This window comes from Lysinibacillus sp. G4S2 (genome assembly GCF_030348505.1).
In the GTDB taxonomy this organism is placed as follows: Bacteria; Bacillota; Bacilli; order Bacillales_A; family Planococcaceae; genus Lysinibacillus.
Map to the genome: position 1 here is coordinate 3,748,404 of NZ_JAUCFJ010000002.1, position 230,686 is coordinate 3,979,089.

At 37.1% G+C, this 230,686-nt stretch carries 215 protein-coding genes, 1 other RNA gene, 5 pseudogenes, 2 riboswitches and 5 other annotated features (2 of these 228 only partly in view); of the genes and pseudogenes, 50 read left to right on the forward strand and 171 right to left on the reverse strand.

Going from position 1 to position 230,686, the window contains the following annotated elements; genetic code table 11:
• The 9 genes in view from QUF91_RS19130 to QUF91_RS19170 are tightly spaced (at most 36 nt apart) and all read right to left on the reverse strand, a layout consistent with a single transcriptional unit that may run on beyond the window.
• Positions 1-536 carry the 5' portion of a class I SAM-dependent DNA methyltransferase gene (locus QUF91_RS19130; protein WP_289419063.1) on the reverse strand. The gene continues 205 nt to the left of window position 1, outside the view, so 536 of the gene's 741 nt are visible here — the first part of the coding sequence; the start codon lies at positions 534-536; its stop codon lies off the left edge, out of view.
• Entirely contained in the window at positions 537-881 is a 345-nt protein-coding gene (gene rsfS / locus QUF91_RS19135) for a ribosome silencing factor (RefSeq protein WP_285395120.1), read from the reverse strand.
• Positions 878-1,450, reverse strand: coding sequence for a bis(5'-nucleosyl)-tetraphosphatase (symmetrical) YqeK (yqeK, locus tag QUF91_RS19140; RefSeq protein ID WP_289419064.1), 573 nt, complete (start codon positions 1,448-1,450; stop codon positions 878-880). The genes rsfS and yqeK overlap by 4 nt, the downstream gene beginning before the upstream one ends.
• On the reverse strand, positions 1,419-2,009 hold the full coding sequence (locus QUF91_RS19145) for a nicotinate-nucleotide adenylyltransferase (protein ID WP_289419065.1): 591 nt from the start codon (positions 2,007-2,009) through the stop codon (positions 1,419-1,421). Before QUF91_RS19145 ends, yqeK begins: the two co-directional genes overlap by 32 nt.
• Before the next feature lie 9 nt (positions 2,010-2,018).
• A complete protein-coding gene (gene yhbY / locus QUF91_RS19150) occupies positions 2,019-2,321 on the reverse strand; it encodes a ribosome assembly RNA-binding protein YhbY (protein WP_068983686.1) in 303 nt (100 codons plus the stop codon).
• Between the two features lie 5 nt (positions 2,322-2,326).
• A complete protein-coding gene (gene aroE / locus QUF91_RS19155) occupies positions 2,327-3,157 on the reverse strand; it encodes a shikimate dehydrogenase (protein ID WP_289419066.1) in 831 nt (276 codons plus the stop codon).
• A 30-nt stretch (positions 3,158-3,187) separates the two neighbouring features.
• Entirely contained in the window at positions 3,188-4,291 is a 1,104-nt protein-coding gene (gene yqeH / locus QUF91_RS19160) for a ribosome biogenesis GTPase YqeH (protein ID WP_285395126.1), read from the reverse strand.
• Positions 4,288-4,809: a YqeG family HAD IIIA-type phosphatase gene (locus QUF91_RS19165; protein WP_285395127.1), complete on the reverse strand. Its 522-nt coding sequence runs from the start codon at positions 4,807-4,809 to the stop codon at positions 4,288-4,290. Before QUF91_RS19165 ends, yqeH begins: the two co-directional genes overlap by 4 nt.
• A 36-nt stretch (positions 4,810-4,845) precedes the next feature.
• Positions 4,846-5,628: a phosphatidylserine decarboxylase gene (locus QUF91_RS19170; protein WP_285395128.1), complete on the reverse strand. Its 783-nt coding sequence runs from the start codon at positions 5,626-5,628 to the stop codon at positions 4,846-4,848.
• A gap of 136 nt (positions 5,629-5,764) precedes the next feature.
• On the opposite strand from QUF91_RS19170, the gene pssA reads away from it, so the two are divergent.
• Positions 5,765-6,265 carry a CDP-diacylglycerol--serine O-phosphatidyltransferase gene (gene pssA / locus QUF91_RS19175; RefSeq protein ID WP_285395129.1) on the forward strand — a complete coding sequence of 167 codons (501 nt, stop codon included), beginning with the start codon at positions 5,765-5,767 and terminating at the stop codon, positions 6,263-6,265.
• Between the two features lie 87 nt (positions 6,266-6,352).
• Positions 6,353-7,060, forward strand: a complete 708-nt coding sequence (gene sigK, locus QUF91_RS19180) for an RNA polymerase sporulation sigma factor SigK (RefSeq protein WP_285395130.1) — start codon at positions 6,353-6,355, stop codon at positions 7,058-7,060.
• Between the two features lie 494 nt (positions 7,061-7,554).
• Here sigK and mtnN read toward each other — a convergent pair whose 3' ends face one another.
• The 17 genes from mtnN to QUF91_RS19265 form a co-directional block, all read right to left on the reverse strand.
• Positions 7,555-8,247, reverse strand: coding sequence for a 5'-methylthioadenosine/S-adenosylhomocysteine nucleosidase (gene mtnN, locus QUF91_RS19185; RefSeq protein WP_285395131.1), 693 nt, complete (start codon positions 8,245-8,247; stop codon positions 7,555-7,557).
• 321 nt (positions 8,248-8,568) lie between these two features.
• Entirely contained in the window at positions 8,569-9,213 is a 645-nt protein-coding gene (locus QUF91_RS19190; RefSeq protein ID WP_289419067.1) for a YrrS family protein, read from the reverse strand.
• A 191-nt stretch (positions 9,214-9,404) separates the two neighbouring features.
• Positions 9,405-9,893, reverse strand: a complete 489-nt coding sequence (gene greA, locus QUF91_RS19195; RefSeq protein WP_068983694.1) for a transcription elongation factor GreA — start codon at positions 9,891-9,893, stop codon at positions 9,405-9,407.
• A gap of 186 nt (positions 9,894-10,079) precedes the next feature.
• Positions 10,080-10,718, reverse strand: a complete 639-nt coding sequence (udk, locus tag QUF91_RS19200; protein WP_285395134.1) for a uridine kinase — start codon at positions 10,716-10,718, stop codon at positions 10,080-10,082.
• On the reverse strand, positions 10,718-11,998 hold the full coding sequence (locus QUF91_RS19205) for a peptidase U32 family protein (protein ID WP_285395135.1): 1,281 nt from the start codon (positions 11,996-11,998) through the stop codon (positions 10,718-10,720). Before QUF91_RS19205 ends, udk begins: the two co-directional genes overlap by 1 nt.
• Before the next feature lie 14 nt (positions 11,999-12,012).
• Positions 12,013-12,945: a peptidase U32 family protein gene (locus QUF91_RS19210; RefSeq protein ID WP_285395136.1), complete on the reverse strand. Its 933-nt coding sequence runs from the start codon at positions 12,943-12,945 to the stop codon at positions 12,013-12,015.
• 5 nt (positions 12,946-12,950) lie between these two features.
• Positions 12,951-13,583, reverse strand: coding sequence for an O-methyltransferase (locus QUF91_RS19215; RefSeq protein WP_285395137.1), 633 nt, complete (start codon positions 13,581-13,583; stop codon positions 12,951-12,953).
• A 312-nt stretch (positions 13,584-13,895) separates the two neighbouring features.
• A complete protein-coding gene (mltG, locus tag QUF91_RS19220) occupies positions 13,896-15,023 on the reverse strand; it encodes an endolytic transglycosylase MltG (protein ID WP_289419068.1) in 1,128 nt (375 codons plus the stop codon).
• 225 nt (positions 15,024-15,248) lie between these two features.
• Positions 15,249-15,776, reverse strand: a complete 528-nt coding sequence (locus QUF91_RS19225; RefSeq protein WP_289419069.1) for a DUF1292 domain-containing protein — start codon at positions 15,774-15,776, stop codon at positions 15,249-15,251.
• A 98-nt stretch (positions 15,777-15,874) separates the two neighbouring features.
• A complete protein-coding gene (locus QUF91_RS19230) occupies positions 15,875-16,183 on the reverse strand; it encodes a DUF1292 domain-containing protein (RefSeq protein ID WP_049667728.1) in 309 nt (102 codons plus the stop codon).
• 19 nt (positions 16,184-16,202) lie between these two features.
• Positions 16,203-16,619 (reverse strand): Holliday junction resolvase RuvX, encoded by a 417-nt coding sequence (ruvX, locus tag QUF91_RS19235; protein WP_197145001.1) that lies wholly within the window; start codon positions 16,617-16,619, stop codon positions 16,203-16,205.
• A 2-nt stretch (positions 16,620-16,621) separates the two neighbouring features.
• Positions 16,622-16,888 (reverse strand): IreB family regulatory phosphoprotein, encoded by a 267-nt coding sequence (locus QUF91_RS19240; RefSeq protein WP_004226839.1) that lies wholly within the window; start codon positions 16,886-16,888, stop codon positions 16,622-16,624.
• Positions 16,889-17,320: 432 nt separating this feature from the next.
• Positions 17,321-19,981, reverse strand: a complete 2,661-nt coding sequence (gene alaS, locus QUF91_RS19245) for an alanine--tRNA ligase (RefSeq protein WP_285395143.1) — start codon at positions 19,979-19,981, stop codon at positions 17,321-17,323.
• Between the two features lie 79 nt (positions 19,982-20,060).
• Positions 20,061-20,275 (reverse strand) — a binding site (T-box leader).
• A gap of 331 nt (positions 20,276-20,606) precedes the next feature.
• The gene (locus QUF91_RS19250) at positions 20,607-21,560 is read right to left on the reverse strand and encodes a magnesium transporter CorA family protein (RefSeq protein WP_289419070.1); all 954 of its coding nucleotides are present in this window, start codon (positions 21,558-21,560) and stop codon (positions 20,607-20,609) included.
• Between the two features lie 38 nt (positions 21,561-21,598).
• Positions 21,599-22,549: a magnesium transporter CorA family protein gene (locus QUF91_RS19255; protein ID WP_289419071.1), complete on the reverse strand. Its 951-nt coding sequence runs from the start codon at positions 22,547-22,549 to the stop codon at positions 21,599-21,601.
• A 21-nt stretch (positions 22,550-22,570) separates the two neighbouring features.
• Positions 22,571-23,506, reverse strand: coding sequence for a magnesium transporter CorA family protein (locus QUF91_RS19260; protein WP_289419072.1), 936 nt, complete (start codon positions 23,504-23,506; stop codon positions 22,571-22,573).
• 253 nt (positions 23,507-23,759) lie between these two features.
• Positions 23,760-23,934: riboswitch (M-box (ykoK) riboswitch) on the reverse strand.
• A 457-nt stretch (positions 23,935-24,391) separates the two neighbouring features.
• Entirely contained in the window at positions 24,392-24,541 is a 150-nt protein-coding gene (locus QUF91_RS19265; RefSeq protein WP_289419073.1) for a hypothetical protein, read from the reverse strand.
• 448 nt (positions 24,542-24,989) lie between these two features.
• A riboswitch (M-box (ykoK) riboswitch) is annotated at positions 24,990-25,164 on the forward strand.
• A gap of 371 nt (positions 25,165-25,535) precedes the next feature.
• Here QUF91_RS19265 and QUF91_RS19270 point away from each other — a divergent pair.
• Together QUF91_RS19270 and QUF91_RS19275 are read left to right on the forward strand one after the other, a co-directional pair.
• Entirely contained in the window at positions 25,536-26,240 is a 705-nt protein-coding gene (locus QUF91_RS19270) for an MgtC/SapB family protein (protein WP_285395027.1), read from the forward strand.
• Between the two features lie 18 nt (positions 26,241-26,258).
• Positions 26,259-27,032 (forward strand): magnesium transporter, encoded by a 774-nt coding sequence (locus tag QUF91_RS19275; RefSeq protein ID WP_285394982.1) that lies wholly within the window; start codon positions 26,259-26,261, stop codon positions 27,030-27,032.
• 89 nt (positions 27,033-27,121) lie between these two features.
• Here QUF91_RS19275 and hpaB read toward each other — a convergent pair whose 3' ends face one another.
• Complete coding sequence (gene hpaB, locus QUF91_RS19280) at positions 27,122-28,558, reverse strand: 4-hydroxyphenylacetate 3-monooxygenase, oxygenase component (RefSeq protein ID WP_289419074.1); 1,437 nt, start codon at positions 28,556-28,558, stop codon at positions 27,122-27,124.
• Positions 28,559-28,898: 340 nt separating this feature from the next.
• On the opposite strand from hpaB, the gene QUF91_RS19285 reads away from it, so the two are divergent.
• Positions 28,899-29,087 carry a hypothetical protein gene (locus tag QUF91_RS19285; protein ID WP_285394984.1) on the forward strand — a complete coding sequence of 63 codons (189 nt, stop codon included), beginning with the start codon at positions 28,899-28,901 and terminating at the stop codon, positions 29,085-29,087.
• A gap of 82 nt (positions 29,088-29,169) precedes the next feature.
• On the opposite strand, the gene QUF91_RS19290 is transcribed toward QUF91_RS19285, so the two are convergent.
• Together QUF91_RS19290 and recD2 are read right to left on the reverse strand one after the other, a co-directional pair.
• A complete protein-coding gene (locus QUF91_RS19290) occupies positions 29,170-30,906 on the reverse strand; it encodes a polysaccharide deacetylase family protein (protein WP_289419075.1) in 1,737 nt (578 codons plus the stop codon).
• A 93-nt stretch (positions 30,907-30,999) separates the two neighbouring features.
• Entirely contained in the window at positions 31,000-33,432 is a 2,433-nt protein-coding gene (gene recD2, locus QUF91_RS19295) for an SF1B family DNA helicase RecD2 (protein WP_289419076.1), read from the reverse strand.
• Positions 33,433-33,811: 379 nt separating this feature from the next.
• On the opposite strand from recD2, the gene hisA reads away from it, so the two are divergent.
• The 3 genes from hisA to QUF91_RS19310 all read left to right on the forward strand — a co-directional run bounded on the left by hisA (position 33,812) and on the right by QUF91_RS19310 (position 35,766).
• Positions 33,812-34,579, forward strand: a complete 768-nt coding sequence (hisA, locus tag QUF91_RS19300) for a phosphoribosylformimino-5-aminoimidazole carboxamide ribotide isomerase (protein ID WP_289419077.1) — start codon at positions 33,812-33,814, stop codon at positions 34,577-34,579.
• Positions 34,576-34,863 carry a hypothetical protein gene (locus QUF91_RS19305; RefSeq protein ID WP_285394989.1) on the forward strand — a complete coding sequence of 96 codons (288 nt, stop codon included), beginning with the start codon at positions 34,576-34,578 and terminating at the stop codon, positions 34,861-34,863. The genes hisA and QUF91_RS19305 overlap by 4 nt, the downstream gene beginning before the upstream one ends.
• A gap of 165 nt (positions 34,864-35,028) precedes the next feature.
• Positions 35,029-35,766: a GTP pyrophosphokinase gene (locus tag QUF91_RS19310; protein WP_285394990.1), complete on the forward strand. Its 738-nt coding sequence runs from the start codon at positions 35,029-35,031 to the stop codon at positions 35,764-35,766.
• A 60-nt stretch (positions 35,767-35,826) separates the two neighbouring features.
• Here QUF91_RS19310 and QUF91_RS19315 read toward each other — a convergent pair whose 3' ends face one another.
• The 4 genes from QUF91_RS19315 to cymR all read right to left on the reverse strand — a co-directional run bounded on the left by QUF91_RS19315 (position 35,827) and on the right by cymR (position 39,588).
• Complete coding sequence (locus tag QUF91_RS19315; protein WP_285394991.1) at positions 35,827-36,486, reverse strand: tetratricopeptide repeat protein; 660 nt, start codon at positions 36,484-36,486, stop codon at positions 35,827-35,829.
• An 84-nt stretch (positions 36,487-36,570) separates the two neighbouring features.
• A complete protein-coding gene (gene mnmA, locus QUF91_RS19320; protein WP_285394992.1) occupies positions 36,571-37,695 on the reverse strand; it encodes a tRNA 2-thiouridine(34) synthase MnmA in 1,125 nt (374 codons plus the stop codon).
• 228 nt (positions 37,696-37,923) lie between these two features.
• Entirely contained in the window at positions 37,924-39,072 is a 1,149-nt protein-coding gene (locus tag QUF91_RS19325) for a cysteine desulfurase family protein (RefSeq protein ID WP_289419078.1), read from the reverse strand.
• Positions 39,073-39,168: 96 nt separating this feature from the next.
• Positions 39,169-39,588 (reverse strand): cysteine metabolism transcriptional regulator CymR, encoded by a 420-nt coding sequence (gene cymR, locus QUF91_RS19330; protein ID WP_053484768.1) that lies wholly within the window; start codon positions 39,586-39,588, stop codon positions 39,169-39,171.
• A 352-nt stretch (positions 39,589-39,940) separates the two neighbouring features.
• Here cymR and QUF91_RS19335 point away from each other — a divergent pair, with 352 nt between their 5' ends.
• Positions 39,941-41,230: a replication-associated recombination protein A gene (locus tag QUF91_RS19335; RefSeq protein WP_289419079.1), complete on the forward strand. Its 1,290-nt coding sequence runs from the start codon at positions 39,941-39,943 to the stop codon at positions 41,228-41,230.
• Between the two features lie 252 nt (positions 41,231-41,482).
• On the opposite strand, the gene QUF91_RS19340 is transcribed toward QUF91_RS19335, so the two are convergent.
• The 20 genes and pseudogenes from QUF91_RS19340 to hisS all read right to left on the reverse strand — a co-directional run bounded on the left by QUF91_RS19340 (position 41,483) and on the right by hisS (position 59,662).
• On the reverse strand, positions 41,483-42,199 hold the full coding sequence (locus QUF91_RS19340; RefSeq protein WP_285394995.1) for a hypothetical protein: 717 nt from the start codon (positions 42,197-42,199) through the stop codon (positions 41,483-41,485).
• A 311-nt stretch (positions 42,200-42,510) separates the two neighbouring features.
• Positions 42,511-43,029 carry a hypothetical protein gene (locus tag QUF91_RS19345; RefSeq protein WP_289419080.1) on the reverse strand — a complete coding sequence of 173 codons (519 nt, stop codon included), beginning with the start codon at positions 43,027-43,029 and terminating at the stop codon, positions 42,511-42,513.
• 213 nt (positions 43,030-43,242) lie between these two features.
• The gene (locus QUF91_RS19350; protein WP_289419081.1) at positions 43,243-43,629 is read right to left on the reverse strand and encodes a hypothetical protein; all 387 of its coding nucleotides are present in this window, start codon (positions 43,627-43,629) and stop codon (positions 43,243-43,245) included.
• Between the two features lie 422 nt (positions 43,630-44,051).
• Positions 44,052-44,813 (reverse strand): tRNA threonylcarbamoyladenosine dehydratase, encoded by a 762-nt coding sequence (locus tag QUF91_RS19355; RefSeq protein WP_289419082.1) that lies wholly within the window; start codon positions 44,811-44,813, stop codon positions 44,052-44,054.
• Positions 44,814-45,239: 426 nt separating this feature from the next.
• Positions 45,240-46,211: an N-acetylglucosamine kinase gene (locus QUF91_RS19360; RefSeq protein WP_285395000.1), complete on the reverse strand. Its 972-nt coding sequence runs from the start codon at positions 46,209-46,211 to the stop codon at positions 45,240-45,242.
• Between the two features lie 172 nt (positions 46,212-46,383).
• Positions 46,384-47,466, reverse strand: coding sequence for a DUF871 domain-containing protein (locus QUF91_RS19365; RefSeq protein ID WP_289419083.1), 1,083 nt, complete (start codon positions 47,464-47,466; stop codon positions 46,384-46,386).
• Between the two features lie 26 nt (positions 47,467-47,492).
• The gene (locus QUF91_RS19370; RefSeq protein ID WP_289419084.1) at positions 47,493-48,821 is read right to left on the reverse strand and encodes a PTS sugar transporter subunit IIC; all 1,329 of its coding nucleotides are present in this window, start codon (positions 48,819-48,821) and stop codon (positions 47,493-47,495) included.
• A gap of 45 nt (positions 48,822-48,866) precedes the next feature.
• Positions 48,867-49,187, reverse strand: a complete 321-nt coding sequence (locus QUF91_RS19375; protein ID WP_423475356.1) for a PTS lactose/cellobiose transporter subunit IIA — start codon at positions 49,185-49,187, stop codon at positions 48,867-48,869.
• 13 nt (positions 49,188-49,200) lie between these two features.
• Positions 49,201-49,512, reverse strand: coding sequence for a PTS sugar transporter subunit IIB (locus tag QUF91_RS19380; protein WP_285395004.1), 312 nt, complete (start codon positions 49,510-49,512; stop codon positions 49,201-49,203).
• A 502-nt stretch (positions 49,513-50,014) separates the two neighbouring features.
• Positions 50,015-50,137, reverse strand: coding sequence for a hypothetical protein (locus QUF91_RS19385; protein WP_289419085.1), 123 nt, complete (start codon positions 50,135-50,137; stop codon positions 50,015-50,017).
• Between the two features lie 45 nt (positions 50,138-50,182).
• Positions 50,183-50,335: pseudogene (locus QUF91_RS19390) on the reverse strand (GNAT family N-acetyltransferase); the annotation flags it as partial.
• A 68-nt stretch (positions 50,336-50,403) separates the two neighbouring features.
• A pseudogene (locus QUF91_RS19395) lies at positions 50,404-50,766 on the reverse strand (GNAT family N-acetyltransferase); the annotation flags it as partial.
• A gap of 143 nt (positions 50,767-50,909) precedes the next feature.
• Positions 50,910-52,628 (reverse strand): phosphoenolpyruvate--protein phosphotransferase, encoded by a 1,719-nt coding sequence (gene ptsP, locus QUF91_RS19400; protein WP_289419086.1) that lies wholly within the window; start codon positions 52,626-52,628, stop codon positions 50,910-50,912.
• Complete coding sequence (locus QUF91_RS19405; RefSeq protein WP_285395008.1) at positions 52,622-52,891, reverse strand: HPr family phosphocarrier protein; 270 nt, start codon at positions 52,889-52,891, stop codon at positions 52,622-52,624. The genes ptsP and QUF91_RS19405 overlap by 7 nt, the downstream gene beginning before the upstream one ends.
• A gap of 20 nt (positions 52,892-52,911) precedes the next feature.
• The gene (locus QUF91_RS19410) at positions 52,912-53,628 is read right to left on the reverse strand and encodes an SIS domain-containing protein (protein WP_285395028.1); all 717 of its coding nucleotides are present in this window, start codon (positions 53,626-53,628) and stop codon (positions 52,912-52,914) included.
• A 4-nt stretch (positions 53,629-53,632) separates the two neighbouring features.
• Positions 53,633-54,355 (reverse strand): GntR family transcriptional regulator, encoded by a 723-nt coding sequence (locus QUF91_RS19415; RefSeq protein WP_285395010.1) that lies wholly within the window; start codon positions 54,353-54,355, stop codon positions 53,633-53,635.
• Positions 54,356-54,385: 30 nt separating this feature from the next.
• On the reverse strand, positions 54,386-55,543 hold the full coding sequence (nagA, locus tag QUF91_RS19420; protein WP_289419087.1) for an N-acetylglucosamine-6-phosphate deacetylase: 1,158 nt from the start codon (positions 55,541-55,543) through the stop codon (positions 54,386-54,388).
• 527 nt (positions 55,544-56,070) lie between these two features.
• A non-coding RNA gene (gene ssrS / locus QUF91_RS19425) (6S RNA) lies at positions 56,071-56,270 on the reverse strand.
• Between the two features lie 139 nt (positions 56,271-56,409).
• Positions 56,410-58,179: an aspartate--tRNA ligase gene (gene aspS / locus QUF91_RS19430; protein ID WP_289419088.1), complete on the reverse strand. Its 1,770-nt coding sequence runs from the start codon at positions 58,177-58,179 to the stop codon at positions 56,410-56,412.
• Positions 58,180-58,396: 217 nt separating this feature from the next.
• A complete protein-coding gene (gene hisS, locus QUF91_RS19435; RefSeq protein WP_285395016.1) occupies positions 58,397-59,662 on the reverse strand; it encodes a histidine--tRNA ligase in 1,266 nt (421 codons plus the stop codon).
• Between the two features lie 117 nt (positions 59,663-59,779).
• Positions 59,780-60,021, reverse strand: a binding site (T-box leader).
• A gap of 164 nt (positions 60,022-60,185) precedes the next feature.
• Between hisS and QUF91_RS19440 the strand changes: the two genes are divergently transcribed.
• Entirely contained in the window at positions 60,186-61,778 is a 1,593-nt protein-coding gene (locus tag QUF91_RS19440; protein ID WP_289419089.1) for an N-acetylmuramoyl-L-alanine amidase family protein, read from the forward strand.
• Positions 61,779-62,142: 364 nt separating this feature from the next.
• On the opposite strand, the gene QUF91_RS19445 is transcribed toward QUF91_RS19440, so the two are convergent.
• The 5 genes from QUF91_RS19445 to QUF91_RS19465 form a co-directional block, all read right to left on the reverse strand.
• Complete coding sequence (locus tag QUF91_RS19445) at positions 62,143-62,358, reverse strand: DUF2642 domain-containing protein (RefSeq protein ID WP_289419090.1); 216 nt, start codon at positions 62,356-62,358, stop codon at positions 62,143-62,145.
• A 73-nt stretch (positions 62,359-62,431) separates the two neighbouring features.
• A complete protein-coding gene (gene dtd, locus QUF91_RS19450) occupies positions 62,432-62,872 on the reverse strand; it encodes a D-aminoacyl-tRNA deacylase (protein ID WP_289419091.1) in 441 nt (146 codons plus the stop codon).
• A gap of 103 nt (positions 62,873-62,975) precedes the next feature.
• Entirely contained in the window at positions 62,976-65,171 is a 2,196-nt protein-coding gene (locus tag QUF91_RS19455) for a RelA/SpoT family protein (RefSeq protein ID WP_289419092.1), read from the reverse strand.
• Between the two features lie 208 nt (positions 65,172-65,379).
• Positions 65,380-66,294 carry a pseudouridine-5'-phosphate glycosidase gene (locus QUF91_RS19460; RefSeq protein ID WP_285395023.1) on the reverse strand — a complete coding sequence of 305 codons (915 nt, stop codon included), beginning with the start codon at positions 66,292-66,294 and terminating at the stop codon, positions 65,380-65,382.
• 4 nt (positions 66,295-66,298) lie between these two features.
• Positions 66,299-67,390 (reverse strand): carbohydrate kinase, encoded by a 1,092-nt coding sequence (locus QUF91_RS19465; protein ID WP_289419093.1) that lies wholly within the window; start codon positions 67,388-67,390, stop codon positions 66,299-66,301.
• Positions 67,391-67,930: 540 nt separating this feature from the next.
• On the opposite strand from QUF91_RS19465, the gene QUF91_RS19470 reads away from it, so the two are divergent.
• Positions 67,931-68,170 carry a hypothetical protein gene (locus tag QUF91_RS19470; RefSeq protein WP_289419094.1) on the forward strand — a complete coding sequence of 80 codons (240 nt, stop codon included), beginning with the start codon at positions 67,931-67,933 and terminating at the stop codon, positions 68,168-68,170.
• Positions 68,171-68,473: 303 nt separating this feature from the next.
• Here the strand turns inward: QUF91_RS19470 and QUF91_RS19475 are convergent, their stop codons facing one another.
• The 8 genes from QUF91_RS19475 to QUF91_RS19510 form a co-directional block, all read right to left on the reverse strand.
• Positions 68,474-68,986, reverse strand: a complete 513-nt coding sequence (locus QUF91_RS19475; RefSeq protein WP_053596175.1) for an adenine phosphoribosyltransferase — start codon at positions 68,984-68,986, stop codon at positions 68,474-68,476.
• 34 nt (positions 68,987-69,020) lie between these two features.
• Positions 69,021-71,339: a single-stranded-DNA-specific exonuclease RecJ gene (recJ, locus tag QUF91_RS19480; RefSeq protein ID WP_285400444.1), complete on the reverse strand. Its 2,319-nt coding sequence runs from the start codon at positions 71,337-71,339 to the stop codon at positions 69,021-69,023.
• Positions 71,340-71,483: 144 nt separating this feature from the next.
• Positions 71,484-72,275 (reverse strand): tryptophan synthase subunit alpha, encoded by a 792-nt coding sequence (gene trpA / locus QUF91_RS19485; RefSeq protein ID WP_285400445.1) that lies wholly within the window; start codon positions 72,273-72,275, stop codon positions 71,484-71,486.
• Positions 72,275-73,483, reverse strand: coding sequence for a tryptophan synthase subunit beta (gene trpB, locus QUF91_RS19490; protein ID WP_289419095.1), 1,209 nt, complete (start codon positions 73,481-73,483; stop codon positions 72,275-72,277). The genes trpA and trpB overlap by 1 nt, the downstream gene beginning before the upstream one ends.
• Positions 73,483-74,097, reverse strand: coding sequence for a phosphoribosylanthranilate isomerase (locus QUF91_RS19495; RefSeq protein ID WP_285400447.1), 615 nt, complete (start codon positions 74,095-74,097; stop codon positions 73,483-73,485). Before QUF91_RS19495 ends, trpB begins: the two co-directional genes overlap by 1 nt.
• Positions 74,094-74,885: an indole-3-glycerol phosphate synthase TrpC gene (trpC, locus tag QUF91_RS19500; protein ID WP_285400448.1), complete on the reverse strand. Its 792-nt coding sequence runs from the start codon at positions 74,883-74,885 to the stop codon at positions 74,094-74,096. Before trpC ends, QUF91_RS19495 begins: the two co-directional genes overlap by 4 nt.
• Positions 74,882-75,913 carry an anthranilate phosphoribosyltransferase gene (gene trpD, locus QUF91_RS19505; RefSeq protein ID WP_285400450.1) on the reverse strand — a complete coding sequence of 344 codons (1,032 nt, stop codon included), beginning with the start codon at positions 75,911-75,913 and terminating at the stop codon, positions 74,882-74,884. Before trpD ends, trpC begins: the two co-directional genes overlap by 4 nt.
• Entirely contained in the window at positions 75,913-77,262 is a 1,350-nt protein-coding gene (locus QUF91_RS19510; RefSeq protein ID WP_285400451.1) for a chorismate-binding protein, read from the reverse strand. The genes trpD and QUF91_RS19510 overlap by 1 nt, the downstream gene beginning before the upstream one ends.
• Before the next feature lie 275 nt (positions 77,263-77,537).
• Positions 77,538-77,794: a binding site (T-box leader), on the reverse strand.
• Positions 77,795-78,116: 322 nt separating this feature from the next.
• On the opposite strand from QUF91_RS19510, the gene QUF91_RS19515 reads away from it, so the two are divergent.
• The 5 genes from QUF91_RS19515 (at position 78,117) to QUF91_RS19535 (ending at position 81,812) form a co-directional block, all read left to right on the forward strand.
• Complete coding sequence (locus QUF91_RS19515; RefSeq protein WP_289419096.1) at positions 78,117-79,805, forward strand: methyl-accepting chemotaxis protein; 1,689 nt, start codon at positions 78,117-78,119, stop codon at positions 79,803-79,805.
• A gap of 153 nt (positions 79,806-79,958) precedes the next feature.
• Positions 79,959-80,309 (forward strand): hypothetical protein, encoded by a 351-nt coding sequence (locus tag QUF91_RS19520; protein WP_289419097.1) that lies wholly within the window; start codon positions 79,959-79,961, stop codon positions 80,307-80,309.
• The gene (locus QUF91_RS19525; protein ID WP_289419098.1) at positions 80,306-80,494 is read left to right on the forward strand and encodes a hypothetical protein; all 189 of its coding nucleotides are present in this window, start codon (positions 80,306-80,308) and stop codon (positions 80,492-80,494) included. Before QUF91_RS19520 ends, QUF91_RS19525 begins: the two co-directional genes overlap by 4 nt.
• Positions 80,449-80,700, forward strand: a complete 252-nt coding sequence (locus QUF91_RS19530) for a hypothetical protein (protein WP_289419099.1) — start codon at positions 80,449-80,451, stop codon at positions 80,698-80,700. Before QUF91_RS19525 ends, QUF91_RS19530 begins: the two co-directional genes overlap by 46 nt.
• Positions 80,697-81,812 carry a hypothetical protein gene (locus tag QUF91_RS19535; RefSeq protein ID WP_289419100.1) on the forward strand — a complete coding sequence of 372 codons (1,116 nt, stop codon included), beginning with the start codon at positions 80,697-80,699 and terminating at the stop codon, positions 81,810-81,812. Before QUF91_RS19530 ends, QUF91_RS19535 begins: the two co-directional genes overlap by 4 nt.
• On the opposite strand, the gene secDF is transcribed toward QUF91_RS19535, so the two are convergent.
• Together secDF and QUF91_RS19545 are read right to left on the reverse strand one after the other, a co-directional pair.
• A complete protein-coding gene (gene secDF / locus QUF91_RS19540; protein WP_285398171.1) occupies positions 81,802-84,069 on the reverse strand; it encodes a protein translocase subunit SecDF in 2,268 nt (755 codons plus the stop codon). The two genes, QUF91_RS19535 and secDF, sit on opposite strands and share 11 nt — an antisense overlap.
• Positions 84,070-84,415: 346 nt before the next feature.
• Positions 84,416-84,724 (reverse strand): post-transcriptional regulator, encoded by a 309-nt coding sequence (locus QUF91_RS19545; protein WP_285398172.1) that lies wholly within the window; start codon positions 84,722-84,724, stop codon positions 84,416-84,418.
• Between the two features lie 93 nt (positions 84,725-84,817).
• Here QUF91_RS19545 and QUF91_RS19550 point away from each other — a divergent pair, with 93 nt between their 5' ends.
• Complete coding sequence (locus tag QUF91_RS19550; protein ID WP_285398173.1) at positions 84,818-86,335, forward strand: putative polysaccharide biosynthesis protein; 1,518 nt, start codon at positions 84,818-84,820, stop codon at positions 86,333-86,335.
• On the opposite strand, the gene QUF91_RS19555 is transcribed toward QUF91_RS19550, so the two are convergent.
• From QUF91_RS19555 to QUF91_RS19590, 8 genes are all read right to left on the reverse strand, one after another.
• Positions 86,332-86,967, reverse strand: a complete 636-nt coding sequence (locus QUF91_RS19555; protein ID WP_285398174.1) for a DUF421 domain-containing protein — start codon at positions 86,965-86,967, stop codon at positions 86,332-86,334. The two genes, QUF91_RS19550 and QUF91_RS19555, sit on opposite strands and share 4 nt — an antisense overlap.
• Before the next feature lie 148 nt (positions 86,968-87,115).
• Positions 87,116-87,376, reverse strand: coding sequence for a preprotein translocase subunit YajC (yajC, locus tag QUF91_RS19560; RefSeq protein WP_285398175.1), 261 nt, complete (start codon positions 87,374-87,376; stop codon positions 87,116-87,118).
• Between the two features lie 173 nt (positions 87,377-87,549).
• On the reverse strand, positions 87,550-88,695 hold the full coding sequence (tgt, locus tag QUF91_RS19565) for a tRNA guanosine(34) transglycosylase Tgt (protein WP_285398176.1): 1,146 nt from the start codon (positions 88,693-88,695) through the stop codon (positions 87,550-87,552).
• Positions 88,696-88,754: 59 nt separating this feature from the next.
• A complete protein-coding gene (gene queA, locus QUF91_RS19570; RefSeq protein ID WP_289419101.1) occupies positions 88,755-89,795 on the reverse strand; it encodes a tRNA preQ1(34) S-adenosylmethionine ribosyltransferase-isomerase QueA in 1,041 nt (346 codons plus the stop codon).
• Positions 89,796-89,812: 17 nt separating this feature from the next.
• Entirely contained in the window at positions 89,813-90,817 is a 1,005-nt protein-coding gene (ruvB, locus tag QUF91_RS19575) for a Holliday junction branch migration DNA helicase RuvB (protein WP_285398178.1), read from the reverse strand.
• Positions 90,818-90,835: 18 nt separating this feature from the next.
• Complete coding sequence (ruvA, locus tag QUF91_RS19580) at positions 90,836-91,456, reverse strand: Holliday junction branch migration protein RuvA (protein ID WP_285398179.1); 621 nt, start codon at positions 91,454-91,456, stop codon at positions 90,836-90,838.
• A 279-nt stretch (positions 91,457-91,735) separates the two neighbouring features.
• Positions 91,736-92,533 carry a phosphotransferase gene (locus tag QUF91_RS19585; RefSeq protein ID WP_289419102.1) on the reverse strand — a complete coding sequence of 266 codons (798 nt, stop codon included), beginning with the start codon at positions 92,531-92,533 and terminating at the stop codon, positions 91,736-91,738.
• A 70-nt stretch (positions 92,534-92,603) separates the two neighbouring features.
• On the reverse strand, positions 92,604-93,707 hold the full coding sequence (locus QUF91_RS19590) for a LysM peptidoglycan-binding domain-containing protein (protein ID WP_289419103.1): 1,104 nt from the start codon (positions 93,705-93,707) through the stop codon (positions 92,604-92,606).
• Between the two features lie 141 nt (positions 93,708-93,848).
• Here QUF91_RS19590 and QUF91_RS19595 point away from each other — a divergent pair, with 141 nt between their 5' ends.
• Entirely contained in the window at positions 93,849-94,382 is a 534-nt protein-coding gene (locus QUF91_RS19595) for a transcription repressor NadR (RefSeq protein WP_289419104.1), read from the forward strand.
• A gap of 205 nt (positions 94,383-94,587) precedes the next feature.
• Here QUF91_RS19595 and QUF91_RS19600 read toward each other — a convergent pair whose 3' ends face one another.
• From QUF91_RS19600 to QUF91_RS19690, 19 genes and pseudogenes are all read right to left on the reverse strand, one after another.
• Positions 94,588-94,977, reverse strand: a complete 390-nt coding sequence (locus QUF91_RS19600; RefSeq protein WP_285398183.1) for a thiol-disulfide oxidoreductase DCC family protein — start codon at positions 94,975-94,977, stop codon at positions 94,588-94,590.
• A gap of 24 nt (positions 94,978-95,001) precedes the next feature.
• A complete protein-coding gene (gene pheA, locus QUF91_RS19605; protein ID WP_289419105.1) occupies positions 95,002-95,877 on the reverse strand; it encodes a prephenate dehydratase in 876 nt (291 codons plus the stop codon).
• A gap of 458 nt (positions 95,878-96,335) precedes the next feature.
• Positions 96,336-96,791 (reverse strand): ACT domain-containing protein, encoded by a 456-nt coding sequence (locus QUF91_RS19610; RefSeq protein ID WP_053484814.1) that lies wholly within the window; start codon positions 96,789-96,791, stop codon positions 96,336-96,338.
• Between the two features lie 23 nt (positions 96,792-96,814).
• On the reverse strand, positions 96,815-98,104 hold the full coding sequence (gene obgE, locus QUF91_RS19615) for a GTPase ObgE (RefSeq protein WP_285398185.1): 1,290 nt from the start codon (positions 98,102-98,104) through the stop codon (positions 96,815-96,817).
• Between the two features lie 5 nt (positions 98,105-98,109).
• Complete coding sequence (locus tag QUF91_RS19620) at positions 98,110-98,637, reverse strand: Spo0B domain-containing protein (protein ID WP_289419106.1); 528 nt, start codon at positions 98,635-98,637, stop codon at positions 98,110-98,112.
• Positions 98,638-98,914: 277 nt separating this feature from the next.
• On the reverse strand, positions 98,915-99,214 hold the full coding sequence (gene rpmA / locus QUF91_RS19625; RefSeq protein WP_053484817.1) for a 50S ribosomal protein L27: 300 nt from the start codon (positions 99,212-99,214) through the stop codon (positions 98,915-98,917).
• Positions 99,211-99,567: a ribosomal-processing cysteine protease Prp gene (locus QUF91_RS19630; RefSeq protein ID WP_285398187.1), complete on the reverse strand. Its 357-nt coding sequence runs from the start codon at positions 99,565-99,567 to the stop codon at positions 99,211-99,213. Before QUF91_RS19630 ends, rpmA begins: the two co-directional genes overlap by 4 nt.
• Before the next feature lie 16 nt (positions 99,568-99,583).
• Positions 99,584-99,892 (reverse strand): 50S ribosomal protein L21, encoded by a 309-nt coding sequence (gene rplU / locus QUF91_RS19635; protein WP_036124117.1) that lies wholly within the window; start codon positions 99,890-99,892, stop codon positions 99,584-99,586.
• Positions 99,893-99,906: 14 nt separating this feature from the next.
• Positions 99,907-99,982: a sequence feature (ribosomal protein L21 leader region), on the reverse strand.
• 45 nt (positions 99,983-100,027) lie between these two features.
• Positions 100,028-100,639 (reverse strand): site-2 protease family protein, encoded by a 612-nt coding sequence (locus tag QUF91_RS19640; RefSeq protein WP_285398188.1) that lies wholly within the window; start codon positions 100,637-100,639, stop codon positions 100,028-100,030.
• On the reverse strand, positions 100,629-101,183 hold the full coding sequence (locus tag QUF91_RS19645; RefSeq protein ID WP_285398189.1) for a M23 family metallopeptidase: 555 nt from the start codon (positions 101,181-101,183) through the stop codon (positions 100,629-100,631). The genes QUF91_RS19640 and QUF91_RS19645 overlap by 11 nt, the downstream gene beginning before the upstream one ends.
• Positions 101,184-101,280: 97 nt before the next feature.
• On the reverse strand, positions 101,281-102,078 hold the full coding sequence (gene minD, locus QUF91_RS19650; protein ID WP_285398190.1) for a septum site-determining protein MinD: 798 nt from the start codon (positions 102,076-102,078) through the stop codon (positions 101,281-101,283).
• Between the two features lies 1 nt (position 102,079).
• On the reverse strand, positions 102,080-102,748 hold the full coding sequence (minC, locus tag QUF91_RS19655) for a septum site-determining protein MinC (protein WP_285398191.1): 669 nt from the start codon (positions 102,746-102,748) through the stop codon (positions 102,080-102,082).
• 27 nt (positions 102,749-102,775) lie between these two features.
• On the reverse strand, positions 102,776-103,300 hold the full coding sequence (gene mreD / locus QUF91_RS19660) for a rod shape-determining protein MreD (protein WP_285398192.1): 525 nt from the start codon (positions 103,298-103,300) through the stop codon (positions 102,776-102,778).
• Entirely contained in the window at positions 103,300-104,214 is a 915-nt protein-coding gene (gene mreC, locus QUF91_RS19665) for a rod shape-determining protein MreC (RefSeq protein WP_285398193.1), read from the reverse strand. The genes mreD and mreC overlap by 1 nt, the downstream gene beginning before the upstream one ends.
• Positions 104,215-104,226: 12 nt before the next feature.
• On the reverse strand, positions 104,227-105,246 hold the full coding sequence (locus QUF91_RS19670; protein WP_285398194.1) for a rod shape-determining protein: 1,020 nt from the start codon (positions 105,244-105,246) through the stop codon (positions 104,227-104,229).
• Positions 105,247-105,898: 652 nt separating this feature from the next.
• A pseudogene (locus QUF91_RS19675) lies at positions 105,899-106,045 on the reverse strand (JAB domain-containing protein); the annotation flags it as partial.
• A gap of 1,107 nt (positions 106,046-107,152) precedes the next feature.
• Positions 107,153-107,674 (reverse strand): annotated as a pseudogene (radC, locus tag QUF91_RS19680) (RadC family protein); the annotation flags it as partial.
• Between the two features lie 34 nt (positions 107,675-107,708).
• Positions 107,709-108,302 carry a Maf family protein gene (locus QUF91_RS19685; RefSeq protein WP_289419107.1) on the reverse strand — a complete coding sequence of 198 codons (594 nt, stop codon included), beginning with the start codon at positions 108,300-108,302 and terminating at the stop codon, positions 107,709-107,711.
• 99 nt (positions 108,303-108,401) lie between these two features.
• Positions 108,402-109,061: a hypothetical protein gene (locus QUF91_RS19690; RefSeq protein ID WP_289419108.1), complete on the reverse strand. Its 660-nt coding sequence runs from the start codon at positions 109,059-109,061 to the stop codon at positions 108,402-108,404.
• A gap of 506 nt (positions 109,062-109,567) precedes the next feature.
• On the opposite strand from QUF91_RS19690, the gene QUF91_RS19695 reads away from it, so the two are divergent.
• Positions 109,568-109,996, forward strand: a complete 429-nt coding sequence (locus QUF91_RS19695) for an SRPBCC family protein (protein WP_285398198.1) — start codon at positions 109,568-109,570, stop codon at positions 109,994-109,996.
• Between the two features lie 486 nt (positions 109,997-110,482).
• Here QUF91_RS19695 and QUF91_RS19700 read toward each other — a convergent pair whose 3' ends face one another.
• From QUF91_RS19700 to QUF91_RS19715, 4 genes are all read right to left on the reverse strand, one after another.
• Positions 110,483-111,736, reverse strand: coding sequence for a bifunctional folylpolyglutamate synthase/dihydrofolate synthase (locus QUF91_RS19700; RefSeq protein ID WP_289419109.1), 1,254 nt, complete (start codon positions 111,734-111,736; stop codon positions 110,483-110,485).
• Positions 111,733-113,025, reverse strand: coding sequence for a bifunctional folylpolyglutamate synthase/dihydrofolate synthase (locus QUF91_RS19705; RefSeq protein ID WP_289419110.1), 1,293 nt, complete (start codon positions 113,023-113,025; stop codon positions 111,733-111,735). Before QUF91_RS19705 ends, QUF91_RS19700 begins: the two co-directional genes overlap by 4 nt.
• A gap of 165 nt (positions 113,026-113,190) precedes the next feature.
• Positions 113,191-113,592 (reverse strand): hypothetical protein, encoded by a 402-nt coding sequence (locus tag QUF91_RS19710; RefSeq protein WP_289419111.1) that lies wholly within the window; start codon positions 113,590-113,592, stop codon positions 113,191-113,193.
• A gap of 68 nt (positions 113,593-113,660) precedes the next feature.
• Positions 113,661-113,804 (reverse strand): hypothetical protein, encoded by a 144-nt coding sequence (locus tag QUF91_RS19715; RefSeq protein WP_289419112.1) that lies wholly within the window; start codon positions 113,802-113,804, stop codon positions 113,661-113,663.
• A gap of 355 nt (positions 113,805-114,159) precedes the next feature.
• On the opposite strand from QUF91_RS19715, the gene QUF91_RS19720 reads away from it, so the two are divergent.
• Positions 114,160-115,341: an NAD(P)/FAD-dependent oxidoreductase gene (locus QUF91_RS19720; RefSeq protein WP_289419113.1), complete on the forward strand. Its 1,182-nt coding sequence runs from the start codon at positions 114,160-114,162 to the stop codon at positions 115,339-115,341.
• A gap of 36 nt (positions 115,342-115,377) precedes the next feature.
• The gene (locus QUF91_RS19725) at positions 115,378-116,280 is read left to right on the forward strand and encodes an RNA polymerase sigma-70 factor (RefSeq protein WP_289419114.1); all 903 of its coding nucleotides are present in this window, start codon (positions 115,378-115,380) and stop codon (positions 116,278-116,280) included.
• 707 nt (positions 116,281-116,987) lie between these two features.
• On the opposite strand, the gene QUF91_RS19730 is transcribed toward QUF91_RS19725, so the two are convergent.
• The 7 genes from QUF91_RS19730 to QUF91_RS19765 form a co-directional block, all read right to left on the reverse strand.
• The gene (locus QUF91_RS19730; protein WP_289419115.1) at positions 116,988-117,566 is read right to left on the reverse strand and encodes an Rpn family recombination-promoting nuclease/putative transposase; all 579 of its coding nucleotides are present in this window, start codon (positions 117,564-117,566) and stop codon (positions 116,988-116,990) included.
• A 241-nt stretch (positions 117,567-117,807) separates the two neighbouring features.
• Positions 117,808-118,863, reverse strand: coding sequence for an Rpn family recombination-promoting nuclease/putative transposase (locus QUF91_RS19735; protein ID WP_289419116.1), 1,056 nt, complete (start codon positions 118,861-118,863; stop codon positions 117,808-117,810).
• Between the two features lie 201 nt (positions 118,864-119,064).
• Positions 119,065-121,710 (reverse strand): valine--tRNA ligase, encoded by a 2,646-nt coding sequence (locus QUF91_RS19740; protein ID WP_289419117.1) that lies wholly within the window; start codon positions 121,708-121,710, stop codon positions 119,065-119,067.
• A 127-nt stretch (positions 121,711-121,837) separates the two neighbouring features.
• Positions 121,838-122,125: a binding site (T-box leader), on the reverse strand.
• A 50-nt stretch (positions 122,126-122,175) separates the two neighbouring features.
• Complete coding sequence (locus QUF91_RS19745; protein WP_285398470.1) at positions 122,176-122,427, reverse strand: hypothetical protein; 252 nt, start codon at positions 122,425-122,427, stop codon at positions 122,176-122,178.
• 248 nt (positions 122,428-122,675) lie between these two features.
• Complete coding sequence (locus tag QUF91_RS19755) at positions 122,676-123,416, reverse strand: valyl-tRNA synthetase (RefSeq protein ID WP_289419118.1); 741 nt, start codon at positions 123,414-123,416, stop codon at positions 122,676-122,678.
• Between the two features lie 281 nt (positions 123,417-123,697).
• Positions 123,698-124,144 carry an SRPBCC family protein gene (locus QUF91_RS19760; RefSeq protein WP_285398473.1) on the reverse strand — a complete coding sequence of 149 codons (447 nt, stop codon included), beginning with the start codon at positions 124,142-124,144 and terminating at the stop codon, positions 123,698-123,700.
• Positions 124,145-124,605: 461 nt separating this feature from the next.
• The gene (locus QUF91_RS19765; protein WP_289419119.1) at positions 124,606-125,118 is read right to left on the reverse strand and encodes a GNAT family N-acetyltransferase; all 513 of its coding nucleotides are present in this window, start codon (positions 125,116-125,118) and stop codon (positions 124,606-124,608) included.
• Between the two features lie 914 nt (positions 125,119-126,032).
• Between QUF91_RS19765 and QUF91_RS19770 the strand changes: the two genes are divergently transcribed.
• The gene (locus QUF91_RS19770) at positions 126,033-126,980 is read left to right on the forward strand and encodes a phosphotransferase enzyme family protein (RefSeq protein WP_289420106.1); all 948 of its coding nucleotides are present in this window, start codon (positions 126,033-126,035) and stop codon (positions 126,978-126,980) included.
• A 151-nt stretch (positions 126,981-127,131) separates the two neighbouring features.
• Entirely contained in the window at positions 127,132-127,542 is a 411-nt protein-coding gene (locus QUF91_RS19775) for a hypothetical protein (protein ID WP_289419120.1), read from the forward strand.
• Positions 127,543-127,873: 331 nt separating this feature from the next.
• Here the strand turns inward: QUF91_RS19775 and QUF91_RS19780 are convergent, their stop codons facing one another.
• Entirely contained in the window at positions 127,874-128,323 is a 450-nt protein-coding gene (locus QUF91_RS19780; protein WP_285398476.1) for a hypothetical protein, read from the reverse strand.
• A gap of 286 nt (positions 128,324-128,609) precedes the next feature.
• On the opposite strand from QUF91_RS19780, the gene QUF91_RS19785 reads away from it, so the two are divergent.
• Both QUF91_RS19785 and QUF91_RS19790 read left to right on the forward strand, forming a co-directional pair.
• Positions 128,610-129,173, forward strand: coding sequence for a hypothetical protein (locus tag QUF91_RS19785; RefSeq protein WP_285398477.1), 564 nt, complete (start codon positions 128,610-128,612; stop codon positions 129,171-129,173).
• Between the two features lie 97 nt (positions 129,174-129,270).
• A complete protein-coding gene (locus QUF91_RS19790; RefSeq protein ID WP_285398478.1) occupies positions 129,271-129,669 on the forward strand; it encodes a hypothetical protein in 399 nt (132 codons plus the stop codon).
• Positions 129,670-130,024: 355 nt separating this feature from the next.
• On the opposite strand, the gene hemL is transcribed toward QUF91_RS19790, so the two are convergent.
• From hemL to QUF91_RS19865, 15 genes are all read right to left on the reverse strand, one after another.
• Positions 130,025-131,317 carry a glutamate-1-semialdehyde 2,1-aminomutase gene (hemL, locus tag QUF91_RS19795; protein WP_285398479.1) on the reverse strand — a complete coding sequence of 431 codons (1,293 nt, stop codon included), beginning with the start codon at positions 131,315-131,317 and terminating at the stop codon, positions 130,025-130,027.
• Positions 131,318-132,298 (reverse strand): porphobilinogen synthase, encoded by a 981-nt coding sequence (gene hemB, locus QUF91_RS19800; protein WP_285398480.1) that lies wholly within the window; start codon positions 132,296-132,298, stop codon positions 131,318-131,320.
• 1 nt (position 132,299) lies between these two features.
• The gene (locus tag QUF91_RS19805) at positions 132,300-133,055 is read right to left on the reverse strand and encodes a uroporphyrinogen-III synthase (RefSeq protein ID WP_285398481.1); all 756 of its coding nucleotides are present in this window, start codon (positions 133,053-133,055) and stop codon (positions 132,300-132,302) included.
• Complete coding sequence (gene hemC, locus QUF91_RS19810; RefSeq protein ID WP_285398482.1) at positions 133,045-133,977, reverse strand: hydroxymethylbilane synthase; 933 nt, start codon at positions 133,975-133,977, stop codon at positions 133,045-133,047. Before hemC ends, QUF91_RS19805 begins: the two co-directional genes overlap by 11 nt.
• 18 nt (positions 133,978-133,995) lie before the next feature.
• Positions 133,996-134,823 carry a cytochrome C assembly family protein gene (locus QUF91_RS19815; RefSeq protein WP_285398483.1) on the reverse strand — a complete coding sequence of 276 codons (828 nt, stop codon included), beginning with the start codon at positions 134,821-134,823 and terminating at the stop codon, positions 133,996-133,998.
• Between the two features lie 196 nt (positions 134,824-135,019).
• Positions 135,020-136,384, reverse strand: a complete 1,365-nt coding sequence (gene hemA / locus QUF91_RS19820; RefSeq protein WP_285398484.1) for a glutamyl-tRNA reductase — start codon at positions 136,382-136,384, stop codon at positions 135,020-135,022.
• A gap of 589 nt (positions 136,385-136,973) precedes the next feature.
• On the reverse strand, positions 136,974-139,880 hold the full coding sequence (locus tag QUF91_RS19825; protein ID WP_285398485.1) for a VWA domain-containing protein: 2,907 nt from the start codon (positions 139,878-139,880) through the stop codon (positions 136,974-136,976).
• A gap of 17 nt (positions 139,881-139,897) precedes the next feature.
• Positions 139,898-141,349 (reverse strand): S-layer homology domain-containing protein, encoded by a 1,452-nt coding sequence (locus QUF91_RS19830; protein ID WP_285398486.1) that lies wholly within the window; start codon positions 141,347-141,349, stop codon positions 139,898-139,900.
• Positions 141,350-141,521: 172 nt separating this feature from the next.
• Positions 141,522-143,192 carry a hypothetical protein gene (locus QUF91_RS19835; RefSeq protein WP_285398487.1) on the reverse strand — a complete coding sequence of 557 codons (1,671 nt, stop codon included), beginning with the start codon at positions 143,190-143,192 and terminating at the stop codon, positions 141,522-141,524.
• A 170-nt stretch (positions 143,193-143,362) separates the two neighbouring features.
• Positions 143,363-143,536, reverse strand: coding sequence for a YjfB family protein (locus QUF91_RS19840; RefSeq protein ID WP_285398488.1), 174 nt, complete (start codon positions 143,534-143,536; stop codon positions 143,363-143,365).
• A gap of 119 nt (positions 143,537-143,655) precedes the next feature.
• The gene (yihA, locus tag QUF91_RS19845; protein WP_285398489.1) at positions 143,656-144,237 is read right to left on the reverse strand and encodes a ribosome biogenesis GTP-binding protein YihA/YsxC; all 582 of its coding nucleotides are present in this window, start codon (positions 144,235-144,237) and stop codon (positions 143,656-143,658) included.
• A 4-nt stretch (positions 144,238-144,241) separates the two neighbouring features.
• On the reverse strand, positions 144,242-146,566 hold the full coding sequence (gene lon, locus QUF91_RS19850; RefSeq protein WP_289419121.1) for an endopeptidase La: 2,325 nt from the start codon (positions 146,564-146,566) through the stop codon (positions 144,242-144,244).
• Between the two features lie 231 nt (positions 146,567-146,797).
• A complete protein-coding gene (clpX, locus tag QUF91_RS19855; protein WP_285398491.1) occupies positions 146,798-148,069 on the reverse strand; it encodes an ATP-dependent protease ATP-binding subunit ClpX in 1,272 nt (423 codons plus the stop codon).
• A 797-nt stretch (positions 148,070-148,866) separates the two neighbouring features.
• Entirely contained in the window at positions 148,867-150,156 is a 1,290-nt protein-coding gene (gene tig, locus QUF91_RS19860) for a trigger factor (RefSeq protein ID WP_289419122.1), read from the reverse strand.
• Positions 150,157-150,268: 112 nt separating this feature from the next.
• A complete protein-coding gene (locus QUF91_RS19865) occupies positions 150,269-151,258 on the reverse strand; it encodes a hypothetical protein (protein ID WP_285398493.1) in 990 nt (329 codons plus the stop codon).
• Positions 151,259-151,484: 226 nt separating this feature from the next.
• Between QUF91_RS19865 and QUF91_RS19870 the strand changes: the two genes are divergently transcribed.
• From QUF91_RS19870 to QUF91_RS19900, 7 genes are all read left to right on the forward strand, one after another.
• On the forward strand, positions 151,485-151,952 hold the full coding sequence (locus tag QUF91_RS19870) for a hypothetical protein (protein WP_289419123.1): 468 nt from the start codon (positions 151,485-151,487) through the stop codon (positions 151,950-151,952).
• 374 nt (positions 151,953-152,326) lie between these two features.
• A complete protein-coding gene (locus tag QUF91_RS19875) occupies positions 152,327-153,169 on the forward strand; it encodes a DUF2785 domain-containing protein (protein WP_289419124.1) in 843 nt (280 codons plus the stop codon).
• Positions 153,170-154,003: 834 nt separating this feature from the next.
• Positions 154,004-154,978 carry a cytochrome aa3 quinol oxidase subunit II gene (gene qoxA, locus QUF91_RS19880; RefSeq protein WP_285398496.1) on the forward strand — a complete coding sequence of 325 codons (975 nt, stop codon included), beginning with the start codon at positions 154,004-154,006 and terminating at the stop codon, positions 154,976-154,978.
• A gap of 27 nt (positions 154,979-155,005) precedes the next feature.
• A complete protein-coding gene (gene qoxB / locus QUF91_RS19885) occupies positions 155,006-156,949 on the forward strand; it encodes a cytochrome aa3 quinol oxidase subunit I (protein WP_285398497.1) in 1,944 nt (647 codons plus the stop codon).
• Position 156,950: 1 nt separating this feature from the next.
• Positions 156,951-157,550, forward strand: coding sequence for a cytochrome aa3 quinol oxidase subunit III (gene qoxC, locus QUF91_RS19890; RefSeq protein WP_285398498.1), 600 nt, complete (start codon positions 156,951-156,953; stop codon positions 157,548-157,550).
• On the forward strand, positions 157,550-157,834 hold the full coding sequence (qoxD, locus tag QUF91_RS19895) for a cytochrome aa3 quinol oxidase subunit IV (protein WP_285398499.1): 285 nt from the start codon (positions 157,550-157,552) through the stop codon (positions 157,832-157,834). Before qoxC ends, qoxD begins: the two co-directional genes overlap by 1 nt.
• Positions 157,835-158,986: 1,152 nt before the next feature.
• Positions 158,987-159,844 (forward strand): DUF6612 family protein, encoded by an 858-nt coding sequence (locus QUF91_RS19900; protein WP_285398501.1) that lies wholly within the window; start codon positions 158,987-158,989, stop codon positions 159,842-159,844.
• A 109-nt stretch (positions 159,845-159,953) separates the two neighbouring features.
• Here the strand turns inward: QUF91_RS19900 and QUF91_RS19905 are convergent, their stop codons facing one another.
• The 5 genes from QUF91_RS19905 to QUF91_RS19925 form a co-directional block, all read right to left on the reverse strand.
• Positions 159,954-160,379, reverse strand: coding sequence for a universal stress protein (locus tag QUF91_RS19905; RefSeq protein ID WP_289419125.1), 426 nt, complete (start codon positions 160,377-160,379; stop codon positions 159,954-159,956).
• 263 nt (positions 160,380-160,642) lie between these two features.
• Positions 160,643-160,804, reverse strand: a complete 162-nt coding sequence (locus QUF91_RS19910) for a hypothetical protein (RefSeq protein WP_285398504.1) — start codon at positions 160,802-160,804, stop codon at positions 160,643-160,645.
• Positions 160,805-161,200: 396 nt separating this feature from the next.
• Complete coding sequence (locus tag QUF91_RS19915; protein WP_289419126.1) at positions 161,201-162,154, reverse strand: alpha/beta hydrolase; 954 nt, start codon at positions 162,152-162,154, stop codon at positions 161,201-161,203.
• An 18-nt stretch (positions 162,155-162,172) separates the two neighbouring features.
• Complete coding sequence (locus QUF91_RS19920; protein ID WP_289419127.1) at positions 162,173-162,898, reverse strand: SDR family NAD(P)-dependent oxidoreductase; 726 nt, start codon at positions 162,896-162,898, stop codon at positions 162,173-162,175.
• A gap of 28 nt (positions 162,899-162,926) precedes the next feature.
• Positions 162,927-164,552 (reverse strand): flavin-containing monooxygenase, encoded by a 1,626-nt coding sequence (locus tag QUF91_RS19925; RefSeq protein WP_289419128.1) that lies wholly within the window; start codon positions 164,550-164,552, stop codon positions 162,927-162,929.
• A 307-nt stretch (positions 164,553-164,859) separates the two neighbouring features.
• On the opposite strand from QUF91_RS19925, the gene QUF91_RS19930 reads away from it, so the two are divergent.
• Entirely contained in the window at positions 164,860-165,555 is a 696-nt protein-coding gene (locus tag QUF91_RS19930; protein ID WP_289419129.1) for a helix-turn-helix transcriptional regulator, read from the forward strand.
• Positions 165,556-165,633: 78 nt separating this feature from the next.
• Here QUF91_RS19930 and QUF91_RS19935 read toward each other — a convergent pair whose 3' ends face one another.
• From QUF91_RS19935 to QUF91_RS19955, 5 genes are all read right to left on the reverse strand, one after another.
• Positions 165,634-166,782 carry a DUF418 domain-containing protein gene (locus tag QUF91_RS19935; protein ID WP_289419130.1) on the reverse strand — a complete coding sequence of 383 codons (1,149 nt, stop codon included), beginning with the start codon at positions 166,780-166,782 and terminating at the stop codon, positions 165,634-165,636.
• Positions 166,783-166,846: 64 nt separating this feature from the next.
• Positions 166,847-167,023, reverse strand: coding sequence for a hypothetical protein (locus tag QUF91_RS19940; protein WP_289419131.1), 177 nt, complete (start codon positions 167,021-167,023; stop codon positions 166,847-166,849).
• A 509-nt stretch (positions 167,024-167,532) separates the two neighbouring features.
• Positions 167,533-167,994 (reverse strand): SAM-dependent methyltransferase, encoded by a 462-nt coding sequence (locus tag QUF91_RS19945; protein ID WP_289419132.1) that lies wholly within the window; start codon positions 167,992-167,994, stop codon positions 167,533-167,535.
• A gap of 237 nt (positions 167,995-168,231) precedes the next feature.
• The gene (locus QUF91_RS19950; RefSeq protein WP_285397205.1) at positions 168,232-169,437 is read right to left on the reverse strand and encodes an MFS transporter; all 1,206 of its coding nucleotides are present in this window, start codon (positions 169,435-169,437) and stop codon (positions 168,232-168,234) included.
• The gene (locus QUF91_RS19955; protein WP_285397206.1) at positions 169,421-170,476 is read right to left on the reverse strand and encodes a winged helix-turn-helix domain-containing protein; all 1,056 of its coding nucleotides are present in this window, start codon (positions 170,474-170,476) and stop codon (positions 169,421-169,423) included. Before QUF91_RS19955 ends, QUF91_RS19950 begins: the two co-directional genes overlap by 17 nt.
• Before the next feature lie 196 nt (positions 170,477-170,672).
• Between QUF91_RS19955 and QUF91_RS19960 the strand changes: the two genes are divergently transcribed.
• Positions 170,673-171,677, forward strand: a complete 1,005-nt coding sequence (locus QUF91_RS19960; RefSeq protein ID WP_285397207.1) for a nucleoid-associated protein — start codon at positions 170,673-170,675, stop codon at positions 171,675-171,677.
• Between the two features lie 445 nt (positions 171,678-172,122).
• Here QUF91_RS19960 and QUF91_RS19965 read toward each other — a convergent pair whose 3' ends face one another.
• Both QUF91_RS19965 and QUF91_RS19970 read right to left on the reverse strand, forming a co-directional pair.
• On the reverse strand, positions 172,123-172,668 hold the full coding sequence (locus QUF91_RS19965; protein WP_285397209.1) for a TlpA family protein disulfide reductase: 546 nt from the start codon (positions 172,666-172,668) through the stop codon (positions 172,123-172,125).
• Between the two features lie 827 nt (positions 172,669-173,495).
• Positions 173,496-173,996 carry a GrpB family protein gene (locus QUF91_RS19970; RefSeq protein WP_285397211.1) on the reverse strand — a complete coding sequence of 167 codons (501 nt, stop codon included), beginning with the start codon at positions 173,994-173,996 and terminating at the stop codon, positions 173,496-173,498.
• A 270-nt stretch (positions 173,997-174,266) separates the two neighbouring features.
• Here QUF91_RS19970 and QUF91_RS19975 point away from each other — a divergent pair, with 270 nt between their 5' ends.
• Both QUF91_RS19975 and QUF91_RS19980 read left to right on the forward strand, forming a co-directional pair.
• The gene (locus tag QUF91_RS19975; protein WP_285397212.1) at positions 174,267-174,746 is read left to right on the forward strand and encodes a DUF6530 family protein; all 480 of its coding nucleotides are present in this window, start codon (positions 174,267-174,269) and stop codon (positions 174,744-174,746) included.
• Positions 174,747-174,765: 19 nt separating this feature from the next.
• On the forward strand, positions 174,766-176,142 hold the full coding sequence (locus QUF91_RS19980) for an MATE family efflux transporter (RefSeq protein ID WP_289419133.1): 1,377 nt from the start codon (positions 174,766-174,768) through the stop codon (positions 176,140-176,142).
• A gap of 242 nt (positions 176,143-176,384) precedes the next feature.
• On the opposite strand, the pseudogene QUF91_RS19985 reads toward QUF91_RS19980, so the two are convergent.
• From QUF91_RS19985 to QUF91_RS20000, 4 genes and pseudogenes are all read right to left on the reverse strand, one after another.
• Positions 176,385-176,765: pseudogene (locus QUF91_RS19985) on the reverse strand (HTH domain-containing protein); the annotation flags it as partial.
• 228 nt (positions 176,766-176,993) lie between these two features.
• Positions 176,994-178,499 (reverse strand): hypothetical protein, encoded by a 1,506-nt coding sequence (locus QUF91_RS19990; protein WP_289419135.1) that lies wholly within the window; start codon positions 178,497-178,499, stop codon positions 176,994-176,996.
• 649 nt (positions 178,500-179,148) lie between these two features.
• Entirely contained in the window at positions 179,149-179,631 is a 483-nt protein-coding gene (locus QUF91_RS19995; protein WP_289419136.1) for an NUDIX hydrolase, read from the reverse strand.
• Positions 179,632-179,707: 76 nt separating this feature from the next.
• Complete coding sequence (locus tag QUF91_RS20000; protein WP_285395920.1) at positions 179,708-180,631, reverse strand: helix-turn-helix transcriptional regulator; 924 nt, start codon at positions 180,629-180,631, stop codon at positions 179,708-179,710.
• A 163-nt stretch (positions 180,632-180,794) separates the two neighbouring features.
• Here QUF91_RS20000 and modA point away from each other — a divergent pair, with 163 nt between their 5' ends.
• Both modA and modB read left to right on the forward strand, forming a co-directional pair.
• A complete protein-coding gene (modA, locus tag QUF91_RS20005) occupies positions 180,795-181,580 on the forward strand; it encodes a molybdate ABC transporter substrate-binding protein (RefSeq protein ID WP_285395921.1) in 786 nt (261 codons plus the stop codon).
• A gap of 3 nt (positions 181,581-181,583) precedes the next feature.
• Positions 181,584-182,240 (forward strand): molybdate ABC transporter permease subunit, encoded by a 657-nt coding sequence (gene modB / locus QUF91_RS20010; protein WP_285395922.1) that lies wholly within the window; start codon positions 181,584-181,586, stop codon positions 182,238-182,240.
• A gap of 112 nt (positions 182,241-182,352) precedes the next feature.
• Here modB and QUF91_RS20015 read toward each other — a convergent pair whose 3' ends face one another.
• From QUF91_RS20015 to QUF91_RS20040, 6 genes are all read right to left on the reverse strand, one after another.
• Positions 182,353-182,658 (reverse strand): hypothetical protein, encoded by a 306-nt coding sequence (locus QUF91_RS20015; protein ID WP_285395923.1) that lies wholly within the window; start codon positions 182,656-182,658, stop codon positions 182,353-182,355.
• A gap of 205 nt (positions 182,659-182,863) precedes the next feature.
• The gene (gene moaD, locus QUF91_RS20020; protein ID WP_285395924.1) at positions 182,864-183,097 is read right to left on the reverse strand and encodes a molybdopterin converting factor subunit 1; all 234 of its coding nucleotides are present in this window, start codon (positions 183,095-183,097) and stop codon (positions 182,864-182,866) included.
• Positions 183,090-183,569: a molybdenum cofactor biosynthesis protein MoaE gene (locus QUF91_RS20025; protein ID WP_285395925.1), complete on the reverse strand. Its 480-nt coding sequence runs from the start codon at positions 183,567-183,569 to the stop codon at positions 183,090-183,092. The genes moaD and QUF91_RS20025 overlap by 8 nt, the downstream gene beginning before the upstream one ends.
• Before the next feature lie 180 nt (positions 183,570-183,749).
• Positions 183,750-184,274 (reverse strand): molybdopterin-guanine dinucleotide biosynthesis protein B, encoded by a 525-nt coding sequence (gene mobB / locus QUF91_RS20030; RefSeq protein ID WP_285395926.1) that lies wholly within the window; start codon positions 184,272-184,274, stop codon positions 183,750-183,752.
• Positions 184,241-185,533 (reverse strand): molybdopterin molybdotransferase MoeA, encoded by a 1,293-nt coding sequence (locus QUF91_RS20035; RefSeq protein WP_289419137.1) that lies wholly within the window; start codon positions 185,531-185,533, stop codon positions 184,241-184,243. The genes mobB and QUF91_RS20035 overlap by 34 nt, the downstream gene beginning before the upstream one ends.
• Positions 185,534-185,546: 13 nt before the next feature.
• The gene (locus tag QUF91_RS20040) at positions 185,547-186,563 is read right to left on the reverse strand and encodes a thiazole biosynthesis adenylyltransferase ThiF (RefSeq protein WP_289419138.1); all 1,017 of its coding nucleotides are present in this window, start codon (positions 186,561-186,563) and stop codon (positions 185,547-185,549) included.
• A 119-nt stretch (positions 186,564-186,682) separates the two neighbouring features.
• On the opposite strand from QUF91_RS20040, the gene QUF91_RS20045 reads away from it, so the two are divergent.
• The 3 genes from QUF91_RS20045 to moaC are packed head-to-tail and all read left to right on the forward strand — an operon-like array spanning position 186,683 to position 188,239.
• Complete coding sequence (locus tag QUF91_RS20045; RefSeq protein ID WP_289419139.1) at positions 186,683-187,177, forward strand: MogA/MoaB family molybdenum cofactor biosynthesis protein; 495 nt, start codon at positions 186,683-186,685, stop codon at positions 187,175-187,177.
• A complete protein-coding gene (locus QUF91_RS20050; protein WP_289419140.1) occupies positions 187,174-187,764 on the forward strand; it encodes a molybdenum cofactor guanylyltransferase in 591 nt (196 codons plus the stop codon). The genes QUF91_RS20045 and QUF91_RS20050 overlap by 4 nt, the downstream gene beginning before the upstream one ends.
• Entirely contained in the window at positions 187,757-188,239 is a 483-nt protein-coding gene (gene moaC, locus QUF91_RS20055) for a cyclic pyranopterin monophosphate synthase MoaC (protein WP_289419141.1), read from the forward strand. The genes QUF91_RS20050 and moaC overlap by 8 nt, the downstream gene beginning before the upstream one ends.
• A gap of 310 nt (positions 188,240-188,549) precedes the next feature.
• On the opposite strand, the gene moaA is transcribed toward moaC, so the two are convergent.
• The 4 genes from moaA to QUF91_RS20075 all read right to left on the reverse strand — a co-directional run bounded on the left by moaA (position 188,550) and on the right by QUF91_RS20075 (position 190,913).
• A complete protein-coding gene (gene moaA / locus QUF91_RS20060; RefSeq protein WP_289420108.1) occupies positions 188,550-189,566 on the reverse strand; it encodes a GTP 3',8-cyclase MoaA in 1,017 nt (338 codons plus the stop codon).
• On the reverse strand, positions 189,530-189,682 hold the full coding sequence (locus QUF91_RS20065) for a hypothetical protein (RefSeq protein WP_289419142.1): 153 nt from the start codon (positions 189,680-189,682) through the stop codon (positions 189,530-189,532). Before QUF91_RS20065 ends, moaA begins: the two co-directional genes overlap by 37 nt.
• Before the next feature lie 64 nt (positions 189,683-189,746).
• Positions 189,747-190,553 (reverse strand): formate dehydrogenase accessory sulfurtransferase FdhD, encoded by an 807-nt coding sequence (fdhD, locus tag QUF91_RS20070; RefSeq protein ID WP_285395933.1) that lies wholly within the window; start codon positions 190,551-190,553, stop codon positions 189,747-189,749.
• A 12-nt stretch (positions 190,554-190,565) separates the two neighbouring features.
• Positions 190,566-190,913 (reverse strand): Na-translocating system protein MpsC family protein, encoded by a 348-nt coding sequence (locus tag QUF91_RS20075; RefSeq protein ID WP_285395934.1) that lies wholly within the window; start codon positions 190,911-190,913, stop codon positions 190,566-190,568.
• Between the two features lie 604 nt (positions 190,914-191,517).
• On the opposite strand from QUF91_RS20075, the gene fdhF reads away from it, so the two are divergent.
• From fdhF to QUF91_RS20090, 3 genes are read left to right on the forward strand one after another with little or no spacing between them, the layout of a single operon-like run.
• On the forward strand, positions 191,518-194,451 hold the full coding sequence (gene fdhF, locus QUF91_RS20080) for a formate dehydrogenase subunit alpha (RefSeq protein WP_285395935.1): 2,934 nt from the start codon (positions 191,518-191,520) through the stop codon (positions 194,449-194,451).
• Positions 194,452-194,455: 4 nt separating this feature from the next.
• Positions 194,456-194,932: a helical membrane plugin domain-containing protein gene (locus QUF91_RS20085; RefSeq protein ID WP_285395936.1), complete on the forward strand. Its 477-nt coding sequence runs from the start codon at positions 194,456-194,458 to the stop codon at positions 194,930-194,932.
• Positions 194,933-194,947: 15 nt separating this feature from the next.
• A complete protein-coding gene (locus QUF91_RS20090) occupies positions 194,948-195,991 on the forward strand; it encodes an Mrp/NBP35 family ATP-binding protein (RefSeq protein WP_285395937.1) in 1,044 nt (347 codons plus the stop codon).
• A 93-nt stretch (positions 195,992-196,084) separates the two neighbouring features.
• Here QUF91_RS20090 and QUF91_RS20095 read toward each other — a convergent pair whose 3' ends face one another.
• Positions 196,085-196,372, reverse strand: a complete 288-nt coding sequence (locus QUF91_RS20095) for a hypothetical protein (protein ID WP_289419143.1) — start codon at positions 196,370-196,372, stop codon at positions 196,085-196,087.
• Positions 196,373-196,818: 446 nt separating this feature from the next.
• Between QUF91_RS20095 and QUF91_RS20100 the strand changes: the two genes are divergently transcribed.
• Positions 196,819-197,763 (forward strand): tetratricopeptide repeat protein, encoded by a 945-nt coding sequence (locus QUF91_RS20100; RefSeq protein ID WP_285395939.1) that lies wholly within the window; start codon positions 196,819-196,821, stop codon positions 197,761-197,763.
• A gap of 392 nt (positions 197,764-198,155) precedes the next feature.
• Here QUF91_RS20100 and QUF91_RS20105 read toward each other — a convergent pair whose 3' ends face one another.
• Positions 198,156-198,533, reverse strand: a complete 378-nt coding sequence (locus QUF91_RS20105; protein WP_285395941.1) for an SET domain-containing protein — start codon at positions 198,531-198,533, stop codon at positions 198,156-198,158.
• A 301-nt stretch (positions 198,534-198,834) separates the two neighbouring features.
• Entirely contained in the window at positions 198,835-200,070 is a 1,236-nt protein-coding gene (locus QUF91_RS20110) for a chloride channel protein (protein ID WP_289419144.1), read from the reverse strand.
• A 597-nt stretch (positions 200,071-200,667) separates the two neighbouring features.
• Here QUF91_RS20110 and QUF91_RS20115 point away from each other — a divergent pair.
• Positions 200,668-201,234, forward strand: coding sequence for a histidine phosphatase family protein (locus QUF91_RS20115; RefSeq protein WP_285395943.1), 567 nt, complete (start codon positions 200,668-200,670; stop codon positions 201,232-201,234).
• A gap of 221 nt (positions 201,235-201,455) precedes the next feature.
• Here the strand turns inward: QUF91_RS20115 and QUF91_RS20120 are convergent, their stop codons facing one another.
• The 3 genes from QUF91_RS20120 to QUF91_RS20130 all read right to left on the reverse strand — a co-directional run bounded on the left by QUF91_RS20120 (position 201,456) and on the right by QUF91_RS20130 (position 204,543).
• Positions 201,456-201,656 carry a hypothetical protein gene (locus tag QUF91_RS20120; protein WP_285395945.1) on the reverse strand — a complete coding sequence of 67 codons (201 nt, stop codon included), beginning with the start codon at positions 201,654-201,656 and terminating at the stop codon, positions 201,456-201,458.
• A 319-nt stretch (positions 201,657-201,975) separates the two neighbouring features.
• A complete protein-coding gene (locus tag QUF91_RS20125; protein ID WP_285395946.1) occupies positions 201,976-202,683 on the reverse strand; it encodes a DNA alkylation repair protein in 708 nt (235 codons plus the stop codon).
• 327 nt (positions 202,684-203,010) lie between these two features.
• Positions 203,011-204,543 carry a thiol-activated cytolysin family protein gene (locus tag QUF91_RS20130; protein WP_289419145.1) on the reverse strand — a complete coding sequence of 511 codons (1,533 nt, stop codon included), beginning with the start codon at positions 204,541-204,543 and terminating at the stop codon, positions 203,011-203,013.
• A gap of 405 nt (positions 204,544-204,948) precedes the next feature.
• Here QUF91_RS20130 and QUF91_RS20135 point away from each other — a divergent pair, with 405 nt between their 5' ends.
• Together QUF91_RS20135 and QUF91_RS20140 are read left to right on the forward strand one after the other, a co-directional pair.
• On the forward strand, positions 204,949-205,476 hold the full coding sequence (locus QUF91_RS20135; RefSeq protein WP_285395948.1) for an AAA family ATPase: 528 nt from the start codon (positions 204,949-204,951) through the stop codon (positions 205,474-205,476).
• Between the two features lie 543 nt (positions 205,477-206,019).
• Positions 206,020-206,631: a hypothetical protein gene (locus QUF91_RS20140; RefSeq protein WP_289419146.1), complete on the forward strand. Its 612-nt coding sequence runs from the start codon at positions 206,020-206,022 to the stop codon at positions 206,629-206,631.
• A gap of 175 nt (positions 206,632-206,806) precedes the next feature.
• Here QUF91_RS20140 and QUF91_RS20145 read toward each other — a convergent pair whose 3' ends face one another.
• The 6 genes from QUF91_RS20145 to QUF91_RS20170 all read right to left on the reverse strand — a co-directional run bounded on the left by QUF91_RS20145 (position 206,807) and on the right by QUF91_RS20170 (position 213,640).
• Positions 206,807-207,937: a DUF4261 domain-containing protein gene (locus tag QUF91_RS20145; protein ID WP_289419147.1), complete on the reverse strand. Its 1,131-nt coding sequence runs from the start codon at positions 207,935-207,937 to the stop codon at positions 206,807-206,809.
• Positions 207,938-208,249: 312 nt separating this feature from the next.
• On the reverse strand, positions 208,250-208,675 hold the full coding sequence (locus tag QUF91_RS20150) for a YfmQ family protein (protein ID WP_289419148.1): 426 nt from the start codon (positions 208,673-208,675) through the stop codon (positions 208,250-208,252).
• 192 nt (positions 208,676-208,867) lie between these two features.
• A complete protein-coding gene (pdxR, locus tag QUF91_RS20155; RefSeq protein WP_289419149.1) occupies positions 208,868-210,298 on the reverse strand; it encodes a MocR-like pyridoxine biosynthesis transcription factor PdxR in 1,431 nt (476 codons plus the stop codon).
• Between the two features lie 268 nt (positions 210,299-210,566).
• On the reverse strand, positions 210,567-211,358 hold the full coding sequence (locus QUF91_RS20160) for a putative hydro-lyase (protein WP_289419150.1): 792 nt from the start codon (positions 211,356-211,358) through the stop codon (positions 210,567-210,569).
• A gap of 256 nt (positions 211,359-211,614) precedes the next feature.
• Positions 211,615-212,832: an NRAMP family divalent metal transporter gene (locus tag QUF91_RS20165; protein ID WP_285396027.1), complete on the reverse strand. Its 1,218-nt coding sequence runs from the start codon at positions 212,830-212,832 to the stop codon at positions 211,615-211,617.
• A 43-nt stretch (positions 212,833-212,875) separates the two neighbouring features.
• The gene (locus QUF91_RS20170; RefSeq protein ID WP_285395955.1) at positions 212,876-213,640 is read right to left on the reverse strand and encodes a LamB/YcsF family protein; all 765 of its coding nucleotides are present in this window, start codon (positions 213,638-213,640) and stop codon (positions 212,876-212,878) included.
• 278 nt (positions 213,641-213,918) lie between these two features.
• Between QUF91_RS20170 and pxpB the strand changes: the two genes are divergently transcribed.
• On the forward strand, positions 213,919-214,659 hold the full coding sequence (pxpB, locus tag QUF91_RS20175; RefSeq protein ID WP_289419151.1) for a 5-oxoprolinase subunit PxpB: 741 nt from the start codon (positions 213,919-213,921) through the stop codon (positions 214,657-214,659).
• Positions 214,650-215,651, forward strand: a complete 1,002-nt coding sequence (locus QUF91_RS20180) for a 5-oxoprolinase subunit C family protein (protein WP_289419152.1) — start codon at positions 214,650-214,652, stop codon at positions 215,649-215,651. Before pxpB ends, QUF91_RS20180 begins: the two co-directional genes overlap by 10 nt.
• Positions 215,652-215,762: 111 nt before the next feature.
• Here the strand turns inward: QUF91_RS20180 and QUF91_RS20185 are convergent, their stop codons facing one another.
• The 11 genes from QUF91_RS20185 to QUF91_RS20235 form a co-directional block, all read right to left on the reverse strand.
• Positions 215,763-216,521: an IclR family transcriptional regulator gene (locus QUF91_RS20185; protein ID WP_285395958.1), complete on the reverse strand. Its 759-nt coding sequence runs from the start codon at positions 216,519-216,521 to the stop codon at positions 215,763-215,765.
• Between the two features lie 371 nt (positions 216,522-216,892).
• Positions 216,893-218,164 carry an MFS transporter gene (locus tag QUF91_RS20190; protein ID WP_289419153.1) on the reverse strand — a complete coding sequence of 424 codons (1,272 nt, stop codon included), beginning with the start codon at positions 218,162-218,164 and terminating at the stop codon, positions 216,893-216,895.
• 350 nt (positions 218,165-218,514) lie between these two features.
• A complete protein-coding gene (gene ald / locus QUF91_RS20195) occupies positions 218,515-219,660 on the reverse strand; it encodes an alanine dehydrogenase (protein ID WP_289419154.1) in 1,146 nt (381 codons plus the stop codon).
• A 26-nt stretch (positions 219,661-219,686) separates the two neighbouring features.
• Entirely contained in the window at positions 219,687-221,108 is a 1,422-nt protein-coding gene (locus tag QUF91_RS20200; RefSeq protein WP_483308094.1) for an aldehyde dehydrogenase family protein, read from the reverse strand.
• A gap of 22 nt (positions 221,109-221,130) precedes the next feature.
• Complete coding sequence (locus QUF91_RS20205; RefSeq protein ID WP_289419155.1) at positions 221,131-222,441, reverse strand: aminotransferase family protein; 1,311 nt, start codon at positions 222,439-222,441, stop codon at positions 221,131-221,133.
• 574 nt (positions 222,442-223,015) lie between these two features.
• The gene (locus QUF91_RS20210) at positions 223,016-224,269 is read right to left on the reverse strand and encodes an ArgE/DapE family deacylase (protein WP_285395962.1); all 1,254 of its coding nucleotides are present in this window, start codon (positions 224,267-224,269) and stop codon (positions 223,016-223,018) included.
• A gap of 77 nt (positions 224,270-224,346) precedes the next feature.
• Positions 224,347-225,735: an APC family permease gene (locus tag QUF91_RS20215; protein WP_289419156.1), complete on the reverse strand. Its 1,389-nt coding sequence runs from the start codon at positions 225,733-225,735 to the stop codon at positions 224,347-224,349.
• 58 nt (positions 225,736-225,793) lie between these two features.
• The gene (locus QUF91_RS20220) at positions 225,794-227,134 is read right to left on the reverse strand and encodes an APC family permease (RefSeq protein WP_285395965.1); all 1,341 of its coding nucleotides are present in this window, start codon (positions 227,132-227,134) and stop codon (positions 225,794-225,796) included.
• Between the two features lie 300 nt (positions 227,135-227,434).
• Entirely contained in the window at positions 227,435-229,069 is a 1,635-nt protein-coding gene (locus QUF91_RS20225) for an amidohydrolase (protein ID WP_289419157.1), read from the reverse strand.
• A 157-nt stretch (positions 229,070-229,226) separates the two neighbouring features.
• On the reverse strand, positions 229,227-229,883 hold the full coding sequence (locus QUF91_RS20230) for a GNAT family N-acetyltransferase (protein ID WP_285395967.1): 657 nt from the start codon (positions 229,881-229,883) through the stop codon (positions 229,227-229,229).
• Positions 229,884-230,050: 167 nt separating this feature from the next.
• Positions 230,051-230,686, reverse strand: the end of a protein-coding gene (locus tag QUF91_RS20235) for an NAD-dependent succinate-semialdehyde dehydrogenase (protein WP_289419158.1). Its footprint extends 786 nt past the window's final position; the window shows 636 of its 1,422 coding nt (coding positions 787-1,422); its start codon lies beyond the right edge, outside the window — the gene reads right to left on this strand; its stop codon occupies positions 230,051-230,053.

The following is a 230,686-nucleotide window of genomic DNA, read 5'->3' on the forward strand; positions in this document are numbered from 1 at the left end:
TGAACAATGGAATGGTCAAAATCGCCAGGTTCCGTATGCCATACATAGCTAATATCGCCATCGTCATACGTAAACGGTCCGTCTAAAAAAATATCATTCATTTTATACAAAGAATGTACGTCAAAAAACAGCTGGCCTCCATCACGTAAAGCTTCATAAATACGTTCTAATGTTGAGTAAACTGCTTTTTCCTCTACTACATAATTCAGTGAATCAATAGCAATCGTTACAACGTCAAGCGCCTCAAAGCCTTCTAATTCATCCATCGACATACAATAGAGAGGCACATGTAATCCTGCATCAGCAAAGCGCTCTGCGGCAATTGAGAGCATATCTTCAGATAAATCAATTCCACTCACCTTGTAACCAGCCTGTGCAAACAGTAGGCCAAGCACACCTGTACCACAGCCGATGTCTAAAAGATTTGAGAATTGACTGCTTGGTGCATGCTGTAAAACCCATTCCACATAAAGATTATATGGGATATCGGTTTGTAGCTCATCATACACGTGTGCAAATCTTTCGTAACTACTCACTTAAGCCTCTGGCATGTCTAGTTGCGGTGCATCGCCCCATAGACGCTCTAAGTTATAGTAAGCACGTTCATCTTTATGGAATACATGCGCTACAACATCTCCAAGGTCTACTAGAACCCAGCGAGCTCCATCGAAGCCTTCTACACGACGAATTTCAAACCCCTCTTTTACTGCTACCTCTTGTAATTCACGTGCGATTGCTTGCACTTGGCGATCAGAATTACCATGGGCAATAATAAAGTAATCCGCTAAAAGTGAAATGCCTTGCATATTTAAAACGACAATATCCTCACCGTGTTTGTCGTCAATTGCTTTGTAAGCTGCTTGTAATAAAGTTGAAGTCATCCTTCACTGTCCTCTCTTTTCATCATATCGTTATAACATTCTATAGATAATGGATAAACTGGCTGTTTTGTGTCAATTAAAAATGCCAATGTATGACGCACACAAGCGCTCATCGCTTTATCCAAATTTTTCACTGCTTTTTTTCGCAGACGATCAACCCCATCAAATTTACGATTTGGTTCAATCATATCTGCAACAAAAATTATTTTTTCTAAACGACTCATGCCAACGCGCCCTGTTGTATGAAAACGAATAGCATTTAACATATCCTCATCCGTAATGCCAAATTCACTTTCCGCAATATAAGCACCAACTGGCCCATGCAGTAATTCACTGCCCCAGCCAATTAGGCGAGCATCTAATTGTTCATCACGGACGATTTGCTCCATCCACCCAATATCTGCATATTTCGCAATATCATGAAGAATGGCTGCTGTCTCAGCCTTTTTCTCGTCCTCACCATATAATTTTGCTAATTCAATGGCGGTTTCCATTACGCCAATGGTATGAATATAGCGCTTCTCAGGCATACGTGGCTTAATCGCCGTTAAGTACTGTTCGCGTTCCATAAAGACCTTCCTCCCTTATGAACGTCTCTACCGCTTCTGGCAGTAAAAAAGTAACCGTTCCTCCAGTAGCAAGGCGTTCACGAATCAGTGTGGACGATAAATCGATTTGGGGAGCTTCCACCATTACTATAGGGTACTCTGTTATGGCCTCTGTTCCTGGACGCTTTACTCCTACAAAATGTACAAGCTTCACTAATTCATCAATACAGTACCATGTATGAAGCGAATCAATCATATCGCCACCAATGATAAAGTAAAATTTCACATTAGGTTCTCTGCTACACATCGAAGTAAGTGTCTTATATGAATAGGATACGCCACCCTTCTCTACCTCATACGACTCCACAGAAAAATGCGGATATGGACTTATTGCACGCTTTACCATTTCAAGGCGCTCCACGACGCTCGCATCATTACGTGCAAATTTGTGTGGTGGTAACGCATTTGGCATAAAGCGAATTTCATCTAAATCTAATGCATGAAGTACTTCATTAGCCATCATTAAATGTCCATTATGTGGTGGATTAAATGTGCCTCCCAGTAAACCGATCTTTTTCATCGTCTCACCTTATTTCGCTGCTTTTGGTAATACAATCTTTTTATGATTGCGTGATTCTTTATATAAAACAACTGTCAGTCCAATTAATTGCACTAGCTCTGCATGGGCACCCTTTGCAAGTGCTTCTGCCACTTCATGCTTGTCCTCCTCACAGTTATCTAAAATACGTACCTTAATCAGCTCTCGTACTTCTAATGCTTCACGAATTTGCTTTGTCATTTCGTCATTAACGCCGCCTTTTCCTACTTGGAAAATTGGTGTTAAATGATGTGCTTCTGCACGTAAAAAACGTTTTTGTTTACCTGTTAACATAAAAATTAATATCCTCCTAATTGCGCCTTCAATTGCGCAATCATTGAATTTGTATTTGGGTATTCATCAAGCCAGTGCTCAAAAGCAATAGCCCCTTGATGAACGAACATACCAAGACCCGTAACGACGGTTGCTCCTTTTTCTTCAGCCGCTAATAAAAAAGGCGTCATTAATGGATTATACACAATATCGGCAACAATTGCGCCTTTTGTAAGTCGTTCCAGTGAAAATGGCATTGAAAAATTGCCCGTAGCAAGTCCAGCTGAAGTCATTTGCACTAAAATGCCGAAATCAGCTAATGTTTCCTCAGCCTTCGTTAAAGAAATAGCTTTACCTATCCCCATTTCATCGACAATTGCTTGAGCATTTGCCACTGTGCGATTTGCAATCGTTAAATTCGTGTAACCTTGCTGCTGCATGGCAAAGGCAATACCACGAGCAGCACCGCCCGCACCGATAAGAAGGACTGGCTTATTTTTATGTAACTTGCCAACCGCTTCTTCTAGTGAACGAACAAAACCAACACCGTCTGTATTGTAGCCTTTTAATTTTCCTTCTTTTGTTCGGACAACCGTATTGACAGCTCCCATTTTTTCTGCCAACTCATCTAGCTCATCTAAATAAGGAATGATCGCTGTTTTATGTGGGATTGTAATGTTCCAGCCACTTGCACCTAATGTTTTCAAGCCAACAACTGCTGACTCCAAATTTTCAGAAGATACGTGCACCGGAATATACGTCGCATCTATCGACAGTTCCTCGAACCAAGCATTATGCATTGCTGGTGATTTTGAGTGCTCAATCGGATCTCCAATAACTGCAAACCATTTCTTCATTTCCTCGTCCCTCTTCTCTACTAATACATCCTAAATAAGTGATGGGCGAATTGAAACTTGTACACCTTTTGGGGCATAAGCTGCTACGACTACATTTGCATGCTGCACAGTAATCCATCCAAGACCAGAGAATACTACGTCTGTTTTTGCTTCTTTGATGGAGAACTCATGGCGCACTAATGGCGGTAGCTGTTCAATAAACTCGGCAGTTGGAGGTGCAAGTAATTCACCCTTATGCTCTGCATATAATGTATCTGCCTTCTCAAGCTTTGTACGGTGAATTGGTAAGTCATTTGCCACATGTACCGTAAATGCCGATCGCTCTCCTTGAATAAAATCAAAACGTGCAAGTGCGCCAATAAATAGCGTTTGTCCAGCATTTTGCTGATAAACTTTCGGCTTTATTTCTTTTTTAGGCATAATATATTTTAATTCGCTAGCGTCAATATGGTGTGCCATCTGATGATGATTAATAATTCCTGGTGTGTCATATAATGCACTACCATCATCTAATGGAATTTCAATCATATCTAAAGTAGTACCTGGGAAGTGAGAAGTTGTAATAACCTCACCTTCACCTGTAGCCTGCTTGATAATACGATTAATGAACGTGGATTTCCCAACATTTGTACAACCTACAACGTAAACATTTTGTCCATTACGGTACTCATCAATGGCTTCCATTGCTTCAGCCATTCCTTTACCTTTATGGGCACTCACTAAAAGTACATCGACAGGTTGTAGACCAAGAGCCTTTGCTTCACGTTTTAGCCAATTAATCACTTTTTTCGGTTTCACAGATTTCGGTAATAAATCAGCTTTATTCGCGATTAATAACACAGGATTTTTCCCAACGAAACGGTGAAGTCCTGGTAACCAGCTCCCATTGAAGTCAAAAATATCAACAATTTTCACGATTAAGCCTTGCTGTGTTCCAAGACCGTTTAATATGCGTAAAAAGTCGTCATCTGTTAATGACACTGGTTGAATTTCATTATAATTTTTCAAACGGAAGCAACGTTGGCAAATGACCACGTCTTTTTCTAATGATGATGGGGGTGCATACCCAACTGCTGTTTTCTCTTCTGTTTGAATTGTTGTACCACAGCCAATACAATTTGGCATTTCGTTCATTCTTTTTCCTCCCAAGTAATGATTCCTTTTCGTTTTAAATCATTGAATACACGGCGTTCAATGAATCGATTGAATTTTGTTACGAATCCATCTGATTGCGCAACTGGTTTTACTAGTACCGTGTGTAAGCCTAAGCGATTTGCGCCCATTACATCCGTTAATAGTTGGTCTCCTACCATAACTACTTCCTGTGGTCGTAGCCCTAATTGAATAACTGCACTATAAAAGGCGTTACGAAGTGGCTTTCTAGCCTTATGAATATACGGGATACCTAGTGGATCGGCAAAATGCTTTACACGCTCTTCTTTGTTATTCGACGCAATAATAACACGAATACCTGATTCTTTCATAATACGAAGCCAAATAATAAGCTCTTCCGTTGCATCTGCACGGTCCCATTCCACAAGCGTATTATCTAAATCCGTAATGATTCCTTTAATACCTAAGTCTTTAAGCTTTTCAGGTGTAATTTCAAAAATACTCGTTACAAATTCATCTGGTAATAAAAAATTATACAAAATAGCGACCCCTAATCTAAACGTATTATTCGACCATTATAGCATATTTGCGAAGGCTTCACCCATTCGAATTGGGCTTCCTTGCACAACATTATCCGTAAAGTCTACTGCATCCTTTTCAAATAACATGACTACTGTTGAGCCGAATGAAAAATATCCAACTTCTTCACCCTTACGCCATTGTGTTGTGGTATTAGTGAGTATGATTGAGTTAACAAAAGTAGCCCCAACTTTAATAAACGCTACCTGTTGATCATTTGCCACTTTCAGCTCCGTTACTGCACGATAATTGTGTGAAATTGGTTTTTTGCCGTATGAAAGACCGAGCTGATTAACAGGATAGGATTTTTGACCAAGCGTATATTGTCTTAGTACTTGCCCATCAATTGGGCTATGAATACGGTGATAATCTGCAGGACTCAAGTAAAACACGATAAAATGACCATCTGTATATTGCGCAGCACGCTCTGTATTGCCAAGTAAATCTTGTAATGCATAAGGCTTACCCTTTACAAGAAACGTCATATCCCATTCGATACGTCCAAATGATTCCACTTTCGCATCCACTGGACTAACAAAGGTAGTGGGATTTTGTTCAATTGGACGTGCATCTTCTAATAGCTCTCTTGTAAAAAAATCATGTAAACTTGAAAATTGTTGTCGGTTTTTTGAAACCTCTTCAAGCTTAATATCGTATACCTTCATATAACTAGGGATAATACGTTTACTCCACTTTGCTTTTGCAATAGTTTGCAAAAGATGGGAGGACTGCTTGCCATTGGTTAATTCAATCAAGCGTTGATATATTTTTTCTTTCATAAAACAAAACCCCTATCGATTAATTTAGACTGTCAATTTTTTCGCATTCGAAGTATAATGGTACAATATCTTAAGTGCAAAGGAGTGATCCCCCTTGTTTTTTTATCACAAGTTGGTGGATACCACGGTTAAGAAAATGAAATCGCAAGCAGCAAACTTTATTACAATCAGCAATATGTCCTTTGGTGGCGCGGCCATAATGGCTACACTACATGAATATTATAGCTACAGTGTCTTGTTTATCTTTATTGCAGCCCTTCTTGATCGCTATGATGGAAAGGTAGCTAGAGCTCTCGGACAAGTGTCTGATTTAGGTAAACAATTAGACTCTATGAGTGATATTATATCATTTGGTGTGGCACCTGCATTATTAATGTACAAAGTTGTCTTAGTTGACTTTGGTTTTGTCGGCATGACAATGACAGTACTGTATATCGTCTGTGGTGCAATGAGATTAGCTCGCTTCAATATTAGTGAAGCAAACGGCTATTTCACAGGGTTACCAATCACAGCGGCAGGTACGCTCTTAACTTTAACGTATTTTGCATCTAATACGTTCCACCCAGCATTTTATCTTTTCCTATTTCCAATACTAGCATTACTAATGATTAGTACATTTACGTTAAAAAAAGTGTAACAGCGCATTTGCTGTTGCACTTTTTTTCATTTAACGCAGTTTCTTTACATATACTGTCGAAAAATGGGGAAAGGATGAAATCATTCAATGAGCGGAATTTTTACATCTATGTTGCAGTTATGGCTTGAGATCCCGGCATTACTTGGTTATTTAAAGGGGCAAACATTCCATAAACCCTTTTCAAAAGAAGAGGAAGCTGCTTGTATTGAACGATTTTTAGGCGGTGATGAGCAAGCGCGTCTTGATTTAATTGAGCGCAATATGCGACTCGTTGCACATGTTGTAAAAAAATTTCACCCAAAACATGAACAACTAGACGATTATATTTCCATTGGTACTATAGGACTTATGAAAGCCGTAGAAAGTTACACTCCTGACAAAAAAACACGCCTTGCCACTTACGCTGCCCGCTGTATCGAAAATGAAATTTTAATGCATCTGCGTACTCAGAAAAAAGTGCAAAAAGATGTTTCCTTATTCGAGCCAATCGGTACAGATAAAGATGGTAATGCTCTGCAAATCCGGGATCTCTTACAATGCGATGAAGAGAGCGCAACAGAAAAAATTGAACATAAAGAACACGTTGCACAACTATATCATTATTTGCATATGCTTGATGATCGTGAACTCGAAATAGTAACCCTTCGCTATGGTTTAAATCAACATGACGCCCTTACGCAAAAAGAAATTGCTGCACGTTTAAATATTTCTCGTAGTTATGTATCTCGCATTGAAAAGCGAGCGCTTATTAAACTTTATCAATTATATAAACGAGATCAAAAGTCTATTGAGTAATATAGTTTAAATTGATAATTGTAAAATTTCAATAAATCCATTCCATTTATCTGCAATTAATCTTGTATTTTTTGTTACAAAAGTAACCTAATAATGAATTCTTGCCCAAAGAAAACGTAGATCTTTATTAGGTACGGCGCTACGAAGTTATAAAAAAGCTCCCTCGCGACATTTACATGTCACAAGAGAGCTTTTTCCTCAATGAAATTCTACAGATTCTGAAAGTTCTGCTGAAATAAGTGTACCGAGTAACGTCGTTATAATGACTACACCTGCTGTTAAAAATAGCATCATGAATGCCTCCCATCCAAATATGAAGAGATTTAAGTAAGAACAGTTTAGCATTAGTAAGACTTTTAAACTGTGATGTTCCTCACACTACAGACCACTCATTTTGACCATTCTGTGTACTTTAATCCTATATTAATGGGCGATTGGTGAAACTAATAATCAGCGGGGGATAAAAAAACTCCCCCACTGATTAAAGTTTAACTTTATAACGTTTCAATAGCTTTTAGTACAATTTGCGTCGAATGCTTTGCAGCTACTGGTAAAAACTCGTCGAAGCTAATATTCGATTCTTTTCCAGCAATATCTGATAATGCACGAATAACAACAAACGGAGTACCAAATTGATAGCAAACTTGTGCAACAGCTGCTGCTTCCATCTCAACTGCCTTCATTTGTGGGAAATGCTGACGGACAGCTTCTACACGAACAGGATCATTCATAAAAGCATCTCCTGAGCAAATTAAACCAATACCATATTGGTGTTCTCCAACTGCCTTTACTGCCTCTTCAGCCACTTTCATAAGTCTTTCATCTGATTTGTAAGCTGCTGGCATACCAGCCATCTGACCAATTTCATAACCGAAAATCGTTACATCTACATCATGATGACGGACTTCATCTGAAATAACAACTGCTCCTACTTCAAGTGTTTCGTCATAACCTCCGGCAGAGCCCGTATTAATGACTACATCAGGCTTAAATTCATGTAATAGAATGGTAGTTGACATTGCAGCATTCACTTTACCAATACCACTTTTTAATAAAACTACCTCTTTCCCTTCATAAGTTCCAGTTGTATATTCACTGCCTGCGATTGTTGTGCTTTTTGCATTGTCTAATGCTGCTCGTAAAAGCTCTACTTCCTCTTCCATTGCGCCGATTACTGCGATTTTCATGTCTATGTTACTTCCCTTCTTTATTCAACTCTTCTAATCATTTATGCCTCGCCATAACCCGCGTCAGGAGGCTTTAGGCCAACAGATGTCTTTCTGCGCGAAAGCGTAGCGTCAGCGGCAAATGTTTTTTGTGCGAAAGCGTAGCGACAGCGGCAAATGTGCTACCGTAGCGACAGCAACACAATGTTTTTTGCGCAAAAGTGAAGTGCGCTTTCGTACAGAAAAATTGCCACAGGACGTGGCGTTCTTAGATAGAGTTCCTCTATTTCAGAGGATGTTTTGACACCCGCTAGTTAAAAATAATCAAAAGAGTTATTTTCGTCAATAGGCACCGTTTAATGTATTTAGTTGCTCAAGTTTTATTGGTAACCAACCTTCATTGTCGACCCATTCCATGCTAACGCGATACATTTTTGTCTTATCATTCGTTGACACTGTTGCAATAGCCGAACTAGCGCTACCGTTATTCCCCATACGCCAGATAATCATATTGTCCTTTTCGATGCCTGTAACGGCTGTAACTGTTGCTACCTTTTCAGCCCAGTCTATTGATTTATCATCGTAAGAAGACACATGCTGACCTGATTGTGCTGTAGCTGTAGGTTGCCAATTTTTATTTGTTATGACCTTGTCAACAATTGGGTTGTCTGAAGTAGTTTCATTAATAGCATCCTGTTCAGACGTTTGTTTTTCTTCTGTAGGCTTTTCCTTTGCAGGTTTTTCCTCTTTAGCTGTAACATCATTACTTTGCTCTTTAGAAGGCTCTTCCTTCACATCCTCGTTATCTTTCTTCTGCTCTTGTCTTGGCTCGTCTTTCGCGACATCATCCTGCCATTTAAACACATATGTTGCTGTTATAATAATTAATATCACGACAATACCAATTAAAACATTCAAAAGTTTATCTAGCTTTTTATTACGAGATGGCTGCAAATGACGACTGCTTCTAGTTTGTCGTTCACTCATGAAGTTTCCCCCTCTCTAGCAAATATTCTATCAAGTTCAACAGCACTTGCAAAATAATTGTGCCCATGTTTTTAATCATAACAAAAATAAAGCTTTTTCGGCTTATTTTCTAATAGATTTTGTCCGTTGATTGAATCAAGATAAAAGCAGCTAGCTCTCCTTAAAAAGATAAGCTAACTGCTTGTACAAAATTATTTGATTGAAATAATTTTAACTTTCATTTCGCCACCAGGTGTTTGTACGACAACCTCTTCGCCTTCAGCACGACCTAGCAAGCCTTTAGCAATTGGTGATTCATTAGAAATGCGGAATTCCATTGGATCTGCCTCAGCCGAACCAACAATCGTATACGATTCCTCATCCGTTGATGGTTTGCCATTAATAATTTCTACGAATGTAACCGTTTTCCCTAGTGATACAACACTGTTGTCTGTTTCATCCTCAGAAATAATTACTGCGTTACGAATCATTGATTTTAACGTGGAAATACGACCTTCTAAAAAGGCTTGTTCTTCTTTAGCTGAATCATACTCAGCGTTTTCAGAAAGATCTCCGAAGTCGCGAGCGATTTTAATACGTTCCACAATTTCTTTACGTGTTTCTGTTTCTAATTTTACTAATTCTTCTTCTAATTTTCTTTTACCTTCAGCTGTCATTGGGTATTGTTTTTCGTTTGCCAAAGTCCTTCACTCCTTATTTCATCAATACAAAAACATAAAACTCGACCAAATGCCATGTGTGATGCATTTAATCGAATTTTATTGTTTTTAATCGGTTTCAAAATGCTCTTTGACCTAATAGTATGCATGCTTTTCAGAAATATGCAATGATTCGCATGAAAATATTGTCAATACCACTCTATCTTATTACAATACGTTGTCAGTTTCAAGAATAGTTTTAATTTTAGTGACCATCAAATCAATCGCAACTTCATTATCCCCGCCCTCGGGAATAATAATATCAGCATAACGTTTCGTAGGCTCAATAAATAAATTATGCATTGGACGCACTGCCGTTAAATATTGTTCGATTACAGAATCTGTTGTACGCCCACGCTCTTTTATATCGCGCATTATACGACGAATAATACGTAGATCTGAATCTGTATCTACAAATAATTTAATGTCCATTAGATCACGTAAATCCGCATCCTCTAACACTAAAATACCTTCTAATATAATAACATCTACAGGTTCAACATGAACAACTTCTTTTGCTCTTGTATGCTCTACATAATCATATACAGGCTTTTCAATTGGTTGACGAACCAATAATTTTTTTATGTGTTCAATTAACAAATCATTATCAAACGCTAAAGGATGGTCATAGTTTGTACCTAGACGCTCCTCAAACGTTAAATGACTTTGATCTTTATAATAAAAATCTTGTTCAATTACAACTACTGAATGATCGCGGAAAACATCATAAATAGCACGGGTCACACTCGTTTTTCCTGAGCATGAGCCACCAGCGATTCCGATGACGACTGGACGCTTCACTGCCATTAATTATTCTCCTTTCGCATCATGTTATGCGGTTTTAATGGTATATCGCATTTAAATTTTACAATTTGTAGTGGATGACGAGCAGCATCTAAGCTATTTCCATCCTCATCCCAAATTTCACCCATTGTAAAACGGAAGTTTTCGATTTCTGGTCCAAAAAATTCTACCTCATCACCAGGTTTAAAATAGTTACGTTGTTGCATTGTAACCATTTTCGTTTCTGGGTCATGCTCTAAAATTAAACCAGCAAACTCATAAGTCGTTTTACGGCCATGTATACCAAACATTTGCTCTTCGTGACCAGGGGCATCGTGGAAGAATGCTTCCGCAGTATCACGGTTAGCACATTTATCTAATTCCTCAAGCCATTCACGTTTAATCTTGAAATTGTCAGGGTCAGCACAATAAGCATCAATCACTTTGCGGTACACTGAAACAACTGTCGCAACATAGTGAATTGATTTCATACGACCTTCTACCTTCAATGAATCAATTCCAAGTTCAATCATATGTGGAATTGCTTCAATTAGCTTTAAGTCTTTTGGACTCATCGCAAAAGGTGCGTGATTATCATCGAAAAGCGCCTTTTCTTCGCCATCTTCTAGCTCATATAAATCATAGTCCCAGCGACAAGATTGACAGCAACCACCACGGTTAGAGTCACGAGCAGTCATATGATTCGAAAGAACACAGCGACCAGAATAAGCGATACACATTGCTCCATGAACGAATGCTTCGATTTCAATGTCGACTTTTTCCTTCATCAGCTTCATTTCTTCGCCGCCTACTTCACGGGCTAATACTACACGATGTAAGCCTTCTTCTTTCCAATACTGCACTGCCTTCCAGTTTGATAAAGATTGCTGTGTAGAAAGGTGAATTTCAAGCTTCGGTGCAGCTGTACGACATGTTTCGATGATAAGAGGATCCGCTACAATAATGCCTGTAACACCCGCAGATTCAATATCTTTTAAATATTGCTCTAAGCCGTCCATATTTTCATTGTGAGCGAAAATATTTGTCGTAACATAGATTTTAGCACTGTATTTATTGGCGAATTCAACACCTTCGCGCATTTCCTCAATCGAGAAGTTATCTGCGTTTGAACGTAGACCGAACTCTTGTCCACCGATAAATACAGCATCTGCACCATAATGAACTGCAACTTTTAATTTTTCTAAACTACCTGCAGGGGCAAGTAGCTCTGGTTTTTTTGTAATGACACGTTTACCGTCGATAATCTCACGGATTTTGTCATTTTGTTCTAATGCTAATGCCATGTTCTTGCCACCTCCTAGTAAACTGTTTCCTTGAAGATAAAGCCAGTATCAAGAGGTCTGATGGCAGGCTGAATGTCTTCAATTTTTGCTAATAAATCATCTTTAATATCTTCATACGCATCTTCTGATTCGTCAAAATATGTGTCAATTGCTTGACGATAAGCTGCCGTTACTGTGACCACATACTCTGGTGTTTGAAGAACACCCTCAATTTTCAATGCATCAATGCTACCTTCGAATAACTCGCCAAGCTCATCAATAATGCACATATCGTTTGGACTGAAAATATGCGTACCGTTAGCGTCCTCGTAAATTGGATATTTATTATTACGTTCATCATCATGAAGGAACATATGACGATTTTCCTTACGATTTTCAATTTCCATTACTTTATCCCGATATAAGAAATAATGGCCTAGTAATGGACGTTTTGATTGGAACATACATGTCATTCCATGTACTTGAACCTCAATCTCAACTTCTGCATTTTCTTTGATTTCTAGCACTTCATCTAAAGAAAGCTCACGTGAAAGCACTGCGCGAGTTGCTCCGCGTTTCCCCCAATAATTTGCCGTAAACCAGTTCGTTGCAGTCGTTTCTGGATTCCAGTGTAACGGTATTGTTACACCTTGCTCACGACGGATAATTATTACTGCTGGATCACCGTAAATTAAACGATCAACGCCAATACGTTGCATTTCTTTTAAATACTCGGCAAGCGCATCCATTTTTTCATTATGGAATAACGCATTTACCGCAACATAAACTTTTTTACCCGCTGCATGAATCAGCTTTGTTGCTTCTTCCACTTCACAAACAGAAAATTCCCCTGCTAGGCGAAGACCAAATTGTTGTTCACCAATGACAAAAGCATCTGCTCCAGCCTTTAAAAGTGCTTTTACATGGTCCACTGATTGCGGTGTAACAAGCAATTCAGGTTTTTTCATAATAGTCACCTCTTCAAACATAGTAATAAACCATCACCTACCGGTAAAAATGCACTGGTATAATCAGGATGCTGCATAATCCATTCAGTGAAGTTTTTTAAATTGCGAATCATTGTGCGCTTGCGACGCGGTACTTCTTTTAAATCCAAATCTGATAAGCCATGCATATACATATTATCGATATACAGAACTCCGCCAGATTTTACAAGAGGCGCATACTTTTCAAAAAAGCGTTGATATTGTCCCTTTGCAGCATCGATAAACACCGCATCGAATGTTGTATGAATGGCCTCATCGTCCACCTCTAAGGCGTCTCCTTCAATGACTGTAATACGATCTGATACTGCAGAACGTTCAATATAGGCCTTCGCTCTCGTAACACGCTCTAGATCTCGCTCGATTGTAACGATATGCACATTCGGTAAAGCCTCTGCCATTCTTATTGCAGAATAACCAATTGCTGTACCAATCTCTAAAATTTTCGACGGATTTTGAATACGTAGCAGTTGATTTAATGCATCAATACCAGCAAGTTGCATAATTGGTACATGATTCTCCTCCGCAAATGCTTCCATTTCTAAAAGCAAATCATTACGTGGTTGAATAAATGATTGTATATATGCATCTGATAATTCCATTTTTAAGTCCACCCTCATATCAATTATGCCTCGGCATAATTGCGTCCGCCGGAGGCTTCATCATTTAGCAACAAAAAGAAAAAGACCAAACGCGATGTCTTGGTACTTCGTCATACAAAAATGAGCAATTGTTTTTTTCAGCTCAAAACAATTGCTACCACGTATATTATCCCACATTAACAAACTGATTGAATTTATTCCATGCGGATTGATTAAAAATCACATTTTATAATAGCACGAAAATAGAAGGAAAGCTATTTTTCTTTCCTTCTATCCACATTGTTGCTATTTATGTTTTCTATTTAAAGGTAATTACTCTGCCTTACGCAAGTATTTTTCTACTTTTTGTAAATGTTCATCGTATGTTTTCGAGAAGTGGTTGACACCATCTTTATCCGCTAAGAAGTAAAGGTAATCTGTTTTACTTGGATTTAGCGTTGCTTCAATTGAAGATTTCCCAGCGCCCGCAATAGGACCTGGTGGTAAGCCTTTATTTTTATAAGTATTATAGACATTATTTACCTCTAAATCTTCATATAGTACACGATCTTTATGGGAACCAAGTGCATATAAAACAGTTGGATCTGTTTGTAGTGGCATCCCCTGATCGATACGGTTATAGAATACGCTCGCAATCGTTTCTCGATCTGTTTGGGCGGTAGCTTCTTCTTCCAGTAATGAAGCAAATGTTAGTAATTGATGTACTGACATTTTCTTTTCAGTTAAAACATCGCTGTAAGTCTTCACAACTTTGTCCATTGCCCCTACCATTTCATCTACAATTGATTCTAATGAAGGTTTTTCTTCAAAGTAAGAATAAGTTGCAGGGAATAAATAGCCTTCTAAATCATAGCGAATATTATCAGCTAAAACCGCATCTGTCACAAGATCAGGGTATTTAGCCTTCATTTGTTGAACAAATGCATCGCTTGTTACTAAGTCCATAAATTCCTTTTGAGTGTACGGCGTTTTCTTTTCTACAATGTTACCAATTTGTTCGAGTGTTAAACCCTCTGGAATTGTCATTGTAAAGACTGGTTTACGGTAGACCTTTCCGGATTTTAAACTTTCTATTAGCTCATCTAATGTCATGGCCTGCGTTAAATCATATTTCCCGGCTTGGAACTGGGATTCATTTTTAAACTTAGCATAGTATTTAAAAACACGCGCATCTTTAATAATTCCTTTTTCCTCTAGTAAAGTCGAAATAGAGCTTAAGGTTGAGCCAATTGGTACTTCAACTACTATAGTTTTAGTTGCATCCGGATCCACCGGTTTTAAAGCACTCTTCACATACGTATAACCAAATAAACCGACAATCCCTAATAGTAGAACAATAGAAATTGCAACAATAGCCACTATTTTTCTCACAACTTTTACCTCGGATTTTCTTTTTTCCATTTTTGAAAACATTTCTTGTTTTTTTGAACCGTTATCCACGGGTTTCCCCCCTATCACTTCATTATCATACTAGAAATCAACTTTCACGACAAACAGAAATAGATAATTCAGTAAAAATAGCACATATCAACTTCGCCTCGACGTAATTCGTTCGGATTTTAAATTGTGCCCACAAACTGCCGTTGCGATTTCGCTACAGCAAACATTTGGCTGAATGAAAATAAAAAAACTCTGAGTAGCACTTTACACCACTCAGAGTTTTTATTATAAATCATTTAATATATCTTCAACAAATTCCCATTCGGCATCTGTTTCAATTGGTAATAATTCTTCTATCGTCCCGTCATTTCCAGCTATATATTGGGCAGCAAAAATATCTTTTTCCTCGATTGGCTCGTCCGATGCTAGAACATAAAGTACATAGGATTTACCAAACTGTTCGGATGAAAATGTATGAATGACCTCACAAACCTGATCTGTTCCATCCTCATCTGTTACAGTAATTAGCTGCGGCCCCTCTTCAAATTCATTCAGAAGTGTTAGGACTACCTCATTAATCATCTCCCACTCCGCCTCTGTTTCAACAGGCTGTAAATTGGTCATTTCCCCATTATTATCATCATAATCGAATGTCATAGCAGAAATGTCCCCAGGAATTTCATTACCATTTTCGTCAATTAACGAAAATAATACATATGATTTTTCTTCTGCATCAAAGGTGAAGACAACACGGCATTTTTGCTCCTTGCCATCCTCTCCAATTATAAGAAATTCTTGCGTTTCTTCGTTCATTTAATCTCCTCCAAGCTAGCTTTATTCTTTCAAAAGTAAAAAAGGAACAAGGAGTGCTTATTGCCATCCTTGTTCCACACTTTTAAAGATTACGATGATTATTCTTCGTTTTCATCCTCTAAAGCGTTTAATACGTCTTCTACCATATCCCACTCTGCTTCAGTTTCGATTGGTGTTAACTCACCATCTTCACCATTTTCAGATGGTACAAATGAAGATACGAAGATTTCTACAGAGCCATCCTCATCTTCTTCTGCACCTACCATAGAGTAAAATACATATGATTTACCGAATTCAGCTGATTCATGTACGTGAATCACTTCACAAAGTTGTTCATTTCCGTTCTCGTCAATCACTGTAATGTGTTGTACATGTAATTCTTCTTCGTGGTTATGCTCTTGTGCCATGCGCTTGTCACCTCATAAATTAATTTTTGCTATCTAAGTAGCCTTGTAAAATCATCACAGCAGCCATTTTATCTATGACTTGCTTGCGTTTTTTGCGACTTACGTCCGCTTCGATTAGCATACGCTCAGCAGCCATCGTTGTTAGACGTTCATCCCAAAGCTTGACCGGTAGTGAAAATGTTTCTTCTAAAAGCTTTTTATAGTTTTCAGAAGCCTCCCCACGCGGTCCAACCGTATTATTCATGTTTTTCGGGTATCCTACAACAAATTCTGTTATAGCATACTCCTTCACTAGCTCGGCTATACGCTCAATGCCGAACTCGCCGTTAGCTTCATCAATTTTTACGGTTTCAATACCTTGGGCCGTCCACCCTAGAGCATCACTAACAGCAACGCCTACGGTTTTTGACCCAACGTCTAATCCCATAATTCTCATTTCTAATCCTCGTTATTCTTTTTAATATAAAACTTAACAAGCTCTTCTAGAATTTCGTCACGCTCAAGCTTGCGAATTAAATTACGAGCATCCTGATGGCGAGGAATATACGCCGGATCACCAGAAAGTAAATAACCGACAATCTGATTGATAGGGTTATATCCCTTTTCCTCTAATGAAGAATGTACTTTCAACATTACCTGCTTGACTTCCTGTTCCATTGATTCTTCTGGAAAATTAAATTTCATCGTTTGATCAAATGAACTCATGACCAGCACCTCGCTTTCAGAAATAAGGAGATGTGCAAAAAAGCTCATCTCCAATTTCTCTTTATTATAACATGTTTTGGCGTATTATCAATTATACCTCGGCATAATTGCGTCTGGAATCGGCTTTGTGTTTAGGCCTGCACGAGGGCCGACACGATGTCGGTCATTTCGGTAATGCCACAGGACGTGGCGTTTTTACCGACGCAGGTCAGTCAGCCGTTATCGCATGGATGCGATGATCTTAGGCTAACATCCCCTAAGAACTCCTTTCCGATTCCGTGACATCCGCCGGAGGCTTTAGGCCAGCAGATGTTTTTTGTGCGAAAGCGTAGTGCTAACGCAGCGGCAGCAACACGACGCTGGTCACTCAGGCGTTTTCACAGGATGTGAAGTTCTTAGCCTGAGTTCCTCTATTGCAATCGCAAAAAGAAGTTAAATGGATTTAACATAATCATACACAGAAAGTAGTGCTTCATCAAGTTTTGATGCATCTTTTGCACCTGCCATCGCCATATCTGGACGACCGCCACCTTTACCACCACATGCTTCTGCTACCATTTTTACGATATTTCCTGCATGGTAATTACCACCAACTAAATCTTTTGTTACACCAGCACATAGCATAACCTTTTCGCCATCGACAGCACCAAGAACGATAACAGCTTTAGGCATTTTCACTTTCAAGTCATCCATCATTTGACGCAGTTGATTATTGTCCTTCGCCTCAACTTTAGTAGATAGAACAGTTACATCCCCAAAAGTTTGCGCAGCGTCCACAATAGCGCCTGCTTGTGCATTCGCGATTTTTTGTGATAATGCCTCATTTTCACGTTGTAAATCTTTGTAGTCAGCTTGTAACGCATTTACTTTTGTCACAATATCTTTTGGATTAGCTTTTAATATTGCCGCCGCTTCGTTTAATAAAGCTTCTTCCTCTTTCACTGCTTCATAAGCAACTTTACCTGTCACAGCCTCGATACGACGAGTACCTGCACCGATACCACCTTCTGAAACAATTTTGAAGAAGCCAATTTCAGAAGAACGTTTTACGTGTAAACCACCGCAAAGTTCAATAGAGTAGTTACCAATTGACACAACGCGAACGATATCACCGTATTTCTCACCGAATAAAGCCATTGCTCCCATAGCTTTTGCTTCATCGATGCCTTTTTCTTCAATAACGACCTCTATATCATCCCACACTTTTTCATTTACAATACGTTCAATTTGTTGTAATTCCTCTTTTGTCACTTGTCCGAAGTGAGAGAAGTCAAAGCGTAAACGATCAGGCCCTACATAAGATCCAGCTTGGCTAACATGGTCGCCCAGTACATCTTTTAGCGCGCGTTGCATAATATGTGTTGCTGTATGGTTTTTAATAATTAAATTACGTTCATCACGGTTAACTACTGCCTTCACAGCATCTTCAACATGCATTTCGCCAGATTCTACAAGTACAGTATGAAGCGGCTGACCATTTGGAGCTTTTTGTACATCTTTTACAATGGCCGTAAAGCTATCATTAGCAATAACACCGCTATCCGCTATTTGACCACCCATTTCAGCATAGAATGGTGTTTTAGCTAAAATAACTAGTGCTTCTTGCCCTTCAGATGCTACCTTCGATACTTGACCATTGACAATGATCGCTGCCACTTCTGTGTCTGTCGTTAATGTATCATAGCCTACAAATTCACTTGCAACCGTCAAGTTTGCTAGCACTTCGTTTTGTACTTGCATAGAATCTACATCTTGACGAGCTGCACGTGCGCGTTCACGTTGTTCTTCCATTGCCGCTTCAAAGCCTTCATGATCTACCTTCATGCCTACTTCTTCCGCATACTCTTCTGTTAATTCGATTGGGAAACCGTAAGTATCATATAAACGGAATGCATCTGCACCTGGAATATAGTCATGGCCTGCTGCTTTTTGAGCTTCTACTACATCGTTAAAGATAGTAAGACCACCGTCTAATGTTTCATGGAAGCGAAGTTCCTCATTTTTAATAACACGTTGGATAAACTCGCATTTTTCCGTTACCTCTGGGTAGAAATCATTCATAATTTCACCAACAGTTGGTACTAATTCAAACATAAATGGCTTTTCAATGCCGATTTGTTTTGCATAGCGCACAGCACGACGTAGTAAACGACGTAATACATAACCTCGACCTTCATTTGAAGGAAGAGCACCATCACCAATAGCAAACGCCACTGTACGAATGTGGTCAGCGATCACTTTAAATGGTGTATTAATATCTTCTTCTGAACCGAAGATTTCACTTAGTGCTACTTCACCAGGACGTTTGTATTTACGATTTGCTAACTGCTCGATTTTTTCAATTATAGGCATGAATAAATCTGTATCAAAGTTCGTTGGAACATTTTGAACAACTGATACGATACGCTCAAGACCCATACCAGTATCAATATTTTGCTTTGGAAGTGGTGTGTATGTGCCATCAGGATTATGGTTGAATTGAGAGAACACTAAGTTCCAAATTTCAAGATAGCGTTCATTTTCTCCACCTGGATACATTTCTGGATCATTTTCATCTGAACCGTATTCTTCCCCACGGTCATAAAAAATTTCTGAGTTAGGACCCGATGGACCTTCACCGATATCCCAGAAGTTCCCCTCTAGACGGATTAAACGCTCTTCAGGAATACCAATTTCGTTATGCCAAACGTCATACGCTTCTTGATCTTCAGGATGGATCGTAATCGATAAAAGCTCAGGATCAAAGCCCATCCATTTTTTATCCGTTAAGAACTCCCAAGCATAATGAATAGCTTCTTTTTTAAAGTAATCCCCAATTGAGAAGTTACCTAACATTTCAAAGAACGTATGGTGACGAGCTGTTTTACCTACGTTTTCAATATCATTTGTACGGATTGATTTTTGGGCATTTGTAATACGTGGATTTTCAGGAATGATACGACCATCGAAATATGGTTTAAGTGTTGCAACACCTGAGTTAATCCAAAGTAATGATGGGTCATTGATTGGCACAAGCGGTGCTGATGGCTCATGATGATGACCTTTTTCTTTAAAGAATTCTAAATACATGCGGCGAATTTCTGCTGCTTTCATATGAAAATTTCCTCCCTATATGTTTTGTAAAATTACGATATGAATCCACAAATCAACATAAAAAAGCCCCCATCCCCAAAAAAGGGACGAGGACTTGTGATTTGTCTCGCGGTACCACCCTAGTTGTAAGTAAAAGTATACTTACCTCTTAAGCACTTGTAACGTAAGTGAACGGCAGAGATTAACTGCACTCCGGAGTAGCTTTCGGTATTTGCTATTGTGAGGATTTTTTCAGCCAAGAAATCCCTTTCTTTTACACGCACAAATACTTACTTTTTCCATCATCGTTTTTTACAATTTTCTAACAAGAATTATAAAAAAAATATGTTCTTCTGTCAATTGGCACTATAATGGCTAATCATAATACAACGTCCATTCGAAAGTGTTTATAGAATAGTAGATTTTCTACTTCAACTACTGAAAAAATTGGCTCATCACCATAACGTCCGTTCCGACTGGGCGCTTTTTTCGTAGGCGTCAGATGAGTCGCTTGGGCTCCAAGGACTCATCTGTGACGCTTAGAGTCACCCATCTTATACTTCAATCAACTGGCATTTTTACAACTTCTGATGCCGAGTCAAAAAATTTAGTATTATTTGTTCTATTAAAATGGTTTGATTCTATATTACCGCGTAAAATAATTTTTTTTGTAAAAAATGAAAGTAGACAACCCAGTCAGCAAGATTATAAAGACTATTACTCCCCAAAATGCATTGGATTCATTTTGATATGGTAAAGGCACATTCATCCCATAAATCGTAGCGATTAACGTCGGCACCGATAATATGATTGTAAATGAAGCGAGTAATTTAAGTACTTGGCTTACGTTGTTTTGAATGACGTTCCCATATGCATCCATAATATTATTTAAATTAGTTTGATTTATTTCCGTCACTTCATATGCTTGATCTATCTCAATAAGCACGTCTTCTAAAACATTTGCATCGTCTTCGTCTAATTCGATAGAGCTACCATGTAAGATTTTTTGCATAGTAAATTTCATCTGTTTAAGTGATGTTACCATATATATAAGACTTTCATTCAAGTAGAGTAGTGTGTATAACTCACTATTTCGATACGACTTAGCAAGCTCCTTTTCCGCTAAGGTGATTTCCCGTTCAATAGTAGCTAAAAAGTCAATATATGCCCGAGCAGTAATACTTAATATTTTTAAGGTGTTGCGCGTTTTCATGTGTGTCTCAAACAGAGTCATCTCACCATTAAAAAGGTCTTTCATAAAAGGTAGCTCTTCTCTACAGATCGTAATCAGATGATTTTTAGTGTGAATGATACCCATAGGAATTGTTCGATATTTTACGTCGTGAGAGGAACTCTCGACATCTATTTGATCGTAAGGGATATGAATAACAAACAAGACAGCCCCGTCACGTTCTTCAATTCGCGGGCGTTCTTCTATATCAAGTGAATCAGTTAAAAAATCACTTGGAACAGCAAGAGCTGCCGCCACATGTTCAATTTCACTGGATGTCGGTGCTTCGAGATGAAGCCAACTGTTATAACCAATACTTGATGTTTGCTCAAACTTACCTTCAGCATTACTTTTGTATATTAAAAGCAATTTGCTACACATCCTTTCTTATATACGGTGCGAAAAGATTAAAAACGTAAAAATTTTGTTTTGTAAAATACGTAGATAAGCCCTGCAGTGAGCCCTACAATAAGCCCAATAATTCCTACAAACATGAATGGTTCTTCTTCATAAGGCAATGGAACGTTCATGGCGAAAACACTTCCAATAATAGTAGGAATCATTAGTACAATAGTAATGGTAGCCAGTATTTTCAAAACGCTGTTTAGGTTATTATGAATGATTGCCGCATACGCATCCATTAAATTACTTAAACTTAGACTACGCATTTCCGTTACTTCCGCTGCTTGTTCAAGGTCAACTAGCGCATTTTGCAGCATTTTCTCATCTTCTTTATATAGTTTTATATCTTGCCCTTTGGAAAGGTGTAAAAAAACATTATGCATAGCTTTCAAAGAAGTAGAAAAATAAACTACACTTTTATTGATATTAATCAATCCGAAAAGCTCACGGTTGTTATGGGATTCTTTCAATTCTTGTTGTAATCGTCCAACCTGTACTTTTATACGTTTGAGAAAATCGAGATACGACTGGGCAATTGCTTCAAATAGCAGCAATGTTATTCGCGTCTTCATATGTGTTTGAAATGTTCCGTACTTCCCTAAAAACAAGTCTCTACATAACGGATTGTCTTTTTTTGTGACAATCACCAAATGATCTTTCACATGTATGATTCCGATCGGTATCGTCCGATAAGGAATTTCTTCGTACAAATGTTCCTCATTCATAACAACAGGAGAATTGAGAATGATGACCGTTGACGAATCATCTTTTTCAATCCGAGGTCGCTCATTAATGTCTAGGGAATCACGAATGAAATTTTTCGGAATATTAAGTTTATTTGAAATTTGAGAAATTTCCGCATCTGTCGGATCAACAAGATAAAGCAACGTGTTATGAACAATTTCGGATATCGGTTGCAATTGACCTGATGAATCGCTTCGGTATATCGTAAGCATCTTTTTTCCTCACTTTCTCTTCTAAAATAGCTTTGTTTTGTAAAAAATCCACCCTGTCACTAAACTAATACCTGTGGAGATGGACATTATAACGGCTAATGCGTATCCTTCATCCTGCATTGGCAAAGGGAAATTCATTCCGTATACTGTGGCGATCATCGTCGGAAACGTCAAAATAATCGTAAAAGCAGTTAAAACTTTTAGCACGACACTAAGGTTAATTTCAATCGCCCCAGAATATGCGTCCATCAAATTACTTAAATTTTCGTTGTAAATTTGTGATATATCGAATGCTTGCTGCATTTCATTAAAAGTAGCTTGTATCCTTTTTTCAGCTTCTTCGTTCGTCTCCAAGTTCAGCACTCTCGACAATTTTTTCAGCATCACTAGATTGACTTTTAGCGCCTTTGAGAAATAAACAAGAATTTTATTTATATTAAGCAAAGTATACACTTCTCTGTTTTTTATCGATTTTTGTATAATTTTTTCAGCTATAATAATTTGTCGATTAACATCATCAAGGCAATGTAAATAGTAACGGGCAGAAACAAGCAATAGCTGTAAAACATAAGATGCGCTCATATTGGTATAAATATCCTTAACAAGAATATCGCTAAACTCTTGTAAAATCGGATGATTGTCGCGACAAATTATAACAATTACATCACTTGTTTGAATAATACCAATCGGAATTATCCTGTATGGTTCAGCGTCACCATTTGGCATTTTTATTGGTACATTGACAATCAACAAAAAATCATTTCCGTTTTTTTCTACACGTGATCGTTCATCTTTATCGAGGGAGTCATTGATAAAGTCAGTAGGTACGCCAAGGTGGTCAACAACGTACCGAATTTCATCTTCTGACGGTTTAGTGAGATATACACAGCTACCCTGAACGATCTTGGGCTGTTCTTGTAATAGCCCTTCTCCGCTTCTCTTATAAATTTTAAGCATCGAATCGCCCTCCTAATCTGTTGAATTAAAACAGATCTAAGTTTTTTAATCCTACTATCTCCATCGGTCATACTAGGACTCTCCATTTTGACCCCCTCCTTTCTAAATGCGAACTCTTATTCTTCCTGCTAAAAAAGTTTTAACCCATATAGCAATGTGTAATAAGATTCTTTTTTAAGAAATAAAAAAACCTCCAGAAGTCCTAGAGGGTTTAAAAAAGTGCATAAAAAAATAAAGTATAACAAAAAGCACTTTCGACTCCCCCTAGTCGAGTTTTAGCACTATACACCGTAAAGAAATAAATTCATCCCTTAGCCACCTTAAGAAAAGCCTTAATCCGACAGTTCCTGTTCTACCCATGGGCATCTTTCGATATTTCTGGGCAGTGGCCTATGTTTGTATAGGAGCCTCACCTAACGAGGTTTTATTTAATTTCACCGCCATCTTAATCCCTATTTTTCATTTTGTCAATAGTCTAAAAATGTTTTAAAAGCGTTTTTTATTACGAATTTCTGTACAAAACAAGAAATAAACGGAGTGGTCTTCATCTTAAAATTTGCAGTAATTTACGAAATTTCCCAAAACAAAAAAAGAGCATTCTTAATTTCACTCTGGCTCATCACCAAAACGTGTGGTTGATTTCCATTCCGACTGGGAGGGCGTCCGATGTGCCTTCCTCCCCTCCCTTGCTCGCTTCATGGTCTCACCTGTGACACTGATTGATCCCCAGGAGTCGCCCAGTCGGAACGAAGGTCAACTTATATCAATCTCACCTTGGCGTAATTGTAGCTGACGCTTCGCTTTCGCTACAGAAAACATTTGTTGCTGCCGCTACGTTAGCACTTCGCTTTCGCACAGAAAACATTTTTTGTTGCTGCCGCTACGTTAGCACTTCGCTTTCGCACAGAAAACATTTTTTGTTGCTGCCGCTACGTCAGCACTTCGCTTTCGCACAAACAATTCCCTGTTGCTGTCGCTTCGCTTTCGCACAAAAAAACCTGTTGCTGCCGCTACGTTAGCACTTCGCTTTCGCACAAAAAACCTGTTGTATTGATTCTCTTTCGATTTTTTGTTCAGCAATTTAAATACAAAAAAACATTTGTATCATGAAAAGGACTTAACAACTATTACAGAAGCTATTGATTATCATAAAGCACAAATTTATTATTTATTATTCCGAAAAACTTCTACTCAAAAATTTAATTCGAAGTAAAAATACATATCTTTGTAAGCATTAAAATAAGGCTTGTCATCAAAAGTTCGGGAGTAAAAAGTTGATTGAAACGGGTGTTAAAGGCATTAAGTCCTGTGATACTCCTTCGTGCCTAATATCATTTTCCTCCAAGTGCTCTTAGGTCCCCAAGACGGAACCGTTATGATGATGAGCCGTAAATACACTATTCCCTGATACCTTTTAAGATTTTTACTCTTGAAACAAATGTTGACAACCAAAATTATTCAGAGTACAATTCACCTGAAAACAATAAATCCTCATTAGGTGAGGCTCCTATGCAAACATAGGCCACTGCCCAGAAATATCGAAAGATGCCCATGGGTAGAACAGGAATTGCCGAATTAAGGCTTTTCATAAGGTGGCTAAGAAATGATTTCATTTCTTTACGGTGTATAGTGCTAAAACTCGAGTTAGGGGAATCGAAAATGCTTTTTGTTTTTTTCGTGCGCTTCTCCCCTCTAAATCGTTAGAGGGGTTTTTATTTTATTTAACTACAAAGGGGGAACATGTGATGGATAGTTATTCGATATGGAATTTTATATTTTTAAATAATTCGAATATGGCAAAAGGCAGCGTTTTTGCGTTCAGTCCGCATATGTCCCTTTCTTCAAAAATCCAGTTATGAATCTTCTGTAAATTGGAGTTTATCAAGATAGGTTTATTTGATGTGTACGCCGAACAAGATACATTTTAAGCAAGAAGCTCCCTTTTTTACGGGAGCTTTTTTATATTATTTTTAATTTTAGGCATTCTACAAAAAGAAGTGAAGAAATGAAGAGGTGTTTTACGATGACGATGACAATAGAAATGATAATCAAGTTAAGCCTAGCTTTACTATTCGGATTATTGATAGGGATTGACAGACAGATTAAACAAAAACAACTTGGCATGAGACCTAGTATGGTCATTTGTATTGCTAGCTGTTTATTAACAATTGTCTCCATAGAAGCATTCGGAAAATTCGGAGGTGCAAATCATCCGAATATGGATCCGATGCGACTTGCTGCGCAGATTGTAAGTGGAGTTGGTTTCATTGGTGCCGGGGTTATTTTACGAAGAAGCAACGAGGTTATTTCTGGTCTTACTTCCGCTGCGCTAATCTGGTCAGCTTCTGCACTCGGAATTACTATCGGGGCGGGGTTTTATCTAGAAGCAACATGCGCTGTCATCCTCTTGATGGGGGCAGTCAACATTGTGCCATTTCTCATCAAAACATTAGGTCTATCAACACTCAACCGTCAGGAAATCTCATTAAAGATTATCGTGGAATCGAATTATCGTATGACAGACTTAATTAAAATGATTAAGTATAGAGGGCAAAATGGAGCATCCAAAAAATACGAGTATAAAATTCGGCATTTCAAGCTCAAAGATATCGATAACGATCACCAATTAATTGACTTAGTTCTTTCTGTACCAGAAGACCAATATACGACGGAAATTTATTATTATGTCAAAAAGATTGATCACGTTCTGAGTGTCGAAATTGAGGATTTGTAATAGAAAGGAGCATCACTAATGATTAGACTAAATCAATATAAATATAAAGAAGAGTACACATACTATATGTTGCAATCTTTAAAGTCGGGAAAAAAAGATTCTTTTCGAATGGATTTCCTAGATTTGCACCCTATGGATCAAGCAACATTTTTTACCGAACTCAGCGAGGAAAGACGCTTCACCATTTATTCTTTTTTAACACCTTGTGAATTTGGAGAAATTTTTAGTGAGCTAGAACCTGCCTTGCAAAAAAAATGTATTATGGAGCTTGAACGTCCGTTTGCAGTGGAGATGTTAAATGAATTACCTCCAGATGACGCCACAGATTTTTTTGGACTACTATCGTATAAAGAAGCTGATTTTTATTTAGAGCGCATGGAAAAAGATGAAGCTGATGATATTAAGCAATTACTTAAATACGAAAAAGGATCAGTAGGTGCCTTGATGACAACAGAAGTGGTAATAGTTACAAAAGATGACTTAGTAATTGATGTGTTTGAACGCCTAAAGCATAGTGAAGTAGATGCAGAAACTTTTTATTACTTATATGTTACAGATACTAATAAACAATTACTTGGTGTCGTTTCATTACGAGAGCTAATCATTTCCCCTCCAACGTGTCGAATGGATGAAATTATGAACTCTGGAATCATTTCAGTGTCTGCCAACACAAATCAATCTGAGGTAACTCAAATCATACGCAAATATGGTCTTTTAGCAGTCCCTGTTGTAACAGAGAACTACGAACTTCTCGGGATTGTTACTTTTGATGATGTACTGACTTTTCTATAAGGATTCTAACATTTCTTATGGAACTAATATTTTCCCACTCAAAACGAAGTAACTGTTTTAACTAGTTATAAACAGTTACTTCCTCAACATTAATGATTATTTTTTAAAAAGCTGTCTATTCTATTAACTAAATCTTCACTATTATAAGTTTTATAAAGTACAGTTGCTAAACGAACTGGGTCACCAAAGAAAAAGCGCTCATACAGTGTTTGTCTAGTACCAAAGCTACTCATCGTTAAATCCCAAGCTAAGCGGAATTTTTTGACGCGCTCCTCTCCGCCACCCTGAGACGACTGTAAATAATGCTCAAGGTCACCGTCATCTGCTGTGAATGCTTTTTCACTTGGGATAGACATTAATCCACTTGCCCCAAGTAACTGGATAATGTCTGTAAAAGTCGGATATACCTTAGGGAAAATCTGAATAGCTGCAAGTAATGTCGGATGATCAGGCCTGATAAAGCCAAAAGCATCTTTTTTTGCCTCAATCTCAGACTTTAACAGTAAAGCCTTCATCGTTTCTAGTGTCACAATAATATCAACAACTTTTTGCTGCACATGTTGGTAGTCGCCGATACTGATTGTATTAACAATTGACTGTACAACACCTAAGACAAATTCTGTTTTGGCAATTTGACGTGAAAGAACTTGGTGCAAACCATATGTTTGAAATCCACTTACGTTCATAAAGCTATTGGCAACTTCCACATTCCCATAATAAAAAACGCGTTCCCACGGTACAACAACATTATCAAATACAACGATTGCATCCATTTCCTCGAAACGACTACTTAATGGATGGTCAAAAACTGATTCCCCTCCAACAAATGATTGTCTACATAAAAACTTTAAACCTTTCGTATTACTTGGTATCGAGAAACCAAAGCCTTTTCCTTCATCATAGCCATTCGTTGATAACACAAGGAGTTCATCTGTAATTCCTCCCTGCGTCGCTAAAAGTCTTGCACCTTTAATTACTAATCCTTCGCTTGTATTATCTACAATTTTAGCAGCAATTGTCTCTTCTTCATCCTCAAAGTAAAATCGGTTGCGATTTACTTGTGGCTCTATAAATGTATGTGTCATTGTCAAATCATTCTCTCGTGCATACTCATAAAAATTCAATAAATGATTAGGAAAACAATTTGGCTTATCTTTTAAAAAATCAGCCGCTGATGCTAGTGCCATTAGTGTCGTATTCATGTAATCAGGACTTCTACCCATTAAGCCATGAGTGGATAATGCCCATTCCCGTGCTGCATTACGTCTTTTCACAAGATCCTCTACTGTCATCACTTGAAGGTAAGACATACCTACGCGCTTATTGCTTGTCGGTGACACATATGTCATCTTCTCAAGCAATTCGTTTTCATTTTGTAAATCAAAAAGCCTTGCTTGACTCTGCATCACTCCCTTAAACGCTGGATGTTCCGAAACTTTCCCTGTGACAACTTTCCCATCAATATAAATATACGATTGTAAAGCGTCAATACGGTCAATATATTGCTGTCCTGTAATTACTGGCATGAAAGTCCCCCTAACTTTACAAATATCTTTATACTCATTAAGTATATGAAATTTCCTAATATTAGGTTCCGTCACAGAAAACTGTATTATAGCAACACCTCAAATTCAACAAACTGTACTACTTTATAAATACAGTTAAGAAACCTTCTTCATTGCACGATTTTTCAGTTATTTTAGATAAAAACGCTTTCAATTAGCGCTTTATTAACAAGTTCATTTTTGCGTCACATTCATAAAAAAGTCCATTTTGACTAGTACAGAATTGCTGGATTTTATCTATATATAGATGTAAGATAGCTTCGTAACCAAAACAAATACATCTTTTTTTAGGAGAATATATATGAATAATCAAATCATCTCATACGTAGCGAAAATGGAAGCTGCTTTAATGAATAAAATGGAGGATCATAATGAAGAAAATCTTTTATTTTCGATTGCTTCAGATATGATTGCCAAAGAAAAAGATCAATTTAAAAATGTTTGCCAAGCATATGAAGTAGTTAAACACCATATAGTTGGTAACCACTAATGTTAAGGCTCCTCACCAAAAGTTGGTGAGGAGCCTTTTTAACATAGAAAAACCCGATCAATTAATTGATCGGGTAAGTATTTTACTGCGCATATGGTAGAACCATCTTTTGGAATTGTTCAAATGTTGTTTTTTGATTACTGGACAAGCGTTTAATTTGATACACATCATCGTACGGTTTATTATAGCCAAGCGCCGTTGAAAACGCCATTGTGAATCCCACTTCCTTTACCGCATTAATGATGTTAGCATTATATTGCCCAAACGGATAAGCAAAAGCATTTGCCTTTGGAATCATTGTTACACTACGCTTTAAATCCTCAACAACCTCATGATATGGGATTAGAAGCATTTTGCCTTTATTCCCTACCAAGTCGTGTAAATTGTAAGTGTGTGATCCATACGTAAAGACGTCTTGCATATTTGCCATATCTTGACGTGAAAGTGACTGTAAATCATGATAATTAAATAATTGTTCATCTTTCGAATTTTCATTACGGTACGTAATTAAAAACTGCGTAGCTTTAAAGCCATTTTCTTTGAGCACCGGATATGCATATTCACGTGTCGATAATAGACCATCATCAAAAGTCAAAACAATTGAATAAGCAGGCAATGTAATTTCATCGCGCATGAAACGTAATAATTCGTCTGCACTAACCGTTTCGTAGTTCTTACTTTTTAAATACTGCATTTCATTCGTAAATTGAACATCTGTCATCGTAGTACTTACATTTTTAAAACGTCCAAGTTCATCCTCTTTCAGAAAATGATGATACATCATAACTGGAACACCGCGATCGAGCGCTACTTTAGAGCTATGGATATATCCTTCACGGCCACCAAGTACCGTTACGTACCAACTACCTTCTTTCCGTAAAATTGGATAACGATGATTTGTATCTAGCTTAGCAAATGGCTGCAACGTTTTTGATGAATGGTCATAAAGTTCACTGTTTGCAGAAATAGGGATGAAATATTCATTTATCATGGCATTGTCCTTGCCTGTATTTTTATAGGCAGGAGTATTTATAAATTTCACCATTGATTTTTCTGCATAAAGATATGTTTTCCCCCAACGAACTTTTACATATGTTGGATCCAATGCATCTACAATCTCTAGCTGTTGGCCTTTCATTAACGTAGCAATAGCCATTGGTTTTTCGCGACGGAAATCATAAAGAGTTACATTTTCTAATGCCTCGATGTAACCATTTTGCTTATTAGGTGGCGGCGGAGTTGGAGTTGGTTTTTCGATAGGCTTTGTAGTATTTGTTGTACCCTGACTTTTTTCTTCCACAACAAAATTACTATGTACAAATCCTAATCGTCCGTTCACAGCAATTCCGTACCAATTCCCCATTCTATTATAAATAGGAAAACTAACTCCTTCTGACAAAGTTGCAAATTGCACTAGCTCGTTGCCTGTATTATCGTAAATTGGCGCAACATTTGTTGTGACAATATAATCCTTTATCTTTGCAACAGTTGGGACTGTATTTTTATAAGTTGTTACTGGTACAACCGTTGTGTAGCGTTTATCAACATAACCGTAATAACCACCCCAACGAATTTGCCACCAATTCGCTCCGTAATCTTTTGTTACTTCAAAAGTTTGCCCTGCTGATAATGTCCCCACCTGTACTAGTGAGCCTGAACGATTATCAAAGACAGCTGCTTCCTCATTCACTTGGATGACAGTATTTTTTGCATATGCTTTTTCTGCAAAAGGTAATACCATCATGAATAGAAGCAATAATAATAAGCGTTTCACTTTATTCACCTCATAAAAATTTTTATTATCTTTTACTTCAATCATTAGACGATTTTCCAACCTATAAAAGTTTATTGGTTGAATTAATTTCATAAATCATATTGTTTCAGAACCTTTGATTAAATTTATGAAATTAACTCACTTATCTAAATAATCATACGGTGAGACGCCATCCATTCCAATCAATGGATGAATATATGGTTCTGTTTCTACCGTTAGCTTTAAATCAATAGATGATTTTTCATTTTGTAAATCTTCGTTTAATGGAACATCTTCTGCTTCTACAACTTCCTCTGCAACATCCATTGGATTGAGTCTTGCACGTAAGGACGTAAAGCGCTGTAAATCATCCGTACGCTGTAAACCAGCTGCTAGTACATCCGGTTCACCACATAAAATCAAGAAATTTTTTGCACGCGTAATACCTGTATATAATAAATTACGACGCAGCATTTTAGAATATCCTCGGACAACTGGCATAATAACTGTTTGGAACTCAGAGCCCTGGGATTTATGAATAGAGCAACAATAGGCTAGTGTCAATTGATTGAGATCACTACGCTGGTAAGTTACTTCTATACCATCGAATGACACAACAAGCAAATCTTGTTTCTCAATTGTTTCCTTTGCCTTGATAATACTGATTACCTCACCCATATCACCATTAAAAACATTGCTTTCTGGTTGATTGACAAGCTGCAAAACTTTATCCTTTATGCGATAGGTGACATCCCCAAAGATGAGCTCTTTTCTAGTACCAGTATCGTTAGGATTAATAAGCTCCTGAATCATTTTATTTAAATTGTCTATTCCTGCTGGACCTTTGTACATTGGTGCTAACACTTGGATATTACGAATTTCTTGACCTTTCGCAACCGCACTTTTCACAACCTGTGTGACAACGCTTGCTACTTGATCTGAGGAGGCTTTAACAAATGAACGGTCAGACGTTTTTACAGTCAAATCATTCGTGATATGACCACGTTTAATTTGATGAGCAAGTTCAATAATTGTTGAGCCCTCTGCTTGTCGATAAACCTCCGTTAATTCCACAGTAGGAATTTGCTTAGAAGCCAACAAATCCTTTAATACTTGCCCTGGACCTACTGGAGGGAGCTGATCCTGATCGCCAACAAATACAACTTGCACATCCTCATGCAAGGATTTTAATAGTTGATGCGCGAGCCAAGTATCGACCATCGACATTTCATCTACAATAATGAGTTTCCCGGTAACCTCACGCTCAGTCTCTTCTTCTTTTTCCTGACCAGTAAAGCCTAGTAATCGATGAATCGTCATTGCTGGAAGTTCTGTTGATTCTGATAAACGCTTGGCAGCACGTCCTGTAGGGGCACATAAAATAATCGGGAATGGTTCTTCTTTTTGAGCGTATTCCTTCGGGTTTAATGATAGCCCATGTAGCTTTGCATACACCTCTACTACACCCCGAACAACAGTTGTTTTACCTGTACCAGGGCCGCCCGTTAAAATCATAACGGCTGAGTTTAGTGCGTGTTCAATAGCATTCGCTTGTGTTTCAGCATATATGACATTTAGCACTTCTTCTGTTTCACCAATCGCTTTGCGTATTTCGTCCTTACTAAAATGTTCAGCCTTATTGTTACGTTCAATTAAAGCTAATATTTTCGATGCAATTCCTACTTCTGAGAAATATAGGGATGGTAAATATAGTCTCGTTTCTTCCCCACAAATTTTACTTTCCTCACGCAATTCGATGCAAGCTTTAGAAATGGTCTCAAAGGGAATTTCCACTCGTTGACTTTGCTCAAGCATATCTTTTACTAGTGGCAAAACATGTTCTGCATCTAAATACACATGCCCATCCGATAAAGCTGCTGTATTTAGAATATGTAAAATCGCCGCCTTAATACGGTCTGGATGATTGCCAGTAATACCTAATTTAGCACCTAACTCATCAGCACGAAAGAACCCAACACCCTCTACATCTTCAATAAGGCGGTATGGATTTTCATTTAATAGTTCAATCGCCTCTGTTCGATATGTTTGGTAAATTTTCATGCCGAGCTGTGGTCCGAAACCCCATTCATTAAGTTGAATCATCACTCGTTCTAAGCCTAGGTTTTGTTCAATCGTACGATGGATAACCTCTTTTTTTTCAGCTGATAGTCGAGGTACAGCATCAAGCGCATTTGGGTCCTCTAAAATAAGACGTAACGCATTTGCTCCTAGTTTCTCTACAATTGTTTCAGCCGTTTTTTTTCCGATTCCAACAAACAAATCACTCGATAAATAATGAATAATTCCTTGCTCTGTTGCCGGCACTTCTTTTGTAAACGTCTCAATTTGAAATTGCACACCATATTTTGGATGTTGTCTCAATAAACCTGTAAAACGATATTGTTCATCCATCTGTAACGGTGGAAAATATCCAACAACAATTATTTCTTTATCCTCATATTGTAAGTTGGTCTCTTGAATTTTCACACGAACTATTGAATACATATTTTGCGCATTGTGGAAGATAGAGACAATCGGACGTCCGAGTATAAATAATTTATTTAGTTCAAATAAATCAAGATTCTCTGCCATTTTCGATTCGCCCTTTCGTGTCCATTTCAATCATTATATTGTACCACAGCATATCAAGAAATATCGTTTAAAAAGACATTTCACTATATTTTAATCATATGCCTCGGCATAATTGCGTCCAGAATCGGCTTTGTGCTTGCACAAAGAACTCCTTTTGATTCTATGACATCTGCCAGAGGCTTTAACTTCTTTTTAGCAGATGTTTGGTTATCCGACGATGAGGCGAGAGACTTTTGTTAGCTGATATTCAGCTTTAACTATCAGAATATTCACTGAATTAAGTTAAAATTATTTTGACAAATGACATTTCACCGCTATTAACAACCTTTCCATGCTATGATATAGTTGAATTTTGTTGCACGGAAGGATTGTGAAGCTATTGGAATTTAGACCTTGTATCGATTTACACGATGGCAAAGTAAAACAAATTGTTGGCAGTACACTCGGTCATACAGATCAAGAAGTCATCGAAAACTTTATTTCAAATTATGACGCTAGTTATTATGCAAAAATGTTTGCCAAAGATCAATTAACAGGTGGTCACGTCATTATGCTAGGTGATGGAAACGAAGAAGCCGCATTAGCAGCACTATCAGCGTACCCTCAAGGTTTGCAGGTTGGTGGTGGCATTACTACTGAAAATGCAAAAAAGTATATTGATGCTGGTGCTTCCCATGTTATTGTCACATCATTTATCTTCTATGATGGCAAGCTTAATTTAGATCGACTAAAGCAATTAGTACAGATTATCGGTAAACAGCATCTTGTCATCGATTTAAGCTGCCGTATGCGCGATGGAAAATGGTTTGTTGTTACTGATAAATGGACAAAGTTTAGTGATTTTGAAGTAAATGCTGAGTCTATTGCGTATATCGAAAATTTCTGTGATGAACTACTTATTCACGCTGTTGATGTAGAAGGTAAAAAAGGTGGTATGCAAGAAAGCTTAGTGCATGATTTAGCCGCTTGGACAACAATTCCAACAACATATGCTGGTGGCGTCCGTTCTCTAGACGACTTAATGAAATTTAAAAATATAGCAAGTGGTAAGCTTCATGTTACAATCGGTAGCGCTCTTTCAATTTTCGGAGGAGACTTACCATATTCAGATGTGGTAAATTATTGCAAAAAAGGCGGGGTATTGTGAAGTTAGTATATAAGGATTATGTATTTCCTTTTCAAGAAACAAATTTAGAACGTATTATAGATGGTAAATATTTCAAAGTCAATACGAAGGATAATTCTCTTTCGTTGCACGTACAGCTAGATAATGAACAAATGCTACTTGAGTTTTCAAAATCTTTAAAGACAACATGCGGCTTCCTCCGTGATCAAGAAACAGAACCTTATATTTGTACGTATATCGACTTACAAATATTCGTTGATGAATTTAATCAACGATACAATCTAAATGCTGAAATTATCGTTTAATAACGAAGGGGACCCAATCCCCTTTTTTTTTAGTTGAAACAAGAATACTATACTTAATTTAGAGCACATATTTCTATTTAGTAGCTATTTTTGTTAAGCTATTATTTAATGAGATTAAGAGAATTTCATTAATGTTATTTGCTAAAAGAAAGGATTTTATGAAGAATGAAAAATGAACTCGAAGTAAACACTTTAAAAAAACTAAAATCAGACATAACACGTTTCTTTTTAGCCTATAAATTTGCCTTGCAAGAAATTGAAACGAAAATAAATATTTTACAAGAAGAATTTAAGTTAATACATGAATATAACCCGATAGAGCATATATCAACTCGAGTAAAGTCACCAAAAAGTATATTATCGAAAATCCGAAAAAAGAACCTCGAGACATCTGTCGAAGTGATTCGTGAAAACATTCGTGATATTGCGGGCGTGCGAATCACATGCTCCTTTGTAGAGGATATTTATAAAGTAAGTGCAATGCTACAGGCGCAAAATGATATTGAAGTTGTGGATGTAAAGGATTATATTAAATCCCCTAAGGAGAATGGCTATCAAAGCTTGCATCTTATTATAAAAATCCCAATTTTTATGTCCGATCGTGTGGAAAGTGTTTATACAGAAATTCAAATCCGTACAATTGCAATGGACTTCTGGGCTAGCCTTGAGCATAAGATCTATTACAAATACAATCAGGAAGTACCTGAACATATACGTTTGGAATTGAAGGAAGCTGCCATTCAAGCAGCTGAACTGGATCGAAAAATGGAACGACTTAATGAAGAAATAAATATTTTAAAAGCGGAAGAAGAAGAGACGTCATTAGATGCAATGCCTATTGCTTATTTAGCACAATATATCTCTCAATTACCATTTTATTCTTCCGATGATGATCAAGACTAAACTCACGATATAAAAGGATGCCGAAGTAATTCCGGCATCCTTTCTCTACTATGATTTAGTTTAGTTAAATCGCTGTGCAATCATATCGTAAATATAACGTGCTTGGTCGTAGTCTGGCTGTAATGTAAAGGCTTGTTTCAGGTGGTACATAGCATCTTCTGTTTGTTCAGTGGACACCGCATAAAGTACACCTAAATTATAATGTGCATCTGCGTTATTCCAATCCTGTTCGATTAAATAGTCTAATTCTTTCTTACCTTCTTCAAACATTTCTAGCGCACATAGTACAATTGCATATGCTAGACGAATTTGTGTGTCTTCAGGGGCAAGCTCTGAAGCTCGTTGTAAATATGGCAGTGCAAGCTTCGGATTTTCCATTCGCTCAAAGCATTTGCCCATCATATAATATACATCTGCGCCCTCAATGTTATACTTTAGCGCTTGCTCATAAAGCTTTACTGCTTCTGCATATCGTTCCGCATTATAATATAAATTTGCTAAGCCATAATAAGCAGTTGCTGCTGTTTCATCAACAGTAATTGCTTTTTGAAAGAAACGCTCTGCACGTTCAATATCCTCCAACACCGCTAAGAGATTTCCAAAATTCACATACCCAATTGCATTTTCAGGCTCTGCTTCAATTGCTTGTGTAAAAAGTTGTGCGGCATCCTCATAGCGCTTTTCTTGAAATGCTTGAATACCCTGCTCGTTAAAATTCATTGTTTTTGTTCACCTCTATGTAGCGAAAGACTGCCTCAATTCTATACACCTTATGAGAGGCAGTATAAGCAGTCTTTTCGCAAATTATCCTACATATGTTAGTTTTTCATTATTTTTAAAGACTTCATCGATTGTACCGCCACCTAAACATTCTTCACCATCATATAATACAACAGCTTGTCCAGGTGTGATTGCACGTACTGGTTCAGCAAACGTAATATGTGTACGTCCATCTTCTAAAATCTCTACTTCTACAGGTGTATCTGTTTGACGATAACGGAATTTTGCTGTGCATGAAAATTTCCCGGGCAATTTTTTTGTCGAAGTATAGTTCATTTTCACAGCAGTCAATGAAGTAGAATATAATGACTCATGATGGAAGCCTTGTCCAACAAGTAACACATTGCGTTCCAAATCTTTCCCTAGCACGAACCACGGCTCACCGTCACCACCAATTCCAAGGCCATGACGTTGACCAAGTGTATAGTACATTAATCCATCATGCTGGCCCATTACAACACCATCCATCGTCTCCATCTTACCAGGTTGAGCCGGTAAATATTGACTTAGGAATTCTTTGAAATTACGTTCCCCTATAAAACAAATACCTGTTGAATCCTTTTTCTTAGCTGTAGCTAATCCAGCTTCCTCCGCAATTTTACGGACTTCCTTTTTCTCAATATGTCCAATTGGGAACATTACATGAGCTAATTGCTCCTGTGATAATTGGTTTAAGAAATACGTTTGATCTTTATTTTCATCTATTCCACGAAGCATTTTTACTTCGCCTTCACCACTACGATCGATTCGAGCATAGTGACCTGTCGCTAAATAATCAGCGCCAAGATCCATTGCATGTTCTAAAAATGCTTTAAACTTGATTTCCTTATTACACATAACATCAGGATTTGGCGTACGCCCTGCTTTATATTCTTCTAAAAAGTATGTGAAAACCTTATCCCAATATTGCTTTTCAAAATTCACTGCATAGTAAGGAATTCCGATTTGATTACACACTTTAATAACATCATCATAGTCTTCTGTAGCTGTACAAACGCCATTTTCGTCTGTATCATCCCAGTTTTTCATAAATATCCCGATTACTTCATATCCTTGTTGTTTTAGTAAATATGCAGCAACCGAAGAATCTACCCCACCCGACATGCCGACAACAACACGAATTTGTGAGGGATCACGTGTTTCTTTCATTATGGTCACCTTTTCTTTTATTCAATTTCTATTAAATATATAATTTTTAACAGGTGTATGGATTAACCATTTTTATACATTCGAATTAATTCGAAATGGCTGATTTCCGCTACGGGCTACAATCAGTTAAAATGGAAATATATTAGCAAAATAACAACAAATAAATCCTTTTATCGCTCAATAATAAACCTATTTTTTCCTAATCAACACGCCTGAATTTTTAGCAAACTACTTTTTCGCTAATCTTTTCACAATCCCAGCTGTTTTTTCAGCAGCACGTTGTACGTCAGCTTCTGTTAAACCTTGACCGAAGCTAAAGCGGATCGAGTTACGTAATTCCTCTGTCCCTTGTCCAAACATCGCAACTAAAACATGTGATGGATCAATGGAGCCAGCAGTGCACGCCGAACCACTCGATACGCAAATACCCGCCATATCAAGATTCACTAGAAATGACTCTACTTCCATACTAGAAAAACTTACATTTAAAACGTGTGGAAGCGTATTTTCTAAATCACCATTTACATGAAATGCCAGCTTTTCCTGCGTGAAAACATCAAGCATAATTTGCTTAAAGCGATTGTATAGCGCACGCTTCTCATCGCGCAACTCATTTGCAATTCGCACCGCAGTAGCAAAGCCAATCACTGCAGGTACATTTTCAGTACCTGCACGGCGCTTTTTCTCATGCGCTCCACCTAATGCATAACTAGTGAATGGTGTTCCAGCTTTTTGGTAAAGGAAGCCAATCCCCTTAGGACCATTAATTTTATGTGCGGAAACACTTAGTAAATCAACATGTAAATCAGCAACATTAATTGTCTCTAAGCCATATGCCTGAACAGCATCCGTATGAAAAACAGCTGTATGTTCACGTAACAATTCACCTATTTCAGCAATCGGTTGAATCGTACCAACTTCATTATTGCCGTACATAATCGTTACTAAAATTGTATCCTCACGTAATGCATTTCGCACATCTTCTACAGATACATGCCCTTTTTCATCAACTGGCAAATATGTCACATCAAAGCCATCTCGTTCAAGCTTTTCACACGTATGTAATACTGCGTGATGTTCAATTTGTGTGGTAATTATGTGCTTTCCTTCAGCAGCACGTGCATAAACAGTGCCAAAAATAGCCGTATTATCCGCCTCGGTTCCGCCACTTGTTATAATAATTTCCCCAGGTTGAGCACCAATTGATTTAGCTAATTCTTCACGTGCATTATCTAAATATTTGCGCGCCTCTCGACCTGCCCCATGAATACTTGAAGCATTTCCATAAACCTTTTGCATTGCTGTAGTCATAGCTTCTATTACTTGGTCATTCATTGGTGAAGACGCTGCATGATCGAGATAAATATATGAATTCATGTTGAAAACTCCTTTGTACGAAAAGCGCTAAAGATCTGCACCCCCTGCCACACGACTTTGCGACGACTTAGGGAGCGATGCTTTAGCCTAAACATTTTAAATGTAGAACATATAACCTTCCGCTACATTTTCCTCAGTATATTGTGCTAGATCCTCAATTGTCGTTGTATCTAATACATTTTTCACAGCATCGCGAATGCGGAGCCACAACTCTCGCTGAGGTGCTTCTTCATTTTCAATTCCTTCAACTGGTTGAATTGGCCCCTCTAACACACTAATAACATTAGCCGCCGAAATTTCACTTGGTGGATTCGCTAGCATATACCCACCATATGCACCGCGAACACTTTTCACTAAGCCTGAATTACGTAGTGGTGAAACCAATTGCTCTAAGTATGCTTCAGAAAGCTCCTTTTCAGCAGCAATTTTGCGTAGTGGAATAGGTCCTTCTCCATAATGCTTTGCTAGTTCAATCATAATCGTTAGCCCATAACGGCCCTTTGTAGAAATTTTCATTTTATCACCCTCAAATAGTCTAGTCAAAAATACTACAATCAGTATATCATAATCTCCTCTTGAAGAACTCGGAAATACTCTTGGGAGGTTATGATATACTATTAACTGCGCCTTGGTATAGTTAGGCAAAATACTATGATCGCTTCATTTTAGCTCAAAAAAACATTTAGCAAATCAACTCTACCCGGCATAATTGCGTCCGGAGGCTTTAGGCCAACACGATGTTGGTCACTCAGGCGTTTTCGCTGAATGTGAAGGTCTTAGCCTGAGTTCCTCTTTTTCAGCGGATGTTTAGACTCCCACTGAAAAAAAATTAAAAACATTGAAAACTGTTAAAAGGGGGAATTTTAAAATGCATAATGAACCACTTGCTTATCGCATGCGTCCTTTAACCCTTGATGAAATTGTTGGACACCAAGATTTTATCGGTCCTACTACCGCTCTTTATAAAATGATTCAAAATGAACATGTTCCATCTATGCTACTATACGGTGAGCCAGGTATCGGCAAAACGTCAATAGCGAACGCCATAGCAGGAAGCTCGAAGCTCCCATTTTTCGCAATTAATGCTACTCGCGCTGGTAAAAAGGACGTTGAGGATATAGTGCAGGAAGCACGAATCTCAGGAAAAGTCCTACTTTTTTTGGATGAAATTCATCGTTTTAATAAATTACAGCAGGATACTTTGTTGCCACATGTTGAAAATGGCTCGATCGTATTAATTGGGGCAACAACAGAAAATCCGTACCATGATGTAAATCCCGCTATCCGCTCACGGTGCGGAGAAATATATCAACTAAAACGTTTAACGAAAGAAAATTTAATCGAGTTGATTAGAAAAGCACTTTTTGATGAAAAACGTGGACTGGGTAAACATCATTTTGCATTAACAGATGATCAAATTACTCAAATTGCTGGAGCAGCTAATGGTGATGCAAGGAAAGCATTGACTTTGCTTGAATCGATTTATTATGCAAGTGATGAAGTTGATGGTCAAACAATTGCAGCTGATCATATCATTGAACATCTTATCGGCAGAATTGGCGTTTATGGTGATAAAAAAGGGTCTAATTTTTATAATTTGCTATCTGCATTGCAAAAATCTGTTCGTGGAAGTGATACGAATGCAGCATTGTATTATTTAGCACATTTATTAGAAACAGGAGATTTAGTAGCTGTCAGCAGACGCTTACTTGTCATGGCTTATGAGGATATAGGGCTTGCCAATCCTGATGTAGGTCCGCATATGCTTGCAGCAGTACAAGCAGCAGAGCGTTTAGGGTTACCAGAGGCGCGTATTCCGCTCGCAAGTGCTGTTATTGAAATGTGTCTAGCATCTAAATCCAATTCTGCAATAATAGCCATTGATGCCGCAATTGCCAGCATTCATGAAGGAAAAACAGGCGATATTCCACATCATTTACGCGATGCTCATTATGAAGGGGCCAAAGATTTAGGTCATACAGGTTATCAATATCCCCACAACAGCCCGATTGGAACATTTGGTGGCTGGGTCGATCAGCAATATTTACCCAATGAGCTTGTCGGTACAGAATTTTACAAACCTGTCATTGCAGGTGAAGAAAAGCGAATGGCCGGAATCTACGAAAAGCTAAAATCTTTTCATAAAGATAAAAAATAATATCGCTACATGATTAGAATACTGAAAAACATATTATTTTGATTTTCATGAAAATAAGGCACTTCAATTTTAAACAAGAAGGCCTTATTTTTAATTAAATACTATATCGCTTACTTTTCAACGCTTTATATCTCATTGATTTAAATAATTCCGCTTCATCTTCCTATTTTTAATCCCGCATTAACTGACCGTAAAAGCCCGATTTGGTGAAGACTAATCATTAGAAAAATCCCCACTAGTTAAAGCTTCACTTTATGAGTAATTATGGATATTCGTTATATAACGCTTACTGTAAAAGAGGTTCAATGTATCTTCTACATTTCTCAGCGATGGAACCTTAGTCTTTTCTTTCTCATCTTTTTCATTATCTTTTTCATGTAAATAATTAATAAAATTTTGGGTTTGAGTGAGTAAACTAGCGAACTCCTGGGAATTCTCCCGCACTTCAAAGCGAATTGCTTTTACAGCTATTGCTTGACCAATCGATTGCTCTCTTGATGGCGAGGTTTGGTCCTCATCTACATTATCATCCGTTGCTCTGTACAACTCTTTTAATGCCTCAAAAACTTCCTTGTTATCACTAAATCGTTCTCTTATCCACAGCAAAATAAATTGTAATAGGACAACTGCATAAATAAGTGACAGCCATTCATCTCCAAAAGATTTTTTCGACAAACGTTTAAAGTGTTCTGCTTGTGTCACGAGCTCGAATATGATTAGACGAATTGGATATAAGAGCGCATTTCCACTGTTGATATATAATTTTTCTTGATCTTTATACATAGCCAACCAAAAATCCCTTACTAAAGAGATGGATTTTCTTGTCGAAAAAGCTAATTGACATTGGATAAGCCCCTGTTCAAGTGTTGATTGTATAAGTCGTAGAAATAAATGTTCCTCATCCTCACTTACTAATAAGAGTGGGTTTTCTAAGTTCGACAAATCAATTTCGATACCGTTTATGAACATTACACAGCCTCCTTCCTATAAACCATACACATAGTTTTTCAATTTTTAACTATATTTCGACAAAAATCTGTAAATACCTTTTAAGAAAAAAGTCCTTTTTTCATTTCTGTACAATAAAATTTTGACACTACTCCAACGCTCTTCTTAATAATCCATTAACATTACTAAAAAAATCTGCAAAACCTTTAAGAAACGGAAACCCATCCACCCCCTTTCAAGCCCGAGCGCTGTAAGGAATGGAGGGTAAACCGCAAAAAAGTAAGCAGATTCTAAATTATTATTCTATTTTCTGAAAAGTATGGATCAATCAATTATCTCGTAATTTCATTATCAACAAATAGTTTAAATTGTTGCAAGCATTGTTTGACTGCACCTTTTTGTTCAAGTACTGCTCTTCGTAGTGATGTTGTTTTCTCTTCATCCTCTACAACTTCACTATAAAGTGTAAAAATAGCCTCTAATAATTGTTCATTCTCTTCCTGTTCAATACTAGGTAAAGAAAAGGCAGCAATCGTTAATAATTGCTCAATTTTTTCAGGTGTTTTTTGTAGCGCATTAGATGAATAATAAGTTGATGCTGCTAAAAAATAGCAGAGCTTTGCACAACAATCTATAAACAAATGCCAATATGTATTGGCACTCGGTATCTCACCCGCTCTTTCATCAACATAATCTTTATAAAATGTTGTAACTTGCGTATATAAAGGATTTAGTTCCTTCATAGCCTTCGGATAATTATTAGATGTATCCAAATAGTCAAATACAATATCATTCATTTTCTCTTGAAGCTTTACAATATCTAAATGATCACGAATTACTTGAATTTCCATTTTACCACTCTCCGATGTTCTCATTTGTTTTCTAAACGTCACTCCTACTTTCCTAAGCAGTCCTGCACTTTCTAAACAAACGGATCTATTATCTATTGGAATTATTTAAATTATAGCAATAAACCAAATAAAGAAGTGGTCACTTGAACAAAATAAGACAATTTCGTGAATTAATAGCATTTTGAGCACGTAAGGCGAACAATTTTGGTAGAATTATATTCTTTGTACATAATCATCATATAATGATTGCTCTTTCGTTCGATCAACAATTTCTATAATACTTCCTTGCGCATATTTTTTTATTCTTTTTTGTGGTATATAAAAATAAGCACTGTTTGTAATTAACCAATCACTTAGCGTTAGTTCACTACCTGGCTGTTGATTTGTCAATATACGTTTATGCCGAAGTATATCCGCCATTTTGTAAAAACCATCTGATAGTTCATAAGCAGAAACATCAAAATTAAAAATGGGGCTCACAACCTGACCAACATCAAAAATGTGTATTGTTTGCCCCTCTTCATCAATAGCCAACTCTACTGAGCTAATTTCATCGAATAAATTTAAGCCCCTATATTCCATTTGATAGATTTGCTCCATTATTAAATGTCTCCTTTTATAGGTTCTACATCAAATGTTAGAGGAGTCACAAATGTTCTAGACCCCTTCTTCACAACGTTCCTATTGTAACATAGAAAAAGCAGCCGTCTCCAAAGTCAATTGAGACAGCTACTTCTGTAAATTGGCACATCACCACAATGTAGGGCTGGAGCGGCAGCACCACGGGTTTTGTCTGGGCGAAAGCGAAGCGGCAGCAACACGGGTTTTGTCTGTGCGAAAACGTAGTGTAACGAAGCGGCAACAACAACAACACGTGTTTTTTGTGCGATTTCTTTGCTTCTTATTTTTACCGAGAAATTATTTGAATTTATCGATAAATATTATTAATTTATCGACCAACTTTTTGAATTTATCAACCAACTTTTTATATTTATCGACATAACAAATTTTTTAAAGTTGTTTTAACCTTGAACACGTGTAATTTTTACATCTTTTATGATTGTATTCACTACCCAACTTGCAGCAATCAAGCCTGCCACTGAAGGAACAAAAGCGTTGGAAGATGGCGGCATTTTTGCTTTACGGATGGCTGCATCTGGTTTTCCGACATGCTCCACGACATCTGGACGAACTACAATAGGACTCTCATCTGAGAATACAACCGTCACGCCTTTATGAATACCCTCTTTACGTAGTTTCGTACGAATTACTTTTGCCAATGGATCTGTATGTGTTTTGGATATATCTGCAATTTTAAAACGAGTAGGATCCATTTTATTTGCTGCACCCATACTAGATATGATTGGAATATTACGCTGTAGACATTCCTTCACAATATGAATTTTATACATCACTGTGTCACTCGCATCAATGACATAATCTATGCCTTGCGCGAAAAATTCCTCATATGTTTCCTCCGTGTAAAACATATGCATATCAATAACTTCACATTCTGGATTAATATCAGCAATACGTTCTTTCATGACACCTGACTTTGATTTACCGACCGTTGAAAGATAGGCAACTAATTGACGATTCACATTTGTAATATCTACATTATCCTTATCTACCAAAATAATGCGCCCAATACCACTTCTTGCACATGCCTCTGCAGCAAATGAACCTACACCGCCTACACCAAGAATGGCTACCGTTGTATTTTTTAATTTTTCGAGTCCCTCTGTTCCAATTGCGAGCTCGTTACGTGAAAATTGATGTAGCATCATTACACTCTCCGTCTATTGAATTTTTTATCCCGCTTTAACGGGCAGTAAAAGCCCGATTGATGAAGACTAACAATCAGCGGTGGATGAAGAACCCTCCACTAATTAAAGTTTCACTTTATTAGTAAACCTAGTTATATACTAAGATAAATCAAACTTATATTACATTTTATCATGATATTCATCAAGTAAAAATTATAACTAAAATCAATAAGTATTCCTAATCAAAATACTTCTGGGTCTATCAGAGCTATGTATCCGCACTACTAAAGTAAGCAGTAGAAAATTTAAGAGGTTGGGAAAAATAACTGCTCAAAACCTTAAATAACGAGAGAACTCAATTTTAGAAACATTGATTTCTCTCGCTTCTCTGATGTGAATATACTTATATCCCAGCCTCTTTTGCCTCGAACTTCCATCAACTTCCTATCTGTTCATATTTTTTTGAAAAGCTTCTACAAAATTTGAACCGAGCTGAACATTCACTTGCTTGAAAGCCGCAATTACTGCCCCCCCGATTGGTTGTAATACCGGTGTCATAAATTGCATTGGCAGCTCATCAGCTTTTGCGAGTTGTTGTAATTTAGGTATAATAAAAGCTTCATTATGAAAAACGCCACCCACTAATACGACAGGTACATCCCCTTGACCCCAAGCCATACAAGAGTAACATGCTTTAATCGCCATATAATATTTCTTACAAGCATCTTCAATAATGCTAATGGCAACGTCATCTCCCTTTTCAGCCACATCAAATACATATTTGCTTACTGGCGCAATTACTGTCCGAGGATGCACCTCTCCATAAATACGCTCTATTAATTGCGGTACATTTTCCACAGAAAAATAACGCAATATTACATCTGTCAAAGCTGTTGAGTCTGCTCTTCCATCATAGCTTTTAAAAATAGCTTTCATTACTTGAACCCCTAAATCATAGCCACTGCCCTCATCATCAAAAAGATAACCCCAGCCCCCTACCCGATGAAAATGTTGCTTACAATCATACCCCATTGTGATGGCACCCGTTCCTGCAATTTGCACAATGCCTTCCTGCCCAAGTGTGCCCGCATAAAGTGCAATTAGAGCATCATTATCAACAAAAACATGTGCTTTTTTATGAACATATTGACGTACTATCATTTCTACAACTTCCTCTGCCTGTAGCTCCTTGACCCCAGCCATGCCAGCAAAACAACTATCTATAGCTGCAAATACTCGTGGATTTTGTTGTTGTAAATTCTGTAGTATATCGTGAATCGTTGACTTAAAATATTGAACATCCATTGCTGTTGGGTTACTCCGAGTCGTTTCTACTTTGGCATAAATATTGCCAAACTCATCACAAATCACTGCAGACGTTTTCGTTCCACCACCGTCGATCGCCAATACATACATAATTTTGCTCCTTTCACTATCAATTTCGCTTGGGAGTAATTATAGCTGTCGTTTCACTTTCGCTCAGAAAACATTTGGAGCTGTCGTTTCACTTTCGCTCAGAAAACATTTGCTGAATGAAGATAGAAAAGGGATTAAGCACTATCAACTGATGGCTTAATCCCTTCTTCTATCATTTCGTAAAACCAAATGATGCCCATGGCTGAATATGTGCTAATAAGAATTGTTCTTCTTCTACAACTCTTGCAACAACATTTGTTGATCCGGCATTAGGCATTTCCTTTAAAACAATTTGCAATTCACCCTTATATCGTACATCTAAATTATTATCGATTGTCACATCCCCCAATGTTAATGGATGGATATCATGTGTAGGAAAGTCACCATTTTTATATTTAACACGAGATTGAGTACTACGGATCACATACTCTGAAACATCGCCACGATTAAAATGTGGCTCCTTAAAAAGGATCGCTTCTTCTAAAATAGTCGTTTCAACAGACTGTTCAACCTTCAGCTCTAACTTATGGCGATTTAATTGACCTAACGCACGTATTTCTTCCTCAGAAGCATACATATTGCCAATAATACAATCATCTATTAAACCAGTTTGCCATAAATCCTTTGCTTGGACAGTAATTGGCAGATGACGATGCTCTTCTAATGTTGGCAAGCCATGCTCGGTTTCTTCCCAAGGTCCAAACATAGCATGTTGCGATGAAATCATGGCTGCTGTTCGAATATGATTCGCTTTAAATTGCCTAGATGTTTGTAGAAAATGTTGGCGCGAAAGACCTGTAAAACGTCGCGGATAAAAATTATGGCAGCCAATAATATTATCTTTATTCGGTTGATAGGATAATATAGTTTCTACATATTTTGTACCGTTACTAATATTTAACTCTATTTTTAAATTACTTGCATCGAGAGACATAAATGCTTCTTCCTGGCCAGAGAAACCCATGTCTACGCGCAATGTAGCTAAATGATAGTGCTCCTTAAAGTAACCAATATCTTTATAGGTTAAGCCTAAATTTTCAAAAACGGCCGGTGCAATATCAGCAGAAATTTCAAAACCAAGCTGCTGCGCAAATTCATTTATTTGCTGTAATTTATGGCGTTCCTGATCAGTATTTAACGACATAAGACATGTGAATATACGATCAAAACCATTGTCATGAGCGAGCTGAACGTACCGCTTCATATCTTCTAATGTACTATGCTGAGGATATAGTGAAATCCCTAATCTTCTCAATTCAAAAACCTCCGTTTAGTTCGCCATTACACCTCTACTTTTTGGCCTTCTGATTGTACAAGGTGCTGTTCATTTTGAGTTTCTGAGGCAGCAGCTAGCTGTTCATTTCGCTTTGCCATGCGGTTTGCCAGCGAAATGAACGGTAAATAAATACACACAGCGACTATAAGTAAGACAATACTAAGTACAGCTCCTTTCCAAGATTGCGTCGCTAGGAATCCATTAATAATCGGTGGCGTTGTCCATGGTGGTGAAACTGTAGCTGCTGGCACATAGCCCCACTTTGTTGCAAAGAAAGCAATTGTTACGTTAATCATTGGTGTCAAAATAAACGGTACGAATAACACTGGGTTTAACACAATTGGAAGACCGAAAAGTAATGGTTCATTAATATTGAAAAACCCTGGTGCTGCCGACAATTTTCCAACGGTATTGTATTGTTTATTCTTTCTAGCGATAATGAAAATAGCAATAATAAGTGCTATTGTCGTACCGGAACCACCCATATTGATGAAAGCATCAAAGAATGGCTTATTTACGATATATGGCGCTACTTCTCCAGCTGAAATTGCTTTTACATTCTCTTTAATCGCTGGTAAATTTATTGTTTGCATGAACGGTTCGATGATATTAGCACCGTGAACACCTAATGTCCATAAAAACGTAGGGATGAATGCTAAAACTAAAGCCGCAACCCATGTATTCGTTAAGCCCATAAATGGCTCTTGAATTGCAGAGTAGAAAGAACCGACAATATCAGGAATACCGAAGCCTGCCGAAATAATCGTACGAACTAGAGCAAATAAACCAATTGTAATAATAGCAGGTAGTAATGCTGCGAATGATTTTGAAACAGCTGGTGGTACACCATTCGGCATTTTAATTAGCAACTTAGGATTGCCAGACAATCTACAAAATACTTCAGTTGAGAGCAGAGAAATAATAATAGCTATAAATAAACCACCTGTACTTGTTGTTAACCCTGTTAATCCACCGTCACCAAAAGTACCAAACGTCATATAACTTGAAAGACTGATGACACCGGCTGAAAGTCCATCCTTGTGATAGCTTTTTGCAAGATTGTAAGCAATTGAAAAGGCTAATAACAAAGAAATGATTCCAAATGTTGCACCCCAAATGTTCCCGCCCCATTGAGTCCAAGTTTCATGTTTCCAGATGGCATCGAGTGCATTTTGATAATATTTGATAGGTAAATTATTAACAAGAATCGCAAGAGATCCAACAATTGTTAATGGCATAATCGTAATAAAACCATCTCGAATGGCAACTAAATGTCGCTGATTCCCTACTCTAGCAGCAACCGGCACAATTTTTTCTTCTAAAAAACGGAACATTTCACACACTCCCTTTGCTTTTTATCGTGACATCAAGGCTTGATGCTACTCCCCTTTGATTCGCTCATATAATTCAATCATTTCCGTTGCTAAATCGCGAAACGTAATAGCATTCATTAAATGATCTTGCGCGTGAATTAACAGCATCGACACTTCTACTTTCTCTCCCCTTGCCTCTTGTGACAGTAAAGCCGTCTGAGAATGATGTGCTTCAATCAATGCATCATTAGCTAATTGTATTTTTTCCTTTGCTTGCTGAATCTGCCCCTTTTTTGCTAGCTGGATAGCCTCCATACACTCACTTTTCGTATTACCACTATGCACAATCAATCCCATAATGGATTCCATTAAAACTGTTTCCTCCATTGCCATAGCCCCCTTAATCAATCAACTTTAGTGCCTGCTTTAAGACATTTTCGCCATTCATCATGCCGTAATCCACCATATTAATAACATCAATTCGGAAATTCATTTCCTTGTATTTTGTTTCAAATGTCCCTTTTAAGTAACGGACTTGAGGACCCAATAGAAGCACATCCGCCATTTTAGTAGCTAATACTTTGTCAACTTCACTTTCAGCAATCGCATAAATATCTGCCGTAATGTTTTGTTCCTGTGCCGCTTTTTGCATTTTAGTCACTAATAAACTAGTACTCATTCCCGCTACACACACTAACATAATGTTTTTCATCAAAACACTCCTTTTCATGATTAAGTTCATCTTTTCTAGTTAACTTTAATTTTGTAATCCCCCTACTGTGAAACCGCTTTCTTATTTTGAGAATAGCACCTATTGGTATATACCACAATACGTTTTTCACACCATTTCTCTCCTCAGAAAAGGTCTGCAAAAATTAGGCTATATCTTTATCACATACTATCGAAAGGATTCTCTCAACTGGTATAGTCCAGAAAAAAGTTCAAAAAAATTTTAGTTGCTAAACCTATCTATCGACATACAATTATTAACATGCTTAAAAATATTCATAGAAGGTTGGCTTATTGGAAGGTAATGCCAATTGTCATCGATTAATAATCTCTTCAGCCAATTGTTTATTTGCATACAAGACCGCATCCTCTACTGAAAGGTAGCCAACCATCATCGCTGAAAAAAGATTAATCGGCAATGCTAACAGATGCATTTCCGCGATAGTATTTGTCCCAATTACCGAGACATCTTCACTCTTATTTATTTAATATAGGCGATCATTCCAACTACAAAGTGCATCTTCAATTCGAATATACAATGGCTCTTGAATATCCCCCCAAGGATAATGCTGCATAAACCGTGTAGCATCTACTACTCTGATCATCACATCCTGAACGACTTCCTTTTTAAACTGTGGCTCTTTAAAATAGAAGCCAAATTGATGGTCGTTAGAAGTAACTCCTTTAATGCTACTGACACTCGCCGCATGTGACGTTATAAAACGCCAAATCGCTTGTTCTGCTAGTAAATCCTCTGTTATAAAATCATGAATCTCAAAAGTTCCATCCTGAATAATATAACGAATATAGCCTGCAAAATGAGCGCTTGTGCATTATGAAACCTCTTAATCGCCTGGAAAAGAGCGGAATCTGGTCATTCAAAGCTCATTCGTTTGACTACATCCAATTGCTTTCCGAAAGAAGGAAACATCATTTGCGGAATGGTGTAATGTAGCTTCTCAAAGAACAATTCCCATCCAAAGTAACGATAGAAGGATACAGAAAATGGTGCTAACACAGAAACGACTTGTCCATTCTCTAACATTTTCTTAAGTGCCTCTATCATAAGTCTTTTGATAATACCTTGCTGCCGATACTCCGGATAGGATGCAACAAAGCCAATTCCGCCCATATCATATTTTGCACCATGTACGATCATATTAAGTGGCAATATTAAAAGCTGACCAACTACTTTATGTTCATCGAAAGCACCTAATGTTGTGCTGTTCTCAATCCAATAATGAAAATCATCTCGCCTGGCACTATACTTATTAGGAAAACAATAATCTCTTAATTGATGACCTGTATATAATCTTTTGGTGGAATTATCTTAATTTCCATGTATAGATCCCCTATAACAACACTGAATATTCTTAAAATTCAAGATAGACTTAATTGATTTTTTTTGACATACTCCTCAACCTCAGAAGAAGTGGATAGCAATAAAATGCGTTCATTATGTGTCATTAACTGCTGTTTCGAAAGCTTAGCGATGTGTGCACGAGTCTTTAGAATAGATGAAGCACTCATGGAAAACTCGTTTAATCCAAATCCAAGTAAAATCGGTAATGCTATTTCATCTGCGGCCATTTCACCACACATACCTACCCATTTTCCTTGATGATGTGCTGCATCAATGACATTTTTTATAAGTCTTAAGACAGCAGGATGGTATGGCTGATATAAATAAGAAACATTTTCGTTCATGCGATCTGCCGCCAACGTGTACTGGATTAAATCATTTGTACCAATTGAGAAAAAATCCACTTCCTTTGCAAATAAATCTGCAATGATAGCTGCCGACGGAATTTCAATCATCATCCCTACTTCAATCGTTTTAGATACAGTACAACCATTATTTTCTAAATTTTGTTTTTCCTCCAACAAAATTGCCTTCGCCATTTTAAATTCATCCACTGTAGCAATCATTGGAAACATAATCTTTAAATTGCCGTAAGCGCTTGCTCTTAGTAATGCGCGAAGCTGTACACGAAACATTTCTTGTTGCGTTAAACTAATTCGAATCGCTCGATAGCCAAGAAAAGGGTTCATTTCAGCAGCAAGCTTCATATATGGAAGGTGCTTATCGCCACCTATATCTAATGTTCGAACAATCGTCGGCTTGTCCTGCATTTTCTCAAGTACACTTTTATATGCTTGAAACTGCTCCTCTTCTGTAGGTAGCTCCTGACGTTCCATATATAAAAATTCCGTACGAAAAAGGCCGATACCTTCTCCACCAGCATTTATAACAAATTCCACATCTTCAGGCTTCCCTATATTCCCAGCAATTTCTACAGAGCATCCATCCGCACTCAAACTTGGCAATGTACGATAGTGGAAAAGTTCTTCTTGCTCTTCAATTTGTAAACGTTGTTGTTGCATATAATAACTAGATACTTCCGATGTAGCGTTGACAATAATCTTGCCATTTGTTCCATCTATAATAATTGGTGCTCCGTGTTGTATATTTTGCGTGGCATTTTTTGTCCCTACTACTGCTGGAATCTCTAATGTTCGTGCGAGAATAGAAGAGTGAGATGTTTTGCCGCCAATATCCGTTATAAACCCTTTTACATACTTTGTATCTAGCATCGCAGTCATGGACGGTGTTAAATCTTTAGCGACGATAATTACTTCAGAGGCTAAATGATTCATATCCACCATTTCGACCCCCAACAAGTTGGCTAATATTCGTTTAGACACATCTCGAATATCAGCAACTCGCTCCTGTATATAGACATTGTCTAGCTCCTCAAACATAGCTATGAACATATTTGATATTTCATCTAATGCAAATTCTGCATTCACCCCAGCTTGAATTTTAGCTTCAATAGCTGCTAGCATTTCAGGATCCTCTAGTACTAATAGATGTGCCGCAAAAATATCCGCCTTCTCTGCACCAAATTTCTCCTGAGCTATTTCATGGATTTCTCGAAGTTCCGTTTTCGTTTTCACAACTGCTGCCTTGAACCTTACTAGTTCAGCATCTACATCAGCGACCTTTACCTCTTCATAAGATAGATCTGGTTCCTTTAAACAATAAGCATTTGCAAAGGCAATGCCCTGAGACACAGCAATTCCTTGTATTTCTAGCATTCCTCACCAATCCCTTCAGAAACAATTACTTCTGTTATTGTTTGGAAAAGCTTCTCAGCATCAGGTCCCTCTGCTGAAATTTCAACAATACTTCCAGGCGCTACTCCTTGTGCCATAACCCCCATTATTGATTTTAAATTGACTGATTTCTCTTTATAGGTTAACTGAACGTCACACTCAAATGGCGTTACAGCAGTTACAAGTAACGCTACTGGTCTTGCATGTAGTCCTTCTGGCGTTGTTATTTTAAACATTTTCTTCATCGCTATCCCTCCGCATGTCATTAAAACTTAATACGATGTTGGTAATTGGCAATCATAGCCTCATTATGAGACAAATCCGAGTCAACATTATTACTTTTAAAAACAGGTAATGCTTCGATAGATATGGCCATGATCTCAATGATTTCACTGAATAATGCATTTAAAATAATTGAACTAATAACTGTAGAGGCAGGTGCATACTGTATTTTATTGTGATGTAGCAAACCATCTCCAATTGGTATATGGGTATCGATAACTAAATCCACTATATTCTCTAAGCGTTGTCCACTTCGATGGCGTGACGGCTGTTCACGATAAGCGAGAGATTGCAAAGACATAACAAATACCCCTGATTCTTTCGCTAAAAATGCTGCATCTATAGGGGCTTGATTTCTACCAGATGTCGAAATAACAATGCAAACATCATTTTCACGAAAATCAAATTGATCTTTATACTGTTCAATGATTGTCGGGTCCTTCTCGTTTTTAGACGATGTCATTGCTCCTGCCTGTAATGTCAAAGGTTCAATAATTATAGGACGTACAGGTACAAGCCCTCCAGCTCGATAAAATGCATCCTGTGCTAAAAGTTGAGAATGACCACAACCAAATAATTGGACAATCCCTCCTCGTTGAAGCCGTTGTACAATTATTTGAGCGGCTCCTTTTATTTGAGCATTTTCTTGCACCTTCACAACCTGCATTAACTTTTGTATTTCTAGAAAATACGCATCCATAAGATCACCTTTTAATTTCACTAATGAATTTGTATCGATCAGCTCGATAAGTGCTTCGTACAAGCTCAAACGGGACTCCATCTGATAAATAACTAATACGCTTAATAATTAACACCGGTGCAGTATTATTAATTTGCAAAAATTTACTGTCTTCTTTTGAAACAATTGCTGCCTCCATTTGCTGAATAGCATTTCCAATTTTCCGATGAGATTTTGCTTCGATTAAGGCATATAATGATCCCATTATCTTCTTTTCATCTAATTCAGGATATACTTTTACTGGGATATATGTTCTTTCAATTGCCATTGGCTCGGAATCTGCATTACGAATTCGCCCTACAAAGAATACCTCTTCACCCGGCTCTAACATTAAATCTCCTGCAACATCGACGGGTGGTATGATTTTCTCAAAGCGTAGAACTTTACTGCTTGGTTCCATCCCTCTAGCCCGCATATCCTCTGTGAAACTTGTTAACCCTTTTAGTGGTTGCTCTAATTTTGGATTAGCTACATAGGTACCTCTCCCTTTTTCACGATACAGTAAGCCGCTGTTGACTAAATTTGTGATCGATTGACGAACAGTCATTCTACTAACATCAAATTGCGTAGAAAGCTCTCGCTCAGAAGGTATATTTTCACCGATTTTGTATTCTTCTAAAAAAATACGTTGTTTTATGATCTCTTCTATTTGTATATAGATTGGTATATGAGAATTTTTATCTAACAAGTCTTGCACCATCCTTATCCAACTTTACTTTCATTTCTCAAATACAACTTTACCTCGACAAATAGTTTTTTGCACATTCAATTTTTCATCTAGTAATACAAAATCTGCATCGTAGCCTTCTGCAATACGACCTTTAGTTGTAAGCTGTAATTGTTCAGCAGCATTCATAGAGGACATTGCGACAATTTCCTGCAATGAGCAATTAGTGATTGCTTTTATATTTTTTACTGCTTGTTCCATCGTTAACACACTACCAGCTAAAGCCCCATTAGATAAATGAGCTCCATCCTTAGAAACATGAACGGTTTGCCCACCTAAATCATAATCACCGTAATGTAAGCCTTTTGCCCGCATCGCATCGGTAATTAAAACAATGCCCTTTGCGCCTTTAATCCGATACGCCAGATTTACGGCTTGAGGATGGCTATGCACGAAATCTGCGATAATTTCAACCTTCACCTTATCCTCTAAAAACACTGCACCGACGACACCTGGATTTCGATGATGGAAAGGGCTCATTTGGTTATATAAATGTGTAGCTTGTCTTACTCCCAATGCTACTGATCTATCTACCTCCTCAATTGTTGCGTCAGAATGGCCAATGGAAGCAATAACATTTAAATCCTTTAACGTTTCAATAAACGAAAATCCTCCCTCTACCTCAGGTGCAATTGTTACTTGTTTAATGCGATATTTACTTTTTTTCTGCCATGATGCAAATTGCTCAATAGATGGTAAAATAATGTATTCTAAAGGCTGAGCACCTGCCCGTTTTTTCGATACGTATGGCCCCTCTACATGTATACCTAATAAACTTGCCTCATCATCACTATTTTCAAATTGCGCAACATTAGTTAGAGCACTTTCAATTGCTTCTATAGATTGCGTCATGGTAGTAGCGAGGAAGCCTGTGACGCCTTCTTGTACTAAAGAGCGTGCCATTTGATGTAAAGCTAATTGCGTAGCATCCATCACATCATGCCCAGCAGAGCCATGTATGTGCATATCAATATAGCCAGGTAGCAGTAACCAATTTTTATCTTTGCCATCTATATAATGCTCAGCCTTATCAGATAAATCATGACTTATTTTAATAATCCTACCATTGTCAATGAATAAGTCACCCTTAAACGGCTTTTCTCCATGATTGACGATCGTAACATTGGAAATTAAAAGCGTTTTCTTCAATAGATCACCCCTATTCATTTTTGAGGAGCTTTGCTGAAGTTAACAAACTATTAATCAACTTGGTATAGTTGTCTATACCAATTATATGATTCTTCTAAAAAAATAAAAAGTATTTTTTCATATTTTCAAAATTTTTCGATTCATCGCCATGACGTGGGGTTGATTTCCGTTCCGTATTGGCGCTTTCCCGGGGGCGTCCAGCCGGAACGAAGATCAACTTATATTACATGGTATACGTTTTAACAAATGTCATCCCCGACACCCCAACTTGTAAAAGATCATTTTTAGTGATAAGAACATGTTAATTATCATACAATTTCTTCGTTCTATTTTTGCAGTCTATATCCACACCTTATTCATCTCCTGCTAAAGCTATAGAAGTGGGAGCCTTCTGTAACTGCCGTTACACTTTCATTACAAAAAACATTTGTAGCTGACGCTTTGCTTTCGCTACTAAAACCATTGCTGAAATAAGTTAATAAAAAGAGCTATTTCAATGCTCCTTTTGTGCTTATGAATTATGTATGACGAATCCCGATTGTGCCGTAATGCCAAGAAACATTCGTTTTGAACCCGCAATTTGCAGGTGGGTGCCCGCTTTGCAGTTTTAAACGTCCCGCTCCGCATGGGGCATGTTTGCGACTACAAAATGAAGGCTCCCGATTCTATTGTGTTCGGTCAAAACTGTTAAGTAGAACTAGCAGTTAGACAAACACATCAGGATTCGTATTACAGTTATAATAGCATGATATTTCTGATAATTCAAACTATTTTCTTTTAAAATATCTAAATTTTTGTGAAAACGCAAAAAATGCCTAGATTCTCAACCGTTTTCGCTAGAGAATCCAGGTATTTAGAAGTGCTAATTATTTTCTGAATGGTTTGATCGCTAGACTTAACTCGCTCAATTGATCAGCAGATACTCCACTCGGTGCCTCTGTCATTAAGCAGCTAGCACTTGCTGTTTTCGGAAAGGCAATTGTGTCACGTAAGTTAGTGCGGCCAGCAAGTAGCATTACGAAGCGGTCAAGACCAAATGCAAGACCTCCATGTGGCGGCACACCATATTCAAATGCTTCTAATAAGAAACCAAATTGTGCCTTAGCTTCTTCTTCTGTGAAGCCAAGTAATTTAAACATTTTTTCTTGTAAATCGCGCTCATAAATACGTAATGAACCTCCACCAAGCTCATAGCCGTTTAAGACGATATCGTAAGCTTGTGCTCGGACTGCTGAAGGATCAGTATCCATTAAATGAATATCTTCATCGAACGGACGTGTGAATGGGTGATGTGCTGCATAGTAACGGCCATCTTCCTCAGAGTACTCAAATAATGGCCAATCCGTAATCCATAGGAATGCAAATTGTGATTCGTCGATTAAGCCTAGTTCTTGACCTAATTTCGTACGAAGTGCACCTAGAGATGCTGCTACTACAGGCGCTTTATCAGCTACGAATACTAAAATATCGCCCACTTCAGCTTTCATACGTTCGATTAATGCCGCAGCTAATGCGTCGTCAAAGAATTTTGCAATTGGTCCGTTCAAGCCTTCTTCAGTAACTTTTAACCAAGCAAGACCTTTTGCTCCGTAAATACCAACGAATTTTGTTAGTTCGTCCATGTCTTTACGAGAGTATTTATCTGCCGCACCTTTAATATTGATACTTTTTACTTGCTTACCTTGTGCTACTGTATCAGCAAATACTTTGAAATCGCAGCCATCAAAAATATCGTTTAATGCGATTAGCTCTAAACCGAAACGCACGTCTGGTTTATCTGAGCCGTAACGATCCATCGCTTCTTGATATTTCATTCGTTGGAATGGAGCAGGGATATCAATACCTTTTACTTCTTTCATAACAGCTTGAATTAAGCGTTCGTTCATTTCTAAAACTTCTTCTTGTGTTAAGAAGCTTGTTTCAATATCAACTTGTGTAAACTCTGGCTGACGGTCAGCTCGTAAGTCTTCATCACGGAAGCAACGTGCCATTTGGAAGTACTTCTCGAAACCAGCCACCATTAATAATTGTTTAAATAGCTGAGGTGATTGTGGTAATGCATAAAATTCACCTTCATGAACACGTGATGGTACCAAATAGTCACGAGCGCCTTCAGGAGTCGATTTTGTTAAAATTGGCGTCTCTACTTCTAAGAAGCCTTCGTTTTGTAAGAAGTTGCGAATTGTACGAGTAACGTCTGAACGCATTTTGAATGTATCAAACATAACAGGACGACGCAGGTCGAGATAACGATATTTCAAACGTAAATCTTCGGATACGTCAGTGCGATCTTCGATTTGGAACGGTGTTGTTTTTGCCGTATTAATAACGATTAATTTTGTCGCTTCTACTTCAATTTTACCGTTTGGTACATTTGGGTTGATTTGATCTTCTGAACGTAGAATAACTGTCCCTTCTACTTCAATTACGTACTCGCTACGCACTTTGTCGGCTAAAGCATGTGCTTCTGCAACATCAGGGCTAAACACAACCTGTGTGATTCCAGTACGGTCACGTAAATCAATGAAAATTAAACCACCTAGGTCGCGGCGACGTTGTACCCAACCTTTTAATACGACTTTTTCGCCTTGTAATGCTTCTGAAAGCTCGTTACTAGCATGTGTTCTTATTGCCATTTGTTTAATTCCTCCAAAATTTATTTGGCTAATCACCATAACTTTTGGTGATAGTCCATTTATTTCACTTATGTAGCATACAGTTCCCACCAACGTAGTGAATTGATGCCAAGGACAATTAGTAGTTCTTTGTTAACTGAATTATCTGTCCAAAATGAAGTCGATATTTGAATCATTTGGACAGATAATCCTGTAAACGATTAATACTTGTGTTCGTTTATTGTTTTAACAAGTAGTTTACTAATTCTGAGAATGCGACTTTTTGTTGTTCACCTGATTCCATATGTTTAACAGTAGCCGCTTGTTCTTCTAGCTCTGTTTCACCTAAAACAATCGTATATTTTGCACCTAAACGGTCTGCGGATTTCATTTGAGCTTTCATTTTGCGATCTAAATAATCCATCTCTGCAGAAATGCCCTTCGCACGGAAGGTACTTGTTAATTCTACAGTCTTTAGCTTCGCTTCATCGCCCATAGCGATCATATAGACATCGAGTCCTGATGCTGTGTCTAATTCAACACCCTCAGCTTCAAGTGCAAGCAACAAACGTTCAATACTTAATGCAAAACCGATACCTGGTACTTCTGGTCCACCGATTTCTTGAACAAGGCCATGATAGCGACCTCCACCACAAAGTGTAGTAATCGCTCCAAAGCCAGATGCCGTAGACATAATTTCAAAAGTCGTATGATTGTAATAATCAAGACCTCTCACAAGATTTGGATCAACCTCATACGTAATTCCTAATGTATCTAAATACGTTTTAACTTGAGCAAAATATGCTGCTGACTCCTCTGTTAGGAAATCAGTTAACGCAGGTGCGGTATTCATTAATGGATGCTCGCGGTCTACCTTACAGTCTAAAATGCGTAGTGGGTTTTTTTGCAAACGATTTTGGCAATCTGAACAAAATTCATGAATATGTGGTTCAAAGTGTTGTAGCAGTGCCGTACGGTGTGTATCACGTGTTGATTTGTCACCAAGGGAATTAATAACTAATTTTAGATCCTTTAAACCTGCTGATTCATAGACATCCATTGCTAGTGCAATTACTTCAGCATCGATAGCTGGATCTGCTGAACCAATTGCTTCTACACCAAATTGAACAAATTGACGGTAGCGCCCTGCTTGTTGACGTTCATAACGGAACATTGGTCCTAAATATGAAAGCTTCACTGGTTGATCAGGTGCACCAAACATTTTATGTTCAACATAAGCACGAACCACACCAGCTGTATTTTCTGGACGCAATGTTAACGAACGGCCACCGCGATCTTCAAATGTATACATTTCCTTTTGAACAACATCTGTTGTTTCACCGACACCACGTGCAAATAAATCTGTTTGCTCAAAAATTGGTGTGCGAATTTCATTGTAGCGATAGACACGACAGATATCACGGATAATCGCTTCTACCTTTTGCCATTTTTCCGATTGCCCAGGCAAAATATCTTGTGTCCCTCGTGGCACTTTAAAACTCATATAAATACCTCCTCTGTAGATTGCTTATGAACAAGCTTACAACTGGACTACTCTCATTTTGAGCAATAATTCTCTCCAAATTTGTCCAATAAAAAAGCTCTCGCCACCTTGCATATTGCAAGGGACGAGAGCTGTATAAGCTTCCGCGGTTCCACCCTAGTTGACGCATCAAATACATGCGTCCTCCTCCTGATCGGATAACGGCCGATTCCGTTTTTTCCTACTAAGATTTACTTTTCAGAAAAAAGCCTCTCAAGTGTTGTTCACGTTATACATTTTTGTAGGAAAGATTGCAGCCTAAGTCTTTCCCTCTCTTCTCCAATAGAGGTATACGCTACTTGCTTGGTCATAAGCGATTAATCATTTTTTGATTACCCTTTATGTTAGTCACAACGAAAGGTAATGTCAACTGTTTTTGTGTTTTTTACAATACAGTCGTGAAAATTACAAATTCCATTACCTTTTTCCCACGAATTCTATTACTAAAGCATGGTAAAATAGCACAAGGAATAGGAGGAATCTGATGAGGACAAAATTATTACATATTATAATCATCTTCGTACTAGTGTTAACGATTGCGATTCCAAGTATGAACAATGTTCAAAAAGCACTAGCCGACACCAGTGATTTAACAGTAACTGGATCGATTCTTCATTTACGTGAGGGACCTGGACTGTCTTATCCAATCATTACGACATTAGAAGAGGGTGATCCGTTAACCTCTATTGGTCGTGAAGGCGATTGGATTCAAGTAAAAGCAGGCAATTACGAAGGTTGGGTAGCATCCTGGCTAACAGCTCCAACAAACGCTAAACAAACGATTGATCAAACCGTGATTTCACAGGTCGATCGTCTAAATATCCGTACTGAGCCTGATATTTCTTCAGCAGTTCTTGGACAATTATCAACAGGCGAACAAGCAAATCTTATTGAAAAAAATGGCGAATGGGCGAAAATAGATTGGAATGGGCTAGTTGGTTGGGTATCTGCAGACTATGTTACAATCAATGACCTACCTGAAAAAAAAGCTGAAGCTGATGAACCTGAGGCTGACGAACCTAAAGTTGAAGTATCTACAAAAAAGGTCAACAAAGATACAACCTTTACAGTTTTAGTAGATACACTTAATGTCCGTAAAAAACCTGATTTAAATTCTAAAAATATAGGTACTGTTTCAAAAGGACAAGAGTTTAAAGTGCTTGCTCAGGAGCATAACTGGGTACAAATTCAATATAACGATAAAGAAGCAGGCTGGGTTTATAGCTTTTATGGTACTTTTTCAAATGTAGAAAAAAAGACATCTAAATCTTCATCTTCTTCTTCAGAGCTTGAATCTGTCACAATCATTTATAATGGGACAAACCTTCGGACAGATGCTACAACAACTGCTGATGTAGTTGAACGTGTAGATGCTGGTGAAACCTACCCTATTGTAGGCGCTAAAGATGACTTTTATGAAATACAAGTAGATGACAAAACTGCATTTGTGGCGAACTGGGTCGTTACTACTTCGTCGAACAAAGCTGATACTGGTACAAAAAAGGAAAAATCTAAACCACGTAAAAAAGGCACTTTAAATGGGCTAACAATTGTCGTAGATGCTGGACATGGTGGTAATGATCATGGCACAACCGGTCAACGAGGAACCGATGAGAAAGATATTACTCTGAAAACAGCCTCTCTACTTGCCTCAAAGCTTAGTGCAGCCGGTGCAAATGTTGTTATGTCAAGAGAATCAGATGAATATGTAGACCTCCGCAAACGCGTATCAATTGCACACCAATATGAGGCAGATGCTTTTATCAGCATTCATTATGATGCAGCAGAAGATAGCTCCATTAATGGCTTCACCTCATATTATATGAACAGTAATCAACAGGGTCTTGCAGAAGCCATAAATAATGGACTTTCAAGTAAAATAGATTTAAAAGATCGTGGTACTCAACAAGGGAATTATTTAGTACTACGAGAAAATCGTCAAAAAGCTGTTCTCGTTGAGCTAGGTTACTTAAGTAATGCCAGTGAGGAACGTGTAGTTACAACCGCTAAATTCCGAGAACAAGCGACTCTCGGCATCTATCAAGGGATATTAAATTACTTTGATGAAAATCAATAAATTTTCACTAAAATAAGCTGCGAAGGAAAGTAGAGTTGTACTTTCCTCGCAGCTTTTTACTATTATCAGCCAACAATGAGCTTGTATTAAATATTCTTCAGTTATAGAAATTAGGCTTTAATTGTTAATAAGGCTATTTTATTCTCAAACCTGCTATTACTGTCGCTCCGCTTTCGCCATAAAACATCGTGTTGGTATCAGACGCCTCTAGGAAAGCGCTCAGTCAGAACGGAAATCAACCACTCGTTTTGCCGAAGAGCCATACTTTATTTAATCTGACACCTTAATTTCATTGACATAATAGTTTTTCAACAACAAAAACACCTCCACCTCACATTACATGAGTAGGGAGATGCTTATGCACTCATTTTTTTCTTGTTGCCAATGTAACCCATATAATATCCCCCATACGAATGAAGAAAGGCTCATGGCTAATCTCTACAACGATATCATCAGGTAATACAGAGATTAATATTCCTTGATGAATAGTTTTCTCAGTTTGCACTACAATTGACTGACTAATCATCATGTTAAGAGTTTCGTATAAATATGGATTTGATATGCTTCCTATCTGCGTCATCTTTAAGACACTTCCTTCCTACAAAAATTAACCATACTTAATAGTGTATGAAGGAATGATAGGAAATGTACCACTATTTGGACTCAAGAAGAATTGTAATCGGGCCATCATTTGTAAGCGCAACATCCATCATTGCACCAAATATCCCTGTCTCCACGCATAAACCAAATTCACGTAAGGCATTATTAAAAGCCTCCCATAATGGCTCCGCAACTTCTGGTCTTGCTGCACTTGTAAAACTTGGACGATTCCCCTTTTTTGCATCCCCATACAATGTAAATTGTGAGACGGATAAAATAGCTCCTCCATGCTCTAAAATGGAATGATTCATTTTCCCATCAGCATCTTCCCAAAGGCGGAGATTAGCTACTTTTTTTGCTAAATATTCAATATCCTCTTGCGTGTCCCCATGTGTAATACCAACAAGAAGAACATAGCCACTATCAATAGCTCCTGTTACTTTCCCGTCAACAGTAACAGAGGCTGCTTTACTACGTTGTAAAACTACTTTCATTCTTTAAAACCTCAATTCTGTCATTGTATGCACCAGAAGACTCGTTTTCGGTGCATTACAAAGTTGCTACTACCTATCGATATATATTCAGCAAAGAAATCAATTAGTTAATAACACGTTGTACTGAATATATATCTGGTGTTTGTTTAATACGCTCTACCACTTTATGCAAATGCGAAATATTTGAAATCGAAATCGTTAAATGAATCGTTGCCATTTTATCTCGATCTACACGACCACTCACTGCTAAAATATTCGTTTTCGTTTCGCTAACAATTTGCATGATTTCATTTAAAATACCTGGGCGATCGAAGGCAGAAACTTCAATATCGACAGGGTATTCTTTTTTCTCAGGAGTAAGTCCGTGCTCCCATTCAACTTCTATTAAGCGCTCCTGCTCATCATCAACTTGAATATTTGGGCAATCTGCACGGTGCACTGAAACACCTCTACCTTTCGTAATGAAACCGACAATGTCATCTCCTGGAACTGGCGTACAGCAACGTGAAAGTCGAATAAGCATATTGTCGATATCTTTTACGATAACACCCGATTCCGTACGTTTTTGTGGAATAGGGTTTTTCATTTTTTGCTCAATTTTCTCGAGCGCTTCTTCCTGCTCACGCTCTTTGCGACGTTTTTCCGCTAGACGATTAACGACTTGCTGTGCTGTAATACCATTCACACCGACAGCGGCATATAAATCTTCTTCATTTGTATAGTTAAATTTCTCACAAACGCGTTTTAAATTTTCCGTTGACATTGTCTCTTTTAAGTCGAAATCTTGTGCACGGATTTCCTTTTCTATCATCTCTTTACCTTTGACGATATTTTCCTCACGAAGATGACGTTTGAAAAACTGCTTTATTTTATTTTTTGCCTGTGAGGATTGGGCTATTTTTAGCCAATCGCGGCTCGGACCAAACGATTGCTTAGAAGTTAAAATTTCAATAATATCTCCCGTTTTTAACGGTGTATCAAGTGGTACCATTTTACCATTTATTTTCGCGCCGATTGTACGATTTCCAACTTCTGAGTGCACACGGTATGCGAAGTCGATAGGTACAGAGCCTGCTGGTAATTCAATGACATCTCCTTCAGGCGTGAATACATAGACCATGTCAGAGAATAAATCAAATTTTAAAGATTCCATGAACTCCTCAGCATTAGAAGATTCATTTTGGAATTCTAAAATTTCTCGGAACCACGTTAATTTTTGGTCAACATTTTGTTTTTCATTATCAATTTTTTTACCTTCCTTATACGCCCAATGCGCTGCAATCCCGTACTCAGCAATTTTATGCATTTCCTTCGTACGAATTTGTACTTCTAATGGATCGCCATAAGGACCAATGACTGTTGTATGCAATGATTGATATAGGTTTTGTTTAGGCATCGCAATATAATCTTTAAAACGGCCAGGCATCGGCTTCCATAAAGTATGGACGATTCCAAGCACGGCATAGCAATCTTTAATACTATCGACAAGTACACGAATGGCTAATAAATCGTAAATTTCGTTAAATTGTTTTTTTTGTAATACCATTTTACGATAAATACTGTAAATATGTTTAGGACGACCATAAATATCCGCTTCAATTTCAACCTCAGTAAGCTGTGACTTCATCTCAGCCATAACATTGTCTAAATATGCTTCACGCTCGTCACGTTTTTTCTTCATAAGACTGACAATGCGATAATATTGCTGTGGATTTAAATAACGAAGTGCTGTATCCTCAAGCTCCCATTTAACAGTCGAAATCCCTAGACGATGCGCAAGTGGTGCAAAAATTTCAAGCGTCTCTTTAGAAATACGGCGTTGTTTTTCTGCAGGCAAATGCTTTAACGTGCGCATATTATGTAGACGGTCAGCCAGTTTAATCAAAATGACACGAATATCCTGCGCCATTGCTACAAACATTTTCCGATGATTTTCTGCTTGTTGCGCTTCTTTAGATAAATATTTAATTTTTCCAAGCTTCGTTACACCATCTACAAGCATTGCAACCTCTTCGCCAAATTCACGAACCAAATCATCGCGCGTAAAATCCGTATCCTCGACAACATCATGTAAAAAACCAGCCGCAACTGTTTCAGGATCCATTTGTAATTCAGCTAAAATACCAGCTACTTGCACTGGGTGAATAATATACGGTTCACCCGAGCTTCGGAATTGCTCTATATGTGCATCCCTTGCTAATTCATATGCTTTTTTCACGAATGCGACATTTTCATCATTCATGTAGGATTTGACTAACTCAAAAACGTCCTCGGGAGTCAAAATTTGCTCTTTCGCCATAACATGTCCACCTTGCTCGTCAAATTTTTCAGATTAGATATAAATTCAATTGTATAAAATATTATGGGCTATTGTAAAGTAACTGTGTCATTTTGTTTAGTTAATCTCGTGAACAATATGAAAAATGGAAAAATATCCTCCGAAATGAATAAAAAGACCCTTTGCGAGTTTCATCTTTCGCAAAGAGTCTATCTTCTCGTATAATTGTTTAGCCTAATTTATTATACGCAACTGCAATTTTTGCCCCAACTACTGCATTATTTTTTACTAATGCAATATTGGCATCAAGGCTTTTACCTTCTGTTAATTCTTTAACTTTTCCAAGTAAGAATGGTGTCACGTTTTTACCTTGAATTCCGTTTTCTTCTGCTTCTACTAGAGCTTTTTCAATGATTTCTGTAATGAATGAATGTTCAAGTGCTTCAGACTCTGGAATTGGGTTAGCAATGACTGCTCCACCTTTTAAGCCTAATTGCCATTTTGCACGTAGCATTTCTGCTACTTCCTCTGGCGTATCAATCTTGAAGTTTACATCAAAACCGCTTTGACGTGTGTAGAATGCTGGCAGTTCATCTGTACCGTATCCAACGACTGGTACACCTTTTGTTTCAAGATATTCTAAAGTTAAACCAATATCTAAAATGGACTTAGCACCCGCACAAATTACAGCAACATTTGTTTGTGCTAACTCTTCTAAGTCTGCTGAAATATCCATTGTTGTTTCAGCACCACGGTGTACACCACCGATACCGCCAGTTACAAAAATTTCGATATCAGCTAACTCTGCACAAATCATTGTTGCAGCTACAGTTGTCGCTCCTAATTTTTTTGTTGCTAAAAGATAGCCTAAGTCACGACGAGATGCTTTTGCTACACCTTGTGAATTACCGAACATTTCAAGTTCTTCATCTGATAAACCAATTTTGATTTTCCCATCAATTAATGCAATAGTTGCAGGTACTGCACCATTATCACGAATAATTTGTTCTACTTCTCGTGCTGTTTTCACATTTTGTGGATATGGCATTCCGTGAGAAATAATTGTTGATTCTAATGCTACGATTGGTAAACCTTTCGCTTGTCCTGCTTTTACTTCCTCTGATAATACGATGAATTCTTTCATGTTGTTATTCCTCCATTTCACTGTTTAACAAATCAACTGATAGCTCAGGTCTTACCGTATATGGAGATGCAAGCGTATTTTTGGCATTTGTTAAGCCTGCATCAATACATGTTGCAAAGGATTGCCCAGTAAGCCAGCTATGGATCACAGCACTGACAAAGGCATCTCCTGCACCTGTCACATCTTCAATTTTTTCTATAGCTTTAGCTGCAAAATGATTTGGCTTCGTTGTAGTAGAAGCTGCATACACACCCTTACTACCAGCTGTAATAATGACATGCTCAGCACCTAGTGTAAGAAGTTGCTGTAAAGCCTTTTCGTAGTGTGCAGCATTTTCGATTTTATGACCTACAATCGTCTCTGCTTCATCTGTGTTACAAATAAACCATGTTACACCTTGCAACGTATCCGGTAATCGATTCATTTTTGGCGAAGATACCGGTACGATGACAAATGGAATTTCGCGGGCAATCGACACCTGCTGAATGTAAGCTACTGTTTCCTTTGGACAATTTAAGTCCATAATAAAGCAGTCAGCATTCATCAGCATTGCCTCATGTTTTTTTAGCAAACTTGGCAATAAAAGATCATATACTTCCATGTTTGCTACCGCTAATGCTAGCTCGCCCTGCTCATCCATAACCGCAGTATAGGAACCCGTCGAAGCGTCAGGAAGTTGCTCCACATAACGTAAATTCATAAATGGCTCTGAAGCTTCTTGGATTACTTGCCAATCAGCATCTTTGCCGGCAGTAGTCAGCAATGTAACCTGATGATTTAATCTGCCTAAGTTTTCAGCAATGTTTCGACCAACACCACCTACACTAAATGAAGAGCTAGCAGGATTGGATGTACCAAACTGTACGTTCCCCTTTACATGAAATTTTCGATCTAGATTTGCTCCACCGATACAAATAATTTCATTTTCCTCAGGCAAAATATATGCACGACCGACAATTTTCCCCTGCTTCGTTAAGCTCGACACTAAATTAGCAAGGACTGGTCGAGATAGTTTCATCTTATCTGCCATCTCTTGCTGAGACATAAACGGATTCTGGCGAATTAATGCAAGGACAGCCTGTTCTCTTTCATTCATAGCATCACCTTTTATTATATTTGTTTACATTATAAACTTTTGTTTGTTTTATGTCAAAAAGTTTTTTAAACAAAAAAGTTAAAGCCCATATGTTAGTGGCTTCAACTTTTTGTTGTGATAACTATTACTTAGATGAAATTAAGGTGTCGTATATAATATAGATCTCTTCGGCAAAACGAAGGCATGATTTCCGTTCCGACTGGACGGTTTCCTGGGGCGTCTAGCTGGAACGAGGATCAACCATTTCGTATAGTGTGTATCTTCTGGTATGCACGCTAATTCATAGTGATAAAACGAAACTTCAGCAATATGTTTATCTGTACGAAAGCGTAGTGCAACGTAGCGACAGCAACAATATGTTTATCTGTGCGAAAGCGGCGTAGTGCAACGTAGCGACAGCAACAATATGTTTATTCAGCGAAAGCGGCGTAGTGCAACGTAGCGACAGCAACAATATGTTTATCTGTGCGAAAGTATAGTGCAACGTAGCTACAGCAACAATGTTTTTCATGTGCGAAAGCGAAGCGGCAGCAACAACAAATGTTTTCTGTGCGAAAGCGGAGCGGCAAAAACAACAAATGTTTTCTGTGCGAAAGCGGAGCGGCAAAAACAACAGCTGATGAAGTGGCTCGACGATTAAAAATGCCAATCGCTGATAAAATACTGAGAATCGCTGATAAATACATGATTATCGCTGATAAAATGCCGAGAATCGCTGATAACTACACGAAAATTTGGAAATCACCCCCCCGTTACGATGATGGCATCTTCTTTATTTAATAACTCCAAAAATGACTTTATTGCTTAATTGATAAGCATTTCATTTTCTTCATAATTTCTCAATAGTTTGGCTCTTCTCCATAAAGCGTAGTTGATTTCTTTGAGAGAAAGAGCTTGTTTTTCGATAAAAGCCCAAAAAGTTACGATAAAATGAGATTTTGTTTCGATAAAAGCTCAAATAATTTCGATAAATAGCGATTTTGTTTCGATAAATCTTCAAAGTTTTCCTATAAAACAGCAAAAAAAAGCGCCACAAGGAAGTGACGCTTTTTGCTTTCTTTAAAATAAGAAACTCGATCATTATTAATATTGAATAAGTGTTTTTATGTTTAAGTCACCAATTTTTGCACGACCGTTTAGCTCAGTTAACTCGATAAGGAAAGCACAGCCAACAACCTGCCCACCTAATTGTTCAACTAAACGAACTGTCGCTTCAATTGTACCGCCAGTCGCAAGCAAGTCATCACAGATTAATACTTTTTGACCTGGTTTAATCGCATCTTTGTGCATTGTTAATGTATCTTTACCGTACTCAAGTCCATAGTCAGCACTTATCACTTCACGTGGTAATTTCCCTGGCTTACGAACAGGCGCAAAACCAATTTCAAGCGCATAAGCAACGGGGCATCCGATAATGAAGCCACGAGCCTCAGGACCAACCACAATTTCAGCACCTAGTTCTTTTGCGTAATTTACAATTTGATCTGTTGCATATTTGTATGCAGGACCGTTATCCATAATTGTTGTTATATCTTTGAAGCTGATGCCCTCTTTCGGCCAGTTTTCAACCGTTGTTACGTATTGCTTTAAATCCATGTTATTGTTCCTCCTACGAAACTTTTTTCGTATATTAATGTAATCGTTCATCAAACCATTGTTTTAATTCTATATAAGGGGCATATACAAGCTTTTGCTCCATTTCAATCTGTTCTGAACGTTGTTTGTAAGACGACGCCTCTGTAAGTGCTTGTTTTGGTGCATCCACATTGACAGTCGTCAGTCCACTCTCCATTTTAACAAAATCAAGCTCAAAAAACACCTGTGTCATAAATTTTAAGGCATCTAATGGCCAACCTGTATGCTTTGCTAATTCAGCCAAATGCATATTTAATGGGAAAGCAGGACGATTTTTTAAAAACTTATAATACCAAGAGAATTGCTCACGTGTAGGCAATCCATTGAAATACTGAGAATCAGGCATGTAAAAATGTGCATAAATACGAGAAGGTGCTGCTTTTCGTAAAACACTTTCTAACATTTGAACATTTTGTGGCAAATCTAGTAATACGAGATAATTACTTTGAACTACATTCGAAAGCATAGGATCAACTGCTAGAATCGGCACACCAATCAGAGACTGATAATAGGTCACCGTTTCTGAACGGAAGGCAATAAATGTCGCCTCCTCTTTCGGGACCGTATTTAACCAGCGTGATGTTTGGCGAATACCACGAATATCAAACAATTGCCACTCAGTTGTTTGAACATCCTCAATCATAAACTGTGCTTTTTTACGTCCCTGCCACTCGTTAATTTGTAAATCTCCTGTAAATGATACTTTTATTCCATATGTTAATTCATCGTGTAGATGTCCTTTATTAAAGCCGACACTATCTAATTTTTCATAGCCATCCGTCAATTCCATTTTAATATGATTTTCGGCTGCTCCAATTTTTCGCATGGAGGCTATCTCCACATCTTCAAGCACATAAATAGGCTTCGGAAAATCCGTACCATATGGACCAAGCGTAGAAATTTCTTCAATGGCATCTGCTGAAATTTCATCAAGCTTTAAAGGTATATCAATATTAAGTACAGGTGTCAATTGCTCTTCTGATAAACAAGCTCTTGCTTGAGCATTTAAGCGTGATCTTAATTCATCAACATTTTCACTAGATAATGTCATCCCTGCCGCCATAGGATGCCCACCAAAATGAGGCAATATATCTCGGTTTTTCGCTAGTTCATTATACAAATGGAAACCTTCAATACTACGAGCAGAGCCTTTAGCTGTTCCTTTTTCATAGTCTAGTGATAGTACAATTGTTGGACGATAATATAGCTCGACAAGACGAGATGCGACAATCCCTACGACTCCAGCATTCCAGCCTTCCCCAGCAATAACTAAAACGAGTGAATCCCCGATTTTTTTATCCGATTCAATGAGAGCAATCGCCTCATCCGTAATACTCTTTACAATATCTTTGCGTTCACTATTACACGCATTCAGTTGTTTTGCCAATGCTGTTGCCGTAGCATTATCCTCAGCCATTAATAGGTTTACACCTGGTGCCGCTTCTCCGAGTCGACCAACTGCATTTAAGCGCGGTCCAAAGTAAAAACCGATTGTTTCTTCACTGATTTTGGCTTGCTCTGCACTTGCTACTTCACACATTGCCTGTACCCAAGGGCTGAGTGAACGTCGCATTTCTTCTATTCCTCGCTTTACAAGGTAGCGGTTTTCATCAACTAATGGCACTAAATCAGCTACTGTTCCAACAGCTACATATTCAATTAAATGCGTTGGCAGTTCTCCGTATAGAGCATGCGCTAACTTAAACGCTACACCCACACCTGCTAGCTCGCCAAATGGATAATGTCCTTCTGGTATACGAGGATGTAATATAATATCCGCAGGTGGTAATTCATCGCCTGGTTCATGGTGATCTGTAACGATAACATCCATACCTAGTTCCTTCGCTACACGAATTGGTTCAATACCAGAAATACCATTATCAACTGTAATAATTAACTGAACACCCTCGTCATGAGCTTCACGAAATAGCGTTTCGTTTGGTCCATAGCCATGCATAAAACGATTCGGTATTTTAAACGACACATCAGCACCGAGATCAAGCAACACATTAAGCATCACTGTCGTGCTTGTGACCCCATCGGCGTCATAATCGCCATATACAAGGATTTTCTCTCCGTTTTCAAGCGCTTGCTCAATACGTGCCACAGCTTCTGCCATGCCGTGCATTAAAAACGGGTCATGGATACTTGCTTCTGTCATATTTAATAAGCTCTCTGCGTCAGCAGTTGTTTCACAGCCTCGTGCAGCTAAAATTTTCGCTGCAATCGCAGAAAGTTGTAGGTCATTTTGTAATGTTTGGACAAGCATTGCGTCTGGACGCTCTACCTGCCATCTTTTTTTCGATAGAATCATCTTTTCACTTCCTTACGAAGGCTATTATACCGAAAATCTAGCCTGTCCGCACTATCCATCAGATTGATAGTTTTATCCTTCCGATTCTCCATTCAATCCGCCAGCTATACTTTTCTAACCGACTCACAAAAAAAGCCTACTCTTTTAAAGAGTAGACTTCTCATGATCACCTTTTGAAGCAGACACTAATGCCTCGACCTTCTCCAAATTCCCTTCATGCAATGCTGTCACTATCGCACTGCCAACAATCACGCCATCACTAAGTGTACCCATGCTTACCACCTGCTCAGGGGTTGAGATTCCAAAGCCAGCAAGTACTGGTATTTGACTTGCTTCACGTAAGCGTGCAAAATGACCGTCTAAATCATTCGCAAAGCTTGTGCGGGCCCCTGTGATTCCATTGACTGTCACAGCATAGACAAAGCCTTGACTGGCAGCTGCAATACGTGCAATTCGCTCTGGAGGGCTTGTTAATGATACAAGCTGGACAATGTCGATACCATAAGGATTTAATTCATCATGTAAAATAGCACTTTCCTCTAGCGGTACATCAGGAACGATTAACCCTTTAACGCCCCCTGCCACACAAGCCTTAGCAAATGCCTCTAACCCAAAAGCTAACACAGGATTAAAATAAGTCATGACAACTAACGGAACTTGAATTTCTTCTTTAAATGAAGCTAATTCTGCTAGCACTTTACGTAATGTCACACCTTCTGCTAAAGCCCGTTCACCAGCCTGCTCTATCGTCGGTCCATCCGCTACAGGATCCGTGAATGGTATACCAACCTCAATTGCCGTTACACCCATTTGCTGTAGCTTCAGAATCGTTGGCTTCAAAGTTTCCAGACCCCCATCGCCAGCCATAATATATGGTACGAATGCTTTATTACCAGAAACCTTTGTTTGTTCAATTGCCAGCTGTAGTGTTGTCATTATAGATCTCCTCCTAACGCTTTACGGACAGTATGAACATCCTTATCTCCTCGGCCAGATAAACACACAACAATGATGTCATCAGTAGACATTGTCTTCGCAATTTTTGCCGTATAGGCAATGGCATGCGAACTTTCTAGCGCAGGTAGTATACCTTCTGTTCTACTTAGTAGCTGCAAGCCTTCAAGTGCTTCACTATCTGTAATAGAATCAAATTTAGCACGCCCAATATCATGTAAATAACAATGCTCTGGACCTTTCCCAGGATAATCTAGACCAGCTGATATAGAATGTGCCTCCTGCACAAAGCCATTTTCATCTTGTAATAAATACATGTATGCACCATGTAACACGCCTAACTGACCACCTGCAATTGCTGCTGCATGCTTCCCTGTCTCAATACCACTTCCCGCAGCCTCTACTCCGTATAGCGCCACAGTTTCATCATCAACAAAAGGATGAAAAATACCGATTGCATTACTACCACCGCCTATGCAAGCAACGATTGCATCTGGTAAACGTCCTTCCTTTTGTAAGATTTGCTCTCTAGTTTCTACACCAATTATACGCTGGAAATCCCTTACGATTTTCGGAAATGGATGTGGTCCTAAAGCTGAGCCCAAAATATAATGAGTATCCTCAACATTTGTCACCCAGTAGCGTAGTGCTGCATTGACAGCATCCTTCAATGTTTTTGAACCTGTTTCTACAGACTCTACTTTTGTACCGAGTAACTCCATGCGAAACACATTCAACTGTTGGCGTTCTATATCCTCTGCGCCCATAAATACAACACATTCAAGATTCAATAAAGCGCATGCAGTTGCAGTTGCTACCCCGTGCTGCCCTGCACCTGTTTCAGCTACAATTTTCTTTTTACCCATTCGTTTTGCAAGAAGCGCTTGGCCAATCGCATTATTTATCTTATGGGCTCCAGTGTGATTTAAATCTTCACGCTTTAAATAAATCTTCGCTCCATCTAGTGCTTTTGTTAAATTTTCCGCGTAGTACAAAGGCGTCTCACGACCAACATATTGTTGTAAATAATAGGCAAGCTCATCCGTAAATGTTTGATCATTCATCGCCTCATCATAAGCCGTCTCTAATTCCAACAAAGCCGTCATTAATGTTTCCGGAACAAATTGTCCACCAAATTTCCCGTAACGCCCTTCCTTTGTGGGTACACTATTTGCAATTGAATTCGCCATTATGCTCTCCCCTTCTTTACTGACTGTATAAATGCGTTTATTTTTGCTATGTCTTTTATACCTTCTGTCTCCACACCACTCGAAACATCTACCATAAATGGCGACACAAGTGACACGGCTTCTTCAATATTTTTAGCTTGCAAACCACCCGCTAAAATTAACTTTTCTCGCGGAATCCCTACCATTTCAAGAAGAGTCCAATCGAACGTGTGACCACTTCCTCCTTTAAAATCTGTTCCTGGTGCATCAAATAAGTAATAATCTACATCATAGTTAACAGCCGCCTGAACATCTTTAGCCCCCCGTACGGATAATGCTTTAATAGCTGGATAGCCTTGCTCACGAATAAAATCTGGTGTTTCCTCCCCGTGATACTGCACATAATCTAAAGGTACGTTTTCCACTGCAGTTCGTAATTCCTCTGCGCTTGGATTAACAAAAACACCGATTTTTAATATCCCTTCTGGCACATGTTTTGCTAATTGCTGTGCCTGTTCAACCGTCACCTGGCGTTTACTTGGTGCAAAGACAAAACCAATTGCATCCGCTCCTGCCTCTACTGCTGTCTGCACATGCTGTTGTTCCTTCAGTCCACAAATCTTTACCTTTGTCATACAGATGCCTCCAACTTATTGACTTGTAAAGTTTTTAGAGCAGTACCTGCATCTCCACTGCGCATTAATGATTCACCTACAAGAACGCCACTAGCTCCCATGGCTGCCACCGTTTTTGCATCTTTCTGTGTCCAAATACCGCTTTCACTTATTAATACTTTCTCTTTATCGAACGGAAAAGCTTCAGCAATTTCACGTGTACGTTCTAAGCTCACCTCAAACGTACGTAAGTCGCGGTTATTGACGCCAATCAGTTTGGCACCTACTGCAAGAGCACGTTCAAGCTCCACAAGATCATGCACCTCAACTAACACCTCTAGATTTAAGCCTGTTGCATAGCTATACAGGTCACGTAATGCCTCATCTGTTAACGCGGCTACTATTAGCAAAATGATAGATGCACCCGATGCCTTTGCAAATCGAATTTGCACACGATCGATCATAAAATCCTTACAAAGAAGTGGCGTTTGTACAGCATTTGCAACTGCGGCTAAATCATCAAAGGAACCTTGAAAAAACTTTTTATCTGTTAAAACAGAAATAGCCGCTGCCCCTGCTTCGGCATAAATTTTTGCTTGTGCCACTGGATCTGCACCTTCTGCGATTAGACCCTTCGAAGGGGAAGCACGCTTCATTTCAGAAATGACCTGTAATATTTCAGCTTGTCGCAAGGTCTCAAATAATGATGGACGCGTTTTTTCTGTAAAGTTCGCTAATGGGTCAGGCTGTTCAAGTAAAGCACTAACTTCTATCTTTTTTTGTTCGAGAATTTTATTTAAAATATTCATTGTCGGACCTCCACTTCTTTAATGTTCTCACTATAAGCAACGACTGCCTCTAATTTTTGACGTGCACGACCACTAAAAATACTATCCTTCGCCATTTCTACACCTTCTTTAACGGTTTCAGCAATTCCATAGCTGAACAATCCAATACCAACATTCAATAGAACTGTGTCAAAATAAGCACTTTGTTCGCCAGCTAATAATTTACGCATAATAGCAGCATTTTCATCTGCATTGCCTCCACGAATAGCCTCTATTGGTGCATAGCTGAGACCCGCTTCCTCTGCAGTTAGAGAAAATGGAATTAAGTCTCCCTTATCTACTAAGACAAAAGTATTTTGACCAGCTAATGACGCTTCATCTAAACCTAGTGGACCAGAAACGACCATTGCACGTTCACGCCCGAGCATTTGTAAGACGGAAGCATACTCCATGACAAAATTAGGACGATTAATGCCTGTAAATTGCGTTGATAAGGGCACTGGATTCGTAAGTGGACCGACGAGATTAAAAATAGTTGGCTTACCCAGTGCTCGACGAACCTCTCCAATTCGCTTTAATTTCGGATGCACATTTGGAGCATATAAAAAAGCAATTCCTTCTTTCTCTAACAGATCAACAGTTTGTTCAATGGAAATATTCGTATGAATCCCGAGCGCTTCCAAAACATCAGAGCTTCCAGATGCCGAAGAAATTTTACGATTGCCGTGCTTCGCCATTTTGACACCTGCCCCCGCTAATACAAAGGCGCAAGCTGTACTTATATTAAATGTATTAAGACCATCGCCACCAGTACCGCAATTATCCATATAGATCCCTTTTTTTGCTGGTACATCTAGTGCAAACGAACGCATAATTGTTGCTAATGCCGCTACTTCATGTGCAGTTTCACCTTTCACTGATAATACTTGTAAAAAACTTGCGATATCTTCTTTCGGTGTGTCATCTTGAAACATCCATTTTGCTGCTTGTAGCATTTCCTCATACATTAAATGCTCTCGCTGCTGTACTTTTTGACGAATATCCTCCATTAATGTGAACCTCCTTCTTTTTCAAGTAACTGTAAAAATCCCTGTTCGTCCTTTGCTACTTGTTTTAAAACTTCTTTGACATTTGTGTATTTGGTTACCGTTACGGTTGATTGCATATGCATCGTTTCATCCTCAATGACAATGGATTTCCCTGGTAAAGCAAAATCAAGATGACCGTTAAAACCAATAAATCCTAGAGCTCCCCTTAATCTCTCAACAGTTTGACTAGATTTCTTTGGAATTTCAGTAGATATAAAGGGTGGTAACGTCGCAGCTAATACATCCAGTGCATGAAGCATCGGTAACAATCGACCCTCGACTCTCGTTGTCATGTGTAATGCATGCTTTGAACGCTCAATTCTCATCGCCTCAATGATTTGAATCGAATCTCGGAAGCACACAGACTGTAGCTCTTGTTGAACAGCAGAAACGAGTACAGCATGCGACTTTCTAATATCTGTATTGTCATATAGCTTTCGTTCAAGTTCTAGATCTTCACCTTTTGTTGAACCTCTAGGAAATGTCCCTTCTGTTGGTGTCGCAATCACACGCTCACCTTTTACTCGAATAAGGCTTTCAGGAGATGTTCCCAAGACAATATGATCCTCAAACTCTACATAATACATATAAGGAGCAGCATGTTTTTTACGCAATTGACGGTATAGCGCGAAAGCATCCCCTTGTAAATTTGCTAAAAAACGCTTTGACAGCATAACCCTTGTAATATCTTCATCCAAGTTAGCTTTGATAGAGGTAAGGGCTGTTGCAAATTGTTCATTCGTGGTCGTTTCGAGCGGTTGATAGCTACACGTTGTATCCTCGCCCTCTCTGCCCTTTAACAGTTGTTCTGCCAACTCCTCTAAATTTGGCTCTTTCTTTTCTGCATCAATATTCGTATGAATTAACGTAACCTCGTCTGTTATGTGATCAAACACAATGACTGTCTCATACACATGAAAATGCACATCTGGTAGTTGCACTTTATCCTGGGCTGTAGTTATTACCGACGTTATACCATGACCAACATAGCCAACAGCTCCGCCGGAAAACGGGAATTGTGTTGTATTGGAGATACGAGGCATTAGTCTCTTCAGCAAAACGAATAGGTCGCCTTTATGCGTATACGTTTTTCCAGTCTTGTATGAATATTCCTGAATCTCATCTCCAAAGCCTTTATATGTTTTTCTTGGATTAGCACCGATAAAAGAAAAGCGTCCTGCTCCCTCATGCTGTGCTGAACTCTCTAACAAAAATTTGCAATTGCCTTGTAAGCGTCTAAAAATTAAAATCGGCGTTAAAGAATCAGCATTAATGGTTTTCATTGTTGTTCTTGAACTCGTCGATAGCATCGTTACCAAACTCCTTTTCCTAAAAATTCACTACCGTTTACTTACAAATGTTTAGCTGCTGAATCGGCTCTTGTTGAAAAAAGGATTATCATCATAGCGTAGAGTTGATTTCCGTTCCGGCCAGGCGCATTCCTGGGGGCGTCGGGGCGGCAATTGTTTTTTGCGCGAAAGCGAAGCGGCAGCAGCAAATGGTTTTTGCGCGAAAGCGAAGCATTCATCCCCTTACAAATAAAAACAACAAAAAAAGTCCTCTGCAAAAAGGATTTTTCCTAATTGCAGAGGACGATCATGACCGCGTTGCCACCTCATATTAGAGCATATTTGCTCTCCCTTATGTGCTCAGCCTTAGTTCGTCATTAAAACAGACATATGTAAACTAAAGTCAAAGCTCCCCTATAACGTGGGGAATCCGTTCGCTATTAGTAGAAGCGACTCTCATAAGTCCATTCACATAAGCTACAAATCAGTTCGCACCATCCACTGACTCTCTAAATTGCACACTTATGCTACTACTCTTATTCAACAATTTCTCAGCTATTCTCATCTAAACTCAGCTCATCTGTTCTAAGGCTGACCTCGCTCCCGAGACCTTCTACCTTGTATCGAACAAAAAGTTAGCCTTATTCTAAGCCAAACCACGGAAATTGTCAATCAATTCAGATAAAAAAGCGAAAATATTAGAAAAATTTCATAGTTATATATAAAGGAGAATTTACCCTTTCCATTTTACGTAAAACGGGATTAAAACTGCCTACTTTTGAGTAATTTTCAAGTATTGACCTTAAAAAAATATCAAGTTATAGTAATTTCAGAACTTGGATTCTCTAATACAATTAAAGAAAGTAGGAACGAATATGTCCGTTCGTAAAAAACTAAATATCGGCTTTATCTCACTCACTTGTTTACTTTTAGTATCAAGTATTATTTCATTAATACAATTCAAGTCGGTTGAGGGAGATATAATAGAGGTACTTGATCACAGAATCGTGCAAATCCGATTAACAGAGAAAATACAACAGGAGCTTGCCTCACAAGGGCTATTTTTAAACGCTTATATTCTAAGTAATAAGGATGAAGAGACAAAAGAAACTTTAGATCATTATAATAAAGTATTGCCCGAAACGATTAAGGAACTTTCAGGCATTGTTCGTTCCGATTACACAAAAAATATTATGCAGCAAGTAACTGAATTACAGAAAGATTTACTTACAAGCTCTGATAAAGCTGTACAAGCATTCAATAATGGAAATACAGACTTAGCATTGTCATACATAAATAAAGAAGTTTCAAAAAGCAGTGACGAAATTTACTTTCTAACTAGTGATTTATTAGATTATCATGATAAACAGATTGCAAAAGTTAAAACAAGTGTTGTCAAAACAGTTACACGAGCTATTATTATTTCTATTGTCATACTTATTTTAAGTGCGATTGTTGGTTTATATTTTATGTATTTTGTAAAAAGCTACATCACACAACCGCTTCTTAAAGTGATTGACGCAGCCGATACATTAGCAAAAGGCGATTTAACGATTGCTCAACTTGAACATAACTCTAAAGATGAAATTGGTACACTTGCAGTAGCAGTTAATAAATTAAAACAAAACTTATCTGTATTAATAAAAAATGTTCAGGACAACGCTACACATTTATCTGCTGCGTCTGAAGAACTTTCCGCAAGCACAGAAGAAGTGACAGCAACTTCAAATGACATTGCTCATCGTGTACAAGATACGACAAATCATTTATCTTCGGCTGCTAGTGTCTCTCAGCAAAGTGCGATAGCTATGGATGAAACAGCTACTGGTGTACAACGAATTGCTGAAGCTACACAAACTTTGCATCACAGTGCCATGAATATGACACAACTTGCCCATACAGGAGGCAAAACGATTACAACGGCTAAAGAACAGATGGATACCATTTCTGAGACTACTACTCAAATTGCCGATTTAACGCAGAAGCTAAGTAAGCAATCTGAAGAAATTGGACAAATTACAAAAGTGATTACTACGATTACTGAACAAACAAATTTACTAGCACTGAATGCTGCCATCGAAGCAGCACGAGCTGGTGAGCACGGGAAAGGCTTCGCGGTAGTAGCAGATGAGGTACGAAAGCTTGCAGAGGAATCACATCAATCTGCCGGTCAAATTGTCGCCCTCACAAATGAAATTCAAACGGATACACGCAATGTAGCAGCTGCTGTTGACGCAGGATTAGCATCTGTACAGGATGGCGTAGCGAAAATTCACGAAGCAGGGGATGCATTCTATTCCATTACAGAATCTGTTCAAACATTTACCGATCAAATTGAAGATATTTCAGCCACTTCAGAACAGATTTCAGCAAGTGCTGAAGAAGTAGCTGCCTCTGTAACAGAAATTGCAAATGGCGCGAACGTTTCAGCGGGAAATGCAAAAATCATCGCTGAAGCAGTAGATGAGCAAGCAGCAACCATGCAGCAAGTTAATGAAGTAGCAGAAGAATTAAGCAACAACGCCCAGCAACTGCAGTCTTTACTACAACAATTTAAACTTTAACAGACAAAACTAAAAGAATCTGTTGCTTTCCTATGAGAGCAAGCAGATTCTTTTGTTTTTTATTAAAAAGGTTTTGCTTTCTATGATGGGATTGAAGAGGAATCCTTCTGTTCGGCTTTTCTATCCGTCGCTCTTACTCTTTTATCCGTCATTTTGACTCATCTATCCGTCGCTTTGGCTCTTCTATCCGTCACTTTGGCTTTTATCCGTCGCTCTTGCTCTTCTATCCGTCACTTCGCCTTTCCTATCCGTCGCTCTTACTCTTCTATCCGTCACTTTGTCTTTTATCCGTCACTTCGGCTTTTCTATCCATCGCTTCGACTCTTCTATCCGTCACTTCGGCTCTTCTATCCGTCGCTTTGGCTCTTTTATCCGTCACTTTGGCTTTTATCCGTCGCTTTGGCTCTTTTATCCGTCACTTTGACTTTTATCCGTCGCTTCGACTCTTCTATCCGTCGCTTTGGCTCTTTTATCCGTCACTTTGACTTTTATCCGTCACTTTGACTTTTATCCGTCGCTTCGACTCTTCTATCCGTCGCTTTGGCTCTTTTATCCGTCACTTCGGCTCTTCTATCCGTCGCTCTTACTCTTTTATCCGTCACTTTGACTTTTATCCGTCGCTTCGACTCTTCTATCCGTCGCTTTGGCTCTTTTATCCGTCGCTTTGGCTCTTTTATCCGTCACTTTGACTTCTATCCGTCGCTTCGGCTCTTTTATCCGTCGCTCTTGCTCTTCTATCCGTCACTTCGGCTCTTCTATCTGTCGCTCTTACTCTTCTATCCGTCACTTTGACTTTTATCCGTCGCTCTTGCTTTCCTATCCATCGCTCTTACTCTTTTATCCGTCACTTCGCCTTTCCTATCCGTCGCTCTCACTCTTTTATCCGTCACTTTGACTTTTATCCATCACTTCGGCTCTTCTATCCGTCGCTTTAGCTTTTCTATCCGTCACTTCGGCTCTTCTATCCGTCACTTTGACTTTTATCCGTCGCTTCGACTCTTCTATCCGTCGCTTTGGCTCTTTTATCCGTCGCTCTTACTCTTTTATCCGTCACTTTGTCTTTTCTATCCATCGCTTTGGCTTTTCTATCCGTCGCTTTGGCTTTTATCCGTCGCTCTTACTCTTTTATCCGTCACTTTGACTTTTATCCGTCGCTTTGGCTCTTCTATCCGTCACTTTGACTTTTATCCGTCGCTTCGACTCTTCTATCCGTCACTTTGGCTCTTCTATCCGTCACTTCGGCTCTTCTATCCGTCACTTCGGCTCTTCTATCCGTCACTTCGGCTCTTCTATCCGTCACTTCGGCTCTTCTATCCGTCACTTCGGCTCTTCTATCCGTCGTCACTTTGGCTTTTATCCGTCGCTCTTGCTCTTCTATCCGTCACTTCGCCTTTCCTATCCGGCGCTCTTACTCTTCTATCCGTCACTTTGGCTTTTATCCGTCACTTCGGCTTTTCTATCCATCGCTTCGACTCTTCTATCCGTCACTTCGGCTCTTCTATCCGTCACTTCGGCTTTTCTATCCATCGCTTCGACTCTTCTATCCGTCACTTTGGCTCTTCTATCCGTCACTTCGGCTCTTCTATCCGTCGCTTCGACTCTTCTATCCGTCGCTTTGGCTCTTTTATCCGTCACTTTGGCTTTTATCCGTCACTTCGCCTTTCCTATCCGGCGCTCTTACTCTTCTATCCGTCACTTTGGCTTTTATCCGTCGCTCTTGCTCTTTTATCCGTCACTTTGACTCTTCTATCCGTCGCTTCGGGCTCTTCTATCCGTCACTTTGCCTTTTCTATCCGTCACTCTTGCTCTTTTATCCGTCACTTTGACTCTTCTATCCGTCGCTTCGGCTCTTTTATCCGTCGCTCTTGCTCTTCTATCCGTCACTTCGGCTCTTCTATCCATCGCTCTTACTCTTTTATCCGTCACTTTAATTTTCCACATAAAAAAAACAGGGAAAGAAATTTATTCTTTCCCTGCTTCGTATTAAAAGCTGATGTTAAACAGTAGGCTCATCAGTTCCCCATTGTTTTTTCTCTTTTTTGTGAATCTGACCATCTGATTTTTTCATTTCACGAACTTTTAATGAATACCAGATTTGTGCAGCAATACAGATTGATGAATACATACCTGTTATTAAACCGATTAATAAAGCAATTGAGAAGTTTTGAATCGATGGTGCACCTAAAATAAGAAGTGCCACTGTAACGATAATAACCGTTAACACTGTGTTAACAGATCGACCCATCGTTTGACGAAGTGATTTGTTAACAATATCTGCCAATACTTCGCGGTCCTTAATTGTATCATATCGATTTAAGTTCTCACGCATTCGGTCAAATGTAACAATCGTATCATTAATAGAGTAACCGACAATCGTCAGTACAGCAGCAATGAACGTAATATCGACTTCTAAGCGCATAAAACTAAATACAGCAACAATCAAGAATACGTCATGAACTAACGAGGCAATTGCCCCAACACCCATGCGCCACTCGAAACGAACCGCTACGTAAATAATGATACCGATAGCCGCAATAGATAATCCTTTTATCGCATTTTTCACAAGCTCTTTACCGACAGTTGGTGATACAGTACTTACCCCGGGTTCAGTACCAAATTTCTCGCCTGCTTCTTTTTTGTATTTTAAAATTTCAGCTTGTGATAGGTCATCTTTATAACGGATAACCGCAGCGTTACTCTTCTCACCTGTAAGAACGATATCTTCAGATGGGAAGCCAATACTATTTATATATTTAGATACTTCTTCTTTAGTCAACGTATGGTCTGCTTCAATTTGAACACGAGTACCACTTGAGAAATCAATACCAAGGTTTAAGCGGAAAATACCAATGACCACTAAACCAGCCACTAAAATAGCTAATGAGAATGTATAGAATTTCTTACGGTTGTGCACAAAATCAAAACGATCGAATTTCGTTGATAAATCTAATGTACCGATATTTTCATCTAAGCTATGCTGTTTAGATTTTGCAATACCAAACCATGCTGGATTGTTGAAATATCCGCTGTTGACAAGTAAACCTAATAGTACACGAGAACCCCAAACAGCTGTTAGGAAGCTTAGTAAAATACTGATAATTAAAGTTGTTGCAAACCCTTTAACTGAACTTGTCCCGAATTGGAATAGTACAGCCGCTGCTAATAATGTAGTTAGCTGTGCATCGATAATCGCTGATAGAGACTGCTTTGAACCAATCTGGAATGCTTGTTTAACCGAATAACCGACACGTAGTTCTTCACGAATACGTTCTGCGGCTAGAATATTCGCATCTACCGCCATCCCTATACCAAGCACGATAGCTGCAATCCCTGGAAGTGTTAACACTGCATTAATCCAGCCGAACACAACTAATACTAGGAAAGTGAAAATAGTAAGTGTAATGATGGAAATAAAGCCAGGTAAACGGTAATAGAATAGCATAAAGAAGAAGATAATTATTACGCCAACAATACCTGCGAAGACTGTACTCTTCAATGCTTCATCACCGAATTGTGCACCAACTGAAGTAGAATAAATTTCTGTAAGCTTTACAGGAAGTGCTCCAGCATTTAAAATTCCTGATAAATTTTTTGTTTCTTCAACTGAGAAGTTACCGCTAATCATGACATCTGTTGTATTTAATGTTTGGGTAACTTGTGCAGCAGATGCATAACGAGGCTTCGCTTTTTGTGATTCGGCTTTATATGAATCAACACCCTCTTCAAAGTCTAACCATATAACGAGTAAGTTTTCACCTGGTGGTTTCGCCGCAATTTCACTTGTAACATCGGCAAATTTTTTCGCATCCTTTAACGTTAGCGATACAATTGGACGATTTTGCTGATCAAAGGAATCCTTGGCGCCACCTGGCTTTAAGTCATTACCATCTAGCAATACATTGTCATTGACATCACGAATTGTTAAATTCGCAGAAGTAGACAATAGTTTACGTGCGGATTCTTGATCTTCAACACCAGCTAATTGCACACGAATACGGTTGTTGTCTTCAACCACAATGCTCGGTTCACTTACCCCGATCGCATTTACACGTTCACCGAGTGCAGTTGCAGTTGCTGCCATAACATCCTGTGTAATTTTTTGTCCTTCTTTTAATTCTGTAACCTCATAAAGAACCTCAAACCCGCCCTGTAAGTCAAGACCAAGCTTAATGTCCTTTAAGACGCCGCCTACAGTCGTACCAATGGTTGCTGTAAAGATCACCAAAAGCAGTACGAATGCCACTATACGACTTTTTAGTTTCATTTATAAATCCTCCTCGAATAGGTGTAAGGCCATTCCTTACACTACAAACAAGTATAATAGCAATTCCTTTTGAAACGTTATTCCTCCTTTTCCTTAGAATAATGTTGCCTGTGCTTCAAAAAGGTTGCTCTACTTATTTCAATCGTTCATAACGCGCAAATTTATCCCTATGTATATAGGTGTTAAGCCTCCAACTTCAGATAAGAAGAAAAAGGAGGGTTTTCAGTAAAAATATTTTTTACAAATAAAAAAAGCGCAACACACTCATTATGAAACACGTTGCGCTTGCTGTCAATTCAACACTTTTAGTATTCTTTTATTATTTGACAAATTTCACACAGTCTTCTTAAATTTTTACCGGACCAAGTAGCATTTTTAACTCTTCTGTATTCAAGTCTGTAAACCAATCATTGCTTTGTAAAAATTCTACTTGATTAAATGATACGATATCGGACGGTGATATCGCAAAAATAGTGGCGATAATTTCATGTAAACGTAATTGTTCAATATTTTTTTTGCGCCATTTTTTCTCCACACAATAGCGCCATAGTTCTTCTGCTGTAATCGCATCGTATTGATAATGTTTACACTCTTCTATCTTACTATCAATTGCAGGACGAATTTTTTCAAATAGTTGCTCATGTTGGATACTCATTTTGAATCATCTCCAATCAAAGTTGTATCGTAAGACATGTTTGCATACAAATAGTGTAAATGAATTTTTGTGGCTTGAGAAGGGACGGATGGCATGAGTTCTTTTGTACGAGGTACACTATTTTTAATGTTCGTGATTTTTTTATCGAAACTCTTTGGCTTCTTTTATAGAATGCAATTTATGCGTATCGCTGGTGAAGAGGCAGTCGGCATTTATATGACCGTCTATCCAGCGTTCATTTTCTTCATCTCACTCATTCAACTTGGACTACCTATCGCCGTGGCAAAAATTGTAGCAGAATTACTAGCAAAAAACAAACGTGAAAGCATCTTTGGTGTTATGCGTACGGCTATTTTTTGGTCATTTATTGGAATGATCATCTTTATGCCGATTGTTGCACTTACAATACCATATATCTCGTCAACGCTTTTACATAATGAACAAACAACATTCACGCTATGGATTGCACTTTTTGCTGTGCCAGTGTCAGTCGGCTCTGGGTTATTACGTGCTTATTTACAGGGCATTACGAAGATTACACCAACGGCTTGGGCTCAAATGATTGAACAAATTATCCGCATTAGCTTCATCACATTTACGCTTCCACTTGTGGCTGGCTATAATAATGCTGCCGTTACAGCAGCCTTTGCCATGGGCATTACACTTCTTGCTGAAGTTGTTGCTTTCTTGTATTTGTGGATGCATTATATTGTCTCAAAGAAAAAGTTATTGACACGAAAAAACAAAATCGAGGCTTATCCTTCCTCGCCGATGTTACGCATTGCCCTTCCTTCTGCAGGAAGTAAACTGTTCGGATCCTTTACATGGTTTTTAGAGCCAATCATTTTTCTAAAGGCTTTAACTATGGCTGGATTGACAGCTTCAGCAGCAACAATTTTATATGGGATTATTTCGGGTGTATTAGTCCCTCTATTATTATTCCCGGCTTTTGTGTCTGCGGCGCTTTCGATTGTCCTTATACCGGCTGTTAGCGACGCTGTAGCACGTCAGCATATACCACTCCTACAGGAACGTATTTCTGTATCATTGCGACTATCTTCCTTGGTGGGCTGTGTTGCCGCTACGTACTTTTTCGTTCATGGTGACGAATTAGCAGTGAAACTCTTTCACTTACAAGAAAATCGTGGTTATGTGAAAATATTAGCCCCTATTTTTTATTTTTATTATATTCAAAGTCCATTGCATTCGATATTACAAGCAATTGGTGAAGCCCGTGCTGCAATGATGAATTCGATTTACGGTGGACTTGGTAAACTATTTGTCATGTTCGTGCTTGCTTCTCAGCCTGGTATACAGGAAAAAGGTGCTGTTGTAGCAATTGGCTTTGGCGTTTTACTAACTTCGTTTCTGCATATCGCAACAGTAAGACAGCGTAAAAATTTACGTGCCGGCTTTAGAATGTTTGTTGTCCCGTATAGCTGCTTTATTGCTGTTTGTGTTACTCAGTATTTCCTGATGCAAATAATGCCACTGCCATTCATTTTAAGCAGCTGTGTAACCTTGTTTTTACTATTTACTTTCTTACTACTTTCCAATCAGTTACGCATAACAGATTTGCGCTACCTTCGTAAGTTAGCAAAAAAAGTTTAAGTTTCTTTCAGCTGGATATGCATCCGATCGACTTCCCAAATACAAAAAAAGACGGTGTTACTATCCTGAATATTATTTTTAGCCAGCTCTGCCATTAACCAATCAGCATCTTTATGCAATATCTTTAAGTGCCTATCCTGAATATCGCCATCGATAATAAGTGGGTAAACAAATGCCTTTTCATCTTTTTTATAAACAGAAAGATTGCCTGATGGCTCTAAGTAGGCATAAGCAATATCTGTGACGGAAGCAGTACCATTTTCGCGTAATTGTTGACATAGATCATCTAAATTATAGCGTTGCTTGCGCATTTCACTTTCTAAAATGACACCATCTCTTATAAGTAATACTGGATCACCATCAACTAGGTCACGGAATTTTTTACTTTTAAGTGAAATATATGCACTCCCTATTTGAATGAAAAACAACACGATGATTGGTAAAATCACATTAAATAAAGGACTTTCAAAGTCATCAAGCGCAAAGGCTGCAACCTCAGCCATTAAAATGGACACGACTAAATCTATTACAGATAATTCGCCGACTTCACGTTTACCCATTAAACGAAAAATTATTAGGATAAACACATATAAAAAGCATGTTCTAAAAATAATCATAAAATATTCTTCCATGCAGTCACCCCCATATAATCAAAGTGACCGTGTAAGTTACTTTTTATACAAAAAAGCCTTGTCAAAAATGAATTCTTACATTTTGACAAAGCTAAATATAATGAGTAAGGCGTTGTCCACCATATATGATGGACAACGCCTACAAATATTAGTTATTTACAACACGACCGATTGCTTGACGATCAAATTTCACGCGTACATTGTCTGCGATTTTTAATGTCACAGCTGTGTCCTCAATTGCGTCAACCTCGCCGTGTAAGCCACCGATTGTAATAACTTTATCTCCACGTTGCAAACTACTCTGCATATTTTGTGTTTCCTGCTGTCTCTTTTTAGCAGGGCGGATTAAAATAAACCACATTGCAACGAACATGATTAACATCATGATTAAGCTAGTATATTGTCCCATAATTTTTGCCCCCTTTCCAATTCTCACTTTTTTAGTATAGACTATTCCACCATAAAAAAGCGATGGACAAGCCCAAAATTTATCTATATTACTAATATTTTTTCTATAATAGACATTATTTTGCTAGTAATATCCACAACCCACATAAATTTACATGATTTTTTAACTAAATATTAGAAGTTCTTTGCATTTGGTCCATTAAAGCCATATTTCTCGAAAAATTCTTCTCGGAAATCGCCAAGACGATCTTCACGAATTGCCTCACGTACTTGCTCCATTAGCTTCAATAAGAAATGTAAGTTATGGTAAGTCGTTAAACGGATACCGAACGTTTCTTCCGTACGAATTAGATGACGAATATACGCGCGTGAATAGTTTTTACATGTATAGCAATCACAGTTCGGATCAATTGGTCCAAAATCACGTGCATATTTTGCATTTTTAACAACTAAACGGCCTTCAGATGTCATTAATGTACCATTACGGGCAATACGTGTCGGTAATACACAGTCAAACATATCAATACCTCGAATAGCACCATCAATTAATGAGTCAGGCGACCCTACACCCATTAAATAACGTGGTTTATTAGTTGGCATTAAAGGTGTTGTAAACTCTAATACTCGGTTCATGACGTCCTTAGGTTCCCCAACAGAAAGCCCTCCAATTGCATAACCTGGGAAATCTAGCTCTACTAATGCTTCTGCAGAACGACGGCGTAAATCCTCATATTCGCCCCCTTGAATGATACCGAATAGACCTTGTTCTTCTGTACGTTTATGAGCTTCTTTACAACGTTTAGCCCAACGCGTTGTGCGGTCTACTGATTGCAGCATATAGTCATATGTTGCAGGGTATGGTGGACATTCATCAAATGCCATCATAATATCCGAACCTAAATCATTTTGAATTTCCATCGCCTTTTCTGGACTTAAAAACAATTTATCTCCATTTAAGTGATTGCGGAAGTGAACTCCTTCTTCTTCAATTTTACGGAATTGACTGAGGGAGAATACTTGGAAACCACCTGAATCAGTTAAAATCGGGCGATCCCAGTTCATAAATTTATGCAAGCCCCCTGCTTCCTTCACAATATCATTTCCTGGTCGAAGCCATAAATGATACGTATTTGACAGAATTATCCCTGCATTCATTTCTTTTAATTCCTCAGGGGACATTGTTTTAACAGTTGCTTGTGTACCAACAGGCATAAATGCTGGCGTTTCAAAAGAGCCATGCGGCGTATGCACGATGCCAAGGCGTGCTCCTGTTTGCTTACAAGTATGAAGTAGCTCATAACGAATTGCTGGTTGTGTCATAAAATAAATATTCCTCTCTTATCTAAAGTAAAAACAGTACTCCGATTTTTTTCCTTAGTTTATCCTTTTGGACGAATAAACATAGCATCACCAAAACTAAAGAAGCGATATTTTTCTTCTACAGCTTGTTGATATGCATTTAAAATTGTTGCTCTTGTCGCAAGTGTACTAACAAGCATTACAAGAGTTGATTTTGGTAAATGGAAGTTTGTGATTAAACCATCCACAACCGTAAATTCATATCCTGGGTAAATGAAAATAGACGTCCAACCTTGTTCTGCTCGCACTTCGCCTTCATATTTAGAGCCGATCGTTTCTAATGTGCGGGTAGAGGTTGTACCAACTGCAATTACTTTTCCACCATTACTTTTTACACGGTTAATGATAGATGCAGTTTCTTCCGTTACACTATAAAATTCGGCATGCATTTCGTGATTTTCAATTGAATCTACACTTACAGGACGGAAAGTTCCAAGCCCTACATGTAAAGTGATAAATACAACTTCGACCCCTTTTGCTTTAACTTGCTCTAGCAATTCTTCTGTAAAATGAAGACCAGCAGTTGGTGCTGCTGCTGAGCCGCGTTCTTTTGCATAAACGGTTTGGTAACGATCCTTGTCCTCTAATTTTTCACGAATATATGGAGGTAATGGCATCTCACCAAGTTGCTCTAAAATTTCATAAAAAATCCCATTATATTTAAACTCAAATGTACGTCCACCATGATCAAGCTCTCCTGTACAAGTAGCTGTCAGTAAGCCATCTCCAAATGTTACAACTGTGCCAACTTTTACACGCTTAGCTGGTTTAACAAGTGTTTCCCATTCATCCGTACCCGCCATTTGCTTTAATAGCAGTACTTCTATATGAGCACCGGTTTCCTCTTTAATGCCCATTAATCGCGCTGGTAAGACCCTTGTATCATTTAATACAAGACAGTCCCCTGCATGTAGCTCATCTAAAATATGAGCAAAATGATGATGCTCAACATTTTGTGAGCCTGGCGTCACGACCATTAGTCGACTAGCTGTACGATCCACAAGTGGTGTTTGTGCAATGAGCTCCTCTGGCAATTCAAAATCAAAATCTTCTACACGCATGAAAATACTTCCTTCTTCTAGGTTTGTTGGGGATATTCATATCCAAAATGTTCGTAGGCTAAATGTGATGCCACACGTCCACGTGGTGTCCGTTGTATAAAGCCGATTTGCATCAAATACGGCTCATACACATCCTCTATCGTTACACGTTCTTCACCAATAGATGCTGCCAACGTATCTAAGCCTACAGGGCCTCCACGGAAGCGCTCAATCATATTGGTCACAAGTTTATGGTCAATATGGTCAAGCCCTCTAGGATCGACTTGCAATAGCTCGAGCGCTTGCTTAGCAAGTCCCTCTGTTATCATACCATCTCCAAGCACCTGTGCATAATCTCTCACTCGTTTAAGCAGGCGATTGGCAATACGGGGTGTCCCACGCGAGCGTCTCGCCATTTCAAGTGCTGCTACTTGCTCGATATCAACATTAAATAAGTGAGCACTACGCACGACAATTTCTGCAAGTGAAGTAGTATCATAATACTCCAATCTTAATAATACGCCAAAGCGATCTCTTAAAGGTGCTGATAATGCACCAGCCCTTGTTGTTGCACCAACGAGTGTAAATGGCGGTAAATCAAGTCGTACAGAACGCGCTTCAGGGCCTTTACCAACAACAATGTCTAAACAAAAATCCTCCATTGCTGGATAAAGCACCTCTTCTATTGCACGAGGCAGGCGATGTATTTCATCGATAAAGAGCACATCTCCTGGCTCTAGTGAGCTTAAAATAGCTGCTAAATCGCCAGGACGTTCGATTGCAGGGCCGCTAGTCATCCGCACATTAACATTCATTTCATTGGCAATGACAGCAGCTAATGTAGTTTTACCAAGTCCAGGTGGTCCATATAACAGCACATGATCTAAACTTTCCTGACGAAGCTTTGCCGCTTCAATGAAAATTTGTAAATTCTCCTTTACCTTATGCTGGCCAATGTATTGAGCTAGTCTTTGTGGACGTAAAGATAATTCAAACTGTTCATCATAGCTACCTGCCTCACTAGCTATCATACGTTCAGACATGTACTTTCCCCCCTTTCACTATTTTAACTTTAATAGTAATTGTAATGCTTGTTTCATAAATGCATCTGTTGTTTCAAGCTTGTCATTTTCTTCAAGCTGTGGACGTATTTTTTCAAGTTCTTTTTCAGAATAACCAAGTGCCATTAAGGCAAGAATAGCTTCTTCAAGCTCATGTTTAAATGGATTCACACCAAATAATGGAAGCTCATCCTCTGAACTAGGTAGCTCAATAGTCTCCATTAATCCGCCAAGTTTACCTTTTAAATCTAGAATCATTTGACGTGCCGTTTTCTTGCCCACACCCGGGAATTTTACTAAAAACGATTCATCCTCTCGTTCAATAGCACTTATCACCTGTTGTGGGTTCCCAGTAGCTAAAATAGCAAGAGCACCCTTTGGTCCAATTCCTGACACTAGAATAAGTTTACGAAACAGCTCACGTTGGTCTAAATTTGGAAAGCCATATAACATTTGTGCATCCTCACGTACATGCAAGTGTACAAAAATTTGTTGTTCAAGTGCAGATGTCCTGAACGCAAATGGATTAGGTGTATTCAACTGCCAGCCAATCCCTTGCTGTTCAAGGACGATATACTCAGGAGTGATACGCTTTATTTGTCCTTTTAAATAATCATACATTCTATAATCCCTCACAATCATCGTCTTCGATTATAGCATATTGCGAACGAATGCTCGACTATAACAAATGCGCTGAAGAGCCCGAAGCAAAAGTAAGCGATCCACCACTTTTGCCCGAGGGATCGAAGCGACCTCGAGGATGTAGCGCTTTAGCCTAGACGAAAACTATGCTCTAGGTTATCCACAAATCAATTATGCCTCGGCATAGGCTTTAACTTACTTAACATTTAGAAAAGCACAAGTAGTCGTTCACACACAAAAATGACCGCCAATAGACGGTCATTTCTTCATCATTCTATCAATATCGTACCACAGTTTCGGCCAATATGTGAGGGCTCGTTTTGTAAACGGCACTAAATAATCTAAAAACACAAGCTGTTGATCTAATGGTAAATCAACTGCAAAAAGCCATTCACGTAATAGCTCATTTGGATATTTTAAACGATGTAGCTTTCTTTTATCTAAGCGTTCCAACTCTGGTAGCTCTGCAAATATATTACCAATGTCATAATCTACAGCTGGCAGTACACGATGCAACCATAAAATATATTCATCATCCGCTTCTCCAAGATGAGACAAATCAAAATCAATTAAACGCAATTCTCCATCTGAGCACCATAAAAAATTATGATGTACGACATCTCCATGTAAAAGCGTTATTTCTTTTTCGGGTACGTCCTCCAGAGCAATTAACTGTAACGACTTCTCACTATATTGTAAAATATGATTGATTTCTTCTTTCGTTAAAAATGCACGAAATTCATCCCGTCTGCTCTTAAAACGCATATGACGCATTTGCCATTTTAAAAGCTGTGAATAGGTGTGCAAGCCCGGCACTCGCTGCCAAGCAATTTTCTTATGTGTATCATGTAAAGTATTTAATAACTTAAGTGATTCCTTCCGATCTTTTTTATGTGCAAAATTCGCACTATGACTTCCTTCTTGCCAAGCTTGCACGATTAAATACTCATCATCACTTTTCATTAAAGGTAAAATCAGCGAGGGTTCAAGATGTCCAAGCTGTCGATGTATAACCCTTACCTTTTCTGCTATTTCTAACTGCTTTGCACGTTTCACAAAATAATTATTTGATTGACATTTATACTTCCAAATATTCGACTTTACTTCTTCAACGATATACGCTTTTTCACCATCGATAAGGCGTCATCCCGCCTGGGAAAAAGTGCGGTGACATCCATGGACCTGTTGACGAATACGGCATTGGGCACGGTGGTGGACATGATGATTGACATGGCATTGGACATGGCATTGGACATGGTGGTGGGCATGGTGGTGGACATGGCGGTTGACAATTACATGAGTCCATTTTCCAATTTGGCATCATCATTGGTTGTGAATTACAACCACAGGAATGCCCCACTCCCATCTCCGGCATTTGCTCAAATTCAGGCTTCATAGGGAAGAATGGTGATGAACTAGATTCTAAGAAATTTTCCATCCCAGCAACTTTACTGCCTGGCATTTCACATGATGTTGGTTGCTCTGGCATCATATAAGCTTCTACTTGCGGTTCCATTGGCATTGGCATTTGCATTGGCATTTCCATCGGCATTGGCATTGGCATCGGCATATGCATTGGCATATGCCAATACATATGATGGTGTACTGGCTGATGGCAACTTGCACAATGTGGTACTGTCGGCATTTGCGGCATTTGTGGCATGATAAAAATCGGTTGTGGCATTGGGGCTGGTGGTGGCGGTAGTTCCGGTTGTGCTACAGGCTGTGGTGGTGGTTGAATTTGAATTGGTGATACAGTTTGATTTTGCTCTACTTGTGGCATGACAACTTGTTGACTCCAGTTAAGCTCAACAGGCGCTTGCTGTGGCATCGGCATTGGCATTGGATAAGGAATAGGAATCATCTGTGGTTCTGGCATCGGTGGTGGTGGTACAATAATCGGTGGTGGCATCGGTCTCTGTACCTCTTTTTCTTTAACATGTTTTATAGGTGACTCCTTGTGCATATGTTCTTTGTGCATATGTTCCTTGTACCCTTCTTTATGTGATTCCCTATGTCCTTCTCTATGCATTCCCCAATCTGTTTCTCGATGCTGTTCTCTATGAGGTTCTTTGTGTATTTTTTCAGGTAGGATAATTTCCATGCCCGGTACAATATAATCTGGATTAGCAAGATGAGCATTGAGCCGTTTTAAATCTTCAAACGAAACACCATACTCTTTCGCAATCTTCCACAACGTATCTCCCTTTTGAACAATATGAATACGCAATTTTTTCCTCCCTTCCTCTCTACGTATCATATGTTCAATGTTTCATTTGGATACAAAAAATTCACGCATGTTGGAAATGCTTCATGGTACACTAGTTCTAAGGAAAACGGCTTCCTTTATTACAGGCAGAGGTGATCTCTTATGAAAAAAATGTTAGGCGAAGAACGCCGACTGCAACTTCTAGCACAGCTAAAAAAAAGCACAGCACCTATAACAGGGACGGACTTAGCTAAATTCGCAAATGTTTCTAGACAAGTCATTGTTAATGATATGACATTATTAAAGGCTAGAAATGAACCTATTATTGCAACTAGCCAAGGATATATTTATATGCATCAGGAACAATTACATCAAACTGTTGAACGTACAATCCCTTGCTTCCATACCTCAGAGGATGCAGAAGATGAGCTTATTACAATAGTTGATTGCGGTGGTACAGTAAAAAATGTTATTGTAGAACATCCTATTTATGGCGAAATTACTGCATCTATTATGGTCTCTAACCGTCATGAAGTAAAAAAATTTATTCAACGTGTTACCGATACACAGGCAAGTTACTTATCTGAACTAACGGGGGGTACACATCTTCATGTAATTTCTGCGCCTTCAGTTGAAATTTTAGATTTAATTGAGCTCACTTTACAAAAAAAAGGCTATTTAGTAGCGGATCAATAAATTAATAATCTTAACTTAGCTGCTAGCTTTCACAATAACTAGCAGCTTTCTATTTATGCTAAAAAAGAGAGGCTGGGACATAACTGGTCAAAACCTTAAAAAGCGCGAGAAATCAATTTTAGAAACGTTGATTTCTTGCGCTTTTCTGATGTGAAATATTGTAATTTTGCATTGAAAATATACTTATGTCCCAACCTCTTCAAATTTAGAGAAACCTTTTTCGCTGTGAAGGTGTTGGCAATAAGCATTTTTCTTTTCGACCGAAAAAACGATACCGATTTTTTGCAAATATTCGGTACATCCTATTTCGCATAAATGAAGGGATAAGGATGAAAACAAAACAAGCTGGCCAAAAACTATCTAATCTCCGACAGATTTTAAGTGCTGCTGTGGATTCAAAATATGCCTTTCCATGCTCAATTAATATGACACTATCTATATTTTTTGGTACTTCGTATTGAACAAGTAACGCCTGCCCAGCATCGCTCTGGATAGATGCAAATTGAAAATATGCTGCCTCATCATGTTTGATAATAAATTGCACACTACTGTCACAAAAATTGCATACTCCGTCAAACAAAATAATACCACCCACAATGATTCCTCCTAGCCACTTTAATTACTCGTCTGAAGTTAGATAAGTAAAGTATGTACCAAGTGACTTCACCTTGCAACCAAGTGCAGCTAGTTCTTCCATAGCCCCACGCATCATAGGCTCCTTTTCATCTGCCAATACATCAATCATAAAGAAATAATCACCTAAGCCCGTTTTTAATGGTCTTGATTCGATTTTACTTAAATTTAGCTGACGCCATGCAAATACTGATAGTACTTGGTGTAATGCCCCTGAACGGTCTGTCGGCAATGTAATCATGAACGTTGTTTTTGCCTGTCCATTCGATAAATTTTGTGGTAATCGTATATTTTGCTTAGATAATACGAAAAATCGTGTATGGTTAAAATGGAAATCATGAATATTAGATTGAACAATTTCTAAGCCATATTTTTCTGCTGCCGCTGCATTGCCAACCGCCGCCATGCATTCGCTCGGATTTTCGGATACATATTTTGCCGCTGCTGCTGTTGATGTTGTTTGATGTAACGGAACATGGCTGAATCGATAAAATAAATATTTATGACACTGTGCTAGCGCATGTGGATGTGAATAAACTCCTTTAATCGATTCCCAATTGTCCTTCTGCTCTTTATTGACCATTAAATGCTGCTGTATCTTCAATTGAAGTTCTCCAGTAACATAGAGTGTTGCCTCATGGAATAAATAATCAAGCGTTAGTGATACGGAGCCTTCTAAAGCATTTTCCAACGGTACAACTGCTAAATCTACCTTCCCCTTCGCTACTGCCTCGATACATTCTGGAATTGTAGCACAAGGGACAAGCCACTCAGTTGGAAAGGTTGCCTTCGTTGCTAAGTATGTAAATGATGCTTCCGGTCCTAAATATCCAATTCGTTTTTCCCATTGTTGCTCTGTCATTACATTTACCTCCTCCACTACTATTGTAGTTTATAGTTTGATTTTAAATTGTACATCACCAAAACGTAGGGTTGATTTCCGTTCCGACTAGCCGCTTTCCTTTGGGGCGGCCGATGAGCCACTTCGCTCCAGAGTCTCATCGGTGACGCCAATCCCCAAGGAGGCGCCAAGTCTTCACTTCAACATATACGTTTCACTAAATGTTATCCACAATCTTTGGTGATGAACGACTAAAATGCAAAAATTTAGAATTTTTAATCCCCAAAAGATCAAATGATGAGCTGAGGTATAATGTGAAGCCTTCCTAAACATTCAGGCAATTGCCTCATAGAACTTTTTTGCAATAGTTTTTCTTATAGAATAAGGAGCTGTCCCATAAAGCGATAATTACTTCACATGGGACTGCTCCTTTTAAGCTTATTTACATTCTGTCAAAAATTCAAGCTTGCTTTTAGTCATTACAATGCACCAGAACTAATTACTTCCGCTGATTCTACAAAATCTAAACGTTTGAGTTGCTGTATTAAATCATCAAGTTCACATGTCATACTAGTTACATCTAATGACAATGTAACATTGGCACGTCCTTGAATCGGTATTGTTTGATGGATAGTCAGTACATTGCAATGCGTAATTGTCACTGTTTCTAAAAGCTTTGCAAGTGTTCCTTTACGGTCCTGAAGCTGTAAAAAGACTGTTAAAATGCGTTCCTGCACAATTGAGTGAAAAGGAAATACAGCATCACGATATTTGTAAAACGCACTACGCGATAAATCCACCTGCTTTACCGCATCCCATATGGAAGATACCGAACCACTTGAAAGTAGGTGTTTCGCCTCCAAAGTTTTTTGCATAGCATCCGTTAAAACATCTTCACGAACTAAATAATATCGCTGATTCGCAACATTCTTCATACGCTTCCCCCTAAAACCTTGTCTTAATCGACAAATTCAAATTCAAACTCTTGCAGACGAACTGTATCGCCATCTTGTGCTCCACGTTCGCGTAGTGCTTCATCTACGCCCATTGCACGCAATTGACGAGCAAAACGGCGAATACCATCTTCACGGCTAAAGTCAGTCATTTTAAATAGGCGTTCAATTGCGTATCCACTAATGATAAATGCACCATCATCATCACGAGTAATTTCGAAATCTTCACCTTTTCCTTCATGTTTATACATTACCGTTGCTTCTGATTGCTCCTCTACATCATCATATAGAGGGAATTCAGGCGTTACTTCAAGTAAATCAGCAATGGCAAATAGTAACTCTTTTAAACCTTGACGTGAAATTGCTGAAATCGGGAAAATTTGAATATCTTCTCCCACTTTTTTGCGGAATTCCTCTAAGTTTTCTTCTGCTTCTGGCATATCCATTTTATTGGCAACAATAATTTGTGGACGCTCTGTTAAACGAAGATTATATTGCTTTAGCTCTTCATTAATCGTTAAATAATCCTCGTACGGATCGCGACCTTCCATTCCTGACATATCAATAACATGAACAATAACGCGTGTACGTTCAATATGTCGTAAAAATTGATGACCTAAGCCTACCCCTTCATGTGCTCCTTCAATAAGACCAGGTAAATCTGCCATCGCAAAGCTTCGATGATCATCTGTTTCAATCATCCCTAAATTCGGTACAATCGTTGTAAAATGATATGCACCAATTTTTGGCTTTGCAGCAGAAACAACAGATAAAAGCGTTGATTTACCAACACTTGGGAAACCTACTAGCCCCACATCTGCTAAAACTTTTAACTCTAATATAACATTTAATTCTTGTCCTGGCTCACCTTTTTCAGAAAGTTCTGGAGCAGGATTAGCTGGTGTTGCAAAGCGAGAATTCCCTCGGCCACCACGGCCAGCTTTTGCGATAATCGCTTGTTGACCATGCTCGACTAAATCGGCAATAACAACACCTGTTTCTTCGTTCAATACGACTGTGCCTGGTGGAACTTTAACGATCAAATCGTCTGCACGTCTACCATGCATTCCTTTACTCATACCATGCTCACCACGGTCAGCCTTGAAGTGGCGTTTATAGCGGAAATCCATTAATGTTCGTAAACCCTCTTCAACTTCAAATACTACGTTACCACCATGTCCACCGTCGCCACCAGCTGGACCACCATTCGGTACATATTTTTCTCGGCGGAAGGCAACCATTCCGTCACCACCGTCGCCACCTTTTACATAAATCTTAACGTGATCGACAAACATTTAGTTCACTCCCTATTTGCATTCAAGACATATTGCCAGCACGTATTCGTCTGTTCATTTGTTTGAATGTCTAATTGTTTCAAACCTTTTTCGGTGAATGCATCAGCACTCCATAGCCCATTTAGCGTGAATGTCACGGCAAATGTATGATCGTCAACACGTACATCGAGCGCTAAGCTCTGCTCTGTAAATGGATCTAATGTATCATAAACATGCATAACTGTTTTGTTTAAGTAATCTACAATTTCCGTATCAATATTATTTGTGACGGGCTTTTTTATCTCACCGCTAAGCTTCATTGGTAATGAAGGATAGCGCCAGCCTGCTGTTTGCAGCCACTCGATTGTTCGCGGTAATTGTAGACGATTAAGGATAGAAAGCGCTTGTAACTGTTCCGAATAATTTTGAATAAGTTTTTTTGATTCATCAATTCTACCTAAATCTAAATTCATGCGAATAAGCTGAAGCTGATTCACATAATCATGATTTGCAAAACGTAATACTTCACTAATGGTTAGTGATTGATTGTTCATCCCATTCACTCCAATAAAGTTATCCTTACTAGTATAACAAGTTTTGCTGTATTTTTCCCTTAATTCTTCAATCAATTATACCTCGTCATAATTGCGTACGCCGGAGACTTTATCTTCTTTCAGCGGGTGTTTGGACATCCGCTGAGAAGTAGCTTAAATCCGCATTTATCTCACCACCTATAGAGATGGTAGACTTCTGAAAAAAGAAGTTGAAATTTAGCCAAAAAAAGGACTGCAATAAATGCAGTCCTACGCTTTATGTTATCTTTTTTGAAGATTAAGCTTCTTGTGATGCTGGGTATACAGATACTTGTTTGCGATCGCGACCTAAGCGTTCGAATTTAACAACGCCGTCAACTTTAGCAAATAGTGTATCGTCACCACCACGACCTACGTTTGTACCTGGGTAAATTTTTGTACCGCGTTGACGGTAAAGAATTGAACCACCAGTTACGAATTGGCCATCAGCACGTTTAGCACCAAGACGTTTAGACTCAGAGTCACGTCCGTTTTTAGTAGAACCTACCCCTTTTTTAGATGCGAAAAGTTGAAGGTCTAATGCTAATAATAATTTCATCGTGTTCCACCTCCTACTTGGTTGTAGTTGATTTGGATGTATTGTCCGTAATTTTGTACCATTGAATACACTTGGGCAGTCATTACTTGGACAATTAACTGTAGTTTTGCATCAATTTCAGGCTCTATATCTGATGGTAAATCTACCTTAAGATAGCCTCCACCTTCAGCAGCTTGTTCGACTTCTGGCTGTAATTGTAGTAGTGCATAAATAGCATTCACAGTACCTATGGCAATTGTAGATGCTCCTGCGCATACTAAATCCTTACCAGATTCATCGTATTCAGCATGTCCTGAAAATTCAAATGCGGACACATGTCTATTTTCATTGTGATGAATCGTAACTTGTATCATTCGCTACACCTCACAATTAAGCGTTGATAGCTTCAACAACTAATTTTGTGTAAGGTTGACGGTGACCTTGTTTACGACGGTAGTTCTTTTTAGCTTTCAATTTGAAAACAACGATTTTTTTCGCACGGCCTTCTTTCACAACTTTAGCTGTTACAGTAGCGCCTTCTACGAATGGAGCTCCAACTTTAACGTTTTCGCCACCTACGAATAAAACTTTATCGAAAGTTACAACCTCGTCAGCTTCTACACCTAATTTTTCAACATAGATTTCTTGACCAGCTTCTACTTTGATTTGTTTACCACCAGTTTCAATAATTGCGTACATTTTACTGCACCTCCTCATAGACTCAGACTCGCCTGTTTATAAAGGTGATCATATGATACTTAAACCTTTCCAGTGCGGTTGTAGTAGCACAGGTGCTACAAACAATAACATTAAGATATTACCACACGATTTATTTTAAGTCAATCTATTCATTACATATTTCTCAAATGCTAAACGATATTTTCGATAATTCCATTCTTTCAACGCTTGAAGCCAAATAAATAAACATAAAATTGCTAAAAAAATAGCTTGTGGGAGGTAATTTAAAGTTATCATGAGTAGTATAGACGCAATTAAAAATGAAATCCAGTAGTAATATTCAAATATACGAACCCTTGGATAGAATAAATATAAAGACGCTAAAAATATTCTGCCACCATCTAACGGAATAATTGGTAATACATTGATGGCTAATAGCACAAGTTGTACATGGATGAGCTTAGAAGCAAGTAGTTCTGGCATAAAAAAAGCGAGGCCAATCCCTAATATTGTAGCGATTGGTCCTCCAAGGGCAATCCATAGGAGTGACGTTGCTGACACAACCGTTGGATTTTCAAACTCTATTTCCCCTCCGTAAGGTGTAATAACGCATGATTTTACCTTAACACCACAAAGCATTGCAGCTAATAGATGACCTGCTTCATGCCATAATAACGAAAATAAAATAATGGAGTAATAAGCAATTTGGCCACTAAAAATCATTAAAAATACGAAAGGGATACATAGAAGATGCAGTTTAATTTTCATTGGACGCCGCTGCTTCAAGCCACTGTACAATTTGTTCTAAACTATAATATGACTTATCTTTTTCAATCGAGATATAGAGTTGTCCCGTCTCTTTCATGCCGATTAAATCATTTGCCTGCACCGTTGTATATGGCAGTTGTGCTAAACTATCCAACATACCATAAGAAACTGTTGTGCCATCATCATAGCTAATCGTCATTGTTTTACCAGTATATTTTGTATGACCAGTGAAAACGACAAGACCATTTTGTCCAGCATACACTGGAAGACCCGCATCATACTGCAATAAAAAGCCTTCCTGAAAAACTTGCGCATTAGCAAATGTTAATAGTTCAGTTTGCCCAACATCACTCGATACCACTATTGTTGCATCGTCTTTATTTAGCCAACTTTGTCCGAGCTCGCTTAAATAAGTTAAATCTGCTGATGTTGTAACAAGTTTTCGCACAGGTGTTTCCAATACACCTTGATCCTCTAAACGAATTACGAGCATAATTGCAGCCACAAGTAATATTGTGACCAACCATTTCCATTTCTTAAACAAGCCCTCATCCTTTTTTCACACTATATGAGGCTGCATGTCCATTCATGCACAAGAAAAAAACCTTCTCGTACAAATGCACGAAAAGGCTGGCTTATAATCATCTTGAAAATAACGCTTTAAGTTTTGAAAATACACCTCTATGTTCATCTTCAATTGCCATAAGTGGCACAGATTCCCCAAGTATTCGACGGGCAATATTACGATAGCCTAGAGATGCTTTGTTAGTTGGATCCATTACTACTGGTTCACCTTTATTGGAAGATGAAATAACTCCTTCACTATCTACGATTATCCCTAATAGATCGATAGACAAATGTGTTGTAATTTCATTCACATCTAAAGTATCGCCGCTCTTCATCATATGTTGACGAATGCGGTTAATAATTAGCTTAGGTGCAGTAATTTCTTCCTGTTCGAGCAAGCCAATAATTCGATCTGCATCACGCACAGCAGAGATTTCTGGCGTTGTTACTACAATTGCATGATCTGCTCCAGCAACAGCATTTCGATAGCCTTGTTCAATGCCCGCTGGACAGTCTATTAAAACATAATCATAGTCTCTTTTCAGTTCCTCTACTAGGCTCTTCATCTGCTCAGGATTTACAGCATTTTTATCTGTCGTTTGAGCGGCAGGTAATAAAAATAGTTTCTCATCTACACGTTTATCTTTTATTAACGCTTGATGAATCTTACAGCGCCCTTCAACAACATCTACTAAATCGTAAATAATGCGATTCTCAAGGCCTAAAATTACGTCTAAATTACGTAGACCAATATCTGTATCTACTAAACATATTTTTTTACCTTGTAGAGCCAATGCAGTCCCAAGGTTAGCCGCTGTCGTTGTTTTTCCGACACCGCCTTTACCTGAAGTTATGACGATCGCTTCTCCCACACTAGCTTCCTCCCTTAGACACATTTAACAATGGTCGAATATTTTTTAACGCGTGAATTTGATCGTACGTAATGCGTCCATCATAGCCAATAAATGCACAAGTCATCTCTTCCTGATTCATTGCTTTTACATGTTCGTCTGACATAGCCTGAACCTGGTCAGCAATCATGATATGCGTGGCTTCAAGGCGAGATGCTGCAATAATTGCATCTTTATTACCATGAACACCAGCATGTGCAATTCCTTTGAGTTTACCTAGGACATACACATTGCCACCGGCTTCTACACGTCCATTCGGATTGACATTCCCGACGATAATAATATCTCCTGGCGAACGCAGAATTTGACCTGATCTGACCACCCCTAAATATGTATCTTGTTGACTTTCAATCCTTTTCTGGTCGCTTTCATGGACAGTCAGTACTTCACTTTGCACTTTCGAGACGATTAATTGCTCTGTTTCTTGAACAATCTTAATAAGCTCTTTAATTTGTTTATCAGAACAGTATCGATAGCCTAAATATAATTGTACATCTACTTTGCTATCGATACCGCTTTCTGAAACTTTCTTTTTAAGTTCTTCTACTAAATCGACATACGCACATTGATCGTCTAAATGAAGAACAAATCCATCCTTTGTTCCCTTCATATTAACTAACTGTTTTTTCATGAATGCCTCACCCCACGTTGTTCTTTGTTAAGAAACTTCACGTGCTCTCTGTAAGACACGCGCATTAATTAGATATTTGAAGGCCCAACCAAGAATCACTAAAAACAATGCATTAGCAATGATCGTTGGCAGCAGTCGTGAACGTAAGAATTCCGATAATGGAATCGTTGTAAAGTCGATAAGATAGAAGAATTGATAGAGTATAAATTCTAAAATTGCTACTAAAACAACTGAAATTGTTGTTGTCACAACTAAGTGCTGATGAATAATTTTCACGATAGACCCTGCTATAAAACAAATAAGCGGAAACAGTACTGAATATAATCCAATAATATCAATGTAAAACACATCATACAAGACACCAAAAAAAAGTCCATACATTACCGCTCGCTGACGGCTGTAATAGATGGAAATAAATATTAAATATAAGATTAAAAATCTTGGTACTAAATAATAGATATGCCCTTTCACTTCAATGGGTGAAAGCATAGCAAACTGCGGTTCTAGTAAAAATAGTAAAACCGCTACAGAGGGAATGAGAAATCGAACCATTATTTTTCCTCCTCTTCACTCGCCCCTTGCGGATTCGTTAAATCTTTGTTCGTTGCATTACCATCAGATCCATCTATTACTGTAGATGTTCGTTTAGCAATAATAACATGATCTAATATTGAAAAATCAGCAGATGGTTTTACATAAGCCATCTTTGTTAAACCATAATCATCTGTACTTACTTCTGTAATTTCTCCGATTGGCACATTTTTTGGGAAAATACCGCCAAGTCCTGATGAAACTACTTGCTGGCCCTTTTTAACTGTTAAACTTGAATCGATTCGCTTCATAATAAGTTCATTACGATCTTTATCATAGCCCTCGATTAAACCGTATGCTTCTTTATCTCCTAACACCATCGCAGAAACACGATAGTTTGGATTACTTGTATTTAAAAGCTCTACCTCAGAGGTGAAAGGTGTCACTACTGTAATTTTACCGACTAACCCTTTCGCTGTCATAACTGCCATATTTTTTTCTACACCGTGTGAAGATCCTTTATCTAAAATAATTTTTTCTTCCCACTGGTCAGGATTTCTAGCAATAACTGTGGCATTAATTGGATTAAATTCTTTTAAGCTCTCCGATTTGTCGAGAAGCTCACGAAGCTTATTATTATCTGATTTCAATTCCGTTGCCTCAGCTTGTACAGCTGCAAATTCTTCCAAGCGTGCTTTTAAACGTTTATTTTCTTCGTACGTGTTTAAGAGGGAATCAATATTATTAAAAACACCCGCAATATAATTCGCCGGCTTCGCAACAATAGATTGTGCGACGCCGACAGTATCTTTAATAATTTGCTCTGGTAAAGTTGCATTCGTCCGATCACGTAATGAGAAGCTAATCAATGCCACAAGAAAAACCATGCCCACAAGCAGCAAAATTAATTTCTTATTGAAAAAAAAGTGTGGCATTGCCTAAACCTCCTACCCTTTTACTTGTTGTGCACGAATTAAATCAATATGTTCTAGAGCCTTACCTGTACCAATAGCAACACAGTCCAGTGGATCTTCTGCGATAAATACTGGCATATTTGTTTCTTGGCTAATAACTTTGTCTAGATTTGTTAATAGCGCACCACCACCTGTTAAAACAATTCCGCGTTCCATTACGTCTGCAGATAATTCAGGAGGTGTTTGTTCAAGCGTTTTACGAACACCATCAATAATAGATGCTACCGCTTCACGTAAAGATTCAGAGATTTCTTGTGAAGAAATTTCGATCGTTTTAGGTAAACCTGTTAAAAGATCGCGTCCTCTAATTTCCATTCTATTTTCTGGACCCTCAGCCAATGCTGTACCAATTTCCATTTTAACTGCTTCTGCAGTACGTTCACCTATTGTTAAGTTATACGTTTTACGAATATACGAAATGATGGATTGGTCCATTGCATCCCCGCCAACACGCACGGATTCACTTGTTACAATACCACCTAATGAAATAACAGCTACCTCTGTTGTACCACCACCGATATCAACGACCATTGACCCTGTTGGATCCCATACTGGTAAGTTTGAACCGATTGCTGCTGCAAATGGCTCTTCAATTGTAAATGCTTCTTTAGCACCTGCTTGACGAGCAGCATCAATAACCGCACGTTGTTCAACTGATGTAATACCGTAAGGCACACAAATCATAACATTTGGTTTTTTCCAATTTCCACCAGAATTTTTACAAGCTTCTTTTAAATAATAACCTATCATTGCTGTAGTAATATCAAAGTCAGCAATAACGCCATCTTTCATAGGACGGATTGCTACGATTGAACCAGGTGTACGACCAATCATATTTTTTGCATCATTACCAACTGCAACTATATCTCCAGTTTTTGTATTTTTTGCTACGACTGAAGGTTCGCGTAAAACGATTCCCTTCCCTTTAATAAACACTAATGTATTCGCTGTGCCGAGGTCAATCCCGACATCTTTACTTCCTAATCCAAACAATTTGTGTACTCCCTTTCTATTTAAGCCATACTTTCGTTGACATCAACTACACTCCGGTGTGTAATTACACCCAGAAGCTTTATCTTCATTCAATCGATGTTAAACACCCACTGAAAAAACTACACACTCATTCATCTCACACCTGTTGAAGTGAGAGGCTTCTTCTGAATAAAGATAAAATCATACCGTTCATTATAACGGATAAACGCAAGAATTTATAGTGCCACATGCCTCTTCTCGCAGAAAAGATACTATTTTAATTCCCTCCTAAACTAAAAATAGTACGTATAGATTAGCATATAATTTTTATTCTTGTAAGACAACGTGTAATAGGCTACCAATTTTTGTGAATATAATAGACATTTCTACGAGTACAATAACGTTTTATTAAAAAAAAGGTTCGCTTTCATTTTAGTTTTTCGCAAAAAAATACAAAAATATTTATTTTTAAATAGCGAAGAGATTTGAAGCAACACCAAATGTAAGATGAGAACAACGCGAATAGTTTCCAAAACATTCCACACCTTCTCTTTTTGATGTTCTATCCGTGCTTTTGAAAATTCCTGCGACTGCCCCTACCTTTCGTAGACCTAGCTATTTTTATTGATAGATTGACTAGGACCTAAAAAAACTCTGCAAAAAGCCTGCAGAGTTAGAAATAACCTTTTTCTTTCAAACTAATAAATTGATGATCGCCGATGATAAGATGATCGATCAAATCAATGCCAATAATATATCCAGCCTCTAAAATTCTTTTCGTCACTTCAATATCTTCATCACTGGGTGTCGGCACGCCGCTAGATAGCAATAGGTAAGGCTTTGAAATCATCTTCACCTTTTCCCCTGCTCCACACCGTGCATGCAACTTTCATCGCACACGGCGTTCCATCGACCGTTCATTTATTTCATTTTCCTCAATTGAGTCAAACAATCCCTTGTGAACTACTCACCACTTAGCTTGAAGTGGGAGCTTCTCAGTTCCACGACGAAAGCAACCTCTCGTCTCCCTGAGCGTTACTTCGGGGTGTTCTAACCTTAGATGTCCAACGCTTGGACGCTCTTTTGGTACGGTGGATATTTTACGCAGGAACCGAATGACTTGGTTTTCGCACTCTATTTTCTTCCTGCAATCTCATATATCAAGTTATCAAAGACAATTCGTTAAAATTTTGGTTCAAGGTCTATCACGCTCTATTCACGGCTCATGACCTTTTTCGTCATACGAGAATCCTTGAATTTTTGAGTTGAAATAATATGAACAATCGACTTGAGGCTATTGCTCCATCTCCGTTACAGAAACTTCAACGCTCCTGCCTCTACTCTCACTACCATAAAGAAAAGTTATAGACGAATCCTTTCCTCCCCACCACGTCATCAGGTGTGTCCCTTCTTGTGTCAGTAGCTTTCCACGTTCCCTTCACTCTATCAATACTTAACGTAGGTGCTAGCTCTTGCCTGACGTCCTCTCCACCGCCTGTAACGATGCATGAAGCTTTCAAAACCATCATAAGTACTCGCCCACGGAACGCGCTTGACTCTTTTATCAAGCCCACTCATTTCTAAGTGTTCGCCACTCACAGACATTTCCTTCGCTAGTTCGTCAGTGTTTTACCACATTCTCACCATATTAAGCTTTTTACGACTCCCGGCCTATCAGTTGCACCAACTACCTCTAGTTAGCTTTCGGTTACTCATATAAGCACTACGGCAACATTCAGCCGACTTCACCGAGCTTCACACGGCATTCTTCTACACACTCAAATACCGCATGTCGGAGTATTAGAGTAGGCGTTTCAAGGCGTTACCCTCTCATTCCACCTATCAAGTGAAGAGTTCACGACTCTCTTCTAGCCATTTGACTATAAGACAGCGTGCGCAACCTTTTTAGTTACGAACGTGTCGCACGATGATTATGCGCACAAATTATAGAAGCCGCAGACCTCTTTACAGCCTCGCGATAAATCTCCCTAGGATGGACTATTGAAGCATTTAGACTGCCTATAAAAATCGTCTTTCTATGAATAATTTGATTCTTTATATTTAAAAAAAGAACTACAAAATGTTCCTGACTCAGTGAGGTCATATCAGGCATTAAATAGGCAGCGGCATCTTGCGGTGAACGTATCGTATATTTTTCATCGCTTTGTTTCTGAGCAAGGCGTCTACCGAGTTCAATTGCAGCTAATATTTGAATGGCTTTAACCTCACCAATCCCTTTAATAGCAACCATTTCTTCAATAGTTGCATGTTTCAAATGATGTAAACGCTCAAAAACACTTAGTATGCGATTTGCAAGTACAAGAACAGACTCTTCCTTAGTGCCTGTCCTTAGTAAAATGGCCAGCAGCTCCTGATTCGATAAACTCATAGCTCCTTGGCGCAGTAGTCTTTCACGAGGTCGATCCTGTATATTAACGTCTCGTATCATCATTCTTGGTAAAACATCATTTGTCAAAAAAGCCTCACTCCTTCGCAAATTGGATAATATTGAGTGCTACCAATTGCGTAAACAACGCTGCAAGTGGTAAGCCGACAACATTGTTATAATCTCCTTCAATTCGCTTCACTAAAAGGGTTCCAGCAGTTTGAATGCCATAACCACCTGCTTTATCAAATGGGTCTCCCGAATCTACATATGCTTCGATAAGATCCTGCGATAAATGATGAAAGACAACATTTGTCTCTTCGACAAATGTCGTTTCATTACCGTCAGGTTCAATAATGGCAACAGCTGTCATGACCGCATGATGCTTGCCTGATAAACGTATTAAGTGAGAAATTGCCTCCTCACGATTTTTGGGTTTATGGAGTAGCTTATCATCATAAACAACAATAGTATCGGCTCCAATAATCGTCGCATTTAGAGCTTTTTTTGCCACATCACGTGTTTTTAATAGTGCTACACCTTTAACATAATCTTGCATTGTAGTTGCCTGGACACTTGTCTCTTCTACTTCACTAGATATTATGTCAAATGGAAGTGATAGCATAGCAAGCAATTCCTTTCGTCGTGGTGACGCAGAAGCAAGCACTAGCTTTTGATTTGTCTTAAACATTGTCTGACCAATCCTCCTTATTAGCTATCATAACGGAGAATTTGGGATTTGAAAATTTTCAAAAAATCAAGATAATGCATATTTCACTATCTTTGATGTTTAAAATTTCACTTGAAGACAAGCATTTTTTGATTTGTAATGAGCAAAAACATGTAAGCGAATAACGTTGATATCGTTTGAAATTGAAGAGGCTGCCGTACCAATAGCTTGCCAATCAGCAGGTAGCGTAGAATCCTTCAAATTATCCTTAAAATTTAATTTTGTTGCTTTTTTGTCAGCGAGCACAGATGGAAGCTCTGCAATCGTCGCCTCCTTACAGCTGTCACTGCTTACACTAAATGCTTTTTTAAATGTTGCAGGATCTTTTAAAAAAACAAGTTGACTTTCATCTGTCACCATACTTGTCCAAACATAAAATTTTCCATCTATCTCAACAATGGCACTTTCTTTTAATGAAGGGTGTTCAGATACAAACGAGCTTGCACTTTCATAATTTGAATAAACCCCTGCTTGACTTGCAAAAAACATGGATCCGTTCGTTGCTCCCCCTGCTGTTGGAATTGTTTCTGCGTCTTTATTATTACTATTACTATTACTATTACTATTACTAGCTACTTCGTTACTATCATTTTTTAAAGAAAATTGAGTGCTCGCTTGAAGAACACCTAAAAAAATGGCTACACCAAAAAGTCCGACTACTCCTCCAATAAACATCGCACGAAATATTTGTTTTTTCATTACCTGACTGACAATTTTCATTCGTCCATCACCTCTTTCTTCAACGTTCAAAGTAAATATCAATTATGCCTCGGTATCCCTCGGTATAATTGCGTCCGGAATCTGCTTTGTGCTTAGGCCTGCAGATGTTTATTTGTGCGAAAGCGAAGCGTCAGCAACAACAAGATGTTGGTCACTCAGTCGTTGCCACAGGACGTTGCGTTCTTAGACAGAATTCCTCTATTTCAGCAGATGTTTGGACACCCCGCTGAAAGATGTAAAAAGTTGAGATTGCTACATTTTCATATAAGTATATGTATAAAAGTATGTGTAAATGCTAATTTACTATATTTTGATTTAATAGTTTTTTCGAGGTTTAATTGTATCGAAAGGTTTACCATAAACTATAAAAATAAAAGGTGGACTCTTAAATGTATTCTTTCGCTCTCTATCAAAGAACAAAATTATTGAATAAGAAAAGGAGTTAATAGAGAGGAAATAGAAATAATATTTACCGACAAATAATCTTGAAATATCGAGGTGAAAAGATGGATAATCAAAAAATTATTGGTCAAACAAAGACAGCTGGATTTCAAGTAGGTGTTAGAAGGACATTCCCTATTTCCCAAGAAAAAGCCTGGAATCTTATTACTTCACAAGATGGGTTAAACTTATGGTTAGGAGAAAGTACGGGTATTATCCTTGAACAGGGGCAGATTTATATTACGAAATCAGGGTCCGGAGAAATCCGCGTTGTTAAGCCTTTACAGCAACTTCGCTTAACTTGGCAAAAAGTGGGGTGGGAAATGGCATCAACAGTTCAAGTTCGTATTATATCGAGTGCAAATAATAAAACAACTATTAGTTTTCATCAAGAAAAACTTTCTGATCAGAATGTAAGGGAGGAAATGAAAATATATTGGGAAAAAGTGCTCGAGGAAATCAAAGAGAGAATAGCGCAAATTTATTTTATATAGATGTAAACCCAAGAGTAACCAATTGGAAAAAATCTCATAAAAAAATAACCTCTAATTAAAGAGTTTTTGCTTGGGAAGGGAATCTTCTAAACAGGCTTATCGTGCAAATACTAAGGATACAGCACATAATAGAAATGTTTTGGCTCATCACCATAACGTGTGGTTGATTTCCGTTCCGACTGGGGGCGTCCGATGAGCCGCTTGGGCCAAAAGGATGTTGGTCACGAAGGCGTTATCACAGGACGTAATGCTTTTAGCCTTCGTTCCCCTAGTTGCTCGCTCCAGGGTCTCATCTGTGATCCCCAAGGAGTCGCCCAGCCGGAACGAAGGTCAACAATATATAGGGCATATATTTTTAAAAATGTCATCCACAACTTTTGATGATGATCCAATGTTTTGGAATTTTCACACTAAATATAAAAAAATCAGGTACTCATTTTTATGATGAGTACCTGATCTTTACTGTAAATATATCGTGACTATATGTTAAATATTTTTCAATCTACTACGTACTTCCGTTAATAAATACAGCGAACCCGATACAATAGTTCTCGACTTACTTTCTGACTGTCGTTTTAAAAATTGCACATAATCTTCTAAAACTGCTTTATGAGAGGCGTTGGACAGCTCAAACATTTTTTGAGCAGCCATCGCACGAGGATTATTGAAATCAACAAAGTAAAAATAATCACTTACTTGCTCAAATTGATGCAAAATCTCTTTTACAGCCTTATCAGCAAGAATGCCGATGACAAAAGTAATCTGCTCTTCCGGGAACTCATGCTTTATCGTTTCTATTAATTTCTCAGCACTCGCTGGATTATGCGCACCGTCTAAAAAAATATAAGGCAAAATTTCTTCAAAGCGTCCTAAGATAGTTGCGTTTTTTACAGCTTTTTGAATAGCTTCTTTACTTACTTGTAACTCTAATGTGGTCGCTACTTCCAAAAAGGCTGTTATAGCAAGTGCCATATTATTCGCCTGATGCGCTCCCTTCATTGTGCGTGTAAGCTTTGTAATACAGAGCCTCTTGTCTTTATGCTCATAGCTCTCTCCCTCATTCTCTTGCTTCACATAAAATTGGTGATTTAGCTCAAGAACGGATGCATGTTTTTTTGAGGCTTCCTGATAGACTATATTCTTTGCTTCTAAAGGTAGCTCGCCGATAATAACTGATCGATCCTGCTTAATAATTCCTGCTTTATGGTGGGCAATACTTTCAATCGTATCTCCTAAAAAATTCGTATGCTCTAATGCGATACTTGGTATGATTGATACAATTGGTGTAACCACATTCGTACTATCCAGTAAGCCCCCCATACCTGCTTCAATAAGGGCAATATCTACATTACTCGCAACAAAATGTAAAAAAGCTGCAACCGTTAAAAGTTCAAAATCTGTTAGTTTTCCACTAAGTTCGGCAGCATGCATTTGTTGGAATACTTGATTCATTTCCGCTTCTGTCATTGCTTGGCCTTCTACTTGAATTTGGTCATGTACATCTAAAATACAAGGAGACATAAATTTACCAACACGTAAGCCATGTCCTTTGGCAATTGATTCTAGAAATGTAAGAGTTGAGCCTTTACCATTAGTCCCTGCTAAATGCACAACTTGCAATTTATTCTCTGGATTACCTACTCGTGTCAATGCCTCTTCAATCGCAATTAGGCCAGGTTTAATAACATCATCGCTCTGAACATTCCATTTTTCCTTATAGCTATTCAATTTTGGAATCATCGTTGTTCCCCCTGTAGCCATTGTCGTATTTCAGCTATAAAATACAACGAACCTGTAATAACTATAATATCCTCATCATTTCTTTGATGTAGCATTGCTTGAAGCATTTCACGCCAATCCGTACTATACGTTTTGTTCGTATTTGTAGATAATGCAGCTAATTTTTCAGCAGGCATAGCATTCGGCAGTTCAATTTGTGTAAATGTTATTGCTGTTGCAATACTATCCATTAAAGCAATACTTTTCGCATGATCTTTATCTGATAATGCCGCATATATAATTCGATAGTTTTGGTGTGGATATACCGTTTTAAGTGTTTGAATGAGTGCAGCTGTTCCTTCAGAATTATGTGCTCCGTCTAATACTATATTGCGAGGTAATTGCTCAAAACGGCCTGCCCACTGAGCATTCGCCAACGCTTGACGGATTGACTCATCTGGAATGTCAATTGCTCCATTTTCTCTTAACGTTAGAACAGCCGTAATCGCTAGACTTGCATTATTTATCTGATGTGGCCCAGCCATTTTTAATGGGACATCAACCATTTCCACATTTGATTTTTGGTAATTAAAGTGCTGTATATTAGCACCTTGCACTATATTTCCAACCGTAAAATCCTGTCCTAAAACAAAGCATGGCGCATGACGTTCATTCGCTACCTTCTGAATAACAGTAAGTGCCTCTTCACTTTTAACACCCACTACAACCGGTACACCTTCTTTAATAATTCCTGCCTTTTCAAGCGCTACCTTTGCAAATGTATTTCCTAAAAATGCAGTATGCTCTAGTGAAATCGTTGTAATAATTGAAATAAGTGGCGTAATGACATTCGTAGCGTCTAAACGTCCACCTAGTCCGGTTTCAATCAGTGCAATATCCACTTCCTCATCCGACAAGTATTGGAACATAATAAGTGTTACGACTTCAAAAAAGCTTGGAAATTCACCTTCATAATGTGTCTCAATAATATTAACAACTTTGTTCATATAATATAAAAATTGCGCATCAGAAATTTGAGTTCCATTAATAGTCATTCGTTCATTGACACGCTCTAAATGAGGTGAAGTAAAGGCACCTACTTTGTAGCCACCATGTTGTAGCATCTCCCTTAGCGCATTCACTGTTGAACCCTTTCCATTTGAGCCTGCTAAATGAATAGCGCGTAGCTTGTCCTGTGGGTTATCTAGAAGTGCTAGTACCTCTCGCATCAATACAAGTGGTGCGCGTTTATGATCAACTGCCTTTAACGTAAAAATAAAATCTGTACATTCTTTCATCGATTTAAACAAAAGAAACACTCCCTCTTACTACAATATCTCTATTTTAGTACAAGTAGCGCCCAATACACATATATTTCTAAAAAAACTCATGTTTAAATACACTTGGAATGAAAGCTAAAAAAACACACAGAAAAGCACTTTATTAAGTGAGAAACCGCGTGTTTTAAATTCATACTATTGGAGTTGTTGTGCACCTGATAGTGCTCCCATATTATCTAGAATAATTTTTGCATCATTATTTAAAAGCAGAAGAACGTCGGATCTTTGCATTAATTCGAAGGAGTTTTTTAAAGTTCTTTTTAGCATGGCAATATCAAAATTCGAGGAATATTCATTAATTTTATTAATCGTTAATAAATCTGTCCGTGTTAATTTATTTTTAGATTCTACAGGATCCTTTCTATCTACTAATACATGCTTTATGAGTACCCGACCATTTGCATTTAATAAACGATAATGTTTTGCTTCTGATAATTTCATTAGATTGGTTTCAATTAATACTCTTGCGCTAACAAAATCTATATCATCACAGGCTTTGTTTATTTTCATAATAATTGTTGTGATATTCCCTATCATTTCAAACCCCCATTTAACACATTATATCTACTTAAAACATCCAAATAACCCAAATATATAGCTCATCATCAAAACGTGTGATTGATTTCCGTTCCGACTGGGCGCATTGTTGCTGACGCTTCGCTTTCGCACAGATAAAACAATTGTAGCTGCCGCTTTGCTTTCGCTACAGAAAACAATTGTTGATGACGCTTCGCTTTCGCACAGAGCAAAGCTTTCTGGGGCGTCCAGCCGGAACGAAGATCAACTTATATAAATGGATACGTTTTAACAAATGTCATCCACAACTTTTGGTGGTGAGCCAATTTTATGTATATTGCGATTCAATCCCCTATTTCTTCTATTTTCATATCCTCTACATTTTTAAATCCTGGTATATACATGTAAAAATTCATGTGTACAGTTCACCTTTCTATTACTTGTTTCTCGACAATATTTATTAAACGGTGATACTGTGCTTTTTTATGCATGAAATTGTGTGAATACCCCAACAAATAAAATAAAACCTCTCTAAAAATGTCACAAATGATGTGGCTATTTCGTTTTAATGTAAAGGAGGAATAAAAGATGAAACATATTGTCGTATTGGGTGGAGGATTCGCAGGAATCAATTTGGTAAATGGATTAATAAAAGAGTTTGGTCATTCAATTGGAAAAGATGTAAAAATAACGTTAGTAGATAAAAACTCGTTTCATTTTCGAAAAGTGTTATTGTTTAAAATGATTATTGAGGACGCCAATTTAAAAGTTCCTTTAACAAGGTATTGTACAAATGGTGTGGAATATTTAAAGGGTGAAGTTACTTCATTTCATCACTCCAAGAAAACAATTATGCTTAAAATGGAGAATGAACAAAACAACACCCTACAATATGACTATCTTGTGGTAGCACTTGGTAGTGTTGTTCAGGAGGTCTCTAGTAAACTAGGCGGGATCACATTAAGCAGTATAAAGGCTGCTCTAGATATCAGACAAAAATTACAATCACTCATTCTACAAGCTAAAGCTGAAGAAAATAAAGAAGTGAGAAAAGGTTTATTGTGCGTTGCTATTGTCGGTGGAGGCATTACGGGTATTGAAACAGCTGCAGAACTAACTGCTTGGTTTAAAAAAGAAGTGCAAGAATCAGGGCTCCATTCTAATGAGGTAGAGGTCATCTTGTTTGATTCAAAGGAGCATTTATTGCGAGGGGTTCCAGTAAAGGTAAGTGAAAAACTAGTAAAAGAATTGAATAGACTAGGGATTACTATTCGTGCTAAAATGAAAGTGAAGCAGTTTGAAGATGGCCAAATCCTGTGCGCTGATGGCACTACTTATAAAGCAGGAGAGTGTATTTGGACGCCAGGTGTTAAAGTAAATCCATTCATTCAAACACTCCAATTTCCTTTGACTAAAGAGCATCAAATACTAGTGACCGATACTTATAGTATACAAGGCTATCCCGATATATTTGCAATCGGGGATTGTGCAAGAATTATAGATAGAAAGACAAATCAAGTGGACGGCATGACTTGTAAGGAAGCGATTCCTCAGGCAGCAAGGTTAAGCAAAATATTAAAAAATGAGGTCTATGGCAATTCCCATACTATAACGCACAAAGCATTTCCGATAAAATTGTATTGTATTAGTCTCGGTCCTGATAATGGCTTTGTTTGGGCTCAGAAGTGGGGATTAGATTTTACCATATCAGGGAAGATGGGCGCACGTATTCGAGAAAAAACATGGGATCAAGCGAGTTTACTTGTGTAAATATGTAGTGTGCAAAGGAAAGTGAGGGTCTTAACTGTGGAACAAATTGAACTAAGCCGGCTTTACGCCGAATACAAGTCACTTTTATTTTCGCTTGCTTATAAAATGACAGGCAGTGTTGCTGATGCAGAAGATGTGATTCAAGATGTGTTTATCAAACTAAATGGATATGAGGTAAAGCACAATCGAAATATCAAAGCGTTTCTATGTAAAATGGTGACTAACCGATGTTTAGATTTGTTGAAATCATCTAGAAATAAAAGAGAACTCTATGTTGGAACGTGGCTTCCAGAGCCGATAGCTTTTATAGAAAAGGACCCATTACAGGAAATGATGGTAAAAAGTGATGTTTCTTATGCTTTGCTCGTATTATTTGAACAGCTAAATCCAATTGAAAGAGCGATCTTTATCCTTCGTGAAGTCTTGGAATATGATTATGAAACAATTGCTGAAATTGTACAAAAGAAGGAAGACAATTGTCGAAAAATTCTAAGTAGGCTAAAAAAGATGCTTCCTGAGCTCGAGAAACAAATGGCAGTTGAACCAGTGAAAACAGATCGTGAACATGTGATTACTAGTTTTATTCGTGCTATTCAGCAAGGAAACATAACGCAGATGATGGAAGTTCTTCAGGGAGACGTAGTTTATTATGCAGATGGAGGCGGTAAAGTAACTGCTGCAGTAAGACCTATTTACGGTGCTACACGAGTAAAACAACTTCTTATTGCTTTAGCAACTAAATTTCTTACGATTCGAGAAGAGTACTCCATTATGCAGGTAGAGGTCAATGGCAGTACTGGTATTGTAATCATGAATGAGGAAAAAGTTATTGCTGTCATGAGTTTTGAATTTGAAGGAAATAAAATAAAATCCATATTTTCTATTCTAAATCCTGATAAATTGAGTTTTATTCATACACAAACTAGAAAAGGATTGTAAAGAACATGGTACTCAAATCGTTCTTTTGTCATACTTATTGGACTCTAAAATGAAACGAGTGGTATACATGAGAATCTTCATTATACAAGAAAATATTACCATACCCCTTTGGATGGATCAGTCAAAGGGGGTATGTACGTTTAACGATGTCATTACATAGCACATATTTCCAGCACCTTGTTTCTTCAAGGTCTGAATTCGGTTTAGGTATCTCAAACATTAATTCTGTACGAATGAAATTATTTCTTCTTCCAAAGACATCATTGCGTTTTTGTGGTGAAGAAGGTTCTAATAGTACTCTCTTTCCTGAATTCTTTTAACGAAAAATGTTTTAATAATTATTTCTTCAATTTCTTTATTCATTTACCTCCCACAATTTTTATTTAACTATAATTACCCACCCATTGTGAGTACAACCTCTTCATACAGATAGGTAAGCCTTGTGGTAAAAAAGAGGATAGATAGAGCGAATTTATTTAAGCTCTTCTATCCTTTTAATTTTTATACATATAATGTGTGACATTAAATAAGAATGCACTATTTTAAATAGTTTCAGCGTAAAAACTTGACTTTTAATAAAATCAAGCACCAGGTAGCTTTTTTCTGTGAAAAAAAACTTTTCATCGTTGGGTTGGGAGTTCGGAAACTCATGAAAGTTTTATTACGAAAAGTGAATAGACAAAATATTCAGTCATGCTTTATATGTGTTAATCTTGCGGTAAATCTAGATCCTTTATTCTTTCAATTTCTTCTCTCGATAAGCCTAATAAATCCATTATTTCTTCAACCGTTTCATGTCGTTGCAGCAATTTTTTCACTAACTCTATTTGCTCTTTTTTACGCCCTTGCTCTAGTCCTTCTTTTATTCCCTCTGTTTTTCCTTGTTCTCTTCCCTTATTGATTCCATCAATGTAGCGAGCTTCTTCATCTAGGATATACTTTAAACGAGATTGATAAGCAAGAATTGTTTCAGGGGATTGACTGATTTCTTCCCATGTATCAAATGCTGCACGTAAGTTTTCATCCTCCATCGCTAACTCCTCCAATTCACGATATATCTCTGCATATACTTTCTTATTACGACCATCGACCATACCAAGTAATAACAACCATCGAATTAATATATCATCGAGAGCATTCAACTTTTCTTCATACCAAAGCGAAATAAACTTGTTTATCTCTATAAAGTGAATTTCCATCACATCTTCTTCTGGCATTAGTCTTGATAATGTTGTGTCTTCATGTAGATGATAAGTACTATGATACGCTTTTTTATCTTTAAACATCGTAAAATAAAAACCTTTTCCATCTATGCTATATGTTTTAAGCGGTGTAAACCTTTTATAATAATCATACATAAAAATAGTATTGGCGATGGCTACATCTAATCTCGTCCATTTCTTAACATAAAAAACTACCTAACGTCCGAGCATCAGGTAGCATCAATTTTATGAAAAAAACGATAGATAAGAAATTTACTTTCACCATATTTATACTTACTAATTTTCTTTTAATGGTTTTAAATGCTTATTCTAGAGGTAAATTTAGACTTTTTATTCTCTCAATTTCTTCTCTCGATAAGCCTAATAAATCCATTATTTCTTCAACCGTTTCATGTCGTTGCAGCAATTTTTTCACTAACTCTATTTGCTCTTGTTTACGCCCTTGTTCTAGTCCTTGTTCTAGTCCTTGCTCTAATCCTTGTTCTAGTCCTTGCTCTAATCCTTGTTCTAGTCCTTGCTCTAGTCCTTCTTTCATTCCCTCTGCTTTCCCTTGCTCTCTTCCCTTGTTTATTCCATCAATATAACGGGCTTCTTCATCTAGGATATACTTTAAGCGAGATTGATAAGCAAGAATTGTTTCAGGGGATTGACTGATTTCTTCCCATGTATCAAATGCTGCACGTAAGTTTTCATCCTTCATCGCTAACTCCTCCAATTCACGATATATCTCTGCATATACTTTCTTATTACGACCATCGACCATACCAAGTAATAACAACCATCGAATTAATAGGTCCTCAAGAGCATTCAACTTTCCTTCATACCAAAGCGAAATAAACTTGTTTATCTCTATAAAGTGAATTTCCATCACATCTTCTTCTGGCATTAGTCTTGATAATGTTGTGTCTTCATATAGATGAAAAGTATTGTGATAATTTTTGTTGTCTTTAAACATTGTGAAATTGCAAATATTGATTGTGATTGTTGGGCGTAACTCACTATAGCCCATCCCTCTAACTAGTTGCGACTCATACATTTTTGCCCAATAATATAATGTTCTTTTTGTCATATCATGCTGATTAGACAGTTGAATTTCCACATTGATGAAGTCACCATTTTGTGTTTTCACAAGAATATCTAGTCGGGATTGTTTATCGTCCTGATATTCACCGCCCAATTCATGTTTAAGGAATGTTACTTCTTTAATAGTGTCTCGTCCTGTAAGTTTAAGTACCGCATTCAAAAAAACAACTGTAATTTTTTTATTCTTTTCATTTCCGAACATTTGCTTGAAGGCAAAATCAACCTTCAAATCAAAAAACTTTTCTAATGGAATTCTTCGCATTGCTTTTCGATTCATCAGGTATCACCCCTTTTTTATTACTATCATTATAGCATGGGCTTACTATTAGACCACTATAAAACATCAACAACGAATTATGTTATTCACAAAATCTTAAATAGGAATAAATAGCTCCATTACAAAGTCTTCGGAAGGTAATTTATATAGTTTAGAACAAAAAAACAACGGATGACTTTATCGCCATCCGCTGTCTCAAACTTACATATTTTTTAGTTCTTCTAAACGTTTTAATACAACCGCATGTTTACTTTCGTAATCGGCTAATTTTTCACGCTCTGCATTAACTAAGGCTTCTGGAGCTTTGGATACGAATTTCTCATTCGATAACTTACCAGTAACAAGCTTCACTTCTTTTGCCCATTTTTCTAATTCTTTTTCAAGACGAGCAATTTCTTCGTCTAAGTTAATAAGTCCAACAAGTGGTAGGAATAGCTCAGCTCCAGTTACTACTGCTGTCATCGACTGACCAGGAGCCTCTAAGCCTTCGCCAATTGTTAGTGACTCTGGATTACAGAATTTTTCTAAATATGCTTTATTTGCATTAAGTACTGTAACCGTTGCTGCATCCTTCGCTGAAATATATAACGGCACTTTTTTGCTCATTGGTGTATTAACTTCCGCACGAATATTACGTACTGAACGTATAATATCCATTAGGAGCTTCATATTGTCTGCTTCCTCTGCAAAATGAAGATCCGTGCGTACAGTTGGCCATGCTGCCACTGTGATTGATTCACCTTCATGAGGTAAGTGCTGCCAGATTTCTTCCGTAATGAACGGCATGAATGGATGTAATAGACGCATCGTTTGATCTAAAACATAAGCTAATATAGAACGAGTCGTTTTCTTAGCTGCTTCATCATCACCATTTAACGGTAATTTAGCCATTTCAATATACCAAGAACAGAAATCATCCCAAATGAAATTATAAAGTTCGCGGCCAACTTCGCCAAACTCGTAGCGTTCTGCGAGAGATGTTACACGTTCAATTGTTTCATTTAAGCGAGTTAGAATCCATTTATCGGCAACTGATTTTTCACCAGTTAAGTCGATTTCATCATATGTCATACCTTCCATATTCATTAAAGCGAATCGAGACGCATTCCAAATCTTATTTGCAAAGTTCCATACGGATTCTACTTTTTCGGTTGTATAGCGTAAATCTTGACCAGGTGAAGACCCAGTAGCTAAGAAGTAACGTAATGAATCGGCACCATACTGATCAATAACGTCCATAGGGTCTACGCCATTACCAAGTGATTTACTCATCTTGCGTCCTTCACCATCACGTACTAAACCGTGAATTAGTACATCTTTGAATGGGCGCTGACCTGTAAATTCAAGACCTTGGAAAATCATTCGAGATACCCAGAAGAAAATAATATCATAGCCAGTTACAAGTGTACTTGTTGGATAGTAACGTTTATATTCTTCATTTGTCTCATCTGGCCAACCCATTGTTGAAAATGGCCATAGCGCTGACGAGAACCATGTATCTAATACGTCTTCATCTTGCGTCCAATTTTCTGCATCTGCTGGTGCTTCTGTTCCTACGTAAATTTCACCTGTTTCATTGTGATACCAAGCAGGAATTTGATGACCCCACCATAACTGACGAGAGATACACCAGTCACGGATATTTTCCATCCAGCGAGAATATGTGTTTTCAAAACGAGACGGTACGAAGTTTACTTTTCCTTCCTCATCTTGTTGAAGGGTAAGTGAAGCATCAGCAAGTGGTTGCATTTTAACGAACCATTGTGCTGAAAGATATGGCTCTACAACAGCACCAGAACGTTCAGAGTGACCTACTGAATGTGTATGTTCTTCAATACGAATAAGCACACCTGCTTCTTGTAAATCAGCTACGATTTGCTTACGGCATTCAAAGCGATCCAACCCGTTATACTTGCCAGCAAGCTCGTTCATTGTACCATCTTCATTCATAACAAGAATGCGCTCAAGGTTGTGGCGGTTACCAACCTCAAAGTCATTAGGATCGTGTGCTGGTGTCATTTTTACAACCCCAGTACCAAATTCCATATCTACGTAGTCATCTGCTACGATAGGAATTTCACGACCAACAATTGGTAAAATCACTGTTTTACCGATTAGGTGTTGATAGCGCTCATCTTTCGGGTGAACAGCTACCCCAGAGTCACCTAGCATTGTTTCAGGACGTGTAGTCGCTACTTCCACATATCCTGAGCCATCAGCTAATGGGTATTTCATGTGATAGAAAGCACCTTGAACATCTTGATAAATAACTTCAATATCTGATAATGCTGTTTTTGCAGCAGGGTCCCAGTTAATAATACGCTCACCACGATAGATTAAGCCTTTTTCATATAATTGTACGAAAACCGTTTTAACTGCATCAGAAAGACCTTCATCAAGTGTGAAACGCTCGCGAGAATAATCTAATCCAAGACCAAGCTTCGCCCATTGATCACGAATATGCCCAGCATACTCTTCTTTCCATTCCCATGTTTTTTCGAGGAATTTTTCACGACCTAAATCATAACGTGTAATATTATCTTCTCGTAGTTTGGCTTCTACTTTTGCTTGTGTCGCAATACCTGCATGGTCCATTCCTGGTAACCAAAGTGCATCATAACCTTGCATGCGCTTCATACGAATTAAAATATCTTGTAATGTTGTATCCCAAGCATGGCCAAGATGTAGTCTACCTGTTACATTCGGTGGTGGAATAACGATTGAATAAGGTTCCTTTTCACTAGTAGGCTGCGCCTCGAAAAATTTTCCTTGTAACCACCATTCATAACGACCCGCTTCAATGGACTGTGGATCATATTTTGTAGGCATTGAAATGTTTTCTGTCATTTTGACTCCTCCTGTTGACTTATTAATTTTATCGGTATGAGATCGTACCAATCATTCTGTTTTTATGTCTCATACTGAGGCACATTTACCAGAAGATTTAATGAAAATAAAAAAAACTCCTAACGTCAAAAAGGACGAAGGAGTTTAAATTCGCGGTACCACCTTTAATTCCAGCAGAGGCGAGTTAAGCGGTCACTATACACACATTTCATCAAGAAATAGAATACACTACTTGCTTAAGCCTTTTACTACTGGCTCTCAATTCGGTAACGGTGTTTAACCGGCTTTAACTACTGTTAGTTCACTAAAGCTGCTCGAGGGCTACATTCAATTAGGTACATATAGAAACTTCTCAGCTACCGTTTCCTCTCTTAAAATGTACGACTAATTTACTCTTCCCTGTCATAGCATCTATATTTGACTTTTTCACATTGTACCGCAGAATCGTACAGATTTTCAAGTGGTTTAGTCATTTTTTAGAAGTAATTCAAAATCAATTTCTCCTTGGTGTAATTGTAGCTGACGCTTCGCTTTCGCTACAGAAAACATTTGTTGCTGTCGCTTCGCTTTCGCACAGAAAACATTTGTTGTTGCTGACGCTACGTTTGCATTACGCTTTCGATACAGAGAAATTACCACAGGACGTGGCGTTCTTAAACTGAGTTCCTCTATTTCAGTAGGTGTTAGACACCCACTGAAAAGGAACCACACCCGCAATCATCTAACACCTTCAGAGGTAGGAATCTTCTACTGAATGAAGATAAATAGAAAAGGAAGTGAAAATTCAAATGCGACGACGCCGTAAGTATAATCCTTGGCTTTTACCACCATGGCTACGACAAGTTCGTTTTTATTGCAGAGCGATTATTGTGCCAATTTGTGCTTTTCAATTTATACGTGTCATCATCATTCCAACATCCGGCGATTTCATCATCCTATTGCTTCTGCTACTTCTATGCTATTTACTATTGAATGATATTCTTTGAAACACGTACCTTTAGTGGTGTATATTCTTCTGTTAAATCCCAAATCATTGATGGAACTTCATGCCATGAGCTAGATTCACGGACTACAATATGACTTGAGGATTCTCTCAACACTGTTTTTTGCTCAACTGAGTTAGGCTTTTGTGCTGAAGCTACTACAGCTTCAGACTTTTCCTTTTGTACTGAAAATGCTACAGCCTTTGATTTTTCCTCTTGTATAGAAGCAACTACAGCTGCAGGTTGTTTTACTTGTGCGGTTTCTTCTACATGTGTAACCTTCTCTATTCGAGCTAAGGCATTTGCAGTGACAGACTGTTCTTCTAATACATGAGCTTTTTCAAATGTTTGCTCAGGCTCATTAAAAATACTTGTAACCGTCCATTCAAGCTGACACATTTGATTAGTCAGTGTAGGTCTAATGTCCTTTACCATTAAATCTTCAATAGTCGAATCTTTTGGTAAATCTACATTTAAAGGAACTGCATACTCAAAATAACCAGTATCTCCTTGAATATCAAGTGTATCGATTTGTACTAATTCTTCATTACCCGTGAAAACTTGCATGTCTCGAAAATCAAAGCGAACATGTGCGGTGATGTGATAAATACCCATTAATCGTAATGAATCTTCTAGCTGCATTGTCTGCCACCGCGGCTTAATTTGCACAGCTGCTATTTCTATTGGATAGCCATAACCAGGAAAACTAAAAGTTTCGCTCATATTCCACGTTTTGTGTTCGATAATAATCCCTCCCCTTGCATCATATGAAGCTTCGGAGGATAGTATGCTATAGGTTACGTAATAAAATCACCACATGATAACGAAAAAATTTTTTCTACCTTTCTTTATAACTAACATTTTATTACTTACAAAAGCTTAGTTGACGCCCCCAGGAAAGCGCCTGGCAGGAACGAAAATCAACCCACTTTATGGTGAAGAGCCTAAAAAAGGCATACTAGAAAATTCTAGCATGCCTTTTTACTGTTGTCTCAACAGCGTAATTATACATTCACCAATTTGATTTTATTTGCTACACGATCTGTTAACATTTGTGTTGCTTTTGGTACGATTGGCTTAAAGATTGGATTTAAAACAGGACCAGCTAATCCTCCTGCTGTTACTTCTAAGAAGCCTGTCATTTTTGTATTTTCTGCATCAATGCTTTCCGCAAGGAAATAACCGTTTCCAGAAAAGTTATCAGACAGTCCTTTTAATTCGAATGTTACTTTTGAAGGCGCTGCCCATTCTAAAATAGTAATCTCTACTTGTACTGTTTTTTTCAGAACACCAACGTTGCCTTTAAACGTCCATGTTGAATGTTTTTCATCAATCATTTCATGTGCATTATAACCTGGGACAAGCTTCGCCCATTTTTCCATATCACTGACGAAATCCCATACATTTTCAATTCCTACGGGTACTTCGACCATATGTGTGCCTGTTGCCATATCAATTCACTACTTTCTTTTACGAATAGCTATATTATATACGATTTCGCCCACAATTTGGCTATGCTGAAAGTTATAATTTTAATAAATTTTTTCAAGTAGTAACGATTATTTTCATTCATTGATACTCCAATGAACTTTTAACGGGTAAAAATAAAAAAACATTGCAGACGAAGGCATGTTGTATAACTTTATCAACAAAAAACTAACATGCCAGAAAATACTTCTAGCATGCTAGTTTGTAACCATGCTCCTATTGCCCATTACACGCACTTCCGATACGTCCGTAAAATACTTAGAACAATAAAAAAAGGCCCATCACCAAAAGTTGTGATTGACATTCGGTAAATTTTACCATGTATATAAATGGTGAAGATCCTAAAAAAGAGAGCCGTTATAGCTCTCTAAAAACAATTAATATCTATTTATCCAATCCATACAAAATGCGCCGTTATAGTTAGTTATTTTACAAATCTATACATCAAAATGTCGTCTATGTATTCATCATTGTCTAATTTTACTTCTCTAACTTTACGACCTTCTTCAAGAAAGCCCATTTTCTGATATAGTTTAATGGCATTTTCATTTGTTGAAAAAACACCTAAACAAACTTTCTCAATAAATGGATTAACAGTTGCCCAATCAATTAACTTAGTTAACAATAAAGTACCTATTCCTTGACCCCTTATGTTGGAATCGACCATCATCCCAAATGATCCTGTATGGGAAATTCGTTTTCTTGGTGGCGATTGAAACATTAACCACCCCACTATTTCTCCTTCTAATTCAGCAACGAAAATCACATCACGTTCATTCACCTGTTTTTGTTCAATCCATTTCTCTTGCTCTTCAACAGTTTGATTAAATTCTTCTAGTGTGGTTAATAAATATTTCTGTTCTGTTAAAACTTGCAGTTGAATTTTCAACATTTTTTCTGCATCAGAAACTAATGCTTCTCTCACTATTAGACTCATTCTTTTACCTCCCTATACCGCTTCTTAATTACAAAAAATCCCTACTTTTTTAGTTTACATAGCTACTCATTGAAATGCACCACTTAATCACTGAAATTTACGCTCAAGTCAATTGTTCTTAGTGTGCCAAACTTTTGAAACTTTTGTTGATTTCATCATTTGTGATTCCAATAAATTAGTCACAATTTACCATTTATCTACCAACTCAAACTTTACTGTGTTACGATTATCTATAGACGTAATTTTCAGTTAGTAAAGAAAAAGCACTTCTTTTAAGGGAGAATATTTCATGATGAATATATTATTTAAATTATTTACAGTTATATCGTGGATATATTGTTTGGGACTTATTTTATTCCGTTTCCCTAATGATACTTTTGTAATGCGTATGGTTACTGGTATAATGTCGATGGTTTTTTCTTGTAGTCTACTGTTCTTTTTGTTAAAAATTATTGATAACAAGAAACAGAAAAAAATAGAGGTGAATTAATAATCATTTGGAGCTTTTATCAACTTTTCGACAATCAATACAATAGCCAAAGCTACATCAATCAAGGGCTTGTTAGTAAAATTACACATTAAGTCTTTTGTTATGCCTTCACAGACTACCTGAGCGCAATCCACGCAAACAAGTTATAAGTCTATCCGATACTCGAATCCTCTGAGAGCTGTTCTGCGGGATTTAACAATGCACGTCAGCTTACTGATGCGCTACCGCAACTTCATCATACCTTTCTTTATAAGCTTACACACTTCTTTACACCAACATTTGGAAATATGTTACACTATTCCAAACAACTAATTATTCAATTATTCAACAACTAACGGAGCAGGATTATTAAAATTTTTATTCCGAATATAGAATATGTTAGCTTAACGATTTTTGCAGGTTATTAGAATTAAAGAAGGGGTGAATAATTTTGGTACAAAAGATACTTGAACTACTTAACACAATATATTCAGTAGATTTAATTAAAGTAGAATCAGTAACTGATGAGATGTTTCGGTGCATTGCAGAAGATGGTGATTACTTTGCAAGAATTACAAACTATAAAAGTTTTGATGAACAATTAGAAGAAGTTAATTATACGAATTTCTTATTTAAAGAAGGGTTGGGTGTATCACCAACAATAGCTTCTATTAATGGTAAGGCTATAGAAAAGATAACTCTTGAAAACAAAGAAGTCTTAATTGTTCTTTATAAATCGGCTCCTGGTGTACATCTACCAAGAAATGAATGGAATGCAGAAATATTAAAAGAATTAGGTAGGCAAATGGGTAAATTACATCGTATATCCAAGAAGTTTGAAGAAATACATCCAATTAGATATATCAACGATTGGCATGATAACGAAGAATATGCCTTTCTCAAATATATTCCTAAAGAAGAATGTGCTATTAGAGATATTGCAAAAGAGGTTTTATCATCTATAAAAAAAATACCAAAAAATAATTCGAATTATGGATTGTTACACGGCGATTTATGGTTAGAAAACATTTTGGTTGATAATGATTCGAATTTGACGATGGTTGATTTTCAAGATTGTGAGAAGCATTTTTATATTTTTGATTTAGCAGTTCCAATTTACAGTGCGTTGGAGTATTCGTTTGTAGGTGGAGGTAACATAGTTGAATATGGGCGAAGTATTACAAAAGCAATCATCGAAGGATACCAAGAGGAAAATGAACTATCCTCAGAAATGTTAGATAAACTTCCTTTATTTATTAAATTAAAAGAAATATTTGAATACAGTTTGATGCACATGTACTGGGACAAAGAAAAACTAACTGAAGAACAGATAAGAATAATGAACCATTATAGATTGAGACTTGAATTAAATCATTCCATTCCAAATATTTAACCTAAACGGTTCTTTGTTGAATAATCGTCTCGGTAGGCTGTAACAGTTAATCTAATTCATAGCACTTTTACCATTCCACTACCAACGAATAATCTTCCATGTTATAATTTTGAAGATAATTAATGCTAGTTTAAATTTAAAGGAGTACAAAATGATGTTTAAAGACCCTTGGAATCCTACACAAAAAGAAATCAAAAAATGGGCATATAGTGATGAAATGGAACCTGTGCAAGATTGGGAACTCTTCATCTATAAATTTGAAAATATACCGATGATTTGTACATTTGTTGAAGATGAGCAATGTGAACATACTTCTTATTTCCTTAATACCTTATATGTTTTCACAGGAGATACGGTTCGGGTAGGAGACAGTGGAAAAATTCAAAAGCTATCTCAATTACTAGATACGATTGAAAATACAACCACATCAAAAGAACTTAAATTGTGGATTGAGCGTTCTCAACTTCTCATTGAATATCCTGAATATTACGAGTCCTCTTATTGGGGTCTTTGTTCAAAGTTTGTTTATGAAAATAATTCGGGCGCAATTCCAAAGATTTAATTTTCTAAACAATATCGAATTTTCAACTCTAACAATCTAGGGCTTGCGTATGATAAAAATTCATTACATACAAGCCCTTTTGTTATGCTTCCTTTAATCACTCTTGTAGCTCAATACATAGCTCTGTACAATAATTAAACAACCTGTGTAAATGAAATCCTCTGCTCTTGATTCAACGTTCATAAGCTGTAAAATAAGCTCCAAGAACCGAAGTAAAAATGTGTAACAGAAAAAGCACACCACTTCATTGAGATGTTCTACAAAAAAACAATTTCCCAAGAATAACTATGTATGCATCTATATTAAGTAAGAGATTCTTTTAATAAATTGGCTAATATTCACGAGCATATAGTTCAGCATCTAAAATTTTATAATTATGAACCTTGTTTTTATATTCTTTATCAATCTCACCCTTATAAATAAATTCTCCATAAGGGCTTAGTTGACCCGCAGGAATACTTACAAATTCTCTCAAAATCTCTTTGCCATCTTCATCATACATTTTAACATAGAAGAAACCAGATATATTTTGATTTCCCTGATTCGTAACTACAAGTTCCCATTTATCTTCATTTTGCATAATTATAGGTTTGTCAAACTTAATATTCCTCAAAGCAAGTTCCTTTGCTTCTGCCAGTTCTTTTTCCTCTTGTTCTTTTTCTAATTTCTCTATTTCCTTTTCAAGCTTGTACGATTGGTATTCAGTAAAAAGTAAATTACCTGCAAATACAGCTATTATGCCCATAACTGTTATACCAATGTACATTCCTATCTTCTTCATTTACTTATTTCTCCTTTTGTACTATTTATCCCTAATTAATTATAGATTATTACCTATACATTTTCGATAAAAATATTATTCTATCAAAAAGCACAACAACTTATTGTTGATGTGCTACTGCAATCTAATCGTACCTTGCTTTATAAGCTTACACATTCACCCCACATCAATATTTGTAAATGCGTTACATTTTACCACACAACTGATTATTCAGTCTTTTAACTAACGGTGTGCAGGATAGTTAAAAAATATTTAGGGTAAGTTACTTCTTAAAGGAGTAACTTACATGAAAAATCTATTCTTAATTAGTTTGTATACGTTTATATTTTCGTTCAGTCTTTCCATGATATTAGGAAATCCTGTTTATTCACAAACTACACCCTCAGATAAAATTGAATATTTATATCCTGCAAATAAGGAAAAAGTTTTTGATGAAACTGTAGATGAATTTTACCAGGCATTAAGAGACCTAAAGTATCCTGTACATCAGGAGCTTTATCAAAGACATAAGCAACAGCAAAGACATTTGGATACTGTTCTTTTTAAAGAAATGCCTGATGCATCTGTAAATATTAGAAAAAAGCTATTGTTTAAAGAGGTAGAAGGATTAAATTATATAACTTTTGATGGAAATATTCTTCGCCCCTACCCTGATATAGCTATTAACTACCATCAGACCGTTAGCCCTGATAGGCAAGTTTATTTCTTTTATTCCTTTAAAGATACAGAAAAAGAATTTAGAGGTAGATATGCAATTTATGATGTTGAAACAAAAGAAATGGTAGCAGGTGGAGGTACTTATATGCCAAAGCTCAATCTTACAAGGAACACTTACGATAAAGAAGGATAAATTTAGAGTCAGGAAAGGCTTGCTAATTTATATTTTTTAAAATAATAGACATAATATAAAAAAACTTGGACACAATTAGAAAAAAGGAGATTCTATATTGAAGTATGTTTTTAAAGGATTACTTCTTTTCTTTACCTTAGCTCTATTTTTTTCATTAATTGTCCATGCAGAAAAAAATGAACAAGAACAAGGAGAAAGTGACGAAGGAACTGTAGTTTACCATGTCAAATACGATTATGATGCAATATCCAATTTTTTAGGAATGAGTCTCGATGAATATGAAGAATATTGGAAAAAGGGACTTTCTATTATGGATATGGCAGAAAAACAAGGAATTTCGAGACATGATTTAGTGGGTTATTTTTGTGATTTCCACCATAAAGAAATGCAAAAGTGGAGAGATAAAGGTTCGATGACAGAAAGTGATTATTTTGACCTTGTTTTTAGGTTATCAGATGAAATCGATGAGTTTATTGACCGTAATCCCAATCGTTAATTCAATTAACAGGGGCTTAGATTTAATAAGATTAGGGCTTGTTTTTATGATTGATTTTCATATATGCAAGTCCTTTTGTTATGCTTCCTCAACCTCTCTATATCAACAATTAGATAGCCTGCGTAAACGAATCCTATGCTTCAATATCATCTCTCAAAATATCTATAATTTCGAACATTTACCTTAGATGTCTTATGAATCGTCTATCCGCAATAAAGTCCACATATGCAAATTTTAAAAGCATACAAAAAACCACTTCTTATCAAATGTTAGAATTGATAAGAAGTGGTTACTAATTTGTTAATTGATTGAGCATTACACTACTTCATAAAAAGAACGTATTTTCTCACTCTTGTTATTTTGCTAATTGTGCAAATACTTTATGAAAGGCTTCAACCGTTTTTGCGATATGCTCCTCCGTATGTGCAGTAGAAATGAATAAACCTTCAAATTGAGATGGCGGTAAGAAAATACCTTCCTCTGCCATTAGACGGAAGTATTCAGCGAATAATTGTAAATCAGACGTTTTTGCTGAAGCAAAATCAATAACATCTTCATTCGTAAAGAAGAAACCTATCATTGAACCAGCACGATTTACAGTATGCGGAATATTGTATTTCGTGGCTGCTTCTCGGAAACCAGCCTCTAATTGATCACCTAGCTTTTTGAAATATTCATAAGTGCTATTATCAAGGCGAGATAATGTTTCATAGCCAGCTGTCATTGCTAATGGATTCCCTGACAATGTACCAGCTTGATAAATTGGACCAGCTGGTGCTACCTGCTCCATAATTTCCTTTTTCCCTGCAAATGCGCCAACAGGAAGTCCACCGCCAATTACTTTTCCTAACGTTGTCATATCTGGTGTTACATCAAAATACCCTTGTGCACAGCCATAGTCAACACGGAAACCTGTCATAACTTCATCAAAAATCAACAGTGCTCCATGTTCCTTTGTTAATTCACGTAAGCCTTGTAGGAAGCCTGGTTGTGGAGGAACAACGCCCATATTTCCTGCGACTGGCTCAACAATTACTGCCGCAAGTTCTGAACCAAACTTTTCGAAAACTTGTTTCGCCCCTTCTAAGTCATTGTACGCTACTGTCAATGTATTACGTGCAATATCCGCTGGGACACCAGGGCTGTCAGGTAGGCCTAATGTAGCTACCCCAGAGCCAGCCTTGATTAGCAAGGAATCTCCATGACCGTGATATGAGCCCTCAAATTTTAAAATTTTATCGCGCCCTGTCACACCACGAGCCACGCGTAAAGCAGACATTGTAGCCTCTGTCCCAGAAGAAACGAAGCGAATCATTTCCATACCAGGTAGTCGATCTAACACTAATTTGGCTAATCGATTTTCTGTGTAGCTTGGTGCTCCAAACGAAGAGCCTTTCGCTGCTGTTTCTGCAATTGCTTGTACAACTTCTGGATGCGTATGACCTAGAATTAGAGGTCCCCACGATAATACATAGTCAATATATTCATTGCCATCAATGTCTTTAATAATAGCACCGTGACCAGATTCCATGAAGATTGGATCCATATTTACGGATTTGAATGCACGTACTGGGCTACTTACGCCTCCTGGCATTAAGTTAATTGCTTCAGCATATGCTTGTTTTGATTTTTCGTAAGAACGCGCCATTTATTTCTCCTCCAACCAACGTGCAACATCTTTAGCATGATACGTAATGATTAAATCAGAGCCTGCTCGTTTCATACCAAGTAATGTTTCAAGCACTACTTTTTTCTCTTCAATCCAGCCATTAATAGCTGCTGCTTTGATCATTGCATATTCACCAGAAACGTTGTATGCAACAATCGGTAATGTATAGTTATTTTTCACATCACGAATTATATCTAAATAGCTTAGAGCTGGCTTAACAATTAAGAAATCTGCACCCTCTGCAATATCCGACTCTGCTTCACGGAATGCTTCCATACGATTCGATGGATCCATTTGGTATGATTTACGATCACCAAATTGAGGTGCACCATCAGCTGCATCTCGGAATGGGCCATAGTAGCTAGATGCATACTTTACAGCATATGACATAATCGGTACATTTTCAAAGCCTGCTTCGTCTAAGCCTGCACGAATTGCAGCAACAAATCCATCCATCATATTAGATGGAGCAATGATATCTGCACCAGCTTTTGCTTGTGATACTGCTGTACGTGCTAAAACATCTAATGAAGGATCGTTTAAAATTTGATCACCTTCAATTAAGCCACAATGACCATGGTCTGTAAACTCACATAAGCATGTATCTGCAATGATTAAAAGCTCTGGGTAGCGAGCTTTAATAATTCGTGTTGCTTCTTGCACAATACCATGATCATGGAATGCACCAGTTCCGACTGCATCTTTTTCTGCAGGTAAGCCAAACAAAATAACAGCAGGTATACCTAAAGCAACAACTTCATCAATCTCAGCTTCAAGTTTATCTAATGAAAATTGAAAAACGCCTGGCATAGAAGGTACTTCGTTTTTGATATTTTCGCCTTCCATAACGAAAATTGGATAAATTAAATCCTCTTTGTGTAAGTATGTTTCTTTTACCATTGATCGAATTGCAGCATTTGCACGCAAACGACGATGTCTTTGAAATTGTAATTTTGTCATTTTATTCTCCTACTTTCGTTATTTCCTCGAAGACTGCTTGCATTGTATATACGCTCGGCATAACATCCACAGTCGCACCGTGATTTAAAATAGCCGCTTCTGTAATATGACCGATCGCTGCCACACGTGCTGCCTTCCAACCAATTACCGAAGCTACATCCATTGCATAGACATCAACAGCGGAAGGACTAGCAAAAATCACTGTGACGTCGCTATTCGTACGGATACAATCAATAATTACTTGTATTTGATCGTGTCGCTCAATCGTTTCATAAACTGTCCATTCCTTCAAATTAAAGGGTAGCCCTTCCTTCAATGTCTTTTTCGCTTTTTCACCACGAATAAATAGACAAGTAGGATTACTACCTGCTACGTTAGGAAATTCTTTGACAAATACATCTGCACTAAATATAGAAGGCATAAAGCTCACATGAAATCCTAGCTTTTCTAAAGCTGTAGTAGTTTTAGTTCCAATTGAAGCAATCTTTACTTGAAAATTCTCTGTACTCAAATTAAAACGTTTCATTTTACTAGCAAAAGCATCTACGGCATTTTGACTCGTAAAAATGAGCCATTCAAATTGACGAGCAAGCTCTAAATGCACATCATCGTTTTTATCGATAAGCTCGCAAGTTTCAATCAATGGGGTAATTATTGCTTGGCCACCTAAAGCAGTAATGTCATCTATAATTGTTGTCGTCTTAGATGTACCTGTCAAAATAATCGTTTTACCTTCTAAAGGTAAATTATTTTGCATCTTGCTCTGCCTTTACTCGTTGAATTAATTCAAAAGCACCTTGCTTCGTTAAAATCTCAGCAAGCTCTTTCCCAACCACATCCGCATCAGTACCTACTACTGTTTCCTTGTAAACAACTGAGGCATCTGGTGCAGCAACAAGACCAGTTAGTGTAATTTCTTCCCCATTAGACTTTGCGTATCCTGCGATAGGTACTTGACAGCCACCATCCATAGCCGCTAGGAAAGCACGTTCTGCATGCGCTTCTTGCCATGTAATGCTATCTGTTAACTTGCCTAATTCTGCTAATAGCTCCGTATCATCTTCACGGCATTCAATACCTAAAGAGCCCTGTGCTACTGCTGGTAGACAATCTTCTACAGGTAAAAACTCAGTAACAACATCATCGCTCCAGCCAAGGCGTTTTAACCCTGCTGCTGCAAGAATAATTGCATCGTATTCTTCTGTTTCAAGTTTTGCTAAGCGTGTATCTACATTTCCACGAATCCATTTAATTTCTATATCTGGACGGACTGTTAATAGTTGAGCACTGCGACGAAGAGAACTTGTCCCAACAACAGCTCCTGCTGGAAGATCGGCAAATTTCACATGTCCTTTTGAAATAAATGCATCACGCGCATCTTCACGTGGCGGAATACAGCCAATTACTAATCCTTCAGGCAGTATTGCAGGCATGTCCTTCATAGAATGAACAGCAAAGTCAATCTCTTTGTCGTAAAGTGCTTGTTCAATTTCTTTTACGAAAAGTCCTTTACCACCTACTTTAGATAGCTGCACGTCTAAAATTTGGTCGCCTTTCGTGACAATTTCTTTCACTTCAAATTCAAATGGTACACCAGCAGCTTTTAACTCATTGATAAACCAATTTGTTTGTGTTAAAGCTAGCTTACTTCTCCTAGAACCTACAATAATTTTTCTCAACAGTCTCCAACCTCTCTTCTAATACCATAAATGGAATCGCGATAAACTACTTCCTAAAAAGAAGTTAACAACAACTAATATGTAAGCGTATATATGTACCCACGCATAAGTTGTTCCAGTCAGCTTACTTTTACGATTCACATACAATATAAAGCAATACAATATTAAAATAATAAAGGACCCAATAATCTTCGCATCAAAAATCGAAAGACTTTCTAGCGTTAGTAGTGCCCATTCAACCCCTAAAACTAAACTTAAAAATAGCACTGGAATACCAATGAAAAATGACACATTCATCCAGCTACTCGTCTGCTGTAATGAAGGCAACCTTGTCCATAAATGTGACCATTTTTTCTTTTTGAGCAGACGATATAATACTAAATACAATATCGCAAAAACAAAAGTTAGCGTAAATGCTGCATACGATAACATCGCAAATGATATATGAATAAAAAGCATTTCCGAAATTAAAGTATCGCTTACTGCTCCCGATGGTCGTTTCGGCATAAAAGTAAAAATACTAGCGAACAAAAACCCTAGTATATTAATAATAAACACCGGAAGATCAACTCGTGCAATACAGTGCAAAATAATAGATAATGTCACGAGCAGCCAGGAATAAAAGAGAATCCCTTCAGACAAGGATAAAATCGGAAAACGCTTCGTTTCCACAAAAGTTAATAATATAATGGCACCTTGAATTACCCATACAAATGAAACAAGCCAAAAAGCAATTCGCCTTGCGCGTACTTGCTTATAAAAGTAATCAGTAAAGTAAAATACTAGACTGATCGCATACAAGACGATCATCACTTCGTAGAGCCTTGTCATTGTCAAATCAGTCAATAGACATCCCTTCTTTATATCGAAAGTGCTAAAGTGCTGTACTTTAGCCTAGAAAAAAAAACGTTTTCGTATCCTTAGTTTACCATACAGATACGAAAACGCCTCAATTAATATCAGTAGAAAATCTCGTTCGCGGGAAAAAACTCAAAGGAACAACTATTAATTCTAAAGTTGCACCACGAACACTTAGACATCTTTAGAAAGAGTACTTTGGTTCAGTAGAAGATTGTGATGACTGTAAGTGTTCTTTGCGTTCAAGCTCTTGCTTTGTCATTGCATTAATTTCAGCTTCCACAGCATCTTCAATACCGAAAATTTGTTGGAATAAACGTAACTGTTCATTTGCTTTTGATGAATTTGCCATTTCCTTAGCTTGTAAAATTGGTTCTTTTAACAATTGATTAATAATAGACTTTGTATGCTTACTTAAAATTTTACGTTCTCGATCCGTTAAATCTGGCATTTTATTTTCGATACTAATCATTGTTTCTTCTTGAATACGACTCGCTTTTTTACGTAAAGCCGAGATGACAGGGACAACGCCAAGAGTCGCAACCCAATCTTTAAATTGTGTAACCTCTTTGCCAATCATTGAAGTAATATCAGCCGCAGCGCGTTCACGCTCAGCTAAGTTTGCTTCAACGATGCCTTGTAAATCATCTATATCATATAAGAAAACGTTTGGTAAGTCTCCAACACGTGGATCAATATCACGTGGAACTGCAATATCTACGACAAATAATGGTTTACCTTTACGCAAACGTTCAACAAATTCCATCAATTCATAGTCAATAACATAATCTGTTGCACCTGTAGAGGTAATTAAAATATCTGCTTCTAATAACGAACATTGTAGTTCCTTCATTGATTTTGCTTCACCGTGGAATTTAGCTGCTAGACTTTCTGCTTTTTCGAACGTACGGTTAATAACAGTTACTTTACCAACGCCGCTACCGTAAAGGTTCTCAATAGCAAGTTCTCCCATTTTTCCTGCACCTAAAATTGCCACATGTTTACGTTTTAAAGATCCGAATATTTTCTTTGCTAATTCAACTGCTGCATAAGAGACTGATACCGCGTTCTCACCGATAGCCGTTTCATTATGTGCACGCTTCGCAAATGTCACCGCTTGTTTAAATAGCTGATTGTATACCGTTCCTGTTGTTCCAATCTCTTGTCCACTTAAGAAGCTTTTCTTTACTTGTCCTAAAATTTGAGTTTCGCCAAGTACCATCGAATCAATGCCAGCTGTCACTTTAAATAAATGCTCGATTGCCTCATCTTCTTCACGAATTGTTAAATATGAAGAAAATGATTCTACAGGTAGGTCGAACCAATTTGCTAAAAATTGTTTTACAAAATGACGTCCAGTATGCAATTGGTCAACTACTGCATAAATCTCTGTGCGGTTACATGTCGAAACAATCACATTTTCTAAAATACTTTTTTGTTTTTGTAGCGCTTCCATTGCCTGTGGTAGTTCACTCTCTATGAATGATAACTTTTCACGAATTTCAACTGGCGCTGTTTTATAATTCAAGCCTACTACGATGGCATGCATGAATAACACCTCACACATTCTAATTCATAAATCTCATTATAGCACAGTTCGACAAGAGTTCATCTATTATTTGTGAACATGTCATGAAGAACTGCAACCCGACACCTACATTAGAATTATTATAAACTAAGTGTATCAAATTATACGTCTTGTTTCAAATTTAATGTTTGTTCAGAACATTGTCTTTAAAGGACAGAATTGATTAATTTTAATGGTTCATTCCCAAAACGTGTGGTTGATTTCCGTTCCGACCGGTCGCTTTGCCGCTGCCGCTTCGCTTTCGCTACATAAAACATTTGTTACTGTCGCTTTGCTTTTTTTCTGCAGCGAAATTGGAGCGGAGCACAACGGCAACAATAGAACTCTTTAATGAGCTGCAGTTTTGAGATTTGTCGAGAACTTTTGATTGTTTATCGACCAACTTTATCGATTTATCGACCAACTTTTGAACAATATCAACATCTATCTTCATGCAACACTAAATTTTAACATCAAAAAAGCGCGAGAAATCAACGTTTCTTAATTGATTTCTCGCACTTTTTAGGTTTTGGCCAGTTATGTCCCAGCCACTAAAAATAACTTTTATCTATTAATTTGTTATTGTCGCAGTTTTTATAGCAATGATTTTACCGTCTTTATCATATGCTACAAATTCAATTTCATCATTCACTTTGAAGTCCTGCATTGTTTGAACTGGTTTTGTTAGCATATAGACATTATCACTACGCTTCGTCAATTCAAATTGCACATCACCACTTATGGAAGTGAAACGTACATTTACCTTTGCAACATTTGAACAATTTCCATCAATTCTAGCATTCATTGTAATATTGCCTTTGCGTAATGTAACAGTCGCTTCTTCAAATAAATCTTCAGGATTTACGCAACTTGAAGAAGATGTTTTACATAAAATTGAGTCAATAATTTTTTGGAATACTTGATGTAATTGTAAATTATCATTCGCGTGATAATAAGCGCCACCAGTTTCAGCAGCCAACTGCGTTAAAATCGCATCATTGACTTGTGATTTTTTGCCCATACTTACTGTATAAACTTTAACGCCTTGTTTCTTCGCATCGTTCAGTACTTTTGTCATCTTCGATTTACTTGTCTTACCATCTGATACGACAATGATAGATTTCGACGTCTTCGAATCATTTGAGAATTTAGACAGTGCTAGTTCTACACCTGCAAAAATATCTGTAGCACCCTTCTCTTTCGATGCTTTATAAAGATCTTTTTTCAATACATTTTCAGTACTGCCTTCTCCAAGTACAGTAGCTTTTGTATTAGTTTCAATAACAATATTGTTTTTAGCCTTTAGTTGTTCGATTACGTCAATCATTTTCTTACCACGATAATTCGACTGGTCACTAGCTTTCATAGAAGCAGAGTAATCAACTACGTATGCAACCTCTGTTGCTAATGAACACGAATTTTTACTGAAGTAAGGATTAGTGAAAATTTCCTTCGTAACTGTTTTATCTTTTAGATCCTTCAATATTGTTGCATAACGAGGATCAATTTTATTTACTAGCGTTGCTTCAACTTTAGATTTTCCATAAATGATTGAGTCGAAGTAAGCTACAGCTGTTCCAGGTCCACCTGTTTTATCTAGATAATCTGAGGTATTTGTAACAAATGAAGCTGTTTTCTCAACACCGTTAAATTTAATTTTTACTGTTCCTTGATAGTCAGTAATAGGTTCTCCACCTGGTCTCACTAATGTAACCATTACTTTTGTATAACGATCTTTTCCAGACGGTCTTGACGCCGCATCCGCACTTTCCTTTAATGCTTCCACTCGTTTTTTATAGGCTTCTACTTGACCGAGTAATTTACCACCTTGGTATTTTAATAATACTGTTCGATCATAGTTACTCAAGCTTGTATAAATAGCATAAATTTTCATCACACTATCATAATGTTCTAGCGTCAGCTGCTTTTCCTCTGGCATATATTTCATTAGTTGAATAATAGAACCAACTGGGTTAATGTTCTCAACCTGTGAGGCAATCGCATCATCAATTCCTTGAATACGATAAATCGGACGCCCATCATCTGAAATCATATACATAATTTCAATCGTCTTTTTATCATTAACAGAATCTTTTAAGCGTTGTTTAATAATCGTTTCAAATAGCCAAACTGAAATATTGTAGTTTTCAAATTGTAAAATGGCATTTTTATAACTTAGTGCAGGATATTTTTTATCACTGCCACCATATTGTAAATAAGTATTTTCTACTTGACCTAAAGCATTCGTTACATTTGTTTGTTGTCCAATACTAAATAGCTTTTCTTCTGGATCAATCCAATGGACGTTAATGATGTTTTCTGTAAAGAACTCCGGTAATTTTTCAAACGGTACATATGGAGGCGTTACACTTCCATTATCATCAGTATTTGCCGGATCATACACTTGGTAATCAATGCGCATTTCTGGCTGAGGTGAGTAACGTACCTGCGCATTTAGTTTTTCACCTACAAGACATTTCATAGCAGGGTCTGTGTTGTTAATAAGTTCAAACGAAATTGTATCACGTACAGATTTTGTTAGTTTAGGTGCAATAACAATAGCAGATACAGTTGAGCCGTCTGATTGTACATTGCGAACAGCTTCGCCAGATGTGTCAACTATTTTTGCGCCATATGATGAAGTTACACGGAATGTGTAAGACTTATCATCAGGAATTGGATCTCCATTACAAGTCTTTAAAGATACAGTAATTAGCGTTGAATCTTGATCATTTGCGATTAAATCTGGTTTTTCAACTTCGATACTTTGTAGTGCATTATTAACATATTTTGGTCCAGTAAAATCACCGGAGTTATCCTTTGGCACTTCAAAGTCGGCGCTATTTGAGCCCATAAAGCCAGCAGGTAAAGTAATTTTATCGTTATCATGACCTGTTGCAGCACGTTTTAACCCTTGTACAGCAAAATTGCCGCTTTGCACACCGCGGTATAAAAATTCAGCAATATCTCCACGAGTTAGCTTTGTAGAAGGATTAAAATCGGCAAATGTCTTTTTGCCAGTGCTTCCTGTTGAAATATCGTTAGTGTATAAATATTGAACTGCCTGAGGCTCATCTAAATCTAAGCCTTTAAATGCAGCATATATACGTGCAAACTGTCCTCGTGTAACAGCTTTTGAACGATTAGCCGTAGTGTAGGTACCACTAAACGGTAAATAAAAATCACTATAAAAATTATAGGCTACACTGTCGTTATATGTTAGTGCATAGTTTTTATCAAGCTTTGCAAACATTACTACAAGCTCTCGCTCAGTTATCTGTTCATTAGGTAAAAAATTATTAGCGTTATTCAATGAAAGTAAATCATTATCAACTGCCCATGAAATAGCTTTATATTTACTACTATTTGTTGGTACATCATTAATTGTCGTAGCTGCCTGAGTAACAGCTGGAGTTGCTGTCACTAAGACTAATACAAAACAAAGCAGTGATATTAATGCCTTTTTAGCATATGTCATTTGTTTCAGTCCTTTCTTTAGTTAAAGAACAAGATGTCATCGCGATAGTTTTGTTTTAAGTCGTTTTCTAAATAATTTAAGAAACGTTCCAGCACTACAGATGCTTGTGCTCGCGTTAACGGTTGGTTTGGATTAAATCGACCTGTTACAGGGTCACCATTCATTAAACCTAATTCATTCGCAATGTAAATACCATCTTTAGCGTATGATGGAATTTGCGCATCATCCGTAAATTTTGTTACATAACCTGGGTCTGGTGCTTTGTTTTCAAGCCCTAATGCACGAACAAAAATCGTAGCGGCTTGGGCACGTGTAATTGGATTATCTGGTTTAAAATACTCTGGCGTCACACCTTTAATAATTCCTTTATTGACTGCAGATTCAATATAGGCATAATCTTTTGTAGAACGTTTCACATCTTTAAACACACTTGTAGCCGTTGTTTTTTTCGATTTATTATCTTCCATAACGCGCAAGTCAACTGCCTTACCAATTGCCGTAGTAAAATCAATTCTCTTCATTGGTGTATTTGGTGAGAAGAAGTTACTTGCATCAGAGTAAATACCTAAAGAGTATAATTTTTCAATAGCATTCTTAGCGTAATGATTTGTTAAATCACGGAACTTTGGAATGATTAAACGTTCAATTGTTGGCATATATTCTTTGCCTAAGTCAACTTTACCTTTTTGTCCAGAGCCTAAATCATACGTATATTCAGAAATAACATCCTTTTCACTGACAACCGCATAACCACCGTCAAAGCTCCCTAAACTCCCTAGGTTTTCTTCATAGTTTAGTACACGTGATTTGCTTGTAGATAAACGATTTTTCACATGGCTTGTCTTTCCATCACTATAATTATATACAGCTTCTGTAATTTGCGTTTCTGTTGCTCCCCAGAAGTTTTCATAGCCAGCATGACGACTATCAGTATCAATCGTTATAGTATTATTGACTGTATTTTTCCCAGTCCCAGTCTGATAAGCATATGTTTTTCTCGAAATTACATTGCCTGAGTAATAATCAGAGGCTGCGCGATTGTCCGTTACTGTGCCTTGAGAAAATTGGTAATCTACCAATGTGTATGTAGTTTTCCCAACGACAATTTTCTCTGTATATTTTTTCACTACACCATTAGATGTCTTTTGACCAATCGAAGCATGATCCACTACATCTGATTCATATGCAATATTTCTTGTCAGTGTAGCACCGTTACTTGCTGTTAACTTTAAACTATGTGTTTCAGTTAACTTTCCTTTAGATTCTTTTTGTGTGATTTTAATGTCTTTACTAGTGCCTTTAAATATAATAGGTGTTCCTGTAAGAAAAACAGCTTCCTCATATGTATATTCATTTTTTACTGCACCTGTTGTTTCTAATGTGGCAGCTGATGCATTTACTGGTTTAGTAACTCCAATAAGTACAAAAGCAAGAACAACTAACATTAATTTAGATAAATATTTTCGCATTCGTTGTTGTGTCCCCTCTCTTTCATTCAAATGCATAGTTCATATACAAAGTTGTCAAATATGTTATTCAAATCAAGTTTAAAATCTGCTCGTCTTCTGCAAGTACGCTCAAGCATTTTACGTAGCTAAAATTGAGCATACTATTTGCAGAAGATTTGCAGATTCTATTTTTTTAATCAACTAATATAAAATGAGCTTTGACAAAACGATCCGATAATACTACTAAACGATCAGATGGTTTTAAATCAGATGGCTGAATTACTTTACCAGCTTTAATAATCGTAGCTTGGTTAATGTTCATATCCATCATTTCCCCAGCTTCATACCAACGGCCATTTTGCCATTGACTAACGCTCTTTACATTAATCGTAGCTGGATAAGTCGATTTTACTGACTGTAGTTTACCAGTTAACATCAATGGTGCAACAGGCTTAGCTTTATTAAGAATATGAAGAGCCTGTACATGTCCATCTTTCACATAGAAATAACCATATTCACCTTCAGATAAATGAAGCTCAATATCAGGAACTACACTATATATTTTGTTGCCATCATCGACTATTGCCTTCGTTGAATTACTAACTGATAGTACAGTACGATCTGTTTTCTTGAAAACATTTGACTCAATCTTCATTGCGTCATCAATTTCAATTAAATAGCCGTCCGCTTGTGATAAACGTCCATAATATAATTCATGACCTGCTAAGTTTGGTGACATAAAGCTATCACTTGTCACTTGTACAACTTGTGCATAATGATCGCGTGCAGCACCATCTGAAACAACAAATGCCGTACCATAAGCCATCAATCCAGTAGGCTCGATTAAACGACCATTTCGAATTAATATCGTTCCATCGTGGAAGTACAATGTACCTGCCGATTTAAGTTTTAATAATTGATAGTCTGTATCGACAGAAAGCATAGGCTCATAATACGTTCGCTCGTTATTTTTCAAAACAACGATCTTCTCAATGACTTCTTTACCGAATTGTTTAACGGTCGCATAGTATGCTTCACTACCAATGTAATTTTTCAGCTGACCTTTTTCAATCTTTGTATTTCCAACATAAATAGGTACCTTTGATGAAAAATCCATCGTTGATAAAGCTGTTGATGTGCTTGAGCCAAATTGCCAATTTACAAATGCATTTTGATTTTTGACAGTTAACTTATTTGTATTGGCATTAACTGCTTGTATTTCACCTTTATAAAGGTTTTCAACTAATGTACCTGTCTCACTAATTTCTATTTTTGTGACAATAGATGTGTTTTGATTTTTAAGATTAAGCTTTACACGATCCCCTACGTACAGTGCACTAATATCTACAGCCGAAGAGTTCTTTTGATAGCTTGTATCTTTATTTATATAGTAGGTTGTTTCCCCCCCAATATCTGGCTTCATCGTAATGAATAACCCATTTGGATCAATACTTGTCACTACTCCAGCAATTTTTTTAGCATTTTGTCCAACTGGTGTAGTTTCTTTTTCTGTTTCTTTTTCTGTTGTAATATTGGAAGTACCTCGAAGCTCAACAACACTTCGAAGGGAAATATCCGCTTCTACTTTCATCCCCATCTTAAAGCCTTCAATTGTTGTTACTGTATTATTAATATACAAGCGGGCATTATCATTTATATTGTATGTTATTGTCTGACCGCTATCATTTTGCAAAGTAATTTTACTAAGCTTTTTTTCTACTACTCCGTTAGAATTTGCATATTCTGAAAATGTTACATCAACAAAAGTCCCAGTCACCATTTGCGCAGCATTAGCTGTTTGACTTGATGAAAATCCGAGAACCGTTAGAAATAAAATCAGTAGTATGTATGAAACCTTCTTCAACAAATCCCGCCTCCTTTAAAATTTGGTTATTTATAAATAGTATATCGTACTATTGGTAGTTTTTCCTAGTCAAAAAGTTACAATTTAGCGCATTGTACTTTCTTTATAACAGCTACCATTAGACATAAAGATAGAGGTAGCTTCTAAATTCAAGCTACCTTTTCCCCCCATTACACTTGAATGTCAATTGTATGTCCGGATGTCGGATGTGGAGCATCTAACATTTCAACTAACTGTTCTGAATTTTGTTGTTGCATATCCATAGCTTGCTTTGTTACAGCTAGCGATACATTTTGCATTAAAGTCGTTTGGTTCATTGCAATTGATAAAGCCGCGATATCCATATAGTCCACCTCCTATCTGATTTATCGGTCAAATGTTTCAATCATCAAGCGATTTTCTCCATTTTTAAACAAAAAAACATCTACTGTCCTAAATATTAGACGCAATAGATGTTCTTTTATTACATTTTATTTTCGATCGTACGCCAAGCTTCTTCAAAGCCAATCCCTTTTTCTGAAGAAAAAACAATAATTGGATCAGTTTTCGCCATATCCAACGTTTCTTTCACGATTTTTTTATGCTTATCCCATTTACCTTTTGGAATTTTATCTGCCTTTGTTGCAATGACAATACAAGGAATATTGTAATGCTTTAAAAAATCATACATCATGCAATCATCATCTGTAGGGGGATGACGCAAATCAATAATTTGTACGACTGCCTTTAATTCATTACGCCCTGTGAGATAGCGCTCAATCATTTTCCCCCATGCTTCACGCTCAGTCTTTGAAACCTTTGCATAACCATAGCCCGGAACATCTACGAAAAACAATTGCTCCTCGATTTTGTAAAAATTCAGTGTTTGTGTTTTTCCGGGCTTAGAAGAAATACGTGCTAAAGCTTTACGACCGATCATTCGGTTAATGAAGGAAGATTTCCCTACATTTGAACGACCGGCTAGTGCAAATTCTGGCAGTCCATCTTCTGGATATTGGTCCGGTCTTACAGCACTTATGACCATTTCGACATTATGGACTTTCATTTTCTTAAAAACCTCCGTCCAGTGCATGGGCTAATACTTCGTCAGCCGATGACACTAGTTTAAATGTTAGTTGTTCGCGTACACTTTCAGGAATATCCTCAATATCTCGCTCATTATCTTTTGGACAAATAATTGTCGTTAAGCCTGCTCGATGTGCACTGAGTGTTTTTTCCTTTAAGCCACCAATCGGCAACACACGCCCGCGTAATGTAATCTCACCCGTCATGCCAACCTCACGACGTATTGGACGAAGTAAAATTGCGGAAACAATTGCGGTTGCCATTGTAATACCTGCAGAAGGTCCATCTTTTGGTACAGCTCCTTCAGGAACGTGAATATGAATATCATGTGTTTCAAAATATTCTGCATCCACTTTTAGCTCTTCCATCTTTGTACGAACATACGATAAAGCCGTTTGAGCAGATTCCTTCATGACATCGCCTAGTTTCCCAGTTAGCTGCAATTTTCCTTTACCAGGTGTTAATGATACCTCAATTTGTAATGTATCACCACCCACAGTTGTATAAGCAAGCCCAGTAGCTACCCCGACTTGATTTTCCTTCTCTGCTTGTCCATAACGGAAGCGATGTTTGCCAATTAACTCTTCTAATAACTTTGAGTTAACGGTTACTCGTTTTTTCTCACCAGAAACGATAATCTTAGCGATTTTACGACATAGAGTTGCGATTTGACGCTCTAGTCCTCGGACACCTGCTTCACGTGTATAATAACGAATAATATCTACTACCGCTTCATCTTTAATGATAACCTGCGTTTTTTTCAAGCCATGCTCTTTTAATTGTTTTGGTATTAAATGATTTTTCGTAATTTGCACCTTTTCAATTTCTGTATAGCCGGCAATTGAAATTACTTCCATACGATCTAGTAACGGCCCTGGGATTGAACTTAAATCATTGGCAGTTGCAATAAATAATACATTTGATAAATCATAAGGTTCTTCGATGTAATGATCACTAAATGTATTGTTTTGGGCTGGATCTAAAACTTCAAGCATTGCTGCTGCAGGATCACCCCTGAAATCATTAGACATTTTATCAATTTCGTCTAGTAAAAACACAGGATTAATCGTCCCTGCCTTTTTCATACCTTGGATAATACGGCCCGGCATAGCCCCAACATACGTACGACGATGACCTCGAATTTCTGATTCGTCACGTACCCCACCTAATGAAAGACGGTAAAAATTGCGATCCAAGCTTTCTGCAATAGATCGAGCTAATGACGTTTTACCGACACCAGGAGGGCCAGCTAAACATAATATTGGACCACGTAACGATTGTTTCAACTGACGTACAGCTAAATATTCTAATATTCGTTCTTTTACTTTTTCTAATCCGTCATGATCACGATTTAAAATATTCTCTGCATGTTCGATATTCATGCGATCCTCAGTCGCATTTGTCCATGGTAGTGATACAATCCAATCAATGTAATTTCGGATTACGCCACTTTCTGCACTAGCTGCTGGTAACTTTTCATAGCGATCTAACTCTTTAAGCACTGCTTCCTTCGTTGATTCAGGCATTCCTATTTCATCAATACGCTTACGTAATTCAGCTACTTCACCAGTTTTTCCTTCACGATCTCCTAGCTCTGTTTGAATAGCTTTCATTTGTTCACGTAAATAATATTCTTTTTGCGTACGTTCCATAGATTGCTTAACTTTTGAATTAATTTTCTTCTCAAGATCAAGCACTTCTTGCTCATCATGCAAACGAATAATTAAATGATCTAAACGTTTCTTGGCATTGAGCATCTCCAATACTTCTTGTTTATCAGCAATCTTAAATGGCAAATGTGATGCAATGATGTCTGCTAAACGTCCTGGCTCTTCAATATCTGCAACAGTACTAATGGTTTCAGTTGTTATCTTATTGGAGGCTTTCGCGTATTTTTCGAAATACGTTAACAACGTACGCATTAAAGCCTGTGTTTCAACATCCTTATCGATCGTTTCCTCTTTAACATCGATGTCAACAACCGTATATTTTTCCAACGCTTGATAGTTACTCCATGTAGCACGTGCTACACCTTCCACTAAAATACGCAGTGTTCCATTCGGTAATTTTAGCATCTGTTTGACATATGCAATCGTACCAATTGTATATAAATCTTGCTCTTCAGGCTGTTCATCATGCATCTCTTTTTGTGTTACCAATACTATCAATTGGTCCTCTAACATTGCTTGTTCTAGCGCTGCTACAGAACGATTTCTACCCACATCAATATGTAACACCATCGACGGGTATACTAAAAGTCCACGTAAAGGCAATAATGGTACATTTGTTGTTTTTTGTATTGTCACCATGCGGGTATTCACCTCCGTCAAAATTTTCTTGTTCACATCCCGCGTTACTAGTATGTGTCTAAAAAGCCGATTCACACTAGTTTATCAAGCGAGCCAAAAATTTCATCTAATTACAGTCAGCTTTATGTACGAATGAATAAAAAGCTGACTGTCGATATGTGCGAATATTGCACAATCGAAGTCAGCTAAATTACTCTTTATCTCATAACAATAGACAGCAACGCCTGTTCGTTATGCTGAAGTTTTAGTGTCGCTACCTTCATCGAGTTCAGTGCCATCTTCAAGAAGCAATTTCGGTTTTTCTTTATCCGTAATTGTTTTTGCAGTAATGATACATTTTTTCACGTCTTCACGTGAAGGTAATTCGTACATTACATCAAGCATTGTTGACTCAATAATTGAACGAAGACCGCGTGCACCTGTTTTACGTTCAATTGCTTCTTTTGCAATTTCAGCAAGGGCACCTTCATCAAACTCAAGCTCAACACCATCGAGTTCAAGCATTTTTTGATATTGCTTGGCAAGTGCATTTTTAGGCTCCGTTAAAATTTGTATAAGCGCAGCCTCGTTTAATTGCTCTAGACTCGCAAGTACTGGTAATCGACCAATGAATTCTGGTATTAAACCAAATTTCAACAAATCCTCTGGAATCAACTTTGCCATAATTGAGCCTTCATCCGCATCGATTTTGCTTGGATCTGAACCAAAGCCAATTACTTTTTCACCCTGACGGCGTTTAATAATGGATTCTATTCCATCAAACGCGCCACCAACAATGAATAAGATGTTTGTAGTATCGATTTGTAAAAATTCTTGGTGAGGATGCTTACGTCCGCCTTGTGGTGGGACACTCGCAACTGTTCCTTCTAAAATTTTAAGAAGGGCTTGTTGTACACCTTCACCAGAAACATCACGCGTAATAGATGGATTTTCAGATTTACGTGCAACTTTATCGATTTCATCAATATAGATGATTCCTTTTTCAGCACGCTCAATATCGTAATCTGCCGATTGAATTAATTTTAATAAAATATTTTCAACGTCCTCACCTACATAGCCCGCTTCCGTTAGAGAAGTAGCATCCGCAATAGCAAAAGGAACGTTTAGTATACGCGCCAATGTTTGAGCTAATAAAGTTTTACCGCTACCAGTTGGGCCGATTAACACAATGTTCGATTTTGCTAATTCTACATCATCAATTTTACTATTTGTATTAATGCGTTTGTAGTGATTGTAAACCGCAACTGCTAAAGCTTTTTTAGCACGTTCTTGTCCAATTACATACTCATTTAAAATCGCTAAGATTTCTTTCGGTTTTGGAATATCTTGAAATTCAATTTCCTCTTCAACGCCCAGCTCTTCTACAACGATTTCTGAACAAAGCTCGATACATTCATCACAAATATAAACACCAGGACCTGCAACTAATTTACGCACCTGTTCTTGTGGCTTTCCACAGAATGAGCATTTTAAATTTCCTTTTTCATCATTAAATTTGAACAATATGTTTCACCCCTATTCAAGCAACAATCTTACAAGATTATTGAATCTTTATCAAATAAATTGTCTGCACCCATTTACACCACAGCGTTTATGGTTCGAGATTTTAAAATATATTTACGACATGCATAGTGCGGAAACACTAATATTTACCGCAAAGCTACAATTATTTAACTCGACGAATTTACAATTATACCTTTTATTTCTAAGCATGTGTAACTCACTCGTTCTTCAGAAACTCGTAGCAACCAGAGAGCTTACGTCAAGCTCTTAAGTACAAGCGACAGCTACTCTAATGAGCAACTTGCATTTCTTTAAAATCTTTTACATTCGCCAGAGGCTTACTTCATTCAGCAAGAGGATGTATTTGCTATATAGTTTAAAACTTCAGAGCATTGTTTCTCGTTTGGAAGAGATCAGACATTTTTTATCTTCATTCAGTAGATGTTTGGACATCCACTGAATGAAGATAAAAAACTAAGCTCTGCTCTGCTGAATGCTTTCAACTGATGTTTGGACACCCGCTGAAAAAGTTAAATTTAGCATCGTGTGAAAAGTCAAACAATACTATGTATAAGAGAATTGTAAAGGCTCTACTAATTCCTTCTTCAAAAAAGTACTTCCTTTGAGAGAATGCTTTTTGCGGTGAAAGTAGTCGTAACATCAATAATAATTAACTAATGTCGAACTAAACCTAAAGGGGAATCTAGCTTAACCTAAAGAAAAATATATGTGATAAAACAAGGCACGGTTTAATGCCGTACCTTGTTTTCATTTATCTATCCAGTTACAAAAAAATCTTATTCAGTAATTTTAGCGTTTTCTACTAAAAATTCAACTGTTTTTTGAATTTTAATGTCATTTTCAAGAACCGCTGTACCGCCTAAAGCTCCTGTAATTTGCTCTTTAGTCATGTTGAATTGAGCAGTCATTTTTTCTAATTCAGCATCGATATCAGCTTCAGTTGCTTCAATTTTTTCAGCTTCAGCAATTGCTTCAAGTGTTAAAGATACACGTACACGGCTTTCTGCTTCGTCTTTCATTTGTCCGCGTAAATCTTCTTCTGATTGACCTGAGAATTGATAGTAAAGGTCTAAGTTCATACCTTGCATTTGTAAACGTTGACCAAATTCTTGTAACATACGATCAGTTTCAGAGTTAATCATACCAGCTGGTACTTCGAATTCTGCATTTTCAGCAGCTTTTTCTACTAACTCATCACGAAGAGTTGCATCTGATTCTGCTTGTTTTTGTGTAGCAGTTTGCTCTTTAATTTTAGCGCGTAAAGCTTCAACGCCTTCAACTTCTGGGTCTAATTCTTTAGCGAACTCGTCGTTTAATTCTGGAAGAACTTTTGTTTTAACTTCTTTTACAGTTACTTTGAAAGTAGCTTCTTTACCAGCTAATTCTGTTGCATGGTATTCTTCTGGGAAAGTAACAACTACGTCTTTTGATTCGCCAGTTTTAATACCTACAAGTTGCTCTTCAAAGCCAGGAATGAATGAACCTGAACCGATTTCTAGTGGATAGTCTTCACCTTTACCACCTTCAAATGCTTCTTCGCCTACGAAACCTTCAAAGTCGATCACTGCTGTATCGCCTTCTACGATTGCTTCGTCTTCTTTAATTTCAAGCTCAGCTTTACGAGCTAATTGGTCTTGAATTTGTGCTTCTACTTCTTCATCAGTAACTTCTACTGGAAGTTTCGTAACTTCTAAACCTTTATACTCACCAAGTTTTGGCTCTGGTTTCACAGTTACTTGAGCAGTAAATGTGAAATCTTTACCATGTTCGAAGTTTTCAGTACCAGAAATTTCTGGGTAATCAACTGGCATAATTCCAGCTTCATCGATAGCTTTCGCATAAGAATCAGGAACGATGATTTCTAAAGCGTCTTGGTATAAAGATTCGATACCAAAGCGTTGCTCAAACATTTTACGAGGCATTTTACCTTTACGGAAACCTGGTACGTTAATTTGTTTTACAACTTTTTTGAATGCTTGTTCCATTGCTGCGTCTACTTCTGCAGCTGGTACTTCAATTGTAAGAGTACCGATATTACCTTCTTGTTTTTCCCATTTTGCTGACATGTATAAATACCTCCAAATAAATAATCAAGTTTAAATGTTAGACAATTCATTCGTAACTACGATTTTGACAACCATTTTAGTATAACATAGATGCGTATAGTTTCAACTTATTTCATACTTCATGTAGTTCCGTTAATTTTTCTAACATTTGTAAAAAGTCAATGATTTCATAGTCCATTTCCTGCACTTTCCCGAGCATCGATTGTACAAAGTCAATATAACTATAGGCAATATCATCGGCTTCGAACGGGTGCCATTCAAACGGATATGTCACAATGGCATGCTTTGCCATTAAATATTGTACCATTTCCAACGTCGATGGGTCTTGCTCTAATTTATTTTCAATTATTTTTTTCACTTCCCCATACTGAGGCAACTGATTTGGTAGTACTAAATTGATAGGATTAATAATCATTTTTTCGTTAAATTTTGAAACAGTAATCTCAATTGATACTTCTTGTTCCACTAATAGTATTAGCGCTAAGCTCTGGATAAATGGATGGATCGTTGGACTTTCAATAATAGCTTTCAAATCTGTTTTTAATTGTCGTACATTCGTATCCATTAAGCGATGCAATCGAATAGATTGTTCGTTTGGTGTTAATGCACTAAACTTCGACAGTTCGTATTCTTGCTCTTCTAACAATCGCTGTGCATCCTCTTTTTTTTGGAGATTCTTAGCTACTTCTTGATTCAAGCTTCTCAAACGCTCAAATTTCTCAAGCTTTTCTAACGGAAGTGCATTTTCTTCAATCAATGCCGTAATAATCGACTCTACTTGATGAAATTCCTTTAGCTGCATACATACAGTAACATACAGTTCCATTACTTCCACATACAATGTCGTTCCCATGGCAAGCAATTGCTCACAAACATTTTTGACTTTATCGTATGCCTTTAATTCATATAAAGCGAAAGCATAGGCACTTAAAGCTAATTCATCTCCATCTTCATATAAAAATGCTTTTTCAAAGCTTGCCACAGCCTCTTCATATTGATAATTTTCCGCATACATATGTCCTTCACGTATTAATGTCTGAACAGCACCAGGAAAAACAACAATATTGTCATGTTTTATAACATGCCTTTTTCGTTTTGTCATTCCCCTCACCTCTTTACCACTATTTCATTTTATTAGATCAATCAAAATGCTTCCTAATAGGTGTCCAACTCCACTTATATACATGGCATACGTTGTCATCCCCTACTTTTGGTGATGAGCCATTATATCCCACGTTTTGTAATAAATTGTATTATAATTAATAATATCTATCATTTATTACTCATCCCTTATTATAAGAACAATTTCTTCACAAGGAGTGGAATATATGCAATTAATGGATACAGTCAGTGAATTCGATAGTCGCATCTCTCCTACGTTTGAGGCACTATCAATTAAAGTTATTTCATTTTCTACTGCGGACGGTCCCCATCAAAAGGATTATCCAATTGAATTTGAAATACTCACACGCACCAAGATTGATTTGTACACACAAGAAGCGATTACACATATTATAAGTATCCAAGGTTACATCCCTGGTTCCATTTCCATCGGACACCAACATGAGTCACTTATTATTATTCCCCAAAGTGTACACATTGAATGCAACTACAAGCTTCTAAGTATCGACAAAAAAGATATGCAACGCATCTTACAACACTCCCAGCCGAGTCTTCATTATAGTGAATGGCTAATCGATGTCATAAAAAATGCAAATATTATTGTAGAATTAAAAACCAATCAAAATACCTTAACTGAATGGCCGCTCGGTATAAAGTCAGCCGTTATATTATAACTAGGACGAGACATACTTATATAGGTATGTCTTTTTATCTTCATTCAGCTGAAGACTCACACCACATACGGTGTGAAATGAACCCAGAGATGGTTTCCTTAATCAGTCTATCCATTTTTGTTGCTTGTCTATCATATCAACTTTCTCTTGATTCTGGAATTCCCATTCTGAATATACTCCTATATCACTAGAAAACTTTGCAAATCAACACATTTACCGATGAAGCGCTATAATAAAAAGACCTAGCTCAATATAAGCATTTCTACTATGCCAGCTCATTGTTGTTATAAAAGTAATTACAATGACAAGTGATCTATAAGGAACAGAAAAAAATACTCTTATAGAGAATTAACTTAACTTCGGAGGAATTACATATGAATATCAAAAATGCTTTACAATCATTTTCAACTATGACACACTCAGCGCGCCAACAATTTTTGTTACAAGAGGGCGATTGGTTGCTACAAGAAATGTTAACGCACATCGGTTCACCAGATGCAGAATTACGAGACCAATTAATTTATCGCACTTTTATTGATTTACTCAGTGACAATTTACTAAGCAACCAACAGCTTCAATATTTATTTGATACAGCAACAGGTGACGATTTTTTATACGGAAACATAGGTGAAGAAATGACAGATCATGTCTTTAAACGTTCATTTTCAGCTTTACTTGTAGCAAATCTTCTTGCAAAGGATGCCGAACTACTAATCTTAAATGATGAGCGCCTACAAATTTTCTTTCAAAAGATTGGTCGTTATTTATTATTGGAAAAAGATACAAGAGGTCTTGTTCAAGACAAGGGTTGGGCGCATAGTATTGCACATGGTGCCGATTTAGCAGCTATGACGATTAAACACCCTAAGTTTGATTTACAGCATGCACCTTCAATTTTGCATGCATTGAAACTTGTTTCTTGGAAAGGTACTGTCTTTGTCAACGACGAAGAGGAACGCTTAGTTAATATAGTTGAAGCGTTATTGGCTTGTGACTACTCCGAGGAAGCATTAATAGAATTTATCGAGCAAGTATTTGATAAATTTGAAATTCATTTAATGACACAAGGCTATAACGAATCATTTTTTAGTGGACGTACAAGCACACTAAATTTAATGAAAACATTGTATTTCGCCTTAAAAATGAATAACCTAGCCCCAAAACTTCAAAATACCATCTATGGACAAGTAGCAAAATGGCTAAAGCTCGGAGCGTAAAAATTCGTATTCTCTCTTCTTAGAACTTCTATTTTCGTCCTCACAACCTAAATTCAGCAAACTAGGAATATTCTTAGTTTGCTATTTTTACTTCGAGACACTTTTTTACTTTTCAGAAAAAACATAATTAATCCAACTTATGGAATTGCGTAATTATATTAACATAATTAATATCAGTTTCCATAATCATCCTTCCCATTCGTTCCTAACATTGAGAATTCATCCTGATATATCCTTTTTATCACTTTTTATTGCTTTTCATCTACTCTTTTTTTTAAAAAAACGCAACAAAAAAGTATTCAATACCTTAAACTGACGCCGATTTTATTACAAATTGACGTCTAAAATGTGAAATGATATTTTCACAAAAAAAACTGTTTACTTAGTTAAAGATGATAAACTCAGTATTTTCAACGTTTTAACAGTGTTTATTTTATAAAACATAATAATACCAATATTGAAATAACGTTTTTTGTTCAAAAAATGTTCATATTCATCCCCTGTTTGCTATTAATTCAATAACAAAATAATTTTTTTTCTTTCAAACGAGGCGTATAATCACTGTTGCAAACAACGACATTTGTTCTGTCGATTTATGACACATTGTCTACAAATCGATTACACAGATTAATAACTTTGCGAACGCTTGCACTAGACCAATCAAATACTAGATTCAATGTTTCATATTGAACCATACCATTGTAAGCATTTCTTATTATTTGATTGGTACGACACTTAAAAGAGGTGACCTTATTTACCCACTATTTATAAATTCGAATCTATACTCAAACACATGAAATTTATGAATAGCCGTTTTATAGAAAGGAGACAAACATGAAGAAAAAGTTAAGCTTAATGTTTTTAGCATTTGGTGTGTTAGCAATTCTTACTGGCTGTGAGCCGCTAACAGTCTTTGATACAAAGGGTCCGAATGCCAAAACATTATCAGACACAATTATTTTATCCATTATTACAATGGCCTTTATATTACTAGTCGTGTACGTGCTTTTAGTAGTTATGCTAACTAAATACCGTGCTTCAAAAACACCTGCCGATTATGAGCCTCCTCACGAAGAGGGTAGTCATCTACTTGAAATAATATGGACAGTTATTCCAATTATCATCGTAGCATTCTTAGCAGTTGTTACAGTAAAAACAACAAGTACAGTTGAGTCTCAACCTGAAGGTTATGACAATAAAGAACCACTTGTGATTTATGCATCATCCTCTAACTGGAAATGGCACTTTAGCTATCCAGAGCAAGGGATCGAAACTGTGAACTATGTTAATATGCCTACCGACCGTCCAATTGAGTTCAAACTTTACTCATTCGGACCAATCACAAGTTTTTGGATTCCTCAGTTAGCTGGTCAAAAATATGCGATGAGTGACATGGTAAACACTATTCACCTTGCAGCAGATGACGTTGGCTCATTCATGGGTCGTAACTCTAACTTCAGCGGTCGTGGTTTTGCTGAAATGGAATTTGAAGCGCAAACGATGACACAAGAAGACTTCGATAAATGGGTTGCCGATGTAAAGGCAAACGAAAAACCATTAACAGAAGAAAAATTTGATGAGCTATTAGCTGCTGAACATGTTGGTCGTTCAAGCTATTCATCTACACATTTAGAATTTAGACCTGCTCCTATGGAACACGGTGACATGAAAATGGATGACATGGATCATAGTGACATGGACATGTCTAAAGATGAAATGGATCATTCTAAAATGAACCAAGAGGATCACTCTAAAATGAATCATGAGGATCATTCACAAGAAAAGTCTGAAGAAACAAATTCACATTAATTTTTAAACATGAAAGGAGCGCATCCAATGAGCATGGAAGAAATTTTCCATCCACTGAAAGAACCGATGATTATGGGGGCAGCTATTAGTATCATAGTTGGAGCAGTGGTTATCGCAGTTGGCCTTACTTATTTCAAAAAATGGGGCTACTTCTACAAAAACTGGCTATCAACTGTTGACCATAAAAAAATCGGTATTATGTATATCGCCACAGCACTTTTGATGCTATTCCGCGGTGGTATCGATGCATTGTTAATGCGTGCACAAACTGCAGTTCCTGATAATGGACTTCTTGATGCACAACACTATAATGAGATTTTTACAACACATGGTATAATCATGATTTTATTCATGGCAATGCCATTCGTAATTGGTTTAATGAACATTGTTATCCCACTACAAATTGGTGCACGTGACGTTGCCTTCCCACGTCTGAATGCAGTCAGCTTCTGGTTATTTGCTGCTGGTTGCGGTTTACTAAACCTATCATTTATCATTGGTGGTTCACCAGATACTGGTTGGACAGCCTACTTCCCACTAGCAGGGACAGAATTTAGTCCAACTGTTGGGAACAACTACTATTCTTTAGCTTTACAATTATCAGGGATTGGTACGCTACTGACTGGTGTTAACTTCATCACGACAATCATTAAAATGCGTGCACCTGGTATGACATTAATGAAAATGCCAATGTTTAGTTGGTCAATTTTAATTACAAACGTTATTATCGTATTCGCTTTCCCAGTATTAACTGTAGCGCTTGCATTAATGATGTTTGACCGTCAATTCGGTACACAATTCTTTGCAATGCAAAATGGTGGTATGGACATGCTTTGGGCCAACCTATTCTGGGTTTGGGGACATCCTGAGGTTTATATCGTTATCCTACCTGCATTCGGTATTTTCTCAGAAATCATTGCGACATTTGCACGTAAAAACTTATACGGCTATAAATCAATGGTTATGAGTATGGTTGTTATTTCGTTACTATCATTCTTAGTATGGGCCCACCACTTCTATACAATGGGTCACGGCGTTATGGTAAACAGCTTCTTCTCTATTACAACAATGGCGATCGCTGTTCCGACAGGGGTTAAAATATTTAACTGGCTGCTCACAATGAGGCACGGTAAAATACAATTTACAACCCCTATGCTTTATGCACTTGGTTTTATTCCAATCTTCACAATTGGTGGGGTAACAGGGGTAATGCTAGCAATGTCTAGTGCGGACTATCAATATCATAATACGATGTTCTTAGTTGCCCACTTCCACTATGTATTAATTCCAGGTACAGTATTCGGTGTACTTGCAGGTTACCACTACTGGTGGCCAAAAATGTTCGGTTTCCGATTAAACGAAAAACTAGGGAAAATTGCTTTCTGGTTTATCGCAATTAGCTTCAACGTAGCTTTCTTCCCTCTATTTATTTTAGGTTTAGATGGTTACGCTCGTCGTATGTACACTTACTCTGCTTCAACTGGATATGGTCCATTGAGCATGGTATCGTTCATCGGAGCAATTGGTCTTGCTGTCGGCTTCGCGTTAATCGTATACAACATTTACTACAGCTGGAAACATATGCCTCGTAATGAAAAAGCAGATGTTTGGGATGGTCGTACGTTAGAATGGGCTACTCATTCTCCAGTACCTGAATACAACTTTGCAGTAGTTCCGACTGTTTCACGTTTAGACGAATACTGGTTCGCTAAAAAAGAAGGTCGCGATATTACAGCAGGTAAGATCGAAAAAATTCATATGCCTAACAACACTGGCGCACCTTTCTGGATGAGTGGATTCTTCTTCCTTGCAGCATTTTTCGCTGTATTTAGTTTATGGACTCCAGCCATCATTAGTATGCTATGTGTATTTGGCTTTATGATACATCGTTCATTTGAAAAAGATCATGGTCGTTACATTTCAGTTGAAGAAGTTATGGCAACTGAAAAAAGCTTGAGAGGTGATAAATAAAATGAAAATCGATTCTTCACTTCCATTAGAATATAGTACAGAGGAAAATCGCCTGAAAATCTTTGGTTTCTGGATTTTCCTTGGTGCCGAAATCATGTTATTCGCCACACTATTTACAGTGTATTTCACACTTCATACACGTACAGGTAGTGGCCCGAATGGCGCTGAAATTTTTGAATTAACACCAGTATTATGGGAAACATTCTTATTATTAACAAGTAGTTTCACAATTGGCCTTGGTGTTCATGCAATGCGCCTTGGCAATAAAAAAGCGATGATGACATTTTTCATCATCACGCTTATATTAGGTCTTGGCTTCTTAGGTATTGAGATTGATGAGTTTGTCACTTATGTTCAGGAAGGTGCTACAATTCAAACTAGCGCATTCTTATCAGCATTAATGACTTTACTTGGTACGCACGGTGCCCACGTAACATTCGGTTTCTTCTGGGGCGTTGCAATTTTAATCCAAGTAGCAAAACGTGGTTTAAACCCACAAACGGCTAACAAAGCGTTTATCTTCTCACTGTACTGGCACTTCCTAGACGTTGTTTGGATTTTCATCTTCAGCTTCGTCTACTTGAAAGGACTGATTAGCTGATGAAGGAATTATTCCCAAAACAACATGTGATGGGCTTTGCCTTCTCACTATTACTAACAGTTGTAGCTTTAGCTGTTGTTAAGTTTGATATGTCTGCTAACATGGCACTTGGTATTTTACTAGTGACTGCTATTGCACAAGCAACTGTACAATTAGTATTATTCATGCACATCGGTGAATCTGAAGATAAGAAAGCGTTATATATAACGATTTTATATGCAGTATTCGTAGGTGTTGTTACAATCCTAGGTACATTATTCGCAATGATCTGGGGCTATAACTGATAAAAAAAGTCGAGAAAATGATTTCATTTTCTCGGCTTTTTCTTTTTGGAAAAAATTTTTTTCGTCAGTTTATGAACGCCCTTTCGCATAACTCACATTAGGTACAGTTAGTCCTAATTATTTTATGCTCTAATAGCAACGAATAACTCTAATGCCTCGAACACTGAATCAACACTAGATCCTGTGCTCACCTATTTCAAGTCAAACATCAATTTCCAAAAGTTGTAAGGTAATCTATCAACTAGCTCAACTGACACCCCCTGAAGCTCCAGTCGGAACGGAAATCAACCACACATTATAGTGATGATGAGCCTTTTAACTTGAAAATCTCGGCTTTTAGAGAGTATTTACAAAACTTATTTTAGGCTAAGTGCATAAAATCACTGTCAGCAGCAAGGGATAAGATACTAGTTGAAATACTCCTTTACTACAACATCAACATCATTTGAATCTTCTAGCAAAAAAACTGATTACTAGCGTTAGCTTACTGACTTTTATGGCTCATCACCAAAAGTTGTGGATGACATTTTTTAAAATATATGCGCTGTATTTTAGTTGATCTTCGTTACGACTGGGCGACTCCTTGGGGATCAGCGATAGAGGAACGAAGACTAAGAGCATCACATCCTGTGATAACGCCTTCGTGACCAACATCGTGTTGGTCCGAGACCCTGGAGCGAGCAACGCGAGTGAAGCGGCTCATCGGACGCCCCCAGGAAGCTCTGCTCTGAGCGAAAGCAAAGCGGCTGTTTTATCTGCGCGAAAGCGAAGCGTCAGCAATTGTTTTATCTGTGCGAAAGCGTAGCGACAGCAACAACAAATGTTTTCTGTAGCGAAAGCAAAGCGGCAGCTACAAAGCGCCCAGTCGGAACGGAAATCAACCACACGTTTTGGTGAAGAGCCACTTTTATACCACCTTTGCAATATTTTACTATAGCTAATAAAGAATTTTTTTACATCAATCATTATTCATGTACTACTTTTTCTTGTTATTTAACTAAGCACGAAGACTTATAAACATAAGGATAAATTAGGAATTTACTATTATTTCGACATTGAATTAGCATTATTTTATAAATAATGAAACTTTTCCTTTTATAGTAATGTATACTAGTAGATATTGTTTTTTACTAAGAATAGGAGATGAAATTAATGAACAAAGTTTTTAAAGTTTTAAGTGTTGGAGCACTAGCACTAACACTAGCTGCTTGTAACAGTAGCGCTACCCCAACGAAAGACTCAACTAAAAAAAGTGATCTCACTTTAGAGCAAGTTTATGACAAAGCGGTAGAGCGTCAAGCAGACGTTAAAAGCGTGAGTGCAAAAATGGAGATGTCTCAAAAAACAAAAGCTGGATCAGGTGATCAAGCTATGGAGATTGCCATGGATTCAAAAATGGAGATGGATGTAATCTCTGATCCACTTGCTGCGCACATAACAGGATCAATGACAATGCCTGATATGACTACTGAAGGCAAAACTATGGATATGCCGATCGATATGTACATGAAGAAGGATCAAGGCTTTTTCATGAAGGATCCAACAACTGACGGCTGGTTTAAATTACCAAGCGAACAATTTGATGCAGTTTTAGAGCAAACGGCATCATCTGCAAACGCTAAAGAACAATTAGAGCAGCTTAAAAAGTTTATCGGTGATTTCAAATTTGAGCAAACTGATGATGCATATATCTTAACGTTAGAAGCAAAAGGTGATAAATTTAAAGAACTTATCGATTCTGAAATGAAAAAGTCAATGAAAGACCTTGGTCTTGAAGAAAATCCACTTGATAACATGACAATCGATAAATTAAATTACGTTCTGCAAATCGATAAAGAAACTTTCGATACAGAAAAAATGGATATGAATTTTGATATAAAAATGAAAGTTGAAGATCAGGAAATATCAACGTCAACAAAATCAGTTGTGACTTATACTGAATTCAATAACTTAAAAACAATTGACATCCCACAAGACATTATCGATAAGGCAGCAACAACACCACAATAATTAACATAGTATCTTCAAAGTTTATAAAAAAGAAATCTGCGTGCTTCCTATAGGAATTGCACGCAGATTTCTTTTTATTTGGAATACCAATTCAATTTAAAACACCTTTTTAACGAACAATTAGAACATCGCATTTAGCATGTCGAACGATTCTCTCTGCAACTGAACCTAGTACCATCTTCTCAAACGGATTTAACCCTGTTGCGCCACATACAATTAAGCTAACATCAGGTAGTTGAGTTAAAATCCCTTTCGGAGAACCAGTTTCTACTACAGTTTCAATTTCTTTCACCCCTGCTTCTAACCCTGTCTTTTTTAGATTTTCTATTTTACTTATATTCTCTTTTTTTAATTCCTCAGCGTATTTTAAATCATAAGCGGAAATTGACCCAAAGGACTTTGTATCAACGACATTAACTAACATTAAAGTTGCATCATACTGTAATGCTAATTCAGTAGCTTGTTCGAATGCATTTAATGACTGTTCTGAAAAATCAATTGCCACAGCAATTTTTTTATAATTATTTTTTGGCATAGTAGTTCTCCTTGTCCTCAACATAATTGAATGTTTTTTATCATTATATCACAAATGGAATTCGATACAGTTATTGTCATAATTTATTCCCAAAGAGCCCAAGTCTTATCATTGCTCGATGTAAAGAGCTGAAGAACCATCCCTTGCCGTTTTTCGCTACCTTCAGAGCATCCTACGAACAGAAGCATTGTTAGCAATTTCGGAATGATATTTTTCTTTAACTTTTCTTCACCTTTTTCTTTTAACTCCAAAAGAAAAAGACGTCACTTAGACGCCTTTTCCATTATGCTTTCAAACTCTAATATTTCACCTTTAGCCTTTGTTTTTTCCAGCACCTCTAAATACTCTTCTTTTCGATTGATGAGTCGTTCCTGCTGCAATTTTTGGTATGAATTAAGAAAGTCATAACTAGCTGCTTTTTCCATTAACTCACCTCATAAAGTAGATTCTATTATCACTATTATAATGTTGGTATTTTTTTCTGACAATTATATTTATTGTTTTTGATTATAACGTACCAATTGCATGAAGGCTAAAAGATATAAATTATTGGCTTAACATTCGTAGTTGTCTAAACTTCTTAGACATATTCCCTATTTAGAGTAATTTAACTTTAGATTCAATCCCCTCTCCCTAGGTATCTAAACCCAATGGAAAAGATAGACGACATCCACCAGAGATTTTAGGCCAACACGATATTGGTCACTCAGGCGTTTTCAAAGGAGGTGAAGTTCCTCTTTTCAGCGGATGTTTAGAAAACAACTAAAACAACTTAAAAATCCGCCAGACTATTCCTGTCTAGCGGATTTTATATTTTTAGACTATAAATGAACAGAAACATTACGATTTAAAACATATTTAGCGGCCTCAACATATTCTGTTGCTGCTCTTTGGCTAATTGCTGCTGTTGGAACGATGCTTTCAAAGGCATGATAACAGCCCGGATACAAATGAAATTCAACATCAACACCAGCCTGACATAGCCTTGTTACATATTGTAATGTTTCATCACGGAAAGGATCTAATTGACCAACACATGTATAAGTAAATGGTAAACCAGATAAGTCTTCTGCTCTTGCAGCTGCAGCATATTGTGACACATTATCACTACCATTCTCCCCATTTAAATACATTTCCCAACCCTTTTGATTTAAATCATGATTCCATATCATATGTCCTGTAATCTCCAAAGAAGAAGGCGTATTATTGCGATCATCAATCATTGGATAAAGTGGCATTTGAAAGCTAAGCTTAGGATAATTTCTATCACGAGCTAGCAATGCTAAGGCTGCTGTTAACCCACCTCCCGCACTTGCTCCAGCTATGCCAATACGGGCACTATCAATGCCTAGATCAATTGCATGATCAGCTATCCATTTTAGAGCTGCGTAGCAATCCTCAATTGGTGCAGGATATGGATGCTCAGGTGCGAGTCGGTAGTCCACTGACACTACGATACAATTTGCTTCATTCACGAAACGTTGACATAGTAAATCATCGCCCTCTGGAGCACCTATTACATATCCTCCTCCATGAATCCATAAAAGTGCTGGTAAATCCCCTGTTTTTTCCTTCTGCTTATAGATTCTTATACGCAGTGAATCATTATCATCTGGTCCTTGAATAACTTTGTTTTCAACAGAAATATTGTCAGCTATCGCAGCAGGTTGAGCAGTAGCAGCCATCCCCTCTCTAGTAGCCTCTACATTGTCTAAATCTAAAGGCGGGAATAGTGATAACGTTTCTCTTAGTTCTGGGTTAATACGATTTTCCATCCTTTTCATCCTTTCATCTTAAGAAGTTAATCCACCATCAATCGTCATAACTGCACCATTTACATAAGAAGCATTCGTTGAAATTAAGAAACTGATCACATTTGCAATCTCTTTTGGTGTTGCGAGTCTTCGCATAGGTCCGTTTTCCTCTGGACTCGACTCTAATCCCTTCGTCATATTCGTTACAACACCACCAGGGCATATAGCATTTACTCTTATTCCACTAGGACCATATTCGATGGCTGCTGTTTTTGTTAGTCCAATGACACCATGTTTACTCGCTGCATAGCCACCTAAATATGGCTGACCTTGAATGCCTGCTGCAGATGCAGTGTTCACAATAACTCCTGATTTTTGTTGCTCCATTTCTTTTAATACATATTTTAAGCCTAGAAATGCTCCTTTAAGATTAACGGCTATAACTTTATCAAACGTCTCTTCTTCTATATCTCCTAATAAAGATGGAGGGCTTAATATACCAGCATTATTAATAAAAATATCAATCTTCCCAAAGTTCTCCTTTGCTGCTGCTACATACTTCTTGACATCCTGACTTTTGGACACATCTGCATGTACAAAAATAGCATGTTGATTATGTTCTTTTACAGCTTCTAAAGTTTCTTGACCATTGTTGTCATCAAAGTCTACTAAAACAATCGTCATATCCTTTTTCGCTAAAAGTTTAGCAGTTTCTCTTCCTATACCGCTCCCAGCTCCCGTAATAATTGCAACCTGCTGTTTCATCCCTAGTTCTCCCTTCCTCGTACATTGGTTAAGACATTGTTTTTAATTTTTGCAACGTAAAACCTTCAAAATTGTTTTGGGCAATCTCAATGCAACGTTTTGTATAATAATCAAATCCTCCAAGATAAATTAAAAAACTTCGATGCTTTCCAGCAATATTGGCGCCCGTGTACCAAGAGTCGCCTTTAACATATAATGTTGTATTTGCAACTTCACGACAATGCTTGCTCCATTCTTCCTCTGCCTGCACATTGGTATCCATTAAATCTATGTCGTGCTCACGTAAATATTCAATACAATTAGCGATCCATTCAACGTGCTGTTCAATAGCAATTGGCATATTGACAAGCACCGATGGACTTTCGGGACCTGTAATCATAAACAAGTTTGGGAATCCTGCCGTCGTTAAGCCTAAATACGTTCTAACCGACGCCCCGTTCTCCCATTTATCTTTTAATGCAATGCCACCTCTTCCTTTAATATCGATTTTAAACAATGGACCTGTCATACCATCATAACCAGTAGCGAAAATAAGAATATCTAATTCATATTGATCATCCGCTGTTTTAACACCAGTTTCTGTTATTTCATCTATTGGTGATTCCTTTACATCAACTAATAAAACATTGTCTCTGTTGTATGTTTCAAAATAATCGGTATCTAATACTTGTCTTTTCGTTCCATACATATACTTCGGACTTAGCCTCTCTGCTACTTTTGGATCTTTGACAATTTCACGGATTTTCGAGCGGATAAAATCTGCAGCCTTTTCATTCGATTGTTCATTTGTTAATAAATCATTATAAGACATCGCAAAAGCAAATCCGCCTTCTGCCCAAGCATCCTCAAAAACCTGCTGCTGTTTGCTTTCACTATCCTCCATAGCAGATCGATCATTTTGTTGGTGAGGTGAACCAGCTACAGAATTCCTCATAGCTTGCTTTAATGTTTCAAAGTTTTCCTTTGTACTTCGAATAAATTCCTCATCATAAAAATGGTTTCGTGCAGGAATTGTATACTGTGGTGTACGCTGAAATACTGTTAAATGCTTTGCCTCTTTTGCTAATACTGGAATTGCTTGAATTCCACTCGAGCCTGTCCCAATAATCCCTACTCGTTTTCCAGTAAAATCAACTTTTTTATGTGGCCAATGCCCCGTATGATACCACTTACCTTTAAATTGATTTAATCCTTTCATGTTTGGAATATTTGCAGCTGATAAGCAGCCTATTCCTGTAATAAAATACTTTGCATACACTTGACTGCCATTATTTAAATATATTAGCCACTTACTACGCTCCTCATCAAAATGGGCAGCATTTACACGTATATTAAATTGAATATCCTTACGCAACTCAAAACGATCTGCTACATAGTTTAAATAGTTTAATATTTCCTCTTGCTCCGGGAACCTAGATGTCCAATTCCATTCCTCATATAATTCTTTTGAAAACGTGTAATTATAATAAATGCTTTCAACGTCACATCTAGCACCAGGGTAGCGATTCCAATACCATACGCCCCCTACTCCGTCCCCCGCTTCATAAACGACTGTAGAAAATCCCTTACTCCTTAGTTGGTATAACATATAAAGTCCTGCAAACCCTGCTCCAAGTACGACAGCATCTACCTCTTTGATTGAATGATTTTTCACTCACTCTTCCTCCCCCACCTCGTAAATTCGGCTCATCACCATAACGTGTAGTTGATTTCCGTTCCAATTAGACGCACGCTTTCCTAGGGACATCCGATAAATGGTATGCCTTTTAACAAATGTCATCTACAACTTTTGGTGATGAATCGTAAATTTATAAACAGTCATAGAAACTTACTTCCACAGTTCCACAAATCTAATATTCAAAGAAAAGAATGAATATCTTAGCATTAATACTACAGTTTACAGAAAATATTGAAAATTCCTCATTTTATGCGTAGTATATACTTAAAAAAGGGGATACATCATGCCAAGTCTTTATACCATTCAAAAACATTTTGACACTATTGATAATTTTTCAAATCATGAAGAGTTATTGATACATATTTTGCAGGTATATTTGAACTCATTCCCTATTAAAGATGCTTATTTATTGAGATATTCTCCAATAGGATTTGTTGCTGAAGGCATTATTTATTTAAATGAATCTGAAGGAGCTCATATCGGAGAAATTAGAGAGGAGATACGTAGTTTTCCAATAATTTATTCTGCCATTATCGATAAAAAGGCAAAATATTGTACAGGCATGGATTATTTAAAAAACATTAGTATTAAATATGTTGTCGACTCTAAACACAACAAGCTTTTAATCGTGCCTATATTTATCGGACCATATGTTTTTGGCTATATTTGTAGCACTCACTTTAAAGACGATATCGAAATAAACGATACGTTTCTAGATGATTTAACTAGCTTTGGTCATATGGTTGGACATCTATTAATTCAATCCAATAGGAAAAGTAAAGATATTTCCCTTAGTAAACGGGAGTTAGAGGTTATGATGCTGGTTGCTAACGGAGATAGTACGAAGGAAATTGCAAATATTATGGATCTAAGCGAATTAACGATCAATCAATATGTAAAATCCGCCATTAAGAAGCTAAAGGCTAAAAATCGATCCCATGCTATTAGCTTACTTTATCAGCAAGGCATTATTTTATAAATAAAAGAAGGGGATTCTCCCATCCCCTTCGTTGTAAAGTTATTAACTTGAAATCTATTATAGAAAGTTTCTTTTCAATCACTCTATTATATAATTTGTATTCTGTTCTTTTCGCTTTAATCGACCATCAAGGGACCAATTCGTCCACATCCTTAGAGCATGTTCAAATGGACCACGTTTATATCTTTTTAAATACAATACACTGCCTATGCATTGTGCACAATATATTACTAACCCAAATAACATTCCATTCAGGATTCCTAATTTTCCGTACAGCCCAAAACCGTATCCCAAAAATACAGTTGTACAAATAATAGATTGCATTAAATAATTAGTTAGAGAAAGCTTGCCGACACATTCAAGAGCATAAATAAAAGATGACGTACTCCATTTCTTATAGAGTAAAGCAGCCACACATACATAACCTAGTGCTAGAACTTGTGCCCCACTCATCTGAAGCATAGTCGATAAATCTCCTTCTTTTAAGCTCAAATATTTACATAATAATCCAATCGGTACAAGTATCATACCTAACCTATACCACTTTTGCTCCCGCTCCATATTTTCAAATGCTCGTATTTTCGCAAGAGCCATGCCAAGTAAAAACAACGGTACATAGAATAAAGGTGCTACTAGTAATAGAATTGATCCTTCCTGTTCAGGCATCAGCCTACTTAAACGATGATTCACGACATCTAAATAACTACCATGTGCATAAACGTTATTTGCTTTTTCAATATACGCATCTATCTCCTGCTGATTTGCTGTAAAATCCAAGTTAATATTCATCATAAATGCAACTGAGCATACAAAGCAGATACTAGCCCATATGATGATCGTTTTTGCTTTTCGATTAATGAATGGTAACAAAAACAAAATCATAATACCGTAAAATAGGAGTATGTCACCTTCCCATATAAAAGTAGTGTGCAGCCAGCCTAATAAAATAAGCCCCATGCTTCGTCGAAGTATAGCCCACCGACTTTTCAGCCCTTTTTCACGAACAGATTCAATTAACTTTATAAACGAAAATCCAAATAAAAGCGTAAAAATAGGCATAAAAGATCCGCCGATAAACACCCTTACAAAATCCCCTGCACTTTGCGACGATAAATTTTTTAAGGCTCCATGCATACCATATTGAAAAACTACTAAATTAGCGAGCAAAATCCCTAGCAAACTAAATCCACGTAGACTATCAATAAACGAAACCCGTTTCACTCCCACCATGTTTCCCCTTTCCATTCATTTAATCAAAGGATAACGAAATAACCTTATCGCCATTTAATAGTTATCTTAAGGTGGTCTTAAAATTTGGCTCTTCACCAAAACGTGTGGTTGATTTCCGTTCCGACTGGGCGCTTTGTAGCTGACGCTTTGCTTTCGCTACAGAAAACATTTGTTGTTGCTGCCGCTTCGCTTTCGCACAGAGCAAAGCTTCCTGGGGGCGTCCGATGAGCCGCTTCACTCGCGTTGCTCGCTCCAGGGTCTCGGGCCAACACGATGTTGGTCACGAAGGCGTTATCACAGGATGTGATGCTCTTAGTCTTCGTTCCTCTATCGCTAATCCCCAAGGAGTCGCCCAGTCGGAACGAAGGTCAACTAAAATACAGCGCATATATTTTAAAAAATGTCATCCACAACTTTTGATGATGAGCCTAAAATTTGTAAAATAAGTGTTATTTAAGATTTCTACCGTAACGCGTGTTATTTCCGCTCCAGCTTCACTAGCTCCTGTTCTCATCTGAACTAATCCCTAAAGAGGCACCCAATCTCTATCCAATAAAAAAAACTTCTACATAATAATAAAGTAGAAGCTTGTTCGCTTAACATATTTATTTACCTTTTTGAAATGCGCCATAGAATATTGCTGTAATCCTTCAAAATCCTTTAATTCTAGATTTAGATTGTTATACATATATCCATAGTTCATTCCTCTTATCTACAATGGCTAGATTAAGCTATTTGTTGTATATACTAATCCCAATAATTCTTCATTAACTCTGTTGCCCAATATGGCTGTTTTATTTCACCTTTTGGTAAAAATTCTTTCATTACGGGCTTTATATCAATAATTGGTGTTCCATCAATAGCATCTAAGCCTTTAACAATTAATGTTCTACCCTTTAATTCTAGTAATTCTACAACCGTAACACCTATTTTATTAGGTCTATTTTTACCTCTCTGTGCAAAAATACCGACTTCTGGGTATTCCTTATTATTTCGTGGATGTCTCGCTTCATATTGGATTTTCTCATCTGAAACCTTGTTAAAATAAAATATAATTTCTAAATGAGAAAAATCATCAATCCCTTTTAAAGACGATTCATGTATATCTTTTGTCAATTCAATCGTTGAAATAACGCCACCCCAGTTGTCGTCTTTGATCATTTTTCGACTATTGCTTACTGCAGCTATCGGTTTAATGTTATATAGCATATAAAGACCCTCTTCTATTGTGGATTTTCTCTCAATATACCTTCCGTTAAATTCCAGTATACCCTTGCTATTTGCAATGTCAATTTACGCCAATTAGCCTACTACTTAAAACAAAAACAGTACGCTATTATTGTAGAAGGAAAATAATTAACACCTATCAAAATATGAACCAGTGTATATATTGTTTATGAGACACTACAAACTGAACAAAAATTTCATATAACAATCGCCCGCCAATTATTCACTTTCGGGTATGTTATTGATTGTCTTTAAGAAAAACAGATAAAATAATCCTGGGAGAACAATTACTAAACCAACAATTCCATACGCTTGTCTTGTACTTAAATCAAAAAAAGAAGTCGAAGCAAATACTATTCCTACCGGCATTGTCACTCGTAGAAAAAGTAATCGAACAGCACTTAATTGAGCTAATCGTTCCTTGGGAGCGTGCGATTGAAAAATTGCTGCACTCTGAGCGTTAAATAAAGGAAATAAAATCCCTCCTAATAACTCACACATCCACGCAGCTGGAATTGATTTAACAAAAAAGAGAAGAACAAATGAAAGACCCCCACCAATTAAACCTAAATGCATAGTGGCATATGTCTTAGGTATCTTTTTAAGTAATAGCATCCCCATTACATATCCAATCGGAAATGCCCCAGCAAATATCCCATACTCCCATGATTCTCCATTAAGGTCGCTTCGAATAAATGGAATACTCAACACGGTTGTTGCTCCTACAGCAAACTGAACTGTTGAGGAGAGGAATGTTAGTCGTAAAAGAAATTTATATTTAAAAAACGTACGATATCCCTCTTTCATTTCCCCCCACCAAAGCTTCTTGGTCCAAACTGGTACTGTTTGTTTACTTGATGAAGACATTTGGCAGAGTGAAATATAACTAATACCAAACATAATGCAGGAAAACACATAAATAAATTGCATAGGGCTAACTAATAACAGTAAAGAAGTTAATCCAGGAGCAAGAAAACTCATAAGTCGAATAGTTCCATCTAATAGACCATTAGCTTCAGTTAAATCGTTTTTCTCACAAACCTCAGGTAAAAGCGAGAACGAGAGGCTAGCGTAAATTGGCTGCATTAATCCTAAAATAAATTGTAAGGCAATTAACCCTATAATTGTCCCCACGTTTTTATCAATGACAAAGCCTATTAAAGGAAGAAGATAGGCACTTGAACGAATCAACTGTATATTTCGAATCATTTTTCCCTTCTCAACATGATTCAAAAACGGTGCCGCGACACTTTGTAGGATCAATGAAGGGATAAAATAAACTAGCCAAAGTATCCCCATCCATTCTTTCGATCCCGTTATTTCATAAAGTAACAATCCATTAGTAATCCCACCAGCTGCACTACCAAGTTCTGAAACAACTTCACCTATCCAAAGTGCTTTAAATGACTTAGAATACTTCTTCATCTTTAAACCTTAGATATTGCGTGAGACGTGAAAATGTTTTATCTATTTCCATTGGGTTTGCAGAATAAATTCCTTTATCGACTTTAATTAATCTCGCAGCCTTTAACAGTGATAACTGATGATGAAGTGTCGTTTTATTTATATTGAACTGTGCACTCAGCTCTTGCAATGAAGAAGGCCCTCTTAATAGCTGATAAAGTAATTTCAAGCGCAGTTCGTCTCCCAATGCTTTATAGCTACGAACTAAATCCTTTGGAGGGACCCCAGGCTCTTGTAAAAGATCCTCTTTTAAAGGGTAAAAGAAAAGTTTTGTATCACTTGTTCGTTTTTCTAAAATCCACGGTCGATATGATACATGTGGTATAAGTTTGACAGTCCAAATTGAAGGCTCAAGTTGATATTTTACGCCACCTGTAATATGTTCAATCTCTGCCATTGGATTTGTAATATTTAATGACTGATATTGTTTTTCTTCAAAATCAAGTGCTTGCAACCACTTGTCCCATTTTTCGTGTTTGCTTATCCAGCTATGCCATTCATTTAATACATTCGAAAATAATTCACATACCTCTTGATGCGAGTAGTGACAGAGATTTCGTATGTATTCCCCTAAATAGTCATGATCGTCGAAATGAACTGCATACTCTTCAAATAGATCCGGATTATTGTAACTAGCGGCAGTTTCCCTTCTCATAAGTTCTGTTTCACGATTTTTATAAGGTAATAGTATTTCATAGAAGCTTTCAATTGCAATATCGTAAAGCTGGTTTGAAAAATTTTGAATGGTTAAAGATGCAATCTCGTTCTGTAGCATAATCAAACCATACCAAAAATTAGTTTCCTCAATTAATTTTAACGAGTCTACCAATGATATTGGCATTGATTCTCGGGCATTTGTCCATTCTTCATCGAATTCAAACGTATGTCGAAGTTGGATATGTGTGTATCCAGCTATTCCAAGAATGACTTCCCATACAGGTGATGCTTCAACTTGTAAAGAAATTTTTTCAGTAGGCTGTGGTGAATAAAGGTAATTCATGAAAATACCTCCTTAATTTACGTTATCGCCATTCTAAAATATTCGAACTCAAAATTCAATATTTTTAGAATAAATAACAAGCTTCAAAAATTAATTACGTTAGATTACTAATCTTTTGGACTAAAAAAATTATGAAATGTTGTAACGGATGTGATATGGTATAGTATCTACAATGAAATTTTAGAAGGTGAAAAATATGCTAGAAGTAAGTGAAAGCAAATTAGCGCAGTATATTATACATTTTATTGACGATACACTCGTGTTAGGTGAGGAGTCATTTTCGCAGCCAGAGGTCATGCTTGAGGCAGCTTTTACACAGCTAGCGTTTAGCAAAATTGATTTAGAGCAGCAATATGAATTTTTTCATGAAACAGATATTGGATTAAATGAGGTATACACATATGTGAGGACTATTTTTGATGAGGAGCATAATTTCCTTGAACAATCAAAAAACATCGCAACACACTTACATAGTGTATCTCAACATCCTAACATTAAAGGCGGCGAATTGTTTATTGGATTATTTGACAACTGTTTTCTGTCTACAGAAGTTAAAAAAATAATCGCCATTGTTAAAATTGATGAAAAAGAAATGTTTTTAGATGTAAAAAGCGACCAAAACAAAATGGTGGTCAATGGCATTGACGGAATTAATGTAAAGAAAATCAATAATATGGCCATCATCATAGATATGGGGACAGATGAAGCACCTGCTGTCTTTATGAAAACGAAAAGAAAAGAAGATATTGTTTATTGGCAAGAACGATTTTTAAAGATTAAAGCAGCGGATGAACATTATTATAAAACGAATTTAGCGTTAACAGAATGTAAAAAATATATTTTAAAAGAAGAGAGCTTTACGAATACAGAGAAACTGGGGCTCTTGAACAAAACGCTTGATTATTTTAGAAGTGAAGACGAATTTCAAGTAAGTAACTATATAGAAACGGTATTTGAAAATGCAGAGCCAACACAAAAAGATATTATTATAAATTCGGTAAAACCTTATGAAACAGTTATTTCCGAAAGTGCACTTGAAAAGGCCGAAAAAAAATATAAACGTAAAATTAAACTCGATTCCAATATTGAAATTCAGGTAAACGTACAGGATATTGAACAAGTAGAGGAACTAATTGAAGTAGGCTATGATGAAGCAACAAATCGCAAGTTTTATAAAATCTATTTCCAAGAAGAACTATAGTAATATATCAAGAGGCTTTCCTAGTTTTCAAGGAAAGCCTCTTTTTTGTATTGTTAAAATACACACAAAAAAATGGATAGCAACCAAAAGTGACCACCTTAAACTCTTCCACATTTTAAAGCTCTGGCCCAATCAGACCTATTTTGTCTTTCGCTTTGTTTAATAGCATTCGTAGTATCGTAAGGGATACTTAACTGCTCAATAACCCATTCCTCATAGCGTTTTTCTACAAAGGTTTTCTCTACATTTACATAATTTTTTTCTTTTGATATTACCATATTTTTTCAAAATTCAACACTATCTCATTCATTAAATGATATGATGGTTTCTTTTCCTTCTACATTCCATTATATCAATTTTGACTTAAGATTAAATGTTAGATATCTAATTAGGTTTTTCCGATTTTTTGCAATATACTCTCTAACGAATCATTAACTTTCACTGTTTAGGAAGAAAGTTTCGCAATATATTCATTTAATTCTTGTTGATTAATCTGTCCTTTTATTGTGTACTTTAATTTACCTTCAGAATCAAATATAAATGTTGTTGGCAAAGCCAATACTTCAAATGATTTTTGAAGTGTATTATTTAAATCAAGAAATATAGGGAAACTCAAATTGTATGACTCTTGGAACTTTATTGCATTTTCACGACTATCATGTGAAGTAGCATTGATTGCTAACAGCTCAACATTTTCAGGTTTATTGTTGTAAAAATCTCTTAAATCAGGAGCCTCATCTTGACAAGGTTCACACCAAGAGGCCCAAAAGTTTACAATTAAAATTTTCCCCTTGTACTCTTCGAATGTTGTTGATGTTTCATCTAATCGTGTTAACTTCGTATCAAAAACAAGCTGTTTTGATCCATCTTCAGTTTCTACCATCGAATTAATTGTTGCTACTTTTATAAATACATTTTTCAAAACAATTCCAACAAGTAAAACTATCAGCAAAGCTGAGAAATATAAACCTAAACGCTTTTTAGACTTCATAAACGATCACCTTTCTTCATACCCAAGCGGTTTTGGGCGTTACCTAATCACTTTTTTCTCCATATCCGAGCGGTTTGAGGCGTTACCTGATCACTTTTTCGGCTTACCCGAGCAGGTTTGGGCGTTACCCGATCACCTTTTCGGCTTACCCGAGCAGGTTTGGGCGTTACCCGAGCAGGTTTGGGCGTTACCCGATCACTTTTTTCGGCTTACCCGAGCAGGTTTGGGCGTTACCCGATCACTTTTTCGGCTTACCCGAGCAGGTTTGGGCGTTACCCGATCACTTTTTCGGCTTACCCGAACAGGTTTGGGCGTTACCCAAAATTACCCCTTTTCTTTATTTGCACTTTATAGTAAATAACTGGCTCATCACCATTAGTTGTGGATGACATTTTTAAAAATATATGCACTGTATATTGGTTGATTGGAGTGGAGACTGGGCGACTCCTAGGGGATTAGCGTCACAGATGAGACCCTGGAGCGAGCATCGCGAGTGAAGCGGCTCATCGGACGCCCCCTGGAAGCTTTGCTCTGTGCGAAAGCGTAGCGACAGCAACAACAAATGTTTTCTGTAGCGAAAGCAAAGCGTCAGCTCAAAGCGCCCAGTCGGAACGGAAATCAACCACACGTTTTGATGAAGAGCCAAATAACTTCAATTAATAGTAACTGTTGCTGAGATATCAAATTGCATAAGATATACCCCTTCCTTAAAATCACTATCATGACTTCGAGAAAAGACATACATATAAGAATGTCCATCATATTATCTAAGAGTTAACGAAATGCCTAGTGAAAGGGACAATATCATGGCTTGTTCTTTTTATGTTTTATTCGTATTTTTTAAACTCCGGAGTTTCCATCAATACTTCGAAAAATTTATCTTTCGCTTCCCTATATACATCCATTGCTTTGCCTTCGTATTCTTTTTTTAAGTTATCATATTCATCACGATAACTTTTATTTGCCATTAAAACTTCTCTAAATTTCCAAAAAAAATCATATTCAGAATCAATTACAGTTAATTGTATTCCTAATGGAGGGTTGGTGTTGTCATCTTTAAACGCCCTAAACGTATCAGTTTTTATACTTCCCTCATTCACTTCGTATAAATTCGAGAGTAATTCAACAGCTTTAGAAAATTGTTGAGGATCAACACGAACCTGTATGTCTAAGTCTCCCTTAGTAATACTATTAGGAATTGCTGTACTACCAACATGTTGGATATCAACTTCTGGCATAAGCTCTTTTATTTTGTTCTTGTGCAATACAAAGGTTTTCTCAGCCTTTTCATTAAATAATTCACTATCAAAAAAATTTACTTTTTCCAAATAAATTCCCCCCATAATTATTCATTCTTCAATTTTACCATATTTTCACAAAACCAACACTACCTGTATTCCACTGCTGTCTATCAAAAGATAGGAAGACTGAACGGATAAAATCTTCTCTATCCCTCAATGGAGACCTTCGATTCCTCATCGCCTCGTACAATGAAAAATTTTCCACATAAATGTTGACTTAGAATTTTTCTAATGCTAAATTTAGTAAAGTAGTAATTTACTAAATTACTAAATTTAAATTAACAGGAGTTGAAATTAATGAGAATACCTACACATTTAAAGCATAAACCTGTTATTGTAGCTGAAAACTACGCCAATATTGATGGGCGAACTGCTTATCATACAGATGCACAGGGGCTTTCACTTGGCTTAGCTCAATGGAATGACAGAGGCAAGGTTGATATTTCCGCTAAGGTGTGGCGACACACAGGTGGTAAATGGTCACGTCAATCGGAGGAACTACCGCTTCATCGCGTGCTTGATCTCGCTATTTTAGTATGTGAGTCTCAGCTTTATTTTAAGGAAGCTTATCAATACGAAAATTTATATGATGAAGAAAACCCTATTATTAAACGTGTTGGTTTACAGGGCGATGCAATGACAGTGGAAGTATGCACAGAAAATGAACAAATTAAAGAGGATATTCAGCTCTTTAATCAAGCATTAAGTGATAATGGTGAACTAATGGGCGAACGCCTACGCACGCTATCTCGTATTTTAAAGGAAATGGGTTATTAAAACTCATGAGGACATCATAATGAACGAACAAATTTTACATGATGATAAAAAGCTACAAAAAGCTTTTTTTAGCTTTTTGATCCCTGTTATGCTAGCGAATGTGCTGCAATCACTAGGGCAGGTCTTTGCCATGTTTATAGTTGGCCACAACTTAGGTGTCGATGCGCTAGCAGCAATTTCAGCATTTTTTCCGTTCTTCTTCTTTTTAATGGCATTTGCTATTGGGATTGGCTCAGGTAGTTCGATTTTAGTTGGGCAAACCTATGGGGCTGGTAATCATGAGAAGATGAAGGAAGTTGTAGGGGTAACCCTAGCCTTCACGACGATTATTTCTATTGTCGTTGCGCTTTTTGGTGGCTTTTTTATTGAATGGATTTTACGCTTCATGCACACACCCGCAAATATTTTAGATATGAGTATTCGCTATGCGCAAATTTTATTTTTCACACTACCGATTATGTTTTGGTATATGGTGTACACAACCTTTATGCGTGGTGTCGGTGACTCTAAAACACCATTCTTATTTTTAGTCGCAAGTGTTATTTTAAATATCCTATTCCTACCACCATTAGTTTTTGGCTGGTTTGGTCTGCCTGAGTTTGGCTTAAATGGCGCTGCCTATGCCTCTGTTTTATCCAATTTGGTGACGATGCTATTATTATTTGCCTACCTGCATAAAACAAAGCATATTTTGCGCTTGGACAAATCGATTTTGCAGCATTTCAAATTAAAGAAGGATATTTTAGCTTCATTATTAAAGCTAGCTATTCCAGCGAGCATTAGTATGGTCGCGATCTCTGTAGCGGAAATTGCTGTAATTGGCTTCGTTAACATCTATGGCTCTGATGCTACTGCCGCTTACGGTGTTGTCAATCAGGTGGCTAGCTACGCACAGGTTCCAGCGATGAGTATTTCTATCGCGACATCTGTATTTGTTGCTCAGGCTTTAGGGGCTAACTCTACAGATATGATTAAAAAAATTCGTCAATTAAGTGTACGTGTTAACTATATTTTAGGCGGCGCTATTATTTTAATTATGTATTTATTTGCAGAGCCTATTTTATCTTTCTTTATTGATAAAAATGATACGGTACTTATCGCCAAGGATTATTTATATATCGCGTTTTGGAGCTATTTAATTTTTGGCCATACACAAACCGTTTCAGCTACAATGCGCGCTACAGGTGTTGTCTTATGGCCTACAATTTTCCTAGTCATCGCAATTTGGGTAGTCGAGGTGCCATTGGCGTTTATTTTATCGCACTACACTACATTCGAGCTAAAAGGCGTGTGGTTAGCGTATCCTACTGCCTTCTGTGTGCATTTTGTATTACAATACGCATACTTCAAGCTAGGCTGGCAAAAACGAACTTTAAAAGCAATGCTAAACGATTAATCATCATTATAGATACTGTAGACAAAGTCGAATGCAACTTTGTCTACAGGAATTTTTTATATCGATGTTAACGCTTCTAACTTACAGTATTCAAATACATGCTGTACTTCACATTTAAGATCCTCATGAAGTGGTTTTTTTATCATTATCTAAAGATATAAAATCATATTCTGTATTCTTTTCCCCACACACTGCCCTCCACAACTTTTGGTGATGAGCCATATAAAAACTGGTTCTGAAATTTATTTATGTAAAATAAAATTAAGCATTATGATATTCATACATACCTTTATTTCTATACTATTCTCTAATAATCGTTCTTTACTAAAATCTATTAGCTCTTTTTCATCTACTTTAATAATTTGGGATAAGCTTTCTGTCGTTAACTCGTATTCCGTTAACAAACTATTCAATATTACCCTTACTCTTTCTTTAGCATCGAAACCATCAAAACCAAAATTAAACATTACTAATTTATTTTCAATCTCTTTAAATTTTTGGTCTGTAATGTTAATTGAACCCTTCATTAAATTTTCTATTTCAATTATGGATATATCAAACATTTTAGAGAGTTGTTGATGGTTTAAATTAAATATTTTAATTAAATCTTGAAATTGATTCCTAAGATAATCAGATTGAGTTGCTGACTACTCCCACTGCTAAAGCAGCGGGGTTCTTATATACTTAAGAGAAGCGTTACAAAGCTCTCCACAGATGGTGTTGCCATGTCCTGTGTACAACATCTTTGATTTATCTTCTGTTCTATAAGACTTTCTTATTTACACAACCGATGTTGTGTTGGCAATAAGTTTTAACGAAGGCAGGTAGCTCTACCTACGGAGGAATAGCCCTCACTTGATTTGTTTGATTCCCATGCTAAGAGGGAATGTTTTCTTTACTTGTCTCAAGTCTTCTATATGTTGATTGTGTAACTCTAAAAAGGTAGTAAACGTTTTATTGCATAAGTCTTGATTCGTTTGTTGTAAATTTGGTTCACTATTCATCAGTAAAAACGCACTATATAAATCTCGTTGTACAAGATGACTTCCAATTTGACTCCAACGTTGATGGAGTTTTTTCTTTTCATAACGATCCGTCACATGGTTATACTGACTGGCTCTAAAGGTGATCGTATTTACTTTCTGTATCGTTTGCTTTGTGTAACCTAATTTTTGATGGATGATTTCCACTAGCATCGCAGGGGCATGATTCCCAATGCTTTTTCCAAAACGCTTTTTGGATTGGATTTTACCCTGTATATTTGTTTTGGTTTCTTTTGTACGCTTTGCTAATCCTTTAAAATGCATGGTTTCGATGTACACCTCATCGCCAAGAGACAAGATTTTATTGACTAACGCACCATGTTTTTCTTTGATGTAGGAAGCTTTCTTTCTATATAATTCTTTTATTTGTTTTTTTGTTTTTTGATAGTTTTTACTATATGTCCAACGGAGTTTGACGCTATGTTTAATAGTACCATCCTTGTTGAAATTGTTAGGATTGGTACTTCTACGACTTCTATCCAATTTGCGTAATAAACGTCTTTTTTGTTTCTCCAATAAAGGTACTTCTGGCGCAAGTTGTTGGATGAAAACGGTTTTTTCTGAAACAACTGCAATGGTAGAAGGACCAATGTCAATACCTACTCGTTTTTGTTTTTGATAGGCATGGCGAAAGGCTCCTGTAGATGGAATTCTCTTTGCAGGAGGAATCCCATCCATCACGAGTTGTACGTAAAAAGTATGAATTCCACGAATCACTTTTTTGACTAGACGACAATATTTAATGGTATGAAGAGCAAGGGATTCTTCTACAAATAAATCTTGTTTGCGAATACGAACAGGGAGGGTTAATCCATTCCAATAGACAACATTCTCTTTAAATCGAATGCCTGCTTTATTAGATTTCCCTTCTACAGAATGAAGCATTCCGTAACGTTTAAAGTGTGCTTTGCTCCCTTTAAATAGAACATCCTGAACCGCTTTCCAGACAGTAGAGGCGATTTTCTGGGAAGTATTGCTATCTATATGTTTTTTATAGTTATGTTGATGCTTTTTAATATACGCATGCAGTTGATTTTCACTTAATCCAAAAGATTGACGAATGTTATTTAATTCTTTTGCGGTCTGCTTCAATTCTTTTGTATCATTAGATTTTTTCGCTTTTTGGTAGCAACGTAATTGTTTTCGATAGTGTTTTGATTCCTGCATGAAAGTATATTGTTTTACTGCATAAGACAAAGTCGTATTATAGAGTGTACGGGCAATTTCAAAACGTTTTAATAGGATATCCTTTTGCCATGTATCTATAAGTAACTTGAGTTCAATAATAAAACAATCTTTTTTCGATTTCATCATTACCCGTCACTCCTTTATTTTTTGATTATTCACAATATACAACGAAAACATATGTTCTGTAAAGAAAAAAGCACTTCATTCCTCCCACCTCTGAAGAAGTGGGCTTCCTGAAGCTCAATTCTGTGAATTAGAAAGAAAAGACATTTCTACTTTTGTTTGATATCCATCCATTATATCGCACCTCTAAACTTTATTTTTTCTAAAAAATTATCAGTTGTGTTGATTAACCATTTTTATACAATCAGTTAAAATGGAAATATACCGGCAAATTAGTAATAAAAAATCCTTTTATCACTCAATGATAAACCTAATTATTAGGTAATTACAATTATCTTCACATAAAAAATCCAGGCTCGAATTAATAGCGACCCTGGATTTTTTGTTTATGCGTGTTCGTTTGTTAGCCCTGACATCTATAGCTTACCATGTCATTCTAAACAAATTCTAAACAAATCGTATAATTTACCATTTACCTAATACATCTAACCTATCTTTATATAATAAAGTTTTTCAAATCAAGACTTATCCTGATTTAAATGATGCGATATGCCACTGCTCTCTATTTGTATCAAAAGATAGGAAGACTTAACTTACAGTACTCAAATACACACTATCCTTCACATTTAAGATCATCATGGACATGGAGTGGTTATAAGATTAATTTAAAATATTTAAGAGTTGGTACTATATATTTTGAATTATACATATTTTCAAGCTCAGACTTTGTTACCCATTTAATATCAGTCACTTCATCTTCTTGTAGTACTGTTTCTGTAATTTCAAAATTTTGGTCAAAAAGCCATACATCGTAAAAATCATTGTACGTATCCCTACGTTCACTCTTTATCATTTTACCGTTCAACCTAGATAAATTTATCCCGATTTCTTCTTTTACTTCTCTTATAACACCCTCGAGACTGCTTTCACCAGCTAAAATAGAACCTCCTGGACATTCCCATAAATTAGGGTGAGATTTATCCCGATGTCTTTTCGTTAAAAGAATTTCACCCTTATTATTCCTTATCCATACATGTACAACTATATGATAATCACCATCTGCTAACTTAGCTCCACGTACATGACTTTTACCTGTTTTATTTCTATTCTTATCGTAAACATCCCAAACTTCCATGAACGACCTCCTACACTCCATCTTAAAATCATGAAAACATATTCTCTTACACAAAGAGGATTAGTATCATTCTTTATTAAGGTGTTTCATATATGATTTGTCCCATTTGTGTGACGTCATAATCACCTAGTGCAGCTACTGCTGATTGGAAATCTGGTGAATTTAAAATCTCTTTTACTGATTCAATCAGTTGTTGATTTTCAAGTGTTTTTAAAAGGACGATATCGTAACGTTCTCTAATAAGTGGTATAAAATCAACCTCTATGAGTTTAGATATTTTTTCAATGCCTATTCCAATATCCGCATACCCATTTGCCACAGCAGAAGCCACATCGATATGGCTCATTTCTTCTTCGTTATACCCTTCAATCGAGGATGAAGATATATGGTGAATGCGTAATTGTTCATCTAATAAAGTACGAGCACCTGAGCCTTTCTCACGGTTCATCAATTTTAGTGATTTGGTCTTAAAATCTTCAAATGATTGAATTTGCAATGGATTTCCTTTTTGAACATAAAAGCCTGCTCGGCGTGAAATCAGATTGATGAGAATATAAGAATGGCTCACAAAAATCTTTTTCAAATAAGGCGTATTATAGTTCCCCGTATCACCGTCGTACAAATGTAAACTAGCAATATCACATTCTCCGTTATACATCGCCATGACACCATTAAAGCTACCTTCATGTGAGCGCAATACTTTATTTGATTGCTTTTTCTCAATATATTTCCCTAATAAGTCTAATACTAAATCTTGTCCACTAATAATAATTTTTTTATTTTTTGTCGTAATAGTAGTAGATGTAGTAGACGGAGTAGGAGTTGCTCCAGTTTTGCTCTTTTGAATATACAATTGTAAATCTGTTCTATCTACTCGCATTTGTCGACCTACACGAAAAACAGGTAAATCTCCCTTTTTCACCAAGTCATAGATCGTTAATTTCGAAACTTTTAATAGTTGTGCAACCTCTTCAATCGTATAGGAATGTTCATGTGACATGTAAAAAATCTCCTCCTATGCTTCTATTGATTACTATACTAACGTAATTATGTTTTTTTAACATCTTGAAAGTTTTAAACGACTTGGTATTTCTTTTTTAGACATAACTCATTATAATTAGTTATGTCTTGTTATAACGAGTTATAAAAGGAGTAAAATTAAAGTGAAAAAGTTTTACAGTTTATTAGCCTCATTATTACTACTTGTTGGCATTTTAGCAGGTTGTGGTAGCCAAGGAAGCAACACGAAAACAAACGAACAAGTTGAATTAACGATTTCCGCAGCAGCTAGTTTACAAGATTCACTAGAAGAACTTCAAAAAAACTATGAAAAAGAACATGCTAATATCAAAATCACCTATAACTTTGGTGGCTCTGGAGCATTACAACAACAAATTTTACAAGGTGCTCCTGTAGATCTTTTCTTTTCAGCAGCAGAAGATAAGTTTGATGGACTAGTAGAAAAAGGGTTAATTGACAATAAACAAGGAACTGACCTTTTAGCTAATGAATTAGTTTTAATCGTTCCTAAGAAAAATGAAAAACAGATTCAATCTTTTGAGGACTTAACGAAGGCTGATAAGATTGCCGTTGGTACACCCGAAACGGTGCCCGCTGGCAAGTATGGTGTAGAAACATTGAAAAACATGAAACTTTGGGAAGATCTAGAATCAAAAGTTGTGTATACAAAAGACGTACGACAAGTACTTACTTATTCAGAAACTGAAAATGTTGATGCAGGTATCGTTTATAAAACAGATGCCCTTGTTTCAGACAAAGTCGATGTCGTTGCAACAGCTAAAGGAGATACACATACACCTATTATTTATCCTGTAGGTGTTATCAAAGATAGTAAGCATGTAAAAGAAGCGGAAGATTTTTATAACTATTTACAAAGTGATGAAGCGATGAAGGTATTTAAAAAATACGGCTTTCAAGGAGCTCATTAATCAATGAGTACTGATTTCTGGTCACCTCTTAAACTTTCTATTGAGATTGCATTTGTGTCTGGAATCATTGTTATAGTAGCAGGTATTCTACTTGGTAAATGGATGGCGAAACGCAATTTCAAAGGAAAATTATTTCTTGAAACGGTACTACTTTTACCATTGGTATTACCTCCTACTGTAGTAGGTTTCCTTCTAATTATTATTTTTGGCAAAAACAGCGTGTTTGGTAGCTTGATTACATGGCTTTTTAACCAACCCGTTATGTTCACATGGTGGGCGGCAGTTATCGCCTCTACTGTTGTGGCATTTCCTTTAATGTATCAATCAGCAAAAACTGGCTTTGAAGCAGTTGATGCGGACATCGAAAATGCTGCACGTGTTGATGGTGCTAACGAATGGCAAGTATTTTTCTTCGTTTCAATCCCTCTTACATTAAAAGCAATTGTGTCAGGTGGGATTTTAAGTTTCACACGTGCTTTAGGTGAATTCGGTGCAACTTTAATGTTTGCAGGAAACCTTCCAGGCAAAACGCAAACTACGCCACTAGCTATTTATATGGCGATTGAATCGGGGAACATGTCACTCGCTTGGTCTTGGGTGATCTGTATGATAGTTATTTCATTCCTTATGCTTCTGAGCGTTCATCTATTGAAAGCATAAAATATATACGAACTAAACTCTACCAACTGTATATTACCCTTAATATGGGAACAAATCTAAGAGCATGTTTTGAAAAAAGATTGATCAAAACATGCTCTTATTTAATGTGAGTTTAGGAATTATATTTATCTGTGAATATTTTTAGCGCCCCTAATATCACTACTAAAGGGATTAGCACTAGCGCAAATCTAAGAAAGTAAATATCAAAGAGGAAACTAATGACAATGATGGGTAATCCAATCATAAGTACCATTGATGCGAATTTAGTATAACGGATTACTTCATTCGATAACTCTGGTTCCTCTTTATACATCCATCTTTTCCCAAACAATAAGCTTTCTTCAGGATCATAATAAGACCAAATTACCAAACCATATATGGGAATCATTAAAATAAAAAATAAAATCTTTTCAGCCATAAAATCCCACCTTGATCATTTATCACTATTTTACTATCCTTTCATCATATTCTGCTTCGTTACAAAAATTCACAATCTCCATCGTCAGATAAACATGAATATCCGACAAAAAAATTATTTTACCCCTAAGAAATAGAAGAAAGATAATTTTCATTAAGCTTTATTTAATCTTTTTTACAAAACTATACCAACGACACTTTTCTTTTTACCCTCCACTAATTGGTGGAATAAAGGCGATTGTGTCCCCTTTTTTTATAATCGTTGAATCTGTTGCAAATTCCTCATTGACCGCTGTCATAACATGTTGTAAAGAAACTTGTGGATATTGAGTTTCCATCCATTCTTTAATTTGTCCAACTGTACAGTCTTCCAGCTCTACACATAATTTTGACTCACCGATGATTTCTTGTAAGTGAGCAAACAATAAAATGTTAATCACACAATTCCTCCTCATTGATTGATGGATTTCCTTTTGGATAAGGGACATTTTCTAATTGATCACCAATCCATTCGGTGCCATCTTCCCAATGCTCTTTTTTCCAAATAGGCACAATTTGTTTAATACGGTCAATAGCAAATTCATTTGCTGCATAGGCCATTTTACGATGTGGTGATGAAACCGCAATGACTACGGCAATATCCGAAATTTCTAAATGACCCACACGATGTGTAATGGCTACTTGCGCTTCTGGCCATTGCTCTTGTATTTCTTTGGAAATTTGTTCAAACATTTTAATGGCCATAGGTGGATAGGCTTGATATTCCAAATGTAATGTTTTCTTTCCTTTCGTCATTTCACGTACTGTTCCGATGAAAACAGTGATCGCTCCAGCGTTTCGATCTGTTACTTTTTGTCTAACTTCCTCAACATCAATTGGTTTATCGATGATTTCAAACAACGACGTAGTCATGATTTTCTCCTCATTTCATGTATTCAATTATGCCTCGGCATAATTGCGTCCGGAATCGGCTTTGTGCTTGAACAAAGAACTCCTTTCCGATTCTGTGACATCCGCCGGAGGCTTTAACTTCTTTCAGCAGGTGTATGGATCCCCGTTGAAAAATAACTTAAATCCACATTTATCTCATCACTATAAAGGTGGGAGACTTCTGATGAAAGAAGTTAAAAATTTCATGTATTGTGCTTTTTCATGAATTGAAAAAGTTGGATAGTCTAATGGTTTATCTAGTGGGTAGGTTGGCCAATAAAGAACACAGACGATATTGGTTACTTTTTGTAGCAAAGATTGATCTTCTGCTTGTCGTAAAAGAACAACCTTCGAATAGTGTTCGTTTTTATATCCCTCGATTAAAATGATATCCATTTTAATTGATTCATAAATAGCTAGTATATCAGCAAGTTGCCAGTTACTTTGGTGAATACTCATGCGCAAAGTACCTTCTCCTTCAACTGCTGTCACACTTGCGCCAGCCTTCTCATGACGAACACTGTCTTTCGAACTTTCTATCATAGGAATACCACCATGTCCATGGTGCTTGATCGTCCCTACACGAAAACCTTCAGTGGTGGCTTGTGTAATGAGTTGTTCCATTAATGTCGTCTTCCCACTATTTTGATAGCCTACGATTTGTAAGATTTTTCGATGTTGCCCCATGGCCACTCACTTCCCTGCAAATCTTCTAACAATAAGACAGCTACTTGCATGCCTTTTTCGTAGCCGCGTGACCCGCCCGGTAATACAATAAAGGCATTGGCTTCTGCTAAAGAAGAAACTGCACTAGATTTATCAAAACCAGAAGGAACAGCAACTAATTGACCGTTTTCGTAAGAAGCACTAGCACGTACAAAACGGGTAAACGGATTCGGTTTTTTAAAGTCTGCACCTAAAACAGCCTGCTCTCTGCGTATATGTGGTTGTTTATTACCAAATGCTGTTCGAATAATAGGTCGTGTAAATAGTTCAAAGCCAACATAGCAAGCTGATGGATTACCTGAAAGGCCAAATAATAACTGACCGTTTCGAGCAGCAACAGTTGTTACACTACCTGGTCGCATCGCTACTTTATTAAAAAGTACTTTGGCATCAATGGCTTCATAAATGGCAGGTAAGTAATCATAATCACCTACTGAAACCCCTCCTGTTGTAATCAATATGTCTACTTCCTGTAGAGCTTTCTCAACTACATCAATACACAAATTTAGATCATCGGTAAGTTTACCAAAATATTTGAAGGTTGCCCCAGCACGTTCAATTTGTGCCATGATCATGTATGCATTACTATTACGAATTTTCCCTGGCTGTAAAGATTCACTTGGTTCTAATAATTCACTTCCTGTTGCAATAACGCCTACGATTGGTTTTCGAAAAACAGGTACTTGATCATAACCAAAAGTAGCAAGTAATGCGACAACACCCGGATTGATAGCTTGTCCTTTTTCAATAAGGATGGCACCTTTTTGAACGTCCTCTCCTTGGTATGAAATATTTGTTCCTGTTGCATAAGAGCGTTTAATCGACATATACATTTGATTATCTTCTTCAAATGTATGCGCTAATTCTAGCATAACGACTGCATCGCATCCTTTTGGGATAGGAGCTCCTGTCATAATGCGCACCGCTTCTTGATGACCTACTATGTCCTCAAATACATAGCCCGCGCCAATCTCTCCGACTACTTTAAAGGTTACTGGATTTTCAGAATTTGCTTCTTGACTATCAACCGAGCGAATAGCATAACCATCATAAGGTGAACGATCAAATGCTGGTACATCTTGGTCAGCAGCAATATCTTCTGCTAAAAATCGTCCATGTGCTTGCAATAGTGAAACAATCTCTATTTTTTCTTGGAATGCAAACTCCATTACACGTTGAACAGCTTCACCCACAGCAATTGGTTTTCTTTTCTCTAACATTTGGAACACTCCTTTATCCGAGTAAACGATAATAAATGGTTTTAGCTTTTTGTAAATCTTGTATACCATGAATAACAACACGACCATCCTGGAAAATCACCAGTCGATAATCTTCCGCTTGGCAAGATAGTAAGTAGTGATTTTTTTGAATATCTCCATAAGGACGAAGTTGGACAGCAAGCTGCTCAAAATTATAGTGAATCGGTTTTGGTGGACGGATTTGAATGGCATCACGACCACATAAAATATCTAATTTTGTTTGATTTTCATAGGACAAATACGGATATGTCGGGTTTTTTCCACAAGATGGACAATCACTTTTACGTATTTTGTCCACGTTTATTTCATAGTGTTGATTTTGCCAAACATCAAAAGTTAAATAACTTTTTCGTAAGGATTCTTCATCGCCTACTAAAAGTTTGAAAACCTCCGCTACTTGATACGCCGCTACGATTTGAACTGTTGGACTGATAATACCAACTGTATCGCATGTCATCCCTGTGTTGGGCATTGCAGCTAGCAAACAATGTAAACAAGGTGTTTTACCTGGCACAATCGTATAAGTAGCACCGTAACTACCAACACAAGAACCATAAACCCATGGAATTTGATATTTTTGTGCAAGGTCGTTCATCATAAAGCGAATATCAAAGTTATCCGTTGCATCCACCATAACATCTACATCTACAAGCAGTGATATTATTTGCTCTGTACTTGCATCGAGTATATATTCGTTGATTTCCACCTCTGAGTTAATACTTTTTAGTCGTTTTTTGGCAGCGATTACTTTAGGGACTTTTTCCTGTGCATCTTGCTCGGTATATAGTTGCTGTCTTTGTAAATTACTCCACTCCACATAATCACGATCAATAATCGTCAACTTCCCGACGCCTGCCCTCACAAGAGCCTCTGCGCTAGCACTACCTAAAGCACCAACCCCTATCATCAGGACATGTTTTTGTTTAAGTAGTTGCTGCCCTTTTTCTCCGATTGGGCTAAATAATTGTTGTCTAGAATATCTATTATGCATAAACGTTTTTGCCTTTCTTTCTAAGAATTTTAGTTTGACCTTTTCATTTATAGCTTTATAATAAAAGCAATGTTTTTCAGCAAAAACAAAATCAACTCTATAAAAGGAGGTCCTTTATCTTGCACCCCACACATAGTCAACTTCCAATACGAGCTGCCATTTTAACTGTGAGTGATACACGCACAAAGGCGGATGATCACGGTGGTCAGCGTATTCAATCGTTACTTCAAGAGGCTTCATTCGATTTAGCAGACTACCAAATGACAAAGGATGAACCACTCGAAATCTCAAAACATGTGGAAAAATGGTGCGTTGATCACACTATCAATACAATTATCGTAACAGGTGGAACAGGATTTACACCAAGAGACCAAACTTATGACACGATTCTTCCTCTTTTTGAAAAAGAAATGATGGGATTTGGTGAATTGTTTCGAACACTAAGCTATGAAGAAATCGGACCAAAAGCCATGTTTAGTCGTGCTACTGCAGGTAGTCGCAATAAAACGGCTATCTATGTGTTGCCAGGCTCCACAAATGCCGTGACACTTGCCATGACAAAACTGATTCTTCCTACTGTTCAACATTTCGTCGGCGAGTTGAATCGCGTATGAAAATGGCTGGTGTTGTCTTAGCAGGTGGTCAATCTTCCCGGTATGGTCAACCGAAAATGTTTGAATTGTTTGCTGGTCTACCTTTGTATAAGCACAGTCTCATAGCCTTACAAAAAAATCAACTACAGCCTTTGATTATTGCTACTAATGCTAGCTTGCAATCGAAGTTTGTAGAAGAAAATGTCCAATGGATCATCGAAAAACAGCCTCATCAAGGACCTCTGTTTGCCTTGCATAATATTATGACTAATTTCCCAGATGTTGAGTGGTTTTTTGTAATAGCTAGTGATATGCCTTTTATCAATGCAGAATTCGTCCAAACGATGCTCACATTTATCGATGATCGTTATGATGCCATCGTTCCTAAACAAGGATCGAGATTACAACCTCTTGCTGCTTTATATCGACGTCGTGCTTTACCAAAAGCAAATCAATTAGTCCAACAAAACAAGAGAAGTATGAAAGCCTTGTTAGAGCAGCTTCAAGTATGTTATGTTCCATTTGATGACGAAAGCTCAACATTTATCAATATCAACTCGCAACAAGATTGGCTACAAACATTTGAAAGGAAATCTAATAATGAGTAATTTTACACACTGGAACGAAGAAGGTCGTCCTAAAATGGTCGACATTTCAGAAAAAACAAGCACAAATCGCACAGCCATCGCTCGTAGTACGATCACTTTATCCGATGAAGTCTATCAAGCTATCCAACAAGGAGTCATTAAAAAAGGCGACCCTACACATGTAGCACAAATTGCTGGGATTATGGGTGCTAAAAAAACTGCCGATATTATCCCAATGTGCCATCCGATTATGTTACAAGGGACAGATCTTCAATTTGACTATATAAAAGCAAAGGTTGGTTACGAGCTACACATTCAAGCTACTGTGAAATGTAGTGGTAAAACAGGTGTCGAAATGGAAGCACTAACTGCTGTATCCATTGCCGCACTGACTTTTTATGATATGTGTAAAGCCGTTGACAAATCTATGGTCATTAAAGAAACATACCTTGTTGAAAAAACAGGCGGAAAAAGTGGCACCTTTGTGCATAAATAAACATCAAATCAATTTCGCCTTGGCGTAATTGCGTCCGGATTTTGAATTGTGCATGCACAATTCATTCCTTTGAAAATCCGTGACACCCGCCGGAGGCTTTATCTTCATTCAGCAGGTGTCTTTTGTACCGAAAGCGTAGCGACAGGTACAGGTACTTGGACACCCACTGAAAAGGAACTCATACGCATCCATATCACCACATTCTAAGGCGGGAGTTTTCTGCTGAATGAAGATAAAATCCGGCATTTTTATGCCGATTTTTTTCTGTTTTTTTACATAGCCAACCCAAAGTAATTCCTCTCTATTGCGTCTAACCACCGATGTGTGACATTTCAATTTTTGAGTTTTTTCTTTTTTTCATTGTCTGTTCATTTCGTTCATCCGAATAGCGATCTTTTCTATTTTCCCAAATAGTTGAAATGCATTGGGTGATGGCTTCATCATCTACTCCTGACCTTAATAATTCTCGTAGGTTCGTACCCTCTGTTGCGAATAAACAAGTATATAGTTTTCCTTCTGCAGAAATACGAGCACGCGAACAGGTTGAGCAAAAAGAATCGGTTACAGATGATATCACACCAATTTCGCCCTGAGCATCTTGATATTGATAACGCGTCGCTACTTCCCCTTTATAATTTGGGTCAACAGGAAGCAAAGGAGAAAATTGATGAACTTGGTCAACGATTTCTTTCTTCGACACAACGTCATCTAGCCGCCAACCATTCGAATTACCGACATCCATATATTCAATATAACGAAGAATATGCTGTTTCTCTTTAAAAAATTGTGCCATCGAAACGATATCTTGTTCATTTTTTCCTTTTTGAACTACCATATTGATCTTTACTTGTAAGCCCGCTTCTGCAGCTTTTTCGATACCTTCTAGTACCGTTGTCACTTTTCCTCGATGGCCATTCATCTCAAAAAAACGTTCCTCATTTAATGAATCAAGGCTAATAGATACTCGTGATAATCCTGCTTTTGCTAAATCAGTTGCATATTTTTTCAATAAAGTGCCATTAGTTGTTAAGGCAATTTCCTCTACTCCAACTATGCGGTGAATACGTTCAATTAGTTGTGGCAAATCACGACGTAGTAAAGGCTCACCACCCGTAATGCGTACTTTTTTCACACCTAATGAAACGAAAATCTTTACTAATCGTTCGATTTCTTCAAAACTCAATACTTTATCGGACGGTAAAAAAGCATAATCTGGACCAAATACTTCTGCAGGCATGCAATATTGACAACGAAAATTACAACGGTCTGTCACTGATATCCTTAAATCTCTTAATGGTCTGTGTAGTTGGTCTTGTAGATTAGTAATTGTACTCTCCTCCTTTCATTTTGATCAATTTCGCCTTGGCGTAATTGTGGCTGTCGCTGCGCTTTCGCACAGATAAACATTTGTTGCTGTCGCTGCGCTTTCGCTACAGAAAACAATCCGTGACATCTGCCGGAAGCTTTAATTTATTTCAGCGGATGTTTGGACCCTCACCGAAATAAATTAAAGTGATTCATTTGTAGGTAATTGAATGCGCTCTTTGTGTGTATAGATGTTAAGTGAATTTTGACGAATAAAACCTACCGTCGTAATACCGAGTTGCTCTGCCAATTGCAATGCTAATTCTGTTGGAGCTGATTTAGACAGTACAATTTCACAGCCAATTTTCGACACTTTCAGTAAAATTTCCGAGGAAATCCGTCCGCTAAATACGATAATTTTATCTTGCATGCTAATGTTGTTTCGTAAGCAATAGCCATAAATTTTATCTAGAGCATTATGGCGTCCAATATCCATTCGACTTAATACAATACCATTCACATCACAAAGCGCAGCATTATGAACACCACCCGTTTGTTTGAATACGTCAGCCGAATCTTGCATATCACGCATTAAACGAAAACAATCATCTGGAGTAATGCGCACATGAATACCTTCCATTTTTTTAGATACTAATGCATCATTAGCAAAAACAAAGCCTTGGCGACTCATGCCACAACAAGATGTAATGTATCGTTTATTTTGAATTTGTTGAAAGTAAGGATTCACATGCTTTGTTTTAACGTGTACAAAACCTTCTTTTTCTTGGTGCCAAATTTCTTCAATATCTTCGTAATTACGTATAATTCGCTCAGAAGCCAAATAGCCAATAACCATCTCTTCTACATACTCAGGTGTGCAAACCATCGTCACAAATTCTTGCTGATTAATCTTCACTGTAACAGCGTATTCTGTGACAACGATATCTTCCATTTCTTTGATTTGATTACCTTCAACGCGTATTATTTCTCTTGCTACTGCTTTTTCCATCTGGCATCCCCTTTATTCACTAATAGTATCTTCAAAAACAAATACAGAAATAGCAAAATCTTCTTCAATTTTGATATCTGAAAATAAATGGAGTAACTTACTGCCCATCAATTCTTCCATGCCTTCCGGAGGTGATTTAGTATACAAATCTTGAATCATCTTTGTACGTGCAGCATGAACCATTGTTAAACCTTCAGGTGTACTCGCAATAAATTTTTCTGTCGGTGTGATATTACCATATAAAGTTGACACAGCCATGTTCTCGACGAAAACAGTATGAATACGCTCTGGTCCTTTCCCAAATATATCTTTGCGTAGTTTTCGAATAATGTCGTTGAATTCATGCACTTTTTTTGACATTTTAATATTTCTCCCAACGTAATTAAACTTTTATATCTTATGTCATAGGGGTCACCCTTACAGTTTGTTAATAATATAGCAACTTGACAAAAAATTAAAGAGAAAATACCTGCTGATAAGTATTCACAATTGATAAAATTTATTATAATTATTGTCCATTTTTACTGAAAGGGCTATAATAAATGATAACGCAAATGGAATTAAAGTATTTCGATTCTTATGTCATGGTTTTTTCAAATGAAGTTGAACTATTCGCATAGTGGGTTTTAATATTTGAATTCTATTGTTATATTGAATAAAAAATAAAAGTAGATTGAGTTTTTAGCAAGGCCTGTTAAGAATTTTATCCACCATGACAAATCAGCATGTAATATACGTGCCGTTTCATGGTGGTTTTTTTTATTTTTTGAGCAATAACAACACTGACACCTCGTAATAAAGGATTCTTCATCTACTATGGTGTAGAAATTTGATAAATCGGGAAATAGAAGTATAACAAGACATCTTTAACTAAAATCATCAACTCAAAATTCTATTCCCGTTTTATCCTAAGTATTAACCTGTTGTCATATAAGTCATCTAAGAACAAAAGGAGGAAATCACCTTGACTAAAATTAACATTAATGGCGTACCGTATGATGTAGCAGAGGGAGCTACAATACTTGATACCATTAATCAAAATGGCATCGCCCATCCACAAATTTGTCATGTACCGTCTGTTGATCCTATCGAAACTTGTGATACATGTATCGTCGAAGTGAATGGACAATTAGTTCGCTCTTGTTCAACAAAAGCAGTAAACGGCATGGATATCCAACTTACTTCTGATAAAGCGAAAGCTGCACAAACAGAAGCGATGGATCGTTTACTAGAAAATCATTTACTGTACTGCACAGTTTGTGATAATAACAACGGAAATTGTACATTACACAACACAGCAGAATTAATGGAAATTGAACATCAAAAATATCCTTATCAACCAAAAGTTGAACCTCACGAAGTAGACATGTCGCACCCATTTTATCGATACGATCCAAACCAATGTATCGCATGTGGACAATGTGTAGAGGTTTGTCAAAACTTACAAGTTAACGAAACATTATCTCTTGACTGGGAAGCTGAAAGACCAAAAGTAATTTGGGATGAAGGCGTTGCCATTAACGATTCTTCATGTGTAGGCTGTGGGCAATGTGTTACCGTTTGTCCATGTAATGCATTAATGGAAAAATCAATGCTTGGTGAAGCTGGTTTTATGACTGGGCTTAAGCAAGAAACATTAGATCCGATGATTAGTTTAATTAAAGAAGTCGAGCCTGGCTATAGCGGTATCTTTGCTGTTTCTGAAGTCGAAGCTGCTATGCGTAGTAAACGTACGAAGAAAACAAAAACAGTTTGTACTTTCTGTGGAGTAGGTTGTTCGTTCGAAGTTTGGACAAAAGACCGCAAAATTTTAAAAGTGCAACCTTCTGAAGGTCCTGTAAATGCTATTTCTACTTGTGTAAAAGGAAAATTCGGTTGGGACTTCATCAACTCTGAAGAACGAATTACAAAACCATTAATTCGTAAAAATGATGCATTTGTTGAATCTTCATGGGATGAAGCTCTTGACTTAATTGTTACTAAACTAGGTGGCATTCAAAAAGAACACGGTTCTGGTTCTGTCGGCTTTATTTCTTCTTCAAAAATTACAAACGAAGAAAACTACTTAATTCAAAAAATGGCACGTCAATTATTCGAAACAAACGACGTTGATAACTGCTCACGCTATTGTCAATCTCCAGCTACAGATGGCCTACTACGCACAGTTGGTATAGGTGGCGACGCTGGAACGATCAAAGATATCGCAAAAGCTGGCCTTGTTATTATTGTTGGGGCAAACCCTGCAGAAGGTCACCCTGTTTTAGCTACTCGTGTAAAACGTGCCCATAAGTTACACGGTCAAAAATTAATTGTTGCCGACGTTCGTAAACATGAAATGGCTGAGCGTTCTGATATTTTCATGCGCCCAAAACAAGGAACAGACCAAGTATGGTTAATGGCCGTTACAAAATATATGATCGATCAAGGTTGGCATGATGAAGCCTTCATTAAAGAGAACGTGCACTTCTTTGATGATTTTAAAGATGTACTTGAAACATACACACTAGAATATGCAGAAAAAGAAACGGGCATTTCAAAAGAAACGTTGATAAATGTTGCTGAAATGATTCGTGATGCTGACGGTACATGTGTACTTTGGGGTATGGGTGTTACACAAAATACAGGTGGCTCCTATACATCAGCTGCAATTTCTAACCTACTTCTAGCTACTGGTAACTATCGTCGTCCAGGTGCAGGTGCCTACCCTCTTCGTGGTCACAACAATGTTCAAGGTGCTTGTGATATGGGGACACTACCAAATCTATTACCAGGTAATCAAAAAGTAATAGACGACGAAGCACGTAAGAAATTTGAAGAAGCATATGGTGTGAAAATTAAACCTGAACCAGGTCGTACGAATATGGCAATGTTAGATGCTATCATGGAAGGTAAAATGAAAGCAATGTATTTAGTTGGCGAAGATATGGCACTTGTAGATTGCGATGCTAACCATGTAGATAAAGTACTTTCACAATTAGACTTCTTTGTTGTACAAGATTGCTTCCTTTCACGTACAGCACAATATGCGGATGTTATTTTACCAGCAGCACCTTCTCTTGAAAAAGAAGGTACTTTCACGAATACAGAGCGTCGTGTACAACGACTATATCAAGTATTACCAACACTAGGTGAATCAAAAGCCGATTGGGAAATCCTTCAATTAGTAGCACGTCGCCTAGGTGCTGACTGGAATTACAGTCACCCAAGTGAAATCTTTGCTGAAATGGCTAGTCTTGCTCCATTCTTCTCGCAAGCGAACTATGATGTATTAGAAAATTGGGGTAGCTTCTGTTGGGGTAGCCATGATGGTAAAGACACACCTTTACTATATGAGGATGGCTTTAACTTCCCTGACAAAAAAGCTCGTTTTGCTTTAAATGATTGGATCAGACCGGTTGAATATGAAGCGCAATATGATTGCCATATTAACAACGGTCGTATGCTTGAACACTTCCATGAAGGTAATATGACAAATAAATCAAAAGGTATTCAATCGAAAGTACCTGAAATTTTTGTTGAAGTATCACCTGAACTTGCAAAAGAACGCGGCATTGAAGATGGAGCTCTTCTTCGTTTAGTGTCTCCTCAGGGTGCATTAAAATTAAATGCCCTAGTGACAGATCGCGTACAAGGAAATGAACTATTCTTACCAATGAACTCTGTTAGCAAAGATTCAGCGATTAATTTCTTAACGGGTCAAGCTGGAGACATCAATACATCGACACCGGCGTATAAACAAACAAAAGTACGCGTTGAAGTATTGAAACAAAAAGGAAAATCGCCACTTCCTAGAACAAACCCGCGTTATAAAAAACGTCATCCACAAAATGGTGTTGAGGTACAACGTAAATGGAATCGTCCTGGCTACGTTCACTTAACAACTAACGAAAGGGAGTGATTTCATGGCTGCACCAATTACGACAATTCAAAAAGCGCAAAAAACAGAAGAACAACTAAAGGAAGAAAAGTTAGAGAATTTAAAGGAACTTCTTTCTGAGAATGAAGAAATGGTTAACCAGGTCTTTACGATCATGGCAGAATTAAATGATATTGGAGCACTAGAAGCAGCTACGAAACTACTTGAAGCAAAAGAAGATGTTGCCCATATTGCACTTGGTCAATTAACTCGCAAGCCTGTTACAAATATCATCAACAACTTAATGGGTGTTGCGGGCGCATTAACCGAACTGAATCCAGAAACAACAACAAAGCTTATTGAAAGCTTAAATGTTGGCTTAGATGAAGCGAACAAAGCCGTTGAATCTGATGAAAAAGTTAGTGCCTTCAAGTTGTTAAAAATGTTAAACGATCCTGATGTTAATCGTGCTGTAAATTTTGGCGTTCACTTCTTAAAAGGGCTTGGCAAAGGCCTAAAATAGGAGGATGGTTTCTTTATGCTAACGAACGAGCACATTTTAAAAACTTTGCAGAAAATTGATGACCCAGAGCTTCATAAAAGCATCGTTGACTTGAATATGGTACGTAATATTCAAGTTAACGGTACGGATATCTCACTTGATATTGTCTTGACTATTCAAGGTTGTCCTTTAAAAGCTAAAATTCAACAAGATGTTGAAGAAGCGTTAAAAGCTATCGGTGCATCAAAAGTCTCCATCACATTTGGTGCTATGACAGATGACGAACGTCGTAGTTTAACAGCTTCTTTAAAATCACAAAATGCTACGGATAAAGGTATGCCTAAAATGCTTCTACCCGATTCTGGTGTCAAATTTATTGCAGTTACTAGTGGTAAAGGGGGCGTCGGTAAGTCTACTGTGACGATTAACTTAGCAGTATCCCTTGCCCGTCTTGGCAAACGTGTAGGTATTTTAGACGCCGACATATATGGATTTAGTATTCCTGCCATGATGAAGATTCATCAAAAACCAACGATGCTTGACCAAACAGCTATTCCTGTTGTTAGTCATGGTGTAAAAATCATGTCGATGGGCTTTTTCACAAACGAAAACCAGCCTGTTATGTGGCGTGGTCCAATGCTGAACAAATGGATTCGCAACTTCCTTGTCAATACACATTGGGATGAACTAGATTATCTCCTTATAGATTTACCACCTGGTACAGGAGATGTAGCCATTGATATGGCGGCAATGATTCCACAAGCACAAGAAATTATTGTCACAACACCGCACCTTGCAGCTTCCCATGTTGCTTCTCGTGCAGGTCTAATGGCTCAACATACGAAACACTCGATTCTTGGTGTTGTTGAAAACATGGCTTACTTTGAAAATGCGAATGGTGAAAAGAACTATCTATTCGGTCAAGGTGGCGCCGAAAAATTGGCAGATGAGCTTCAAACAAGTATCATTGCTCAAGTTCCATTTGCGCAACCTGAGGAAAATACAGGTTCTTCCGTATACGACGAAGACTCTATTATCGGAGAAGTATTTACACACCTTGCAGAAGATATTATTTTTTAATAAAACAATAAAAACCCTTGCCTCGTTCTTACACGAGACAAGGGTTATTTTAGTGTAGTAAGGTTCTGACGAAACACTCCCCTACTATTTAGTTCAATAACCAGCCTTTTTTAAAACCTGCATAAAATAAAAACGATACGTATTTTTAACGAAAGAATCTAAAGGTAGCCCAACATTTAATTGATACTTTGTAAAAATAAAATAAAAACGCTTATCCCATTTTAAACGCAATAATTCTCCAGCATCTTCACCGTATTTCTCTGTAAATTCCTCAATTAAAGGTTCAATCATATAGTAGCAATAGTCCTTTAAGTTTGCGAGGGCTTCTATATCTTTGTCCTTTTGAAAACGCGTAATCCAATCTTCTAATTGTTCGTTCATTGTAAAATCCATCTCTCTTTATATTGAGTTTCTTCCTATTATATTATAACTCTTTTTATAAGCTTTCGTTTCTTAAATATTTTGTTTTGGGTTGATAAAATAATAAGCTTTATACCTATTCAATATGTAAGATGCTCACATAATGAATAATAGTTTGTATCCCCTTTATAATCGATCAAATACGTTCTTATAGTATGACTACGATGAACACTTATGATCATTTATTGGAAGAAACTATTTAAAGAGCGAGTACTTATGTAAAAAACTTTTCATCATTGGGTTAGGAGTCCGAAAACTCATGAAAGTTTTATTGTTATGTCAAAAAGTCAAATAGATTTTTGAATATCAAAATAGCTAATAATATGAAGTGTTAATAAGGATTTTTTTACTACGAAAGTTGAGTTATAATAAAAAGGTTATAGACTTTTAATAGAAGGAGTAATTACATGGCTGGAAAACAAATTAACCCAATGTTAATTCAAGCATTAACAAATCAAGAAATCACTGAAATCCCATCATCCCCTACGTTCAAGAATTTAGGCGGGACATATGTAAAGTCAATCGTCGATAATTTAAAAAAAGTAATGACTCAGCATGAAAAAAATGAAATCATGATGACTTGTAAAAGCTGTAACCAATCAGGCAAATATAATATTGGAACCATGCTCATTAATGTTCCTACAAATAACCAAAATGTACAGAAACCAGAACAACAGTACACTGGGTATTTCCGTTGTAAGCATTGCAATACTGCTGGACAGTGGGAAGAGTCATCAGAGCTATATATGTTTAGCATTGCAGCTCTATTGGCACCCGATAACGAAAATACTCTTGTTCAATTTGGTGAAATGCAACTTTTTGATGGAACTTCACCAAAATATGCTACAGATGGAGAAGAACACCTCTTACATTTAATTTCTTCTTCACCAAGCAACGCGTTATTATGGAATAAACTAGGTAATTTATACATTACTGGTGCGAGACCTGAACTTGCAATGGCAGCCTTCGAAAAATCTATTGCTATCGATCCAAATCAATTTGAGTCACACCTGTCTATTGCCAATATTCTTATAGACATTAAGGATTATCAACATACTATTCATCATTTGCATCAGGTGATGTTATCCGCGGAGCATTATGAGCATCTTGATGCAAATCGTTTAAGAGAATTATTAGCACACGGAATATGCAAAAGTTTCATCGCTTCTACTGAATCAAAACAGAAATATTTACCGCTTCCTACAAAAGAGCAAGTAATGTCAGCTGATAGAGAAATTAATCTAGCTACTCAAGAACTCCTTCAAGGTATTGAACTATATTCTGATGACCTAACTTCATTTTATCCGCTCGCCGAAGCATTTATGGGAAAACGAGCTCAGGAGTTAAATTAGAAGGTTTCACAGGTGAAGTTTTTTAAAATTTTTGGTTATACTCTTAAGCCTGGAATAGAAATCAAAATTTTGATTTAAATTTTCGTCGTTTTGCAAAGTAATGATAAATTTCACCATATCTGATCGTTCAAAAATAGAAGCTTAGATTACTCTATTCATGAAGTTGCCGTACGTATTAAACGCAACCCTTCAACGACTTCAAGCTGCGTCGCCATTAGAATAGTCTAAGTTGTACGTACTATGCTAAAAAACGCTTTAAACCCTACTAAAGGATTTAAAGCGTTTTTTCTCGCGTTTTGCAATTTTAATAATATGAAAGCTTTGCAACAATGCTTACTGGATTCAATATAAAGATAATTATTTATTGAATAGTCGACTCATCACTATAGCATTTATTCCTCATTAAACCATAGTTGATCTTTGTTATCAACGTCGCCATTATAATTGATTAGAATTTCTTCTCCAGCTTTTATATCTTTATAAGCAAAGAAGTCAAATGTGTGATTTTTAAAATTAATCTCATATGTTGCATTTGGTTCATATGAATGATTAAACAACATTCCATAACCAAGAAGGATAGCAGAACGACCTATCCCATACTCAAAAGCGTAATCAGCGAGCAAAGTTTGCTCAATGTATTGATGCTCCTCATTTGGATAAGAAATTACAGGTGCCTCATGTAAAAGCTCTCCTTTTTGGATATCACATGTAGCAAATACCCCTCTATTGAATTCTCCATTACTTAATGGAGATGATTTTACTTCAATCATGTTTGTTCTCCTACTCATTAATAAAATTTTCTTTCTAACTGTAACATTAATTTGAACATTGGGCTCTAAAAAAACAATATTTTTTTAAATTAAATACCTTTATTGTCACAGAATAATGGCTTATCACCATAACGTGTAGTTGATTTCCGTTCCAGCTGGGGGGACGTACGATGAGCCGTTTGTCTTTTCATTTTCTATCCTTGTCAAACGTATTCTCAAAAAAGGTAAAGTCCTCACCCCTTTTATACTAAAGGATTGGAAGCACTTTTCAGTTGGTTTCAACCAGCGTTTCCAACTAAAATCAAGCAGTTATTTTTTGCGGATTTTTTTTACCCATTTTACTTAACCAAATAAATAAAAACACAATGATTAAAATAACCGGGGCTAACTCTTTTGGGAAAAATAGCATTAGAGCAATTCCTACTAGTAAAGGTGTCTTTAAAATAGCGATTGAAGCACTTCCACCTATAACAGCTACGATAAAGAGCATATCTAGTTGTGGAAAAAAAGTCGCGATCGCGTAGCCCTGTAAAATAGAAGCGAATATAACCGGTAAAACATTTCCACCAACCCAACCTGACTTAAAACAAAACTCCATAAAAATCAGTTTTAAAACAGAAGCTAAAATTAAAGTAGCCATCGAAAGTGTCGGTACTAAACTAGGTAAAGCTTGCATAGAAAGTTGGCCGGAAAACAGTAACTTAGGAGCGATTACAGACATCAAACCAATACCAATACCACCGATCACAGCACTTAAAATAATTTTATTGTTAATTTTAGAAAAGAATTTTTTCATTGCTCTTTCCATTAGTTCATAAAGTTTACTAAACAAAATACCAAACAACACAAAAGGAATAAATAAAAACAATTCATCCAATCCCCAATTAGTTTCCCCTAACTTTGTCACAAAAGGAGGTTGATCTGATATTTTAATAAAGAACATAAAGGTCACTATTCCATTAACGATAAATAATATATATAAGAATTTCTTCAATAAAAGCAGTTTTTTCTCTTTAGGAGCCCGCTCAGGATCGTATGGAATAAGGTAGTTATGAGGTAAAGCTAATTTTTTTAGTTTAATTAACCAAGAATCCTGTTTCCATTCGTTGTAAGAAAAATAAAAGTAACGCATTTTATCTCCCTGCCATACCGATAATGCAATAACAGAACTTAATATGGCTGCTGCTGGACCAACACTTGCACCAAAAATTAAAATTAAGAAAGCAATTAAGAAATTAAGACCTACATTGGAATAGTCCATTCTTTGAGTTGTTTTTAATTCAGCAATAGCTTCATTAGCTGTTTTAGGTAGACCGCCCCACTTGTACTTGCTAACACCTACTAAAATACCACCAAAAACACATAAAATTAATGTATAAATAGCGGGTATTTTTAAATCATTGGATACGTCATTCCACAAAAAATCCGCCAAGCCATTAACTAAAATTAAAAAAACAGAAGAAATAAAACCGATTATCCCACTTAAAATTATGCCATAAACAAGTAATCCGCTTATTTTAAAATACTTCTCATTCAAAATAAAATTCACCACTTTTTATACGTATATTAAGATTCTCTTATTGCATTAAGTAACTATATTTATTTGAAATACAAATAATTTTTATAATGCCCATATAACTATACTAGACTTTATGCTGAAAGGGCTAGTATTTTCCTTTCTAAATCCAATCAAACAAACTAATAAATAGATTGCCAGTTCATTTCTTAAATGAGTATCATTCTTCCCGTTTCTTTGCTACTCATATCCCTAACTGAAATAAACCTTTGAGACTATTATCGACTTCTCAACAATAAAATAAAAGCCATCACTTAACGATCTAAGGGCATTTGCGTAAAATCACACGCCAAGTTCTTTTGTTATGTTTCTCAACCGCTCCTATACCTCAACACATTGCTCTGTAGCAAGAATTAGATTGCCTGTGTAAATGATTCATCTGCTCCAACGTCAACCTTCACATGCCCTTTAACTACATCTATCAATCTCATTTGTTATACATTTACTATTTGTCTACCAACTCACAATTTAACATGTTATATTTTCCTTATAAAAGGTTTTTTAGTTAATTACGGTAATAGCGAGTTTTATTGAATAAGAGAAAAGAGGAATCGAATAATGGATACCATCATCTATATGATAAGACATGCAGAATCACCATTTGTTTTCGGTCAAGAACGAACGAGAAAACTATCCAACCAAGGGGAAATAGACGCAAAAAAAGTAACGGCGATAATGAATGTGAAAGAGATCGATTTAGTAGTCTCAAGTCCTTATACAAGAGCAATTCAAACAATCGAAGGAATTGTCGATTCCAAAAATATAGAAGTAAAAGTATTTGAAGAATTAAGGGAAAGGCAATTAAAAGGTGTTTATAAATTACCTGAAGAAGAAATACAACAGGCAATAAAAAAATCCTATGAAGATATTGATTTTAACTTATCGGGCGGGGAATCAGTAAGAGACGTCCAAAATCGAGCTATTCCTATAATAAAAGAACTTCTAAATAATTATGAGACAAAAACAATTATTATAGGAACTCATGGAAATGTTATGACTATTATTATGAATTATTTTAATAAAGAATACGGTTATGATTTTTGGAAAAACACTTCAAAACCAGACATTTACAAGTTGGTATTTTCGGGGGAAAAGCTACAATTAATACAAAGAATATGGGAATGACTAACGAAGAGGCTATTATCACCTTTTCAAAATCCAAAAAAACCTTCAGATATCAAATTAGGGGCTTGTGTGGATATAAAACATACACACAAGTTGTTATGCTTCCTCAATCATTCCTGTAGCTCCAATGTTCCAGATACCTTTTCAATAATGCCTAATTCAACCAATTTTGATACTAAGGGATTTAATTTATGAAATAGCTCAATCAAAAGGACATTCAGTTAATTTATGAGCCTTTGGTTATATTCAATCCACTTTTCCATTTCTCTCTCCACGGCTCGATTTTGCCATTCAAACCAAATTCCAGAACACTCACTACAATGACTGTCTACTCCACTTTTCTCATGCATATCTTTACATGTAAACACAGCCTTTTTACGACAGCTGTAGCAGTAAATTTCTTTATCTTTATCAAATTTCATACCTATCAACTCCAACATTTTACACATATCTCTTTCCATTTTTCACATAAATTATTCTAATTTACAAAGTAATCATTACGGAGGAGGAATAGCATTAAAATGTAGCTTTGACATAAAGTTTAATAAAAATTCGATTTCAAGTATGAAAATAAATCTAAAGAGCATGTTTTGATAAACATTGATCAAAACATGCCCTTATTTAATGTGGCAGATTAAATTCTTTATAAAAAAGTTTGATTATTTTTGAAACCCTTGTTGCACTAAAGAATAACAGGTACATCACCCCTTCTTGGATCAACACACCGATGCAACAACGGTTTTAACATCTAACATACTTGCGTTTGAATCCGATTCTCCCTCTATCCATTTCTTTTTGAATACTTTCGTAAGCATTTAGGAAACTAGTTTTTTTCTTGTCCCGTTTGACTTCTACTATACCTACTTCCTTTGCGGTCTCGACAGCCTTTTCATGTAGTGGCAAATATGAAATCCCCACTGTGTATAGAAAATTATTCATAGCAGATTTCGTTCTTTCTGGCGAATCATGAATAGAATTTTTCACACTATCAAGCATATTTGAAATCTTGTTTTCGGAAAATTCATTGTCTTTGCGATTCCCTAAAAGCCAGCAATAGCAACTCCAACCCGCTGACATTCTCAGCACGTCCCCGCTTGCGATCCATTTATCAGCAACGTCTTGTGCCATATTTGACTCTGATAAAGTTACTGCCACTACATAATCAGACAACATATAAAAATACGCTTCATCGATCCAACGATCAAAATCCGACTCAGTCATAGCTTTTGGATCTGCAATAATGCCTGCAAAATACATTGCATCATAGTTACCTGTAGCATAAAGCTCTTCAGCTAAATGTTGATTTATTTTTATTGTCTTTGCGATTGGTTTCATAGCACCTGTAGCCACGCCAAAAAGAGGCTCGTGCGCACCATTAGATTTGTATATTTTTTTAGTTCGTTCCTTTCCGAGGGATTCAAGCTCCTGCATAACTGTTTCGAAATCCATAGTTTTATACTTCCTTCCTTAAAATTAATACCTTTTTAATTATAACCACTAGTTCCTATTCTTTATTAGGCATTCCATACTTCCTGATTTTACCCATAATCGTTTTCAAGTATTCTGCTTTGTTAGTTTAAGTACATTTCATTACAATCTACAAATCTATTTTTACAATACAAAAATCACCTCTTAGAACTAACGAGGTGATTTTATCAAACTTTATTACAAATTATCAATCTATACAGTGAAGTTAATCTGACACACTTAAATAGATTTGTTCGAGTTTTATACCTTCCCTGTAGCCTTTGAAAAAGTACCTATTATGACTAATACCTAATTAATACTACCTGTTGGGTATAATGTAGTTCCTCCAATTGAAACATTTATTTCATTTGATAATGGAACATTGTATTCATCAATAATTGTTCTCCACCATTCCCATGCAAGACCTGTACATTCTCTTGCATAAATTCTTATATTTTTTGAATTAGGCGGAAGTGGTATTACTGTAGAGAAATGAGCTGTTTTGTCTTTCCAGTTTCCATCCCAAGTTTTATGAGATAATACTTCTTTTCCATTTTCATCATATGAAAATTCATCCCATGCTACTTCAAATTGAGCAACATATGCACCAGAATGATCAAGGTTGATGCGACCTCTAGAGTATTCTGTAGATGTCGTCTCGATATAATCTGTATTGTTATGAACAGCAGCAATTGAATTATCCTTTAAGAAAACACTTGTATATGAAATTGGGTATGCTGGATTTTTAAGACTAAATTCTGCATTATCTTTAATTATTTTTCTAATATCATTAAAGTCTTTTGAGACAACCTGGTTATGCTCTTGTGAATCTCCGCCTAATACTACAGCAGTAAAGGAACTTTCTTCAAAAATATCTTTGTACTGACCACTAGTTTCTACATTCGTATTGACATCATTCAGTAAGGCTTTAAAAGCAGCTTGTACATCCTTGCTCTTTGAGCTTGTTTCTAATTTCACATAAATTGTTCTACCATAGGCTACATTTGACACCATTACTGGAGGGGCATCATTATTTACCCCTTTACGTGTTAACTCATCAAAAGACACACTATCATCAAAAAGGTCTGATGGATTGTTAGGTAATTCCGCACTTACGGTATAAAATATTTGTTTATATGCAGCAACCATCACCTTTTTCTCTCCATTTGCAATCGCATTAAAGTCAATTCCCAGTGAATTGTCAAGAACTTTGGCGTTAACATTCAGAGTGCTTGCTATTTGAGATTTGCTATAAACCATAGATTCTGAATATTGTAGTCTTGCAGGTAAAGTATGCGTTGTTGAATATTTTTCACTCCAAGTAGATACTAAGTCATCTACTGCCCCAGATACATTACCATATGTTGGATTATCCACAGTTATAGTATTTTCTCTTTTCATGCCAGGTAAATCGATGCTAATATTTAGCGGTTTTCTTTTGGCCACTAATAAACTAGGTTGATTGTCTGCAAAAGCTTGGTTTGCAAGTTGTAATGCTCCTGGATAGGAACGATTCGCCATTGAATCAATAATTGAAATATCCACCGGCGACGTTGTAAGTGATTTTTTATTACGTTCAACTACAATAAATTTATCATTTGAGTTTGTACCTTCTTTTGGAACAAAACTATCAATCTTATCACCATTCACTGCTAAAACTTCGTTGTTATTGTAGTTCAAGTTTGCTATACCAGTATCAATGTCATTAGTTTTGCTTGTTTCACTAGCTAAATTAGTATCAATTGTTTCAGCAAAGGAAATAATCGGATAATTTATAATGCATAAACAAACAGATAAACTTACTAGAAATTTTATAACTTTAAAATAATTTCGATTTTCCATAAAAAACCTCTCCTTTTTTAGGAAATTATACCACAGAAATACTTTATTTAAATATAGTAATTTAGTCTTGTGTTATAATCGTTTCATAGCGAACGATTAGTATATATAGCACATTTGAATTATCGGTTTTAATTACTCTAGTCGTATCAGTCGCTGATCATCTAATGAGAGTACGTCAACTATTCCTTCTATATAGAGCTACTGACTAATTAATAGAGACATTTATCTTTAATTTTTCTAATTGAGGTCATCTAATACTTTGGCTTCTGAATGTCCTTATTTTAGGGATATAGTCTCACCCTGAGGTCAGGGGGCAAGCTATAGCGATACGAAATGAACCTTAACCTTCATCAACGCCGTTTGGAGAGCTTTTCAGCGTATACTTTATACGAGGGAGATGGTGTAATGATTATAATGATAAATGGAGCATTTGGTGTGGGTAAAACCACTATTGCAAATATGCTTCAAAACGAAATTAAAAATAGTATGATATATGACCCTGAAGAAATAGGTTATATGTTAAGAAATGTTGTTCCCGAGGATATAAAAAGAGTAGAAGCCTGTACAGGGGATTTTCAAGATTTAGATTTATGGAAAGAATTAACCGTCGATGTAGCAAAACGTTTAATTAGTAAATATAAAATGAATCTAATAGTGCCAATGACTATTCGGAAATTAGAATACTTTCATTTCATTTACAATGGATTCAAAAGTATTGATGAACAAACCTATCATTTTTGTTTGAGTGCAAGTAAACAAACAATTTACGAAAGGTTAAGACTACGTGGAGAGGAAGAAGGTAACTGGTGTTTTCAACAAACCGATAAATGCTTGGAAGCCTACAACAAATATGATTTTGGAGAGTATATAGATACTGAAAAAGGTGGGATTAATGTCATTGTTCACGATATAAAAGAAAAGTTACATCTTTAAGTAGATGAAATACAAGCAAGTAATGAGCTAACAAAAGTAAAATTGCATTATCAGAAGTTGATCTTACATAGAGTTGACCGAAAAGAATGGTTCACAAGAAGCTGATCAGGTAGAATCTTATGCAGAAGTGTTCAAACAGCATTAGAAATAATGGTTGATACTACTGACAGAGAGAAGTTCAACCAATTAGCCGATTTTTGTTTGATCAGATAAAATAAAAGAAGTTAAAGCGCTAAAATGCAGGACTTGTGCATAATATTTCACACAAGTCCTTTTGCTATGCCTTCAAAACTAACCTGAGAACAATCCATGCAACCAAGTATGCGCCCTAACTGATTCTCAAATCTTTTGAGGGCTACTTTGCGGGAATTAACAAAACACTAACTTAATGATGTGCAACTGCAATCTCATCATAACTGGCTTAATAAGCTCACATATCTCTACACCCATGTTTGGAAATATGTTACACTTTACCAAGCAACTAATTATTCAGTTAGTGAAATGTTTTATTGGTTCAAACTAAATACAAATGGAGATTTTTATATGAAAAGGAAGTTAGTCTTCACTTTTGGTTTAACAGGAGTTTTAGCATTAACAATTGGTTTTGCAAAAGACTTGCAAATCACAGAAGTATCAGCAGAAGAACAAACAAACATTACTACGGTAATAACAAAAGAAGAACAAAATATGGTAGAAAATATGTCAGCCAAAGAGGGCTTTGTACCACAAGGAAATGGATCAGGCTTCTTTTTTAGTAAAGAGGAGCCAACTGAAAGAAAGGGTATTACCACTGTAATCACAGCCGAGGAACAAAATACGGTGGAAAAAATGTCCGTTAAAGAAGGTTTTGTACCACAAGGAAATGGATCAGGCTTCTTTTTTAGTAAAGAGGAGCCAACTGAAAGAAAGGGTATTACCACTGTAATCACAGCCGAGGAACAAAATATGGTGGAAAAAATGTCCGTTAAAGAAGGTTTTGTACCACAAGGAAATGGATCAGGCTTCTTTTTTAGTAAAGAGGAGCCAACTGAAAGAAAGGGTATTACCACTGTAATCACAGCCGAGGAACAAAATATGGTGGAAAATATGTCAGCTAAAGAGGGATTTGTACCACAAGAAAATAGATCTGGCTTCTTTTTTATAAAAGAAAAATAATTACGGCGTTACTTTAACAAGAATAGGACTTGCGTTTATGATTGATTTTCACATATGCAAGTCCTTTTGTTATTCTCTCATCGTAACACTTTGGAGCAACTATTATTTTATCTACTTCTGAGGTTTTTCAGTTATTAGAGCGAGACATTGAAAAATGCCTTTTTGGAATGAGATACTAGTATTTGATTTTGAGAGTATCCCCATCGACATAAACTCCCTCGGAACGGGAAATCGGTAGCTTTTGTTCTGCTGAGAAGCCGATCGTTTCTCCATCCCTTAAAGTGACGTTCTCTTCTACAATATATCCGGAAATCGTAATTAAAAAATCACGTAGTTCAGCAGGAGATGCTTCACTGTCAAGAATTTCAATTTCATCCTTACCAAAGGCTTTTAGCCCATAAGTATATCCATTTAACCCGGTTTCCGTTCCGACCAGTCCGAAATAAACCAGATTCAGTAAAGGAAACATGTCGTCATCATTTTTCATGACTTCAGCCATATCTAGATAAAGTCCAGGTTGAAATACGGTGCAGCCTGTATAGATCCCTATTGCATTAGGAAGCTTCAGACAACTTGCCGCCAGCTTAGTGTATAGCTTGCCACTATCTAACGGAGAGCCGGAGCGAGTAAATGCAGCCAGGATGATTTGAGCTACATGCGTTTGAGTAACTTCCACGGCTTCCTTCCACATGTAATTTCCCTGTGCATAATACTCAGCCTCACCATCTGGTACGGGAGCTTCGACAAAACTAACTGCTAACACGCAGTCGTCCACTTCAAAGACCAGAGCTCCTTCCTTTGTTTCTTCGGCGTTTTCCTCATCCTCTGTCAACGAGCAGGAGATGTTCCAATCATTCAAAAGGTTGGCCTTTATCTGATCAATATCACATTCTGCAGAGTTAAGAAGAACAAACCCGTTGAATAAACCAGAACCATTGTCTTGCGTTTCAGTCTCGTCCTCCATGGATTGGTCAGCTTCATATGCTGCAGCCTGCTGCATCCAATATTCTCGGATCATTTCTACCATCTTTACAGCTTCTTGCTCTGCAGTGGCAGGGTCATAAGGTTGCATCTCGCTGAATACATGGCCGCAATGCTCAGTGTCAGACGGATCCTCATAGCCTCCACATACGCCAAGGAGCCATTTTCCGAGCATAGTTTTTTTATATTTGAATATATAGTAGTGCATATCATATAAATCAAATTCTGCTGCAATTTCTATTTTCTTGGGTTCTTGCCCAAGTTCGTGTTCATCTGCTAGCCAGTCGATCATGGATTGCATTGCTGCTTGTTGTTGAGCTGTCATCAATTTCTCCCCTTCACAAATGTATGATTCTACCATTATTATACCAGCTTTTATGGAAAGAAATAGTGAAGCAAGAATTATTCCTCTTATGGTAGATTACTCCTATTTCTATTATAGGAAGTCGTTCATCAAGTATTGAGTGCTGGGATGAGTAATATAATTTCAACTTTTTAGTCATAAAAAAATCCTCCATTCAATTGAATTGGAAGATAATTTCGATACTATTTTCAGGGAAATAAAGAGGGATTCTACTCAGTAACCGAATCCCTAATTTTTCGAAAATCCCTTTTTTCAATGGTTTGCATTTGTAGTTTAAACGGTGAAATTTTGTAAATGTTCAGAACTAATACTATATGAAACAACCTTCTCCTTGTACTTCTTGACTACATCAACGTGATTGTCGTAACTAAAAACAAAGAAATTAACATCTTTTTTGCCTCTTTTTACGTTCATGATAAATGGAGTAACATTAGTCTCTGGCTGTAAAAATAATTTTTCATTACCAGGAAATATATAATGTTTTTTCAAAAATGAACCTTTATTAAAGTAGTCTGTAAATCTATTTTTTTCTTCCTCATCTAAATTCTTCCCATTAAATGTTACCGTAACATCTTTTGAATCAAGTTTTTTATGAAGTTCAAATTTACTTACCCCCCATCCCACAGCTATACTGGGAGGGCTCATTAACAATTTAATAATAGATCCAATCACTAGCGTAATAATCAAACCTGATGTCATACCATACCAACTCTTTCAAAAATATTATCGTTTTAATAGCAATTACTATATTATTACCTTCATTGGACATTGTTTCATAAAAAATAATTAGTAATTAGGCTATATCGATGTTTTATCATCCACCTCTCCATGATAAGGGATTTATATTTTTTATAACCATCCACTTCGATGCTTTTTTGACCATCCAATTGTCTATAAACTATTAAGAGCTTCTGCAAACCTTTTGATTCCTTCATCGATTGAATCTTCATCTTCCTTTGCGAAAGTAAAACGAACAAAACCATCTTTGGATCCCAGTGTAGAACCAGGCACATAAATGACGCCTCTTTTAATGGATTCTTCAAGCAATTGGGTTTCATTATAATTTTTAAGTATTTTACACCATAGATGAATACCACCTTGAGGAATAGAATATTCCACCAGGTTTTTCAAATAAGTATCAAGGCTTTTTACAATTTTATCTCTCCTTTTTTCTAATTCCTTCATTAAATTTTTTATATGAATATGAAAATTTTCTGATTCTAAAAAATCATTCGCTACCCATTGTGTATAGCTAGAATGACCGAAGTCGATTTGTTGTTTCGCATCGGATAATCTTTCAATCACTGATGTTGGGCCAATAATCCACCCTATTCTTAATCCTGAGGCAACAATTTTGGACAAAGAACTAATGTATAATACATTGCCATTCCTATCCATTGATTTAAGAGTAGAGATTTTTTCTCCTGAAAAAGCTGTTAAACTATATGGATCATCTTCTACTACTGGAATTCCAAGCTTTGAGGATATGTCTAAAATCGCTTCTTTTTTCTTTTTATTCAATAAAGAGCCCGTTGGATTTTGAAAACATGGATTTAAAAAAACCATTTTAATTCGATGCTTTTTATATAATAACTGCAAATCTTCTGGGTTCATTCCATCCTTATCGACAGGTAGATAATGTATTTTTATACCTACCGATTTGAAAATTGGAAGATTATAATTGTAGGAAGGATCTTCTATCGCTATTGCATCTCCAGGCTTTAATAAACATTGAACAATTAAATGTAATGCTTGCTGCGCTCCTGATGTTATCAGTATTGAAGAAGGATTAGTTTCGATTCCCCGACTTTTTTTTACGTGTTTTGCAATGGTAGTTCTAAGGATTTCATTCCCCTGTGGATGATCGTATCCTAAGCTTCCAATAAAAGAACGTGTTGACGTTATCTCGCTTAAAAATCTTTTTGGGAAAAGTTCTTCTGACAATTCACCAGAAGCTAAATTTATTAATTTATGTTCAACAGCTTCTTTTCTTATTTTTTGCGTGACAGGTTGACTAGGTAAAAAAGAACCCGCCTCAATATACCTATTCCAGCTAGGAATCCGCTTTTTTGTTATCCCCCATATATCTTTACTAATGGTAGTACCACTTCCTCTATTCCTTTCAATTAGCCCCATCGATTCTAATTCGTCATATGCATGAACGACAGTACTTCTATTTAAATTTAGAGTACTCGCTAAATATCTCTCTGATGGCAATGGTTTATCAGGTGGAAAAGTACCATCTGCAATTCCCTTTTCAATATATTCCGCGAGTTGTTTATAGATAGCTTTTTTCGCTTTTCTATCCGGTTTCCAATCCAACTATACTCACCTCATTATGTCCTTCAAACTTGCGCTTTCTTCTTTTAGCAGTGTTATTCCTGATAAAAGATTATATCTTAATATTATTTCAATTGTAATCAACCATCCACTTCCTTGTTATTTTAGCCATCCGATTAAAAAAATCAAAGCTGGTGGAATTTTACCCGTCGTAAAATTTCACCAGCTTTTTAGATTTCAGAAATTGGTGTTGTCCCAACTTCTTGACGCTTACTTATGAAGAAAATAAATAGATGTCTTCGATTATACCTTAAAGTATGCTCAAGCTTGTTTCCTTTATATCAGTAATTAACATATGACCTGGTGCATGGGTAATGATAATAGAAGGTTTACTTTCCATTGCCACTGCCTGAGGGGTTACGCCACAAGCCCAAAATACTGGTATTTCCCCTGGCTTAATGGACACGGCATCACCGAAATCTGGCTTTGAAATATCTGTAATCCCTATTTGTTCTGGACTACCCATATGAATTGGAGCACCGTGTACATTTGGAAAACGCGAAGTAATTTGGATTGCACGAATCGCATCCTCTGGTGTCATAGGGCGCATACTGACAACAGTTGGTCCTTTAAACACCCCTGCTTTTTCACAGGCGATATTTGTTTTATACATTGGCACATTACAGTTTTCTTGAATATGTCTTATTGGAATACCTGCTTCAAGAAGAGGTGTTTCAAATGTAAAGCTACACCCGATTAAAAAACCTACCATATCCTCTTCCCAATAATCTGTAATATCTAACACTTCTTCAGTTAAAATACCATCCCGATAAATACGATATTTCGGAATGTCCTTGCGAATATCTGCATTTTTAGCAATTTTTGAAGGAATAAATGATCCAGGTTCTGTCACGTCTAATAATGGGCATGGCTTTGGATTTCGCTGACAAAATAGTAGAAAGTCAAAAGCATGCTCCTTCTTCAAAATCACTAAATTTGCTTGTGTAAACCCAATCGACATGCCAGAAGTAGGTCCAGAGATTTCTTGATTGCGAATAAGTTTACGGATTCCATTCGGCTCTAAAGCACTATATGTTGTCATCATCCATTCACTCCTTATCAATTATGCCTTGGCGTAATTGCGTCCGGATTTTGAATTGTGCCAGCACAATTCATTCCTCTGAAAATCCGTGACATCCGCCGGAGGCTTTTATCTTTATTCAGTAGGTGTTTGGACATCCACTGAAAAGGTACAAAAATCGCATTCATCTCACCACCTATAGAGGTGGGAGTTTTCTGCTGAATAAAGATAAAATAACCATCCATGAAAAGATGCTCATGGATGGTTGATTGTTAGATTAACTAAAAATTTTCGGGATTTCTCCAATTAATGTAATAATGCTAAGATACCCCATAAGAACAACTACCATTGCTCCAGTGACAGTTAACCAACGTGGATGCTTATATGTACCAACAATTTCTTTTTTGTGTGCAGCAACTAATATAATGCCAAGTGATAATGGTAAAACCAGTGCATTTAATGCACCTACCAAAATTAACACATTAACAGGCTTTCCAACCAAGGCAAAAGTTGCTGTTGAAATGACGATAAACGCTATAATCACCCAATTATGATATTTCTCAATGTTAGGGTGGAATGAACGAATAAATGAAACGGATGTATAAGCTGCACCTACAACAGAAGTAATCGCTGCAGCCCACATAATCATACCAAACATGCGATAACCAATATTACCCGCAGCTAGTTGGAAAACAGATGCAGGTGGATTGGCAGGATCAATGACTAAACCTTTTGAAACAACACCAAGAACCGCTAAAAATAAAGCAACACGCATTACGCCAGTAATCAAAATCCCTGTCACAGAGCTTTTTGTTACTTCTGGCAAGGATTCTTGTCCTTTGATGCCAGCGTCCAAAAGGCGGTGACCACCAGCAAAAGTAATGTAACCCCCAACTGATCCACCAACCAAAGTTACAATCGCAAACCAGCTAATTTCTTTAGGCCAAACGGTGTTTACAATCGCTTCTCCTACAGGTGGTGAAGTTTTAAAAGCAACGAATAGCATGAGTAAAATCATGACACCGCCAGCAATTTGCGCAACCTTGTCCATTGCCTTTCCTGCTTCTTTATAGATAAATATAAAAATAGCAAAAAGTGCACTTAAAATGGCACCCATAATTGGATCTATGCCAAGCATTGCATTTAACCCTAATCCAGCTCCAGCAACGTTACCAATATTAAATGCTAAACCACCTATAACAATCATAATTGCAAGGAGAACACCTAATCCAGGTAATACCTTATTGGCAATTTCTTGCCCTCGCAAGCCAGAAACAGCAATGATTCGCCAAACGTTTACCTGTGCGACAATATCTAGAATTAATGAAATTAAAATGACAAATCCAAAGCTAGCCGCTAATTGCTGGGTAAATACTGTCGTTTGTGTTAAAAAACCTGGTCCGATAGATGAGGTAGCCATTAAAAAGGCTGCTCCTATTAACACACTTTTACTTGCTGTTTTCTTAACAAATTTACCTTTTTTCTCTTGCTCGATTCCTACTTCACTAACTTCCGTTTTTTTTGCTACCACCATTGGATTACCCCTCCTTGATTGCACGTACTGATATTTGATGTTCTGCTAATCTTGAATGAATATATTTTGCAAATTCTACAGCATGTTCCCCGTCCCCATGAATACAAATAGTATTTGCCTGTAATGGGATTTCGATTTGCTGTTGTGACAGCACAATTCCCTCTTTCACCATTCTCACAACTTGATTCACAGCTTGTTCCTTATCAGTAATCAATGCATCAGGTTGTTTACGAGATGTTAAAGAACCATCCTTCTGATAGGTACGATCTGCAAACACTTCATGGGCTGTTTGAAGCCCTACTTTTTCTCCAGCTTTTGTTAATTCACTACCTGAGAGACCGAATAACACAAGTGTAGGTGAAATATCATAAATGGCTTGTGCGATTGCCTCAGCAATCGCTGGATTTTTAGCAGCCATATTATAAAGTGCGCCATGTGGCTTTACATGTTGCATGGTTTCATTGGAAGCCGTTAGAAAACCTTGCAATGCTCCAACTTGATAAATGACCATATCATAGGCTTCCTGTGGTGTGATGTTCATCTCACGTCGTCCAAAGCCATTTAAATCCGGTAATCCTGGATGTGCCCCGATTTTCACACCATTAGCAATGGCTAGCTTAACTGTCTCTCGCATGACTGTTGGATCTCCAGCATGGAATCCACAAGCAATATTAGCAGAGGTTACATATTTTAAGATTTCTTCTTGCTCTCCAAGTCGATAACGACCAAAACTTTCCCCTAAATCACAGTTTAAATCAACTCGAAACATCTTCTTCCCCCATTTTCTTCCCACTAAAGTAGTTAAACTGAATACGTTTACAAACATTTTGTACCGATATTCGGAACTTAAGTTTTGAAATTTAAAAAAATCTTAACATACTTTATTATTGCTGAAAAGTATAAATTTAAAATTTTGAGAAAGAATATTTTTTTTGAAATTTTCATTTAAATTAACCTTGTTTTCGTTTATTGTTTAAATATAATATTAAAAAATCCGTTATTTAAAACTTATATACCGAATTACGAAACTTCAGGGAGATGGTTTTTATGCTGAATTTAAAAGAGAATGTACAAATAAGACCTTTAAGTGATTCTGCACTAGTCATACATATAGGTGAAGGAATTAGTGAGGCAATTCACAACAAAGTTAAAAATATATTGAATTTATTAGAGAGCAATCCATTTGAAGGATTCGTCGAGGTTGTGCCTGCCTATAATAATGTGACAGTTTATTACAATCCGATTGAAGTATACTTTTCTAATATAGGTAAAGAAGGAGAAATGCCTTACGAAAAGGTGAAAGCAACAATTCTTTCTTTAATGAATCAATCTTATATAGTTGAAACAACGAAGGAACGTGTCGTAAAAATCCCTGTAGTATATGGTGGTGAAATGGGGCCAGATTTAGAATTTGTAGCCTCTTATCATGGTTTAACACCTAATGAAGTTATTAACATTCACTCTTCTGTAGAATATCTTGTTTACATGATAGGCTTTGCTCCAGGTTTTCCGTTTATGGGAGGAATGGACAAACAAATAGCAACACCGCGTAAAGAAACTCCACGGTTATCGATTACTCCGGGATCTGTTGGAATTGCGGGAAATCAAACAGGTATTTACCCATTAGAAACTCCAGGGGGATGGCAAATCATCGGACGAACACCTTCTCGTTTGTTTCTACCAGAACAATCTCCTCCAACCTTATTACAACCGGGTGATCGAATTCAGTTTGTACCAATTTCGTTGGAAGAATATAAGAGCGATTGGGAGATGAAAACATGGGCATAAAGGTATTACAGCCAGGTATACTGGCAACTATTCAAGACCTAGGAAGATATGGGCTACAAAAGTTTGGTGTTATCGTCGGAGGAGCAATGGATTCAAATTCCTTACGAATTGCGAATTTACTTGTTGGAAATTTGGAAGGAGAAGGCGCTCTTGAGGTGACACTTTATGGAACATCCCTTTTATTCGAAACGGATGAACTGATCGCAATTACAGGTGGTAATTTACAACCTACAATAGACGGCAAAGAAGCACCCATGTGGCGACCACTTTTAATTCAAAAAGGCTCTGTTTTAAGATTTAATACTGCGATTAGTGGTTGCAGAGCCTACGTATCGTTTAGTGGGGGAATTCAAGTGCCCGAAGTGATGAGCAGTAAAAGTACCTACATACGTGCTGGAATTGGAGGATTTCAAGGAAGAAAATTGCTGAAGAATGATGTCTTTGAATTAGATAGACGATCAGAGTTAGGAGAGGATCTTTTTGAACAATTAAAAAAAGAACCAACGTACCTTCCTTGGTCAGCTGATTACACATCCTTTGTTACATTTAAGAAAACGCAAACAATCCGCTTCATAAGAGGCTCTGAATATGAGCATTTCGATGAGGAGAGTTTAAAAAAATTCCTTTCAACGCCTTACACCATCACAACACACGCAGATCGAATGGGGTATCGATTAGAAGGAGAAGCTATTCAATTAAAAGAGCCATTTGAATTATTATCCGAAGGGGTTACATTTGGAACGATTCAAGTGCCCTCCAATGGGCAACCTATTGTTTTAATGGCAGATCGTCAAACAACTGGTGGATATCCTAAAATAGCTCAAGTGATTTCTGCCGATTTACCATCATTAGCACAAATGCAAGCAAATGGTCGAGTCTTTTTTAAAGAGGTCACTCTTGAAGAAGCTCAATTGGCATTAATCCATCAAGAAAAAAAACGAAATGAATTAGCATTTGGGCTCCGTTTAAAAGGTTATAGCAACTTTAAGTAATGGCTATTCAATCGCCCAAAATTCGATTATTTAGATAGTGATATTTCTCAAAAATCAGCAACTTCAGCGCAAAATGGGTAATCTCAAGTGACTTTTGAGACTACCCATTTTTTAAAGCTGTTCATACCCCAATTGTTTAGAAATTTCTGCGGTAGCCTTCTTAAGTTTATCGACGAAGATTTCAACGTTTTCTCCTTGATAATTGGTTTCTAGTCCCGCAATACTCATTGCTGCAACGACTTCTCCTTTATGATCGTAAATCGGTGCTGCAACAGCAGATGTATAATTTTCTAATTCTGAATGGCTGATTGTATAACCAAGTTCTCTAGCCTGCACAATCGTTTCAAAAAGCCTTTCCTTTTCTGTAATCGTCCCCATGGCAAACGATTTAAGTTCTACCGATTCAAGATATTCCTTTATGTCTGCATCCGGTAAAAAGGATAATACAGCACGAGGGCATGCCCCTGCGTAAAGAGGACTTTTTCTACCAATTGCTGTGTAGAGTCGAACTTTTTGCTTCGTATCTATTTTCTCGATATAAACAGCATCGTTACCATCACGAACGATTAAATTAATCGCTTCTTTTACATCATTATGTAACTCATTCATAATTGGATCTGCAATTTTTCGCACATCTAGGCGCATTGATACTAAATGTCCAAATTTAAGGAAGAGAATACCTAACCTATATTTTGCATCAGTTCCCTTTTCTAAAAATTCCATTTCCTCAAAAGATTTCAACATGCGGAAAGCAGAGGTTTTAGGGATTCCTGATAACTCAATTACTTCTTGAAATGTCAGTTCAGTATGATCGATAAATAAATTTAATATATCCATAGAACGGATAACCGTTTTATTATTATTTGTCAATTTAAGTTTTCTCCCCCTTCTATACTAGATTTAATCTAATCAAAATTTTTTTCTCTTAATTAATAATTATACCTAACATCTTACTGTTTTTATATAGCCTGGCTCATCACCAAAACGTGTGGTTGATTTCTTTGATAGAAAGAGCTTGTTTTTCTATAAACGCTCAAATAGTTTCGATAAAGAGCGATTTTGTTTCGATAAATCTTCAAAGTATTCCTCTGGGCGCTTTGAGCTGTCGCTTCGCTTTCGCACAGAGCAAAGATTCTTGGGGGAGAAGAGCAAGTAATACAGGGCATCTTTTTTCTAGTAAATCAGGTTGACAAAGGAATAAAAAACAGGAGCAGAGAATGGTTGCTTTGCTTCCATGCTCTTTACCCCTGTTTATAATTCTTATTTAAGCTCTGACGTTTTTCCTTCAATAAAATCACTCTAATTAAACCAACGATGGAGAAGATAACTGGCGTGATGAAACCATAGTAATATCCATCAAATAGATTTCCTGAAGTTGATTGAAAATGATCCAATATATATCCAAAAATGATGGGTAGCAATACAGCACTTAGAAAGCCACCCGTATTCGCAATTCCTGAAACAATTCCTGATTCCTCCAGTTTAAAAGATTGACGTACAGCTGCAAAGGTTAATGCACTTGCCCCATATCCAAAGCCAATGATAAAGAAAATAATAATTAGAAAGAACAAGGAAGGATGCCCATTACATAAAAGGAAAGAAAACCACCCTAATAAAACAATGATATGAACGACAATATACGGTCTTTTAATTGATTCTAACAGACTTGAAATCCAACTAGCTAGAGGTGCTCCAATAAGTGCCCCGATAAGACCGATCATAATTAGTTGGCTGGCATCTGAACGAGTCATTTCATACATATTCATCCCATATGGTACTGCCCACGAACTGATAAACCCTACATAACCGCCGACTACCCCAAAATGGCAACAGAATAGAGCCCATGCTTGCGGATTTGAAAATATTCTTCGTAGTAAAACGGATGTTTTTTCACGTTGCACTTCTGCTGTATCAACTACTTGCTCATCCCCAAAAATTTGTTTTGTTTTTTTCACAAGTACAAAATAAAGGAGTATGCTACATAAACATAATAGTAGTCCTACTGAAAAAAATGTTACCCTCCAACCAAATAAAAATATCCACGTGGAGTAAGGTACTGTCGCCAATAAGAAACCAAGACTTCCTGTCATGCCTGCCAGTCCAATTAATCTAACAAATTCCTTTGTATGAAACCATTGGGCCAAAATTAGCACCATGTTAACCCATATGGTCGCATCCCCTACCCCAGTTAGTATTCTGGCAAAAAACAGGACGAATTCATGTGTACCCAGACTATAAATAATTGTCCCTAAACCTGTAAGAGTAGCACCAATAATTAGAAAAAAATCCGGCCCAAATCGATCAGCTAAAATCCCCATCGGAATTTGCAAACTCGTGTAGACAAAAAATTGTATACTCGTCAATAATCCAATCGTTGATGCTGTTACATTAAAATCTCGCATCAATTGGTCTGTAATCAGTCCTGGGGCGGTTCGTTGACTCGCCATTAACAAATAAGTAAATAATACAGAAACAAATACAACCCATCTATATCTGCTATTTTGTTTGTCCAATGATTTCTACTCCTATAAGCTTTTACTCTATATATATGAAATACAGGTAACGTTAAAACCTGTTTTTAACAGTAGTTTTATGATTGGAATTTGGCTACAGGTTCAAACAAAGTATAAGCTACCCACAAATACAACTCATAGTTTACGCCATACGCATTGTTCCTTATTGTTAGTTTTGTGTAGTGGACATAAAAAAAGCACCCTCCTTAATTGTAACGTCTATTGTACAGGGGGTGCCTGGTTGTTTATATGCGTTATTTGATTACGGGCTTACGCATAATCTAGCTCTTTCATGTGTTTTGAAAATTAATCGAAATTTAAAGATAGAAAAGAACATTATTTCTCTTATTCTATTTAACTGCTAACGCCGAAGTTGAATCTGCTGCTAATTCTACTTGTAAATCCGTATATGGTAATCCATGTGCATCAGCTACCGCTTTATATACTATTTTTCCATTTACTACGTTTATCCCCTTCGCTAAAACAGGATTATCTAAAGCAGCTTGGCGATAGCCTTTGTTAGCTATTTGCAAACCGTATGGAACAGTTACATTTGACAAGCCCATTGTTGAGGTACGCGCGCAAGCACCTGGCATATTCGCAACTGCGTAATGCACAACACCGTATACTTCATAAATAGGATTACTATGAGTAGTAATTCGATCAATTGTTTCAATCGAACCCCCTTGATCAACCGCTACATCCACTACAACAGACCCCTTTTGCATCGTTTGAATCATTTCTTTTGAAACTAATTGTGGTGCACGTGAACCTGGAATTAGCACAGCACCAATTAACAAATCTGCTGTTTTCACTGCTTCAGCGATATTGTAGGTATTTGATGCAAGAGTACGAACACGTCCTTGGAACATATCATCTATTTGACTTAAGCGTGTAATATTAACGTCTAAAATTGTTACGTTTGCACCTAATCCTACTGCCATTTTCGCAGCATTCGTCCCGACAACTCCAGCACCTACAATCACTACATTTCCAGGTGCAACACCAGGAATACCACCTAAGAGAACTCCTTTGCCTCCTTTGGAATTTTCTAAAAACTGTGCACCAATTTGTACAGACATTCGGCCTGCAACTTCACTCATTGGCGTTAACAACGGTAAGGCACCTGAATCTAATTGAATTGTTTCATAAGCAATTCCAGTAACTTTACTTTCAAGCAAAGCTTTCGTTAATTCTGGCTCTGGAGCTAAATGTAGGTATGTGTAGAGAATTAGATTCTCTTTAAAATATTTGTACTCCTCCTGAATCGGCTCCTTCACTTTAATCACCATATCAACATCCCAAGCTTCCTTAGTCGATTTAGTAATTTGAGCGCCTACATCTAAATAATCTTGATCTGTAAATCCACTACCTAACCCTGCACTCGATTCAATTATTACTTCATGACCACCTTTTTTGTAAGCCACAACACCTGCTGGAGTAATTCCTACTCGATTTTCATTATTTTTTATTTCTTTAGGTACACCAATTATCATTATATTTCCTCCTACCTATTTTTTTATTAGTTTTGGTTTATTACTACAAGTTTCATTTCTGTCATTTCCTCAATTGCATACTTCAGCCCTTCTCTTCCCATACCACTTTCCTTTACGCCACCATATGGTAAATGATCTAAACGGAATGTAGGAATATCATTTATAATGACACCACCTACATGGAGTTTTTGCGTTGCCTGTAAAGCAACATGGATATTATCTGTATAAATACCAGCTTGCAAACCATATTTGGAGTCATTTACTTGATCAAATGCCTCTTGAATAGATGTAAACTTCATAATAGATACGATTGGTGCGAATACCTCCTGACAGGAAACCTTCTGCTCCGATTTTACATTTAATAGTACGGTAGGTTGTAAGATATTCCCTTCAGATTCTCCACCAGTTGCAATAATTGCACCTTGCCCCTTTGCTTCTTCAATCCAACTTAATGTTCGTTTTACATCTTGTGGACTAATTAAGGCTGAAACATCCGTTGTAGGATCTAGGGGATCACCAAGTTTCAACTCTTTTGTAGCTGCTACAAATTTATCTACAAACAAATCATACATTTTTTCGTGAACATAGATTCGTTGAACTGAAATACATACCTGCCCTTGGAATGCAAATGCACCGGAAACGACACGTGGAATTAATTTATCAATATTAACATTTTCGTCGATAATAACAGCCGCATTAGAACCCAATTCAAGCGTTACTTTCTTAAGACCTGCTTGATTGCGTATGCCAATACCTACAGCGGGGCTACCTGTAAAAGAAATCTTTTTCACGCGATTATCCGTGACTAATTTGTTACCAATTAAAGAACCTGCACCAGTAACGATATTTAACGCACCCTTCGGTAATCCTGCCTCTACTAATAATTCACCAATAAAATAGGAAGTTAATGGTGTTTGACTTGCAGGTTTTAATACAACTGTGTTACCTGATGCTATTGCTGGCCCTACTTTATGAGCTACTAGATTCATTGGGAAATTAAAAGGTGTAATAGCTGCCACGATGCCTAATGGTTCACGAACCGTATAGGCAATGCGCCCGTCTCCACCGGGGGCAGCATCCACAGGAATTGTTTCTCCATGTATTCGCTTTGCTTCTTCAGCAGCAAATTTATACGTTTGAATTGTACGCTGAACTTCAGCTTTGGCGGTTGAAATAGGCTTGGCCGCTTCTAGTGCTATTAGCTCTGCTGCTTCTTCAGCACGTGCTTCTAATAAAGAAGCTAATTTTTCAAGAATAATCGCACGCTTATACAAAGGCATATTCGCCATCGTTTTACGTGCAGCATCGGCAGCTACTAAAGCTGCTTCTACTTCCTCGACATTTGCCTTCGGTATTTCTGCAATGACCTCGCTACTATATGGAGAACGTAATTCTGTATACTCTGCTGCTTCCACCCAATCCCCATTGATAAATAAATTTTTCCTCATTATAATTACCTCACCTTTCGTATTACAACTTATTTGCCAACACCTGATTCTCTACTTCTTGAATCGCTTTTTCTAGAATATCCAATAAATCTCTTAACTCCTTTTGGCTTATAGATAATGGTGGTGAAAATACAACAATATCTTGAGCATCTAGTACAACAGAGCGACATATTAATCCCAACTTTGCTGCCTCTGTCACTATTTGCGGAGCGAGGAGTCTTCCTTCATAAGAGATTTCTATACCTGCCATTAAACCTAAACCTCTTGCATCTACAATAAATGGATACTTCGCTTGTAATACTTTTAACCCCGCTAATAGCTCTTGACCACGAATTTCTGCATTTGCTACTAAATTATCTTTCTCTATAATTTCAATGTTTTTCAACCCAACTGCACAGGCCATTGGATGACCACTATAAGTGTATCCATGCAATATAGTTCCTTCTGATAACTCAGAAAATTCTTGGTGTATTTTCTCTGAGATCATTACACCACCTAATTGTGCATATCCACTAGTAACACCTTTTGCAAAGCACATCATATCCGGTACCACATTAAAATGTTCCATCGCAAAGAACTTACCAGTCCTACCAAATCCTGTGATAACTTCATCAGTTATCATCAAAATACCGTACTCATTACAAATTTCACGAATTTCTTTGAAATAATTATCCGGTGCAACATGCACCCCACCTGCACCTTGTACTGGCTCGGTGATGAAAGCAGCTATTGTTTCTGGACCTTCAGTTTCAATCAAATCACGTAAAGCCTGTATGGAGAAATGATCTACGAATAGAAAATCCGGTGCATTAGAATTTGTAAAATCACGAAATCCTTTTAAACCCGTCGCACTTGTAGCACCGATTGCCACTCCGTGATAAGATCTCGATCTTGAGATAATTTTTTTTCGAGAAGTCTCCCCTTTTAATATCCAATAATGACGAGCCAATTTATAGGCACTATCATTGGATTCGGAACCACCGGACGTAAAAAATGTAGTATTTAAATCACCAGGTGCTAATTCTGCTAACTTTTTTGCTAATAGAATAGCAGGCTCATTACTAAACGTTGCAAAACAAGAACTGAAGGCTAATTTATCCATTTGTTCCTTCGCTACTTCACCAAGTTCTGTTCTACCATGTCCGATATTCACATTCCAAAGTGAAGACATACCATCAATAACTTTTTTACCTGTAATATCATACAGATGAACACCTTTTCCTTCTGTAAAAATAAATACCGGTCCATTTTCCGTCTTTACTGGTGAAGTAGGGTGTAGAAAATGCTTTTGGTCTAATACTTTAAGTTCTTCAATAGAATAATTTCTCTTCATAAAAATACATCCTCTCTTTTAAATGTTTTTAAACAAAACACTCACAATTAATCAATTTCGCCTTGGCGTAATTGCGTCCGGATTTTGAATTGTGCTCGCACAATTCATTCCTTTGAAAATCCGTGACATCCGCCGGAGGCTTTAGGCCAACAGATGTTTTTTGCGCGAAAGCGTAGTGCTAACGCAGCGTCAGCAGCACGATGTTGGTCACTCAGGCGTTTTCACAGGATGTGAAGTTCTTAGCCTGGGTTCCTCTATTTCAGTAGGTGTTTGGACACCCACTGAAAAAGTAATCAAAATCGCATTCATCTCACCACCTATAGAGGTGGGAGTCTTCTGCTGAATAAAGATAAATAGTCACGCGATTCAAAAGACGACATTTATAGAAGTTGCAAAGATTGTTGCATTTCTTGTGTCATTTTTAATGCTAGATTTTGTTTTAAATCTAATCCCAATTGCATTAAGCCTACACCCTTTTCCCATAACATTCCTAATCATTCAGCTACCCAAACTAGAAGCATTATGAGAGACACTTTATTAGTTTGAAATGGATATTCCCAAAAGTTAACGATGATTAACTCTCGCTCCACTTAATAATATAATTTGCCAAAACATTCGTTACTTCTACTACGCTATCTAAATGAACACATTCATCTGGTCCATGCATATTTTCTCCAATTGGCCCAAAGCACAATCCTTGTTTTCCGTAATACTGAGTAAATCGTGCATCATTTCCTCCAGCTCTTCCAACCATTATTACTTTTTGTCCCATAACATCTTCTGAATTTTCGATGAATAATTTTACAAAAGGGTTCTCAGGATCTTGGTACCATGGCTCCGTTGACCATCCAAACCACTCTATAACAGGTGGATTTTTATCCATCCACTCATCGCCTAAGACAGATTTCATAATCGTGTCTTGTACTAGTTGCTTAATTTCTTCGCGAGTTTCCCCTGGGATAAAACCAATTCTTCCTTCGAGGATCGCTTCCCCTGGAACTGTCGATACCCAGTCCCCAGCTTTTAGTACACCTAAGTTTAAGTGAACGGACTGTCCAGACCCCTTTTCAAATAAATCAAACTTAACATTTTTAGCACGCCATTCACTTAATTCATCCAGCGCACTAAGGATTTTCATCATTTTTGAAATAGCATTTATGCCTTCATGCGCTAAACCAGCATGTGCTGTTCTTCCCTTTACGTACACTCGGAAATACATAATCCCCCCATGACTTATTGTCATATTCAAATTATGTGGCTCTGTCGAAATGTACCCATCTGTTACGAAGCCCTCCTCCAAACATGCTAAAGCTCCGCCTCCACCACCAGCTTCTTCTTCTATTACTGAATGTAGCTGAACATCTCCAGCAATTGGATAACCTAAATCAATTAATGTTTTCAATGCGAACCAATTTGAAATAAGTCCTGCTTTCATATCTGCAGAGCCTCGACCGTATAACTTGTTTCCAATAATATCTCCACTCCATGGGTCCATCGTCCAATTTGAATATGGTTCTGGAGAAACAACATCTACATGCCCATGAATCGTTAATGACTTACCATTGGAGACACCTTTATGTATTCCGATAATATTTTTTCGGTCTTCAAACGGAATACCTGAATCAATAAACGCTTCATGAGCTGAAACCTTCTCATATTTTGGTTCAATCTCATGCAAAATCAAGTTAAGTTCTTCATATTTTTTTTTCATGTATAATTGCATCTCTTGTTCATTACCAACAACGCTTTTTATACGTACGACATCTTGAATTGTTTTAAATAATTCTTCTTTATTTTCTTCTATATACAGTCGAATTTTTTCTTTCAAAGCAATCACTCCTTTATTTACTTCTTGTGTCATTAAAAAGAGGAAGATTATCTAAGAGATTCTCATCCTCTAAATAGTTAATTCAAGACTTTAATCTTATCTTCATTAAAAATCTCTTTATCTAATGACTCCAAGTCATCAATAGAGTCCATGCTTCCAAGTTCTTTTTTAAAGAATCTTGTTATAAACAGCATGTAAATGATTCCGATTATAAGCCAAACGATTCCACCTATAAATGCATCAGCGTGTAAATGATACCAAAGAACTCCAGTAGCTAATGCTCCGAAAGAAGGCATAATTAAGTACTTAAAGGTTTCACTGCCTGATCTCCTTTTCTGACGAATATAGAAAAGAACAATAACAGATTGGTTAACGAATGTGAATGCAATTAATGCCCCAAAGTTAATGACTGAAGCAATTAATTCTAAATTTGGTCCTATTGCAAATAATGATACGATTCCCGTCAAAACAATCGTAAAAACAGGCGTTCTAAATTTAGGGTGTAAGTATCCGAAAGTTTTTTTAGGAAGTACACCATTTCTGCCCATAACAAACAGCAAACGAGATGCACTTGCATGAGATGCAAGTCCTGAAGCTACAGTAGCAGCGAAAGCTCCTGCAATGAAAAGCAGTTGGAATAACTTACCTCCTACATATAAACCAATTTCCGGCAATGTATCATCTACATTTTTGAACACAGAAACATCCGGGAATAATGCTTGTGTAAAATAAGAAGCAATAAAGAAAATACCCCCACCGATTAAAACAGTTAGAAGGATTGCTCTAGGAACTGTTGATGTATCCTTTGCTTCTTCCGTATACATTGTTATTGCGTCGAAACCGATAAACGAGAAAGCTACTACTGTTGCCCCAGTTAAAACGGCTATTAATTTTACATTTTCATGTGATAGTGGATGAATCGTGAATAAAGTACCAGTTCCCATACCGTTATAAAGTTGTACAGAAGCAAGTATTATGAAGATACCTATTAAACAAATCGTGAAAACAACGAGTATAAAGTTTAAGCTGGATGTTGATTCCATACTATAAGCATTAATTGCAGTAACTACAATGACATAAGCAAAAACCCAAATCCAAACAGGTACATTCGGAAACAGAGATTCCATATATATTCGAATAATTAATGCATTAACTAAAGGTAATAATAAATAATCTAATAACGATGCCCATCCTACGAGGAATCCTAGATGAGACCCCATTGTTTCCCGGGTGTATGTATATGCTGAACCAGCAGCCGGGAATACCTGTACCATCTTTCCATAACTAATCGCTGTCAATACCATTACTAACAAGGCGACAAAATAAGCCATTGGTACTACACCATTTGTTAATTTTGATACAATTCCAAACGTATCAAAGACCACTGTAGGCGTCATATATCCTAATCCCAATGCAACAATTGACCAAACACCTAATGACCTTTTGAGCGTAGTGTTATCTGTCATTCATTCATCCATCCTCTTTACATATTTTTAGCTGCTTCATTAATGTTTTAAACTGCGACTAATCAATCTGATCTGTATTGAGCACTGGTGGTTTATGCTTAAGACCTTTTGTCATAAATAATAAATAAATAACACCAATACCCAACCAAATACTACCAAGAGTAATCGAATAAACATCTAGATTGAAAAGCAAACAAGTTGTCAGTACTGCTCCGATTAATGGAAAAATCAAATAGAAGATTATCCCCTTTAAGGAGCGTTCTTTTCGCTTACCGTAATATAAAAATACAACGGATAGATTCACAGCAGTAAATGCAAGTAGGGCGCCAAAGTTAATGAAAGACGCGACAAAGGTTAGACTTAAAAACATTGCAGATAATGATAAAAGACCAATTAATAAAATGTTGTTGACTGGGGTTCTCGTTCTTTTATTTAGTTTTCCAAAAAAATTTTTAGGTAATTGTCCATCTCTTCCCATTGCGTATAATACACGTGCAGCACTTGCTTGAGATGCGGACGCGGAACCAAATACAACCACTGCAGTTTTTGCTAGGAATGCTGCTTGTAAGGCATTCCCGCCTACTAGGAAAGCAATTTCATAGGCAGCAGAATCAGCATCTTTAAAACTCGTATAATCTGGCCAAACATTATGTGCAAGATAAGATACGACTACAAAACATAATCCACCAATTATTGTTACTAAAGATATTGCACGTGGTATGTTTTTCTCCGGATTTTTTACTTCTTCTGAAAAAGTAGAAACTGCATCAAAACCGAGGAAAGAGAAACATAATAGTGCAGCACCAGCAACTATATACTTAAATGACTCCTCGGTATTAATAAAGGGATCAAGGTTAAATAAAATGCCAGTCCCGGTTCCAGTTACTATTGATTTAACTGATAAGATGCAAAAGACAAGTATAAATAATACCGATAAGCCTATTACAATCATGTTGATATTTGCGCTTAACTTTACACCTTTAACATTTACAAACGTCACAAGAACTACTAATGTAAGTATCCAAACATACTGTGGAACTTCAGGTATGGCAGCTGAGAAGAAAATACCAAATAGTAAAAAATTAACCATTGGGATCAAGAGATAATCCATTAAAATTGCCCATCCCACTAAGAAACCAACATGAGAATTAATCGCTTTTTGCGCATAAGTATAGGCAGATCCCGCAATGGGGTATGCTTTTGCCATTTGACCATAACTATGAGCTGTAAACATCATCACAATTAATGCAATTACATACGATCCAGCGACCATACCATGAGATATTTGAGAGGCTATGCCGTATGTGCTAAACACTGTAGTTAAAGCCATAAAGGCCAACCCAGTAACAACAACAGACGTTAAAGAAAGCGATCTAGACAAATTAACAGGATGTTTCATTTTTTCACTCCTCGAATAGTAATAAAAAAATCTTCCCGGTAAAATGATCAATTAACTAAAATAGTAGGATCGTAGACTAATTCACTATCAATTACGCCTTGGCGTAATTGCGTCCGGATTTTGAATTGTGCCCGCACAATTCATTCCTTTGAAAATCCGTGACATCCGCCGGAGGCTTTAGGCCAACATTATGTTGGTCATGCCGTCGTTGCCACAGGACGTGGCCCTTTTAGACGGCGTTCCTCTATTTCAGTAGGTGTTTGGACACCCACTGAAAAGGTACCAAAAATCGCATTCATCTCACCACCTATAGAGGTGGGAGTCTTCTGCTGAATAAAGATAAACAACTTCACCATCCATAATTGTTAACAAAACTTTCGTTTGAAGAATTTCTTTATTTTCTACTTCAAAGAGGTTTTTATCTAGTACAATAATATCTGCTAATTTTCCAACTTCTAATGTACCCAAATCTTTTTCTCTGAATGTGCTGTATGCTGAACCTTTTGTATACGATTTCAACGCTTCTGCGAGTGTTATCTGCTCTTGACTATTCCACTCATAATCACCAGTAAAGTCTAGTCTCGTAATCGCATGGAAAATTTCTTTAAAAGGGTCTAATGTTGCAATTGGATAGTCTGTACCAAGAGCAATATACTCGACTGCGTCGTATAACGTTTTACATAAATACGTATAAGGGTCTTTCTCTTTACCGACACGCAAAGTATGACTTTCTTTTGGCATCAATGCTAGATGAGAAGGCTGTACAGATGGAACAACCCCCAATTCTTTAAATCTCTTAATATCTGTCGGATGAATCACTTCAATATGCTCTAGCGCGTGTCGTGAATCTCTCACACCATTATCCATCCTTGCTGCTTCAAATATATCTAGAGCAAGCCTAACTGCACCATCACCAATTGTGTGGAAGCGAATTTGAAATCCTTCTTTGTCCGCTTTTGTCACCCAGTTTTTGATTGTTTCTACAGGAAAAGCTGTACTCCCTCGTGTTATAGGTTTGTCTAAATAAGGATCTAACATGTATGCGGTATGTCCAGTTACAACGCCATCAATAAACTGCTTAAGTCCTGCAAGCTGTAATTTTTCGGAATTATACTTTTCTCGCAAGCTTATCGCTCTATCTATATCATCATTTAACTCAGGGTAAAGATGAATTCGAGTCGTAAGTTTTCCAGCTTCCTCATATGCCTTATACATATCGAAACTATTTAACTTATCAAAACTACTTGCAAACAAATCATTTACTGATGTAATGCCTAATTGAGCTGATTTTTTTAAGAACTCTTCAAACAATTCTTCTTTTCGTTTATCCGGAAATGCGAGAGCAATATCCACAACTAAATTCATTGCTGTTTCAAGAAGAATTCCTGTGATTTCATTATTTTCATCTTTTTGAATCGTACCATTAGGAGGGTCTTCAGTTTCATTTGTAACCCTTGCATTTTCAAGTGCTAAACTATTAACCCACGAATAATGACCTTCTGCGTGGAAAAGAATAATCGGGCGATTAGGAACTACTTTGTCTAAAGAAAAACGTGTCGGCAAGCATTTCTCTGGCCAATTTGTATGATCCCATCCATAACCTATAATCCACTCATCAGCATGCACGTTTTCCGAGAATTGCTTTACTAAACTAGCAACTTCTTCTTCCGAATGAGCATCCGATAAATTGATACTTGCATGCGTGAAAAGACTACCAAACATGAGATGAAGGTGCGCATCATGAAATCCTGGCATAATGAGTTGGTTGCCATAATGAAATTCCTTCGTGTCTAAACCTATAAATGGTTTTATTTCATCCATCGAACCTACCGCAATGATTTTGTTACCTTTAATCGCAATAGCAGCTGGCTTTGCTTCATTTTCTAAACCTGTAAATACTGCTTCACTCGAAATAACTTTATCAGCGATAACCATTTATAACTCCTCTCTTTACCTAAGATTTACTTCTAATGGAACTCTTATAACAATTAATTGAAAGCGCTTACACAAATAAAGAAGTTAAATAACCGCATTAAACAATGGACATCCACTGTTCGCCTATAAAAATAGGCGAACATAACGGACAAAAGACTCATACTAATTTAAGCTTGTAAACTGGATTTTTCCATTCCAAAAGTGTTGCATATTCTAATGACTCAACATCCCCAGGTAAATAGCCTGGCATTACTTTATTTAATACGTATCCGTTTTTCATTTGGAATGTTAATACAGGATCATATATTTTCCCTTTCATTACCTCTAGTGCATACTCATCTGCACTCATCTGCTCAGCATATTTATAGTAAAAAGGTATACGACCACCTACTAAGATACTTTCTAAGTTAAGTTTCTCACATATTCTTTTTCGGCCATCATACAAATGACGTCCCAATTGTAACCCTCTAAAATCTTCGTGTACTCCAATTTCAATACCATATAGGTTTCTACCATTAGGGTTATGATTTCGAATAAATCCTAAATCACAGATTTGAAAATATGAGTGACTATCTCCGTAATCTTCAAAATTTACAATTAGACTTAAAGCGGTTCCTACAATTTTACCGTTATATTCTAGACAAATTTGACCTTCTGGAAACAACTCAATCTGACTTTCAAAATGCTCATATTTTAATGCCATATCAGGTCCAAAACACTTCATAGAAAGTGCGGCAACTTCAGCAAGATCCTCTTTTAAAATATTGCGGACAACTATTTCTTGTCCATTATTTTTTAAATTTACTTGAGACATAATAAATTCACCCTCTTCTTTTATTGGAATAAAATTTAAGTTTATAACTTTATTAATTGTGTAGACTGTCTCCCATACATTCTTTAGAAACACGGTATGGGAGACATGGAGAATGTAGATAAGTCTACTACAATATATTTAGTTACCTAGATTAGTGACATTTTCTATTATTTTAAATAAATCGATACAAACTTCTTCTCCAAGTACTCCTCAAGTCCGTACCAACCGCCTTCTTTCCCCATTCCACTTTCCTTCATACCACCAAACGGAGCTTGTACAACCACTGGAGCTGGATCATTAATACCAACAATTCCGAACTCTAAAGCACGCATCATTCGTAAGCCTCGACCAATGTCTCGCGTATAACAATAAGCTGCAAGACCATATTCAGGATGGTTTGCTCTTTCAACTACCTCTTCTTCCGTCTTAAATGTATAAATTGGTGCAACTGGTCCAAATGTTTCTTCTGTTGTAATCTTCATATTATCGCTTGCATATTGAATAACTGTGGGCTCAAAGAAGTAACCGCTACCATTATTTAATGTAAATACATTACCACCCGTAATTACTTTACCATCATGTTTCACAGCGTCTTCTACTTGACTTTTCACTTTTTCAAGAGCCACTTTATTAATTACTGGACCGACATTTACGCCATCTTCTAATCCATTTCCTACAACTAATTTAGATACCTTTTCAGCTAACTTTCCTGAGAATTCATCAGCTACAGTTTCTGCTACGTAAATCCGGTTGGTGCTGATGCAAGTTTGACCTGAGTTAATAAACTTAGACACTAAGATACC

What these genes read in the sequence shown, in the direction of transcription:
- rsfS (WP_285395120.1), bottom strand. Translation starts at nt 881, where the DNA reads ATGACTTCAACTTTATTACAAGCAGCTTACAAAGCAATTGACGACAAA.
- yqeK (WP_289419064.1), bottom strand. Translation starts at nt 1,450, where the DNA reads ATGGAACGCGAACAGTACTTAACGGCGATTAAGCCACGTATGCCTGAG.
- QUF91_RS19145 (WP_289419065.1), bottom strand. Translation starts at nt 2,009, where the DNA reads ATGAAAAAGATCGGTTTACTGGGAGGCACATTTAATCCACCACATAAT.
- yhbY (WP_068983686.1), bottom strand. Translation starts at nt 2,321, where the DNA reads ATGTTAACAGGTAAACAAAAACGTTTTTTACGTGCAGAAGCACATCAT.
- aroE (WP_289419066.1), bottom strand. Translation starts at nt 3,157, where the DNA reads ATGAAGAAATGGTTTGCAGTTATTGGAGATCCGATTGAGCACTCAAAA.
- yqeH (WP_285395126.1), bottom strand. Translation starts at nt 4,291, where the DNA reads ATGAACGAAATGCCAAATTGTATTGGCTGTGGTACAACAATTCAAACA.
- QUF91_RS19170 (WP_285395128.1), bottom strand. Translation starts at nt 5,628, where the DNA reads ATGAAAGAAAAAATATATCAACGCTTGATTGAATTAACCAATGGCAAG.
- pssA (WP_285395129.1), top strand. Translation starts at nt 5,765, where the DNA reads ATGAAATCGCAAGCAGCAAACTTTATTACAATCAGCAATATGTCCTTT.
- sigK (WP_285395130.1), top strand. Translation starts at nt 6,353, where the DNA reads ATGAGCGGAATTTTTACATCTATGTTGCAGTTATGGCTTGAGATCCCG.
- mtnN (WP_285395131.1), bottom strand. Translation starts at nt 8,247, where the DNA reads ATGAAAATCGCAGTAATCGGCGCAATGGAAGAGGAAGTAGAGCTTTTA.
- QUF91_RS19190 (WP_289419067.1), bottom strand. Translation starts at nt 9,213, where the DNA reads ATGAGTGAACGACAAACTAGAAGCAGTCGTCATTTGCAGCCATCTCGT.
- udk (WP_285395134.1), bottom strand. Translation starts at nt 10,718, where the DNA reads ATGGCAGTGAAGCGTCCAGTCGTCATCGGAATCGCTGGTGGCTCATGC.
- QUF91_RS19205 (WP_285395135.1), bottom strand. Translation starts at nt 11,998, where the DNA reads ATGGCATTAGCATTAGAACAAAATGACAAAATCCGTGAGATTATCGAC.
- QUF91_RS19210 (WP_285395136.1), bottom strand. Translation starts at nt 12,945, where the DNA reads ATGAAAAAACCTGAATTGCTTGTTACACCGCAATCAGTGGACCATGTA.
- QUF91_RS19215 (WP_285395137.1), bottom strand. Translation starts at nt 13,583, where the DNA reads ATGGAATTATCAGATGCATATATACAATCATTTATTCAACCACGTAAT.
- QUF91_RS19225 (WP_289419069.1), bottom strand. Translation starts at nt 15,776, where the DNA reads ATGAACGAAGAAACGCAAGAATTTCTTATAATTGGAGAGGATGGCAAG.
- QUF91_RS19230 (WP_049667728.1), bottom strand. Translation starts at nt 16,183, where the DNA reads ATGGCACAAGAGCATAACCACGAAGAAGAATTACATGTACAACACATT.
- ruvX (WP_197145001.1), bottom strand. Translation starts at nt 16,619, where the DNA reads ATGAGAATTATGGGATTAGACGTTGGGTCAAAAACCGTAGGCGTTGCT.
- QUF91_RS19240 (WP_004226839.1), bottom strand. Translation starts at nt 16,888, where the DNA reads ATGAGTTCATTTGATCAAACGATGAAATTTAATTTTCCAGAAGAATCA.
- alaS (WP_285395143.1), bottom strand. Translation starts at nt 19,981, where the DNA reads ATGAAAGCAGCAGAAATTCGCCGCATGTATTTAGAATTCTTTAAAGAA.
- QUF91_RS19255 (WP_289419071.1), bottom strand. Translation starts at nt 22,549, where the DNA reads ATGCTTACGATATACCGAAGCGATTCATCAGGTCAATTGCAACCGATA.
- QUF91_RS19260 (WP_289419072.1), bottom strand. Translation starts at nt 23,506, where the DNA reads ATGCTTAAAATTTATAAGAGAAGCGGAGAAGGGCTATTACAAGAACAG.
- QUF91_RS19270 (WP_285395027.1), top strand. Translation starts at nt 25,536, where the DNA reads ATGACAATAGAAATGATAATCAAGTTAAGCCTAGCTTTACTATTCGGA.
- QUF91_RS19275 (WP_285394982.1), top strand. Translation starts at nt 26,259, where the DNA reads ATGATTAGACTAAATCAATATAAATATAAAGAAGAGTACACATACTAT.
- hpaB (WP_289419074.1), bottom strand. Translation starts at nt 28,558, where the DNA reads ATGCCAGTAATTACAGGACAGCAATATATTGACCGTATTGACGCTTTA.
- QUF91_RS19285 (WP_285394984.1), top strand. Translation starts at nt 28,899, where the DNA reads ATGAATAATCAAATCATCTCATACGTAGCGAAAATGGAAGCTGCTTTA.
- QUF91_RS19290 (WP_289419075.1), bottom strand. Translation starts at nt 30,906, where the DNA reads ATGATTGAAGTAAAAGATAATAAAAATTTTTATGAGGTGAATAAAGTG.
- recD2 (WP_289419076.1), bottom strand. Translation starts at nt 33,432, where the DNA reads ATGGCAGAGAATCTTGATTTATTTGAACTAAATAAATTATTTATACTC.
- QUF91_RS19310 (WP_285394990.1), top strand. Translation starts at nt 35,029, where the DNA reads ATGAAAAATGAACTCGAAGTAAACACTTTAAAAAAACTAAAATCAGAC.
- QUF91_RS19315 (WP_285394991.1), bottom strand. Translation starts at nt 36,486, where the DNA reads ATGAATTTTAACGAGCAGGGTATTCAAGCATTTCAAGAAAAGCGCTAT.
- mnmA (WP_285394992.1), bottom strand. Translation starts at nt 37,695, where the DNA reads ATGAAAGAAACACGTGATCCCTCACAAATTCGTGTTGTTGTCGGCATG.
- QUF91_RS19325 (WP_289419078.1), bottom strand. Translation starts at nt 39,072, where the DNA reads ATGAATTCATATATTTATCTCGATCATGCAGCGTCTTCACCAATGAAT.
- cymR (WP_053484768.1), bottom strand. Translation starts at nt 39,588, where the DNA reads ATGAAAATTTCTACAAAGGGCCGTTATGGGCTAACGATTATGATTGAA.
- QUF91_RS19335 (WP_289419079.1), top strand. Translation starts at nt 39,941, where the DNA reads ATGCATAATGAACCACTTGCTTATCGCATGCGTCCTTTAACCCTTGAT.
- QUF91_RS19340 (WP_285394995.1), bottom strand. Translation starts at nt 42,199, where the DNA reads ATGTTCATAAACGGTATCGAAATTGATTTGTCGAACTTAGAAAACCCA.
- QUF91_RS19345 (WP_289419080.1), bottom strand. Translation starts at nt 43,029, where the DNA reads ATGGAAATTCAAGTAATTCGTGATCATTTAGATATTGTAAAGCTTCAA.
- QUF91_RS19350 (WP_289419081.1), bottom strand. Translation starts at nt 43,629, where the DNA reads ATGGAGCAAATCTATCAAATGGAATATAGGGGCTTAAATTTATTCGAT.
- QUF91_RS19355 (WP_289419082.1), bottom strand. Translation starts at nt 44,813, where the DNA reads ATGCTACATCAATTTTCACGTAACGAGCTCGCAATTGGAACAGAGGGA.
- QUF91_RS19360 (WP_285395000.1), bottom strand. Translation starts at nt 46,211, where the DNA reads ATGTATGTATTGGCGATCGACGGTGGTGGAACGAAAACGTCTGCAGTG.
- QUF91_RS19370 (WP_289419084.1), bottom strand. Translation starts at nt 48,821, where the DNA reads ATGTTCCGTTTTTTAGAAGAAAAAATTGTGCCGGTTGCTGCTAGAGTA.
- QUF91_RS19375 (WP_423475356.1), bottom strand. Translation starts at nt 49,187, where the DNA reads ATGGAGGAAACAGTTTTAATGGAATCCATTATGGGATTGATTGTGCAT.
- QUF91_RS19380 (WP_285395004.1), bottom strand. Translation starts at nt 49,512, where the DNA reads ATGAAAAACATTATGTTAGTGTGTGTAGCGGGAATGAGTACTAGTTTA.
- ptsP (WP_289419086.1), bottom strand. Translation starts at nt 52,628, where the DNA reads ATGCTAGAAATACAAGGAATTGCTGTGTCTCAGGGCATTGCCTTTGCA.
- QUF91_RS19405 (WP_285395008.1), bottom strand. Translation starts at nt 52,891, where the DNA reads ATGAAGAAAATGTTTAAAATAACAACGCCAGAAGGACTACATGCAAGA.
- QUF91_RS19410 (WP_285395028.1), bottom strand. Translation starts at nt 53,628, where the DNA reads ATGGATGCGTATTTTCTAGAAATACAAAAGTTAATGCAGGTTGTGAAG.
- aspS (WP_289419088.1), bottom strand. Translation starts at nt 58,179, where the DNA reads ATGGCAATAAGAACACATGCTAGTAACGAGCTTTCAGAAGCATTACAA.
- hisS (WP_285395016.1), bottom strand. Translation starts at nt 59,662, where the DNA reads ATGAGTTTTAAAGTGCCACGAGGGACACAAGATATTTTGCCTGGGCAA.
- QUF91_RS19440 (WP_289419089.1), top strand. Translation starts at nt 60,186, where the DNA reads ATGAGGACAAAATTATTACATATTATAATCATCTTCGTACTAGTGTTA.
- QUF91_RS19445 (WP_289419090.1), bottom strand. Translation starts at nt 62,358, where the DNA reads ATGACGCAGATAGGAAGCATATCAAATCCATATTTATACGAAACTCTT.
- dtd (WP_289419091.1), bottom strand. Translation starts at nt 62,872, where the DNA reads ATGAAAGTAGTTTTACAACGTAGTAAAGCAGCCTCTGTTACTGTTGAC.
- QUF91_RS19455 (WP_289419092.1), bottom strand. Translation starts at nt 65,171, where the DNA reads ATGGCGAAAGAGCAAATTTTGACTCCCGAGGACGTTTTTGAGTTAGTC.
- QUF91_RS19460 (WP_285395023.1), bottom strand. Translation starts at nt 66,294, where the DNA reads ATGAAAGAATTCATCGTATTATCAGAGGAAGTAAAAGCAGGACAAGCG.
- QUF91_RS19465 (WP_289419093.1), bottom strand. Translation starts at nt 67,390, where the DNA reads ATGAATGAAAGAGAACAGGCTGTCCTTGCATTAATTCGCCAGAATCCG.
- QUF91_RS19470 (WP_289419094.1), top strand. Translation starts at nt 67,931, where the DNA reads ATGTTTTCTGTGCGAAAGCGGAGCGGCAAAAACAACAAATGTTTTCTG.
- QUF91_RS19475 (WP_053596175.1), bottom strand. Translation starts at nt 68,986, where the DNA reads ATGGATTTAAAGCAATACGTAACAACGGTTGAAAACTGGCCGAAAGAG.
- recJ (WP_285400444.1), bottom strand. Translation starts at nt 71,339, where the DNA reads ATGATTCTATCGAAAAAAAGATGGCAGGTAGAGCGTCCAGACGCAATG.
- trpA (WP_285400445.1), bottom strand. Translation starts at nt 72,275, where the DNA reads ATGACAACACTACAGCTGGCAATTGAACAAACAAAGGTTTCTGGTAAT.
- trpB (WP_289419095.1), bottom strand. Translation starts at nt 73,483, where the DNA reads ATGGCGAATTCAATTGCAAATAGTGTACCCACAAAGGAAGGGCGTTAC.
- QUF91_RS19495 (WP_285400447.1), bottom strand. Translation starts at nt 74,097, where the DNA reads ATGACAAAGGTAAAGATTTGTGGACTGAAGGAACAACAGCATGTGCAG.
- trpC (WP_285400448.1), bottom strand. Translation starts at nt 74,885, where the DNA reads ATGAATATTTTAAATAAAATTCTCGAACAAAAAAAGATAGAAGTTAGT.
- trpD (WP_285400450.1), bottom strand. Translation starts at nt 75,913, where the DNA reads ATGGAGGATATTCGTCAAAAAGTACAGCAGCGAGAGCATTTAATGTAT.
- QUF91_RS19510 (WP_285400451.1), bottom strand. Translation starts at nt 77,262, where the DNA reads ATGCTATCGACGAGTTCAAGAACAACAATGAAAACCATTAATGCTGAT.
- QUF91_RS19515 (WP_289419096.1), top strand. Translation starts at nt 78,117, where the DNA reads ATGTCCGTTCGTAAAAAACTAAATATCGGCTTTATCTCACTCACTTGT.
- secDF (WP_285398171.1), bottom strand. Translation starts at nt 84,069, where the DNA reads ATGAAACTAAAAAGTCGTATAGTGGCATTCGTACTGCTTTTGGTGATC.
- QUF91_RS19545 (WP_285398172.1), bottom strand. Translation starts at nt 84,724, where the DNA reads ATGAGTATCCAACATGAGCAACTATTTGAAAAAATTCGTCCTGCAATT.
- QUF91_RS19550 (WP_285398173.1), top strand. Translation starts at nt 84,818, where the DNA reads ATGAGTTCTTTTGTACGAGGTACACTATTTTTAATGTTCGTGATTTTT.
- QUF91_RS19555 (WP_285398174.1), bottom strand. Translation starts at nt 86,967, where the DNA reads ATGGAAGAATATTTTATGATTATTTTTAGAACATGCTTTTTATATGTG.
- yajC (WP_285398175.1), bottom strand. Translation starts at nt 87,376, where the DNA reads ATGGGACAATATACTAGCTTAATCATGATGTTAATCATGTTCGTTGCA.
- tgt (WP_285398176.1), bottom strand. Translation starts at nt 88,695, where the DNA reads ATGACACAACCAGCAATTCGTTATGAGCTACTTCATACTTGTAAGCAA.
- queA (WP_289419101.1), bottom strand. Translation starts at nt 89,795, where the DNA reads ATGCGTGTAGAAGATTTTGATTTTGAATTGCCAGAGGAGCTCATTGCA.
- ruvB (WP_285398178.1), bottom strand. Translation starts at nt 90,817, where the DNA reads ATGTCTGAACGTATGATAGCTAGTGAGGCAGGTAGCTATGATGAACAG.
- ruvA (WP_285398179.1), bottom strand. Translation starts at nt 91,456, where the DNA reads ATGTATGATTATTTAAAAGGACAAATAAAGCGTATCACTCCTGAGTAT.
- QUF91_RS19595 (WP_289419104.1), top strand. Translation starts at nt 93,849, where the DNA reads ATGAAAAAAATGTTAGGCGAAGAACGCCGACTGCAACTTCTAGCACAG.
- pheA (WP_289419105.1), bottom strand. Translation starts at nt 95,877, where the DNA reads ATGACAGAGCAACAATGGGAAAAACGAATTGGATATTTAGGACCGGAA.
- QUF91_RS19610 (WP_053484814.1), bottom strand. Translation starts at nt 96,791, where the DNA reads ATGAAGAATGTTGCGAATCAGCGATATTATTTAGTTCGTGAAGATGTT.
- obgE (WP_285398185.1), bottom strand. Translation starts at nt 98,104, where the DNA reads ATGTTTGTCGATCACGTTAAGATTTATGTAAAAGGTGGCGACGGTGGT.
- QUF91_RS19620 (WP_289419106.1), bottom strand. Translation starts at nt 98,637, where the DNA reads ATGAACAATCAATCACTAACCATTAGTGAAGTATTACGTTTTGCAAAT.
- rpmA (WP_053484817.1), bottom strand. Translation starts at nt 99,214, where the DNA reads ATGAAATTATTATTAGCATTAGACCTTCAACTTTTCGCATCTAAAAAA.
- QUF91_RS19630 (WP_285398187.1), bottom strand. Translation starts at nt 99,567, where the DNA reads ATGATACAAGTTACGATTCATCACAATGAAAATAGACATGTGTCCGCA.
- rplU (WP_036124117.1), bottom strand. Translation starts at nt 99,892, where the DNA reads ATGTACGCAATTATTGAAACTGGTGGTAAACAAATCAAAGTAGAAGCT.
- QUF91_RS19640 (WP_285398188.1), bottom strand. Translation starts at nt 100,639, where the DNA reads ATGAAAATTAAACTGCATCTTCTATGTATCCCTTTCGTATTTTTAATG.
- minC (WP_285398191.1), bottom strand. Translation starts at nt 102,748, where the DNA reads ATGAAAAAACAGTTAGTTAATATGAAGGGAACAAAGGATGGATTTGTT.
- mreD (WP_285398192.1), bottom strand. Translation starts at nt 103,300, where the DNA reads ATGGTTCGATTTCTCATTCCCTCTGTAGCGGTTTTACTATTTTTACTA.
- mreC (WP_285398193.1), bottom strand. Translation starts at nt 104,214, where the DNA reads ATGCCACACTTTTTTTTCAATAAGAAATTAATTTTGCTGCTTGTGGGC.
- QUF91_RS19685 (WP_289419107.1), bottom strand. Translation starts at nt 108,302, where the DNA reads ATGTTTAAGACAAATCAAAAGCTAGTGCTTGCTTCTGCGTCACCACGA.
- QUF91_RS19690 (WP_289419108.1), bottom strand. Translation starts at nt 109,061, where the DNA reads ATGAAAATTGTCAGTCAGGTAATGAAAAAACAAATATTTCGTGCGATG.
- QUF91_RS19695 (WP_285398198.1), top strand. Translation starts at nt 109,568, where the DNA reads ATGGATAATCAAAAAATTATTGGTCAAACAAAGACAGCTGGATTTCAA.
- QUF91_RS19700 (WP_289419109.1), bottom strand. Translation starts at nt 111,736, where the DNA reads ATGATTCCAAAATTGAATAGCTATAAGGAAAAATGGAATGTTCAGAGC.
- QUF91_RS19710 (WP_289419111.1), bottom strand. Translation starts at nt 113,592, where the DNA reads ATGATAGGGAATATCACAACAATTATTATGAAAATAAACAAAGCCTGT.
- QUF91_RS19720 (WP_289419113.1), top strand. Translation starts at nt 114,160, where the DNA reads ATGAAACATATTGTCGTATTGGGTGGAGGATTCGCAGGAATCAATTTG.
- QUF91_RS19730 (WP_289419115.1), bottom strand. Translation starts at nt 117,566, where the DNA reads ATGTTTAAAGATAAAAAAGCGTATCATAGTACTTATCATCTACATGAA.
- QUF91_RS19735 (WP_289419116.1), bottom strand. Translation starts at nt 118,863, where the DNA reads ATGAATCGAAAAGCAATGCGAAGAATTCCATTAGAAAAGTTTTTTGAT.
- QUF91_RS19740 (WP_289419117.1), bottom strand. Translation starts at nt 121,710, where the DNA reads ATGACAGAAAACATTTCAATGCCTACAAAATATGATCCACAGTCCATT.
- QUF91_RS19755 (WP_289419118.1), bottom strand. Translation starts at nt 123,416, where the DNA reads ATGAGCGAAACTTTTAGTTTTCCTGGTTATGGCTATCCAATAGAAATA.
- QUF91_RS19760 (WP_285398473.1), bottom strand. Translation starts at nt 124,144, where the DNA reads ATGGCAACAGGCACACATATGGTCGAAGTACCCGTAGGAATTGAAAAT.
- QUF91_RS19765 (WP_289419119.1), bottom strand. Translation starts at nt 125,118, where the DNA reads ATGAGTCTAATAGTGAGAGAAGCATTAGTTTCTGATGCAGAAAAAATG.
- QUF91_RS19775 (WP_289419120.1), top strand. Translation starts at nt 127,132, where the DNA reads ATGATGTTTAAAGACCCTTGGAATCCTACACAAAAAGAAATCAAAAAA.
- QUF91_RS19780 (WP_285398476.1), bottom strand. Translation starts at nt 128,323, where the DNA reads ATGAAGAAGATAGGAATGTACATTGGTATAACAGTTATGGGCATAATA.
- QUF91_RS19785 (WP_285398477.1), top strand. Translation starts at nt 128,610, where the DNA reads ATGAAAAATCTATTCTTAATTAGTTTGTATACGTTTATATTTTCGTTC.
- hemL (WP_285398479.1), bottom strand. Translation starts at nt 131,317, where the DNA reads ATGGCGCGTTCTTACGAAAAATCAAAACAAGCATATGCTGAAGCAATT.
- hemB (WP_285398480.1), bottom strand. Translation starts at nt 132,298, where the DNA reads ATGACAAAATTACAATTTCAAAGACATCGTCGTTTGCGTGCAAATGCT.
- QUF91_RS19805 (WP_285398481.1), bottom strand. Translation starts at nt 133,055, where the DNA reads ATGCAAAATAATTTACCTTTAGAAGGTAAAACGATTATTTTGACAGGT.
- hemA (WP_285398484.1), bottom strand. Translation starts at nt 136,384, where the DNA reads ATGCATGCCATCGTAGTAGGCTTGAATTATAAAACAGCGCCAGTTGAA.
- QUF91_RS19825 (WP_285398485.1), bottom strand. Translation starts at nt 139,880, where the DNA reads ATGACATATGCTAAAAAGGCATTAATATCACTGCTTTGTTTTGTATTA.
- QUF91_RS19830 (WP_285398486.1), bottom strand. Translation starts at nt 141,349, where the DNA reads ATGCGAAAATATTTATCTAAATTAATGTTAGTTGTTCTTGCTTTTGTA.
- QUF91_RS19840 (WP_285398488.1), bottom strand. Translation starts at nt 143,536, where the DNA reads ATGGATATCGCGGCTTTATCAATTGCAATGAACCAAACGACTTTAATG.
- yihA (WP_285398489.1), bottom strand. Translation starts at nt 144,237, where the DNA reads ATGAAAGTCCATAATGTCGAAATGGTCATAAGTGCTGTAAGACCGGAC.
- lon (WP_289419121.1), bottom strand. Translation starts at nt 146,566, where the DNA reads ATGGTGACAATACAAAAAACAACAAATGTACCATTATTGCCTTTACGT.
- tig (WP_289419122.1), bottom strand. Translation starts at nt 150,156, where the DNA reads ATGTCAGCAAAATGGGAAAAACAAGAAGGTAATATCGGTACTCTTACA.
- QUF91_RS19865 (WP_285398493.1), bottom strand. Translation starts at nt 151,258, where the DNA reads ATGACAAAACGAAAAAGGCATGTTATAAAACATGACAATATTGTTGTT.
- QUF91_RS19870 (WP_289419123.1), top strand. Translation starts at nt 151,485, where the DNA reads ATGCAATTAATGGATACAGTCAGTGAATTCGATAGTCGCATCTCTCCT.
- QUF91_RS19875 (WP_289419124.1), top strand. Translation starts at nt 152,327, where the DNA reads ATGAATATCAAAAATGCTTTACAATCATTTTCAACTATGACACACTCA.
- qoxA (WP_285398496.1), top strand. Translation starts at nt 154,004, where the DNA reads ATGAAGAAAAAGTTAAGCTTAATGTTTTTAGCATTTGGTGTGTTAGCA.
- qoxB (WP_285398497.1), top strand. Translation starts at nt 155,006, where the DNA reads ATGAGCATGGAAGAAATTTTCCATCCACTGAAAGAACCGATGATTATG.
- qoxC (WP_285398498.1), top strand. Translation starts at nt 156,951, where the DNA reads ATGAAAATCGATTCTTCACTTCCATTAGAATATAGTACAGAGGAAAAT.
- qoxD (WP_285398499.1), top strand. Translation starts at nt 157,550, where the DNA reads ATGAAGGAATTATTCCCAAAACAACATGTGATGGGCTTTGCCTTCTCA.
- QUF91_RS19900 (WP_285398501.1), top strand. Translation starts at nt 158,987, where the DNA reads ATGAACAAAGTTTTTAAAGTTTTAAGTGTTGGAGCACTAGCACTAACA.
- QUF91_RS19905 (WP_289419125.1), bottom strand. Translation starts at nt 160,379, where the DNA reads ATGCCAAAAAATAATTATAAAAAAATTGCTGTGGCAATTGATTTTTCA.
- QUF91_RS19910 (WP_285398504.1), bottom strand. Translation starts at nt 160,804, where the DNA reads ATGGAAAAAGCAGCTAGTTATGACTTTCTTAATTCATACCAAAAATTG.
- QUF91_RS19915 (WP_289419126.1), bottom strand. Translation starts at nt 162,154, where the DNA reads ATGGAAAATCGTATTAACCCAGAACTAAGAGAAACGTTATCACTATTC.
- QUF91_RS19920 (WP_289419127.1), bottom strand. Translation starts at nt 162,898, where the DNA reads ATGAAACAGCAGGTTGCAATTATTACGGGAGCTGGGAGCGGTATAGGA.
- QUF91_RS19930 (WP_289419129.1), top strand. Translation starts at nt 164,860, where the DNA reads ATGCCAAGTCTTTATACCATTCAAAAACATTTTGACACTATTGATAAT.
- QUF91_RS19945 (WP_289419132.1), bottom strand. Translation starts at nt 167,994, where the DNA reads ATGCTATATAACATTAAACCGATAGCTGCAGTAAGCAATAGTCGAAAA.
- QUF91_RS19950 (WP_285397205.1), bottom strand. Translation starts at nt 169,437, where the DNA reads ATGAAGAAGTATTCTAAGTCATTTAAAGCACTTTGGATAGGTGAAGTT.
- QUF91_RS19955 (WP_285397206.1), bottom strand. Translation starts at nt 170,476, where the DNA reads ATGAATTACCTTTATTCACCACAGCCTACTGAAAAAATTTCTTTACAA.
- QUF91_RS19960 (WP_285397207.1), top strand. Translation starts at nt 170,673, where the DNA reads ATGCTAGAAGTAAGTGAAAGCAAATTAGCGCAGTATATTATACATTTT.
- QUF91_RS19965 (WP_285397209.1), bottom strand. Translation starts at nt 172,668, where the DNA reads ATGAAGTCTAAAAAGCGTTTAGGTTTATATTTCTCAGCTTTGCTGATA.
- QUF91_RS19975 (WP_285397212.1), top strand. Translation starts at nt 174,267, where the DNA reads ATGAGAATACCTACACATTTAAAGCATAAACCTGTTATTGTAGCTGAA.
- QUF91_RS19980 (WP_289419133.1), top strand. Translation starts at nt 174,766, where the DNA reads ATGAACGAACAAATTTTACATGATGATAAAAAGCTACAAAAAGCTTTT.
- QUF91_RS19990 (WP_289419135.1), bottom strand. Translation starts at nt 178,499, where the DNA reads ATGATGAAATCGAAAAAAGATTGTTTTATTATTGAACTCAAGTTACTT.
- QUF91_RS19995 (WP_289419136.1), bottom strand. Translation starts at nt 179,631, where the DNA reads ATGGAAGTTTGGGATGTTTACGATAAGAATAGAAATAAAACAGGTAAA.
- QUF91_RS20000 (WP_285395920.1), bottom strand. Translation starts at nt 180,631, where the DNA reads ATGTCACATGAACATTCCTATACGATTGAAGAGGTTGCACAACTATTA.
- modB (WP_285395922.1), top strand. Translation starts at nt 181,584, where the DNA reads ATGAGTACTGATTTCTGGTCACCTCTTAAACTTTCTATTGAGATTGCA.
- QUF91_RS20015 (WP_285395923.1), bottom strand. Translation starts at nt 182,658, where the DNA reads ATGGCTGAAAAGATTTTATTTTTTATTTTAATGATTCCCATATATGGT.
- QUF91_RS20025 (WP_285395925.1), bottom strand. Translation starts at nt 183,569, where the DNA reads ATGACTACGTCGTTGTTTGAAATCATCGATAAACCAATTGATGTTGAG.
- mobB (WP_285395926.1), bottom strand. Translation starts at nt 184,274, where the DNA reads ATGGGGCAACATCGAAAAATCTTACAAATCGTAGGCTATCAAAATAGT.
- QUF91_RS20035 (WP_289419137.1), bottom strand. Translation starts at nt 185,533, where the DNA reads ATGTTAGAGAAAAGAAAACCAATTGCTGTGGGTGAAGCTGTTCAACGT.
- QUF91_RS20040 (WP_289419138.1), bottom strand. Translation starts at nt 186,563, where the DNA reads ATGCATAATAGATATTCTAGACAACAATTATTTAGCCCAATCGGAGAA.
- QUF91_RS20050 (WP_289419140.1), top strand. Translation starts at nt 187,174, where the DNA reads ATGAAAATGGCTGGTGTTGTCTTAGCAGGTGGTCAATCTTCCCGGTAT.
- moaC (WP_289419141.1), top strand. Translation starts at nt 187,757, where the DNA reads ATGAGTAATTTTACACACTGGAACGAAGAAGGTCGTCCTAAAATGGTC.
- fdhD (WP_285395933.1), bottom strand. Translation starts at nt 190,553, where the DNA reads ATGGAAAAAGCAGTAGCAAGAGAAATAATACGCGTTGAAGGTAATCAA.
- QUF91_RS20075 (WP_285395934.1), bottom strand. Translation starts at nt 190,913, where the DNA reads ATGTCAAAAAAAGTGCATGAATTCAACGACATTATTCGAAAACTACGC.
- QUF91_RS20085 (WP_285395936.1), top strand. Translation starts at nt 194,456, where the DNA reads ATGGCTGCACCAATTACGACAATTCAAAAAGCGCAAAAAACAGAAGAA.
- QUF91_RS20090 (WP_285395937.1), top strand. Translation starts at nt 194,948, where the DNA reads ATGCTAACGAACGAGCACATTTTAAAAACTTTGCAGAAAATTGATGAC.
- QUF91_RS20095 (WP_289419143.1), bottom strand. Translation starts at nt 196,372, where the DNA reads ATGAACGAACAATTAGAAGATTGGATTACGCGTTTTCAAAAGGACAAA.
- QUF91_RS20100 (WP_285395939.1), top strand. Translation starts at nt 196,819, where the DNA reads ATGGCTGGAAAACAAATTAACCCAATGTTAATTCAAGCATTAACAAAT.
- QUF91_RS20105 (WP_285395941.1), bottom strand. Translation starts at nt 198,533, where the DNA reads ATGATTGAAGTAAAATCATCTCCATTAAGTAATGGAGAATTCAATAGA.
- QUF91_RS20115 (WP_285395943.1), top strand. Translation starts at nt 200,668, where the DNA reads ATGGATACCATCATCTATATGATAAGACATGCAGAATCACCATTTGTT.
- QUF91_RS20120 (WP_285395945.1), bottom strand. Translation starts at nt 201,656, where the DNA reads ATGAAATTTGATAAAGATAAAGAAATTTACTGCTACAGCTGTCGTAAA.
- QUF91_RS20125 (WP_285395946.1), bottom strand. Translation starts at nt 202,683, where the DNA reads ATGGATTTCGAAACAGTTATGCAGGAGCTTGAATCCCTCGGAAAGGAA.
- QUF91_RS20130 (WP_289419145.1), bottom strand. Translation starts at nt 204,543, where the DNA reads ATGGAAAATCGAAATTATTTTAAAGTTATAAAATTTCTAGTAAGTTTA.
- QUF91_RS20135 (WP_285395948.1), top strand. Translation starts at nt 204,949, where the DNA reads ATGATTATAATGATAAATGGAGCATTTGGTGTGGGTAAAACCACTATT.
- QUF91_RS20140 (WP_289419146.1), top strand. Translation starts at nt 206,020, where the DNA reads ATGAAAAGGAAGTTAGTCTTCACTTTTGGTTTAACAGGAGTTTTAGCA.
- QUF91_RS20145 (WP_289419147.1), bottom strand. Translation starts at nt 207,937, where the DNA reads ATGACAGCTCAACAACAAGCAGCAATGCAATCCATGATCGACTGGCTA.
- QUF91_RS20150 (WP_289419148.1), bottom strand. Translation starts at nt 208,675, where the DNA reads ATGACATCAGGTTTGATTATTACGCTAGTGATTGGATCTATTATTAAA.
- QUF91_RS20160 (WP_289419150.1), bottom strand. Translation starts at nt 211,358, where the DNA reads ATGACAACATATAGTGCTTTAGAGCCGAATGGAATCCGTAAACTTATT.
- QUF91_RS20170 (WP_285395955.1), bottom strand. Translation starts at nt 213,640, where the DNA reads ATGTTTCGAGTTGATTTAAACTGTGATTTAGGGGAAAGTTTTGGTCGT.
- pxpB (WP_289419151.1), top strand. Translation starts at nt 213,919, where the DNA reads ATGCTGAATTTAAAAGAGAATGTACAAATAAGACCTTTAAGTGATTCT.
- QUF91_RS20180 (WP_289419152.1), top strand. Translation starts at nt 214,650, where the DNA reads ATGGGCATAAAGGTATTACAGCCAGGTATACTGGCAACTATTCAAGAC.
- ald (WP_289419154.1), bottom strand. Translation starts at nt 219,660, where the DNA reads ATGATAATTGGTGTACCTAAAGAAATAAAAAATAATGAAAATCGAGTA.
- QUF91_RS20200 (WP_483308094.1), bottom strand. Translation starts at nt 221,108, where the DNA reads ATGAGGAAAAATTTATTTATCAATGGGGATTGGGTGGAAGCAGCAGAG.
- QUF91_RS20205 (WP_289419155.1), bottom strand. Translation starts at nt 222,441, where the DNA reads ATGAAGAGAAATTATTCTATTGAAGAACTTAAAGTATTAGACCAAAAG.
- QUF91_RS20215 (WP_289419156.1), bottom strand. Translation starts at nt 225,735, where the DNA reads ATGACAGATAACACTACGCTCAAAAGGTCATTAGGTGTTTGGTCAATT.
- QUF91_RS20220 (WP_285395965.1), bottom strand. Translation starts at nt 227,134, where the DNA reads ATGAAACATCCTGTTAATTTGTCTAGATCGCTTTCTTTAACGTCTGTT.
- QUF91_RS20225 (WP_289419157.1), bottom strand. Translation starts at nt 229,069, where the DNA reads ATGGTTATCGCTGATAAAGTTATTTCGAGTGAAGCAGTATTTACAGGT.
- QUF91_RS20230 (WP_285395967.1), bottom strand. Translation starts at nt 229,883, where the DNA reads ATGTCTCAAGTAAATTTAAAAAATAATGGACAAGAAATAGTTGTCCGC.